196 protein-coding genes, 4 tRNA genes, 1 other RNA gene, 2 pseudogenes and 3 riboswitches (1 of these 206 cut by a window edge) are annotated in these 230,686 nt (G+C 51.7%); of the genes and pseudogenes, 63 read left to right on the forward strand and 140 right to left on the reverse strand.

What is annotated here, in order from left to right; translation table 11 throughout:
* Nucleotides 1-127: 127 nt before the first annotated feature.
* The 15 genes and pseudogenes from ACFQO0_RS14670 to pstS all read right to left on the reverse strand — a co-directional run.
* A pseudogene (locus ACFQO0_RS14670) lies at nucleotides 128-445 on the reverse strand (UDP-glucose 6-dehydrogenase); the annotation flags it as partial.
* 222 nt (nucleotides 446-667) lie between these two features.
* Nucleotides 668-1,420 (reverse strand): FkbM family methyltransferase, encoded by a 753-nt coding sequence (locus tag ACFQO0_RS14675; protein WP_382235984.1) that lies wholly within the window; start codon nucleotides 1,418-1,420, stop codon nucleotides 668-670.
* 74 nt (nucleotides 1,421-1,494) lie between these two features.
* Nucleotides 1,495-2,355 carry an alpha-1,2-fucosyltransferase gene (locus ACFQO0_RS14680; RefSeq protein ID WP_382235987.1) on the reverse strand — a complete coding sequence of 287 codons (861 nt, stop codon included), beginning with the start codon at nucleotides 2,353-2,355 and terminating at the stop codon, nucleotides 1,495-1,497.
* A 30-nt stretch (nucleotides 2,356-2,385) separates the two neighbouring features.
* The gene (locus ACFQO0_RS14685; RefSeq protein WP_382235990.1) at nucleotides 2,386-3,150 is read right to left on the reverse strand and encodes a DUF268 domain-containing protein; all 765 of its coding nucleotides are present in this window, start codon (nucleotides 3,148-3,150) and stop codon (nucleotides 2,386-2,388) included.
* Nucleotides 3,144-4,472 (reverse strand): flippase, encoded by a 1,329-nt coding sequence (locus tag ACFQO0_RS14690; RefSeq protein WP_382235993.1) that lies wholly within the window; start codon nucleotides 4,470-4,472, stop codon nucleotides 3,144-3,146. Before ACFQO0_RS14690 ends, ACFQO0_RS14685 begins: the two co-directional genes overlap by 7 nt.
* Before the next feature lie 82 nt (nucleotides 4,473-4,554).
* Entirely contained in the window at nucleotides 4,555-5,520 is a 966-nt protein-coding gene (locus ACFQO0_RS14695; RefSeq protein WP_382235996.1) for a GDP-L-fucose synthase family protein, read from the reverse strand.
* Nucleotides 5,521-5,526: 6 nt separating this feature from the next.
* Nucleotides 5,527-6,612 (reverse strand): GDP-mannose 4,6-dehydratase, encoded by a 1,086-nt coding sequence (gmd, locus tag ACFQO0_RS14700; RefSeq protein WP_382235999.1) that lies wholly within the window; start codon nucleotides 6,610-6,612, stop codon nucleotides 5,527-5,529.
* A gap of 20 nt (nucleotides 6,613-6,632) precedes the next feature.
* Nucleotides 6,633-8,072, reverse strand: coding sequence for a mannose-1-phosphate guanylyltransferase/mannose-6-phosphate isomerase (locus tag ACFQO0_RS14705; protein WP_382236002.1), 1,440 nt, complete (start codon nucleotides 8,070-8,072; stop codon nucleotides 6,633-6,635).
* Nucleotides 8,073-8,216: 144 nt separating this feature from the next.
* A complete protein-coding gene (gene phoR / locus ACFQO0_RS14710; protein ID WP_382236005.1) occupies nucleotides 8,217-9,533 on the reverse strand; it encodes a phosphate regulon sensor histidine kinase PhoR in 1,317 nt (438 codons plus the stop codon).
* 17 nt (nucleotides 9,534-9,550) lie between these two features.
* Nucleotides 9,551-10,240, reverse strand: a complete 690-nt coding sequence (gene phoB, locus ACFQO0_RS14715) for a phosphate regulon transcriptional regulator PhoB (protein WP_382236008.1) — start codon at nucleotides 10,238-10,240, stop codon at nucleotides 9,551-9,553.
* 3 nt (nucleotides 10,241-10,243) lie between these two features.
* Nucleotides 10,244-10,954 carry a phosphate signaling complex protein PhoU gene (gene phoU / locus ACFQO0_RS14720; protein ID WP_382236010.1) on the reverse strand — a complete coding sequence of 237 codons (711 nt, stop codon included), beginning with the start codon at nucleotides 10,952-10,954 and terminating at the stop codon, nucleotides 10,244-10,246.
* A gap of 116 nt (nucleotides 10,955-11,070) precedes the next feature.
* Nucleotides 11,071-11,856: a phosphate ABC transporter ATP-binding protein PstB gene (gene pstB / locus ACFQO0_RS14725; protein ID WP_382236013.1), complete on the reverse strand. Its 786-nt coding sequence runs from the start codon at nucleotides 11,854-11,856 to the stop codon at nucleotides 11,071-11,073.
* Between the two features lie 19 nt (nucleotides 11,857-11,875).
* Nucleotides 11,876-12,775 (reverse strand): phosphate ABC transporter permease PstA, encoded by a 900-nt coding sequence (gene pstA / locus ACFQO0_RS14730; RefSeq protein ID WP_382236015.1) that lies wholly within the window; start codon nucleotides 12,773-12,775, stop codon nucleotides 11,876-11,878.
* The gene (pstC, locus tag ACFQO0_RS14735; RefSeq protein WP_382236018.1) at nucleotides 12,772-13,764 is read right to left on the reverse strand and encodes a phosphate ABC transporter permease subunit PstC; all 993 of its coding nucleotides are present in this window, start codon (nucleotides 13,762-13,764) and stop codon (nucleotides 12,772-12,774) included. The genes pstA and pstC overlap by 4 nt, the downstream gene beginning before the upstream one ends.
* Nucleotides 13,765-13,877: 113 nt before the next feature.
* The gene (gene pstS, locus ACFQO0_RS14740; protein WP_382236021.1) at nucleotides 13,878-14,921 is read right to left on the reverse strand and encodes a phosphate ABC transporter substrate-binding protein PstS; all 1,044 of its coding nucleotides are present in this window, start codon (nucleotides 14,919-14,921) and stop codon (nucleotides 13,878-13,880) included.
* Nucleotides 14,922-15,100: 179 nt separating this feature from the next.
* On the opposite strand from pstS, the gene ppk1 reads away from it, so the two are divergent.
* On the forward strand, nucleotides 15,101-17,200 hold the full coding sequence (gene ppk1 / locus ACFQO0_RS14745; protein ID WP_382236488.1) for a polyphosphate kinase 1: 2,100 nt from the start codon (nucleotides 15,101-15,103) through the stop codon (nucleotides 17,198-17,200).
* A gap of 82 nt (nucleotides 17,201-17,282) precedes the next feature.
* Nucleotides 17,283-17,741, forward strand: coding sequence for a phosphohistidine phosphatase SixA (gene sixA / locus ACFQO0_RS14750; protein ID WP_382236023.1), 459 nt, complete (start codon nucleotides 17,283-17,285; stop codon nucleotides 17,739-17,741).
* A gap of 70 nt (nucleotides 17,742-17,811) precedes the next feature.
* Here the strand turns inward: sixA and ACFQO0_RS14755 are convergent, their stop codons facing one another.
* From ACFQO0_RS14755 to ACFQO0_RS14770, 4 genes are all read right to left on the reverse strand, one after another.
* Nucleotides 17,812-18,849: a glycosyltransferase family 4 protein gene (locus ACFQO0_RS14755; RefSeq protein WP_382236026.1), complete on the reverse strand. Its 1,038-nt coding sequence runs from the start codon at nucleotides 18,847-18,849 to the stop codon at nucleotides 17,812-17,814.
* Nucleotides 18,831-19,715 (reverse strand): UDP-2,3-diacylglucosamine diphosphatase, encoded by an 885-nt coding sequence (locus ACFQO0_RS14760; RefSeq protein WP_382236029.1) that lies wholly within the window; start codon nucleotides 19,713-19,715, stop codon nucleotides 18,831-18,833. Before ACFQO0_RS14760 ends, ACFQO0_RS14755 begins: the two co-directional genes overlap by 19 nt.
* A complete protein-coding gene (locus ACFQO0_RS14765; protein WP_382236032.1) occupies nucleotides 19,712-20,503 on the reverse strand; it encodes a GNAT family N-acetyltransferase in 792 nt (263 codons plus the stop codon). The genes ACFQO0_RS14760 and ACFQO0_RS14765 overlap by 4 nt, the downstream gene beginning before the upstream one ends.
* Before the next feature lie 205 nt (nucleotides 20,504-20,708).
* Entirely contained in the window at nucleotides 20,709-21,401 is a 693-nt protein-coding gene (locus tag ACFQO0_RS14770) for a hypothetical protein (RefSeq protein ID WP_382236035.1), read from the reverse strand.
* Nucleotides 21,402-21,678: 277 nt separating this feature from the next.
* Here ACFQO0_RS14770 and ACFQO0_RS14775 point away from each other — a divergent pair, with 277 nt between their 5' ends.
* Nucleotides 21,679-22,755, forward strand: a complete 1,077-nt coding sequence (locus ACFQO0_RS14775) for an ABC transporter substrate-binding protein (protein WP_382236037.1) — start codon at nucleotides 21,679-21,681, stop codon at nucleotides 22,753-22,755.
* Nucleotides 22,756-22,768: 13 nt separating this feature from the next.
* Here the strand turns inward: ACFQO0_RS14775 and ACFQO0_RS14780 are convergent, their stop codons facing one another.
* The 3 genes from ACFQO0_RS14780 to ACFQO0_RS14790 all read right to left on the reverse strand — a co-directional run bounded on the left by ACFQO0_RS14780 (nucleotide 22,769) and on the right by ACFQO0_RS14790 (nucleotide 26,632).
* Nucleotides 22,769-23,371: a DedA family protein gene (locus ACFQO0_RS14780; RefSeq protein WP_382236040.1), complete on the reverse strand. Its 603-nt coding sequence runs from the start codon at nucleotides 23,369-23,371 to the stop codon at nucleotides 22,769-22,771.
* A 187-nt stretch (nucleotides 23,372-23,558) separates the two neighbouring features.
* Nucleotides 23,559-25,016: a Ppx/GppA phosphatase family protein gene (locus ACFQO0_RS14785; RefSeq protein ID WP_382236042.1), complete on the reverse strand. Its 1,458-nt coding sequence runs from the start codon at nucleotides 25,014-25,016 to the stop codon at nucleotides 23,559-23,561.
* A gap of 365 nt (nucleotides 25,017-25,381) precedes the next feature.
* Nucleotides 25,382-26,632 carry an Hsp70 family protein gene (locus ACFQO0_RS14790; RefSeq protein WP_382236045.1) on the reverse strand — a complete coding sequence of 417 codons (1,251 nt, stop codon included), beginning with the start codon at nucleotides 26,630-26,632 and terminating at the stop codon, nucleotides 25,382-25,384.
* 261 nt (nucleotides 26,633-26,893) lie between these two features.
* On the opposite strand from ACFQO0_RS14790, the gene ACFQO0_RS14795 reads away from it, so the two are divergent.
* The 3 genes from ACFQO0_RS14795 (at nucleotide 26,894) to ACFQO0_RS14805 (ending at nucleotide 30,044) form a co-directional block, all read left to right on the forward strand.
* Nucleotides 26,894-27,223 (forward strand): putative quinol monooxygenase, encoded by a 330-nt coding sequence (locus tag ACFQO0_RS14795; protein ID WP_382236047.1) that lies wholly within the window; start codon nucleotides 26,894-26,896, stop codon nucleotides 27,221-27,223.
* Nucleotides 27,224-27,317: 94 nt separating this feature from the next.
* Nucleotides 27,318-27,488, forward strand: coding sequence for a hypothetical protein (locus tag ACFQO0_RS14800; protein WP_382236050.1), 171 nt, complete (start codon nucleotides 27,318-27,320; stop codon nucleotides 27,486-27,488).
* A gap of 453 nt (nucleotides 27,489-27,941) precedes the next feature.
* A complete protein-coding gene (locus ACFQO0_RS14805; protein WP_382236053.1) occupies nucleotides 27,942-30,044 on the forward strand; it encodes a putative bifunctional diguanylate cyclase/phosphodiesterase in 2,103 nt (700 codons plus the stop codon).
* A gap of 73 nt (nucleotides 30,045-30,117) precedes the next feature.
* Here ACFQO0_RS14805 and rpiA read toward each other — a convergent pair whose 3' ends face one another.
* From rpiA to edd, 4 genes are all read right to left on the reverse strand, one after another.
* Nucleotides 30,118-30,789 carry a ribose-5-phosphate isomerase RpiA gene (gene rpiA, locus ACFQO0_RS14810; RefSeq protein ID WP_382236056.1) on the reverse strand — a complete coding sequence of 224 codons (672 nt, stop codon included), beginning with the start codon at nucleotides 30,787-30,789 and terminating at the stop codon, nucleotides 30,118-30,120.
* 133 nt (nucleotides 30,790-30,922) lie between these two features.
* Nucleotides 30,923-32,680 carry a cation:proton antiporter gene (locus ACFQO0_RS14815; RefSeq protein WP_382236059.1) on the reverse strand — a complete coding sequence of 586 codons (1,758 nt, stop codon included), beginning with the start codon at nucleotides 32,678-32,680 and terminating at the stop codon, nucleotides 30,923-30,925.
* A gap of 244 nt (nucleotides 32,681-32,924) precedes the next feature.
* Entirely contained in the window at nucleotides 32,925-33,545 is a 621-nt protein-coding gene (eda, locus tag ACFQO0_RS14820; protein WP_382236062.1) for a bifunctional 4-hydroxy-2-oxoglutarate aldolase/2-dehydro-3-deoxy-phosphogluconate aldolase, read from the reverse strand.
* 20 nt (nucleotides 33,546-33,565) lie between these two features.
* Nucleotides 33,566-35,479: a phosphogluconate dehydratase gene (edd, locus tag ACFQO0_RS14825; RefSeq protein ID WP_382236065.1), complete on the reverse strand. Its 1,914-nt coding sequence runs from the start codon at nucleotides 35,477-35,479 to the stop codon at nucleotides 33,566-33,568.
* A gap of 315 nt (nucleotides 35,480-35,794) precedes the next feature.
* On the opposite strand from edd, the gene pgi reads away from it, so the two are divergent.
* The 5 genes from pgi to ACFQO0_RS14850 all read left to right on the forward strand — a co-directional run bounded on the left by pgi (nucleotide 35,795) and on the right by ACFQO0_RS14850 (nucleotide 41,926).
* Nucleotides 35,795-37,450, forward strand: a complete 1,656-nt coding sequence (gene pgi, locus ACFQO0_RS14830; protein ID WP_382236067.1) for a glucose-6-phosphate isomerase — start codon at nucleotides 35,795-35,797, stop codon at nucleotides 37,448-37,450.
* Nucleotides 37,451-37,579: 129 nt separating this feature from the next.
* Entirely contained in the window at nucleotides 37,580-39,049 is a 1,470-nt protein-coding gene (gene zwf, locus ACFQO0_RS14835) for a glucose-6-phosphate dehydrogenase (RefSeq protein WP_382236069.1), read from the forward strand.
* A 22-nt stretch (nucleotides 39,050-39,071) separates the two neighbouring features.
* Nucleotides 39,072-39,923: a MurR/RpiR family transcriptional regulator gene (locus tag ACFQO0_RS14840; protein WP_382236072.1), complete on the forward strand. Its 852-nt coding sequence runs from the start codon at nucleotides 39,072-39,074 to the stop codon at nucleotides 39,921-39,923.
* Between the two features lie 166 nt (nucleotides 39,924-40,089).
* Nucleotides 40,090-41,025, forward strand: a complete 936-nt coding sequence (gene tal / locus ACFQO0_RS14845) for a transaldolase (protein ID WP_382236075.1) — start codon at nucleotides 40,090-40,092, stop codon at nucleotides 41,023-41,025.
* A 385-nt stretch (nucleotides 41,026-41,410) separates the two neighbouring features.
* A complete protein-coding gene (locus ACFQO0_RS14850; protein WP_382236078.1) occupies nucleotides 41,411-41,926 on the forward strand; it encodes a sn-glycerol-3-phosphate transporter in 516 nt (171 codons plus the stop codon).
* Nucleotides 41,927-42,112: 186 nt separating this feature from the next.
* Here ACFQO0_RS14850 and ACFQO0_RS14855 read toward each other — a convergent pair whose 3' ends face one another.
* The 4 genes from ACFQO0_RS14855 to ACFQO0_RS14870 form a co-directional block, all read right to left on the reverse strand.
* On the reverse strand, nucleotides 42,113-43,357 hold the full coding sequence (locus ACFQO0_RS14855; protein WP_382236081.1) for a CaiB/BaiF CoA transferase family protein: 1,245 nt from the start codon (nucleotides 43,355-43,357) through the stop codon (nucleotides 42,113-42,115).
* Nucleotides 43,358-43,421: 64 nt separating this feature from the next.
* On the reverse strand, nucleotides 43,422-44,018 hold the full coding sequence (recR, locus tag ACFQO0_RS14860) for a recombination mediator RecR (protein WP_382236084.1): 597 nt from the start codon (nucleotides 44,016-44,018) through the stop codon (nucleotides 43,422-43,424).
* 76 nt (nucleotides 44,019-44,094) lie between these two features.
* Nucleotides 44,095-44,421, reverse strand: a complete 327-nt coding sequence (locus tag ACFQO0_RS14865; protein WP_382236087.1) for a YbaB/EbfC family nucleoid-associated protein — start codon at nucleotides 44,419-44,421, stop codon at nucleotides 44,095-44,097.
* Nucleotides 44,422-44,472: 51 nt separating this feature from the next.
* The gene (locus ACFQO0_RS14870; protein ID WP_382236089.1) at nucleotides 44,473-46,518 is read right to left on the reverse strand and encodes a DNA polymerase III subunit gamma/tau; all 2,046 of its coding nucleotides are present in this window, start codon (nucleotides 46,516-46,518) and stop codon (nucleotides 44,473-44,475) included.
* A gap of 260 nt (nucleotides 46,519-46,778) precedes the next feature.
* Here ACFQO0_RS14870 and ACFQO0_RS14875 point away from each other — a divergent pair, with 260 nt between their 5' ends.
* A complete protein-coding gene (locus ACFQO0_RS14875; protein WP_382236092.1) occupies nucleotides 46,779-48,446 on the forward strand; it encodes an isovaleryl-CoA dehydrogenase in 1,668 nt (555 codons plus the stop codon).
* A gap of 2 nt (nucleotides 48,447-48,448) precedes the next feature.
* On the opposite strand, the gene ACFQO0_RS14880 is transcribed toward ACFQO0_RS14875, so the two are convergent.
* Together ACFQO0_RS14880 and ACFQO0_RS14885 are read right to left on the reverse strand one after the other, a co-directional pair.
* Nucleotides 48,449-51,577 (reverse strand): efflux RND transporter permease subunit, encoded by a 3,129-nt coding sequence (locus ACFQO0_RS14880; protein ID WP_382236095.1) that lies wholly within the window; start codon nucleotides 51,575-51,577, stop codon nucleotides 48,449-48,451.
* Between the two features lie 103 nt (nucleotides 51,578-51,680).
* Nucleotides 51,681-52,826 carry an efflux RND transporter periplasmic adaptor subunit gene (locus tag ACFQO0_RS14885; RefSeq protein WP_382236098.1) on the reverse strand — a complete coding sequence of 382 codons (1,146 nt, stop codon included), beginning with the start codon at nucleotides 52,824-52,826 and terminating at the stop codon, nucleotides 51,681-51,683.
* Between the two features lie 155 nt (nucleotides 52,827-52,981).
* Here ACFQO0_RS14885 and ACFQO0_RS14890 point away from each other — a divergent pair, with 155 nt between their 5' ends.
* Nucleotides 52,982-53,437 carry a MarR family winged helix-turn-helix transcriptional regulator gene (locus ACFQO0_RS14890; RefSeq protein WP_382236101.1) on the forward strand — a complete coding sequence of 152 codons (456 nt, stop codon included), beginning with the start codon at nucleotides 52,982-52,984 and terminating at the stop codon, nucleotides 53,435-53,437.
* 163 nt (nucleotides 53,438-53,600) lie between these two features.
* On the opposite strand, the gene ffs is transcribed toward ACFQO0_RS14890, so the two are convergent.
* Both ffs and ubiD read right to left on the reverse strand, forming a co-directional pair.
* Nucleotides 53,601-53,699: signal recognition particle sRNA small type (ffs, locus tag ACFQO0_RS14895), an RNA gene on the reverse strand.
* Between the two features lie 162 nt (nucleotides 53,700-53,861).
* Nucleotides 53,862-55,346, reverse strand: coding sequence for a 4-hydroxy-3-polyprenylbenzoate decarboxylase (gene ubiD, locus ACFQO0_RS14900; RefSeq protein WP_382236104.1), 1,485 nt, complete (start codon nucleotides 55,344-55,346; stop codon nucleotides 53,862-53,864).
* A gap of 479 nt (nucleotides 55,347-55,825) precedes the next feature.
* On the opposite strand from ubiD, the gene ACFQO0_RS14905 reads away from it, so the two are divergent.
* Complete coding sequence (locus ACFQO0_RS14905; protein ID WP_382236107.1) at nucleotides 55,826-56,782, forward strand: lytic transglycosylase domain-containing protein; 957 nt, start codon at nucleotides 55,826-55,828, stop codon at nucleotides 56,780-56,782.
* A gap of 78 nt (nucleotides 56,783-56,860) precedes the next feature.
* On the opposite strand, the gene ACFQO0_RS14910 is transcribed toward ACFQO0_RS14905, so the two are convergent.
* The 4 genes from ACFQO0_RS14910 to ribBA form a co-directional block, all read right to left on the reverse strand.
* Nucleotides 56,861-58,039 carry a pyridoxal phosphate-dependent aminotransferase gene (locus ACFQO0_RS14910; RefSeq protein WP_382236110.1) on the reverse strand — a complete coding sequence of 393 codons (1,179 nt, stop codon included), beginning with the start codon at nucleotides 58,037-58,039 and terminating at the stop codon, nucleotides 56,861-56,863.
* A gap of 114 nt (nucleotides 58,040-58,153) precedes the next feature.
* Complete coding sequence (gene nusB, locus ACFQO0_RS14915; protein WP_382236113.1) at nucleotides 58,154-58,624, reverse strand: transcription antitermination factor NusB; 471 nt, start codon at nucleotides 58,622-58,624, stop codon at nucleotides 58,154-58,156.
* An 87-nt stretch (nucleotides 58,625-58,711) separates the two neighbouring features.
* On the reverse strand, nucleotides 58,712-59,200 hold the full coding sequence (ribH, locus tag ACFQO0_RS14920) for a 6,7-dimethyl-8-ribityllumazine synthase (RefSeq protein WP_382236116.1): 489 nt from the start codon (nucleotides 59,198-59,200) through the stop codon (nucleotides 58,712-58,714).
* A gap of 145 nt (nucleotides 59,201-59,345) precedes the next feature.
* A complete protein-coding gene (gene ribBA, locus ACFQO0_RS14925; RefSeq protein WP_382236119.1) occupies nucleotides 59,346-60,458 on the reverse strand; it encodes a bifunctional 3,4-dihydroxy-2-butanone-4-phosphate synthase/GTP cyclohydrolase II in 1,113 nt (370 codons plus the stop codon).
* Between the two features lie 424 nt (nucleotides 60,459-60,882).
* On the opposite strand from ribBA, the gene ACFQO0_RS14930 reads away from it, so the two are divergent.
* The 4 genes from ACFQO0_RS14930 to fnr all read left to right on the forward strand — a co-directional run bounded on the left by ACFQO0_RS14930 (nucleotide 60,883) and on the right by fnr (nucleotide 63,676).
* Nucleotides 60,883-61,332, forward strand: a complete 450-nt coding sequence (locus tag ACFQO0_RS14930) for an Hsp20/alpha crystallin family protein (RefSeq protein ID WP_382236122.1) — start codon at nucleotides 60,883-60,885, stop codon at nucleotides 61,330-61,332.
* An 89-nt stretch (nucleotides 61,333-61,421) separates the two neighbouring features.
* A complete protein-coding gene (locus ACFQO0_RS14935; RefSeq protein ID WP_382236125.1) occupies nucleotides 61,422-61,838 on the forward strand; it encodes a sll1863 family stress response protein in 417 nt (138 codons plus the stop codon).
* A 181-nt stretch (nucleotides 61,839-62,019) separates the two neighbouring features.
* On the forward strand, nucleotides 62,020-62,388 hold the full coding sequence (locus tag ACFQO0_RS14940; RefSeq protein ID WP_382236128.1) for a hypothetical protein: 369 nt from the start codon (nucleotides 62,020-62,022) through the stop codon (nucleotides 62,386-62,388).
* Between the two features lie 442 nt (nucleotides 62,389-62,830).
* Nucleotides 62,831-63,676 carry a fumarate/nitrate reduction transcriptional regulator Fnr gene (gene fnr, locus ACFQO0_RS14945; RefSeq protein ID WP_382236491.1) on the forward strand — a complete coding sequence of 282 codons (846 nt, stop codon included), beginning with the start codon at nucleotides 62,831-62,833 and terminating at the stop codon, nucleotides 63,674-63,676.
* A gap of 210 nt (nucleotides 63,677-63,886) precedes the next feature.
* On the opposite strand, the gene ACFQO0_RS14950 is transcribed toward fnr, so the two are convergent.
* Entirely contained in the window at nucleotides 63,887-64,537 is a 651-nt protein-coding gene (locus ACFQO0_RS14950; protein ID WP_382236131.1) for a BON domain-containing protein, read from the reverse strand.
* 62 nt (nucleotides 64,538-64,599) lie between these two features.
* Nucleotides 64,600-65,022, reverse strand: a complete 423-nt coding sequence (locus tag ACFQO0_RS14955; protein ID WP_382236494.1) for a universal stress protein — start codon at nucleotides 65,020-65,022, stop codon at nucleotides 64,600-64,602.
* Nucleotides 65,023-65,284: 262 nt separating this feature from the next.
* On the opposite strand from ACFQO0_RS14955, the gene ACFQO0_RS14960 reads away from it, so the two are divergent.
* The 4 genes from ACFQO0_RS14960 (at nucleotide 65,285) to ACFQO0_RS14975 (ending at nucleotide 70,283) form a co-directional block, all read left to right on the forward strand.
* Entirely contained in the window at nucleotides 65,285-67,081 is a 1,797-nt protein-coding gene (locus ACFQO0_RS14960; protein WP_382236134.1) for a PHA/PHB synthase family protein, read from the forward strand.
* Nucleotides 67,082-67,111: 30 nt separating this feature from the next.
* Nucleotides 67,112-67,462, forward strand: coding sequence for a hypothetical protein (locus ACFQO0_RS14965; protein ID WP_382236137.1), 351 nt, complete (start codon nucleotides 67,112-67,114; stop codon nucleotides 67,460-67,462).
* 239 nt (nucleotides 67,463-67,701) lie between these two features.
* Complete coding sequence (locus ACFQO0_RS14970; RefSeq protein ID WP_382236139.1) at nucleotides 67,702-69,108, forward strand: bifunctional enoyl-CoA hydratase/phosphate acetyltransferase; 1,407 nt, start codon at nucleotides 67,702-67,704, stop codon at nucleotides 69,106-69,108.
* Nucleotides 69,105-70,283 (forward strand): acetate/propionate family kinase, encoded by a 1,179-nt coding sequence (locus ACFQO0_RS14975; RefSeq protein ID WP_382236142.1) that lies wholly within the window; start codon nucleotides 69,105-69,107, stop codon nucleotides 70,281-70,283. The genes ACFQO0_RS14970 and ACFQO0_RS14975 overlap by 4 nt, the downstream gene beginning before the upstream one ends.
* Before the next feature lie 78 nt (nucleotides 70,284-70,361).
* Here ACFQO0_RS14975 and ACFQO0_RS14980 read toward each other — a convergent pair whose 3' ends face one another.
* The 20 genes from ACFQO0_RS14980 to ACFQO0_RS15075 all read right to left on the reverse strand — a co-directional run bounded on the left by ACFQO0_RS14980 (nucleotide 70,362) and on the right by ACFQO0_RS15075 (nucleotide 88,764).
* Nucleotides 70,362-70,928 carry a hypothetical protein gene (locus ACFQO0_RS14980; RefSeq protein WP_382236145.1) on the reverse strand — a complete coding sequence of 189 codons (567 nt, stop codon included), beginning with the start codon at nucleotides 70,926-70,928 and terminating at the stop codon, nucleotides 70,362-70,364.
* Nucleotides 70,929-70,954: 26 nt separating this feature from the next.
* Entirely contained in the window at nucleotides 70,955-71,500 is a 546-nt protein-coding gene (locus tag ACFQO0_RS14985) for a bacteriohemerythrin (protein ID WP_382236148.1), read from the reverse strand.
* Nucleotides 71,472-72,194 carry an acetoacetyl-CoA reductase gene (gene phbB / locus ACFQO0_RS14990; RefSeq protein WP_382236151.1) on the reverse strand — a complete coding sequence of 241 codons (723 nt, stop codon included), beginning with the start codon at nucleotides 72,192-72,194 and terminating at the stop codon, nucleotides 71,472-71,474. Before phbB ends, ACFQO0_RS14985 begins: the two co-directional genes overlap by 29 nt.
* A 1,024-nt stretch (nucleotides 72,195-73,218) precedes the next feature.
* Nucleotides 73,219-73,833, reverse strand: coding sequence for a riboflavin synthase (locus ACFQO0_RS14995; RefSeq protein ID WP_382236154.1), 615 nt, complete (start codon nucleotides 73,831-73,833; stop codon nucleotides 73,219-73,221).
* Between the two features lie 39 nt (nucleotides 73,834-73,872).
* Complete coding sequence (ribD, locus tag ACFQO0_RS15000) at nucleotides 73,873-74,964, reverse strand: bifunctional diaminohydroxyphosphoribosylaminopyrimidine deaminase/5-amino-6-(5-phosphoribosylamino)uracil reductase RibD (protein WP_382236157.1); 1,092 nt, start codon at nucleotides 74,962-74,964, stop codon at nucleotides 73,873-73,875.
* Between the two features lie 54 nt (nucleotides 74,965-75,018).
* Nucleotides 75,019-75,582: a GspH/FimT family pseudopilin gene (locus tag ACFQO0_RS15005; RefSeq protein ID WP_382236160.1), complete on the reverse strand. Its 564-nt coding sequence runs from the start codon at nucleotides 75,580-75,582 to the stop codon at nucleotides 75,019-75,021.
* A gap of 4 nt (nucleotides 75,583-75,586) precedes the next feature.
* Nucleotides 75,587-76,033: a type IV pilin protein gene (locus ACFQO0_RS15010; protein WP_382236163.1), complete on the reverse strand. Its 447-nt coding sequence runs from the start codon at nucleotides 76,031-76,033 to the stop codon at nucleotides 75,587-75,589.
* Nucleotides 76,034-76,041: 8 nt separating this feature from the next.
* Nucleotides 76,042-78,162, reverse strand: coding sequence for a pilus assembly protein (locus ACFQO0_RS15015; protein ID WP_382236166.1), 2,121 nt, complete (start codon nucleotides 78,160-78,162; stop codon nucleotides 76,042-76,044).
* Nucleotides 78,163-78,224: 62 nt separating this feature from the next.
* Nucleotides 78,225-78,809, reverse strand: a complete 585-nt coding sequence (locus tag ACFQO0_RS15020) for a pilus assembly PilX family protein (RefSeq protein ID WP_382236169.1) — start codon at nucleotides 78,807-78,809, stop codon at nucleotides 78,225-78,227.
* Nucleotides 78,810-78,847: 38 nt separating this feature from the next.
* Nucleotides 78,848-79,780: a PilW family protein gene (locus tag ACFQO0_RS15025; RefSeq protein ID WP_382236172.1), complete on the reverse strand. Its 933-nt coding sequence runs from the start codon at nucleotides 79,778-79,780 to the stop codon at nucleotides 78,848-78,850.
* 65 nt (nucleotides 79,781-79,845) lie between these two features.
* A complete protein-coding gene (gene pilV / locus ACFQO0_RS15030; protein ID WP_382236175.1) occupies nucleotides 79,846-80,427 on the reverse strand; it encodes a type IV pilus modification protein PilV in 582 nt (193 codons plus the stop codon).
* Nucleotides 80,428-80,789: 362 nt separating this feature from the next.
* On the reverse strand, nucleotides 80,790-82,148 hold the full coding sequence (locus ACFQO0_RS15035; protein WP_382236178.1) for an MgtC/SapB family protein: 1,359 nt from the start codon (nucleotides 82,146-82,148) through the stop codon (nucleotides 80,790-80,792).
* Between the two features lie 195 nt (nucleotides 82,149-82,343).
* On the reverse strand, nucleotides 82,344-82,577 hold the full coding sequence (locus ACFQO0_RS15040) for a hypothetical protein (RefSeq protein ID WP_382236181.1): 234 nt from the start codon (nucleotides 82,575-82,577) through the stop codon (nucleotides 82,344-82,346).
* Between the two features lie 57 nt (nucleotides 82,578-82,634).
* Nucleotides 82,635-82,862: a hypothetical protein gene (locus tag ACFQO0_RS15045; RefSeq protein WP_382236184.1), complete on the reverse strand. Its 228-nt coding sequence runs from the start codon at nucleotides 82,860-82,862 to the stop codon at nucleotides 82,635-82,637.
* Nucleotides 82,863-82,956: 94 nt separating this feature from the next.
* Nucleotides 82,957-83,205: a hypothetical protein gene (locus ACFQO0_RS15050; RefSeq protein WP_382236187.1), complete on the reverse strand. Its 249-nt coding sequence runs from the start codon at nucleotides 83,203-83,205 to the stop codon at nucleotides 82,957-82,959.
* A gap of 575 nt (nucleotides 83,206-83,780) precedes the next feature.
* The gene (locus tag ACFQO0_RS15055) at nucleotides 83,781-84,395 is read right to left on the reverse strand and encodes a hypothetical protein (RefSeq protein ID WP_382236190.1); all 615 of its coding nucleotides are present in this window, start codon (nucleotides 84,393-84,395) and stop codon (nucleotides 83,781-83,783) included.
* 260 nt (nucleotides 84,396-84,655) lie between these two features.
* The gene (locus tag ACFQO0_RS15060; protein ID WP_382236193.1) at nucleotides 84,656-84,934 is read right to left on the reverse strand and encodes a hypothetical protein; all 279 of its coding nucleotides are present in this window, start codon (nucleotides 84,932-84,934) and stop codon (nucleotides 84,656-84,658) included.
* A 199-nt stretch (nucleotides 84,935-85,133) separates the two neighbouring features.
* Complete coding sequence (locus ACFQO0_RS15065) at nucleotides 85,134-86,012, reverse strand: phosphate/phosphite/phosphonate ABC transporter substrate-binding protein (RefSeq protein ID WP_382236196.1); 879 nt, start codon at nucleotides 86,010-86,012, stop codon at nucleotides 85,134-85,136.
* 11 nt (nucleotides 86,013-86,023) lie between these two features.
* On the reverse strand, nucleotides 86,024-88,276 hold the full coding sequence (locus ACFQO0_RS15070; RefSeq protein WP_382236198.1) for a putative bifunctional diguanylate cyclase/phosphodiesterase: 2,253 nt from the start codon (nucleotides 88,274-88,276) through the stop codon (nucleotides 86,024-86,026).
* Nucleotides 88,277-88,674: 398 nt separating this feature from the next.
* Nucleotides 88,675-88,764 (reverse strand) — tRNA-Ser (locus ACFQO0_RS15075).
* A 275-nt stretch (nucleotides 88,765-89,039) separates the two neighbouring features.
* Here ACFQO0_RS15075 and ACFQO0_RS15080 point away from each other — a divergent pair.
* Nucleotides 89,040-91,034: a GGDEF domain-containing protein gene (locus ACFQO0_RS15080; RefSeq protein ID WP_382236201.1), complete on the forward strand. Its 1,995-nt coding sequence runs from the start codon at nucleotides 89,040-89,042 to the stop codon at nucleotides 91,032-91,034.
* Nucleotides 91,035-91,052: 18 nt separating this feature from the next.
* On the opposite strand, the gene serS is transcribed toward ACFQO0_RS15080, so the two are convergent.
* Nucleotides 91,053-92,348, reverse strand: a complete 1,296-nt coding sequence (gene serS, locus ACFQO0_RS15085; RefSeq protein ID WP_382236204.1) for a serine--tRNA ligase — start codon at nucleotides 92,346-92,348, stop codon at nucleotides 91,053-91,055.
* 154 nt (nucleotides 92,349-92,502) lie between these two features.
* Between serS and ACFQO0_RS15090 the strand changes: the two genes are divergently transcribed.
* The gene (locus tag ACFQO0_RS15090) at nucleotides 92,503-92,718 is read left to right on the forward strand and encodes a hypothetical protein (RefSeq protein ID WP_382236207.1); all 216 of its coding nucleotides are present in this window, start codon (nucleotides 92,503-92,505) and stop codon (nucleotides 92,716-92,718) included.
* 51 nt (nucleotides 92,719-92,769) lie between these two features.
* Here ACFQO0_RS15090 and ACFQO0_RS15095 read toward each other — a convergent pair whose 3' ends face one another.
* The 3 genes from ACFQO0_RS15095 to ACFQO0_RS15105 form a co-directional block, all read right to left on the reverse strand.
* Nucleotides 92,770-94,062, reverse strand: a complete 1,293-nt coding sequence (locus ACFQO0_RS15095; protein WP_382236209.1) for a replication-associated recombination protein A — start codon at nucleotides 94,060-94,062, stop codon at nucleotides 92,770-92,772.
* Between the two features lie 130 nt (nucleotides 94,063-94,192).
* Nucleotides 94,193-94,858: an outer membrane lipoprotein chaperone LolA gene (gene lolA, locus ACFQO0_RS15100; protein WP_465261975.1), complete on the reverse strand. Its 666-nt coding sequence runs from the start codon at nucleotides 94,856-94,858 to the stop codon at nucleotides 94,193-94,195.
* Nucleotides 94,859-94,894: 36 nt separating this feature from the next.
* The gene (locus ACFQO0_RS15105; RefSeq protein WP_382236214.1) at nucleotides 94,895-97,231 is read right to left on the reverse strand and encodes a DNA translocase FtsK; all 2,337 of its coding nucleotides are present in this window, start codon (nucleotides 97,229-97,231) and stop codon (nucleotides 94,895-94,897) included.
* A gap of 303 nt (nucleotides 97,232-97,534) precedes the next feature.
* On the opposite strand from ACFQO0_RS15105, the gene trxB reads away from it, so the two are divergent.
* Together trxB and ACFQO0_RS15115 are read left to right on the forward strand one after the other, a co-directional pair.
* The gene (gene trxB, locus ACFQO0_RS15110; protein ID WP_382236217.1) at nucleotides 97,535-98,488 is read left to right on the forward strand and encodes a thioredoxin-disulfide reductase; all 954 of its coding nucleotides are present in this window, start codon (nucleotides 97,535-97,537) and stop codon (nucleotides 98,486-98,488) included.
* 134 nt (nucleotides 98,489-98,622) lie between these two features.
* Nucleotides 98,623-99,264 carry a Smr/MutS family protein gene (locus ACFQO0_RS15115; RefSeq protein WP_382236220.1) on the forward strand — a complete coding sequence of 214 codons (642 nt, stop codon included), beginning with the start codon at nucleotides 98,623-98,625 and terminating at the stop codon, nucleotides 99,262-99,264.
* 92 nt (nucleotides 99,265-99,356) lie between these two features.
* On the opposite strand, the gene ACFQO0_RS15120 is transcribed toward ACFQO0_RS15115, so the two are convergent.
* Both ACFQO0_RS15120 and ACFQO0_RS15125 read right to left on the reverse strand, forming a co-directional pair.
* Complete coding sequence (locus tag ACFQO0_RS15120; RefSeq protein WP_382236223.1) at nucleotides 99,357-99,695, reverse strand: P-II family nitrogen regulator; 339 nt, start codon at nucleotides 99,693-99,695, stop codon at nucleotides 99,357-99,359.
* 163 nt (nucleotides 99,696-99,858) lie between these two features.
* Entirely contained in the window at nucleotides 99,859-101,472 is a 1,614-nt protein-coding gene (locus ACFQO0_RS15125; RefSeq protein WP_382236226.1) for an NAD+ synthase, read from the reverse strand.
* Between the two features lie 118 nt (nucleotides 101,473-101,590).
* On the opposite strand from ACFQO0_RS15125, the gene ACFQO0_RS15130 reads away from it, so the two are divergent.
* On the forward strand, nucleotides 101,591-102,802 hold the full coding sequence (locus ACFQO0_RS15130) for a GNAT family N-acetyltransferase (protein ID WP_382236497.1): 1,212 nt from the start codon (nucleotides 101,591-101,593) through the stop codon (nucleotides 102,800-102,802).
* Between the two features lie 86 nt (nucleotides 102,803-102,888).
* Nucleotides 102,889-103,926: a serine/threonine protein kinase gene (locus tag ACFQO0_RS15135; protein ID WP_382236229.1), complete on the forward strand. Its 1,038-nt coding sequence runs from the start codon at nucleotides 102,889-102,891 to the stop codon at nucleotides 103,924-103,926.
* A 101-nt stretch (nucleotides 103,927-104,027) separates the two neighbouring features.
* Here the strand turns inward: ACFQO0_RS15135 and ppa are convergent, their stop codons facing one another.
* The 5 genes from ppa to hemC all read right to left on the reverse strand — a co-directional run bounded on the left by ppa (nucleotide 104,028) and on the right by hemC (nucleotide 108,932).
* Complete coding sequence (gene ppa / locus ACFQO0_RS15140) at nucleotides 104,028-104,567, reverse strand: inorganic diphosphatase (protein WP_382236232.1); 540 nt, start codon at nucleotides 104,565-104,567, stop codon at nucleotides 104,028-104,030.
* 192 nt (nucleotides 104,568-104,759) lie between these two features.
* The gene (locus ACFQO0_RS15145) at nucleotides 104,760-105,956 is read right to left on the reverse strand and encodes a heme biosynthesis protein HemY (RefSeq protein ID WP_382236235.1); all 1,197 of its coding nucleotides are present in this window, start codon (nucleotides 105,954-105,956) and stop codon (nucleotides 104,760-104,762) included.
* A 78-nt stretch (nucleotides 105,957-106,034) separates the two neighbouring features.
* A complete protein-coding gene (locus ACFQO0_RS15150) occupies nucleotides 106,035-107,207 on the reverse strand; it encodes a uroporphyrinogen-III C-methyltransferase (RefSeq protein ID WP_382236238.1) in 1,173 nt (390 codons plus the stop codon).
* A complete protein-coding gene (locus tag ACFQO0_RS15155) occupies nucleotides 107,204-108,004 on the reverse strand; it encodes a uroporphyrinogen-III synthase (RefSeq protein WP_382236241.1) in 801 nt (266 codons plus the stop codon). The genes ACFQO0_RS15150 and ACFQO0_RS15155 overlap by 4 nt, the downstream gene beginning before the upstream one ends.
* Nucleotides 107,979-108,932: a hydroxymethylbilane synthase gene (gene hemC, locus ACFQO0_RS15160; protein WP_382236500.1), complete on the reverse strand. Its 954-nt coding sequence runs from the start codon at nucleotides 108,930-108,932 to the stop codon at nucleotides 107,979-107,981. Before hemC ends, ACFQO0_RS15155 begins: the two co-directional genes overlap by 26 nt.
* Nucleotides 108,933-109,158: 226 nt before the next feature.
* On the opposite strand from hemC, the gene ppc reads away from it, so the two are divergent.
* Nucleotides 109,159-112,002, forward strand: coding sequence for a phosphoenolpyruvate carboxylase (ppc, locus tag ACFQO0_RS15165; RefSeq protein WP_382236243.1), 2,844 nt, complete (start codon nucleotides 109,159-109,161; stop codon nucleotides 112,000-112,002).
* Between the two features lie 103 nt (nucleotides 112,003-112,105).
* Here the strand turns inward: ppc and ACFQO0_RS15170 are convergent, their stop codons facing one another.
* Both ACFQO0_RS15170 and ACFQO0_RS15175 read right to left on the reverse strand, forming a co-directional pair.
* A complete protein-coding gene (locus tag ACFQO0_RS15170) occupies nucleotides 112,106-112,918 on the reverse strand; it encodes a LytR/AlgR family response regulator transcription factor (protein WP_382236246.1) in 813 nt (270 codons plus the stop codon).
* Nucleotides 112,915-113,961, reverse strand: coding sequence for a sensor histidine kinase (locus tag ACFQO0_RS15175; RefSeq protein WP_382236249.1), 1,047 nt, complete (start codon nucleotides 113,959-113,961; stop codon nucleotides 112,915-112,917). The genes ACFQO0_RS15170 and ACFQO0_RS15175 overlap by 4 nt, the downstream gene beginning before the upstream one ends.
* A gap of 78 nt (nucleotides 113,962-114,039) precedes the next feature.
* On the opposite strand from ACFQO0_RS15175, the gene argH reads away from it, so the two are divergent.
* From argH to ACFQO0_RS15190, 3 genes are all read left to right on the forward strand, one after another.
* Complete coding sequence (argH, locus tag ACFQO0_RS15180) at nucleotides 114,040-115,434, forward strand: argininosuccinate lyase (protein WP_382236252.1); 1,395 nt, start codon at nucleotides 114,040-114,042, stop codon at nucleotides 115,432-115,434.
* A gap of 317 nt (nucleotides 115,435-115,751) precedes the next feature.
* On the forward strand, nucleotides 115,752-116,336 hold the full coding sequence (locus ACFQO0_RS15185; protein ID WP_382236255.1) for a TRAP transporter small permease subunit: 585 nt from the start codon (nucleotides 115,752-115,754) through the stop codon (nucleotides 116,334-116,336).
* 15 nt (nucleotides 116,337-116,351) lie between these two features.
* Nucleotides 116,352-118,049, forward strand: coding sequence for a TRAP transporter large permease (locus tag ACFQO0_RS15190; protein ID WP_382236258.1), 1,698 nt, complete (start codon nucleotides 116,352-116,354; stop codon nucleotides 118,047-118,049).
* Nucleotides 118,050-118,231: 182 nt separating this feature from the next.
* On the opposite strand, the gene ACFQO0_RS15195 is transcribed toward ACFQO0_RS15190, so the two are convergent.
* Nucleotides 118,232-119,311, reverse strand: coding sequence for a TRAP transporter substrate-binding protein (locus tag ACFQO0_RS15195; protein WP_112991989.1), 1,080 nt, complete (start codon nucleotides 119,309-119,311; stop codon nucleotides 118,232-118,234).
* A gap of 178 nt (nucleotides 119,312-119,489) precedes the next feature.
* On the reverse strand, nucleotides 119,490-120,854 hold the full coding sequence (gene pmbA / locus ACFQO0_RS15200; protein WP_382236261.1) for a metalloprotease PmbA: 1,365 nt from the start codon (nucleotides 120,852-120,854) through the stop codon (nucleotides 119,490-119,492).
* 84 nt (nucleotides 120,855-120,938) lie between these two features.
* On the opposite strand from pmbA, the gene yjgA reads away from it, so the two are divergent.
* The 3 genes from yjgA (at nucleotide 120,939) to ACFQO0_RS15215 (ending at nucleotide 122,845) form a co-directional block, all read left to right on the forward strand.
* Entirely contained in the window at nucleotides 120,939-121,529 is a 591-nt protein-coding gene (gene yjgA / locus ACFQO0_RS15205) for a ribosome biogenesis factor YjgA (RefSeq protein WP_382236263.1), read from the forward strand.
* Nucleotides 121,507-122,121 carry a molybdopterin adenylyltransferase gene (gene mog, locus ACFQO0_RS15210; protein WP_382236266.1) on the forward strand — a complete coding sequence of 205 codons (615 nt, stop codon included), beginning with the start codon at nucleotides 121,507-121,509 and terminating at the stop codon, nucleotides 122,119-122,121. The genes yjgA and mog overlap by 23 nt, the downstream gene beginning before the upstream one ends.
* A 61-nt stretch (nucleotides 122,122-122,182) precedes the next feature.
* Entirely contained in the window at nucleotides 122,183-122,845 is a 663-nt protein-coding gene (locus ACFQO0_RS15215; protein ID WP_382236269.1) for an alpha/beta hydrolase, read from the forward strand.
* A gap of 238 nt (nucleotides 122,846-123,083) precedes the next feature.
* Here the strand turns inward: ACFQO0_RS15215 and purU are convergent, their stop codons facing one another.
* Together purU and ACFQO0_RS15225 are read right to left on the reverse strand one after the other, a co-directional pair.
* Nucleotides 123,084-123,953 (reverse strand): formyltetrahydrofolate deformylase, encoded by an 870-nt coding sequence (gene purU, locus ACFQO0_RS15220; protein WP_382236271.1) that lies wholly within the window; start codon nucleotides 123,951-123,953, stop codon nucleotides 123,084-123,086.
* A gap of 215 nt (nucleotides 123,954-124,168) precedes the next feature.
* Nucleotides 124,169-124,714 carry a bactofilin family protein gene (locus tag ACFQO0_RS15225; protein WP_382236274.1) on the reverse strand — a complete coding sequence of 182 codons (546 nt, stop codon included), beginning with the start codon at nucleotides 124,712-124,714 and terminating at the stop codon, nucleotides 124,169-124,171.
* Between the two features lie 529 nt (nucleotides 124,715-125,243).
* Between ACFQO0_RS15225 and ACFQO0_RS15230 the strand changes: the two genes are divergently transcribed.
* Both ACFQO0_RS15230 and ACFQO0_RS15235 read left to right on the forward strand, forming a co-directional pair.
* On the forward strand, nucleotides 125,244-126,332 hold the full coding sequence (locus ACFQO0_RS15230) for a YjgN family protein (RefSeq protein WP_382236277.1): 1,089 nt from the start codon (nucleotides 125,244-125,246) through the stop codon (nucleotides 126,330-126,332).
* Entirely contained in the window at nucleotides 126,332-127,321 is a 990-nt protein-coding gene (locus ACFQO0_RS15235) for a M48 family metallopeptidase (protein ID WP_382236502.1), read from the forward strand. The genes ACFQO0_RS15230 and ACFQO0_RS15235 overlap by 1 nt, the downstream gene beginning before the upstream one ends.
* A 169-nt stretch (nucleotides 127,322-127,490) precedes the next feature.
* Here ACFQO0_RS15235 and ACFQO0_RS15240 read toward each other — a convergent pair whose 3' ends face one another.
* The 10 genes from ACFQO0_RS15240 to gltX form a co-directional block, all read right to left on the reverse strand.
* Entirely contained in the window at nucleotides 127,491-128,066 is a 576-nt protein-coding gene (locus ACFQO0_RS15240; protein ID WP_382236280.1) for an elongation factor P, read from the reverse strand.
* A 180-nt stretch (nucleotides 128,067-128,246) separates the two neighbouring features.
* Entirely contained in the window at nucleotides 128,247-129,425 is a 1,179-nt protein-coding gene (gene earP / locus ACFQO0_RS15245) for an elongation factor P maturation arginine rhamnosyltransferase EarP (protein WP_382236283.1), read from the reverse strand.
* 89 nt (nucleotides 129,426-129,514) lie between these two features.
* Nucleotides 129,515-131,068, reverse strand: a complete 1,554-nt coding sequence (locus ACFQO0_RS15250) for a DHA2 family efflux MFS transporter permease subunit (protein WP_465261974.1) — start codon at nucleotides 131,066-131,068, stop codon at nucleotides 129,515-129,517.
* 3 nt (nucleotides 131,069-131,071) lie between these two features.
* Nucleotides 131,072-132,271 (reverse strand): HlyD family secretion protein, encoded by a 1,200-nt coding sequence (locus ACFQO0_RS15255; RefSeq protein WP_382236286.1) that lies wholly within the window; start codon nucleotides 132,269-132,271, stop codon nucleotides 131,072-131,074.
* On the reverse strand, nucleotides 132,268-133,788 hold the full coding sequence (locus tag ACFQO0_RS15260) for an efflux transporter outer membrane subunit (protein ID WP_382236289.1): 1,521 nt from the start codon (nucleotides 133,786-133,788) through the stop codon (nucleotides 132,268-132,270). Before ACFQO0_RS15260 ends, ACFQO0_RS15255 begins: the two co-directional genes overlap by 4 nt.
* Nucleotides 133,785-134,279: a MarR family winged helix-turn-helix transcriptional regulator gene (locus tag ACFQO0_RS15265; RefSeq protein ID WP_382236292.1), complete on the reverse strand. Its 495-nt coding sequence runs from the start codon at nucleotides 134,277-134,279 to the stop codon at nucleotides 133,785-133,787. Before ACFQO0_RS15265 ends, ACFQO0_RS15260 begins: the two co-directional genes overlap by 4 nt.
* 731 nt (nucleotides 134,280-135,010) lie before the next feature.
* Nucleotides 135,011-135,086, reverse strand: a tRNA-Glu gene (locus ACFQO0_RS15270).
* A gap of 143 nt (nucleotides 135,087-135,229) precedes the next feature.
* A tRNA-Glu gene (locus tag ACFQO0_RS15275) sits at nucleotides 135,230-135,305 on the reverse strand.
* Between the two features lie 56 nt (nucleotides 135,306-135,361).
* Nucleotides 135,362-135,437 (reverse strand) — tRNA-Ala (locus tag ACFQO0_RS15280).
* A 65-nt stretch (nucleotides 135,438-135,502) separates the two neighbouring features.
* Nucleotides 135,503-136,918 (reverse strand): glutamate--tRNA ligase, encoded by a 1,416-nt coding sequence (gene gltX / locus ACFQO0_RS15285; protein WP_382236295.1) that lies wholly within the window; start codon nucleotides 136,916-136,918, stop codon nucleotides 135,503-135,505.
* 234 nt (nucleotides 136,919-137,152) lie between these two features.
* Between gltX and metG the strand changes: the two genes are divergently transcribed.
* The gene (metG, locus tag ACFQO0_RS15290) at nucleotides 137,153-139,291 is read left to right on the forward strand and encodes a methionine--tRNA ligase (protein ID WP_382236298.1); all 2,139 of its coding nucleotides are present in this window, start codon (nucleotides 137,153-137,155) and stop codon (nucleotides 139,289-139,291) included.
* A 135-nt stretch (nucleotides 139,292-139,426) separates the two neighbouring features.
* On the opposite strand, the gene ACFQO0_RS15295 is transcribed toward metG, so the two are convergent.
* Nucleotides 139,427-139,996 carry a TetR/AcrR family transcriptional regulator gene (locus ACFQO0_RS15295; protein ID WP_382236301.1) on the reverse strand — a complete coding sequence of 190 codons (570 nt, stop codon included), beginning with the start codon at nucleotides 139,994-139,996 and terminating at the stop codon, nucleotides 139,427-139,429.
* A 161-nt stretch (nucleotides 139,997-140,157) separates the two neighbouring features.
* Here ACFQO0_RS15295 and ACFQO0_RS15300 point away from each other — a divergent pair, with 161 nt between their 5' ends.
* Nucleotides 140,158-140,949: an SDR family NAD(P)-dependent oxidoreductase gene (locus ACFQO0_RS15300; RefSeq protein WP_382236304.1), complete on the forward strand. Its 792-nt coding sequence runs from the start codon at nucleotides 140,158-140,160 to the stop codon at nucleotides 140,947-140,949.
* A 254-nt stretch (nucleotides 140,950-141,203) separates the two neighbouring features.
* Nucleotides 141,204-142,901: a SulP family inorganic anion transporter gene (locus ACFQO0_RS15305; RefSeq protein WP_382236307.1), complete on the forward strand. Its 1,698-nt coding sequence runs from the start codon at nucleotides 141,204-141,206 to the stop codon at nucleotides 142,899-142,901.
* A gap of 29 nt (nucleotides 142,902-142,930) precedes the next feature.
* On the opposite strand, the gene bamE is transcribed toward ACFQO0_RS15305, so the two are convergent.
* A complete protein-coding gene (gene bamE / locus ACFQO0_RS15310) occupies nucleotides 142,931-143,431 on the reverse strand; it encodes an outer membrane protein assembly factor BamE domain-containing protein (RefSeq protein WP_382236310.1) in 501 nt (166 codons plus the stop codon).
* 242 nt (nucleotides 143,432-143,673) lie between these two features.
* Here bamE and ACFQO0_RS15315 point away from each other — a divergent pair, with 242 nt between their 5' ends.
* From ACFQO0_RS15315 to panC, 3 genes are all read left to right on the forward strand, one after another.
* Nucleotides 143,674-143,886 (forward strand): DUF3460 family protein, encoded by a 213-nt coding sequence (locus ACFQO0_RS15315; protein ID WP_382236313.1) that lies wholly within the window; start codon nucleotides 143,674-143,676, stop codon nucleotides 143,884-143,886.
* Nucleotides 143,887-143,907: 21 nt separating this feature from the next.
* Nucleotides 143,908-144,765, forward strand: a complete 858-nt coding sequence (locus ACFQO0_RS15320; protein ID WP_382236508.1) for a segregation and condensation protein A — start codon at nucleotides 143,908-143,910, stop codon at nucleotides 144,763-144,765.
* A gap of 90 nt (nucleotides 144,766-144,855) precedes the next feature.
* Nucleotides 144,856-145,695: a pantoate--beta-alanine ligase gene (gene panC / locus ACFQO0_RS15325; RefSeq protein ID WP_382236316.1), complete on the forward strand. Its 840-nt coding sequence runs from the start codon at nucleotides 144,856-144,858 to the stop codon at nucleotides 145,693-145,695.
* Between the two features lie 32 nt (nucleotides 145,696-145,727).
* On the opposite strand, the gene ACFQO0_RS15330 is transcribed toward panC, so the two are convergent.
* The 14 genes from ACFQO0_RS15330 to ACFQO0_RS15395 all read right to left on the reverse strand — a co-directional run bounded on the left by ACFQO0_RS15330 (nucleotide 145,728) and on the right by ACFQO0_RS15395 (nucleotide 160,997).
* Nucleotides 145,728-146,105, reverse strand: coding sequence for a PilZ domain-containing protein (locus ACFQO0_RS15330; protein WP_382236319.1), 378 nt, complete (start codon nucleotides 146,103-146,105; stop codon nucleotides 145,728-145,730).
* Between the two features lie 128 nt (nucleotides 146,106-146,233).
* Nucleotides 146,234-146,752, reverse strand: a complete 519-nt coding sequence (locus ACFQO0_RS15335; RefSeq protein WP_382236321.1) for a DinB family protein — start codon at nucleotides 146,750-146,752, stop codon at nucleotides 146,234-146,236.
* Entirely contained in the window at nucleotides 146,749-147,363 is a 615-nt protein-coding gene (locus ACFQO0_RS15340; protein ID WP_382236324.1) for a ParA family protein, read from the reverse strand. Before ACFQO0_RS15340 ends, ACFQO0_RS15335 begins: the two co-directional genes overlap by 4 nt.
* Before the next feature lie 183 nt (nucleotides 147,364-147,546).
* Complete coding sequence (locus ACFQO0_RS15345; protein WP_382236511.1) at nucleotides 147,547-148,983, reverse strand: cobyric acid synthase; 1,437 nt, start codon at nucleotides 148,981-148,983, stop codon at nucleotides 147,547-147,549.
* Between the two features lie 63 nt (nucleotides 148,984-149,046).
* Entirely contained in the window at nucleotides 149,047-149,955 is a 909-nt protein-coding gene (locus ACFQO0_RS15350) for a cobalamin-binding protein (protein ID WP_382236327.1), read from the reverse strand.
* Nucleotides 149,952-151,001: a threonine-phosphate decarboxylase CobD gene (gene cobD, locus ACFQO0_RS15355; RefSeq protein WP_382236330.1), complete on the reverse strand. Its 1,050-nt coding sequence runs from the start codon at nucleotides 150,999-151,001 to the stop codon at nucleotides 149,952-149,954. Before cobD ends, ACFQO0_RS15350 begins: the two co-directional genes overlap by 4 nt.
* Nucleotides 150,994-151,944, reverse strand: coding sequence for an adenosylcobinamide-phosphate synthase CbiB (gene cbiB / locus ACFQO0_RS15360; RefSeq protein WP_382236333.1), 951 nt, complete (start codon nucleotides 151,942-151,944; stop codon nucleotides 150,994-150,996). Before cbiB ends, cobD begins: the two co-directional genes overlap by 8 nt.
* 12 nt (nucleotides 151,945-151,956) lie before the next feature.
* A complete protein-coding gene (gene cobU / locus ACFQO0_RS15365) occupies nucleotides 151,957-152,505 on the reverse strand; it encodes a bifunctional adenosylcobinamide kinase/adenosylcobinamide-phosphate guanylyltransferase (RefSeq protein WP_382236514.1) in 549 nt (182 codons plus the stop codon).
* Nucleotides 152,502-153,809: a cobyrinate a,c-diamide synthase gene (locus tag ACFQO0_RS15370; protein ID WP_382236336.1), complete on the reverse strand. Its 1,308-nt coding sequence runs from the start codon at nucleotides 153,807-153,809 to the stop codon at nucleotides 152,502-152,504. The genes cobU and ACFQO0_RS15370 overlap by 4 nt, the downstream gene beginning before the upstream one ends.
* A gap of 79 nt (nucleotides 153,810-153,888) precedes the next feature.
* Nucleotides 153,889-154,524, reverse strand: a complete 636-nt coding sequence (gene cobO / locus ACFQO0_RS15375; RefSeq protein WP_382236339.1) for a cob(I)yrinic acid a,c-diamide adenosyltransferase — start codon at nucleotides 154,522-154,524, stop codon at nucleotides 153,889-153,891.
* Between the two features lie 23 nt (nucleotides 154,525-154,547).
* Nucleotides 154,548-155,336 carry an ABC transporter ATP-binding protein gene (locus ACFQO0_RS15380; protein WP_382236517.1) on the reverse strand — a complete coding sequence of 263 codons (789 nt, stop codon included), beginning with the start codon at nucleotides 155,334-155,336 and terminating at the stop codon, nucleotides 154,548-154,550.
* 8 nt (nucleotides 155,337-155,344) lie between these two features.
* The gene (locus tag ACFQO0_RS15385; RefSeq protein WP_382236342.1) at nucleotides 155,345-156,394 is read right to left on the reverse strand and encodes a FecCD family ABC transporter permease; all 1,050 of its coding nucleotides are present in this window, start codon (nucleotides 156,392-156,394) and stop codon (nucleotides 155,345-155,347) included.
* Between the two features lie 118 nt (nucleotides 156,395-156,512).
* Complete coding sequence (locus ACFQO0_RS15390; RefSeq protein ID WP_382236345.1) at nucleotides 156,513-158,387, reverse strand: TonB-dependent receptor plug domain-containing protein; 1,875 nt, start codon at nucleotides 158,385-158,387, stop codon at nucleotides 156,513-156,515.
* Nucleotides 158,388-158,534: 147 nt separating this feature from the next.
* Nucleotides 158,535-158,752: riboswitch (cobalamin riboswitch) on the reverse strand.
* Nucleotides 158,753-158,984: 232 nt separating this feature from the next.
* On the reverse strand, nucleotides 158,985-160,997 hold the full coding sequence (locus tag ACFQO0_RS15395) for a TonB-dependent receptor family protein (protein WP_382236348.1): 2,013 nt from the start codon (nucleotides 160,995-160,997) through the stop codon (nucleotides 158,985-158,987).
* 135 nt (nucleotides 160,998-161,132) lie between these two features.
* A riboswitch (cobalamin riboswitch) is annotated at nucleotides 161,133-161,352 on the reverse strand.
* A 130-nt stretch (nucleotides 161,353-161,482) separates the two neighbouring features.
* On the opposite strand from ACFQO0_RS15395, the gene ACFQO0_RS15400 reads away from it, so the two are divergent.
* Nucleotides 161,483-162,280 (forward strand): BUD32 family EKC/KEOPS complex subunit, encoded by a 798-nt coding sequence (locus ACFQO0_RS15400; protein ID WP_382236351.1) that lies wholly within the window; start codon nucleotides 161,483-161,485, stop codon nucleotides 162,278-162,280.
* Nucleotides 162,281-162,346: 66 nt separating this feature from the next.
* Here ACFQO0_RS15400 and ACFQO0_RS15405 read toward each other — a convergent pair whose 3' ends face one another.
* From ACFQO0_RS15405 to cobT, 3 genes are read right to left on the reverse strand one after another with little or no spacing between them, the layout of a single operon-like run.
* Nucleotides 162,347-162,901, reverse strand: a complete 555-nt coding sequence (locus ACFQO0_RS15405) for a histidine phosphatase family protein (RefSeq protein WP_382236354.1) — start codon at nucleotides 162,899-162,901, stop codon at nucleotides 162,347-162,349.
* Nucleotides 162,902-162,909: 8 nt separating this feature from the next.
* Complete coding sequence (locus tag ACFQO0_RS15410; protein ID WP_382236357.1) at nucleotides 162,910-163,734, reverse strand: adenosylcobinamide-GDP ribazoletransferase; 825 nt, start codon at nucleotides 163,732-163,734, stop codon at nucleotides 162,910-162,912.
* Between the two features lie 6 nt (nucleotides 163,735-163,740).
* Nucleotides 163,741-164,781, reverse strand: a complete 1,041-nt coding sequence (gene cobT, locus ACFQO0_RS15415) for a nicotinate-nucleotide--dimethylbenzimidazole phosphoribosyltransferase (protein WP_382236360.1) — start codon at nucleotides 164,779-164,781, stop codon at nucleotides 163,741-163,743.
* Nucleotides 164,782-165,339: 558 nt separating this feature from the next.
* Between cobT and ACFQO0_RS15420 the strand changes: the two genes are divergently transcribed.
* Together ACFQO0_RS15420 and ACFQO0_RS15425 are read left to right on the forward strand one after the other, a co-directional pair.
* Nucleotides 165,340-166,143 (forward strand): protein phosphatase CheZ, encoded by an 804-nt coding sequence (locus tag ACFQO0_RS15420; protein WP_382236363.1) that lies wholly within the window; start codon nucleotides 165,340-165,342, stop codon nucleotides 166,141-166,143.
* Nucleotides 166,144-166,151: 8 nt separating this feature from the next.
* Nucleotides 166,152-168,014, forward strand: coding sequence for a chemotaxis protein CheA (locus tag ACFQO0_RS15425; protein ID WP_382236520.1), 1,863 nt, complete (start codon nucleotides 166,152-166,154; stop codon nucleotides 168,012-168,014).
* Between the two features lie 168 nt (nucleotides 168,015-168,182).
* Here the strand turns inward: ACFQO0_RS15425 and ntrC are convergent, their stop codons facing one another.
* The 4 genes from ntrC to glnA all read right to left on the reverse strand — a co-directional run bounded on the left by ntrC (nucleotide 168,183) and on the right by glnA (nucleotide 173,016).
* Nucleotides 168,183-169,700 carry a nitrogen regulation protein NR(I) gene (gene ntrC / locus ACFQO0_RS15430; RefSeq protein WP_382236366.1) on the reverse strand — a complete coding sequence of 506 codons (1,518 nt, stop codon included), beginning with the start codon at nucleotides 169,698-169,700 and terminating at the stop codon, nucleotides 168,183-168,185.
* Between the two features lie 65 nt (nucleotides 169,701-169,765).
* The gene (gene glnL, locus ACFQO0_RS15435) at nucleotides 169,766-170,839 is read right to left on the reverse strand and encodes a nitrogen regulation protein NR(II) (protein ID WP_382236369.1); all 1,074 of its coding nucleotides are present in this window, start codon (nucleotides 170,837-170,839) and stop codon (nucleotides 169,766-169,768) included.
* A 73-nt stretch (nucleotides 170,840-170,912) separates the two neighbouring features.
* Nucleotides 170,913-171,398, reverse strand: coding sequence for a DUF4124 domain-containing protein (locus tag ACFQO0_RS15440; protein WP_382236371.1), 486 nt, complete (start codon nucleotides 171,396-171,398; stop codon nucleotides 170,913-170,915).
* A gap of 202 nt (nucleotides 171,399-171,600) precedes the next feature.
* On the reverse strand, nucleotides 171,601-173,016 hold the full coding sequence (glnA, locus tag ACFQO0_RS15445) for a type I glutamate--ammonia ligase (protein ID WP_112991945.1): 1,416 nt from the start codon (nucleotides 173,014-173,016) through the stop codon (nucleotides 171,601-171,603).
* A gap of 161 nt (nucleotides 173,017-173,177) precedes the next feature.
* Here glnA and ACFQO0_RS15450 point away from each other — a divergent pair, with 161 nt between their 5' ends.
* Together ACFQO0_RS15450 and ACFQO0_RS15455 are read left to right on the forward strand one after the other, a co-directional pair.
* Nucleotides 173,178-173,567, forward strand: coding sequence for a hypothetical protein (locus tag ACFQO0_RS15450; RefSeq protein ID WP_382236374.1), 390 nt, complete (start codon nucleotides 173,178-173,180; stop codon nucleotides 173,565-173,567).
* A gap of 77 nt (nucleotides 173,568-173,644) precedes the next feature.
* Nucleotides 173,645-174,109, forward strand: a complete 465-nt coding sequence (locus ACFQO0_RS15455) for a rhodanese-like domain-containing protein (protein ID WP_382236377.1) — start codon at nucleotides 173,645-173,647, stop codon at nucleotides 174,107-174,109.
* 38 nt (nucleotides 174,110-174,147) lie between these two features.
* Here ACFQO0_RS15455 and ACFQO0_RS15460 read toward each other — a convergent pair whose 3' ends face one another.
* The 5 genes from ACFQO0_RS15460 to ACFQO0_RS15480 all read right to left on the reverse strand — a co-directional run bounded on the left by ACFQO0_RS15460 (nucleotide 174,148) and on the right by ACFQO0_RS15480 (nucleotide 178,819).
* Nucleotides 174,148-175,482 carry a TAXI family TRAP transporter solute-binding subunit gene (locus ACFQO0_RS15460; RefSeq protein ID WP_382236380.1) on the reverse strand — a complete coding sequence of 445 codons (1,335 nt, stop codon included), beginning with the start codon at nucleotides 175,480-175,482 and terminating at the stop codon, nucleotides 174,148-174,150.
* A gap of 180 nt (nucleotides 175,483-175,662) precedes the next feature.
* Nucleotides 175,663-177,330 carry a peptide chain release factor 3 gene (locus ACFQO0_RS15465; protein WP_382236523.1) on the reverse strand — a complete coding sequence of 556 codons (1,668 nt, stop codon included), beginning with the start codon at nucleotides 177,328-177,330 and terminating at the stop codon, nucleotides 175,663-175,665.
* A gap of 148 nt (nucleotides 177,331-177,478) precedes the next feature.
* Nucleotides 177,479-177,742, reverse strand: a complete 264-nt coding sequence (locus tag ACFQO0_RS15470) for a DUF1289 domain-containing protein (protein WP_382236383.1) — start codon at nucleotides 177,740-177,742, stop codon at nucleotides 177,479-177,481.
* Between the two features lie 59 nt (nucleotides 177,743-177,801).
* Entirely contained in the window at nucleotides 177,802-178,215 is a 414-nt protein-coding gene (locus ACFQO0_RS15475; protein WP_382236385.1) for a flagellar basal body-associated FliL family protein, read from the reverse strand.
* A 103-nt stretch (nucleotides 178,216-178,318) separates the two neighbouring features.
* Nucleotides 178,319-178,819, reverse strand: a complete 501-nt coding sequence (locus ACFQO0_RS15480; protein WP_382236388.1) for a LapA family protein — start codon at nucleotides 178,817-178,819, stop codon at nucleotides 178,319-178,321.
* Between the two features lie 252 nt (nucleotides 178,820-179,071).
* On the opposite strand from ACFQO0_RS15480, the gene ACFQO0_RS15485 reads away from it, so the two are divergent.
* The 4 genes from ACFQO0_RS15485 (at nucleotide 179,072) to ACFQO0_RS15500 (ending at nucleotide 183,123) form a co-directional block, all read left to right on the forward strand.
* The gene (locus tag ACFQO0_RS15485) at nucleotides 179,072-179,230 is read left to right on the forward strand and encodes a DUF3309 family protein (RefSeq protein WP_382236391.1); all 159 of its coding nucleotides are present in this window, start codon (nucleotides 179,072-179,074) and stop codon (nucleotides 179,228-179,230) included.
* A 352-nt stretch (nucleotides 179,231-179,582) separates the two neighbouring features.
* Nucleotides 179,583-180,395 carry a phosphate/phosphite/phosphonate ABC transporter substrate-binding protein gene (locus ACFQO0_RS15490; RefSeq protein WP_382236394.1) on the forward strand — a complete coding sequence of 271 codons (813 nt, stop codon included), beginning with the start codon at nucleotides 179,583-179,585 and terminating at the stop codon, nucleotides 180,393-180,395.
* A 140-nt stretch (nucleotides 180,396-180,535) separates the two neighbouring features.
* Entirely contained in the window at nucleotides 180,536-181,345 is an 810-nt protein-coding gene (locus ACFQO0_RS15495; RefSeq protein WP_382236397.1) for a phosphate/phosphite/phosphonate ABC transporter substrate-binding protein, read from the forward strand.
* Nucleotides 181,346-181,678: 333 nt separating this feature from the next.
* Nucleotides 181,679-181,781, forward strand: a riboswitch (TPP riboswitch).
* Nucleotides 181,782-181,833: 52 nt separating this feature from the next.
* On the forward strand, nucleotides 181,834-183,123 hold the full coding sequence (locus tag ACFQO0_RS15500) for a purine-cytosine permease family protein (protein WP_382236526.1): 1,290 nt from the start codon (nucleotides 181,834-181,836) through the stop codon (nucleotides 183,121-183,123).
* Between the two features lie 48 nt (nucleotides 183,124-183,171).
* On the opposite strand, the gene ACFQO0_RS15505 is transcribed toward ACFQO0_RS15500, so the two are convergent.
* The 4 genes from ACFQO0_RS15505 to ACFQO0_RS15520 all read right to left on the reverse strand — a co-directional run bounded on the left by ACFQO0_RS15505 (nucleotide 183,172) and on the right by ACFQO0_RS15520 (nucleotide 189,514).
* Entirely contained in the window at nucleotides 183,172-184,602 is a 1,431-nt protein-coding gene (locus ACFQO0_RS15505) for an efflux transporter outer membrane subunit (RefSeq protein WP_382236400.1), read from the reverse strand.
* Between the two features lie 10 nt (nucleotides 184,603-184,612).
* Nucleotides 184,613-186,607: a MacB family efflux pump subunit gene (locus tag ACFQO0_RS15510; protein ID WP_382236403.1), complete on the reverse strand. Its 1,995-nt coding sequence runs from the start codon at nucleotides 186,605-186,607 to the stop codon at nucleotides 184,613-184,615.
* Nucleotides 186,607-188,286, reverse strand: a complete 1,680-nt coding sequence (locus tag ACFQO0_RS15515) for an efflux RND transporter periplasmic adaptor subunit (protein WP_382236405.1) — start codon at nucleotides 188,284-188,286, stop codon at nucleotides 186,607-186,609. The genes ACFQO0_RS15510 and ACFQO0_RS15515 overlap by 1 nt, the downstream gene beginning before the upstream one ends.
* Before the next feature lie 448 nt (nucleotides 188,287-188,734).
* A complete protein-coding gene (locus ACFQO0_RS15520) occupies nucleotides 188,735-189,514 on the reverse strand; it encodes a ferredoxin--NADP reductase (protein WP_382236408.1) in 780 nt (259 codons plus the stop codon).
* 459 nt (nucleotides 189,515-189,973) lie between these two features.
* Here ACFQO0_RS15520 and ACFQO0_RS15525 point away from each other — a divergent pair, with 459 nt between their 5' ends.
* Nucleotides 189,974-193,252: an autotransporter outer membrane beta-barrel domain-containing protein gene (locus ACFQO0_RS15525; RefSeq protein ID WP_382236411.1), complete on the forward strand. Its 3,279-nt coding sequence runs from the start codon at nucleotides 189,974-189,976 to the stop codon at nucleotides 193,250-193,252.
* Here the strand turns inward: ACFQO0_RS15525 and ACFQO0_RS15530 are convergent.
* The 4 genes from ACFQO0_RS15530 to ACFQO0_RS15545 all read right to left on the reverse strand — a co-directional run bounded on the left by ACFQO0_RS15530 (nucleotide 193,197) and on the right by ACFQO0_RS15545 (nucleotide 198,637).
* On the reverse strand, nucleotides 193,197-194,105 hold the full coding sequence (locus ACFQO0_RS15530) for an alpha/beta hydrolase family protein (protein WP_382236414.1): 909 nt from the start codon (nucleotides 194,103-194,105) through the stop codon (nucleotides 193,197-193,199). The genes ACFQO0_RS15525 and ACFQO0_RS15530 overlap by 56 nt on opposite strands.
* 209 nt (nucleotides 194,106-194,314) lie before the next feature.
* Nucleotides 194,315-196,774: an EAL domain-containing protein gene (locus ACFQO0_RS15535; RefSeq protein WP_382236417.1), complete on the reverse strand. Its 2,460-nt coding sequence runs from the start codon at nucleotides 196,772-196,774 to the stop codon at nucleotides 194,315-194,317.
* Nucleotides 196,775-196,799: 25 nt separating this feature from the next.
* Nucleotides 196,800-197,249 carry a response regulator gene (locus ACFQO0_RS15540; RefSeq protein WP_382236420.1) on the reverse strand — a complete coding sequence of 150 codons (450 nt, stop codon included), beginning with the start codon at nucleotides 197,247-197,249 and terminating at the stop codon, nucleotides 196,800-196,802.
* Complete coding sequence (locus ACFQO0_RS15545; protein ID WP_382236423.1) at nucleotides 197,246-198,637, reverse strand: sensor histidine kinase; 1,392 nt, start codon at nucleotides 198,635-198,637, stop codon at nucleotides 197,246-197,248. Before ACFQO0_RS15545 ends, ACFQO0_RS15540 begins: the two co-directional genes overlap by 4 nt.
* Nucleotides 198,638-199,257: 620 nt before the next feature.
* On the opposite strand from ACFQO0_RS15545, the gene ACFQO0_RS15550 reads away from it, so the two are divergent.
* From ACFQO0_RS15550 to ACFQO0_RS15585, 8 genes are all read left to right on the forward strand, one after another.
* On the forward strand, nucleotides 199,258-199,611 hold the full coding sequence (locus ACFQO0_RS15550) for a hypothetical protein (RefSeq protein ID WP_382236426.1): 354 nt from the start codon (nucleotides 199,258-199,260) through the stop codon (nucleotides 199,609-199,611).
* Between the two features lie 73 nt (nucleotides 199,612-199,684).
* A complete protein-coding gene (locus ACFQO0_RS15555; RefSeq protein WP_382236429.1) occupies nucleotides 199,685-200,092 on the forward strand; it encodes a hypothetical protein in 408 nt (135 codons plus the stop codon).
* 451 nt (nucleotides 200,093-200,543) lie between these two features.
* Complete coding sequence (pgaA, locus tag ACFQO0_RS15560) at nucleotides 200,544-203,024, forward strand: poly-beta-1,6 N-acetyl-D-glucosamine export porin PgaA (protein WP_382236432.1); 2,481 nt, start codon at nucleotides 200,544-200,546, stop codon at nucleotides 203,022-203,024.
* A complete protein-coding gene (gene pgaB / locus ACFQO0_RS15565) occupies nucleotides 203,021-205,117 on the forward strand; it encodes a poly-beta-1,6-N-acetyl-D-glucosamine N-deacetylase PgaB (RefSeq protein ID WP_382236435.1) in 2,097 nt (698 codons plus the stop codon). Before pgaA ends, pgaB begins: the two co-directional genes overlap by 4 nt.
* 3 nt (nucleotides 205,118-205,120) lie before the next feature.
* Entirely contained in the window at nucleotides 205,121-206,455 is a 1,335-nt protein-coding gene (pgaC, locus tag ACFQO0_RS15570; protein ID WP_382236437.1) for a poly-beta-1,6-N-acetyl-D-glucosamine synthase, read from the forward strand.
* The gene (pgaD, locus tag ACFQO0_RS15575; RefSeq protein ID WP_382236440.1) at nucleotides 206,452-206,949 is read left to right on the forward strand and encodes a poly-beta-1,6-N-acetyl-D-glucosamine biosynthesis protein PgaD; all 498 of its coding nucleotides are present in this window, start codon (nucleotides 206,452-206,454) and stop codon (nucleotides 206,947-206,949) included. Before pgaC ends, pgaD begins: the two co-directional genes overlap by 4 nt.
* A gap of 140 nt (nucleotides 206,950-207,089) precedes the next feature.
* Nucleotides 207,090-207,683 carry a hypothetical protein gene (locus tag ACFQO0_RS15580; protein ID WP_382236443.1) on the forward strand — a complete coding sequence of 198 codons (594 nt, stop codon included), beginning with the start codon at nucleotides 207,090-207,092 and terminating at the stop codon, nucleotides 207,681-207,683.
* Nucleotides 207,684-207,848: 165 nt separating this feature from the next.
* Entirely contained in the window at nucleotides 207,849-208,067 is a 219-nt protein-coding gene (locus tag ACFQO0_RS15585; RefSeq protein ID WP_382236445.1) for a hypothetical protein, read from the forward strand.
* Nucleotides 208,068-208,165: 98 nt separating this feature from the next.
* Here ACFQO0_RS15585 and ACFQO0_RS15590 read toward each other — a convergent pair whose 3' ends face one another.
* Nucleotides 208,166-208,342 (reverse strand): hypothetical protein, encoded by a 177-nt coding sequence (locus ACFQO0_RS15590; protein ID WP_382236448.1) that lies wholly within the window; start codon nucleotides 208,340-208,342, stop codon nucleotides 208,166-208,168.
* A gap of 370 nt (nucleotides 208,343-208,712) precedes the next feature.
* Between ACFQO0_RS15590 and ACFQO0_RS15595 the strand changes: the two genes are divergently transcribed.
* Nucleotides 208,713-210,035, forward strand: a complete 1,323-nt coding sequence (locus ACFQO0_RS15595) for a putative bifunctional diguanylate cyclase/phosphodiesterase (protein ID WP_382236451.1) — start codon at nucleotides 208,713-208,715, stop codon at nucleotides 210,033-210,035.
* A gap of 195 nt (nucleotides 210,036-210,230) precedes the next feature.
* Here ACFQO0_RS15595 and ACFQO0_RS15600 read toward each other — a convergent pair whose 3' ends face one another.
* The 7 genes from ACFQO0_RS15600 to ACFQO0_RS15630 all read right to left on the reverse strand — a co-directional run bounded on the left by ACFQO0_RS15600 (nucleotide 210,231) and on the right by ACFQO0_RS15630 (nucleotide 219,171).
* Nucleotides 210,231-211,514, reverse strand: a complete 1,284-nt coding sequence (locus tag ACFQO0_RS15600) for a YXWGXW repeat-containing protein (protein WP_382236454.1) — start codon at nucleotides 211,512-211,514, stop codon at nucleotides 210,231-210,233.
* 308 nt (nucleotides 211,515-211,822) lie between these two features.
* The gene (locus tag ACFQO0_RS15605; protein ID WP_382236457.1) at nucleotides 211,823-212,284 is read right to left on the reverse strand and encodes a hypothetical protein; all 462 of its coding nucleotides are present in this window, start codon (nucleotides 212,282-212,284) and stop codon (nucleotides 211,823-211,825) included.
* A gap of 46 nt (nucleotides 212,285-212,330) precedes the next feature.
* Nucleotides 212,331-212,966 (reverse strand): DUF4145 domain-containing protein, encoded by a 636-nt coding sequence (locus ACFQO0_RS15610; RefSeq protein ID WP_382236459.1) that lies wholly within the window; start codon nucleotides 212,964-212,966, stop codon nucleotides 212,331-212,333.
* A 468-nt stretch (nucleotides 212,967-213,434) separates the two neighbouring features.
* Nucleotides 213,435-214,949 (reverse strand): HNH endonuclease signature motif containing protein, encoded by a 1,515-nt coding sequence (locus ACFQO0_RS15615; RefSeq protein ID WP_012078887.1) that lies wholly within the window; start codon nucleotides 214,947-214,949, stop codon nucleotides 213,435-213,437.
* A 167-nt stretch (nucleotides 214,950-215,116) separates the two neighbouring features.
* Nucleotides 215,117-216,838, reverse strand: coding sequence for a UvrD-helicase domain-containing protein (locus tag ACFQO0_RS15620; protein WP_012078886.1), 1,722 nt, complete (start codon nucleotides 216,836-216,838; stop codon nucleotides 215,117-215,119).
* Nucleotides 216,838-218,655 (reverse strand): ATP-dependent nuclease, encoded by a 1,818-nt coding sequence (locus ACFQO0_RS15625; protein ID WP_012078885.1) that lies wholly within the window; start codon nucleotides 218,653-218,655, stop codon nucleotides 216,838-216,840. Before ACFQO0_RS15625 ends, ACFQO0_RS15620 begins: the two co-directional genes overlap by 1 nt.
* Nucleotides 218,656-218,721: 66 nt before the next feature.
* Nucleotides 218,722-219,171 (reverse strand): TrbI/VirB10 family protein, encoded by a 450-nt coding sequence (locus ACFQO0_RS15630; protein WP_012078884.1) that lies wholly within the window; start codon nucleotides 219,169-219,171, stop codon nucleotides 218,722-218,724.
* A gap of 308 nt (nucleotides 219,172-219,479) precedes the next feature.
* Here ACFQO0_RS15630 and ACFQO0_RS15635 point away from each other — a divergent pair.
* Nucleotides 219,480-219,855: pseudogene (locus tag ACFQO0_RS15635) on the forward strand (IS21 family transposase); the annotation flags it as partial.
* A gap of 134 nt (nucleotides 219,856-219,989) precedes the next feature.
* Here ACFQO0_RS15635 and ACFQO0_RS15640 read toward each other — a convergent pair.
* The 9 genes from ACFQO0_RS15640 to fabF all read right to left on the reverse strand — a co-directional run.
* Nucleotides 219,990-220,250 carry a hypothetical protein gene (locus tag ACFQO0_RS15640; RefSeq protein ID WP_041296410.1) on the reverse strand — a complete coding sequence of 87 codons (261 nt, stop codon included), beginning with the start codon at nucleotides 220,248-220,250 and terminating at the stop codon, nucleotides 219,990-219,992.
* Between the two features lie 108 nt (nucleotides 220,251-220,358).
* The gene (locus ACFQO0_RS15645; RefSeq protein ID WP_012078883.1) at nucleotides 220,359-221,789 is read right to left on the reverse strand and encodes an efflux transporter outer membrane subunit; all 1,431 of its coding nucleotides are present in this window, start codon (nucleotides 221,787-221,789) and stop codon (nucleotides 220,359-220,361) included.
* A complete protein-coding gene (locus tag ACFQO0_RS15650; RefSeq protein ID WP_012078882.1) occupies nucleotides 221,786-224,893 on the reverse strand; it encodes an efflux RND transporter permease subunit in 3,108 nt (1,035 codons plus the stop codon). Before ACFQO0_RS15650 ends, ACFQO0_RS15645 begins: the two co-directional genes overlap by 4 nt.
* Nucleotides 224,890-225,993: an efflux RND transporter periplasmic adaptor subunit gene (locus ACFQO0_RS15655; RefSeq protein WP_012078881.1), complete on the reverse strand. Its 1,104-nt coding sequence runs from the start codon at nucleotides 225,991-225,993 to the stop codon at nucleotides 224,890-224,892. The genes ACFQO0_RS15650 and ACFQO0_RS15655 overlap by 4 nt, the downstream gene beginning before the upstream one ends.
* A 78-nt stretch (nucleotides 225,994-226,071) precedes the next feature.
* Nucleotides 226,072-226,494 carry a MarR family winged helix-turn-helix transcriptional regulator gene (locus tag ACFQO0_RS15660; protein WP_041296885.1) on the reverse strand — a complete coding sequence of 141 codons (423 nt, stop codon included), beginning with the start codon at nucleotides 226,492-226,494 and terminating at the stop codon, nucleotides 226,072-226,074.
* Between the two features lie 294 nt (nucleotides 226,495-226,788).
* A complete protein-coding gene (locus tag ACFQO0_RS15665; protein WP_274377805.1) occupies nucleotides 226,789-226,923 on the reverse strand; it encodes a LysR family transcriptional regulator in 135 nt (44 codons plus the stop codon).
* 298 nt (nucleotides 226,924-227,221) lie between these two features.
* On the reverse strand, nucleotides 227,222-228,349 hold the full coding sequence (ssuD, locus tag ACFQO0_RS15670) for an FMNH2-dependent alkanesulfonate monooxygenase (protein ID WP_012078879.1): 1,128 nt from the start codon (nucleotides 228,347-228,349) through the stop codon (nucleotides 227,222-227,224).
* A 9-nt stretch (nucleotides 228,350-228,358) separates the two neighbouring features.
* Nucleotides 228,359-229,321: an aliphatic sulfonate ABC transporter substrate-binding protein gene (locus ACFQO0_RS15675; RefSeq protein ID WP_012078878.1), complete on the reverse strand. Its 963-nt coding sequence runs from the start codon at nucleotides 229,319-229,321 to the stop codon at nucleotides 228,359-228,361.
* Between the two features lie 403 nt (nucleotides 229,322-229,724).
* Nucleotides 229,725-230,686 carry the 3' portion of a beta-ketoacyl-ACP synthase II gene (fabF, locus tag ACFQO0_RS15680; RefSeq protein ID WP_012078877.1) on the reverse strand. The gene runs 352 nt beyond the window's last position, so the window shows 962 of its 1,314 coding nt (coding positions 353-1,314); its start codon lies off the right edge, out of view; it ends in the stop codon at nucleotides 229,725-229,727.

Genomic DNA, 230,686 nt, shown 5'->3' on the forward strand with positions numbered 1-230,686 from the left:
CTCGTTCTGTGACCTGTTTGACTGCTTCAATCTTGAATTCTTCTGTATATCGCTTTGCACTCATAACACCTCCGTTAACCTATAAATTTATAGGCTCAGATGTGTCTAGTAAAGCCGGGGCGATTCAAATATTGCGCGCAGCGGCAATGACATATTGCAGGTCAGCCGAGCCATCCTCGCCTGAAGGTGTGCCAACCGCAATCATTTGCACCAGTCCGTGCGCAACACTCTCTGCAACGTCGGTCGTAAAACTCAATCGTCTGGCGTCAACATTACTATTAATTAGCCCTTCCAGGCCCGGCTCATAGATTGGCACTCCGCCCTGTTGAAGAATACCGATCTTGCGTGCATCCACATCGAGACAAACTACATCGTTTCCTAATTCGGCAAGACACACTGCGGAAACTAGGCCCACATAACCTGAACCCACTACAGTAATTTTCATTACAAACTATCCATTATTTTTAAAATTTTAATAAGTCATAGCAAGACCATCTTTTAAACTGATCTTCGCGAGCCAGTCAAAGCTACTCAACGCGATCACATGTCAGTCACCGATACCTATTCCAATCGAGTAGATGACAAAATAACTATACGGTTGATCGTCCAAAATATAAGAACAACTGCCTCAGGAAACTCTAAATCACAACACGTATTACAAAAATTATCAAACTCTGCGATTTACGGCAATATAGTTTGTCGTGGCAAAAAACTCTTCGCTTTCGGCGTAACGCTGAATTTTTTGCACTCCGATCGGAGTGATTCTAAACAGATCAAAATTTTGGTCTTTGAAGAAATACCAAAAATCCTGGAAGTACGTGTGAGTATCAATATTGCATCCGCCAAACTCAAATTGAACGATCCTCGTTTGGTGAAGTGCAGTGCCAAAACCATTTAACGCATTAAGCTCATGACCTTCGATATCAATTTTTACAATATCTAAGCGTCTTTTATTTAAGCGATCTTTCCAATAGTCTTCAAATCGTACTGTTTGGATTGTTTCTTGATGTGAAAAATCTATATTGAAATGCTCAAGCTTACGTTTAGTCAAACTACCAAGGCCAGAACCAGGCTGGTTCGCGAATAAGCTTGCTGTACCTTCAGCATCAGAGACAGCATAAGGGACAAGCTTCACAAGCTCATCGTTGCCAAAACGTGCTTTCAGTTTTTGTACATTTGTTGCCGAAGGTTCAAAAGTATGTATCTCCAAACTCGGATACCGTCTTCTCAATTCAGCAGTGTAATTTCCAACATTTCCACCAATATCTACTCCAAGCTGAGGAACCAGGTCCAGCAACTGCAGGACAAGTTTGACTTCCTGTTCTATTGTTGCAGCTCCATATCCTTTCCCTTGCATAGCAGTTGCAGTTCGTTCCAGTAACTTTGCAAATTTGAAAATGTAATTTTTAAATGCAGGCATTATTGATTTTCTTTATGTACAAATGACAATGGTTTCACATTGAGTTGATCCCGATAAGACGACAGATTAAATCATCACTCAACCGCTACTATCTCGGCAAAACTAGGATCTATCCCGCTGGGAAAAACTAATTTACTTTTCCATCCAAGCCAATATTTTGGCGAAAAAACTTTTTTTCTATTTTTCATTAAATATGCTGCCCACCATGAATATGAACTATTAGACATAATTCCATACTCGCATAACGTAATAATCGAGAAATCAACAAACATTGAATTTTTCGACACGATTTTGTTCTGCACATATTCAAAGTAATGCTCTACAAATTCAGAATCATCAGTCAGAAAAACAAAATAAGGATTCTCAATATTTTCTTCATACCATTTAATTGTGTTTCGATAATAAGAAACTGGTAGGGCAACCCCCCTTTTTCCTAAAACCTCATACTCAACATAATCACCTCGTCTCACATGTACAAAAATTATATTGTGATTTTGGGGAGTGGAAGATAAGAAGATTTTTGCTTTTTCCAGATGTTTTTTATTTATAGAAAAATCGTCTTTAATTGACTCTTTGAAAAAATTTTCTGATTGGGCAAAACATGGATAAATATATGTAATGGGAAGTAATCCTTTACTTCCGATGAATGTTGCATCCTCCAAAATAAAACCATTTTCAAGGTAGCAATTTACTTTATAGCTTGAAATGAGTTTGAATTTCGAAAGAACATGTAACGACGGAACAAAAAGTCTACGTATTAAAGCCTTGACGTATCTATTTCTAATATTTATCAAATTTGGAGCTGATTCCATCAACTCTAAAAGCGCATCAAAATTAAAAGAAATGATTAGTCTCTGCTTCTCTACTAAAGATTTTATAAAGGCATATTGAAATAATTGATTTCCTAGCCTGCCGTCACCGAAAAAAAATACCATTTTCTTCCCAATAAAACTTCGCTTCACTCTTCACATTAACTTTTTAAACATAAAAAGTCCCGTTCCAAATCCACGCTCTGGAACAAAATTATCGATCAACTCATATCCATATTGATATTTTTCTTCCAATAACTCGAAGTCATGAAAAAGACTCAAAATGTAGTCTCTTGTAAACGCTCTATGAGCATTGAAGTAAACTGTATTAGATGAATCAACTGGCACGCTAAACAAGATCACTCCCCCAATACTCAATACTCTTTTCAACTCTAGAATTGATTTTTCACTACCAAGTGAATCAATGGGGTCACCATACCTACCAAGACCTATATGCTCCACTACGCAGAGACTAGAAATGGAATCAATAGAATTGTCTTCAAATGGAAGATCAAGAATTGAACCCTTAATAAAATTAAGATTGGGTAACTCTAGAGGAAGGGGGCGAATATCAACCATTGTTATTGGAACAAATTGAGACAAAATGCCAATTGTTTTTGCTGAACTGCCTACGTCGAAATGATATTTAGGTTTGAGCTCGAAAATTTTTCTAGCCATCCACGTATCTTGAAAAAAGTAGACAGGGTCCATTGGAGTAAGCGATGTTTTATCGTTTAAACAGGGGAAAAATTTAAAAGTAATAAAATTACTATTGAATGTCTTTTTTATTTTGAAATAATTTTCAAAGTACCAAAATATATTTTTAAGATCGCTTAGTCTAAATTCATGATTCAAAATAAATGCGACTCTAAAGTAAATTGCTTTAGCAAGATTATTGTTTTTTAAAAAATTTCTTAACATGATTTTCTCTTTGGATTCATGAATAGCATGCTTGCCATCATTATCTTAAAATTCTCCCTCGTTTTACCATAACAAAAATCTAGTAGAAATGTCGCGACAAAGAAAGATACGAGTGACGCAAAAATGGCGCCTTTTGAATGGTAAATAGGGATTAACAAATAATTTAATAAGACATTTACCACCGCACCGATAATTAGAGTGATTAGAGCATATCTTGTCAAATTTTCAGCCATTAAATATGCGCCTCTTGCAGCACCATAATTTGTAAAAAACAGCCTCAAAGCCATGAGTGAAAACAGGTAGCCAGCGGGAGCATAAGCATCTTTATATAAAAATATTACTATTTCGTTCCCAAAAAAATAAATTGGTATCGCAACACCTAAAAATAAAAGCATCATGAATTTGTATAGATGCGAAAGTCGGTCTTTATACACAGATACAGACATATTTTTTGCATTTACGATGGCTGGAAAAAGCGAGGTGGTTAATATCATCGGAATAAAGCTAAAAATCTCAATCAAGCGCATGGCGGAGCTGTAATAACCCACCTCAGCATTACCGACCAAGGCTTTTAACATCACTTGGTCTATGCGCGCTTGAATCATCAATACAAATCCACTCAAAATCAAAGGCCAACTATCTCTTAGAAGGTTTTTGGCCAGAGGTAAATCAAAATACTTAAAGAAATTTCCATGTCGTTGATATCGATATGCAAGGTATAGCGAAACAGCAAGCGTGGCCTGATCGATCAAACTGACCGCTACAAACCACAATAAATCAGCTCCTGTAAGAACAAGATAAATTTTTAGCAGAGAGGAAAGGACTAATTGGGTTATCCGGCAGAGTGAAACGAACTTGGAAAGGACTTTGGATTGAAAATAAAAATCTACAACTTCAAAAGATTGGAAAATTGAGCCGCTAGCAATGATAAGAATATATAGATTCGTAAGGTGATCATTCTCTGTATATTGCACGGCAAGCGTCACAGCACCAAGGGTTAATAATGCGCCCCCTAATTTCAACCAAAATGCTGTGCCCAAATATATGTCTCTCTGGTTCGGGTCACGTACCAAGTCACGAACCACAATACTATCTAACCCTAACTTGGCAACACTACTAAATATGCTTACAAAGGCGATTGCATAGCTGAATACACCGTATTGTTCGGGTCCCAAATAACGCGCAACCCAAATACCCACAAACAAGCCTGCCGCCATGCGTAATACTTGTTCTGCAAACATCCAAGACGTGTTCTCAAAATAGCGGCGAAAACCTTGATGGCTTTTAACGTTATTAAAATATTGCCGGATAAGGCGTGACATACTCGTCACAGCCCAATACAGCAATACTTCAGGCTCACCACTAAAACCCGACTCATACAACCCGGACCAATGACTACAATTCTCATTGCAAACTATCCAATGCTTTGAAATTTTGATATGCCATTTCCAGACCATCCTTTAAACTAATTTTTGCGTGCCAGCCAAGTTTGTTCAACTTGCTCACATCCATGAGTTTGCGCATAGTGCCATCTGGCTTGGAGATATCCTGTACAAATTTTCCGCGATAACCCACAACATCAGCAATCAATTCCGCCAACTGGCGAATAGACAAATCCTCCCCAGAGCCAATATTAATTAACGGACAGGAAGATGCGTGGACAAGCTGCTCATATGCCGCACCTTCCATATTCGCAAGAAAAATCAAAGCTGCAGCAAGGTCATCTACATAAAGAAATTCACGCTTGGGAGTACCACTCCCCCAAAGCACAACTTCATTTTCCTGAGTTTCTTTTGCTTCGTGCATCTTCCGTATCAATGCAGGTAAAACATGAGAATTATCAAGATTGTAGTTGTCGCCAGGACCATAGAGGTTGGTCGGCATCGCTGCCAGCCATTTCGTGCCATATTGCCGGTTGTAAGCCCAGCACATTTCCACACCAGCGATCTTGGCCAAGGCATAAGGCCGATTGGTCGCTTCGAGCGGACCAGTCAGTAAATATTCTTCTTTGATAGGTTGCGGGCAGTCACGCGGATAAATACATGAGCTTCCAAGGAATACCAATCGCTCTACGTTTGTCTTATACGCCGCACGAAAAACGTTTACCTCGATCAATAGGTTATCCATCAGAAAATCAACGGGGTAAATATTATTGGCGTGTATGCCGCCAACCTTGGCAGCAGCCAAAAATACTACTTCCGGCTTTTCCTGTTCGAAAAATTGGTTGGTTGCAGTCGCGTCTTCCAGATCGAGCTCCGCGTGCGTCCGCATTACAAGATTGGAGTAACCCTGCCGTTGCAACTCGCGCACGATTGCGCTACCTGCGAGGCCACGATGGCCGGCGATGTAAATTTTGGTTTTCTTATCCATCACCTGTTACTCGTGAGCCTTGAATGTCGCGTAACCGTGCTTTCTGGTCAGCTCATCACGCTCGGCACTCTTCAAATCTTCGCGCACCATTTCGCTAACCAGTTCAGCAAAAGTAATCTTCGGTGTCCAGCCTAGCTTAGTCTTGGCCTTGGACGCGTCACCCAGCAAGGTTTCTACTTCGGTCGGACGAAAGTAACGCGGATCGACCGCGACCACACATTTGCCGTTGGCGTCAAAGCCTTTCTCTTCTTCGCCTGTGCCTTGCCAAGTGATCTCGATGCCCAACTCCTTGGCTGCGGCATTGACGAAGTCGCGCACACTATATTGCACGCCGGTTGCGATGACAAAATCTTCCGGCTTATCTTGCTGCAACATCAGCCATTGCATTTCGACATAATCCTTCGCATGACCCCAATCACGTAACGAATCCATGTTGCCAAGGTACAAACACTCTTGCAGGCCAAGTTTGATCCGAGCCAGTGCACGCGTGATCTTGCGCGTAACGAAGGTCTCGCCGCGAATCGGGCTTTCGTGATTGAACAGAATGCCGTTACAGGCGTAGATTCCGTAGGCTTCACGATAATTGACAGTGATCCAATATGCGTAGAGCTTGGCTACAGCATAAGGGCTGCGAGGGTAGAAAGGCGTGGTTTCCTTCTGCGGTGTTTCTTGCACCAGACCATACAATTCAGAAGTGGATGCTTGATAGAATTTGGTCTTCTTCTCAAGACCGAGAATACGAATCGCTTCAAGGATACGCAATGCACCTAATGCATCAGAGTTCGCCGTATATTCAGGCTCCTCGAACGACACCGCGACGTGACTCTGCGCGGCAAGGTTATAGATTTCGTCCGGCTGCACCTTCTGGATGATCCGGGTCAGGCTGGAAGAATCGGTCATATCGCCGTGATGCAGGAAAAACGGCTTACCCGTTTCATGAATATCATGGAACAAATGATCAATACGCGCAGTATTAAAAAGTGAGCTGCGACGCTTGATGCCGTGTACTTCATAGCCCTTGTCCAGCAGTAGTTCGGCGAGGTAAGCGCCATCTTGTCCGGTAACGCCAGTAATCAATGCAACTTTACGCATGGCTATCTTCTTAAATTAGGTTAAACACGACCATAGCGATCTTCAAGGCGAACGATATCGTCCTCCCCCAGATAATCACCTGTTTGGACTTCGATCATCACACAATCAACGACGCCAGGGTTGGTCAGTCGGTGCGCAGTACCGGCAGGAATATACGTGGATTCGTTGCGCTGGACAAGGATGTCGTGCTCGCCATTAATAACCTTTGCCGTACCTGACACAACGACCCAATGTTCACTTCGGTGATGATGCATCTGCAACGAAAGACTAGCACCGGGCTTGACAACTATGCGCTTGAGTTTGAAGCCAACGCCCTCTTCAAGGACAGTGTAAGTTCCCCATGGGCGATGGGTTGTCCGATGGTGCTGTACCGTGGCATGGGAAAGTAGCTTTAGACGGGTAACAACGGACTTCACATCTTGCGCGCGCGAGTTATGCGCAATCAACAGCGCATCAGGAGTATCGACTATCAACAAATTATCAACGCCAATCACGGCAATCATGCGTGAATCGCTTTGAACGTAACAATTATCGGTGTCTACCAATACCGTCTCACAACTAATACGGTTGCCGCGATCATCAGGTGCAACCAATTGTGCCAATGCAGACCAGGATCCTATGTCGCTCCAATCAAAGCTGACGGGTACCACAGCGACTTTAGCGGCACGTTCCATCACTGCATAATCAATTGAAATATCAGGTACTAGCGAAAACGCCGTTGCATCAAGAACCGCTGGGTCTTTGTCGAAAGCAGTAGCAGCAAAGGTGCGCTCCACGGCGTTCAATACGGTAGGCGCACAATCCTGCAAGGCGGCTAACATCGCACCTGCCGTAAAGCAGAACATACCTGAATTCCAAGTGAACCGTCCTGAGGTAATGTACGCCTTGGCGGTATCAAGATTTGGTTTTTCTACAAAATGCGCGACTTTATAGCCACTGGTATCGACAACTGAATCGCTGCTTTCTATATAGCCGTAACCGGTTTCTGGCGCAGTCGGCTGTATGCCAAATGTGACAAGCCAGCCTTGTTCTGCCAAGACCGTTGCGGCACTTACCGCTTGCGCAAAGGATGATTGATCATTAATTAAATGGTCTGCAGGCAAAATCAGGAGGACGGTGTCTTCGCCATATTTGCGCGCGGCATGCAAGGCGGCAGCGGCAATTGCGGGCGCAGTATTACGACCGACGGGTTCCAGCAAGTAGTCATGAACGATGGATTTTCTGCCAGCCACAGCGGATTCTGCGTTTGACTCGTACTCATCGCGCGTCAGGAAATAGTAATCGCGATTAGTTACCGTCAGGACATTCTGCACGCCGGGCAAGCCGATGGCACGTTTGAGCGTCTTCAATAGAAGAGTTTCACCATCCGGCAATGCAATAAACGGCTTGGGTAAAGCTTCGCGTGAGACTGGCCACAAACGGGAACCGGCGCCGCCGGAAAGAATAACGGGAAGAAGCATCTAAATAACTTTCAGTCATGCTAAAAATACGGTTGCGGTATTTTAGTCGATTGACAAGCCATTTACTGCATTGAAAAAGAATTAATAGAACGCAATTAACATTGGAAAACGGCGATTTCAGCCACTATTTAACAGCTCCCGGTTCTAGTTCTCCAATGCCCGGACCATATCGCCATCGGTCGAGTTCTTGTCGAATCGCACAATAAACGTACTCCCCGCCTCCGGCTGTGATTCAATCGCCAGCACCGCCCCATGCCGCAACAGCACATGCTTGACAATTGCCAGGCCCAAGCCAGTCCCCTGTGTTTCGCGGGAACGGCTCTTGTCGACACGGTAAAAACGCTCTGTCAAACGCGCAATATGTTCGGCACGAATACCGATACCGCTATCTTTGACTGAAAACTGCGGGCCAGCTTCGGTGTTTTTCCATTTGATGTCGATACGACCACCCGCCGGCGTGTAACGTACCGCGTTGGAGACGAGATTGCTGAAGGCGCTGCGCAATTCATCGGTACTGCCTTCAATATCAGGACCATCTATCATCAAGGAAATTTCATGACGGCCGCCGGATAAGGCGTCTGCTTCCTGCTTGATCTGATCCAGCAGGTTATGAATATTGACATGCTCGGGGCGCACCGGGTAGTCGATGGATTCCAGTCTGGTCAGCGTCAGCATGTCTTCGACCAGATTTTGCATGCGCTGGCCCTGCTCTATCATCAGCTTCAGATGCGACATGCGTATAGTCTGGTCCAGATCGGGTTGAGTCTGGGCGATTTCCAGGAAGCCATTGATCACGGTCAGCGGCGTGCGCAATTCGTGTGAGGCATTGGCGATGAAGTCGCGGCGCATCATTTCGATACGATCGTTTTCCGTCGCGTCATGTGTCACCAGAATCTGGCGGCGATTTTCGAACGGGATGATGTGCACGATCAGCTTACGATCTTTGAGGCTGAGCGTGAGTGGCTGTTCGTAACGACCGAGGATGATGTAGTCGATAAAGTCCGGACTGCGTATCAGATTGGTGACGCGCATGCCTTTATCGCGACTGTTGTTGAGGCCCAGATGGCGCTCTGCGGCAGGATTGCACCACTCCAGGAAGAGCACGTCATCCATGATGACGACACCATCCGGCAACAGACTCATCGCTTGGCGGAAGCGTGCCAGCCATTCGGTCAGTTCGGTGCGGTTGCGTTCGTCATCGCGGCGCAGGCGGTACAGGCGCGAGAAGATGTCTGTCCATGCACCCCACCCATCCGGCAGCTTTTCGCTGTCTGGATGGTCCAGCCAGGCGCTTAACAGGTAGAGATATTTGAGTTGGATGACGATCAGTGCGATCAGGCATATCAAGCCAATAGACAAGCCGATGATCGGACCGAAGAAATACCAGCAAATGCCGGATGCAATAAGAATAAAGGATAACCGCAGCGTGGCGGGTATCCAGAACAGCAACTGAGGATTCATAGACGGCTTGCTTGCGCTTATTTTTCTGAGAGCATATAGCCTACACTACGCACCGTTTTGATCAAGCTTTCTGCATCCTTCAATGCCTTGCGCAGGCGCAGAACGTGCACATCGACCGTGCGTTCTTCGATCACGACGTGATCGCCCCAGACCTTGTCCAATAACTGGCTGCGCGAAAACACGCGGTCGGGATGCGCCAGGAAAAATTTCAGCAGCTTGAATTCGGCATGGCCGATGTCGATTTTTTCATCGTTCATGCTGACGCTGCAGCTGATCGGGTCGAGACTGATGTTCCCGGCAGTCATCAAGGTTTGCGAATGCTCAGGCGTCTTGCGACGCAACAGCGCGTTGATACGCGCGGTCAGTTCTCGTGGTGAAAATGGCTTGGTGACATAATCGTCGGCACCGTTATCGAGGCCGGCAATCTTGTCTTCTTCCATGCTTTTTGCTGTCAGCATGATGATCGGCAGCTCGTTGAACTGCCGGTCGGCACGTATTCGCGACAGCAGGCGCAAGCCGCTTTGATCCGGCAACATCCAGTCCAGCAAAATCAGTTGAGGCAGGCGTTGCTGGATAAAATCCCATGCTTCACCGGCAGTTTGTACCGCCGCGACATTCCAGCCTGCGCCCTTCAATGTGAACGTCACCAATTCAATAATCGGTGGTTCGTCCTCAACAATCAGTATCGTTGGTTTTTCAGCTGCCATATATTAGTTGGAGGTACGATCTTCCAGTTGTGTTGCTGCATAGTCGGTATGACGAATATCCTTGCCTTCGACAATGTAGATCACGTATTCGGCAATATTCTTAGCATGGTCGCCGATGCGTTCGATGGCCTTGGCCACCCACAGCGTATCCAGCGCGCCGGAAATGGTGCGAGGATCTTCCATCATGAAAGTGATCAGGGTGCGCATGATGGAGCGGAATTCGAAATCGACTACCTCATCCTGTGCGATCAACTTGATCGCCTGCTTGCCGTCGAGACGGGCAAAGGCGTCCAGCGCATCACGCAACATATTGCTGGCGCTGATCGACATCACACGTATGGTTTCGTAATGATTGATGGTCGTGACACCGCGTTCGGTAATGCTTTTTGCCGCCCGCGCAATCTTGGTCGATTCGTCGCCTATGCGTTCCAGATCGGTGATGACCTTGATGGTGGCCATCACGGTTCGCAAGTCGTTGGCCGCCGGCTGGCGTTTGACGATCAGGTGGCTGCAGGCATCGTCCAGCGATACTTCCAGGTTATTGACGCCCTCATCCGACTTGATGACTTGCTCGGCTTGCGCAATATTTCCTGTTCTAAAACAGGAAAGTGCATCTTGAAACTGGCTTTCAACAAGACCGCCCATGGCCAATACCTTGGAACGGATGGTTTCCAGATCCATGTCGTATTGCTTGGAAGAGTGTTCGCCTGGCATCAGGTTTCTCCTAATTGGAATATAAACTGTGTTCTATTAAATGGTCACGTGCAATGCATCTGATATGCAGTCGCACATTGCTGTTTTTTGTTCTTATACCGTTTTTTACTGATCGATCAGCCGAAACGACCGGTGATGTAATCCTGCGTATCTTTCTTGTTCGGGTTCATGAAGATCTGATCGGTTTCACCGAATTCGACCAACTCGCCCAGATACATGTACGCGGTGTAATCCGAACAACGCGCCGCTTGCTGCATATTGTGCGTGACGATCGCGATGGTGTAATCGCCCTTGAGCTCACTGATCAGTTCTTCGATCTTCGCAGTCGAAATCGGATCCAGCGCCGAGGTCGGTTCATCCAGCAGCAAGACATCCGGCTTGACAGCGACACCGCGCGCGATACACAGGCGCTGCTGTTGACCACCCGACAGGCTCAGGCCGCTCTTGTGCAGCTTGTCTTTGACTTCGGTCCACAAGGCAGCCTTGTTCAATGCCCATTCGACACGCTCGTCCATCTCGCCCTTAGGCAGGTTTTCATACAAGCGCACGCCGAAAGCGATGTTGTCATAGACCGACATCGGGAACGGTGTCGGCTTCTGGAACACCATGCCGACCTTGGCGCGCAACATGTTGACGTCCTGGCCTGGCTCGAGAATGTTCTTGCCGTGGTACATGATCTCGCCTTCCGCGCGCTGGCCCGGATACAGGTCATACATGCGATTGAAGGTGCGCAGCAATGTTGATTTGCCACAGCCGGACGGACCGATGAAGGCGGTCACTTTTTTATCTTCAATGCTCAGATTGATATTTTTCAGGCCCTGGAACGCGCCGTAATAAAAATTGAGGTTTCTGATATCCAGCGTTTTTTTGCCGGTGGTATTCAAAGACGTTTGAGTAGTCATAGCGTTCGCTTTGGAAAAATCAGTTATTAATTTTTTGATTGAACAAGGTGCGGGATGCAATGTTCAATGCCAGTACGCTGAAGGTAATCAGCAATGCGCCGCCCCATGCCAGTGAGCGCCAGTTATCATATGGACTCATCGCAAACTGGTAAATCACTACCGGCAGATTGGCCATAGGCGCGTTCATATTGGTGCTGTAGAACTGGTTGTTCAATGCGGTGAACAGCAAGGGGGCGGTTTCGCCAGAGATGCGCGCAACTGCCAGCAGTACGCCTGTAATGACGCCGGCCTTGACCGCCCGCAAACGCACGAAGGTCGCAACACGCCAGCGCGGAGCACCGAGTGCAAATGCTGCTTCACGCAGGCTGGTTGGGACCAAACCCAACATATTGTCGGTCGTACGCACCACCACCGGGATTGCAATCAAGGAAATCGCAAAGCTACCTGCCCAACCAGAGAAATGTTTGACGTTCGCCACATAGATTGCATAGATGAACAAGCCAATCACGATCGATGGTGCGGACAACATGATGTCGGTAACGAAGCGCGTAACTTTGGCAAACCAGCTGACTTCGCCGTATTCCGCCAGATAAATACCCGCCAGAATTCCGATCGGTGTGCTGATGAATACCGCTGCGCCCACCATGAACAGACTGCCGACAATCGCATTCATCAAACCGCCGCCTTCACTGCCTGGTGCCGGTGTGGTTTGCGTGAAAATCGCCCAGTTGATCGCACCGACGCCTTTGATCACCAACGTGAACAGAATCCACATCAGGAAGAACAAGCCGACAATCATCGCCAGGAAAGACAAGGCAATGCCGATGCGATGAATCAACAAACGTTTGCGATAGACCGGATTCATAGCTTCTTTCAAAACGTCTGCTTTTGATCCGTCTGCTTTTAATGTCGTACTCATTTCGCACCCTCCTTGCGGGACATACCCATCAGCATAATTTTTGCAGCGGACAGAACGATAAAGGTGATCACAAACAGGATCAGACCGAGTGCAAACAGGGAAGAAACGTGCAATACCGATTCGGCCTCGGCAAATTCGTTTGCCAGCGTTGATGCAATACTGTTACCGGCAGAAAACAGCGACCACGACAGTTTGTGTGCGTTACCGATGACGAAGGTAATCGCCATGGTTTCACCGAGTGCACGACCGAGGCCCAGCATCACACCACCGACTACGCCGATGCGGGTATAAGGCAATACCACCTTGCGAACGACTTCCCACTTGGTGCAACCCAGTGCGTAAGCGGATTCTTTTAATACTGGAGGTACGATCTCGAATACGTCACGCATCACCGATGCGATAAACGGAATGATCATGACCGCCAGGATGATGCCGGCGGCCAGGATACCGATACCCATTTGCGGGCCCTTGAACAAATTGCCGATGACCGGCAAATGCCCAAGTGTGGAAGCCAGTGCTGGCTGGATGTAATCCGAGAACAAGGGAGCAAATACAAACAGGCCCCACATACCGTAGATGATGCTCGGCACACCGGCCAGCAACTCAACTGCGGTACCCAGCGGACGCTTCAACCATGCCGGGCAAATCTCTGTGAGGAATAATGCAATGCCGAAGCTGATCGGGAAAGCGATCAGCAAAGCGATGAATGAGGTAACCAAGGTGCCGACGATGGCAATCGCTGCGCCGTATTGATCGTTGACGGGATCCCATTCAACGCTGGTTATAAACGGCAAACCGAATTCTTTTAAAGCTGGCCATGCACCGATCATCAGGGAGGCGATGATACCGAGCAGGACGAATAACACGCTTAACGCAAAGATGAACGTTATTTTATGAAAAAGGAAATCTTGAAGCCGCTGCTTGCGCATCGTGGCCATCAGCGCTTTGCTGAATATGCCGCCTTCACTATTTTCTTTGTCAGGACTCATGGCGTGGGCAGAAAGTGCGTTAGGAGTTGCGCTCATAATATTTGGTAGTTAAGTAGAGCTGCAGCCATTTGGCTGCAGCTCTGTGTAACATTAGACAGCGTGTGTATCAGTTCTTACCAAACAGCCTTGCCAGAAGCATCTTTCAGATTTGCTTTCCAAGCGTCCTGCACCAGCTTGACAACAGGAGGTGGCATAGCAACATAGTCCAGCTCGGTAGCCATTGCGCCACCGTTTTTGTAAGACCACTCAAAGAATTTCAATACTTCTTTAGCGCGCTCAGCCGATGCTTGCGATTTGTGCATCAAGATGAACGATGCACCAGTGATAGGCCAGCTGGCTTTGCCTGGCTGGTTGGTCAACACAACTTCCATGCCTGGTGTTTTCGCCCAATCTGCGCCTGCAGCTGCTGCCTTGAAGGTTTCATCGTCTGGTTGCACGAATTGACCGTCACGGTTTTTCACTTGGGTGTGCGACATTTTGTTCTTGTGCGCGTAAGCGTACTCAACATAGCCGATCGAACCCTTGATACGTTGTACGTTAGCTGCAACGCCTTCGTTACCCTTGCCGCCCACGCCAGCCGGCCATTTTACTGCCGTACCTGCACCAACAACAGACTTGAATTCAGCATTGGTTTTCGACAGGAAATCGGTCCACAGGAACGTGGTACCAGATCCGTCCGAACGGTGAACAACGGTAATGTCTTGGTCAGGCAATTTCACACCTGGATTCAAGGCGGTGATTTGACCGTCGTTCCATTTGGTTACTTTGCCGAGATAGATGGCAGCCAGCACATCAGGCGTCATTTTCATTTGACCTGGCGTCACACCTTCCAGATTCACGATAGGCACTACACCACCCATGATGGCTGGGAACTGGATCAAGCCTTCTGATTCCAGCTCTGCTGCCTTCAAAGGCATGTCAGATGCGCCGAAATCGACGGTTTTTGCCTTGATTTGCTTGATGCCGCCGCCGGAGCCGATGGATTGATAGTTCAAACCAATGCCGGTTGCTGCTTTATATGCCTCAGCCCATTTGGCATACATTGGGTATGGGAAGGTTGCACCGGCACCGGTAATATCGGCAGCCACTGCAGACGAGAAAGCCATTGCTGCACCTGCAGCAACTACGGCGGTTTTCACAAATTGATTCAATCGCATATCTGCTCCTTAGGGGTTATCTAAATAAGACAATGCGGACTGTAGCGAACAATTATGACAGCTTTATGACTTGCCAAAAATGATGTCATAAACTTGATCATACGCAAAAAAGACTGTCATTAAGTTGTCATAATGGGCCTCTACACTCTGCGGAATTACCAATGGCCAAAGTCAAGAAAATGCTCAAGAAAGCTGCTGTAGAAGCCGTCTCTGCTCCCATCCTGCCTAAAAGTGCAATATATTTGAATCGGGAGTTATCGCAGCTGGCATTTAACCGTCGCGTCCTGGCGCAAGCAGAAAATCCAGCCGTCCCTTTGCTGGAACGCCTGAAGTACTTGTGTATTGTGAGTAACAATCTGGATGAATTGTTTGAGGTCAGGATTGCCAGTCTATTGGCAAATAATCATGTCGATGGCGAATTCGTCGAGGCGCCGGCCCTTTCTGCCGCGCTGGCTATCGCTGGTGCCGAATGTCATCAAATCGTCGAACGCCAGTATCGGGTATTGAATGAAGATGTACTGCCACAACTGGCCAGGCAAGGGATCCATTTATTACGCGATCAGGACCGTAACGAGGCGCAGCGGGCCTGGGTCAAATCCTATTTCGACCGCGAAGTGCGGCCGCTGCTGACACCTATCGGCCTCGATCCTGCACATCCCTTCCCGCAAGTCGTCAACAAGAGCTTGAACTTCATCGTTGAACTGTCTGGCAAGGATGCCTTCGGTCGCGGTACTGCGATCGCGATCCTGAAGGCGCCGCGCGTTTTGCCGCGCGTCATACAGTTGCCGCCAGAATTATCGAAAAACGGCATTTCCTTCTGCCTGCTGTCTTCTGTCATTCACGCCCATATCAATGACCTGTTCACGGGGCGCGAAGTACTGGCCTATTCGCAATTCCGCGTGACCCGCAATAGTGACTTGTGGGTAGATGAAGAAGAGGTGAAGAATCTGCGTCAGGCGCTGCAAGGCGAACTACAAAGCCGTAATTTCGGCGTCGCCGTACGCTTGGAGGTCGCCAAGAATTGCCCGCCGCATCTTTCACAGTTCTTGCTGGAGCAATTCTCCATCGACAAAAACCGTCTATACGCGGTCGATGGTCCGGTCAATATGGTGCGCCTGTCCGAGTTGATCGACCATGTCACCAAGCCTGAGTTGCGCTTCCCGCCCTACTCGCCCATGTATCCGTCCAAGCTGTCAAATGCAGACTTGTTCGGCGTCATAGGCAAGCACGATGTGCTGCTGCATCATCCGTTCCAGTCATTTCAGCCGGTCCTCGATTTCATCCGCAGTGCGGCGCATGATCCTGATGTCGTTGCGATCAAGCAGACGATTTACCGTACCGGCATGAACTCGGACCTGATGGAGTCGCTGATCATTGCGGCACAACGCGGCAAGGAAGTCACCGTCGTCGTCGAATTGATGGCGCGCTTCGATGAAGAAGCGAATATCAACTGGGCCGACAGGCTGGAGCGTGCAGGCGCCCAAGTCGTGTACGGCGTGGTCGGATTAAAAACTCATGCCAAGCTGGCGCTGGTGATACGCCGCGAAGAAGGCGCACTGCGCTATTACGCACATCTGGGCACCGGCAATTACCATCCAAGCACCACCAAGTTTTATACCGACTTCGGTGTGCTGACGGCCAACCCGGTAATCGCTACCGAGGTCAATGAAGTCTTCATCCATTTGACCAGCCTGACCAAGCCGAAAACGTTGCATCATCTGTGGCTCGCGCCATTTGCCTTGCAAAAGGAATTCATCAAGGCGATCCGTAACGAAGCAAAAATTGCCAAGGCCGGCAGACCTGGCCGCATCATCGCCAAGATGAATGCCTTGCTGGATGAGTCGGTGATTCGTGCGCTGTATGCAGCATCCGCCGATGGCGTGAAAATCGATCTGATCGTACGCGGTGCCTGTGCCTTGCGACCGGGCGTAGCGGGCCTGTCGGAAAATATACGGGTACGCTCCATCGTCGGCCGCTTCCTCGAACACAGTCGTATCTATTACTTCCGCAATGACCTCAAGCATGACGTTTATCTGTCCAGCGCAGACTGGATGAACCGCAATCTGTTCCGACGTATTGAAGTCGCGTTCCCGATTCTGGACCCGATCTTGAAAAAACGTGTGATTGCGGAAGGACTGGATCCTTACCTCAAGGACAATACGAATTCGTGGGAGCTGGATTCAAACGGCGTCTACCAAAAACGCAAGCCACGCGGCAAATCCAGCGCGTTCAGCGCTCAACAACATTTGATGCAAGTTCTAGGCACCCCTGTGGAGTGATTCCTATCCCGTTTCATTGATGACACTGCGTCGGCCTCCTCACTCGCTATTGGCCCTGCCAAATTAGAATTGGAGTAAAAACATGGAATTGATCTTGTGGCGACATGCAGAAGCAGAAATGGGAGAGCCTGACGAGGGCCGCGCATTGACGGCAAAAGGCCACAAGCAAGCATGGAAAATGGCTGAGTGGCTGGATCATAATCTGCCCAACAGCTGCAAAATCCTGGTCAGCCCGGCCGTGCGCGCGGTACAGACTGCGGAAGCGCTGGGTCGCAAGTTCAAGATCGTCGACGATCTGGCACCCGATTCCACCGCAGAAAAAATCCTCGCCGCCGCACATTGGCCGGATAGCCGTGAACCTGTGCTGATCGTCGGCCACCAACCTACGCTGGGTCAAGTTGCGTCAACTCTAATTAGCGGTGCCTCGCAGGACTGGACCATACGCAAGGGCAACGTCGTTTGGATAGTACAACGTGAAAAAGGCGAAACATCCGGCAACTATCTGCGCGCTGTAATGGCACCTGATCTACTGGCAAAGTAATCAATTCAAATCTTCATACATAAAAAAGCCGGCAAGTTAAATCGCCGGCTTTTTTATATTTAAGCCTGGCCTAGGCCAGCGATGAACGCACTACCGGTATAGATTGCGCCTTGCGTACAGGATGCAGATGCGTCAGGAATTGTTGCGTCGCCGCGCTCCAGGAATAGCACAAGGCATGCTCCCTGACAGTCGAACGTTTGAGGTTTAATGCCTCAAAACAGGCGCGCATCAAGTCCGTATCCAGCACCCCCGATTTGCCATGTGCCACGACGTCGATCGGGCCTTCGACCGGATAAGCAGCCACCGGCACACCGCAGGCCATCGCCTCTATCAATACCAGGCCGAAGGTATCGGTACGGCTGGGGAAAACGAACACATCGGCGCAGTTGTAGTAAGCCGGCAAGGCTTCATGCGGCTTGGCACCGAGAAAACGAACGTCCGGATATTTTTTCTCCAGTTCCTCACGCATGGGGCCATCGCCGATGACCCATTTAGCGCCCGGCAAGTCCATCTGCAGGAAGGCTTCAATATTCTTTTCGACGGCGACGCGACCAACATACAAATACAGCGGACGCTTCAAGGTCGCTTCTTCACGCGGCCCTGGCTTGAAATAATTGGTATCTACGCCACGGCTCCACTGCACCACGTTCTTGAAGCCGCTTTGTTCCAGCGCGTCCTGCATCCGTGGTGTCGGCACCATCACTGCTCTGGATGGTTTGTGAAACCACTTGAGCCAGCGATAGGTCAGTGCCAGCGGCAAATGATATCTCGCGCGCAGATATTCGGGAAAACGCGTGTGATATGCGGTCGTGAAGTCCAGCCCGCGGTTGATGCAGTAACGGCGCGCAGCCAGGCCCATGGGACCTTCGGTAGCAATGTGGATGCAATCCGCATCGAAATCATCCAGCGCCGCCGCGACCTTGCCGTAAGGCTTGTAGGCCAGCCGTATCTCTGGATAGCTGGGGCATGAATAAGTCTTCATGTTCTCCGGCGTCACCATCAATACCGCGTGACCGTTGGCCCGCAATTGCTTGCGCGTGGCTTTCAATGTATTGACGACACCGTTGACTTGCGGTGCCCAGGCATCCGTTATGATGGCGATACGCATAGCTCTTCTTCCTTTTGGTGTTTGGCATGTTGATGCGGCATCACAATTTCCTGCCATGTGACCAGACGCAATTCGCCGGCATAATCCTCGACCAGTGCAGACAGACTCTCGACCCAGTCACCATCGTTGCAGTACGTAATGCCATCGATTTCGCGAATTTCCGGCTTGTGAATATGGCCGCAAATCACGCCATCGAGACCACGCCGCTTGGCTTCCGCCGCCAGTGCATTTTCAAACGAAGAGATGTAGCTGACTGCATTCTTCACCTTCAACTTCAGGTATTGCGACAGCGACCAGTACGGCAGACCGGCACGGGCGCGCCAGCTGTTGAGCCACTGATTCCATTTGAGGATAACCGTGTACAGATTGTCGCCAACGTAAGCCAGCCATTTGGCGCAAGAAATCACGCCATCGAAGCGATCACCATGCAGCACCAGCATGCGTTTGCCTTGTGCCGTGGTATGGATTAGCTCATCGCGTACCCGGATGCCGCCAAAATCCAGATCGATGAATTGGCGCACCGCTTCGTCGTGATTACCGGGAACAAAAATGACTTCAGTGCCCTTTTTGGCTTTTTTCAACACCGTTTGCACGACGTTGTTATGCGACTGATCCCAGTACCAGCGACGCTTGAGCTGCCAGCCATCGATGATGTCACCGACCAGATACAAGGTATCCGATTCGGTTTTGCGCAAAAATTCCAGCAGTCGTTGTGCCTGGCAACCCGTCGTTCCCAGGTGGACGTCTGAAATCCAGATCGTGCGGAATTTATGCGGATCACGCGTTTTTTCACGCGTAGTTTCATGTGCATTGCCAGCGTCCGCGCCAAGAAACTCTTTCGTCAGGAACTGGTCGCGTGGTTTCATGCTGGCGCATCCTCTTTCGACTCGTCTTTTGCACCATCCCTGAGATAGTGCCGCGCATAACGGCTATCGAGTTTGGCCAGCGGCAACATCATGAACAGATCGGCGCTGTGGAAATCAGGATCCCACGCCGGTTCGCCGCATATCCACGCACCACTGCGCAGATAACCTTTGATCAATGCCGGCATGTCCGGCTTGTGGCCAGCTTCACGTTCTGCGATCGGGAACGGCAAGTGCGGTTTGACGCGATACTCAGCAGGTGCCAGATTAGTTTCCGCAATCGCGTGATACAGCGCTGCGGCATTGTGCCCACCATCCGCCAGGCTGATGCTGGCGCAACCGATCAGGTATTCGCATTTTTCCTTTTGCATGAACGCTGCGATCCCTGCCCACAGCATCATGATGACAGCGCCGCTGCGGTATTTTGGATGGATGCAGGCGCGACCTGCTTCGGCGATACGGCCGCGCAAATTGTCTAGCCGGCTCAGATCGAACTCCTGCTCGGAGTAGAAGCCGCCTATCTTGCGCGCGGCTTGCGGGCTCAGGACGCGATAGGTACCGACCACTTTCAACGTAGTCGAATCGCGTACGATCAAGTGATTGCAATACGCATCGTATTCATCTTTATCGAGACGTTCCGGATTGGCCAATGCGGTCAAGCCCATTCCCTCGATAAATACCTTGTAACGCAAACGCTGTACTTCCCGCACTTCTTCCGGCGTGCTGGCCATACTCAAGGTCAGTCTTGGGGAAGCGGAGGTGGTATCGGCAGAAGCATTCAGTAATCGCATGTGTCGTCCTTTGTATTATGACGAGCAAAGCGTAACTGCTGATTACTTCAGCAAAATGACAGGAGCATGTCATTTTGATGACACTGCAACACTATCAATTTGAAGGATTGAAGCGGCCATAAAAAAAGCCGATGCATCTGCATCGGCTTGATCTCGCTTCAGCCATATCGTTACCAGATATGTGTTGCGCTACTAGTGCAACGACTTACTTCTCGTTCTTTGGACGACCGGCCTTGATCGGTGCCAGCGCAGAAATCACGGCATTCAATTTGCCGAGTTCCATGGTCTTGATCAATGCCACACCTGCGCGCAAGAGCTCGCTTTTCTTGACCGACACACCCGATTTCAAAAAGGCTTTCTTGACGTCGCTCAAGACCTGATATTCGATCTCAGGCATCGTGAAGCTGTCTCTGATGAGCTTGGATTTCTTGATTTTTTCTTTTGGCAATGCAACTGGCTGCGATGCTTTTCCCGATGGCTTGACTGCCTTGACTTTAGAAGATGGTTTCGCTGCCGGCTTCGTTACCTGTCTGGTAACTGGTTTTACTGTTGGCTTCTTGGCCAAAGGCTTGGTGGCGGCAACCTTCTTGGCAACGGCCTTCTTAGGCGCGGCCTTCGTTACGACCTTTTTCGCAGCCTTCACAGCCACTTTCGTTGCTGCCTTTTTCGCAGTCGGCTTGGCGGCTGGCTTGGCGGCTGGTTTAGCTACTTTCGTTGCAGCAGTTTTCGACACGGCTTTTTTTGCAGGTACAGCAGCTTTCTTCGCTGCTGCCTTCACCGCAGGCTTGGCCGCTTTCTTGGCTACCGCTTTTTTGGCTGGTGCCGCAGTTGTAGCAGGCGTTACGGCCGGTTTGGCTGAGTCGTTTACTGCGTTATTTACTACGTTTTCTGTGGACAAGATGCGCTCCTTAATTTAATCGTATAAATAATATATATAGTTTATTACATTAATGCAAGTAGAACAGTGCCAGCACTCGCTGTGCGAGCGTATAAGCAAATACCGGCTTTGCATATCCGTACCAGGTCTTTGTTGCATCGCATCCTCAGTTGCCAGCTGAATTCATGGTGCGGTCATAATTACCGCGCAAAATTGTTGTCTGATTCGACAACCGCGACTTTCATTCATGTTCCTACGATTTCTCTGTTCAATTTCCATTGCCACGGCAACGTTCACCATGCCGTCTGCCGCATTCTCTGCGGAAGACACTGGCATGATCGTGATCGGCCAGGCCATTGATCTCTCCAGCCCCAACGCTGCCATCGGCCGTGACTATGTGGCAGGCATCAAAACCTATTTCGATGCACTGAATGCTAGCGGTGGCATAGCCGGGAAAAAAGTGAGATATGTCGTGCGTGATGATCAGGCGACACCGACGGTGGCGGTCAGGGCCGTGACCGAATTGATTGAACGCGATCAAGTGGACTTCCTGCTCGGCGGCGTGGGCGATGACGTGACGCAGGCGGTACTGAACGCACCGGTATTCAAACGCAGCAATCTGGTCTTGTTTGCGCCACTGGTCGATGCCGTGGAGTTGTATAACAACCGGATATTGTTCTGGCGCCCGGGTTACGTGCAGGAAGTACAGCACATTCTTTCGCATTTCGCCCCCCTCGGCATCAAGGACGTCGGCATCGTTTATCAGGATGGCCCTGCGACCCGCGAAGCCTTCCGCAGCCTGTCGACTGAATTGCGGGGACGCGGCTTGAACCTGACCGGTACCGTACGTCTGGGCAGCAATGAAAAACAAAATGCACAAGAAGCCAGTCGCCTCGCATCCACCAAACCCGGCTTCGTCATCGTGATTGCCGACACCATCGGCACGGCGCTGTTCCTCAAGGAATTCCGCAAGTTCGCATCGCAAACCTATGTCGCAGGCACCTCACTGATCAATCTGGAAACCCTGCGGGAAGTAGCCGGCGCGCGCGCCGTTGAATGGACCGTATTCTCGCAAGTCGTGTCGAATCCGAATGCCGGTAAGACGGCGATACAGCTCGAACATTTGACGATGATGAAGAAGTATCGTGACGAGCCGCCATCGTCATTAACGCTGGAAGGCTTTGTCGTTGCCAAGACCCTGACCAAAGCCATACAACGCTCCAAGCGTTCGACACGGGCCGCCTTGCAAGACTTGATGACGCAGGACACGAATATCGAACTGGGCGGCCTGTCGGTGAACTCTTCAGCCAAGAGTAATCACCTCTCAGGCTATGTTGATATCGCGCTATTCAAGAAGAATGGCTTAATCTTTTAAGGACCGCGAGCAACTACGACGGCTGCGGCTTGAAGCGAACAAAACGATAAACGTAAATAGCGATCACCAGAAACACGACCGCCTTCGATACAGGTTCCACGTATTGCTCCACCTGCTCGTACTGCGATTGCAGTACGTAACCTGTCACCGCCAGCAAGGCCGTCCAGATCAGCGAACCGATAGTCGAGTAGACGAGAAACGGCAGCATGGGCATGCGCACTACGCCGGCCGGCACTGAAATCAAGGTCCGCACGGCAGGAATCAAGCGCCCGAGGAATACCGCCGCCGCGCCATAGCGCGCAAACCAGTACGAAGCCACATCAATATCGCGTGGTGACAATGTGAGCCAGCGGCCATGCTTGGCGGCGATACGCTTGAGCCTGTCTTTGCGAAATATCGCACCGGCGTAATACCAGGGCAAGGCGCCCACCACAGAACCTGCGGTACCGGCCAGGATCACCAGCAACAAGTTCAAATCGCCACGCGCGGAAACAAAGCCGGCGAGCGGCATGATTAATTCAGATGGAATGGGTGGGAACACGTTTTCTGCAAGCATCAGCAGAAAAATTCCCAGATAGCCGCTCTGCGACACGATATCGACAATGCTGTTAAACAAGAGCCTCTCCAGTATGCGTCAGGCCGACTACCCGAACGCGAATTTTCCGATGCACATCCGCAATGTGCACCAAATACGTCTATCAGAAGGACAAGTGAGCAAAAGGTTCACGAAATGCGCGGCGTGCTCCACCACGCGTGACTTTCTCGACGACAAGGCCGCACTCTTGCGCTATGGATTTTTAGTGTCAGCCATTGAGCTTGATGGAAAAATCGACGCCGACGTCACTCCAGCATTCTTTTTCCTTTTCAATCCAGTAAGCAACAGTGGGATGGTCATGTACCCATTCCTTGCGCAACTCGAGTTCGATTTTGCCCTTCATTTTCAAGCGCACATCGTTCAAATCGAGATCAATGCGCGAATGCATGAACATCACCGCCAGTCGCAAAGCCAGAATCGCCTTCGCAAAATCAAGATCACTGAGCGCATCGCCGACTTTACGCAAATTACCTTTGTGCGCCAGCGCCAGATAACTCATCAAGCGTTGTTCGCGTGTCGTAAAGCCGGACAAATCTGCATTCTCGATCATGTAGGCAGCATGCTTGTGATAGCCGCTGTGGGATACCGACAAACCTATTTCGTGCAGCAAGCCAGCCCAGTTCAGCAACTTTACATATGTGTCGTTTGCGGGCTTCAACAAACCGAATAATGCACCGGCTGTGTGCGCCGTAAAATCGGCGCGTTTTTCGTCTGCGTGAAAGCGTTGCATGAAATCGCGCACCGATTGCTCGCGCCTGTCGCGCTTGGTAGCTCGCAGTTGCAGATCCCACAACACGCCCATGCGCAGACCGGCTTCAATCGGCTTCATGACCTTGATGCCTAGCTCCTGCATGACCGCAATCAGAATGGCCAGGCCGCCGGTGATACTGGTAGCCCGGTCGGCTTTCATGCCGATCAAATCGATCTTGCCGGCGTGGCCGAATTGAATCAAACGACGCTTGAGCGCGTCCAGGCTCTTCAAGGACAAGCTGCCATCGCCCAGTCCGTTCTTGCTGATGGCATCTGCAATTGCACGTATCGTTCCCGAGGAACCGTAGGCAGCGGCCCAACGCTCAGATCGATACACCGGTGCTGCATCCTCGAAACGCGAGCGTGCCGACAGAATCGCGGCGTCGAAGGTCGCGGCGTTGATGTGTCCGTCCTGAAAAAAAGCCAGGGTTTGTGGCACTGTCCCTATGCTGAATGACTCAACCTGTTCGATTTCCGGGCCTTTACCCAGAATCAGCTCGGTCGAACCGCCACCAATATCCAGGACCAGCCGACGTTCGCTTAAAGACGGCAAGCTGCTGGCCACACCCATATAAATCAGGCGTCCTTCTTCCTCACCGGAAATAATCTCGATCGGATAGCCGATGGCGGCTTCCGCTGCCGGTAAAAAAGTGGCGGAGTTCTTTGCAATGCGCATAGTGTTGGTTGCCACCACGCGCACCGCATTCAATGGATAGGTGCTTAAAATGGAATTGAAGCGTGACAGGGATTCGAGCGCGCCCTGCATCGCTGCAGCGGTCAAATTTCCCTTGCTGTCCAAGCCCGCGCCCAATCGCACAGGATCGCGCGCGCTTTTGATGATGCGAATGCTCTCGCCATCATGTCGCCCTATGTGCAACCTGAAACTATTGGAACCCAGATCTACTGCAGCAAACATTCCATCTCCTCAATCACCTACCTGTCACTCTTGTTTGCATCATATGTCGCTTGCTGATATCTGCGCTTGGGAATGCGCATAAGACACCATCGCGGATCGTCGCTACGCGTGAAAAGTGCGTGACGATAAGCCCGCATTATTACGTCGTCATGACAAATCGAACATGAGGACAAATTACGCTATTGCACGCTGCATAGAATGCGGAAAATGCTCAGCAACAAAAAAATTGCGCATAAATGCGCAAATTGTTTATACCATTTAAAAATGCGTCATGCCAAGCAGTGTTCGCTGTTGGCATGACTAATTTATTTCTTGCTTCGCTTTTACTTTATTCTTGCTTCACTTTTGCTTATTGGTTGAAGAACTCAGCCGAATTTTCTGACTGCATCCAGCGCCAGTCCGGCGCCAATACTGCCAAACAGATCGCCTTCCACACGACGCGCATTCGGCAACAGCGAGCCTATCTTTTCACGCAATAATTGCACCCCGCTGGAACCGCCGGTAAATACCACGGTATCGATCTCATCCGCATCGATGTCTGCGTCACGCAACAAATTGGCAACGGTATCTTCGACTGTGGTCACCATCTTGTAGATTGCTTCGTCGAATTCATCGCGACGCAAGGTCAGCGTGTGGGCCGGCGACAGCCGCTCCAGTACCAGTTGCGTTTGCAGCTCTGCCGACAAAGCGATCTTGCCCTCTTCCGCCTTCAATGCCAACCAGTGGCCAGAGCGATTTTCAATCAAGTCCAGCAAGCTGTCGAGCTTGTCCTTTTCGCGGGCATCGCGATAGATATCCTTGATTTGCAACCAGGTCTTTTGCGTATATGCCAAATTAATCGTGTGCCAGGTTGCCAGATTGAAATAGTAGCTGGACGGCACTTCATTATTATTATTCAGGCGGCTGCCGAGCCCGAGCAAAGGCATGATGCTGGTCAGGCTTAAATACTTGTCGAAATCGGTACCACCGATATGCACACCGCCAGTCGCCAGAATATCGTCGCGCCTATCAACCTTTTTTGCGCGCTCCGGTGACAGGCGCACGATGGAAAAGTCAGAGGTACCGCCGCCAATATCGGCGATCAGCACCAATTCTTCGCGATCGATCTGCGACTCGTAATCGAAGGCCGCGGCAATCGGTTCATATTGAAAATCGATATCCTTGAAACCGACCGCTTCTGCGATTTCATACAAGGTATCTTCGGCCAGGATATCGGCCTCTTCATTGCCGTCGACGAAATACACGGGGCGCCCCATCACGACGCTGGTGAACTCGCGCCCGGCAGCAGTTTCCGCCCTGTGCTTCAACTCCCCTATGAATTGGGTGAGCAGGCTGCGGAACGGCAAGGCCTTGCCCATCACCTCGGTCTGATCATCGATCAGGCTGGTGCCGAGCAAGCTCTTCAACGAACGCATCAGGCGGCCTTCATAGCCTTGCAGATAATTGGCCAGCGCTGCGCGCCCGTAATACACCTGCTCTTCATCTGCATTGAAGAAGACGACGGACGGCAATGTTGTTTTGCCATCTTCCAGTTGCAACAGTGCTGAAGTACCGGGACGACTCCAGCCTACTGTCGAATTCGACGTCCCAAAATCGACGCCGCACGCGTTTGCCATGAAAAACCTCTGTAAATGAAACGGGCCACGATGATAAGTCATAGACCGCAGGGTGTGTTTATTTTCTCCACTGCAGGAAGAATTCCTCCGGCATCTGGTGCAAAAGCCTGACAGCTTACAACAGTACGCGATAGCGGCAAGCAGGCTGGCCGGTAGGTGTTGCCCCGGGAAGCACAGATGAGGAATACAATAAAAACGGCTCCCCATACGCGAAGAGCTGATTCGTCACATACAACTCAATCGTCATCAACAGGAGGCAATATGGTTAACGTCGGATTGCAGGTCCGTCTGGAAGCAAAACCGGGCAAGGAAAAGGAGCTGGAGGAGTTTTTGCGTGCGCAATTGGCTTACGCCCTCGGCGAACCCGGCACCACTGCATGGTTTGCCGTCAAACTGGACGCCAAAACGTTTGGCATCTTCGATGCCTTCCCCGATGAAAATGGACGCCACGCCCACCTCGAAGGGGAAATCGCCAAAGCATTGGGAACAGTGGCGAGCAGCCTGCTGGCCCATCCGCTCGCCATCGAAAAATTCGAAGTACTCGCAGCAAAATTGCCAGGTAGTGGCGAAGTCCCGGATTCTCTCGGTTGAAGTTGCAACGGGATGCGCGCTCCGAAGCAGGTCTTCGGAGCGCGCATCCAACATTTCGGAAAAACATCGTAAAATATCGCCTTTCGGAGGATCTATGAATAGCAGTTGGGGGAGTGAAGAGGATATGGAAATCGACGACGAGCTGATGCGCGACGTCGAACATTTAGTGCCATCGAGACAACGCAATAGCGGTGACATTGGCACGCTGGATTTCTACGACAGGCAAGACCGTATGGCGCGCGAGATCGCCGACAAGCCGCGTTAATCAGGAACTCTTTTAATGACAGGACGGTCAAGCTTGCCTGTTCTAGCTTCAGCAACCCGGCTCAACAGCACGATTCAGCAGTACGATTACATCTGCAATTAAATCAATCTTGTGTGTCGCCTTCGCCTACGAAGGCTTGATGAAAGTCATACGCACAGCCACTTGCACAGAGCATTGACAACTTCAGAGGCGACTTGATGTCTCGATGAGCGTCATTAGGCTCTTTACGCGCCACGAAAATCGCTGTTGTCATTCTTGCCTCACATCCAATTGCACCGATTTAGTGCGCAATATTATTGATTGTGGTGGCATCTTTATTGCTACATGGGAAGTAATTATTCCTGTCATACAAACACATTATTGAATTGTCATGACATCCGTCGCATCAGAAATTATCTATTTATTAAATACTGTTCGTGAATCAATCTTTCCAATCTGAATATGCTGCTTTCGATGCCATCTCATCCTGCTGACCCGACGCTGCAAGCGCGGTTGCTCGGCACGTTGCTATCCAATCTGGAAGGCATGGTTTATCGCTGTCGGCTGGATGCCCACTGGACAATGGAATTCGTCAGCGAAGGCTGTTCAGCGCTGACCGGTTATTCGGAAGAAGATATTTTATTCAACAGCCGGGTTTCCTACGAAGACATTACGCACCCTGAAGACAGGGATATTGTGCGCAATGCCGTGCTCGCCGCGGTAAAGAACAATCGCCGCTTTGATATCGAATATCGCATCGTGCGTGCAGACGGCGAAGTCCGCTGGGTATGGGAGCGCGGCACCAATATTTCGCACGACAACAAAGATTGGGATGTACTCGAAGGTTTTATCCAGGACATTACAGAACGCCGGCTTGCCGACGAAGCATTGCGTGAAGCAGAACGTCGTTACCGCAGTATTTTTGAAAATGCCGTCGAGGGGATTTATCAATCGACGCCGGATAACGGGTATCTCGCCGTCAATCCAGCACTCGCCCGCATGTATGGCTACAACTCGCCACAAGACCTGATTTCAACCTTGAAAGACATTGAACACCAGGTCTATGTTGATCCCAAGCGGCGTATCGAATTCATGCAGTTGATGATGAAAAATGGCGTGGTCACCAGTTTTGAATCGCGCATCTACCGGCGCAATGGCGAAGTCATCTGGATCTCGGAAAATGCGCGTGCTGTCTTCAACAGCACTGGCACCCTGCTTTTTTACGAAGGCACGGTAGAAGCCATCACCGAGCGAAAACTGCATGAAGCCGAAATCCAGTTCCAGGCGACGCACGATGCGCTGACCGGCTTGCCGAATCGCACGCTGCTCTACGATCGCATGCAGCAAGCGGTGCTGCACTCCGAGCGTTACAGCAATATCACTGCGATCGCCTTCCTCGATCTGGATCAATTCAAATTCATCAACGACAGTCTCGGCCATCAGGTTGGCGACGAGTTATTGAAAATTACCGCGCAACGCCTTACCTCCTGCCTGCGGGAAAGCGATACCGTCGCGCGCCAAGGTGGCGATGAGTTTGTACTGCTGCTCACCAGCCAGCCTGATGAAGAATCGATCACGCAAACCATGCAGCGCGTTCTCCATGAAGTCTCGCAACCATGGACGGCGAACGATCTGGAATTTCGCATTACCTGCAGCATAGGCGTCACCCTGTGCCCGGATGATGGTCGCGACGTTGAAACCCTATTAAAGAATGCCGATTCGGCGATGTACAAGGCGAAGGAACTGGGGCGCAATAACTTCCAGTATTTTGCTGCCGAAATGAATGACACCGTGACCGACCGACTGGCGCTGCTCAATCGTCTGCGTCAGGCGATTCCGAATAATGAGTTTGTTTTGCATTATCAACCGAAGGTCGATCTCGGCAGCGGCAAGATCATAGGATCGGAAGCACTGATACGCTGGAATAGCGCAGAAGGCACCGTCTCCCCCGCCAATTTCATTCCGCTGGCAGAGGAAACCGGACTCATCATACAAATCGGTGAATGGGTATTGCGTACCGCCTGCCGGCAAAATCGTACATGGCAATTGGCAGGTCACCCGCCTATTCCGGTATCGGTCAATCTGTCACCACGTCAACTCGCGCGTGGCGATATTGTCGAACTGGTCGAGCGCGTACTGGCCGAAACCGGCATGGAAGCGAAATATCTGGAGCTGGAAATTACTGAAAGTGTGATGGCGACCGATGTCGAAAAATCTTTCGCACTGCTGACACGTTTGCGGGCAATAGGTGTGAAAATTTCCCTCGACGATTTCGGTACCGGTTATTCAAGTTTAAGTTACCTGAAACGCTTCCCGGTCGACACCCTGAAAATCGATCAGTCTTTTGTCCGCGACATCGCCACCAACCCGGATAGCGCAGCCATCATCAAGGCGATTATTTCGCTCGGCCATAATTTGAACCTGACCGTGCTGGCCGAAGGCATAGAAACCGAAGAACACTTTCAGTTCCTGCTGCAAAACGGCTGCAATGAAGGTCAGGGATATTTGATGAGCAAGCCGGTTTCCAATCATGCATTCATCAAACTGCTGTATGAAGGAATCCGGCAATACTGCTGATTTGACCGTTTTTGATTATTCGCTACAGATTCAACCTCAACTGAGGCAACGAATGTTGACTGAGCCGTTACAGTTAAAACGTCAGGCGTTGCACGCCATCCGCGGTGCCTAGCAACGCAATGTCTGCGCCACGTCGCGCGAACAGGCCGACTGTGACGACGCCGACGATATCGTTAATCTGTGCTTCCAGTTCGGCCGGATTCTCAATCTTCAAGCCCAGCACGTCGATGATGTAGCAACCGTTATCTGTCACTAAAGGCTTGCCGTCCTTGATGCGCAGGCGCGGCTCTCCACCGAGTGCCGCCAGCTTGCGTGCGACGACTGCTTGCGCCATCGGTATCACCTCAACCGGCAGCGGAAAATTGCCAAGCAGCTTGACCAGTTTTGAGCCGTCGGCAATGCAGACGAATTGCTTGGCTACCGAGGCAACAATCTTTTCGCGCGTCAAAGCAGCGCCGCCACCCTTGATCATCGCGCCTGTCGCAGTGATCTCATCCGCACCATCGATATATACCGACATCGAATCGATATCATTCAAGTCATAGACCTTGATGCCATGCGATTGCAGGCGCTGGGCAGTCGCCTCCGACGACGCCACGGCACCCTTGATACGGTCCTTGATCTTGCCCAGTTCATCGATGAAGAAATTGGCAGTGGAGCCAGTACCGACGCCGATAATTTCACCCGGAACGACATAGTCGATTGCGGCACGGGCAACTGCTTGCTTCATTTCATCTTGGGTCATGGCGTATGCAAAAAATTGATGGTTGGGAATCCTGCTGAAACGCTATTTTACCGGATGCTCTGTGGGTAGGCGCCCAAAGCTTGAAGGTGTTTACGCCTGTTCAGCCTTTTTCCACCAATTCTTCCGCAAGCATTTACTTGGTCTCATCTTCGGCTTTTTCATCCAGCGTTTCAAACAGAGCGATTTGCAGACGTGTATGAAACCTTACCAAGGGCCGCCACAGCGCTGCGGTCAGCACGGCAGCAGCGGCCAGTAACAGTGCCAGCATCTCAAATGGTGGCAGGATGCTACGACTCAATATACCAATCAATAGCAAAATGACGGCAATCGAGACCAGCGGGATCGTTTCAGCAATGACACGTCGCCAGCCGTGAGGAAGGTGACTGGTTTCGCCGGTAATAATCTCTGCCAGCAGCAGGCTCAAGGCTTTCAGTTTTCGGTAAGTCGCGATCAGAAAAGGCAGGGAACACGCCAGCGCCCCACCCCAAACAACTGTTTTATGAATTTTTTCATCCTCGAATGAGGTTCCGATAAGTTGCTCGACAATGCCTAGCAGATAGATAGCTGCCACGAACACTGCAGCGGTCAAAGCGCAATTTGCGATGACCTGTATAACAATTTTCATGATGATTTTAGCCAGCAATGCGCGATCGCCTTGTAGCTGCGCACTTTGCAGCCATACGATATATCGATTCCCAGCGCGACTGATAAAGGGTGGCATCACCGTTGCGGCTTGCTGCGACAATGGATCGGCCAGCTTGATCAGGTACGGTGTCAGTAAAGTAGTCACTGCAGATACTGCTACCACGATCGGATACAAGAACTCGCTGGTAACTTGCAGGGTCAAGCCGAGCGACGCAATGATGAATGAAAATTCACCTATCTGTGACAACCCCATCCCTACCCTTAAAGAAGTTTTACCGTTGTTGCCTGCGACAAAGGTGCCGACTCCACATGCAAAAATTTTTCCAAGGACAACCGCTGCCGTAATAACCGCGATCGGCAATGCATAAGTAACCAGAACATCAGGATTGAATAGCAAGCCGACACCGACAAAAAACATGGCACTGAACATATCGCGGATAGGTGCAATCAAGCGTTCAATCAAATGCAATTGGCGCGCCTCCGCCATGATCGCGCCTATCATGAATGCCCCCAGGGCAATGCTGTACTCCAGCTGCAGCACCAACAAGCAAAAGCCGAAGCACAAGCCAAGTACAGTGATCAAGAACACTTCCGTATTCTTGAATTTTGCGACAAACGCCAGGATGCGCGGCACCATCAGCAAACCAAGTATCAAGGCAACAATCATGAAAAGGGATAGCTTGCCGACTGTGACGAATACGTCGCCGGCATCGACCGATCCATTCATCGCTATGCCCGACAACAAGGCAATCATGCCGATCGCCATGATATCTTCGACAATCAGAATGCCGAATATCAGGTGTGCAAAGCGCTCATTCTTCAAGCCCAGCTCATCGAGCGCTTTTACGATAATCGTCGTCGAAGAAATTGCCAGCATCGCGCCCAGAAACAGGGAATCCATCGTATTCCATTCGAAATACAAACCGATCCTGTAACCTATCCACGTCATCAACACAATCTCTGCCGTGGCCGCAATGAATGCGGTGACACCGACGCTACTCAATTTTTTCAAATTGAATTCAAGACCAAGGGAAAACATCAGGAAGACGACCCCAAGTTCAGACACGATCTTGATCGTCCGATCATCCTGGATCAATTCGAAAGGCGGCGTATGAGGCCCGATGATCACGCCGGCAAGAATGTAGCCCAGCACCACGGGCTGCTTGAAATAATTGAACGCAACTGTGACAAAACCGGCGATCAGCATGATCACTGCAAGGTCTTGGATGAACTCTGCTCCATGCATAGGACGGATCCCTGTTGTGGTAACAACAATGCGGGCGGGTGTGGATGGTGATGTGCTTGCTTAAACCTTACACATAGTTTTGGGTGGTGTCTATGAGGGGGCGAACATAGGTGGTGGGATTTTTTGCTCGGATTGCTGCATGTGTTGCTATTGCCGAGACTGTCTTTTCTTCGAAGAGGCTTGGGATGCCGGGGGTGGCCCGGCAACCCAACTACGGAGCAATGAAATATTATTAAACGAAAGCCTACCGAAGCGCCGCAGCAGCCCGAGCCAGCTCGGTAATCCGCGCCCAATCACCAGCGACAAGAGCATCCTTAGGCGTCAACCAAGACCCGCCCACGCAAGCAACGTTTTTACAGGCAAGAAATTGCGCCGCAGTCTCCTGCGAAATCCCACCTGTCGGGCAAAACAGCATATCCGGCAACGGGCCCGCAATCGCATTCAACATACCGACGCCGCCAGCAGGAACCGCAGGAAATAACTTCACCTGACGGAAGCCGGCTTCGCGCGCACTCATCACTTCAGATGGCGTCATCACGCCAGGCAACAGCGGCAAACCGCTGGAACGTGAGCCCTCGATCAAATCCTTCGTCAAGCCTGGCGATACGCCAAAGATCGCACCTGCATCGCGTGCGGCAGCAAAATCTTCATGACGTGTCAACGTACCCACACCCAGAATTGCTTCCGGCACCTGCTCCGCAATGAGGCGAATGGCAGCGAGACCGTGTTGGGTGCGCAAGGTGACTTCCAGTACCCGAATACCACCGGCCACCAAGGCCCGCGCCAAGGGCACCGCGTGCGCAAGGTCGTCAATCGCGATCACCGGAATCACCGGCGAGGACCGCATAATTTCAAGCAGATTCATGGACTGACTCACCTTTCGACTTAAATGGATTGCTGAACGTGGGTATCTTCATCACTGAACGGTTCAGCGTCGCCTTTCGGCAAATTGATCTCTGTATCGCTCGGCACTATCAGGCGCGGCAAGCCAAAAGTCGTTGCGCCATCTTCGGCCACGCTGACTGAAGAGCGGAACATCGCAAATAATTCACGCCCCATACCGACCACATTCGACGAACGATCAGTGGATGCGTGCGGACGTTGCTGCCATTCCGCCTCGTCGACCAAAGCCTGTAGGGTGCCCGCTTCCGCATCCAGTCGGATAATGTCGCCGTCGCGTATGCGTCCCAATGGGCCGCCGGCCAGAACTTCCGGCGACACATGGATCGCTGCAGGCACCTTGCCGGATGCTCCAGACATGCGGCCGTCGGTCACCAGCGCGACGTGGAAGCCGGCATCCTGCAAGCTGCCAAGCGCAGGGGTGAGTGCATGCAATTCAGGCATGCCGTTGGCTTTCGGCCCTTGGAAACGGACGACTGCAACAAAATCCTGGTTCAGATTGCCATCCTGATAGGCATGCATGAATTCCTCTTGCGAGGTAAAGACCATGGCTGGTGCCTCGACCACATGATATTGCGGCTTGACGGCTGAAATCTTGATGACGGCACGGCCGAGATTGCCGGTCAACAGACGCAAACCGCCATCCGGCGCAAACGGTCTTGCGGCCGGACGCAATACGCTTTCATCTGCACTGGCTTCCGGTGCCGGTTTCCAGACGACTTGCTCGCCATCGAGGAAAGGCTCGGTGCAATGGGCACGCAACCCTTTGCCCAATACCGTCGTCACATCGTCGTGCAGCAAACCTGCATCCAGCAATTCCCGAATGACAAAACCGGTACCACCAGCAGCATGAAAATGATTGACGTCAGCTTCGCCATTTGGATAGATGCGCGTGAGCAAGGGAATGACCGCAGACAGCTGATCAAAATCATTCCAGTCGATCACGATGCCCGCTGCTTTTGCAATCGCAATCAGATGGATCGTGTGATTGGTGGAACCGCCTGTGGTCAGCAAAGCCACGATCGCATTGACGATGGTTTTTTCATCGACCAGACGACCGACAGGCGTAAAGGTTTGTCCTTGCGCACTGATCTCTACCGCGCGTTGCGCCGCACGTACCGTCAATGCATCGCGTAAGGGCGTATTCGGTGTGACAAAAGCGGAGCCCGGCAAATGCAGACCCATGACTTCCATCAACATTTGATTGCTATTGGCAGTGCCGTAGAAAGTACAAGTGCCGGCATCATGATAGGACTTGGATTCTGCTTCCAGCAAGGCATCGCGATCGATCTTGCCTTGCGCATACAGCTGGCGGATTCTGGATTTCTCCGAATTCGACATGCCCGTCGTCATCGGGCCGCTAGAAATAAACACCGCAGGCAGATGGCCGAAATGCAAAGCGCCGATCAGCAATCCGGGCACGATCTTGTCGCAAATGCCGAGATAGACCGCGGCATCAAACATATTGTGCGACAGCGCGATCGCGGTCGACATCGCAATCGTATCGCGCGAAAACAGCGATAGCTCCATACCTGGCTGGCCTTGCGTAATGCCGTCGCACATCGCGGGCACGCCGCCACCGAATTGCGCGACGCCACCGATCTTGCGCACCGCATCCTTGATGATGGCGGGGAAACGTTCGTAGGGCTGATGCGCAGACAACATATCGTTGTACGCGGAGATGATCGCCACCGATGGATTCTTTTGCTGCTTCAAGACCAGCTTGTCATTGGCCGGAAACGCCGCAAAACCATGCGCAAGATTGGTACAGGACAAGGTGCTGCGCTGCACGCCTTGCTGTATGGATTCCGACAGTTGATTCAGGTAAGCAGCGCGATAAGGGCGGCTGCGCTCTATGATCCGCTCGGTGACAGCAGACACGACGGGATTGAGCGGCATATGAAATCCTTGAAAACAGTTTTGAAATTTTACTACAATAAAACGTGCCAACCAATCATCTTTTTTGGTTTTCCTACGAAAACATACGACAAGAAATTGCGCAGGAAATTCACTTATTCGACATTATCCTGCAAACAGCCCGAATCATCCTAGCAGATTGAACTTTCGGCAGTTAAGCGTATCCGTAACAGGCTCCCTCCAGATAAGCGACGAGGTGCATTTGATTTAACACCTTGTTCGTACGGAATATATTTGTAGTGAAATTACCATAATTTGATGTATAGTTAAATCCAACTTCTATCGCATATATTGCCCATGCGCACGTCCAACCCAACACCTACGCTCATTGCCACTGCTGCCTTCAAGGCACTGCAACAGCATCATGCTGAAACAAAAAACCGGCAGGTCCGCGATCTTTTTTCGCAAGACCCTGCCCGCTTCTCCACATTATCGATTGAAGGTGCCGGCCTCTTTCTTGATTATTCGAAAAACAGCGTCGACGAAAAGACAATCCAATTGCTGTGCGATCTCGCACGCGAAACGCAAGTAGAAACACAACGCGAGGCCATGTTTTCCGGCAAGGAAATCAATCGCACCGAACATCGCGCTGTCTTGCACACTGCGTTACGCAAACCGCGCAGTGATCAATTGCTGCTCGATGGTCTAAACATCATTCCGGATATTCATGAAGTGCTTGATCGCATGGGCGTATTTTCCGAACGTGTACGTTCTGGCGAATGGCGCGGCTACGATGGTCGCGAGATTACCGACATCGTCAACATCGGCATAGGCGGGTCCTACCTCGGGCCGAAAATGACTTGTCAGGCTTTGCGTTCGTTTGGCCATCCCCGACTCGTCATGCATTTCGTATCGAACGTCGATGGGCACGACCTCGATGCCTTGTTGCCGCGCATAGACCCGGCAACGACTCTTTTTATCGTCGCATCCAAAACCTTCGGCACGTCGGAAACGATGACGAATGCACGTTCGGCACGCGCATGGTTCCTGCACAATGCGAGCGAAGCAGAACTACCCAAACATTTTGTTGCGGTATCCACGCAGCTTGATTTGGTGACGCAATTCGGCATCGCGGCAGAAAACATGTTCCCGTTCTGGGATTGGGTAGGCGGTCGCTATTCAGTCTGGTCGGCCATCGGTTTGGCACTGGTCATCTCGATAGGCATGGATAACTTCAAGGAATTCCTTGCGGGTGCCTATGCGATGGATCAGCACTTCCAGCAAACTCCGCTGGAAAAAAACCTGCCCGTGATCCTGGCCTTGATCGGCATCTGGAATCGTAATTTTGTTGGTAGCAATTCTATTTCGATTGCACCTTACCATCAGGATCTGCGCCTGTTTCCAGGCTATCTGCAGCAACTGGAAATGGAAAGCAACGGCAAGCGTGTCAAGGTCGATGGCTCTCAAGTCGATGTGGCAACCTGCCCTGTCATCTGGGGGGATGTCGGCACAAACGGGCAGCACGCCTATTTCCAGTTGCTGCATCAGGGCACCGATGTGATGGCAGTTGATTTCATCGCTGCGCTGAAGCCATCCCACCAGCTCGCATCGCACCAGGCACTGCTGCTGGCAAACTGCTTTGCCCAATCGGAAGCCTTCATGCGCGGCAAGAATGCGGAAGAAGTCCGAGCGGATATGCAGAAACAAGGTTTGCCGGACGACGAGATCGCAAAGCTGCTGCCGCACCGCACCTTCCCAGGCAATCGCCCTAGCAACACTATTTTGATGGATGCGTTAACTCCTAACACGCTTGGCGCGTTAATCGCGTTGTATGAGCACAAGGTGTTTGTTCAAGGAATCATCTGGGGCATCAACAGTTTCGACCAGTGGGGTGTAGAGCTGGGGAAAATCCTGGCCAGGAACATTGCGGATGAACTGATGCAACAAGCCAAGCCGGAGCAGCACGACAGTTCTACCAATGGCTTGATCGCACGCGCCAAGGCGGCGCTGTAATCAACCGGTCAAATAAGACCTTTACGCTCATGATGTTCCGAAGAACACTGATTCAAGCACCTGAATGTAGTACGCAAACCAAAGACACAAATTAAACAAACTTAATTAGCAAACTTAATAAAAATAATCATGGCTCTTACCGATTTTGATCTCGTACTGTTTGGCGGCGGCGGCGATTTGTCGATGCGCAAACTAATCCCTGCAATGTATGCACGCGACCGTGCCGGGGATTTGCCACCTACTGCGCAGATTATCTGCATAGGCCGCCAGAGCTGGACCGATGCAGAATTCGTCACTGCACTGAATGAAAATGCGCGACCGCATATCAATGAAAAAGTATTTGCGCAGGCATCGTGGGACACCTTTTGCGCACGGGTGCGTTATGTGTCACTGGATGCAACCGATGCCACAACTTATCAGCCGCTGAACGATGTCTTGCGTAACGATGCTGCATTGACCCGCGTGTTTTACCTGGCGACTCCGCCTACGCTGTTCGCCCAAATTTGCCACAACCTGTCGGAACGCGGATTGGCCACTGAAAATTCTCGCGTAGTGCTGGAAAAACCTCTGGGCCGCGACCTAGCCAGTGCCAAGCAAATCAATCTGGAAGTCGGGCAGGTCTTCAAGGAATCGCAGATCTTCCGTATCGACCATTACCTCGGCAAGGAAGCGGTGCAGAATCTGCTGGCGCTGCGCTTCGGCAATGTCTTGTTTGAGCCGCTGTGGCGCCGCGAATGGATTTCCGACGTACAGATCACCATCGCAGAGGAAATCGGCGTCGGCAATCGCATGGGTTACTACGAGACCTCAGGCGCATTGCGCGACATGATGCAAAACCATTTGCTGCAATTGCTGTGCATCGTCGCGATGGAACCACCGCTATCGGTCACGCCGGATGCAGTGCGTGACGAGAAACTGAAGGTCTTGCGTTCGCTCAAGCCATTCACCGCCACCGCGCTGGCAAAAAACATCGTGCGCGGCCAGTATCGGGCCGGCCATGTAGAAGGCAAGGCTGTCCCGGCTTATCGCCAGGAGAAAAATGCCGACCCGGATTCGAATACAGAAACCTTCGTTGCCGTCAAAGCCGAAATCGATACCTGGCGCTGGGCAGGTGTGCCCTTCTATCTGCGTACCGGAAAACGGATGGCAGATCAATTGGCGGAAATCGTAGTGCGCTTCAAAGCGATTCCACACTCCATCTTTGCGCAATCGACCAGCAGCTTCCAGCCTAACTGCCTGGTAATCCGCCTGCAGCCGGACGACGGCCTGCAACTGAACCTGATGGCCAAGACACCGGGCGATGGCATGCGCCTGAAGCCGGTCGAACTGGAACTGGATTTTGCCGAAACCTTCAAGGCACCTCGGATGGATGCGTACGAACGTTTGTTGCTGGACGTATTGCGCGGCCAACTGACGTTGTTTATGCGCAGCGATGAACTCGAGGCTGCATGGGAATGGGTTGAGCCGGTACTACGTCACTGGGAACAGGAAGGTAATGAACCTTTGCCTTACGCCTCAGGCACCTGGGGCCCGGCTGCTGCGAGCGCGCTGATAGGGCGCGATGGCTTGCAATGGCGCGAAGAAGCCTTGCCAGAATAAACGGACGAATACGGAAAACCGCATGCTGCTTGATTCAATACGTACCCAGTACGACTTGCTTTCCAAATCGGAAAAGAAAGTTGCGCTCGCCGTATTGGAGCAACCCGAACTGGCGATCACTGAAAATATCACTGCGCTCGCAAAGAAGGCCAACGTATCCGAGCCCACCGTTGTGCGCTTTTGCCGTGCCATCGGTTTCGAAGGTTGGCACGCATTCAAGATGAAATTGGCACAGGGTTTGGCGCTGTCGCCCGGTGCCGATGAATCGCCGGCACCGGAAGATCTGGCCGCCGATCTGGTCAACAAGATTTGCAGTCGCTCGATCAATACCTTGCTTGACCTGCGCAACAGCCTCGACGCCAATGCCATCGAACAGGCGCTGCAGGTCTTGTCGCGCGCCAGCCGCATCGAGTTTTACGGTCAGGGCACATCCGGCATCATCGCCTCAGATGCGCAACACAAGTTCTTCCGGTCCGGAGTGCCGACCGTCGCATATGCCGATCCGCACATCCACAGCATTGCCGCATCCCTGTTGAAAAAAGGCGATGCCGTCGTGGCCATTTCGCAGCGCGGCAACAGCATCGCCTTATTGCGCAGCGTACAACTGGCTCGTTCCTGCGGTGCCGATGTCGTTATCCTGGCACCCAGCGGCACGCCGCTGGCCGAACTGGCAACAGTACTGATCCCGATTGATCTGCATTTCCATACCGACCCCTACACGCCAATCTCAGCGCGTCTGGCACATCTGGTCGTCATCGATATTCTGGCCGTGGGTCTGGCGCTGCGCCTCAGTCCTGAGCGTCGCAAAAAAATGATTTCTGCGCAAAAGGCACTGCAAAAAATCGAAATGCAATTCGATTCCTTCCTGCGCTAGGGTTTATAAACTTGTGATTGTTTCTTTCATTATTTGATCTAATCACTGATATACCATTTTGCTTTCCCTCAAACTATTGGAATATCTTTGTTCCTGCAGAGTCATCCACACTTTGCGTACAATAGATCTTCGAAGCTAAACATCTTTCTCGCGAATACGTCTGATCATGAACCAACTCGAACAACTGAAGCAGTACACCACGATCGTTGCCGACACGGGCGACTTCCAGTCGATCAAGGCATTTGCTCCGCAAGATGCCACGACCAACCCTTCACTGATTTTGAAGGCTGTGCAGAAAGATGAATACCGCCCGATCATGGAAAAGGTCGCGCACGAACATGCCGGCAAAAGTACCGACCAGATCGTCGATCATTTGCTGGTCGCGTTCGGCACAGAAATCCTCAAAGTCATCCCCGGCCGCGTTTCCACTGAAACCGATGCGCGCCTGTCTTTCGATACCGAAGGTTCGATTGCCAAAGGTCGCACACTGATCAAGCTTTACGAAGCCGCCGGCATCTCGCGCGACCGCGTGCTGATCAAGATCGCCTCGACGTGGGAAGGCATACGCGCTGCCGAAGAACTGGAAAAAGAAGGCATACACTGCAACCTGACTTTGTTGTTCTCGCTGCCGCAGGCGATCGCCTGCGCGGATGCGAACGTACAACTGATCTCACCTTTCGTCGGCCGCATCTATGACTGGTACAAAAAAGCGACAGGGACCGATTACGCGGGCGCGGATGATCCAGGGGTGCAATCGGTAAAACGCATTTACACCTATTACCGCAAGTTCGGCTACAAGACCGAAGTCATGGGTGCCAGCTTCCGCAATACCTCGCAAATTACCGAACTCGCAGGCTGCGACTTACTGACCATCAGCCCGGAACTGCTGCAAAAATTGGCAGAATCAGAGGCGCCATTGGCACGCAAGCTGGTTCCCGCGGAAGCAAAGAATGCCGATATCGAAAAACTCACGCTGGATGAAAAGACCTTCCGCAGCTTGCTCAATGATGATGCAATGGCAACGGAAAAACTGGCAGAAGGCATCCGTGCATTTTGCGCAGATGCGGTGAAGCTGGACAAGCTGATTGAAGCATTACATTAACAGCGTCGCAATGCTTAAAACAACGGGCGTATAATCCGCAGCGCGCAACCCGGCCGTAGCAGCGGTTGGAATTGTCTGCTTGGCAGTGTCTTCTATCCGTGAGCGGTGACCCGCGCTCTCCATTGCTCTTCCACTGTATTGCGGTGACAGGCGTCAAAATGATTTTGATGCCTGTACACGTGATGCTATTGCCTGCGCTATACAACGCGGCACCAAAGATTCTTGGCGAAAATTATAGGAACCCATTGCCGAATCTGAAGTCGTATATGCAGCGACTTGTCTATTTCCCTATCAATAAAAAATGCCAGTTACATGGCGCACGCCGGGATGCAGACGTAAAAGTCTTTCATTTCAAACTACAAGTCATTCAAATTAAACTCTTAAAATGCAAAAAAATATTCTGAACAATTCGGGCATTTTCGCCCTCCTCGCCTTGTTATTTGCAGTGTCTCTGCCTGCCCATGCTCAAGAAAATGTAAATTCGGTTGAGTCCTACAGCAGCAATAACTTGACCCTCTTCACCAGCGTTGCGACCAGACATTTCCGTCCTTCACCCATCCACAATAATCACCAGGGTCTGATTAATCTGGAGTGGAACTATGACAAAAATTATGTAGTGGGTGGTGCGACCTTCAGTAACTCATACAATCAGGATACGCAACTCGTATATTGGGGCGCAAAATTTCGCCCGCTAGATGCAACGCCGGATATGTACGTGAAAGTGGTTGGTGGATTGATTCATGGTTACAAGGATCAGTATCAGGACAATATTCCGTTTAACAAGTACGGAACAGCGCCAGTCGTTTTGCCGGCAGTCGGATACTGCTATAAGCATCTGTGCACCGAATTGATTGTCTTCGGAACCGCAGGTGCGATGTGGACTGCGGGCGCCCGTTTTTAAAATCGGCGAGGGTGAGCGAAAATTTTTACGGCAACAGCTTAGTTAAAATCAGTTGAAGAGCAAACCGTTAAACGTCCAGTACCCGAGCAAGAACAGTCCCAACGCAATCGCAAACTGCTTCAAGAAATTTTTATTCATTTCATCTCCTCGTTGTTATTAACAGTTTCGCGGTTGCGACGGCGTCGACTACACGACGCCATCGCGCCTCAATTCTGCAATTCCTGCCTCATCATAACCCAGTGTTTTCAGGACATCATCGGTATGCTCACCCAAGGCCGGACCCAGCCACTTTGTTTCGCCTGGCGTCTCGGATAACTTGGGCGTAATTGCCGGCAATTTGATCGGCGTACCATCAGCAAACGTATGTTGCTCGAACATTTTACGCGCGAGAAATTGCGGGTCTGTCATCATGTCTCGCACCGAGTAAATTTTCCCGACCGGTACATCTGCCGCCTGCAATATGGCCATTGCACTGTCGATAGTTTGCGTCGCGCACCAGGCTTGTATTGCTTCGTCGATCTCTAGCGTGCGCGGCACGCGGCCATCGTTGCGTGCCAATTGCCCATCGTTGGCGAGATCGTCACGTCCCATCGCCAGCATCAGCCGTTTGAAAATGGCGTCGCCATTACCGGCGATCACAATGTTTTCGCCGTCGCCGGTGGTGTAGGTATTCGATGGCACGATGCCCGGCAAAGCCCCGCCAGTGCGCTCGCGCACCACGCCGGCGTAATCGTATTCCGGCACCAGCGACTCCATCATGTTGAAGACGGCTTCGTATAGCGCGACATCGACCATCTGCCCCTGCCCTGCAATTTGTTCATCGCCGGTCTTGCCGTTCCAGCGCCCACCCGTGGCATCGCGATGGCGCAAGGCCATCATCGCGCCCATCACGCCATGCATGGCAGCGACCGAATCACCGATGGAAATACCTATGCGCAGTGGCGGCCGATCCGGGAAACCGGAAACATAGCGCATACCGCCCATCGATTCACCGATGGCACCAAAGCCAGGCTGATCTTTCAATGGACCGGTCTGACCGAAACCGGACAGCCGCACCATGATGGTTGCCGGATTCTCGGCCTTCAACTGCTCATAACCCAGTGACCATTTCTCCAGCACACCAGGGCGATAATTTTCAATGATGATGTCGGCTTCGAGCGCGAGCTTTTTCGCAATCTGCTGGCCGCGCGGGTCTTTCAGATTCAGCGTCAGGCTTTTCTTGTTACGCGCCTGCACCGACCACCACAAGGACGTGCCATCCTTCAACACACGCCATTGACGTATCGGATCGCCGCCATCCGGCGACTCGATCTTGATGACATCGGCGCCGAACTCTGCCAGCATGCGCGCGCAAAACGGACCGGCGATTAATGTACCGAGTTCAAGAACCTTGATGCCGGCCAGCGGCCCGGCGGATGCGCTTTTAGTCATGGCTGTCAAAAGAAGGGAGAAAGGAGTGCAGCATGATCAACTCTATAAGCTGAAGACCGAAAAATCAGGTGGTACGCCTATCCAGCATTGCACGTGCAATCGTGCCGGCGTCCACATATTCCAGCTCACCACCTACCGGCACGCCGCGCGCAAGTCGACTGACTTTGAGGCCCCGCGCCTTCAGCGTTTCGCTGATGTAATGCGCCGTGGCTTCGCCTTCATTCGTGAAATTAGTCGCCAATACAACCTCCTGCACGATGCCATCGGTAGCACGACTGATCAGCTTGTCCAGGTGTATGTCTTTCGGACCTATGCCATCCAGCGGTGACAAACGTCCCATCAACACGAAATACAAACCCTTGAAGGTCAGCGTCTGCTCGATCATCAACTGATCGCCCGGCGTCTCGACCACACACAGCAGAGCGGGATTACGCTCCGCATCGAGGCAGGTTTCGCATACATCATGCTCGGTAAAGGTATTGCACATCGCGCAGTGCTGCACCCTGTCTACCGCTTGCGACAAGGCGCGGCCCAGCATCGCCGCACCCTCCCGGTCATGCTGCATCAAGTGATAGGCCATGCGTTGCGCAGACTTGGGCCCGATGCCGGGCAGGCGACGCAGTGCTTCTGTCAAAAAATCGAGACTCGATGGCGATTTCAAAAAATGACTTTCAATGATTCAGGCTGAAACCAAGCTGTACCTAAGCGGTAAGTTCGTTACCGAACTGGATACAAATTTAGAAAGGCATCTTGAAGCCAGGAGGTATCGGCATGCCGGCGGTGACGCCTGCCATTTTCTCTTGCGAGGTGGCTTCTGCCTTGCGCACTGCATCATTGAATGCAGCAGCGACCAGATCTTCCAGCATGTCCTTGTCGTCGGCCAGCAAGGACGGATCGATGGAAACGCGCTTCACATCGTTCTTGCAAGACATGACGATCTTGACCAAGCCTGCACCGGACTGACCCTCGACGTCAATCGATGCCAGTTGATCCTGCATCTTTTTCATGTTGTCCTGCATTGCTTGCGCCTGCTTCATCAAACCTGCCAATTGATTTTTCATCATGATGTTGCTCCTTTAAATAAAGCTGAATGAATGGATATCGTTGATTGTGCGCTAGATCGGTTTGACCGAACCGGGCACAATCGTTGCGCCAAATTCGCGCATCAATTTTTGTACGAAGGGATCTTCCCGCATCGATGCTTCTGCTTCGATCTGACGTTCGGCACGATCGGCCATAGCAGCTGCACTGGCGGTGTGTTCTACCGCCCCTATCCTGGTTTGCACGCGCACGGTTTGACCAAAATGTTCTGACAAAACGGCTGTCAGTTTTTCCACACTTCCGTTGGCCAGCAAAACATCCACGGCAACCAGCAACTCGAACTGAATTTGATTGCTATCCATGGTTGGTCCACATGTGAGCAATTCGCTCTGCAAGGCCAACTGTTGTGCCACACCTCGCACTGGCAAAGTTGCTGCAAGTAGGGGCCAGTTGCCATCCCAATTCAAGGACGCTACCGGATGCAAAGTAAATGGACGTGATGCAGCATTTGCCATTGCCGAGGACTGCTGCGTCGTAGGCTGCGGAGTGGATGAGGTGGTGCCTGCTGAACCGGCCATCGCTGCACCTGCCTCAGCAGGCGCTACCGATCGTCCAGATATCAGTTCAGTTTTTTTTTGAGCCGAAGGACTGGAGAATTCGTCGTTGGCACTGCCACGTTCTGCCGGCATTTCGTCATCCCATGGCGGCGCAGGTGGCATGTCAATCGCCATTGTCTTTTCGGCAGGGGCAGGAACTTGAACACGAGCGGCAGGTGCGACAGCCGCAGGCGCGGCCGGCGGAGCCACTTTAATACCAGAACGTGCTGCCTCCAAAGCGGCACGTGCCGGGCTCATACCGCCGCCGGGACGCGTCACTGGCGCACTGGTCGTTACCGCTTGTGGTGTTGCACTCAAACGCGCTGCTGGAGTTGCAGCAGTTGTGCTTGCTGCCATCGTGGCGGATGCAGACGGTCTAGCTGTTTGTACCTGTGGGGCAATCGGCTTCGCTTCTGCCGGACCAAAACCGGGGCGGAAGGCCAGCATGCGCAACAAGGTCATTGAGAAGCCCGCATATTCATCCGGCGCCAGTCCCAGTTCATTGCGGCCGTGCACGGCGATTTGATAGAACAGCTGGATTTCTTCGGCATCGAACAAAGCTGCCAGACGCAATACATCTTCGCGTTCCGGCAAATCATCCGGCAAGGCCGCCGGGACGGTTTGCGCCAGGGCGACCCGATGCAAGAGCGAACCCAGGTCCTGCAGCGCCGCGTTGTATGACAGGCTGCGCGTTGCCATTTCATCAGCCACGGCCAGCAAACCCGCACCATCTTTTTGCGCCAAGGCATCCAGCAAGCGAATCAAAAAGGACTGATCAAGCGCGCCCAGCATGCCCTGCACTGCTTCTAGCGTAACCTTGCCGGCCGCGTAGGCAATCGCCTGATCGGTCAGCGACAAGGCATCGCGCATGGAGCCGTGCGCGCCTTGCGCCAGCAAACGCAATGCGGGTGTTTCGAATTCGATGTGTTCCTGCCCGAGAATATCGTCAAGATGCGCAACGATATGGCCGGGCGGCATTTGTTTCAGATTGAATTGCAGGCAACGCGATAAAACGGTCACCGGTATTTTTTGCGGATCGGTTGTTGCGAGAATAAATTTGACGTGTTCAGGCGGCTCTTCCAGCGTTTTCAACATCGAGTTGAATGCATGGTTGGTCAGCATGTGCACCTCATCGATCATATAGACCTTGAAGCGCGCATTTGATGGCGCGTAAACCGCCTGCTCCAGCAATTGGGCCATTTCATCGACGCCGCGATTGGATGCAGCATCCATCTCGATATAGTCGACAAAGCGCCCGGCGTCGATGGCGACGCACGCGTCACATATGCCACATGGTGTCGCCGTGATGTCGCCGTTACCGTCAGGGCCTATGCAATTGAATGATTTCGCCAAAATACGCGACAGTGTCGTTTTGCCCACGCCACGCGTGCCGGTGAACAGATAGGCATGATGCAGGCGCTTGTTGTCCAGTGCATGCGTCAAGGCTCGCACGACGTGCTCCTGCCCGACTAGCGTGTCGAAGCTTTTCGGACGATATTTACGGGCGAGAACTTGATAGGACATGAGGACCGATCTGGATAAAGGCAAACAAAAACGCAAACCGCATTTTACCTGACGACGGCGGCAGATTTACAGTGTTCCTGTTTTCCTTGCTTACAGGGTAATGCCCGATAAAAAAATCAAAGGAAAAACCAGAGAAAAATCAAGATAAACCGTGTTCGTTCCCATTAAAAATGGCAAGTCGCGACGCCACGTTATAGACTCAATTCAGGCACAGTCTTCCGCCAGTCTTGAAGTTTGCACCATGGCAAAAGGAGCATTCCATGCAATGGCCTACCCATGACGTCAGCAATCAGGCATCTGATTTACACGACTACAATCTGTATGACACCGATCTGGCGCTAGTCGCAGGCATACAAGGCGACCTGGCTGCCTGGCACGAAGCAGATCTGAGCCGCTATGGCGCCGAACTGGGTACGCAGCAAACCCTGCATCTGGGCCAACTCGCCAATCAACATGTGCCAGCACTGCAATCCCACGACCGTTTCGGCAACCGGATCGATGTCGTCGACTTTCACCCCAGCTGGCATCAACTGCTCGCCATGCAAAGGCGTGAAAACCTGCATGCGATGCCCTGGTCGCAGCCGCGTACAGGTGCCCATATTGCGCGCACCGCCGCCTATTATCTGCAGGCGCAGGTCGAATCCGGATCGATGTGCCCGATCACGATGACCTTTGCGTCAATTCCGTTGCTGCAGCAGGAAGAAAAATTGTTTGCAATGCTGAAAGACAAGCTGTTTTCTCGCGAACACGATGCGCGCGATCTGCCCTTGCAACAAAAGCGCTCCATGCTGGTCGGCATGGGCATGACAGAAAAACAGGGCGGCTCCGATGTGCGCAGCAATACCACTACCGCACGTCTTACTCACGGTAAAGGACGCGGCGCCGACTATCTACTGAACGGCCATAAATGGTTTTTCTCTGCGCCTATGTGCGATGCGCATATGGTGCTGGCGCGCACCGATGCGGGCCTGTCCTGCTTCTTCGTGCCGCGCTGGTGGCCGGACGGCAGCAAGAATGCGATATTGATACAAAGGTTGAAAGACAAACTCGGCAATCGCTCCAATGCCAGCAGCGAAGTCGAATTTCACGACGCGTATGGCGTCATGGTCGGCGAAGAAGGTAGCGGCATACCCACCATCATCGAAATGGCGAATCACACGCGACTGGATTGCGTGATCGGCAGTGCGGGCTTGATGCGTAACGCGCTGGTACAAGCCATCCATCATGCACGGCATCGCAGTGCATTCGGGCGCCCACTAATAGAACACGCGCTGATGCGAAATGTCTTGTCCGATCTCGCGCTGGAAAGCGAAGCCGCAACCTTGTTAATGCTGCGATTGGCCCGCGCTGCAGAGGCATCCGGCGCATCGCCCGACAATCTGCGGGAACACGCATGGCGTCGCATCATTACGCCAGCAGCCAAGTTCTGGGTCTGCAAGCGTGCGCTGGAATTTACCGGCGAATGCATGGAAGTCTGGGGCGGCAATGGTTACGTGGAAAGCGGTCCGATGGCGCGTATGTATCGCGAATCGCCAGTCAATTCGATATGGGAAGGGTCAGGCAATGTGATGTGCCTGGATGTATTGCGCGCCATCGCTAAAGAACAGGAGGGTTTTGAGTTACTGCTGAATGAATTACAAGAGACAGCCTCCGCTCATCCTGCGTTGCGCGATTCCATCGACGCCTTGCGGCAAGACTTGAAAAGCTCGGCAGTACAACAGGAAATGCTGGCGCGCCGAATCACGCAGCGTCTGGTGTTGATCATACAATCCTGCCTGATGCTGCAACATGCGCCTGCTGCAAGCGCAGAATTATTCATAGGCAGTCGTAGCGATGCAGAATCCGGCCGCGTATTTGGAACACTAAGCGGCACGAATAATACAGGGGCCACACAGCGCGCAATACTTGAGCGCGCATGGCCAATCTAGCTTCAGCGCGCAGCCAATTCCTGCTCAGGTGTAATCTGCAGCGGACCATCACCGCTGAAACGATCCAGATATAGATAAATCACTGGGGTAATCAACAAGGTAATCACTTGCGACACCAGCAAGCCGCCCACTACCGCCAGGCCCAGCGGTTGTCGTAACTCGGCGCCAGCACCCAAGCCGAGCGCAATCGGCAAGGCGCCGACTGCAGCAGCCAGCGTCGTCATCATGATGGGACGGAAGCGCAGGATACAAGCGGTACGAATCGCTTCCGCCGGTGTCATGCCTTCCTCCCGTTGCGCCGCCAGCGCAAAGTCAATCATCATGATTGCGTTCTTCTTCACCAAACCAATCAGCAACAGAATGCCAATCACCGCAATCATCGTCAGCTCAAAGCCAAAGATGCGCAAAGTCAGCAAGGCGCCCACTGCCGCAGATGGCAAGCCAGCAAGAATCGTGATCGGATGAATATAACTTTCATACAGCACACCGAGCAGAATATAAATCACGACCAGTGCCAGGACCACCAATGCAACCTGACTGCCTTGCGAAGACTGAAACACGGCAGCGTCGCCAGCGTAACTGGTGACGATACTGGTCGGCAGATTGATCGCTTCCTTGATCTGATTTACCTTCTTGGTGGCATCTCCCAGTGGAATACCGGGGGCCAGATTGAAGGACAGCGTGATCGCCTGCAATTGCCCTTGATGATTCACTGAAATAGGCCCAGCCGTGCGCTTGACGGTGGCCACGCTCAATAACGGGACCAAAGTACCGGTTTTGCTGCGCAGATAAATCTTGCTCAGCGTCGATTCATCCTGCATGCCGACGCTGTCATCCTGCATGATCACCGAATAACTATTACTACTCGTATAAATCGTCGAAACCTGGCGATCGCCATATGCGCTATAGAGCGCGGTGCGTATGTCGGCGATACCGACGCCTGCTTCATTGGCGCGATCCCGATTGATCTCCACCACCGCCTGCAAACCCTTCAACTGCGAATCGCTGGTGACATCAATGAAAGCGCCATCGGCACGCATTTGCGCCTGCATTTTTTCTGCCCACGTATTCAATTCATCCGCGCGCACACTTTGCAACACGTACTGGAACTGACTCTTGGAGCTGCGTCCGCCCAGTCGCAGATTTTGCACCGGAGTCAAATAGACGGTCGCGCCCGGTACCGCCTTCACCTTGCGGCGCAAATCGCTTAATACTTTTTCCATAGGCGCGCGTTCCGAACGCGGCTTGAGGCCGACGAACATATTGCCGACATTGCTATCGCGCGCGCGCATGGTCGCGGTTGCTACATTTGGATCGTTCTGAATAATGGTGCCGACCGCATTGACCAGCTTTACCATGGTCGGATAAGACGCATCCTGCGGACCTTCAATCGTGACGCTGATCTGGCCGATATCCTCAGAAGGAAAAAAACCTTTGGGTATCGTGATGAACAAGAACGCCGTCAGCACAAAGGTGCCGACCGCCACCATCAGCATGATGGTCCGATGTGCGAGTGACCAATCCAGCGCTTTCGTATAGCTGGCGAGCAGGCGATTGAAACCTTTTTCGAATGAGCGACTGAGCCAGTTTTCTTTTTCCGCTGTATGAGTTGAACCCGCTTGTGCGCTCCCATCTTCCTTGCCGTGTTGCGGCTCATGCTTGAGCAAGCGGCTGCACATCATCGGTACCAGCGTCAAAGACATGACGGCAGAAACCATCACCGCCAATGACACGACGGCGGCAAACTCATGGAACAGCAAACCGATCACGCCAGGCATAAAAAAGATAGGAATGAAGACGGCGACGAGAGAAATCGAAATCGAAATAATCGTGAAGCTCACTTCACGCGATCCCTTCAAGGCCGCAGCCAGCGGATCCATGCCGGCTTCTATATGACGCACGATGTTTTCCAGCATAACGATCGCATCGTCTACCACCAGCCCGACTGCAATCGTAATACCAAGCAGCGAAATATTGTCGAGACTGTAGCCAAACCAATACATCAAGGCACAACAACCGATCAGCGAAATGGGCAAGGACAACACCGGAATCGTGGTCGCGGTAAGCCGCTTCAAAAACAGGAAAATGACCAGCACCACCAGTGCGATGGTCAACAGCAAAGTGAGTTTCACGTCATGAATCGCCTCGCGTATCGAGACTGAACGATCATTCAATACCTGCAAATCGATGGATGCGGGCATCTGTGATTTGAATTGTGGCAAGGTACGCTTGACGCCATCGACTACCGCCACGGTATTGGCATTCGGCTGCCGTTGGACGGCCAGTACAATCGACGGTTTTCCGTTTACCCAGCTACCGCTCTTGACGGATTCAACACTATCCTCGACCGTCGCCACATCTTTCAGGCGCGTGGTTTGACCATTGCTGCTGCTGATCACCAGATTGCTGAATGCTTCTGCGTTCTTCAATTGTTCATTTGCCTGCAGCGTCAAGGTCTGCCGCGGACCATCCAGTACACCGACCGGCGAATTGGCATTCGACGCACGCAACGATGCTGCAATTTCGTCCATAGTCATATTGCGTGCCGCCAGTTCATCCGGCTTGACCTTGATGCGTACTGCGTAGCGCCGTTGGCCATATACCTGAACCTGCGCCACGCCGTCTATCGTGGACAATGATGGCGAAATCAGATTTTCTGCATAGTCGTTCAGGTCAGACAAGGAGATTGATGGCGAGGTTAATGCCAGCAAGAGGATCGCGGCATCTGCCGGATTGACTTTGCGGTATGCCGGCAAATCATTCATTTCTTCCGGCAAGCTGCGTTGCGCACGCAATAAAGCTGCTTGCACATCAACTGCCGCAGCATCTATATCGCGATTTTGTTCAAACTCGAGCACGATAGACGTATTGCCCAGGGTGCTACTGGAGCTGATGGTAACGACCCCGGCAATCGTTGAAAACTGCTTTTCCAGTGGCGTTGCAACCGACGATGCCATGACTTCGGGACTGGCGCCTGGCAAGGATGCGGTGACGTTAATGATAGGGGTGTCGTAGCTAGGCAAGGCCGCGATCGGCAGCTTGAAGTAGCAGAAGATGCCAATCACAACCACCGCGATCGACAAGAGCACGGTCATGACCGGCCGACGTATACAAAGTTCGGAAATATTCACTGGATAATCAGTCGGGCAATAACACTGTGTTGATCAATTTAAGATACATGCGCCCACGCTTGAAAAATGGCGAGCGATGTCGGCGATCCTGCAATTGGAACCATTAGTGAACCGGGGCGACGGACGCCTTTGTGCCAGCGGCAGACTTGTCTTTTGCCTCGCTGATTTTTCCACCCGTACGCAGATTTTGTGTCCCCTCGACCACGACGCGCGCATTCGCCGCCAGACCTGTAACGGCCGCCTGCCCGTCTTCAATCGCCACGACGTCAATCTTTTGTTCCTTGACCGTGTCGTCCGGCTGCACCACATAAATGAACTTGTACTCGGGCCCGGTGACTACCGCTTGGGCCGGAACCAGCACCGCATTCGTCACGTTGCGCGAGACCATATTCACGCTGACGAACGATCCTGGCCATAATTTTTGCGACGCATTATCGAATTGCGCCTTCATCCGTATCGTGCCGCTTTGCGTATCTGCAGTGTTATCGATGAAGATCAGCTTGCCGGTGACTTCCGGTTGGCCCGGTATCTGCACCTTGACCGGTGCATTTCCTTGCGGATAAGTCGCGGTGATATTTGCCAACTCGCGTTCCGGCAATGAAAAGCTGACAGCAATCGGATCCAGTTGCGAAATCGTCACCATCACCTCCCCTGAGGGCTGCGCCAGACTCCCGGGATGAACATTGATCATCCCGATACGGCCGGAAATACTGGCTTCGATACGATTATCACTGAGGGCAACATTGCCGGATTCAGTCATCGCCTGATTCGCCTTAACGTTATTACGGAGTGACTCAACCTTGTTGCGCGAGGTATCGACGACAGCCTTGGAAACAAAATTACGCGCCAGCAGATCTTCATTCCGTTTCAAGGTCAGTTCGGCATCCGCCAGATCCGACTGACTGGCGGCTAATTCAGCACGCGCTTTCGCCACATTGGATTGATCGCTGCGTTCGTCCAGCGTGAAGAGCAATTGACCGGCCTTGACGAACTGCCCTTCCTTGACGTGAATGGTGCGCACTATGTTCTGCACCTTGGGCCGCACATCGACTGTATTAATTGCCGTCACATAGCCATTGGCCAAAACTTTGATGGGAATCGTCTTTTGTTCGGCAACAGCCGTTTTGACGATTTGCGCATTATCCAATTTTTTGTCTTGTTCTGCGGGAGCGCGCAACAGCATATAAGCAGCGCCGCCAAGCACCAGGACGGCCGCACCGATCAAAAGATATTTTTTCGTTTGTTGCATGCTGACTATTAAGTGTGAACTGGTGAGATGAACTGCAGAAACAGCAATTCATGAAAATAAGCGCATCTGCCAACGTTACCAAGCATTAATTCGTTAGCTATACTAACTGCTAGCTTAACATGCCAATTATTAATCATCGCAACAGGCTGAAGCAAATGACTGCAGACATACAAGGCGATCTAAGCGATTACCAAACAGAACTCGGACAAACGATAGGCGACATCTCGCGTGCCTGGCGTTATCAAATGAATCAGCGTCTCAAGCCATTCGGCCTGAATCTTTCGACACGACAAGTCCTATTACAGTTGCATAGACATCCGCAGGGTTTGATGCAGCGCGACCTCGCGCGCAAGCTGGGCATAGAAAGTCCGACACTGGTTCGTCTTTTAGACATCCTGGAACAAAAGGAATGGATACGGCGCACTGCCTCCGGCGATGACAAACGGCGTAAATATGCAGTATTGACGCCCAAGGCCAATGAGCAATTGAAAATTATCGAGAAATTATCGAAAGAATTACGTGCGGAGATGATGCAAGGCTTGTCAATCAGCGAGATCGAAAACAGTACGCGGGTAATGCTAAGAATGAAAACTAATTTATTGCCGGATTAGCGCAAGATCAGCCGCAGGATCAAACCATCGCAGAGAAAATACGGAACAACTTTGCTCAGCGCAAGTGGCTCCCCATTTCTTCGTGTGCGAAGAATCAAAATCGAATGGAATTAAATTGAAAGTGTGTCGCGATTAATAATCATGCGACAACAAATAAAAGATAAGAGGCGAGCCTGATCTGCGGCACTTGCAGGAAATGACTGTGGCTGCTTCGTTCCCGACCTGACCAGGTTGGCCATGCCGCAATGCGCAGGGGCCCGCCGAGATGAATTTTAACAGCAAAGAACGAAGCGCGCTGCAGGAATTAGCTGCTACAGCGCGACAAACTTTAATGAAATATCAATTCCATTGAAATGGGCTGCTATCTATGACGGCCCATTATTGTGTCGATCCATTCAAAAAATGCTTGGGTGCACTTCCTCGATTAAATCCCCAGTTCCTGCCAGATATGATCGACGCGCTTTTTGACTTCATCGGTCATCTGAATCGTCGTCCCCCACTCGCGGCTGGTTTCACCCGGCCATTTGTTTGTCGCGTCTATCCCCATTTTGCTGCCTAGCCCACTTACTGGCGACGCAAAATCCAGATAATCGATAGGCGTATTGTCGACCAGCGTCGTATCGCGCGTCGGATCAACACGAGTGGTGATCGCCCAGATCACCTCTTTCCAGTCGCGGATATTCACATCTTCATCGACCACGATAATGAACTTGGTGTACATGAACTGCCGCAAAAAACTCCAGACGCCAAACATCACACGCTTGGCATGACCCGGGTAGGCCTTCTTGATCTGCACAACGGCCATCCGGTAACTGCATCCTTCCGGCGGCAAATAGAAATCCAAGATTTCGGAAAACTGCTTTTGCAGCAGAGGAATGAAGACTTCATTCAGCGCCACGCCCAAAACTGCCGGCTCATCCGGCGGCTTGCCTGTATACGTAGAGTGATAAATCGGATCCCGCCGCATCGTGATACGGTCTATCGTGAAGACAGGAAAAGAATCCTGTTCATTGTAATAGCCGGTGTGGTCGCCATACGGACCTTCCAGCGCATGCTCGTAACCGGACGGATGCGATTCATCCGGATAGATATGCCCTTCCAAGACAATTTCAGCGGAAGCTGGCACACGCAACTCGCTGCCCATGGCCTTCACCAACTCGGTCCGGCTACCGCGTAGCAAGCCGGCAAATTGATATTCCGACAAACTGTCAGGCACCGGCGTCACCGCCCCTAATATAGTCGCAGGGTCAGCGCCAAGCGCGACCGCAATCGGATAAGGCTGACCGCGGTTAACAATGCTGTGTTCACGAAAATCCAGCGCGCCACCACGTTGCGCCAACCAGCGCATGATGACTTTGTTGCGTCCAATAACCTGCTGTCTATATATACCCAGATTCTGCCGCTTCTTGTGCGGACCTTTGGTGATCACCAAGCCCCATGTAATAAGAGGCGCAATATCGCCCGGCCAGCAATGCTGAATCGGCAGACGCGCCAGATCGACGTCATTGCCTTCCCATACAATTTCCTGGCATGGTGCACTGCTGCGTTCCTTAGGCGCCATATCCCAAAGCGACTTCACCAGCGAACCGAGGCCCAACATATCCTTGAATCCTTTTGGCGGCTCCGGCTCCTTCAGCATCGCCAATACGTGACCGATTTTGCGTAATTCGCTAACGTCGGTCGCTCCCATTCCGAGAGCAACGCGCTGCGGCGTACCGAAAAGATTACCGAGTACGGGAATTTTATGACCGGTCGGCTGCTCAAACAAAAGTGCCGGACCTTGGGCGCGCAAAGTGCGATCACAGATCTCCGTCATCTCTAAATACGGCGAAACAGGCATGTTTATGCGCTTAAGTTCGCCCATTTGTTGCAACTGAGAAATAAAGTCGCGTAAATCTGTATATTTCATTTTTTTTCGCCATTTTGCACAGTGCACTTGAATTTTCAAATAAAACGGCCAAGTACCTGATTCGCTTAGGTTTTACCGGTAAACGATAGAACCTTAAGATTTAAAAGTAATAGGATTGCGTTTTTATAGTATTGACTTGATATAAACGCCCTCCTACAATTCGCGCAACTTGAAGAGCAGGCCCGTATTTGAACACCAAACCGGGCAGAAAAGAAACTCTCTTCATTTCACGGGATCGGGGTCCCACCTAACGTTTTAGGAGTGTTTTTCAAAAGGCTTCCGCCTTCTCCCCGAAAAAGTTGTTTGCCAAGGGTATGCCGCATACGATGCGCTCCCGATAAGTAATCAACTCCGACGTTTGCCGTACGCGACGCGCGACAGCAAACGATTTCTCTGATTCACGGCATGTGCAGGGTTCTACAAATAAGCATCATTTGTGGTGGAGCCCTTTATTTGCCGCGTCAATCCTGGAGTTTTGCATGTTAAATCGAATCAAATCGGCGATGCAACAAGTCGCCAACCAATCAGCACGACAGGCGATCGCCACATCGATCTCCGTCCGCAGCACAGCCGGTCGCCTGGTTGCGACAGGGCGCCACGCAGTCATGGCTATGGGCCTGACCGCCATTGCCACCCTGGCCTTGATGTTTTTCAAACCGGAAATTGCAGACCGCATTCAAGCTCTGTCGCCATTCAGCGAAGCCGTTGCCTCACCAGCACCGCAAGAAATGCCGCCGATGGCAAATCTGATGGATGAAACAACCAGCGCTGCCGATACTGAAGCCGCAATCGCAAGCGTGTCATCTGGCAATAACGCCATGATAGGCACCGACTTGCAACAGCAACGTGTCACGCAATGGATTGCCAAGCGCTATCGCGTCGCCAACGATGCAACCAATATGCTGGTTTCTGCAGCGTACCTGACCGGTAAGGAAGTTCAAATCGATCCATTGTTGATTTTGGCAGTGATGGCGATCGAATCGCGCTTCAATCCGTTCGCGGAAAGCCCGGTCGGCGCACAAGGCCTGATGCAAGTCATGTCAAAAGTGCATCGTGACAAATTTGCAGAAATGGGTGGCACCCATGCAGCACTGAATCCAGTCGCCAATATCCGTGTCGGCGCCTTGATCCTGAAGGAATACGTGGCGCGTGGCGGCTCGGTTGAAGCCGGCCTGAAACGCTATGTAGGCGCAGCAGCTATGGATACCGACGCCGGTTATGGTGCCAAGGTTCTGGGTGAATATGATCGCTTGAAAGCGGTCGCAAGCGGCAAACGCATATCGGCTTTTGCCACGATGGCCAGCCGTGCAGCGCCACGGATTCAGCCAATTCCTAACGTGCTGCCGGAAAAAGCTGCCGACCTCAACAACGAAAAAACAGCATTGGAAGATCGCGCACGTCGCCAAGCCAATGTCGCGCAATACACTTCGCTGTAACTCGCCCAATATTCAAGCCGAAAATGACGTCGTAAAAAAAGGAGCCCAAGGCTCCTTTTTTATTGCTCGATTCAACCCTCAACGGCGCTTGGCAAAGAAAATCTGCAAGCGCGCTATCGCTTCCTGCAAATTCTCCATCGACGTCGCATACGACACGCGGATATATTGACGCGCGGTAGATGGGCCGAAATCCAGCCCAGGCACCATCACCACTCCAGCCTCGTTCAACATCGCTATCGTCAGCTGATCGGCATCATCCGACAAGGCGCTACAATCAGCGTACACATAAAAAGCGCCGTCAGGCATAACCGGGACTTTGAATCCCAAGCCTTCCAGCGCGGGCACAATATAGTCGCGACGACGCTTGAACTCTGCTTTGCGCTCTTCGTACACAGCCATCGCTGCCGGCTCAAAGCAGGCTAATCCCGCATGTTGCGCCAGGCTCGACGGGCAAATGAACAGGTTCTGCGCCAGTTTTTCGATAGGCGGCACCAGGGCTTCCGGCACCACCAACCAGCCCAAACGCCAGCCCGTCATATTGAAATACTTGGAAAAACTGTTAATCACGATCACATCATCGCCTAGCGACAGCGCCGAAAATGGCGCGGCGTCGTAGCGCAAACCGTGATAAATCTCATCGACGATGGTGAAGCCACGCTTCTCGCGCACGACTTCCACAATTCGCCGCAATTCATCTTCTTTAATTGAGGTGCCAGTCGGATTCGATGGCGATGCAAGCAGCACGCCGCAAGTTTTTTCTCCCCAGTTCTCTTGCACCATATCTGCGGATAATTGAAAGCGATGCTCAGGACCGCACGCAATCAGCTTCGATTTGCCATCAAATGCCGCGACAAAATGCCGGTTGCACGGATACGAAGGATCGGACATCAATACTTCCGCGCCTTTTTCAATCAGGGCAGCGCAGGCCAATAACAAGGCGCCAGATGCGCCAGCCGTGATGATGATGCGCGATGGCGCAACCTCGACACCGTATTTGTCACGGTAATGCAGGGCAATCGCTGCACGCAACTCCGGCAAACCAGTCGCCGACGTGTATTGCATCTTGCCGTCCGCCATGGCTTGCGATGCGGCGGCCTGCACCGAGGGCGCTGCGGTGAAATCCGGCTCCCCTATGCCCATGTGAATAATATGGCGCCCTTGCCGCTCGAGCTCGGCTGCCATCTTCGCCAGCTCCATGACATGGAAAGGCGCGATATTCTCGAGACGAGAAGCAAGTTGAGTCAGGTGTGAAGACAAGCTAATTCCCCAATGAAAACCGCCACCTGCATCCGATGATGGAAGCCAGGTGGCGATGTTTTAATACTTGCGATTGCTGCGGCAATGACGTCTTGACAAGAACGAAGTTGGCAATCAGCCCTTGCGCCCCGCATTGATCTCTGGCTCACGCACGCTTGCAGCAAACTTATCCAGCACGCCGTTCACATATTTATGGCCATCAATGCCACCAAACGATTTGGTCAACTCCACCGCTTCGTTGATAACAACCTTGTAGGGAATCTCGATGTGATTTTTCAATTCGAAAGCACCGATCAGCAAAGCCGCATGTTCCACTGGTGACAATGCCGAAATCTCACGATCGATCAGCGGTGTCAAGCCGGCGCGCAGCTCGCCCACTTGCTTGACGGTGCCATACAACAGCGCATCGAAATGCTCGGCATCAGCTTTGTCGAAACCATGTGCCTGACGAATATGCGCTTCAATCGTGCGGACATCTTCATTGTTCAACAGCCATTGATACAGGCCTTGCAACGCAAATTCACGGGCGCGATGACGCGGTGTACGGTTTTTGCTCGGATTGGCGTGGTCGGTTTTTTGGGTCATGGCTCACAGCACTTCATTTCGGAAGGCGCAAATAAGTTATAAGGCACGTACTGCAATAAAGCAGGCGATAGAGACTATGGCGGAAGATTATTCTTCGGCGTCACCAGCGTCAGCCAGATCTTCCAGCGCGATCGTCAGATTGGCCATCTCGACAGCGACACGCGCCGCATCGGCACCTTTTTCCGCCATGCGCGCTTCGGCTTGTTCGTCAGTATCAGTGGTCAATACCGCGTTCGCAATCGGCAGGCCGAAGTCGAGCCCCACGCGTGTGATGCCGGCGCCGGACTCATTCGATACCAGTTCAAAGTGGTAGGTTTCACCGCGAATCACCGCACCGATGGCGATCAGTGCGTCAAACTGCAAGGTCTCAGCCATCTTGCGCAAGGCGAGTGGGATTTCCAGCGCGCCAGGAACGGTGACATGCAAGACATCCTCGTCTTCTACGCCCAGATGCTTGAGTTCGGCCAGGCAGGCTGCCAGCAAACCGTGACAAACGTCTTGATTAAAACGTGCCTGCACGATGCCGATGCGCAAACCTTCTCCTGCCAAATTCATATCGTAGGTGCCAACTGTCATGGTATTTCCCTTCATGCGCGTAGCGCTGTATACATTATTACTGGTTCAACTTTGCTGTAGCGCGGCCTCGGGTGAATTGGCCTTGGTACAGCAACAGCTTATCTTTTGATTCAACTAAATAACTTCGCGAAAATTGAACGAATGCTCAATTTTCCGGCGTTGCCCGATAACCGGTTACTTCCAGATTGAAACCCGTCATCGACGGCATCTTGCGCGGATTGGCTAGTAGCTTCATTTTGCACACCGACAGGTCTTTCAAAATCTGGGCGCCGATACCGTAGGTACGCAGATCCATACGTGCCGCGCGCTGTTGCGGGCGTACATCCGGATTGGTCAGTGCCGCGAACTGGGAAAACAGCTCATCGGCCGACTCTTCACAATTCAACAACACCATCACACCGCGTTCGGACTGCTTGATCGCAGCCATCGCCGAAGCCATATTCCATGAATGCGTAGTCGCCTTGGTTTCCAGCAAATCAAGCATCGATACTGGCTGGTGCACGCGCACCAGGGTTTCCTCACCCGGTTCGATCACGCCATGCACGAGCGCCAGATGCGCACCGCCGCTAGGTTTGTCGCGATACAGCACGGCCTGGAAAGACCCGTGCACCGTTTCCATCGTGCGCTCGCCGATGCGATCGACAAAACTTTCGGTCTGGCTTCGATAGTGGATCAGGTCAGCAATCGTCCCGATTTTCAGATCATGTTCTTTTGCGAATTCAATCAAATCCGGCAGACGTGCCATCGTGCCGTCATCTTTCATAATTTCGCAAATCACCGCGGCCGGCGTCAAGCCAGCCAGTTCAGCAAAGTCGCAACCCGCTTCAGTATGGCCGGCGCGCATCAGCACACCACCCTTTTGCGCCTTCAATGGGAAGATATGGCCAGGCTGAACGATATCCGCCGGTTTTGCATTCCTGGCGACCGCAACCTGTATGGTTTTTGCACGGTCCGCGGCAGAAATCCCCGTCGTCACGCCTTCCGCCGCCTCGATCGATACCGTGAAATTGGTACCGTACGAAGTGCCGTTACGCGATGTCATCATGCCCAGCGCGAGTTGATCGCAGCGCTCTTGCGTCAATGTCAGGCACACCAAACCACGGCCAAACCTGGCCATGAAATTGATCGCTTCCGGCGTAACAAAATCTGCCGCAAGCACCAGGTCGCCCTCATTTTCACGATCTTCTTCATCGACCAGTATCACCATACGGCCGGCTCGCAATTCTGCGACGATTTCTTGGGTAGTTGAAATAGACATAGGAGGAATCTCGGAGTAGGCCGCTATTTTAAAGGATTTGGCGACCGCCGACCCCGTGGATTACAGAAGAATTGCCCGGTTTGCGCGAAAAAGGCCGGTTTACGCGCATCCACGCTCGATGAACAAGCCAAATTCAAATGAGCAGACTGCTGCCGCTCAGTCTGTACCCGCCAATATCAATCATCGAGCACCTTCCTGTCACCGCACACTCGGCTCTGCCTAATTTCCAACTTCGGCGGCAATCCCGATCGCGCTCTGAACGAGCAATGCGAGCGCAAATCCACGGCACTTGATATGGATCACATAACAACTTTTCCACTCATCTATTCTTAATTTTCTGTTCGCACCACCGATGGTCGCGGAAGAAAGTTTGTTTATCTACATCCATTAAATAAAAAATTGCTGATAGAAAGTGAGTTCAATCATGGCTACGAATTTGATGCGTTTTAACCCATTCAACAATATCGCCCGCTTTGAACCCTTCACGGGATTCGAAGATATGGTGCGGGAATTTGGTCTCGCCCCTGCCCTGCAGGCCTTCGAGGGCGGTCAGGAAATGAAAATGGATGTGTCGGAAACAGAGCAAGCCTACACCGTGAAGGCTAATGTCCCCGGCATGAAAAAAGAAGATATAAAAATTGATATCGACGGCAATCAAGTTTCAATTTCAGCACAGACCACACAAGTCAAAGAACAAAAAGAAGGCGAAACAGTGGTCCGCAGCGAACGATATTCCGGACGCTTGTATCGCAGCTTTTCGCTTGGACATGACATTGACGCCACAAATGCAACTGCAAAATATCAAGATGGTGTTGTCGAATTGACGCTTCCTAAAAAAGCCCGTAACGGAAGTCGGCAACTGACAATCAACTAGTCGCCAACGAAACGTACCAGCTATCGCGCTAACGCGGAACGAAAGCTGCCCTCGCATCGCAGCAATCATGATTAGACTGAGGATTGAACATGAAAAATATTCGATATTCCTTGTTGGCATTCTGTTTCCTGGTGCTTTCTGGCTGCGATCGCAACGAAATGAATGTGCCAAAATTAAAGCCGTCCGATGAAAAATCAGCATCGACAAACACGGCAGAAAAAGATCGCGAACAAAAGAATGCATTCTTGAAGGTCACTAGAGAAGAACTGGATCGTTTGCAGCAAGAACTGGACACATTGAAAGCGAAAGCAGCCAGCGCGTCAGAAACTGCGAAAGCGAAAATCGAGTCAGAAATCCAGGAGTTTCAGAAGCAGCAGCAAAACCTTGAAGCCAAATGGAATACGTTCAAGGAAGAAGGCAGTAATGCGTGGAGAGCCGTCGAGAAATCATTTAGGGAATCCATTGAAACCCTGAGGAATGCCATTCGAAAAGTGAGCACGAATTGAGGCTAGAAAAATTTGCCAAGACGCCATTTAATTGGTGCTTTTCCATTGCGCGATCCCTGTGCATCAGAGCAGACCAGATAACTTGTCAGCGCTGCCCACATGGTCACACATAGCCCATACCGAGGAGGATAGTATGAACTTGCGATCGACATCTTTTTTTATCGGCCTTCTATTGAGCCAAATGACATACGTCACTGCATCTCCTGTCGAATTCAAGACAGAACATGCAAGCTATATTTCCGGTGGTATTGGCTCGGATGAGGCCGCAGAAATGAGGGCAATGGCGCCTCGTTATACGTTGGAAATCGTATCTATCGTCAAATCAAAATCGGCGGGACGGGAACAATATACTGCCGACTTTCGCGTGCAAGTGAAAGACCTCAAAGACATGGTGCTTATCGATGCGGCATCGGAAGGGCCGATTTTTCTGGTTAATTTACCAAAAGGGAATTATCAGATAGCGGCTACTCAGAATGGCATCACAAAATCCCAGAAAATTTCCGTACAAAAAGGGACGCATAGGCGCATTGTATTTATATGGCAGGAATAATCAGACTTTTCAAACAATATGGGATTCACTTACCCACTGATCATGGCTGCAAGCAACCGGGAAATGATCGATTATCTGCACGCCGCGTTAAATGAAACTCGGTAGTTCTCAGGTGCAGCGCTGCTAGTGCTGTACCTACCTGCATTCCCTTCCGTGATCTCCGCTCCATCTCAACCGGCAATTTCATGCATGTTGATCTCATCAATAAGCAATCTGCGGCTAGAACCGTCTGACACCAGGCATATTCAATGCTGTCTGTCCCCCACATTATTGTCTTGCAACAACAGTTTCGCGCTATTTTTTGTTGTTTTTTTATTACCATTTATTTGATCTAGAACAGTAAAATAAGAGGTAGTAGGGTCACAATAAATTTAGTTAAGTAATTAAAAACCTTGACATGAATTTTTCGATTGCTACAGGTTTCACCCATATGGAGGGCGTCATGGCAAAGTCCTTGCAACCGCATTCGTCTTCTGGTGTTGAAAACTCTGTTGCTCGCAGCTGCTCGGCATGTAGCATGCGCCAGATATGCCTGCCAACCGGACTGAATGAACTTGAGACGCGACTACTGGATCAGATTATCGTACGCAAGAAAATTGCCAGGGATAGTTATCTCTATCGCATAGGGGATCCGTTCACCTCGCTCTATGCTGTGCGTGTTGGTCATTTCAAAACTTATCAAGAAAATCTCGCCGGTGACCGGCAAATCAACGGCTTCCAGATGAGTGGAGAACTCTTGGGCATGGATGCCATTAGTAGCGCACGTCATCAATGTGACGCGGTCGCATTAGACGATAGCGAAGTCTGCGTAATTCCCTACCCACAACTCGAATCATTATTTACAGAGATGCCGATGTTGATGCGTCATTTTCACCGTGTAATGAGCGAGGAAATCATGGGCGAACAAAATGTGATCATGATCCTCGGGAATATGTATGCGGAACAGCGCTTTGCGGCCTTCCTTATCAATCTGTCCAGGCGTTATGCGCTGCGAGGATATTCGCCAACCCGCTTTCAGTTGCGCATGACGCGTGAAGATATTGGGAATTATCTCGGCCTGACGATGGAAAGCGTTAGCCGAATGATTGCAAAAATGCGTAAAGAAGGAATTATCGAGGTGCGACAGCGTGATGTTGAAGTATTGAATTTATCAGCGTTAAACAGAATAGCGGCCGGCATAGATAGCAGCTCTTTGCACGCCAGTGTTGAGATGCCATCAGTCGTGACCGAATATAATTATTTATCTCCTCAGCTCACGCATTTGCAGCGTCTGGGGATCTTGAAGTAATCTCACGCAAGTCAGTATAAGCGGCACCAGAACTGTCACCGAGGCTTCATCGCTTTGGCAAATGGTTATGCCATATTCGAGAAGACCATCAATGCGATATGCGGCACCAGCGGCGCTTGCGTTCAGCATTCAAACCAAGGCCGCCGCAGGTTTTTCTTCGAGAAGGTTCATGCGCTCGAACGGCGCCGATCAACAATGTTGACGCAATGCTCAGGCGACAAATAACTTGTCAACAACCCTCGCCACACCACGCGTCTGTGCTGCAGCACTTAATGCTGCGCGACGTTCTGCGTAAGACGATACAGAGCCATTCAGCGTGATCTGATCACCGTTGACGACCACCTCGATGCCTTTGGTTTCCGAATGGGCGCGACGCTGTAAAGCAGCTTCGATATGACTTTTGATATCGCGCGGTGTCACAGCCGGCGTCACGGCAATCTGATTGCTGATACCGACGACACCGAGCAGGGTTTGCAACGCCCTCTCAGCTGCCTTGCGTTGGTACTGAAAATCCACACTGCCGGTGAGCGTAATCCAGCCATCCTCCACGACTATCTTGATGCCGTCTTTAGGTACCAGGGCATTCCACTCCAAAGCTTGTGCTGCGGTTCTTGCTATATCAGCATCGGTACGTTGACCCCAGCCAGGTAGCGCAACATCGATTTCGACTGCAAGGCCTTTGACATCAGCTACACGCTGCACTGCTTTTTCGGCAGCGTATTTTTCCGCATAGCTGTTCAACGTTCCCGATAAGGTCACGATGCCGTTGTGCACTTCGACACCTATTCCAGTCTCGTCAATTGCCGATTCCCATTCCAACTCATCAATCACATCCTGCTTCAACTGGCGATCGGTTTTCATATTCACCTCTTACACGTTAATGTCTGTCGGAATCTTTATGGGCCGGGATCAGCTCTCGCGTTCTACCTGAAAACGAGAACCGGAATTGTGCTGTGCGAAAGCACCTTTTGCGTTTCACTACCCAGCAGAACTTTATCGAGCCCTTTCTTTCCGTGGGATGCCATAAAAATGGTATCGCAATGAAATTGCTCGGCGGCCTTGATGATTTCCTGATGGGGGCGCGTTCCAGTGGCTGTATGCACTTCGCAGTCAACGCCGGCTTTTTTCGCACACTCGGAAATGAAATCCGCGTTCGCTGCAGCCTGCTGTTGCATGTCGTCTTCGATAGCACGCAAATCGTAATCGAGGAACACTTCCGGAAATACTTCCGCGACCGACAAACCTACTATTTTGCTGCCGTAAGATGCAGCAAAATCAACTGCGGCCGTTATCGCCTTTTTGGACAAATCGGAACCATCTGTCGCCACCAATATTGTCTTAAGCATGCTGCCTCCCATGAAAGAAAATTTGTTGAAATCATCCTAGGCGCAAGATGGAAGCGCAACTTGACATGGATCAATAGTCATCTAATCAAAAAAGAAATCTGCAAGACAGGGATACCAGCACAAAAAAACTGCGCATGGAAAGCCCTCTGCCGTTTGCATAACGTAACAAATGAACGCATAGAAACGTGCAGTCTTGATCTGCATCAAGTCAGTACGCGGACGCGTTGCTAGGCTAACCGCATTGCTCTTTCGAAGGTCCGCAATGCTTGAGAAGAATCCCTCTGACAGTCTCGCTTTTGAGCGCATGGCTAGTGCATGGCTTACCCCCTTGAGCTATCAATATCCTGAGAGCGCGAATGATTCAGCGCCTTTGGATCTAATGAGTAATGCCTGGCTGGGACGCGTGACCTCCAATATTTCACCGGCGGCCATGTTCAATGCGTTTGCCGACTGGCTGATCCATCTATCCTTATCGCCATCGAAGCGCGTTGTTTTGCTGGAGAGAGCTTGGCAAAACAGCTGGCGCTGGCATCTCTATAATCGCAATTGCATCAGCACTGAAGACCAGTCACAGCCCTTCTGCATCGCGCCTTTATCGCAGGATCAGCGCTTCAGGGATCCCGCGTGGCAAACGTGGCCGTTCAATGTCATCTCACAGGGATTCTTGCTGCAACAACAATGGTGGCATCGCGCAACCACGGGAGTCAGAGGCGTATCCAAGCACCATGAGGAAGTCGTGACATTTACAGTCCGACAGTTGCTGGACACACTGGCACCATCAAATTTTCCGTTGACCAACCCTGTGATACAACAAGCCGCCATCCAGTCATGGGGTAACAATTTTTTGCAGGGCTGGCTTAATGCAACCGAGGATTGGCGACGCAGCATTACAAGCGACACGAATGAAGCCGCCGATACATACAAGGTCGGCAGAGATATTGCCATCTCACCTGGCAAAGTGGTCTTTCACAACCATCTGATCGAGCTGATTCAGTACACACCAACGACCAAAACAGTGCATGCACTGCCCTTGCTGTTCGTACCGGCATGGATAATGAAGTACTACATACTCGATCTGTCGCCACAGAATTCGCTGGTCAAATATATGGTCAGCAAGGGCTATACCGTATTCATGATTTCATGGAAAAATCCATTGGCCGAAGATAGGGATTTGTCGATGGAAGATTATCGCAAGCTGGGTCTGATGGCTGCGATCGACGCCATTACGGAGCTAACGCATGCCCGAAAAATTAACGCAGCAGGATATTGTCTGGGCGGCACCTTGTTGTCGATTGTGGCGGCCAGCATGGCACGTGACGGCGACCAACGCATTGCCAGTGTCAGTCTGTTTGCATCGCAGGTCGATTTTGAAGAGCCCGGAGAACTATCTCTCTTCATTGATGAAAGTCAAATCAGTTTTCTGGAAGCCATTATGTGGGATCAGGGCTATCTCGATACCAAACAAATGGCGGGTGCGTTCCAGCTCTTGCGCTCCAATGACTTGATCTGGTCGCGCAGACTCAACCAGTATTTGCTCGGGCGGCGCGAGAAAAAAAGCGACCTCATGGTCTGGAATGAAGATGCGACGCGCATGCCGTACCGGATGCATTCGGAATATCTGCGCCATCTTTTCCTGCACAACGACCTCGCCGAAGGCAGATACATTACGGATGGCAAGTCGATTCATCTGGTCGACATCAGCATTCCCATCTTCGTGGTTGGCACACTAACCGATCATGTTGCGCCATGGCGTTCGGTATTCAAAATTCATCGCCTGTCCGATACTGAAGTTACCTTCGTACTTACTTCCGGCGGCCACAATGCCGGCGTGGTATCTCCCCCAGGACATCCTTATCGCAGCTATCAGATCTCCACCCACGCCGATAAGGAATTGGCGATGGATGCCGACACATGGCAAGCCACCACTGAACACAAAGAAGGATCATGGTGGATTGCATGGGAATCCTGGTTGCGCAAGAAATCCGGCAAACGTATCCCACCTCCCCTGATGCCGGCACATAAACCTTCGGCACCCGGGAAGTATGTGATGCAACCATGACGCAGAAATCGAGCTCCATCGGCAGGTTTGGTGCGGAGAGATATTATTTTTCTGTCGGCTGACGATATCATTCCTAGCGATGTTCGTATCCTGTCGGCCACAGTCCTGTTCATCAGTCAGGCAGCATTGACCGATGAATCGCCATCCATTGAAAAAGCGCCTTCTGCGATCGCACAAATGATACGAACGCATTCTCGGATATCCTTAATCTTGCATTTATGGGGTACGAGGTCAGGAGCGGCGCCGGGATTTCTACCTGCTGGCGAACCAATTATTGAAATCGTCGTTCATATCGCGGTTCGGCTTGAAATGGCCTATGCTTGCCTTATCGCTACAGAAGATTTGATTGATATCAAAATGCTGAAGGTAGATAGATCGTAAGCTTTTCCACAGAGCAAGCATGCATATGCAACTCAGCATGACCTTCGAATAAATACGCATCTGGTTTTAAATCCTTGATGTCCGCATTTGCGGCGCCCGCATCGCCCAAAGAATGAGCGCGTTGCTGCACATGCCCCTTGCTCCCTCGCAGTTGTCGCCTTGCCTAGGCCGAGACGCACCGCACTTGTACCTGCATATGCGCATCCTGCATGTGGTTTGCTTTCTACCTGGAGAAATACATGAGTACGGATGATCTACGTATTGTTAAAAATCGGGTATTCGACGAGATCGCGATTGGCGACGAAGCATTTACAGAGCGCACGCTTACAACTGAAGATATCCAGCTTTTTGCGATTCTATCGGGTGATGTCAATCCGCAGCATCTGGATCAGCAATTCGCTTCTTCAACCCGTTTTCAAGGCGTGATTGCCCACGGCATGCTGGGTGGTGCGCTGATATCAGCAGTGCTCGGCACGCGCCTGCCGGGCCCGGGCACTATCTATCTGGCGCAGACCTTGAATTTCAAGGCGCCTGCTCGCATAGGCGACACATTAAGAATAAATGTGCGCGTCACAGCACGCCACGAGGCAAGTAAGCGGCTGACACTGGCCTGCTCATGCGTCAACCAGGATAGCGTTTGTGTGCTGGAAGGCGAGGCAGAAGTGATCGCCCCGACCGAGCCTATTTCGCTGCCACGTACCACGCTCCCCGAAGTGCGATTGCTGGCCGGAGATAGCGGCCTGTTACGGCTACTGGAATACGTCCGGCCTATGGGGGCGATTACCGCGGCGGTCGTCCATCCTTGCGATGCACTTAGCCTTTCCGCTGCACTGGATGCGCAGGCAGCCGGCTTGATCATCCCTATACTGGTTGCGCCGCGGGCCAAATTACAAGCCATCGCGGACAGTAACAGTCTGGATATTTCAACTCTGCGGATTGAAGATGTTCCTCATAGCCATGCCGCCGCAGCGCGCGCCGTCGCACTGGCGGCCAAGGGCGAAGTCGCGATCATCATCAAGGGCAGCCTGCATACGGACGAACTGATGTCAGCCATACTGGCTTGTCCTGAACTACGTACAGAACGTCGTCTCAGTCATTGCTTCCTGATGCAAACGCCGGCGTATCCACGTCCTTTTATCATCACGGATGCAGCCATCAATATCGCTCCCAATCTCGATGAGAAAGCCGACATCATCCGCAATGCCATCGGCCTTGCCCAGGCTATCGGCGTACAGCAGCCGCGCGTTGCCATACTGGCGGCAGTGGAAACGGTCAATCCGCGCATGCCAGCAACACTCGATGCCGCCGCCTTGTGCAAAATGGCCGATCGCGGTCAGATCAAAGGAGCATTGCTGGACGGCCCGCTGGCATTCGACAATGCCATCTCTATCGCCGCAGCACGCATCAAGGGAATTACTTCCGAGGTCGCTGGACGTGCCGATATCCTGGTAGTGCCCGACCTGGAAAGCGGCAATATGCTGGCCAAGCAGCTCGAATATCTGGGCGGCGCAGCGAGCGCCGGTATTGTCATGGGGGCGCGGGTCCCGATAGTGCTCACCAGCCGAGCCGATTCGCGAGAATCACGCATCGCTTCTTGCGCGATTGCGCTGATACTGGCACATCAGGTCAAGAAGGTGGCGTCATGAGCAAGCGCATTCTGATATTGAATTGCGGTTCTTCCAGCATCAAGTTTGCATTATTCGACCCGACCGCGCTGTCCAGCCGCAGTCCCTTATGGAGTGGCAAGGTTGATGGCATAAGCAGCGCCACGCCGACATTTGAATCCTCTGATACCTCTCCTGGGCATCTTTCCATCGGCGCAGACGCCCCGTATCACGATGCTCTGCAACACATCCGGCAACATGCCCTGCAGCAGCTTGGCGGGGATCAACTGGTTGCCGTCGTACATCGCGTAGTCCATGGCGGCAGCAAATATTCAGCCCCGGTGCGCGTCGACCATCAGGTCTTGTCGGACTTGCGCAGCTATATACCACTCGCTCCCTTGCACCAACCCTTCGCGCTGGAAGCCATTGAAAGTCTGTTAAAAGCGCAGCCTGAACTGGTACAGATTGCCTGTTTCGATACCACTTTCCATCGTGATTTGCCACGCGTCGAAAAGATGCTGCCGCTGCCATATTCAGCGTGGGAGCGCGGCTTGCAGCGCTATGGCTTTCATGGTTTGTCTTACGAATACATGTCTATCATTCTGGCGGAACGCTACGGCGATCTGGCGCGCAATAAAACCATCGTCGCGCATCTTGGAAGCGGTGCAAGTCTGTGTGCCATGCAAGGCCTGCGCAGCGTCGCGACGACGATGGGATTCTCCGCACTTGATGGCCTGATGATGGGTACGCGCTGCGGAGCACTGGACCCCGGCGTGCTGTTATACCTGATGGAAACCGAGCAGTTATCGTCGCAGCAGCTGGGGCATATGCTCTACCATGAGTGCGGACTGCTGGGAATTTCCGGCGTGTCATCCGATCCGCGTCAGCTGCTGCCGATTGAAAAAGACAATCCGCGTGCGCACGATGCGCTCGCACTATACGTGCGCAGGATAGTGCGAGAAATTGGCGCACTGACTGCAGTTCTGGGCGGTTTGGATATGCTCGTGTTCACTGCAGGCATTGGCGAAAACAATGTGGAAATGCGTTCACGCATATGTAGCGACCTGCAATTCCTGGGACTGACCTTGAACGATCAAAAAAATTTGGTCAATGCCTCAACCATCTCTTCGTCCGACAGCCGTATTTTAGTGACAGTCGAAACGACCAATGAAGAATGGATGGCAGCGAGTTTGGCAACGACGCTGTTGCCAAACTGACAGACACTGCCAACATAAAAAGTGCTGATTATCCACGCGCCAATCAACCCTCGCGTTCAAATAGCAAAGTACACCCGTTCACTGTTTTGCGCTACGCGACTTTGCCTGGTGATCCGCTGCCTTGCTTGCGGCTTGATGTGCGAAATTGGCACTAGCGGTATCCATGGAATGGAGCACGCTGTTGTTCCAGTTAGCATATCCTTTACTGGCTTGTTCAACCATACTCTGCAGCATGGATATCCCGGGGAAATTAGCGTTCGCAATATTCGCTTCCGGAGCGCTCGCCACATCATCGCTCATGCTCGCAATCTTGCTGGCCTGTTGCTGCGCCACTTTCAACATATCGGATTGCAGATCAAGCATGATTTTTGTCAGGTGCTGCCCATAGGAAGTGGCAATCTCGACGTTCCTCTTTAATTGATTGGCATCCAGTAGCGGAGGAGTGGCATTACCATCCATCTGCTTTATTTGCTCAGACTGAGCGGACCAGTTTGCACGAGCCTGCTTCAAGAGTTCAAGATTCAAGTCTGCAATTTTAAATGCGACATCAAATGTCTTGCCCGCAGCTGCGTTATACAAACCCAGTTCCGTACTCAATATACTCTTCAAATTATCGGGCGCGTTCATTGTAGAAAATGGAAACATAGTGTGCTCCTTGGTCGAGACCTTCATTAAACAAAGCCGACATGTTGCGGCTGTCTTTCAGTCGAGTGTGTCGGTTTAAAAACAGAATGATTGATCGGTTTGGCACCCGCTGCCTTCAACGCTTTTACAAGCGAGGCATCCATCTTGACCAGATGCCACAGAAACCATTGAGGCAACATGTTCAATACTTGGCGAGGCAGCAGATAATCGCCATTGATCGCCTTCGCAACAGCATCGTGTACCGTACCGAGCAATTCAGCGTGCTGTTCACGATGTACACGCAAATCCGGATAATCCATTTGTTCCATCAACTCTTCCTCTCCCCGGAAATCCATTTCCAACAGCTCTACCAATTGCGGCAAGCGTCGGGAGAACTCAAAGTTCGGAGCTTGCATCATGTCCATGATTTCACGCATCAATACTTTATGCGCTTTATCCATTTCGATAATGCCCACAGATATCTCCGGCTGCAAAAAAATTTGTTCCATGTACTTCTCCTGAAATAAATTAAATAAATTAAGTTGAAAATGGTGAGGTTCAACATCAAGCCATGAACTGTCCACCATTGACATCAAAGGTTGCGCCAGTAATGAAACCGGCTGAGTTATCAGCCAGAAACACGACGAGCCGGGCAATATCACTCCCCGATCCCAAATGCCCCACGGGAATACCTGCCATTATTTTTTCCAGTGCTTCCTGCGGAATGGCGGACACCATATCCGTATCGCAATATCCAGGTGCAATCGCATTCACAGTGATGTTCTTGCGTGCACTTTCAAGTGCGAGAGATCTGGTAAATCCAAGAATGCCCGCCTTGGCAGCGGCATAGTTCGTCTGCCCCATCTGTCCACGTTCACCATTGATAGAACTGATGTTGATAATTCTTCCGAAGCTACGCGCGCGCATACCTTCGATGACATTGCGGGACATATTGAAGACAGAACCGAGATTTGTATTAATGACGTCCATCCACTGGCCTGGCACCATATGATGCAAAACAGTGTCGCGAGTGATGCCGGCGTTATTCACCAGTACATCTATGCAACCTATTTCTGCTTCCACGATGCGAATGCCCTCCTCGCATTGCGTGTAGTCAGAAACATCCCAGCAAAAAACCGGAATAGATGTACTTTCTCTGAACGCGTGCGCGGCATCGACATTACTGTGATAAGTCACTGCAACATCGTAACCGGCGGAATGCAATGCAACTGCAATTGCAGCACCTATTCCTCTAGTGCCACCGGTTACCAACGCAATTTTTTTCATTGACACAAAATCCCAAAGAAGTCAGTTCGGCTAAAAGACAAAATGTATTGTTAAATTGACTCGCCAATTTGATCCATATCAATTTCAGGTGAATTCCGACATTCGAAATATTCTGTCCATTCACTCTTGCAAAACAACTTCTTGCTGCAGTGAAATCGAATCAATGTTTTCATCTCTGCACATGCGAAGGATGTATATTTCCGGAGAGATTTTCCTTGCTGGATGGAACGCTTATTTGTTGCCACCTCCATTGCGATCTACTGCTGATTTAAACAGATTAGGAAGATGGCGATGACTTTTCAAGTCATTCAATAATCGATTTATGCGATTGCATATTCATAAATAATCTGATGTAAAACACCGTGCGCAGAGATTGTTTTTATCTACATGAGGCGGTGGCATTTACACAGGTATACCTAGCATTGGCATCTTCACCAGATGAAGGATGCATCGATCATGAAAGCCGAATGTGCACTGACTATTTGACTTGCAGCGCGAGATCAGGGGAAGAAAATGCGCGATCAGATACCAATATTTTGAATACAAGAAAGTGCGCAAAGTAAGACCGGACTTCAACCTGGAAGTATTCTGACCACCATGTCACGACATATCGGCATGCGACCTGCAAGAGGTAGATTAGGTCAACGTGGGCTGACACTGCAACCTCCATCGACCGGCGTGAGTGGGAACTATCAGCCCCGTTAAAGAACGAGACCGCGCCTATCCATAGGCAAGGATTGGACAAAGCGGGTAAGCAGCTACTTTTGCGCAGCGCGATTTAAATGGTCGGATGACCGAGGCAGGCTTTGCGAAGAAGGGAAACCAAGTTTCCCGAAAAGAAATAAGTCTGCAAAAAAAAAACGGAAAGCAGACTTATTATCGAACTCAATGATGTTTAAAATCGGGCGTGCTTGACGGGATTCAAGTCGGCCATTGATCGGCAAACAAGATACCTCCGCGTCACTTTTGTTACAAGATCACTGCCATCCATGCGGCACGTCTTGATGCATGATTTTCTGAAAAATTATTCTGCCGCCGCTGTCAGCATTCTTTCCACATAGCGCGCGATCAGGTCTATCTCGAGATTGACCTTGCTGCCGGCTTTCAAATTCTTAAGCGTAGTAACCTGAACTGTGTGCGGGATCAGGTTCACGGAAAATTCACACGTATCCTTTAAGTCATCAACGGTATTTACCGTCAACGACACGCCATTAATGACGATAGAACCTTTGACTGCGATATATTTTGCCAGCGCTTTTGGTGCTTGCACCGCCAGCAACCATGACTCGCCGACAGGTTCGAATTTACTGACAACACCCAAGCCGTCAACATGCCCCGATACCAGATGACCACCCAGACGCTCTGACAGCGTGACCGCCTTTTCCAGATTAACTTCGCCGATGGCATCCAGACCCGATGTGCAATTCAAGCTTTCACGTGACACATCCACCGCAAACTCTTGATCCGTTTTGCTCACCACGGTCATGCATGCACCGTTCAAGGTAATCGAGTCACCCAATGCAACATCAGCCAGCGGCAAGCCGCCGGCATGAACTGTCAGCCGATGTCCGGCAGCGTCGTCGCCTAGTGGCGAGATGGCGGTGATTTTTCCAACGGCAGCGATAATTCCAGTAAACATGACGGTATCTAAGTAAAAGGGGCTAAATGAAAAAATTATTCAGATGAAGCGAGCAAGGATACGCAAATCGGCACCGATCTGCTTGACCTCATGAAAAACCAGATTCTTCTTTTGTTCCAGTGATTCCAGTACCGGCAGATTGAACATGCCTTGTGCATCACCCAGCAAAGTCGGCGCCAGATAAACCAGCAATTCGTCTACGCAAGCTTCGCGTATCAGCGAACCATTCAATTTGAAGCCGGCTTCTACATGCAGTTCGTTGATCTGGCGGCGTCCCAGTTCCAGCATGAGCGCCTGCAAATCGACCTTGCCGTCGGCGTTTGGCAAAACGACCACTTCATTCCCGCGGTCGCGCAGGATTTCTTCTTTCTCCGCATTGTTTTCTGCCGCCACGATCAAAGTACCGCCACCGCTCAATACGCGCGCATGCGTACTTATCTGCAGCTTGCTATCAATAACGATGCGTTGCGGCTGGCGCGGCGTGTCGATTGCGCGTACGGTCAACTGCGGATCATCTTCCATCACTGTACCGATGCCGGTCAAAATGGCGCATGCGCGCGCGCGCCAATAATGACCGTCCGCTCGCGCTGCATCGCCGGTGATCCATTGACTACTGCCGTTATGCAGCGCGGTCATGCCATCCAGGCTGGCAGCGCTCTTCATCCGTACCCAAGGTTTGCCGTGCTGCATGCGCGACAGAAAACCGATATTCAGTTCGCGCGCCTCGTCTTCGAGCACGCCGCATGTCACCTGTATCCCTGCGGCCTCGAGCCGCGCCAGACCTTGACCCGCGACCAGCGGATTCGGATCTGCAACTGCAGCCACCACACGCGCCACGCGCGCCTTGATCAACGCATCGGCACAAGGCGGCGTACGACCATGATGGCTGCACGGCTCAAGCGTGACATAAACAGTGGAGCCCGCTACGTCGAAACCCTTGTCAGCCGCATCGTTCAAAGCCTGTACCTCGGCGTGTGCATGACCAACCGGCTGCGTGTAACCGGTACCGATGATCTTGTTTTCCTTGACGATGACGCAACCGACGCGCGGATTCGGCGTCGTCGTAAACATGCCTTGGGCTGCCAGTTCCAATGCAAGGCGTATCCCTTGCACGTCGCTATGAATTTCCACTAGAGTCTTTTCCAGAATGATGAATTACGACCGCAATCGGCACGATGCAAGGGGCTAACAGCTAGATGCGTCCTTGCCGGGATCGCATACCCGCGGCCGGCCGAGAAAATTGATCACAACCTTGCGCGATTGTGTACCCGCTTCTAGCAGCCAGTTTCCGGATTGCGAAGTCTGACTGTTCGCATTGGTGCGCGTCCGGCCAGTCCCGTTGAATGCGATATATTGTACTTTCGAATCGGTGAAACTGGGCGTGATACGCAGATCACGGTGCAGTCCGCCATACGAATAAATTACCGTTTCGTTGGTGTCTGGCCGTTGATCATTGTCTTCGTCGATGAAAATGATCCAGCCATTGCTCCATTGTGAGCCATCGCCTGCGGGAATCATATCTACTCGTATCCCGCGATGTATGGCTTCGGAACGCGTCAAATTGACAGCCATGAACAAGGCATTGGTGGCGGTGATCAATCGGTGACGCTGGATCATGGACTGGAAGCTCGGAACAGCAATCGCCATGAGGATACCGGCGATCATCAATATCACCATCAATTCGACGATAGAAAATCCTGCAGTGAGCAGTAGTATCCTGCGCCTGGCTGGTGAAATGGGCCAGCGCATGGTGCTACCAGCAGCCATCGGCGGCTGCCGCTTTTTCACCGCTGCTGGACAAAGTCAATTGTCCGCATTTTGGATCACGATAATGCGCATTGACCTTGTCAGTGCCAGGCTGCGCTGTCAACAATACGCATTCGCGCAGGGATTTTTCCTTACAAGATTGCGCGCTGATTTCATAAAAACTGGTTTGCGCATTCTCTCCGGAATACCAGCTGAATCTCTTTTCATTCGGATCGATGGATGCCGAAGAAAATGCCAGATACGTTGTATGTAAAGAGTAATAGCGTTCCTGTTGCTGCATGGTTTTCATCAGCGCAGCGCGTCCTTCGGTTCGCTTCGCCTTCGATACCGACTCCTGATAGGACGGAATAGCAATCGCAGCCAGAATCCCGAGGATAAGCAGCACGATCATCAGTTCTATCAATGTGAAGCCGCGTACGCATTTGCACGACATGCTTTCTCCTATTTTTTGGTCGAAGACGTGCGTAATTCAATCCAGTTAACGATCTCACGCCAGCTCAGGCGGCCTGATACGGTGACGGTTTGGGTAGGGACGCCTGGCGTGGTCGTCTTTTGGCCAGGTTGATCACTCACGACTGGATCAACGACCTCAAGTTTCTTTTTGAGGCGACGCTTCCCGCTGGCCTCGCGCGGCGGGTTCTCCGGCACGATCGCCATCACTATCGGTGTATTTCCCATGTTGGCGTTTGCAGGATAGGCCGTGAGATACGCATAGGCAGGCAAACCTGTGAGGACGTTCAAGACATATGAACGGGTACCATGCTTTTGACAAGGATCAGGATTCGGTATCAGGGTATTGAAGAACAGGCTGCCATCGCTAAGACGGGCGCTGCTGATACTGTGCTCGCCCGTCTTGTTCGCATCCAGGAAATCGAAGTACCAACCTTTATCACCACTACCGGGAGCGCCATACTGCAGCTCGCTACCGCTGATCTCCAAAGCGCCAGGACCGGAACCTGTGGCAACCAACTTTCGTTCGACAAGTTGATTCCTCGTCACCGCCTTGCCATCGAGCATATCCAGAACGCCATAGAATGTCTGCGTCTTGAAACCCGCACCATGCAAGTCTGCCGCTTCCATGAATTTCCCCGTGCCAAACAAGAGCAGATGACCACCGTAGGGGCCATATGCAATCTGGACTTTCTGCGTAATTGCTTGCCGGTTCTGCTGTTCATCCATTGCGGTGAACAGCGGCTTCGGAGACGAACTGGCAAGCGCACTTACCCACGGCGCGCTACCGTTGAAATCAAAGCGCCAAACATTTCCCTGCAGGTCGCCGGAATAGATATAGCTAACCGCGCCATCGTCGGCGAGCGTCAGTGCAGGTGCCACCAAGCCGTTTGCGATTGTCTTGTCACTGACAGGAGTGCTGAACTTGAAATAATTGGAACCGATCTTCCAGGGTTCCGATTTGACTTTATCCAGCGCCAGCAAGAACAAGACGCCAGATGCCTGAAGATTGAATTTTCCCGTGCCATCATCGCGATAGCTATTCAAGCCGCCTGCAACGACAACAAAGTGCCGATAACTGGATACGCCTTTGACGACTTTGACCTTGAAGCTGGCGATCAGCGGCGCACCAACTACATATCCCATATCAGCATCGTCACTATCGGTAAATTCCCACAATGCGCCGAGACCTTTTTCGAACTGGTCCGGGCGTGTGACGTCCAGTGCGAACACGCCTTGCGCACCGCCACCCATACCCGATGCCAGTACTGTTTTCCATTCGTTGCCGACTCGCGCCTCGGCCACTGCAATCACGCCATCAACGAAAGGACGGTAAGCACTGCCCTGCCGTGTCAGGCTGCTTAATTGCTTGAATAAAGCTTGCGGTACATAGGCAAATAACTCTTCGCCATTCAGTGCGTCAAACGCATGCAGCATGCCATCCCGCGCACCGACATAGACGGCGGCACGCCGCCCTTTGTTCGCCGCATGGAACTCCGGATAGCCAGCGCCTTGCGTACTTGTCGAGGGCGGCCCGACAAATACTGGCGGACTATGTACGATGGCGCCCAAAATACGATCCCGCTTTGGAAAAATACCCCCGCTGTTACCGAGCTCGTAGAGCCGCGCGCCACGCAGATAATTCAATCGCTTTTCCCCAAGTTGATCACTTGCTCCATTGACCGGAGAAGCATCTAGCAAGGCTTTCTGCGCGATTGATAAGTCATTCCATAAAAATGGAATGGTAAGCCGGGAGCGATTTTCCGCAAGCATTGATGTATAAATATGCCGTGCTTCGGGCGCAGGCTTTGCGACTGCCGATGTCGTGCCTGTCAATATGTCGGCCGCCTCCCATTCCGCCTGGGAGGCGATTGTGATCGTGCCTTCAACACCGTCAAATCCCAGAGGATATTTCTTCAGGCTTCCACTCCACGTAACGGGATTAAATGCCGCTTGATACAAGGACACACCTTCTGCGGAAATATGCGCCGCCGATGTAGTTGCACCCGATACACGCTCACTATCGACAGAATGTGTCGGACACTGAAGGCTAACGAAGGGATCAGTATCCAGCGCGACTTCCGGCACTGCAGCCGCGCGACAAGGAGGCATTACCGCTAATAGCAGGCCCGTGCATAAACTGGCGACAAGCGCATGTAGGCGCATGGCTTCCATCAATGCGCTTTCCGATAAACCGTTTGTAGCGCGACCTGTGTCGTCTCCTTCGCCCCAAAGCCGACAGCAGTAATACGATAAAAGTAGGTTCGTTCATCGGTCGCCGCGCCCGGGATTTTATAAAGCATCAACTCAACGATATATCGCGGAAGTTTGACGGGAAGAGATCCGTTGGCGATATAAAAAGCCTGTCCGGTAAATCTGCCGTAAGGAACCGAACTGGTCGTGTTCGCCGCATCATCCATAAAATTGACGACTTGCCAAATCGGCAGCGCGCCCACCCCTGCCTGAGGACATAGCCCGAGATACTTATTCTGTACGCCATTAACGCAAGCGGAACCTGTCGTCGCAGGAAAGCCGATTGCGCTGGTGCTGGAGAAAAGGCCGCTACGCGATTTGCCGGCATCCGGCGAATTCTCGATATCCATTTCAGCGTCGAGCAAGGCAGCCTCTGCCGCCTGAAACGCAATTTGGCGATCCCTATCGTTACGCGATGATTTCTCACCCTGTATTGCAATCTGTGCAGCAGCGATACCAAGCATCAGTACGACCAGCAGGATCAATAGCGTGGCTAGCAGGGTCATTCCGCACTGGTATGCCCTTCGCGCAGCAACATTAACGCTCATGCGCCGTTGCCCGCTGCGTCATTACGCAGTTGAATAGTGTGCGTAAATATTTTCCGGATGCGATTTCTGCTCGCCTCCGGCAAAACATCTTCCCTGACACGCACACCTTTATCCTTGTAGCCATGTGCATTACTGTAGTCATTGCCGAACAAGTTATATTCGTTCGCCAGTGTATCGTCGCGCGCATTTTGCGAACCGCGTACCAGCAGCGAGAATTTGATCGTACGCACCTTCTTCCATGCGGTTTTGCGATTTTTATCCCTTGCCCGGACAATCGCGTTCTCGCCAGCCAACAGCAGATGATTGTCGAGTTCATCAATGTCATCTGCGTTCAGGAACTGGTCAGGCTGGCCGTCACCATCAGCATCAATGCCATACAAAACCTGAAAGGATTCGACACCTCGCGCAATTGCATCTGCGTTCCAGCTCGTTTTCGACTGATACTTGCAACGTAATTCGGGCTCGCCGGCGCTATCCTTGGCAACAAAAAAAATACTCCAGCCACGTTCCTGCTCGGCAGTTTGAACCGAAGCTGGTGCCGCCACGGACAGACCGGCACAGTTAAGGATTGCGCCTACTTCCCCGTCAGTGCTCTCACCATAGAACCTCAATGCAAGTACGTCGCTGCCATTGACGACATCCGTGGCCGTCGCGCCATCCAATCCGGCGCTCGTCTTCTTCAACGTCATGGCATCCATGCCCATCACGTTCGCGCTGAAGTTATCAGCTGTTTGCAAGGGTATGGTTCCACTATTCCAGTTTTCGTAGCCGGCTTGCCGCACGCTACGTGACACTACCTCGGTCGCATAACGACCGGTTTCATGAATATACGCATTCTGATCTTGCATGACATAACCCATTTTGGCGGACAAGAGCAGTCCCATGGCGGTCAACAGGACGAAGAGTCCCAGTGTTATTGCGATCATCATTTCGGTGAGCGTCCATCCGTACTGGCTGCACACGGTATTTGTCCGATAACACCCGCTGCGATGACTCATCTGGAATAGGCAGCAACAGTCAACACCATGCCGGGCGCAACCATGGCCTCGTTTTGCGATGTCTGGTCATGAAGCATTTTTTCCTGCCAACCGATTTTGATCACCAGAGGAACAATCGCCAACCCACTCGAGGCCATGGCACAGTCCCATTCGAATCTTTGCGCTTTGGCATTCCACGGCATGGCATCACGACAAATACGCACGCGGCCGCCAGGAAAATCCGAATCAATGCGCTGCAGTAGCTGCTCAATATCAAAACGGGCGAGCTCTTCCGTATCGCAATCTCCCCGTCCACCATAGCAAGAGACATCCGATGAACGAGCGGACGTAGACGATGATTGATAGTCGACCTGAAGATAGGGGTTGAGATCGTCTGCCAAACGCATTTGCTTGACATTGGCGCGCATGGAATCGGCGATATCGGATCCCAGATGCAAGGCGCTCGTTTGATAGGCGGACTGCTGCGCAGTACGCAAGGCGTTCAAATGCATGCCGGTGGCGCCGATGACACCAACCGTCAAGACAAACACCGAGACGAGTACTTCAATCAGGGAAAAGCCTTGTTCGGTTGATCTCATGCCGTACCTTCCGCCAATGTGATTGATGCAAAATCTGAAATGCCGGATCAGAAATAAAGAATCAGGAATACAAGGTCAGAACAACTACATGCGAACCACGATTCGAACCATGATTTTTAAACAGAGGTGATTGTTGCAATATTTTTAAGATTTTCGTATCCCATCAATATGGGAGCCGTTTAATTAATACAACAAACACGAAGTCAGCTCAAAAAAAAGCCCGCCATCCTTGCGGAAGCGGGCTGAATCCAATTCTTGAGAAGTTGGAGGAGACAGCAGCAACTATATCGCGCAGCTAACCAGGTACCAACGACCGATTAATTATTTGCATAGTCGTAAATCCATATATTGATGACGCAGCGCTAGTCAAATTGCGAGAGCATGGGGAAGGCTTCCAGCAACAAAACCATCACCGGCTTGGCAAGGAAAGCACCGACAATGCCGACTATCGAGATAGACAGCATGGCGATCGACAATCTTAAGGTCAGCTTGCGATTGTGCGCGCGCAAGACCAGTGGCAGATTAATTAATACACTGGCCAGCGATGCAATCACTGCGCCAGTGGAGGCGACATGTGCAGGTACCGAGCCACTGGTCACCAAACTCGCCGCCGCCGCCACCGCACTCGCACTCGATACGACACCACCAATCAGGCTGACCGCATAGAAACCGGTTTCGCCCAAATTTTGTTGCGCAAGCACACCGGCAATATGCAAAATCAGGAAGAGCAAACCGTACTTCAGTGCCGCTCCGAGTGCAAATGGCAGCGGCAAATCGACAGGATGGGCTGGATCGCCCACCGGCTTTTGCCTTGAATTGGCATCAAAGAAAAACCAGCCGGCGTTAATAGCCAGCATCAAGACGAAAGGAATCGTTGCAGCCAATGCGGCGGTAGGTGCAAGAATCAGCAGCAAGGCGCCATTGCGAATGATCATCGCAGCGGTCGCCAGCAAAATCCCGCGATACGCTGCGCTGACGGTATCGCGTTGATTGTCCTTGGCGCGCGAAGCCAGTTCGCTGACGGTCACGCTACTATTGACCAGGCCGCCAAGGAAACCCGCCATCACGATGCCGCGCGTGCCATACATCTTCCACAGTACATAGTTGACGAAGCCGATACCGGCAATGAGGATCACCGTGACCCAGGCTGCACGCGGTTCAATCAAATTCCACGGGCCGACAGTGCCGACAGGCAGCGCCGGATAAATGACGATGGCAAGAATCGCCAGCAACAAGGCTGAGCGCATTTCATTTTCTGTCAGCCCGAGGCTGAAACCAGTCAGCCGGTCTTTCCACGCGAGTAGCGCAGTGACTATCACAATGATGGATGCCGGTGTCGCCGTATGACCTTTGCCGCACAGAATGCCGGCGACGCAGGTAATCAGCATCGCAGCCGACGTGGTCAGCTCACTGCTATCGTTGGTACGCAAGCGCTGAATATTCAGAAATACCGTAAGGACGCCGGTCAGCAATAAAATCAGATACGCATAGTTATCGCCTAGTGTGCCTCCCATTGCACCCAGCAATGCGATCAGGGAAAAGGTGCGCAGCCCTGCCTCCTTGCCGCGCCGTTCGCGCTCCATCCCGATCAACAAGCCTAATGCGAGCGCCAGGCTGAGACGCGTCAGACTGACGAGATACGGCCATTTGATTTCAGGGAGAGACATGCCGACCTGAATCAGCGGTTCAACAACGGTAGTGATGGTATGCGGATCGGTCATGATGAGAAGCCAAGTGTCTAGCTGGAAACTATAAACCACTAGCCACTGATTGTCCGCTCAAAGTACGTATGTTTTATATGCGGAGTATGTAAGCGCAAGCAATCAAGCTAGTACATCTGCCAAAATAAAAAAGCCGCAGAGTTTGATTTCTGCGGCTTCGATAGGTTGGCAAGTCATCCTGCTTATCTTTTTTGCTCAAGGTTCGGCAAGCAAGTCATCAATTTTCTGTTTTGTATCAACCAGTACCAGCGCCCTTGCTTCCTCCATCGTATTGCCCTCGCACGGCCCGCCGAATCCTTGCGATATGTCGATGCCCTCGGCGCCATTACTCTCTATTTCGCTCGTGGCCGACCAGCGCCCATCGCCAATGGGCAAGATTACGGTAAAGATTTCATAACCGTGGTAAACCGTATCAGGTATTCTGCTCATGACTGTCTCCCTGTTGAACATATCAAACCCTGCCCTGCATCGCCACGAGATCCAACTTTACTCGCGCCCTTCTGGATGGTCGGCAACATAGCGCGCAATAAAAGCGTGCGCCTCATCCAGGGCTTCACGTTCAGTGCCCACTATGCCAGTGTCATAAATTCTTTCTGCCGCGGTGGGATCACTCTCCAGAGAGTGCGATACATGACCAGAGAACGTGCCGTCTTCGAGTCTGGTTGCATAAGCCTTGAACATATGGCGCGGCGGTTTGGGAGAAAACTCTCTCATGACCATCTCCTTGTTATTTGGCGTATTTATTTGGCGGTGTTAACAAGAGATAACAGAAGAGGAAAAAAGTTCAGCCTAGCTACGCAGCAACACATCAAGTGTGCGTACGACTACCGTGAGCATCCAGCATATCGACAGCCGCTTTGCGCGCGCCGGCTTCTGCTTCTTCGCAGGTATTGAATACAGTTTCTAGAGAAACACGTTGATCAGGAAATACACAATTTCTGTGCATGGGATTGGTCGAGTGACCATAGACGGCTACGTGCGCGACCCAGCCTTTTCCATCTGCAGCGGGCACCGCAGTGTATTCAACTTCGTAAGTACCCATTTTTTCGGATGGCATGGCTGGCTCCTCGTGTACAAACCCATCCTAGCACGGTCGAAAAATAGATGTATACGCATAGCAATTCGCATAGCAATTCCAACGACGACTACAATAATGAGAACAATCTTCAGAAACAGCAGCCCGGCTACCGTCGACAAATCATTCAGAAAGTTGCAGCACATCATTGACCCCCATGTTTATGGGATTGTCATTGCATATTCATTGCTATGTAATCGCTACCATTCAAACAAGTCAGCGTAGAGGCATCATGTCTAGTACATCCGTGATCGGCCAATTCAAAAATCAGTCCACAGGATTTACCTGCACAGTCATCAAGTTAATCCCGACGAATGCCCGTCCGGGTACGGAGTGCTATGTCACTGATGAGGCCGAATATATAGAACCGGACCCAACGAATCCAAATAATTTCAAAATGGCTTCAGGAGAAGTTTTAATTCCGTTGTCCAGATAGGAATGCATTTATCAAGTTTGCGTGACGAATGAATTATTTTGAGCAGCTTATCGCACCGCAGAAAATTGATCACGATGCCGCAAGATACAGGCATCGTCGATCAGTTTGATGGATTCAGAATTCAGCCAGCATCGCCGCCGGAAACAAAATTCTTTTCCCCGCGTAAAAAACGGGACAACCACTGCAGCAATGCAATCGCATCACCGAACTCCATAAATCCTTCCGTGACACCGTCCCCAAACAATAGTGTTTCATTGAGTCTTTCATCAATGATCAAGCCATCGAAGGTTGCAATCGGCAAATAGCCAGGCTCGATATCGAAGGTGTTTTCGTTGAGGATCGCGTTGTAAACATGTCCCAGAAATTGCACTTCTGGCGTCCGCATAGCGGCCATGTTGTTTTGTTTAAAGTATGCACCGACAGTCAGCAAGACATTGCTGATCACCACACGCAAATAACGATTTTTTTGCAACGCGTCTGCGTGCAAGGCTTGCGTTGATGCACGAAAATTCCATTCCGGATCAACTGCGGCATAAGACGCTGCGATATTCCCGCCCGAACCCGTTTTAAGCAGGCGCGGCTTTCTTTGCAATACTTCGGCCAGCACTTCCTCGGTAACATTTCCCGCATCAGCAGACTGCCAGATCATGGCGATCGATATTGGCAGAACCTGCAATTGCTCTTCGATCAGGTTGATCGCTAACTGGGATGCTTTTTGACCACTCATTTTGCTCATGGCAATTCCTTTGTGAATATCCTCTGAAGCCGGACATGAAAAGAGACTACTTGAACTTGTACATGCTGGATGTTCGCTGACACACTTGGAGGTCATTTACACTCCGGGTGCCAAAACTTTGCGGGACACTCGCAGTATTGAGAATAATAATAGAGCAATTCAAAGAGCCAGCGGGCAACAAAAACGCCGCTCGCAAGCGGCTTTTTTTAACATAACTATTCTGGATGCAAACTACTTCCGCATCTACTCGACAAGTTAAATCAAGACTTACTAGGCTTGTCTTGCCGATCTATGTAGGCGTGCGCAGAGCGAATCCCATGTTCGATACACTGTTTCGGCGTTGGGTAGGATCCACCATCCGCAACTTCCTTATCCTTGAAATTGAATCCTTCGTGTTCGGTGACAATGACACGCGGAATGTAATCAGGCGCATCCCTACCGGCATCTATGCGCGACAAATGCGCTGAAATTTGTACAGAGACACCCCAGCCTTTATAGGTTTCGTAATGCGATTTATACGATTCAGTCGGTGCTTGCATGATTCCTCCAGAGTGAACTATAAAAATACATGCTAGCAGAACTTGGCAAAATGACCGATGCGTGAAATTTTAAAATGTAGGCCTAACCGTCAGCTCCGTATTTGGAGCGATCGCATACGTGTTGATTTTTTCACAGAGTTAATTTGCTGCAAGTGATGCATTCTCCATTGTCCGCAACGTCGAAACAGCTTTTCAAAATTTAAGGCAAATCACGCAGAATTTGATAGTCTTTATCACTGACAGGCACAAAACGCGTCACGTTCAAGCTGCGCATCAGATTTTTATTTGCGTTGCCACCCTGACTCAAAAAAACTGTAATGATTTTTCGCTTCAGGTCAGCGCAAAGCTGGCTACGCAAAACAAAGGGATTACGCGGTATTGGTTTGGATGTCCATAATGTGCGGAAATCCTCATTTTTGCTCTTGCCCCCTTCCACTTGAATGGCAAGGTTGGTACTCGATACGAATGCCGCATCGACCCGATTTTTGATCAGATTCGACAAGGACTGATCATGCGCGCCGCTATAGACCACTTGTGAGAAATATTTCTCCAGCGGCACACCGATCTGACGTGAAAAAACATGGCGTGGGATCAGCGCACCAGACGTACTGTCAGGATCGACTAATATCAGCTTCTTGTCGCGTAGCGATGCTATCGTTTTATAGGGACTGTCTTTGCGGACAATCAGGACCGAATGATAAAAGGTATCACTGGCAGTCTGTGCCCCATTTTTTCGTGCGACGGTTGCGAACGGCGTGATACCGGCATCTTGCTTTTTCGCCGAAATATATGCAGCAGGCCCAAGTCGTGCCATATCGACCGTACCTGCAAGCAATCCTTCAATTACCGAACCATAGGAAGACGGCATCACAACATCGACCGGCATCCCTATGGCAAGTTGCAACTCCTCGAACAAGGGTTGTAGTGCTGCGATCTCCGTTGGCACATCACTTTGAGGGATTAGTGAAAATTGCAGACGTGCCGGTCTTTCGCATTCAGCCGCTTGCGCGATTGAAATACAAATCAGCAACGTCAATGATACAAATAAAGGCTGAAGAAAACGACGTGCATTAAGCATGGCAAGTCCTGTCATGGCCTGAACTTTCTTCGTTGAAGTAGTCGGCCCATTTCCGACGCCGCTACCGGCCGTTGAAAATAGAAACCCTGCACCTGATCACAACCGGCCGTTTTCAGGTGCACAAGTTGCTCTTTGCTTTCCACGCCCTCTGCTACTACTTTCAAACCCAGATTGTGTGCCAGCGAAATGGTCGATGCAACGATCACCGCATCGCTATTGTCATTGCGAATATCGCGAATAAACGAACGATCAATCTTGATCGCATAGATCGGCAAATTTTTCAAATTCTTCAGACCAGAAAACCCTGTTCCATAGTCGTCGAGCGCAATCTTCACACCACGCTTCTGCAACTGCTCCAAGACTTTATTCGCAGTATCAAAGTCTTCGATGAAGCAGCTTTCAGTTACCTCGATTTCCAGTAAATCGGGCGAAATCTGATATTTCTCCAATGTCGTCATCACGGTTTCCAGTAATGCCCCATCTTTAAGCTGCCGAGATGAAACGTTGATAGCCACTGGCACGACTGGCAACCCTTGCGCGCACCACGCTGCCAACTGTCGGCAAGCAGCATCAATCACCCAACGTCCCAGGAGCACGATCAAATCATTATTCTCGGCCAACGAAATAAAGTCATTGGGATAAATCAAACCATGCTCTGGATGCTGCCAACGTATTAACGCCTCCAGTCCGACCACAGTAAATTCCTGCAACTCAACGCGAGGTTGGTAATGCAGGCAAAATTCGTCATCCCTGATTGCGCGCTTAAAACGCCCTAACAACTCTGTCTCACGTGCTGAAGATGCATTCAATGAGGTATCAAAGAATCGATACGTCGCCGCACCAGCCGACTTGGCGCTATACATAGCAAAATCGGCATGTGTCAGCAACGTCTCCACGTTTTGCCCGTCTCTTGGGTAGAGCGCAATACCGATACTTGGACTAACCTCGACATCATTGCCATCTAGATCAATAAATGGGGCACGTACTACCTCGACCAGCTTTGCTGCAAGCCTGGCGACATCGCCTTCTGAAGCCATCTCGGATATCAGTATTACAAATTCATCACCGCCAAGACGCGCCAGCAGATCATATTCGCGCAACGATTCACGTAAACGTCGCGCTACGCCTTGAAGCAGCAAATCACCGACAGCATGACCCAAGGTGTCATTGATCAACTTGAACTTATCGAGGTCGAGAAAAAATAGCGCATACAGTTTGCGACTCCGCTTGGCGCGCGATATTTCGGTTGCTGCGATCTCGTAGAAAAGTCTGCGATTAGGAACGCCCGTTAAATAGTCATGCGATGCTTGCAACAGCGCACGCGTCTTCTCCTGCTCCAATTGACTGATCAGATTGCGCTTTTCCTGTTCGGAAGCAGTCAGCACGTTATACAAGCGACGCTGCCTAGTGGCGACCATCAACAAACCGCAGAGAAGAAGCACCAGCGCAATCGACACAGCGATCGCGCGCCACAGATAATCATGATGACGATCCGCCAGTCGGCTCATCAGATAATCTTGATCATGCGTGACGACCACAAAAAGTGGATAGCTCTGTAATCGACGTAACACGCCGATGTCCTCCAGCGGCATTCCAAGTCGTTTGGTATTGATCACACCGTCTTCAGCATGTCTTAGGGACTTGCCAAAATCAGATGTGCTGAAATCGACGCCGCCAGACAGCATTGCGCCATTCAATTCTGCGAGTTGATAGCCATCTTGCGTAAACACTTCAATGCGTCCTGCATCACCGAGTTTGACGTCTTTGTACAATTGCAAAAAGTACCCAAGGTCAATCACTGCAGTAAAAAATCCTCGTCCCTGAAGGGAAGAAGTGAAAGGAATAAGAATCGGCACGCGCCATGCCAAACGATCATCGCGCGCAGGTTTGCCAACTATTAATTGATTATCCTGGAGTGTCCCAAACTGATCTGACCTTGCCATCGAGACCAGTTGCAAAAGTTCTGGCTCAGAGCGGCGATTGGCAGACGATTCAATCAAATTGCCTTTTTGATCAAATACAGCAATTCTTAAATAGGCACGTTCGCCATCACGTGTCGGATTCAGCTGCAGTGCGGCAGAGGAGTCGCCCTCCATCATGGAACGTGCGATTTGTGAGTAACGCGTGGCGCGTCCAAGTACTTCATTCAGATTACTGGCAACAATCGCAGCAATATTCTTGCTATCGGCAATCGAGTTATCAACCGTGATTGCCTTCTCGTGCGCTACGCGCGTCCATGTTCCCCACCAAATGATAGTCAGCATGGCCAGCGCCAAAAAAATGGTGCCGACGACTAGGCCTTTCTCAGTCAGGTAAACAGTGCTGGTATGTTTTTTCAGGAATTGGAGGACAGATTGCAAAATGACACTTTATAAAAATAAGCGTCCTGGACGCAAAGCGCGATGCTGGAATAATAGCGAATAAAGATTTCCATTTGATGACAGGCAATATCTTTGGACTTCGCGCTACAGGAAACACTGTCAGTAAAGTAAATGAGGGATATCGGTAGACGGCTTATAAGGCTTATAAAATATATCCGGGATATCCTACTTATTTTGTCAGGAGCAAAGGAACACTAGTCAATCGCAAAAACAAAAACCCGCGTCAGCACTTGGCTTGAGGCGGGTTATTGGCTATTGCTGAACTTCTTGAAACTGAATTCTGGAGGAGAGAGAGGGATTCGAACCCTCGGTACGTTCGCACGTACGCCTGATTTCGAGTCAGGTACATTCGACCACTCTGCCACCTCTCCTAATTGGGTCTATCACTGCGCTCGAATGCAGTGAAGGGAAAGAGTATATCAGAGTATTTTGCAATGGGAAACCCCATCCTTGCGTATCTGGATACACAAATACCCAATCGCGTTTGCGCGATCCAGGTTCGTGATTTTCCTGCTGACGGAACGCGCAATCGACTTATAGATAATGCAATATTTCCTATCATCATCCTGTCATAAATCATCAGTACTATTCAGCCGAGACCAGTCTGTTCAATCGTCGTACCGTCATGAAGCGAAGAGTTATTTTGATGTCATCTTCCCCTGCCAAGCCATCCCAGCCTGAGAGCATTGCGCTCGCGGAGCACTTAGTCGATATGGGTACGATGCCGTTTGTGCAACCGTTAAGGTTCAAAACCAAGGAGACTCACTTGTCACCCGCCGCCAATGATGTCGCGATACATGAAAACCGGGCTGGAACAGACGACCATCTTGCAATAAGGTTAAAAGAGGTCATTCAACACCGTGAGTTGACGCCGCTTTTTCAACCGATTATTCGCATGCAAACCGGCGAGATCATCGGCTACGAAGGTCTGATCCGTGGGCCGTCCGATAGCCCCTTGCATTCGCCTTTGAATTTATTCAAAGTCGCGCGCGACTGCAACCTGAGTGTTGAAGTGGAACATCTGTGCCGCCGCATCACGCTGGAAAAATTCGCGGAGCTGCAGTTGCCGGGCAAGCTGTTCCTGAATGTCAGTCCCGAATGCCTGGTACAACCCGACGTCAGGCATGGTGAGACTCTGGGCTACATACATGAAGTTGGCATCAATCCCGAACGCGTGATCATTGAGCTGACTGAAAGCCAGCCGACCTATGACTACGATCTATTGCGCGAAGCAGTCACGCATTACCGCGCGATGGGTTTTCGGATTGCGATTGACGATCTGGGTGAGGGCTTTTCCAGCCTGCGCCTGTGGTCGGAACTGCGTCCTGAATACGTGAAGATCGATATGCACTTTGTGCAAGGAATCAATCAAGATCCAATCAAACTGCAATTCGTAAAATCAATACAGGAAATCGCCGAAAAATCCGGCACCATCGTAATTGCGGAAGGCATAGAAACCGACGCAGAATTATTGATGATTCGTGACCTCGGCGTGGCCTACGGTCAGGGCTATAAAATCGCACGTCCGACGGCCTTGCCTGCGACCACGATATCGACCGACCTGCGCAATCTGCTGCGTCATAACGGTGTCGCTGTTTATCCGCACGAAGCAGGACGCGGGCACAAAATGCTGACTGCATTGAAGCTGCTGCGTAGCGTCCCTTCGGTATCGCCCGAAGTGCAAAATAATCATATCTATGAAATGTTCAACAGCGATCCGACGCTGGAAGTCTTGCCTGTCGTCTCGAATGGCACGCCGATCGGCTTGATCACACGCGCAAACCTGATTGATCGCTTCGCCCGCCCCTATCTGCGCGAGTTGCATGGCAAGAAATCCTGCACGCTGTTCATGGATTCCAATCCACTGATCACAGATAAAAATACGGCGCTACATGCATTGAGCCAGATCATCGTCGACGCCGACCGCCATCATTTGTTCAATGGCTTCATCATCACCGATGCAGGCCAATATCTGGGGATGGGCAATGCACACGATCTGATGCGCGAAATCACGCAGATGCAAATCAACGCCGCGCGCTACGCCAATCCCTTGACGCTCTTGCCTGGCAATGTGCCTATATATGAACACATAGACAAATTACTGGAAAACGGTACGTCGTTCTGCGCCTGCTATGTCGATCTCGATCATTTCAAACCGTACAACGACGTCTATGGATACCGCAAGGGCGACGACATCCTGCGCCTGACCGGAAAAATCTTGAGCGGTTACTGCGATCCGCAGCGCGACTTTGTCGGCCATATCGGCGGCGATGATTTCATCATACTGTTTCAGAATCAAGACTGGGAAGAACGTTGCCGCACAATACTGGACGTCTTCGCCGCTGCTGTACCGGACTTCTATAATGAGGAAGACCGTAAAAACGCAGGCTATATCAGCGAAGACAGACGCGGGAAAAAGGTATTCCACGCCTTGGTCACCATCTCCTTGGGACTGGTACGGATAGAGCCCGGTCAATACGAGACACACCATCAGATTGCCAGCGCCATGGCTGATGCAAAAAAGCAGGCAAAAAAAATCCCTGGCAACAGCCTGTTTATAGACCGTCGCCAAGGACCGTGGATCAGTGAAAGAGCCGACGACGATTCACTACAACTTGATCTGATCGCCCCGCTGCTTTAACTGACCGATTTTTGATGACTATGCTTGTGGAGACAAGCGCGTCAGGCCACCCATATAAGGGTGCAATACCTCAGGGATGACCACGCTGCCGTCGGCTTGCTGATAATTCTCCAGCAGTGCCACCAGCGTGCGTCCAACCGCCAAGCCTGAACCATTCAGCGTATGCACCAATTCCGGCTTGCCTTGCGCATTGCGGAAACGCGCCTGCATGCGACGCGCCTGGAAGGCTTCGCAATTCGATACCGATGAAATTTCGCGATAGGTATTTTGTGCTGGCAACCATACTTCCAGATCGTAGGTTTTGGTCGAACCGAAACCCATATCGCCGGTGCAAAGCGTAATGACGCGATATGGCAAGCCCAGTTTTTTCAAAATATTCTCAGCATGTGCACACATTTCCTCCAGTGCCTCATACGATTTCTCCGGGTGTACGATTTGCACCATTTCGACCTTGTCGAATTGATGCTGGCGTATCATGCCGCGCGTGTCACGACCATAGCTGCCCGCTTCCGAACGGAAACAAGGTGAATGCGCCGTCATACGAATAGGCAAGGCATCGGCAGCGACGATTTCATCGCGCACGATATTCGTCAGAGGTACTTCAGCGGTAGGGATCAGATACAGCGCTTCGCCCTCGCCTTCCTGCCCGCCTTTTTTCACCGCAAACAAATCAGCTTCAAACTTTGGCAACTGGCCGGTACCCTGCAGCGATGCTGCATTGACGATGTAGGGCGTATAGCATTCGGTATAGCCGTGTTCTGCAGTATGCGTATCCAGCATGAATTGCGCGAGCGCACGATGCAGGCGGGCGATGCCGCCTTTCATGACCGAGAAGCGCGAACCGGTAATCTTGGCAGCCACGTCGAAATCCAGGCCCAGTCCAGCACCGATATCGACGTGATCGCGCACTTCAAAATCGAAGGCGCGCGGCGTGCCGACTTTGCGTAGCTCAACATTGCCCGCTTCGTCCTGGCCAAGCGGCACTGACTCATGTGGCAGGTTGGGAATCGCCAGCATGAATTTGCTGATCTCGGCCTGCAAAATATCCAGTCCTGCCGCAGACGCCTTCAATTCGTCGCCGATACCGGCCACTTCCGCCATCACGGCTGACGTATCTTCACCCTTGCCTTTCAAGGCGCCGATTTGCTTGGACAGCGTATTGCGCTTGTTCTGCAAGTCTTCAGTCCCGGACTGAATCTGCTTGCGCTCTGCTTCCAGCGCATTGAAGGCGTGGACGTCGAGCTGAAATTTGCGGCCGGCAAGGCGCGCGGCAACGGTATCGATGTCTTTACGAAGAAGTTGAATGTCTATCATGGGTGGGAGCGAAAAGGTGAATCAAAACGAGATTGTACCAAGGCGGGCAGTGATTCCGGCGTAGTCAAGGGAAATTCATCGCCTCGCCGGCTATCACCGTTGCCTCGGCCTGCGTTACCATTACTTTATTTTCAAAGTCAGCAAACAGAACATTATGGAAGATCAAGCACCACGCCCTATTCCTTTCGCCTTCATGATCATCGGCTTGACCCTAGCCGTTGGCCTAGCAATGTGGAGTGGCAGGCAATATTTACTGCACGGCGGCGGCATTGTTTATGGGATCGTAGCTGGCATCAGTCTGGGCGCAGCCTATGCATTTCTCAAGCAGATCAAAATCCGGTTTTCTTCCAAACCGAAAAAACCTGAATAAATAAGAAGCAAGCGTCATCAACGCAAGCAAAATCACAATGGCGTAAAGCGCCTACTTTTTGCTTTTCTTTGCAGCCTGATCGAGCGCACGCAAATAAGCCAGCTTTTCACCGATCTTGCCTTCCAGTCCACGCGGCGTTGGTTGATACCAGTGCGGTTCGGCCATCCCATCCGGCAGATAGGTCTCATCCGCCGCATACGCATCCGGCTCGTCATGCGCATAGCGATAGAGTTTGCCGTAACCCAGCTCTTTCATCAGCTTGGTAGGCGCGTTGCGTAAATGCTCGGGCACCAGGCGCGACTTGTCTTTGGCAACATGCGCGCGTGCTGCGTTGTAAGCCTTGTACGCAGCATTGGATTTAGCCGCACATGCCAGATAAATAACTGCTTGCGCCAATGCCAGTTCACCTTCAGGCGAACCCAGCCGTTCATAGGTTTCGGCGGCATCCAGCGTCAGACGCAAGGCACGCGGATCGGCCAAGCCTATATCTTCACTCGCCATACGCACAATGCGACGCGCCAGATAACGCGGATCGGCACCGCCGTCCAGCATGCGTACGAACCAGTACAAGGACGCATCTGGATTGGAACCGCGTACCGATTTATGCAGCGCAGAAATCTGGTCATAAAATGCATCGCCACCTTTATCGAAACGCCGCAGGGCATCGCCCAGGCAGGCTTTCAATAATTCGGCATCGACTTCAATAAGTTTCTTCGCTTGCGCTGCACGCGCGACAATCTCAAGGTTATTCAACAACTTGCGGCCGTCACCATCAGCACTGCCTATCAGCGTCGCCTTGGCATCGGGTGTGAACGTCAGGCCGTCCAGTTCGTTAGCAGATGCGCGATCCACCATTGCGCCCAAGTCGTCTTCATCCAGCGACTTCAATACATAGACGGATGCACGCGACAGCAAAGCACCATTGACTTCGAAAGAAGGATTCTCGGTGGTTGCGCCTATGAAGGTGAACAAGCCACTTTCCACATGCGGCAGAAAAGCATCCTGCTGACTCTTGTTGAAGCGATGTACTTCGTCGACGAACAAGATCGTGCGACGTCCCATTGCACCACGCGACAATTCCGCGCGCTCTACCGCTTCGCGTATATCTTTCACGCCGGACAGCACTGCAGACAAGGCAATGAAATCCGCCTTGAAACTATCAGCCATCAGCCTTGCCAGCGTGGTCTTGCCAACGCCCGGCGGCCCCCACAGAATCATCGAATGCGGCTCGCCCGATTCGAACGCCACGCGCAAAGGTTTTCCTTCGCCAAGGATGTGCTGCTGCCCAATGACTTCGTCTAGGGTGTGCGGGCGTAGCCGTTCAGCGAGAGGGATAAAGCTCATGAATAAATTTAACGTTGGAAATATGCTTCGATAGCGGGAATGAAATCGACGCCAGTCGAAAATTCAAACTGGCGTCGCACTGTACATCAACAAGCCGGCGTACCTATGCAGCAAGCCGGCTATATAATTTCTACTGAAAAACGTCCGCACCTTTTGGTACCGCAAACTTGAACTGATTGGTCGGCATCGCAGGATTTTTTTCAAACTTGGTAAAGGTAAGCAGCGACACCTGGCCGAAGGAATCACGCAATTCCATCGCCTCCGGCACGCCATTGCGCAAGCCTATGCTAATGTGATCGAAGGTCGTGTCCTTGGCTTTCGGCGTGGCTTGCAGCCACTCCAGACCATTCTTGGTGCCAGCCTCTTTCAGGGTGAAATTCTTTTCGAGATCGTTGCTACCGAACAGGATAGCCGCAGGTGACGAGCCGAGCGCATCACCCAGTTTCTTGATCGTCACCTGATTTAGATCTTTATCATAAATGTAGAGCTTCTCTCCGTCAGCCTGCAACAATTGCTCATATGGTTTCTGGTAGGTCCAGATGAACTTGCCTGGACGCGCAAAGGTGAAGGTTCCCGACGATTTATTCGATACCTTGCTGGTGCCGCTTTCGACCTTGACCAGTTGCTGCGTGAACTCGCCTTTCGCCGACTGAGTCGATGAAACGAAAGACTTGAATTGATCCAGCGCCGCAGCCTCGGCCTGAGAACTCAAAAACAATGCGCCTGCCACCACTACCGTGGCGAACAAAGCGACGCGCAAATCGATAACTTTTGCGGCGAGGGATTTCTGCTTCAAATTATTTTGCTGTGAGTTCTTTGTCATGTGGTCTTTCTATTCAGCTGCATTCCCCGCAGGCACCAGAATTTCACGGTTGCCATTGGATTGCATGGTTGAGACCAGACCGCTTTGCTCCATCTGTTCCAGCAGACGGGCAGCGCGGTTATAGCCGATACGCAAATGGCGCTGCACCAGCGAAATCGATGCCCGACGATTCTTGAGCACGATGGCAACGGCCTGATCGTAAAGCGCATCCGCTTCGCCACCACCGACACCACCTTCGGCACCCAAGGTCAGGTCACCATCTTCCGCAACGCCTCCCTCTAAGATGCCTTCAATGTAGTTTGGTTCACCTTGTGACTTCAAGTGATCCACCACTCGATGCACTTCTTCATCCGAAACGAAGGCGCCATGCACGCGCACCGGCAAGCCGGTGCCAGGCGGCATGTACAACATGTCACCCATGCCGAGCAGTGCCTCCGCGCCCATTTGATCCAGAATCGTCCGTGAATCAATCTTGCTGCTGACCTGGAATGCAATACGCGTCGGGATGTTTGCCTTGATCAAACCCGTGATTACATCTACAGATGGGCGCTGTGTCGCCAGAATCAAGTGGATGCCGGCAGCACGTGCTTTTTGTGCAATACGTGCAATCAGTTCCTCAACTTTTTTTCCGACCACCATCATCAGGTCAGCCAGTTCGTCAATGATGATGACGATGGTAGGTAATTTCTCCAGCGGCTCAGGCGCATCCGGTGTCAGGCTGAACGGATTCGGAATTTTTTGCTCATTCTTTTCCGCTTCGGCAATCTTGGTGTTGTAGCCAGCCAGGTTACGCACTCCAAGCTTGCTCATCAACTTGTAGCGCCGTTCCATCTCATTGACACCCCAGTTCAGCGCATGACCGGCCTGGCGCATATCGGTGACGACTGGTGCCAGCAAATGTGGAATGCCTTCGTAAATCGACAGCTCCAGCATCTTCGGATCAATCAGGATCAGGCGCACCTGATTCGGATCGGATTTGTAGAGCAAGGACAAAATCGTTGCATTGATGCCGACCGATTTACCCGAACCGGTTGTACCGGCCACCAGCAAATGCGGCATCTTCGCCAGATCGGCCACGACCGGATTGCCGGCGATATCTTTACCCAATGCGATCGTCAGGCTGGAATGACTGTCGTTGTAAACCTTGGAGCTGATGATCTCGGTCAGACGCACGATCTGACGTTTGGGATTTGGTAATTCCAGCGCCATGTAGTTCTTGCCGGGGATCGTTTCCACCACGCGTATTGAGGTCAGCGACAAGGAACGAGCGAGATCGCGCGCGAGGCCAACGATCTGGCTGCCTTTAACGCCGGTCGCCGGTTCAATTTCATATCGGGTGACCACCGGGCCGGGGTAAGCGGCAACGACCTTGACGGTAATGCCGAAGTCGGAGAGTTTTTTCTCGATCAGGCGACTGGTGAATTCCAGCGTTTCTATGCTGACGGTTTCCTGCGATTGCGGCGCTTCGTCCAGCAGTGAGAGCGGCGGCAGATTGGTATCCGGCATATCGTTGAACAAGGAAACCTGACGCTCTTTTTCAACGCGATCCGATTTCGGCACAACCACGATTTGCGGCTCGATACGCATAGGTGCGGCATCAACAATTTTTGCACGTTCGTGAACGACCACTTCTTCGCGTTTAACTGCGGCAACCACCCCAACCTTGCGATCTTCGCGGGCGCCGTACAAATTGCGCATTGACTGCAATACCAGCTCGATCGTTTCACCTATGCGTTCAGCGACACCCAGCCATGAGACATGGAAAAACAGACTGAAGCCGAGGCCGAACAACAATAACAACAGCAAGGTCGCACCCATGAAACCGAAAGCGTCTTGAGCGGCGCTGCCGATCAGCTTACCCAATACGCCACCCGGCGCATTCGGCAATGAAGCCTTCAGGCTGTACATACGCAGATATTCCAGCGCGACGCTACCGATCATCAGCAGAAAGAAACCGATACCGCGAATCAAGCCCTCATGTTGATGCTCAGGCTCAGGCTCTTTTTTCAACAGGAAGCGTTGCGACAGACGGCGATAGCCGAGCCAGACCAGGCGCAGCGCAAAGATGCACAACCACCATGCGGAAAAACCAAAAATAAACAGCAGTAAATCAGCCAGCCACGCACCAGCGCGGCCGCCGAGGTTATGCAGCTTGGGAACTACACTCGCATGCGACCAGCTCGGGTCAGCCGGCGAGTATGTCAAGAAAATCAGTATCAGGTAGACCGTAACAGCGGCGAGAATAAACCAGCGGGCTTCTGATAGAAGTCGCACGAATTTGCCAGGCAAAGGCTGGGCCTTTGTTGCATCGGTCTTGCGGGTATAAGCGGGGCTAGTCTTTGTCATAAATCCGGACGCGGTGGCGTCAATGTTAAGCATGCTGAGTATACCTGCGAAGGCACATATCTCAGCGGTGATCCAGTTGATCGGCTTGCATACAGGGTGAAAATTGGCACTAAGGCTGTTTCTGCCTGCCATCCCTGCTGCTGCGGCTGGTTCGTCTATAATCTTAACCAGTTTTGCCCTGTTACACCCAATAATTCAAGGACAGGTTGAAATTTGATGCCGTGGCAACATATATGAGCCAAGTGGCGCCTGATTTTTACCTCTCTAGCCGCATTTATTCACTCTTTAACGATTAATCATTCCATGCCTACCGTAAAACACGCTCACGTTTTAATTCTTGGCTCCGGCCCCGCCGGCTACAGCGCTGCAGTCTATGCCGCGCGCGCGAATCTCAAACCGGTCTTGATTACCGGGGTTGAACAAGGTGGCCAGTTAATGACCACCACCGACGTGGAAAACTGGCCTGGCGATCCACTGGGCGTGCAAGGTCCGGAATTGATGCAGCGTTTGTTGCAACATGCAGAGCGCTTCAATACGGAAGTCATTTTCGACCATATCCACACCACCAAACTGAATGAAAAACCGATTCGCCTGATCGGCGACATGGGCGAATACACCTGTGATTCCCTGATCATTGCAACCGGTGCATCAGCCCAATATCTGGGTTTGGAATCGGAACAGTCGTTCATGGGTAAAGGCGTGTCCGCCTGCGCAACCTGCGATGGCTTCTTCTATCGCGAACAAGAAGTAGCTGTGGTCGGCGGCGGCAATACTGCAGTCGAAGAGGCTTTGTACCTGTCGAACATCGCTAAAAAAGTTACCGTGATCCATCGCCGTGACAAATTCCGCGCGGAAGCGATCCTGATCGACCGCCTGATGGCAAAAGTCGCCGAAGGCAAGATCGAGGTGAAATGGAATCACACGCTGGAGGAAGTTGTCGGCGATGACAGCGGCGTAACCGGCATCAAGATCAAGTCGACTGCCGACGATAGCATGACTGATATCACTTTGCACGGTGTCTTTGTGGCGATCGGTCACAAGCCTAACACCAGCATTTTTGAAGGCCAGCTGGATATGCATAACGGTTACATCAAGACCAAAACCGGTCTCGAAGGCATGGCAACGGCAACCAGCGTTCCCGGCGTATTTGCAGCAGGCGACGTACAGGATCACGTCTACCGCCAGGCAATTACCAGCGCCGGTACCGGCTGCATGGCGGCACTGGATGCGCAACGCTATCTGGAAGGTCAGGAGTAAAGGCAATATCTAGGCAAGTCCTTACGGTGCTTGGTTAAATTGCCAAATTTAAAGCGCGCAAGAACCCTCCATTCATTCATCAATCGAATGCAGGCTCTTGCGCGGCTTACCCAGATTATTCAGGAATACCTCTCATGCCTGCTTCCATCAAAGATTTTGCCGGACTCAAATCGCTACAAAAGGATTTAAAGTCGCGAGAAGAAGCGCGCAAGGCTGCGGAAGAAAAACGCATACAGGACGAGAAAACTGCGCTGCTGGAAGCCGACCTGTTCCGCCGCAGCATAGGCGAGGTCGCACCTCTGAGTCCATCCAACAAGTTAAACCTCGCTACGCCCAAGCCACTACCTATCGCGCGCCAGCATCTGGCAGATGAACAAGCCGCATTGAGGGAATCGCTATCCGACGAATTCACGATAGAAACCCTGTTGGAAACCGACGACGCCTTGAGCTACGCACGCAATGGCATAGGACAGGACGTCGTGCGCAAATTACGCCGCGGTCATTGGGTAATCCAGAGCCAACTGGATTTGCATGGTTTGCGCACCGACGAAGCACGCGAAGCGCTCGGAGAGTTTTTGCGTGGCACGATCAAGCGCGGCTTGCGTTGCGTGCGCGTGATTCACGGCAAGGGCTTGGGCTCCATCAATAAAGAGCCTGTGCTGAAAAACAAGGTACGTAACTGGTTGGTGCAAAAGGACGAAGTTCTTGCATTTTGTCAGGCCAAAGCGGCTGACGGCGGTGCGGGTGCCTTGATTGTACTACTGAGAGCGAGCTGACAAGCGCCAGGCTGTCAATGCAGCCTCACGAAGAGACCTAGAACCCGAGGTTCGGCTTCACAGCAAACCCGGGTCGCTAATCGAAGATAGTCTTATACGGCGTCAACGCCGGTTTCACCGGTACGAATACGCACGACTTGTTCCACAGCCTGCACGAAAATCTTGCCGTCGCCAATTTTCCCCGTACGCGCAGCCTTGATGATCGCCTCTACCGCTTGTTCGACGACGGAATCATCGACGACCGCTTCGACTTTGACTTTGGGTAAAAAGTCGACCACGTATTCTGCACCACGATACAACTCTGTATGACCTTTTTGGCGACCGAAGCCTTTGACTTCCGTCACGGTTAAACCGCTGACGCCGACGTCTGCCAATGCCTCGCGTACTTCATCGAGTTTGAACGGCTTGATAATGGCGGTAATTTGTTTCATCAAAACTCCTTGAGTGATCACTATTCTTTTTTAAACTTGCTCGCTACATGCAGCTTGTTCCAAGCAGTGTACCTGCGAGGCTAGCCTCGTCTGCAGCACCGCTGTTTCACATATAGTCTACGCTGTGAGCGGCATACGTTCATGCATTTTGTTTATTTTGCCATCATTCGCGGAATTTGGATGTAATCGGATAACGCCAATCGCGGCCAAAAGCGCGATGCGTGACGCGTATGCCTACCGGCGACTGTCTGCGCTTGTATTCGTTGATCTTGATCAGATGCGTGATGCGCGCGACATCTTCCTTGCGATACCCGGCTGCGATAATCTCCGCACCGCTTTGATTTTCTTCCATATACATCTGCATGATGGCGTCCAGAACGTCATAAGGCGGCAATGAATCCTGATCGGTTTGATCCGGACGCAATTCGGCAGATGGCGCCCGCGTCAGGATGCGATCCGGAATCACATCGGCAACCGTATTGCGATAAGCGCACAAGCGATAGACCAGCGTCTTCGCAATATCCTTGAGCACCGCGAAGCCGCCCGCCATGTCACCATACAAGGTGCAATAGCCGACCGCCATCTCGCTCTTGTTGCCGGTCGTTAGTACAATCGCGCCATGCTTGTTCGATAGCGCCATCAAAATAGTGCCGCGTATCCGAGCCTGGATATTTTCTTCAGTCGTATCTTGCGGCAATCCCTTGAATTCAGCGGCAAGCGTACGGTTGAATGCTTCAAAACAATCATTGATGCCGATCTCGTCGTAGCGCACGCCCACCCGCTTGACCATATCGCGCGAATCGACCAGGGAAATTTCTGCAGTATAAGGCGACGGCATCATGATGGCGCGCACCTTGTCTGCACCCAGTGCATCTACCGCAACAGCCAGCGTCAGTGCCGAATCGACGCCGCCCGACATGCCGATCAATGCACCCGGAAAACCATTCTTGCCGATGTAGTCGCGTACGCCCAGCACCAGCGCCTTGTAAACTTGCGCTTCGACCGAGCTTTGTTCGACGATGGTGCCGTTGATCGGCTGGCCGTCTTTGAACTCGATAATCTGCAAATCTTCAACGCAGTGCTGCAATTGTGCGCGCATTGTGCCTTGTTGATCGAGCACAAATGAATTGCCGTCGAAGATCAACTCATCCTGACCACCCACCAGATTCGCATACACCAGGCTCATCCCGTGCACCGTCACATTGGCATGCATGACATCGACACGCAAATGCTGCTTGTTCATGTGGAAGGGGGAACCATTCGGCACCAGCAAGACTTGCGCACCGGCTTCCGCTGCGCACGCAGGTGCGTGTGAGAACCAGGTATCTTCGCAAATATTGACGCCGAATTTGGTGCCTTTTACATCGAATACGAGCGGCAAATCGGCGGATAAAAAATACCGTTTCTCATCAAACACCGTGGCGTTCGGCAAATCGTGTTTGTAGTAGGTTCCGCTGATACGCCCATTCAGCAAGACCGATGCGGCATTGAAGCGCAGCCCATCCTTTTCTACCGGATGGCCGACAATGACATGTACATCCTTCAAACCACTCAAATCGATCACGAGCTCGTCCAACGTCTGCGCCGTTTTTGCGTAGAATGAATCGCGCAGCAACAAATCCTCGGGTGGGTAACCGACCAGCGACAATTCCGGCGTCAAAACGATGTCTGCGCCTTGTTCGGCGGCACGGCGGGAAAACTCGGCAATTTTGCTGCGATTACCGGCCAGATCACCGACGGTACTGTTGATTTGCGCGATGGCGACTTTTACTGTCATGGCTTGAATAGTAAATAATGAAATTCAAAAAACAATTCAACACAGAAATTCAAAAACGAATTTCCGGGAAATGAAAGAACGCGAAACCTGGTAATGCATGAGTAAAGCCAAACCACAGATGAACGAAATACCAGAGGAAGCAAACCACGGCTCGTCCAAGGTATCTGCCTACGCATTTGCCAATTATCGCACGCGCATCGTTTCCGTTTTGTCCGAAATCGGACCAGAAAAATGGAATGCGCTGGTGCAGGCACAAGCGGATGCAAATCCATTTTTGTCCTACGCCTTCCTGAATGCCTTGCATGAAAGCGGTTGTGCCTCGGCAAAATCAGGCTGGCAGCCGCAATTCCTGACCATATGGCGAACGAGGGGTGACACCGATACAGAAGAGCTGGTCGCCGCGCTGCCGCTATATGTCAAGAGCCACTCCTATGGCGAATATGTATTCGATTGGGCATGGGCCGATGCTTATGAACGCAACGGCCTTCAGTATTACCCCAAGCTGCTATCGGCGATTCCATTTACACCGGTTACCGGCGGCCGCCTGCTGGCAAGCGATGCAGAAGCCATGACCGCGTTAATCGCAGCGCTCGGCACGGTACAGGAGAGCAATTCATTTTCGTCTACGCACATCCTGTATCCGCCGCAGGCACAAGCAGACATATTGCGCGAGGCCGGCTTCATGCTGCGTACGGGTGTGCAGTTTCACTGGATCAATGCGGGTTATCGAAATTTTGACGAATTTCTGGATACGCTGGAACGCAAAAAGCGCAAGAACATACGCGCTGAGCGGCGCAAAGTACACGATGCGGGGGTGACCTTCCGCCACATACGCGGCCATGAAGCCAGCGACGAAGATTGGATTTTTTTCAAGCGCTGCTATGACCACACTTACACAGCCCACCATTCCACACCGTATCTGAATCTGGATTTTTTCCAACGTATCGGCGCAACCATGCCGCAAAACATCCTGCTGATCATGGCAGAACAAAATGGGCAGGCCATCGCTTCATCCTTGTTGATTCATGACGAGCAAACCGTGTATGGCCGGTATTGGGGGGCGCTCAAGCAACTCGATTGCCTGCATTTCGAGACGGCCTATTACCAGCCACTGGAGTTCTGCATCGCCAACCAGATAGCCTGCTTCGAAGGCGGTGCGCAGGGCGAACACAAAATGGCGCGCGGCTTCCTGCCGCAAAAAACCTGGTCCGCGCATTGGCTGGCACATGCTGCGTTTTCCGATGCCATAGAAGAATTTCTGAAACGCGAAAGTGGCGGCATCGAATCGTATATGGACGAGTTGAATGAACGCAATCCATTCAAGCTATAAAACCAGTTGCAAATCATGCTAAGGCGCAAGAAATCCGCTGTCAAAGGCTTGTCATATTTCCAAGCTCAGGGCATGCTACTGGCACGATGACATTTACAGCTACCCTTCCCCCAGCCGCACCCGCCAAGTTGCTTCGTATCGGACGCTTTGTGGTCAAACATGAGCTCGGTCGAGGATCCATCGGCGTGGTTTATCTAGGTCACGATCCAATCATCGATAGAGCAATTGCGATCAAAACTCTTCGTAGCCGCTTGTCGCCGGTAGAGAGAAAGCAGCACGAACAGCAATTCATCAACGAAGCCCGTGCCGCGGGGCGCTTGGCGCATTCGAATATCGTCACGATCTACGAAGCATCCAGCGAAGGGGATTCCACCTATATCGCGATGGAGTATCTGCAAGGTCGTGAATTAAGCAAACTGCTCGATGCCGGTCATCGCTTTACGCCGGATGACGTCGCATCGATTAGCTGGAAGATCGCCGATGCGCTGGATCACGCGCACACCCATGGCGTGGTGCACAGAGACATCAAGCCTGCCAATATTTTCCTGGTCGCGGATCACCAGCCGAAGATCGTCGACTTCGGCATCGCCCGCACGCCAAACAGGATTTCGGACCTGCCGCAAAAGCAGGACGAGCCGCACACGCTGTTTCAGGACAATATTATCGGCACGCCTAATTACATGTCGCCTGAGCAGGCGCTCGGTCTGAGTGCAGATGCGCGCACCGACATCTACTCGCTGGGCGCGGTGATGTATGAAATGCTGACCTTCCGCAAGCCATTCCAAAACGACGATACACACAAACTCCTGCATAACATTGCGTTCAAAGCTGCCCCGGAACCGCACATGGTTGAAAGCAGCGTGCCATTGGCTCTATCAAAAATTGTCGTCAAGGCGATGCATAAAAAGGCCGACAAGCGCTATCAGAATGCAGAAGAAATGGCGCTCGACATCAAGCGTTACCTGACGCGCAGCCGTCGTGAAAATGAACGCACGATCAAGGCCGTCGGTGAGATCGCACAACCAGCCAACGCGCCAGATTTTCATCCGTCGCGTCTGTTCTGGCCGGTATGCGGCGTCATTATCGCGGGCTTGGTCTCTGCTTATACTTTATGGTTTCGCTAGCCTGTAGGCGCACCGCCTGACACGGATACAAACATTGTCCAACAATAAAAAAGCGCACCAAAGTGCGCTTTTTTATTTCATAAACCACGAGCATCTGTCTTTTACTTGTCTGCGCTTTTCTTAAACGCTTCGACACCTGACATGATTTCTGCCTTGGCTTCATCCGGGCCGACCCAGCCTTCAATCTTGACCCATTTGCCTTTTTCCAGATCCTTGTAGTGTTCAAAGAAATGCTGGATTTGTTGCAAGCGCAAATCATTGATGTCTTCAGGTTTTTGCCAGTGGCTGTAAATAGGCAAAATCTTGTCAATAGGAACCGCCAGCAATTTTGCATCGCCACCCGCTTCATCCGTCATTTTCAACATGCCGATCGCGCGGCAGCGTACGACAACGCCAGGATACAAAGGGAAAGGAGTAATCACCAGTACGTCAACCGGGTCGCCATCGTCCGACAGCGTTTGCGGCACATAACCGTAATTACATGGGTAATGCATGGCCGTACTCATGAAACGGTCGACAAACATTGCGCCGGATGCCTTGTCAACTTCATACTTGACCGGATCGGCATTCATAGGGATTTCGATAATGACGTTGAAATCGTTCGGCAAATCATTACCGGCTGGGACTTGATTCAGACTCATATTGTTTTCTCAAAAGTAAGATGAATGGTGCAAACCCTGAATTATAGCGGCTATAGCGGCTTTCATTGCGCAGCTCGGCTGACAAAACAAGGTGGCAATCGGCAAGACTACCGACTCGCGCGTTACGTCGACATGCCATTGAAAACAAAAAAACGTGTGGCCACTCGCTTCACATTGCGGCGACCCAACCTGCTACAAGGTCGTCGCAAATGCGCACTGGCGATAATGTGATGCCGCTTCTTCGGTGTGATTCAGTGCCTCATGCAATTGCGCCAGCTTCAAATGGACTTCCTGCAGCATGCGCGCGCCGCTTGCGTCGGATAAAGCCTGCTCCAGCTGACGTTGCGCCTTCCCCCACAGATTCTGGCGCAGGCACAAGGTACCCAGCGTCAAGGCGAGCTCTGCATCGTTAGGATGCTTCTTGCTCCACTCTTCACAGCGCTCGATTTGCGCCAGCAATGCCGGCGAACCCTCAGCCGCCGCCGCCGCGCGATACGCACGCAACAATCTGTCATCCCATTCAACGGCGAGCGCTTTTTCAACAATTGCGCGCGCTTCATCCTGCAAACCGCGCTTGGTAAATGCCTGTGCCGCATGCGCAGCGATGTATGCCTTGACGCGATCTTCTGCCGGGATATTCCACCAGACATTGCGTATCGACTCGGCATCGTTGGCCGAATCCTTCAGCAAGTCTTCGTAGGCCAGTTCGCGCAAACGTGTAGACAAGGCAGGATGCAGCGCATTGTTTTTATCCAGCGTGCGTACCAAGCGCAAGACTTCCGGCCAGTTTTTGGCGCGCTGATTCGCTTTCAACGCCATACGCAAAGCATGGATGTGACGCGTGCCGCTGGCGTTCAATTCCTTGACCACGTCCAATGCCAATTCAGGCTGACGTTCGTCAACCAGCAGCTCGATGGCGGTCATCAAGCGTGCAGTTTTCAGCGTTTGATCTTCTTCTACTGTCGCCAGCCAGGTGTCACGACGCTCGGTTTGTTGCATGCGGTGTGCCGCACGCGCGGCGATCAATGCGGCCAAACCTGCGTTAGCCGGCGATTCGGTTGCGCGCATCGCGGCTTTTTCAGCGTGGCCGAAGCGGCCTTCGAAATAAGCCTTCAATGCTTCGCGCAAAGCCTGGTTGCCGTTACGCGCTTGCTTGTCGCGGCGATAGGCAGCGACTTTGCCCGGCATTCTTTGCGCAATACGCAGCGTTTTCAACACTACATAGATCAGGAAAAACAGCAGGCCGGCAAGCAGCAGGAAAAAATTGAGCGACAGATCTATCCGGTATGGCGGATAGAAAAACACGACATTGCCGGGATTGAAACGCGCCACGACTGCCAGGCCGATGGCGGTGGCAAACAAAGCGATTAGCCAGAGAAATATGCGCATATTAAAGACAGGTGGCAATCAGGGTTATTGAACAGCGACGCTGAGGCGCATGCTGGAATTGCTCGCGAGATGTCTGCATCAAGGTTTTGCCTTGTAATTACGCACTGCGTTCAAACTCTCGGACAGCGTCGGCATTTCGATCGCCAGATTACTGGACTGAACCTGCTTCAACATCGCTTGCGCAGTTTGCGTCTGCTTGGCACGCGTGTCGAAGTATTTGGCAATGCTGTCTTGAGACGCAATCATGTCGCTGCGGAATGCAGATTCATTACGCGACAATAAAGCCATGCGTGCATTCAGCAAACGTAATTTAAGATTCTCGCGCGCATAATATTCCTGCGTGGGCGACAGCAACAAGGCATCGGAGCTTTCCACACTGCGCACGCGTATCAGCTGCTGGATCTCGGACCACATCTCGCTGGTCAAGCTTTCCCATCTAGCTTTGGCGACCGGCCACCATTCATTGGGAGCCGCCTGGGCAGTTTGTTCAGACGCCGGTGCTTTCGCATTTTTAGTCTTGCCAGTTGCCGGCAATGGACGATTCTTTGGTTCGCTCACAGGAATCGCAGGCTTTTCATCCGCCAGCAGCGGCATCGTATCGATCTGACTGATGACGCTATCCAGACGCAATGCAATACCGGTCAAATCAAGGCTGGGCAGCGCTTTCAAACGTTGTATATCGTGACCGATGGCACGGCGTACTGCGACAAATTGGGGGGTGTCCGAACGCGCCAAACGGGCATCGGCGTTTTGCAGAGCGATCAATGCACCTTGCACATTGCCGGCCAATTGCAATTGCTGGCTGGCAGTAGATAGCACTTGTTCAATCTCGGCCAAAGCCCAGTCTTCACGCTTTTTGAACAAGTCCTGATACAGCTGTTCCAGCGCGAGTTGCTGACTTTGCGCCTCAATCTGTTTGCCCTCGAGCACATTCACCTTGGCTTGCAGTTCAGTGATGGTTTCCTGCGCCGATTTTACGATGACCTTGGTCTCGGTATTGATGGCATCGCCGCTTTGCATGCGCTTTGCGACTTCGGTACGCACGGCGGAAAGCTGTTGGCGTGATACCCACCACTGCGCTGCCACCAGCAAGGCCAGCACGATGAGGCCCGCATAAATCAATCCCTGGCGCTTGCCCCTGCCTGCATTTTCCTTGCGCAAGGGCTCGGCGTCCAATACGACAGTAGAGGTGGGGGCCGCAGCCGAATTCGGTTGCGGGGTGGATTCTGGAGTTGTCGGCATATCGTTCATGAGCGAGATTGTAACGCGGCTAACAGTCCGTCGTCGCCTGATCTGGTAAGGGTGATATTGCTGAAACCCAGCGCCCGCGCGGTTTCAGCGATACGAATATGCGATACGATTATTCTTTGTTGTTGCATTTTTGCGACGCCATCCGTTATATCAAGTTGTGCAACCATCTGAGTAAAAAAACGCAAAGCTTCCGAACTGGTCACGATCCAGTCATTCTGACAACACAATAAGCGTTTCAGTTCGCTGCGGCGCACATCGTCAAATTTCGGCGCGGCACGGCGATACGCAGCCAGCATCGTTACCTGCACACCGACTGCTCGCAATGCGTCACTCAACAATGGCCTGCCCGTTTCACCGCGCACGATCAAGACGTGCTTGCCGCGCAAGGCTTCCAGATCCAGCTCAAGCAACAGAGTATCGGAATCAGTACGATCAGCATCGGTCGGACTGATGATGGTGTAGTGCTCGCCAGTCACGCCATGTCTGGCCAATGCCTGACGACTACCTTCACCCACGACCGCAATCGGTATCTCGACAGGCCAATCCGTACGTGCAGCAAACGCCGCATCAATCGCGTTCGGGCTGACAAAAGCAATCAGTGCATAGCCGCTCAAATCACTTAATGCTCGCTGCAACGGAACCTGATCCGCCAAAGGGAGAATATCCAGTAGTGGAAAAACGATGGCGTGACGGCCGAGCGCGGTGACGCGCTGCGCCAGCACACCGGCTTGCGCCAGCGGCCGCGTGATGATGACGTCGCCCAGGCCAGCGTCAGGCATCCCCGTCAACACCGACATGACAGGATGCCAGGATGGCGGTGGCTTGCTGCTGCTGCAATGCTTCGGCGATCAGCCCGCCCAGCATTTCCGGTGCATCGGCAGACCCGGCCAGATCGGCGCGCGCTACGCGCGTACCGTCCGGCGTCGCAATCATCGCGCGCATGCGCATCGTGTCACCATCTATCGTCGCAAATGCGGCTAACGGTATTTGGCAACTACCACCGAAATTCCTGGAAACAGTGCGTTCGGCTGTCACCGCTTGCGCCGTCGGCAGATGATTGAGGGGTGCCAGCCATTCCTGCAAATCAGCACGATCAGAATGAATCTCTATCCCCATGGCACCCTGCCCTGGTGCCGGCAGGCTTTGTTCCGGCTCGAGGAAAGCGCGTATGCGTTGCGGCAAACCCAGGCGCTTCAGGCCGGCTGCGGCCAGGATAATCGCCGCATACTCGCCCTTGTCCAGTTTGCCCAGCCGCGTATCCAGATTGCCGCGCAAGGGGCGAATCACCAGTTTCGGATGACGCACGGCGATTTGCGCCTGACGCCGCAAACTGCTGGTACCAACCACCGCCCCATCCGGCAAATCATCCAGCGATGCATATTCGTTGGAGACAAATGCATCGCGCGGATCTTCACGCTCGAGCACTGCGGCCAGTTTAAAACCGTCCGGCAAGGTCATCGGCACATCCTTGAGAGAATGAACGGCCAGATCGGCACGGCGTTCGGCGATTGCCACTTCCAGTTCCTTGACGAACAAGCCTTTGCCGCCGACTTTTGACAGGGCCCGATCAAGAATTTGATCACCACGGGTTGTCATTCCAAGAATCTCTATCGAACACTGCGGATATAATAAGGCCAGTTTTTCGCGCACATGCTCGGCTTGCCACATGGCCAGACGACTTTCGCGCGAGGCGATTACTAGTTTTTTTGGAGGTGGAAATTTCAGCACGGCTTCTTTCAATTTTCTATCTGGCTACATGCAAACCTGCTCAAACGCAGAGGCGCTTCAGGCAAAATCATTGCACATTAGCCGGTTTCGATGACTCTGCCATCGCGGTGTCATTCCAGATTTTTGGATTAAAACATTCTTGAAATTTTAGCATGCACCTCCCCACGGCAGACTTGACACTCCATTCTTATCACCATCCACAAGCTGATTGCATTATTTGACTATGGCAAAACAACTGAAAACTCCTGCGCGCGCGACGACTCCATCAACCAACAAAGATGCCCCACTGAAGGAAGACATTCGCTTGCTGGGACGCCTGCTGGGCGACGTATTACGCGATCAGCAAGGCGATGCTGTATTCCAGATAGTGGAAACCATACGCCAGACCGCAGTACGCTTTCGCCGTGAGGCCGATGCGCAGGCCGGCGCGGAACTGAACAAGCTATTGAAGAAGCTGACCAAGGAACAAACCATCTCGGTGGTGCGTGCATTCTCCTATTTTTCCCATCTGGCGAATATCGCGGAAGATCAGCACCACAACCGTCGCCGCCGCGCGCATTTGCTGGCCGGTTCGGAAGCGCAGCAAGGCAGTATTGCCTATGCACTGGAGAAACTGCACGGGGCCGGCGTAACGGGCGCGGCTGTACGCAAGTTCTTCAAGGATGCATTGATCGCTCCTGTTCTGACTGCACATCCGACGGAAGTACAACGCAAAAGTATTCTGGATGCAGAGCACGAAATTGCCCGCCTGCTGGCACAGCGCGATCTGCCGATGACGGCCAAGGAGCGCGCCGAAAATACCGAACGTATTCATGCACGCGTCACGACCTTGTGGCAAACCCGTTTGCTGCGTTATACCAAGCTGACCGTTGAAGACGAAATCAATAATGCGCTGTCGTACTACCGCATGACCTTCCTGCGCGAACTGCCAGCGCTCTATGAAGATATCGAAGGCGAAATCGCAGAACAATATCCGCAACGTAGTAGTGGCAGCAATACTTACCGTGATCTGCCTTCCTATGTGCAAATGGGCAGCTGGATAGGTGGCGATCGAGATGGCAATCCCAACGTCAATGCCGGCACGATGCAACTTGCGCTGGCACGTCAATCGACGACCATCCTTGATTTCTACCTGGAAGAAGTGCATGCACTGGGTGCGGAATTATCTGTATCGACCTTCCTTGCCGGCGTCAGTCCGGAAGTCAATGCACTGGCGGAATTGTCGCCCGACACCTCGCCGCATCGCGCCGACGAACAATATCGTCGCGCCCTGATCGGTATCTATGCACGACTGGCCGCAACTGCGCGCGCCTTTGGCGCAATCAATATTTTGCGTCAGGAAGTGGGCCCGGGAAAACCATATCAAGCGGCCACCGAGTTCTCGGCCGACCTGCTGATTCTGGTCGATTCGCTGAAAGCGCGTCACGGCGACGCCTTGATCAAACCGCGCCTGGCGAATCTACTGCGCGCGTCGGAAATTTTCGGCTTCCATCTGGCCACGCTGGACATGCGTCAGAGCTCGGACGTACATGAACGTGTATTGAGCGAATTGTTTAATCGCGCGCAAGTCGAATCCGCTTACGCTTCGCTGCCGGAAGACAAGAAAATCGAATTACTGCTGGCAGAACTCAACGAACCGCGCCTGCTGTATTCGCCCTACATCGACTATTCCGACGAAACCAATTCCGAGCTGACGATCTTGCGCACTGCGCACGACATTCGCCAGCGTTACGGCTCGCGTGCAATCCGCAACTACATCATCTCGCATACTGAGACCGTATCCGATCTGCTGGAAGTATTGCTGCTGCAACGCGAAACCGGCCTGCTGCGTACCGAAGCGAATCATGGTTCTGCGGGTGCCGGCGAGTTGATGGTCATTCCATTATTTGAAACCATTCCCGACCTGCGCCTGGCAGCAACCATCATGGAACAGGTGATGGCGATTCCGCTGGTCAGAAAACTGATCGCGAAACAAGGCGACTTGCAGGAAGTCATGCTCGGCTATTCGGATTCCAACAAGGACGGCGGCTTCCTGACGTCGAACTGGGAACTCTACAAGGCTGAGACCCAACTGGTTGACGTCTTCAATCATGCTGGCGTCAAGCTGCGCCTGTTCCATGGTCGCGGCGGCACCGTCGGTCGCGGCGGCGGTCCAAGCTATGAAGCGATCCTGGCACAACCGGCAGGCACCGTGAATGGTCAGATACGCTTGACTGAGCAAGGCGAAATCATTGCGTCGAAATTTTCCAATCCGGAAATTGGCCGTCGCAATCTGGCCTTGCTGGTTGCCGCCACACTGGAAGCCAGCCTGATGCCGCATCCATCGGACAGCAAGCATATGAAAAAGCTGGCTGAGTTTGAAAACGTGATGGATGAACTGTCTGAGCTGGCCTATCAGGCTTATCGCGATCTGGTCTATGAAACGCCGGGCTTCACCGATTACTTTTTCTCGGCCACGCCGATTGCAGAAATTTCCGAACTGAATATCGGCTCACGCCCTGCATCGCGCAAGGCCACGCGTCGCATTGAAGATTTGCGTGCGATTCCATGGGGCTTCTCATGGGGCCAATGCCGTTTGCTGCTGCCGGGCTGGTACGGTTTCGGCAGCGCCATCGAACAATGGCTGGCACAAGGTGAAAACAAGGCCAAGCGCGTGGCAACCCTGCGCGCAATGTTCGCGGAATGGCCATTCTTTGCCACCTTGTTGTCGAACATGGATATGGTTTTATCGAAAACCGATCTGGCTGTGGCCTCGCGCTATTCGGAAATGGTCGTCGACAAGAAGCTGCGCAACAGTATCTTCAAACGCATCGTCGGCGAGCACGAACGCACATCAACATGCCTGACGCTCATCAACGGCAAGAAAGAACGACTGGCCAATAATCCATTGCTGGCGCGTTCGATCAAAAACCGTTTCGCCTATCTCGATCCGCTGAATCACTTGCAGGTTGAATTGATCAAACGTCATCGGACTGAAATGCGCGATGGCAAAGTCGATGAGCGCGTGCGCCGCGGGATCCATTTGTCTATCAATGGGATTGCGGCCGGTTTGCGTAACACGGGCTAAATTTGTTTCCCTTGAATCACCGTACCGGTGATTCAATTAGCCTGGACAATAAAAAAGGAAGCGCATGCGCTTCCTTTTTTATTTCTTGAACAGATACGCATTGCTAGCGCACCAATGCCTTCACCGCCGACCATTGACGTCGGGAAATCGGCAAGCGATCGTCTATGCCACGCAATATCACTTGCCATGCATCCTGCGTCTTGTCGCTTTCACCATCGCTGTCCGCATCCACCGTTAATTGTCCACGCTCAACGCCGGTGATCGCATCGCGCGCGACCAGTGCATTGCGATGGACGCGTATGAATTGCGCGGCAAACTCCAGCTCCAAAGAGGACAATGTACCTTCCAGCAGATACTCGCGCTCGCGTGTGCGCAAGGTCACATACTTCGCCTCCGCCTTCAAATACAGCACTTCGGCTACCGGCACCAATAACAAACGTCCGCGCTCCTGCACTGAAAAATTCTTGCGAGTCGCCTGCAGCGTGGTTGCAACTTCTGCAATCAATTTCGCTTGCGAACCCGTACTTTGCTTCAATGCCTTGACGCGAAGAATCGCGTCAGACAGGCGTGTCGCCCTTACAGGCTTCAAAAGATAATCCAGTGCGCGTACTTCAAACGCTTTCACCGCATATTCATCATATGCGGTGACAAAAATGATCGCCGGCGCCGGCGCATCATTCTGCGCAAGATGCGCGGCCATCTCGAGGCCCGTCATGCCCGGCATTTGCACATCCAGCAAAACAATGTCAGGGGTAAGTTCAGCAATTTTATCCAGCGCCTGTTGCGCCTGCGACGCTTCTCCAATCAACTCATGCGGACATTCCGCAGCAATATCCGACAACAAGGTCGTCAAACGCGCACGTGCCGGCGCTTCGTCATCGACAATCAAAATTCGCGGCATGTTAAGCAAGCTCATGCAGCAACCTTCTGATACGGCAAATAGACGCGGACCTCGAATTGTCCATCCACTACATTTGTCGCCAATTGCGCCTCCATATCGTATAAAAGAGCAAGTCGTTCACGGATATTATCCAGGGCCATGTGATTGCCGGTAGACACTACATCAGCATGATAAGGATTGGTCATCACAATCTCAATACGATCGCGTATGCGACTGATGGCGACCTGGATGGTGGCATTTTCCTGTGATGGCTCTACACCATAGTGCACGGCGTTTTCCAGCAAGGGTTGCAACAGCAAGGCTGGCGTTGTTGCGCGCTGCAACACATCGCCGGCGATATTGTCCATGTTCCATTTAACCTGCAGCCGCTCGCCCAGACGAATCTTTTCAATCGACAGGTATTGCATGCCTATCCTGACTTCATTGCCTAGCGTCGTGATCTCGCGCGTATCGCGCATCAGGATACGGAATAGATCGGCCATGTCTTCCAGCGTGGTTTCTGCGCGACGCGGCTCAGTGCGTATCAGGGACAACACGGCGTTTAAACTATTGAACAGGAAATGCGGGCGTATGCGCGCCTGCAGTGCCTGCAATCGGGCTTCAGCCAGGGCGGGCGAAAACGCACGCGTGCGCAATTCGAAATAATGCTGCAAACCGATACCGAATAGCGCTGCGCACACCATGCCCTCGGACACCGACAAGCGGCTCAGACTGATCAAGGTTAGAGGATCGTTCAGCAGATAGTGAATAATCAGGCCGGTGATGGCAGCCGGCACAACAGCGCAAGCAATGCGCTGTCCCCAAGGTGGTGTGGTTTTGATCAATCGACGCAAGCCACACAAGGCAAACAAGGATGTCAGGCTGGCCAACTCAATCAGCATTGACGCTTCGATAAAAGCCAACAAGCCGTTGTATACAGTGCTGGCCTGTATCAAGATCACCATCAGTGACACGCCGTTGACGAAGAGCAGCGATTTAACCATGATGCCGATGTTGCAACAGTCGGGGATCACGATTTCCAGCGGCTTGATGGGCGTTGACTCTGACGATGACGGCATGGTTTAAGGATTAATCACGGCTGGAATGGGAATGAAGGTTCGCTTGTTCTATAATCGCGTATTCATCAGGAAACAATTATGACAGCACAACTCTCCAAAAAAAGCGAAGCATGGTCGGCACGCTTCAACGAACCCGTCTCCGATCTGGTCAAACGTTACACCGCGTCGGTATTTTTCGACAAGCGTCTGGCACAGGTCGATATTCAGGGCTCGCTCGCACATGCGGAGATGCTTGCGTATCAGAATATCATCAGTCAGCAGGACCACGCCGAAATCAAACGCGGCATGACGCAGATTCTGGAAGAAATCAACGCCGGCAAGTTCGAATGGCTGCTGGATCTGGAAGATGTGCATCTGAATATTGAAAAACGCCTGACCGAACTGGTCGGCGACGCGGGCAAGCGCCTGCACACTGGCCGCTCGCGCAACGATCAGGTGGCAACCGATATCCGCCTTTATGTGCGTAGCGAGATTGACAATATCGTCGGCCTGTTGCGTGACTTGCGTCTGGCATTGCTGGATTTAGCTGAACAACACGCCGACACCATCCTGCCGGGCTTTACACATATGCAAGTGGCACAGCCGATTACTTTCGGTCATCACGTGCTGGCCTATGTTGAAATGTTTGGCCGCGATGCAGAGCGCATGCTGGATTGCCGCAAGCGCGTTAACCGCCTGCCGCTGGGTGCTGCTGCGCTGGCCGGCACTACCTTCCCTATCGATCGCGAACGCGTGGCAAAGACATTGGGTTTTGACGACGTCTGTCACAACTCGCTGGATGCGGTCTCGGATCGCGACTTCGCGATTGAGTTTTGTGCCGCCGCTGCACTGATCATGACGCATGTATCGCGCATGTCAGAAGAACTGGTGATCTGGATGAGTCCGCGCGTCGGCTTCATCGATATCGCCGATCGTTTCTGCACTGGCTCGTCCATCATGCCGCAAAAGAAAAATCCGGACGTACCGGAACTGGCACGCGGTAAAACCGGGCGCGTGAATGGTCACCTGATCGCATTGCTGACCCTGATGAAAGGCCAGCCGCTGGCCTACAACAAGGACAACCAGGAAGACAAGGAACCCTTGTTCGATACCGTCGACACGGTCATCGATACGCTGCGCATCTTTGCCGACATGGCGAGCGGCATTACCGTTAAGCCGGAAGCCATGCGTGCCGCAGCGCTGCAAGGTTACGCCACCGCAACCGATCTGGCCGACTACCTCGTGAAGAAGGGCCTACCCTTCCGCGACGCGCATGAAGCTGTTGCGCATGCAGTCCGTGCCTGCGTCGATCGTGGTTGCGACTTGAGTGATTTATCCCTCGAAGAACTGCACGTCTTTTCGAAGCTGATAGAAGCCGATATCTTTGAAGTGCTTACCCTTGAAGGCTCAGTGGCAGCACGCGATCATGTTGGCGGCACTGCTCCTAATCAGGTCCGCGCGGCCATCGCCAGAAATCGCGCCCAACTTGCCTGATGAGCAATGTGATCAGATCGCTGTGTCCAACACATGCCATCTGATCAACATTCACACAAATATTCTTCTACAAAAATCGAAATTTTTTCGTTAATTTCGACTTCTCACATATTCCGTAATGTTGGTGTCAGCTAGACTCTGTATGGTCATGCTCTGTGAAAATGGGATAAGCCTGTACGCGTCTAAAATGTGGTATCAAAAGTGCAGTCGCTTTATCTTCTTTATACTCATATAAATTAAAAGCATTTGCATGGGCATCTATCATCTGATTGCCATGCTGGTGTCTTGTTCAAATCCAATCTGGAGACCAAAAAACAATGTCTTTTTTGCTATCGCTTTCGCGATTCATTGACAATCTCAATGAAAAAATAGGCCATGGTATTAGCTGGGCTTTACTCATTGCTGTTCTTATCTGTACCGGTAATGCAGCAATACGTTACCTGTTCAACATCAGCTCCAATGGTTGGCTCGAAATTCAATGGTATTTGTTTGGCGCAATTTTTCTGCTGGCAACCTCTTATACGCTGCGACGCAATGAGCATGTACGCATTGACGTGATCGTTTCGCATTTTTCCAAACGTACGCAAGTCTGGATCGATCTGATTGGATTCATCTTGTTCCTGATGCCGGCCACATTATTGATTCTGTACTACTCGACGCCCTTCGCCTGGACCTCCATTCAAAGCCAGGAAGTTTCGAGCAATGCCGGTGGCCTGATTGTCTGGCCAGCCAAATTGCTGATACCGGTAGGTTTTGCATTACTCGCATTGCAAGGTATCTCGGAAATCATCAAACGTATCGGTTTTCTGCAAGGAAAAGTACCAGCCAGCGCGTTTGAAAAACAGGCTGCCACCCCTGAAGATGAAATCGCGGCGATCAAAGCTGCCAATCAAATTAACTGATCGCCAGGAACACTCATGACAGAATTTCTCATTGCGAACATGGCGCCGATCATGTTCGGCGCGCTCGTCGTATTTTTACTATCCGGTTTTCCGGTTGCGTTTTCTCTGGCTGCCAACGGTTTGTTCTTTGGCCTGGTAGGTATCGAACTTGGCTTGCTGAAGCCTGAATTACTGCAAGCTTTGCCGAATCGTATTTTCGGCATCATGGCCAACGATACCCTGCTGGCGATCCCATTCTTTACTTTCATGGGATTGATTCTGGAACGTTCGGGCATGGCTGAAGATTTGCTCGATACCATCGGTCAATTGTTCGGACCTCTGCGTGGCGGCGTGGCTTATGCCGTTATTTTTGTTGGCGCCTTGCTGGCAGCAACTACCGGTGTTGTCGCAGCATCGGTTATCTCGATGGGTTTGATTTCGCTGCCGGTCATGCTCCGCTACGGTTACGATAAAAAGATCGCCACGGGCGTGATTGCAGCATCAGGTACGCTGGCCCAAATCATTCCTCCATCTCTGGTGCTGATCGTTATGGCCGACCAATTGGGGCGTTCGGTTGGCGATATGTATCAAGCTGCATTCTTCCCAGGCCTGATGCTGACTGCAATGTACGCAGGCTACGTATTGGCGGTCTCGATATTCAAACCTAAATGGGTGCCAGCATTGCCGCCGGAAGCGCGCAATTTGCGCCAACCTGACGGCTCAAGCGGCGTCATTTCGCTTTTCATTCTGATTGCTGGCACTATTGCCGCCTGCTTTGCCATTGAACAGCTGCTGCTGGCAAGCAATCCTAAGCTGCATGCAGATGAAGGCATTATTTACGCCGCAACATTAAGTATTGCAGGTGCATTTCTGATTGCCTACGTTAATCGCAAAATGAAGCTGGGAATGCTGTCGAAAATCGCAGAACAAGTCGTGTTCGTGCTGGTTCCGCCACTTGCGCTGATTTTCCTGGTGCTCGGTACAATTTTCGTCGGTATCGCAACACCAACTGAAGGTGGCGGCATGGGTGCGTTTGGCGCACTGGTGCTGGCATTAATGAATCGTCGCCTGTCGTGGAGCCTGTTGAAGCAGGCCATGAATTCAACTTCCCGCCTGTCCTGCTTCGTCATGTTCATCCTGATCGGCTCCAGCGTGTTCGGGCTGATCTTCCGTGGCGTCAATGGCGATCTGTGGGTAGAGCACTTGCTGACGTCATTGCCGGGCGGTACCGCAGGCTTCCTGATCGTGGTCAACATCCTCTTCTTCGGTTTGGCGTTCTTCCTCGACTTCTTTGAATTGGCATTCATTCTGGTGCCGCTGGTTGGCCCTGTCGCTGAAAAATTAGGCATCGACCTGATCTGGTTCGGCGTGCTCTTGAGCGTCAACATGCAAACCTCATTCATGCATCCGCCGTTTGGCTTCGCCCTCTTCTATTTACGATCAGTCGCACCGAAGGAAGTAAAGACGTCGGATATTTACTGGGGCTCAGTACCTTTCGTCGTGATTCAAGTCATTATGGTCACGCTCATCATCGCCTTCCCGAACCTGATCTCGGTGGATAAAAAGACCGACATGAAGGAAAAAATAAAATTAGAAATCGATATGGGCGGCGGGCAGGAATATGGTGCACGTAGCGGCATGGAATTGAATTTTTCGGGTGGGGATGAACAACCGGCAGAAACGTCTGACGAAATTCAGCCCTTGAACTTCTCGACGGAACCAGACAAGAAGTAAGCAAATATTGCTCCTGACAATCCCGCATGATTCGCTCTGCGGGATTTTTTTTGCTTGCTGCATCTAGCCGTTGCACGTCACATTTTCTCTTGTCGCAAATAAAAACCAATCAGACGTAAAAAAACCCGTAACGCATAGGCGTTACGGGTTTTCGGATGCTTGCGTTTACTATTGCAGAACGCTTATTTGCGACCGATCATGAAGTTCTGGATCGGTGCTTCTGCCACAGAAGCCCATTGGTTCTGATCCTGACGGAAACGCTTCCACGGTTCGTAGATCTTCTTGAACTTGGCATTCTTCGCTGCTTCTTCATCCATTGTTTCCACGGCAGCCTTGTAGCAGGCTTCCATGATCGGCTTGGAGAACTGACGCAGCTTGACGCCATTTTTCAACAAACGTGCCAAGGCGGCAGGATTGCGTGCATCGTATTGCGCTTGCATCACAACGTGCGCTTCGTAGGAAGCGGCTTCTACCGCAGCCTGATATTGCTTAGGCAGCTTTTCCCATTCCTTGGTGCCGATATAGAACGACAGTTGCAAGCTTGGTTCCCACCAGCCTGGTGTGTAGTAGAAAGGCGCAACCTTGTTGAAGCCGAGTTTTTCATCGTCATAAGGTCCGATCCATTCTGCTGCATCGATCGTGCCTTTTTCCAGCGCAGGATAGATATCACCACCAGCGATCTGTTGCGGTACCAGACCGAGGCGTTGCATAACGCGACCAGCGAAACCGCCGATACGCATTTTCAAGCCTTGCAAATCTTTGACTTCCTTGATCTCTTTACGGAACCAGCCACCCATCTGGGTGCCGGTGTTACCGCCCAGGAAGTTGACGATGCCATAATCCTTGAAGAAGTCGCGGGTCAGTTCACGACCACCGCCCTGGTCGAACCAAGCGGTTTGCTGACGCGAAGTCAGGCCGAAAGGGACCACCGCATCGAATGCGAATGTAGGATCTTTACCGAAGTAATAGTAAGAAGCAGAGTGACCGATTTCAACAGTACCGGCTTGCACAGCATCCATCACTTGCAATGCCGGAACAATCTCGCCACCTGCGAAAGGACGGATATTGAACTTGCCGTCAGTCAGTTGTGTAACACGTTTGGTAAACACATCTGCTGCGCCATAAATCGTGTCTAGCGATTTAGGGAAGCTGGATGCCAAACGCCAGTTAATCGTTGGATTGGCTTGCGCAAAAGATGGCACAGCAACCGCGCCGGCAGATGCGCCAACCGCTGCTTTTTTAAGGAATGAACGACGTTCCATTTTGTCTCCAGATTGGTTAAGGACAAGACTTCTATCAAGCATGTTCGCGAAAAAATGTTGACGAATATGCGCAATAAAAAACCGAGTTGTAAGTGTGACGTAAGCCCTGCAAAGTAGTAAAAATTTACAGCCTTCCGCTATAAAACAACTGGCATAACCATACTACGAAAACGCCGTATTAACCACCAGCAACCACCATATTTTCAATCAATATAGAACCGGTTTGTTTCGTTCCGCGCACGAGCGTATCTGCACCAATTGCGACCACCTGCATGAAGATATCTTTCATGTTGCCGGCGATCGTGATTTCTTCAACCGGGTATTGAATAATGCCCTTCTCGACCCAGAAGCCTGAAGCGCCACGCGAATAATCGCCGGTCACATAATTCACGCCCTGCCCCATCAACTCGGTCACCAGCAAACCGGTATCGAGCTTCTTCAGCATCGCCTTGAAATTATCGGTAGGCACGGTCAATGAAGATGTCATGCACAAATTATGCGAACCACCAGCATTGCCCGTGGTCTGCATGCCGAGTTTGCGCGCGGAATACGTAGACAAGAAGTAGCCTTGCACGACACCATCCTTGACCACGTCGCGACGGCTGGTTTTCACACCCTCCTCATCGAAAGGCGACGAGCCGACTGCGCCGATCACGTGCGGGTCTTCCGTAATTTGCACGTGTGATGCGAACGCAGACTTGCCGAGCGAATCCAGCAGGAAGGTCGATTTGCGATACAGTGCACCGCCGGATACCGCCTGCACGAAAGCACCCAGCAAACCGGCGGCCAACGGAGCTTCAAACAATACCGGACATGTACGGGTGTCGATCTTGCGCGCATTCAAGCGCGCCAATGCACGTTGCGCCGCGTAACAACCCACCGCTTCGGGTGCTGCCAATTTTTTCGGATCGCGCATCGATGTATACCAGTCATCGCGCTGCATATTGCTACCTTTTCCGGCAATCGGCGCGACCGAAATCGTGTGGCGTGAATACGGGTAACCACCTATGAAACCGCGCGAATTGGCAGAAACAAAATGCGATTGCTGTGCGTAGACGCTGGCACCCTCGCTGTTGGTAATGCGCTTATCGACGGCAAAGGCAGCGGCCTCGCCGCGCTGGGCCAGTTCGACCGCTTCTTCGGTTGAAATCAACCACGGATAGCAAAGCTTCAAATCCTGCGGATTGCGTTCCAGCAAATCGTCATCCGGCAAACCGGCGCAATCATCTTCTGCCGTAAAACGGGCAATGTTATAAGCCGCTTCGACCGTGTCTTTCAACGCTTTTTGCGAAAGATCAGAGGTACTCGCATTGCCGCGACGGATATGGCGCTCTTCGCCCAGATACACCGTAACGCCCATGCCCTTGTCTTTGTTTTGCTCTATCGTTTCGACGCCGCCCTTGCGCACCGAAACCGACAAACCGCTGCCTTCGCTGATCTCTACTGCCGCGCCAGACGCGCCTTTTTCCTTTGCATAACGCAAAACATCCTGCGCAAGTTGCTTTAACTGATCTTGACTATGTATAAACACTGATTCGCTCATGGGGGTCGTTTTCTTCGGGAATGCGTATAAAACAGTTATGATAGCAGTCGTTTACAGAATGGCTATACGCCTTACCCTCAGATCATGCCAAATCCCAACCGAGGCTCCTGCGGCTTCCAGTCGACAGAATTCGAACAGGAATACGAGCGCCCGTCCAAATCCGAGCTCAAACGCCAGATGACTGCCCTGCAAAAGCTGGGAGCAGAACTGATTGCCGAGCCGCGCGACCGCGTTAAACGCGTCCCTATGCCGGAAGACGTGCGCGATGCCATCCTTGAATGCCAGTTGATCAAGGATCACGAAGGACGTCGCCGCCAATTGCAATATGTGGGCAAGAAAATGCGCTCGCTGGAAGAACACGAACTCGCCGCGATCCAGAAAATGCTCGACAGCTGGAAAGGCGCATCCAAATCGGAAACCGCCGCGCTGCATGCGATTGAACGCAAACGCGACAAGCTGCTGGCCGATGACAAAGCACTGACCGTTCTGCTGGAACAAAATCCACAACTGGAAGCCCAGCATCTACGCACCTTGATCCGCAATGCACGCAAGGAACAGGCAGAGAACAAACCGCCGAAGGCTTACCGCGAACTGTTCCAGATTCTAAAATCATTGCAAGCGCCTGCTGCCCAACCTACGGATGACGAAGACGATGTCGATGAAGACCAATCCTGATGAATTGAAGATCGGTCTGGTATCGATTTCCGACCGCGCCTCCAGCGGCGTCTATGAAGATCAAGGCATTCCGGCCCTCCAAGCATGGTTCACCGCCGCACTCAGCAGTGCATGGCAAATGGAAACCAGGCTGATCCCGGACGAGCAAGCTGCAATTGAACAAGCCCTGATAGAACTAGTCGATGTGGAACGTTGCGACCTGGTCATTACCACTGGCGGCACCGGTCCGGCCCGTCGCGATGTGACACCGGAAGCGACCTTGGCGGTCGCCACCAAAGAGATGCCGGGCTTCGGCGAACAGATGCGCCAGATCAGCCTGCACTTCGTACCGACTGCGATCCTGTCGCGTCAGGTCAGCGTCATCCGCGAGACCTCAGATCATGCGGCCCTGATCATGAACCTGCCCGGCCAGCCAAAATCCATCAAGGAAACCCTGGAAGGCTTGAAAGATGCGGACGGCAAGCAACTCGTCGGCGGCATCTTTGCTGCAGTGCCTTACTGCATAGACCTGATGGGCGGCCCTTATGTCGAGACCAACGAAGTCATCTGCAAGGCCTGGCGCCCCAAGCACGCAATCCGTCCGGCAAAATAATTCTGAGTAAGTAACTCTTACTAATCTCTGTAAATTTTTCTCCGCAATTCCACATCAAATCATGACTCTGAAAACCGTCGAACTTGTTACTGCTCCCAACCCAACCGTAGCCGTCATCTGGATGCATGGCCTCGGTGCCGATGGCAATGACTTCGTGCCTATCGTCAAGGAACTCGATCTGGAAGGCTGTCCTGCCATCCGCTTCGTCTTCCCGCATGCGCCCATGATGGAAGTCACGATCAATGGCGGCCGCATGATGCCGGCATGGTTTGATATTTCATCGAGCGAATTTGGCCGGGACGATGACGAAGCAAGCGTGCGTAGTTCTGAAGCTGACATCCGCGCCTTGATCGAACGCGAAAAAGAGCGTGGCATTGCAGCCGACAAAATTCTCATTGGCGGTTTTTCGCAAGGTTGCGCGATGACCTTCCAAACCGGCTTGCGCTACCCAGAAAAACTCGGCGGCCTGCTGTGCCTGTCCGGCTATCTGACACTGGAAGATTCTTTCGAAGCTGAACGCAGCGAAGCCAACAAAAACATTCCTATCTATTACGGCCATGGTCGCGGCGATCAGGTGATCCCGATCACGCGTGCGCAGCAAACGCTGGCACTGCTACAGAAGCACGGCTACAACGTTGAGTGGCACGAGTACAACATGCCGCATTCAGTGTGCATGGAAGAGATAGATGACATCAGCAACTTCCTGAAAAAGGTGCTGAAGTAAGGTTTTTCTTTTTGCTGATGTGAAAGACGCGCTTGACGCGTCTTTTTTTCGTCCCGAAGAGATTAGTGTCTTGCCTACGATTCTGAATCTGTTCTTTCTCCCTTGATTCTCAGATACCGGGGGGCGGCCCGGCAAGTCACCACGAAGAGAAAACCAAATCCGTAACCTCAAGACAAACAAATAAAAATGCCGCTCAACAAACTCCGAGCGGCATTTCAAAAAAATCAGGGAATAAAACTTACTTGAACACTACTGTCTTGTGGCCATTCAACAAGATGCGATGTTCAACAAAATACTTCACCGCCCGCGCTAACACCACACACTCCACATCGCGGCCAATCGCAGTCAAGGTTGCAGGATCCATCGCATGATCAACACGCGCTACATCCTGCTCGATGATAGGGCCCTCATCCAGATGCCCGGTCACGAAATGCGCGGTAGCACCGATCAGCTTCACGCCGCGATCATGAGCCTGATAATACGGCTTGGCACCTTTGAAACTAGGCAGGAAGGAATGATGAATATTGATCGCGCGACCTTCCAGTGCGCCACACATGGTCGGCGACAAAATTTGCATGTAACGCGCCAACACAACCAGATCGATATCGGCTGCTTTTACAATTTCCAGAATCCGCTCTTCCTGCGCACGCTTGCCATCTTCCGATGCCCCCGCCGCTACCGGCAGATGGTGGAATGGAATGTTGTAACTCGCAGCCAACTGATAGAAATCAGTATGATTGGATACGATCGCAGGTATCTCTACCGGCAACAAACCACTCTTGTAGCGGAACAATAAATCGTTCAGACAGTGCCCGATTCTGGAAACCATCAATAACACACGCGGCTTTTTCAGCGCATCGTGCAATTGCCAGCTCATTTGTATCGTATCGGCCAGCAAGCCGAACGCTACACGCAACACTTTTTCGGTAAGCGTATTGTCTTCCGCTGCAAAATGCACACGCATGAAAAAAAGTTTCGACTGTTGATCGCCAAACTGCGCGGAGTCAATGATATTGCAGCCGTGATCGGCCAACAAACCGGATACGCGTTGCACGATACCGCGCTGATCTATACACGACAGATTAAGAATGTATTGTGGTTGCGTCATAGAGTCTGATCACAAAAGAAGCGCTTGAACTTCCAGCGAGCCAAGTGATTGTCGCACGGCTAGCGCACACAGACAAAAGATGCGCTTATCGTCAGCTGGTCAGACCACATTGCCCGTAATACAGGGCGACCATCCTAAAACGAAAACGCCGATAGCCTGCACCAGAAAAACTGGTTCAGACTATCGGAAACAACAGGCTTTAAGTGTTTAACGAATCAAATGCTTTTTGCAACAGACAATCCCTTGGTCGGTGTAGCAGTACCAACCTGCACATCACCCATCAACTGACCGCCCTCTTCTATCACTACGTTGCCGTAGCGTATCTTGCCCGACACTTTGCCGGACGCATAAATCACCAGCTTCTGGCGCACTGTCAATTCACCATCGAAGGTACCGTGAATTTCCGCAATGTCGATGCCCGCCGATCCCTTGAAGGATCCATCCTTGGAAATTTGAATCACACGTGAGTCCATCGTGGCTTCAACAAAACCTTCAACTACCAGGGTGTCGCAATCGGTGATTTCCACGCCCTTGAGTTTGATGTTGGGGCCGACGATCAACTTGCTACCGACTTCGTTCGTACTAGGCGCAGGTGCCTGGCTGGCAGACGGGTTATTGAAATTACTGCTGGTGGAAGGAGCTGGCTTCGCATGAAAACCGGCACTCGATGTAGTTGACAACGCAGGGGAACTGCCTGTGTTCGATGGAGGATTTGGCGTATTGGATTCTCGCTTGCCAAAAAGCGTGTCAGATCGAAGCATGAAATCTCCTGTATGAATAATTGTCGCAATGACGCGAAAGTTGATGTGTAAGCTCACAGCTTCAGCTGCGCATCGCGCGTAAACGACGTTGCCGCTTTATCTGATATGCATTTCCAAAATGCAGCTTGCAGATGAGTAATGCTCGTGCCTGCCGCATCTGCAATTGGTACGTACGCTTTTATGAAAGTTCGTATTTGTTACATTTTTTATCGAGCGCTTTTATAAAATTTACCAAAAGCGAAGTGCTTAAATTTTAAGCAGATTGCCGTAGCGCATTTTTAATAAAACTTTTTCGAACAACTTCACCTTCGTCATGCTTGGATAAATGATCCAACTTCGATTTTAAAAAATGCCTGATCGTTTTATATAAAGCATTTGTATTTTTCCTGAGCAATAAACCCGCACAAAATGCATCTTGCTAATTGCCTGTGTCTTTGCACCCCACATATTTCCATCCTTGACAATTTATTATCGGCAAGCAACCATGCTGCAGGCATCCAGATAAAAATAAATCATTCAGGGAGAACACATGACGGATACTTCCGTTTTTCGGCCGACAAATGAAGAAGAGCTGCAGCAGACCGGCCCATTAGCATTTTCATTCAACGGCACTGGTGGCGAATACTTCCGCATCTGGATAGTCAATCTGCTTTTATCGATCATCACACTGGGGATTTACTCCGCCTGGGCCAAGGTAAGACGGCTCAAGTATTTCTATGGCAACACGACTGTTGCCAGCTCCAGCTTTGAATACCACGGCAATCCCGTCGCCATTCTTAAAGGCCGATTCGTCGCCGTTATTTTGATCATTGCGTATAACCTCGCGCTGGAAGCGTCAGGTATCGTTGCCTTGTTGATGATCATCGCCGTGGTGTTTTCGGCGCCCTGGCTGATTTGGAAAAGTCTGCAATTCAAACTATATAACTCCAGCTATCGCGGCATACGCTTCGGCTTTCGCGGCTCGCTGAAGCAAGCGTATCTGGTGTATCTACTGTGGCCACTACTGTCGGCTATCACCTTCTTTTTAGCCGCGCCGTTCGCCCACCAGCGGCTGAAGAGATTTCAGCATCGAGAAAGTCGCTTCGGCGGCACCCACTTTTCCTTCAATGCCACAGTCGGCGCATTTTATAAATGCTACTTGATGTTTTTTGCAATCTGGCTGGCCGGCTTCACGCTTATCTGCGTTTTATTTGGCGGCACTATCTATGCCATGATCACGAGCGGTGACATGGGAGATACGGCTGATGCCAGCAGCGCCTTCGCTGTTTTTGCTTTTGTGTTCGCCCTGTATGTGTGGATGTTTTTGGTCTTTCCCATCTTTGCGACACTGATCCAGAATCTGATCTGGAACAATACAGGTCTGGGTGAGCATCGCTTTCAAAGCAATATGAAATGGTCACGTGTTTCCTTTATTGCGATCACCAATATCCTCGGCATTATCTGCACGCTCGGTCTGTACCTGCCGTTCGCTCAAATCCGATATATGAAGTATCGGGTGGAAGCGATGACCTTGCACCCAGCCGGCAGCCTCGATCATTTCGTTGCAGCAACGCAGGCACAAGCTGGGGCAACCGGCGAGGGTTTGACCGATCTATTGGATTTTGACTTGTCTCTGTGATGACACCAGTCCCGGCATCCTATTTCGATGGAAAAACGTCACGTGCACATCACGTGACGTTGTCGGTGGTGGACGGGATGGCGATTGTCGACGGCGATGCACAACGTACGGCGCCGATTACCGCATTGAGAGTATCCGAACGCACCCGCAACGGTGGGCGCAAGGTGACGTTTCCCGACGATACCTATCTTGAAATCAGTGACGCATCCGAGTTTGATATTTTGCTGGCCGAAACCGGCTATCGGGATTCGATTGTCGTACGCATGCAGCAAAGCTGGCGCAATGCGTTGATAGGCTTGATTGCAACGATTGCGATTATGCTGCTCCTCTATTTGTATGCGTTGCCAGTCGCGGCAGACATCGTCGCAAAGGCACTGCCGGCAAGCGTGGAACGCTCTATCAGTACCGGCACACTGGAGTTCCTGGATAAACGCATACTCGCGCCCAGCGAGCTGCCTGCGGCCAGGCAAGAATCAATCATCAAGAACTTTCAAAGAATGGTGCTGCCGAAAGAAGGAGTGCCATCGTACGAAATCATTTTCCGTCAAAGTAACATAGGGCCGAATGCCTTTGCCCTGCCATCGGGACAAATCATCATGACCGATGAGCTGGTCAAGCTGATGAGCAATGATGAGCAAGTCATAGGCGTGCTCGCACATGAACTAGGCCATTTACATGAACGTCATTTGATGCGCCGCATAGTGCAAAGCTCGGCGATCGGGGCAGTGATTACAGTGATATTCGGCGATGTATCATCCATCATTGCAACAGTACCCACCGTCATGCTGGACATGAAGTATTCGCGCGATGCAGAGCGTGAAGCTGACAATTATGCGATCGCGATGATGAAGGCGAACGGCATTCCGCTCACGCAATTGGCAGAGAGTTTTGAACGGATGAAAGCGAAGGAAGGCGCAACACCGCCACCGTATTTATCCAGCCATCCATCGACGGAAGAACGGATCGCCCATATTCAGAACGCTCGCTAAGTTGGCGTTTATCCGATTGCTGCTCAGATAGAAAAAAGCCTGCAAATATTTTTGCAGGCTTTTTATTGGCTGAGCCATCTTCAGCCTCATGCCTGCCAAAGCGGCAGACGAAAAAAAACGCTGCGTATCAGGCAGCGTTTTTAATACAAGCTTTGTTATCCGCTAAATCTTAGTTACGGACTACGCGTTTGTATTCATTGGTACGGGAATCAATTTCAATCACGTCGTCGGTGCTGACGAACAACGGTACTTGAACAGTGTAGCTGTGCGCTTCAACAGCGTTTTCGATCTTGGCTTCTTTCAAGACGTTACCGGAAGTATTGCCTTTGACTGCAGGCTCCGAATACACGACTTTACGAGCGATGGTGATAGGCAATTCCACAGAAATCGCTTTGCCATCATAGAAGACGGCTTCGCATTCCATGCCGTCTTTCAGGTAATGCAAGGCATCGCCCAGATTTTCTTCTTCGATTTCGTACTGGTTATATTCTTCGTCCATGAAGACGAACAAAGGATCAGCAAAGTACGAATAAGTAACCGGCTTCTTGTCCAGAACCACCACGTCAAATTTGTCGTCACCGCGGAACACGTTTTCCATCGGGCTGTTGGTCAGAAGATTTTTCATCTTCCATTTATAGGTGAAGCCAGTGCGGCTAGAACCGTTTACATCGGAACGCAACACGATGAAAGGTTTTGCATCCACCATAATGATGTTGCCAACGCGAATTTCTTTTGCAGGTTTCATAAAAAGTATACGTAAAAAGTAAGTTGCATAAAAATCATCTGTCGCCTGCTGGCCAAAGCCACGTAAGCTCACGTTTGATCGAAAAATCGTTATACCGGGGTTACCACGAGCGACTTGCACAAGTACTCATCAGTACGCGGCGGGGCGATAACGGGTCAGTAAATTAACCGCGAATTATACCTAGTTTTTCGCTGCCACTGACCGCAGCGAGACCGCAAATTGCAACAAATTAGACGCTAAATCCCCGTTTGCCAGCATTTGTTGCTGCCAATCTGCAGATCGCTGTGTAATTTTCGGCATCTCGGCCAGCAAACCTGTCCATAGCGCGGACCAGTCGTTTTGCTCTTCGCCATTTGCTGTCAACGCTCCATTCCAGCACAGGGAAGCTGTAGACAAGCTATCAATATCGGCAGAGTAGCGCGTTAAAAATGCACGTAATTTTTTGTGATGCAGGTTCTCGTCTTGCGGATAGATATGCCAGATGAACGGCTTGCCGGTCCACTGCGCCCTCACCCATGAATCCTCGCCGCGCACAAAATTCAGATCGCACGCCCACAACAGCTTGTCGTAGTCGGGTTGCGCAACAAACGGCAGCACGCGTACGGTGAGCGCGCCGCGCATGCGAGCCGCTCCGGCTTTCGCTTCCGTGCCAAGAAATGCGTGAATCGAATCGCTGGCAACGCCTTCCGGCACCAAACAGGTAAGAGCCACCTCACTGTTTTGCCATGCATCGAACAAGGCTACAACCGGTGCATGCGGATAACAGAACAAGGACACTTTGGTCGATGCCATCTCTGTCGGTGTCACGCCAAACTGCGCCAGAAATTCCGTCATCTTTGTCGGATTGGACTGGAAGTCTTCGCGTTGCGCTTCCAGCGCTGATTCGCGCAGCAAGCCGCCGGTTTTTCCGGTAAAGCCAGGGAAGAAAAAATGCTTGGTCAAAGGCAGACGCGGATGGGACGAAGGCAAGGTATGACAACCTTCTACCCATTCTTCCGCGGTCAAGCCTTCCAGATTCAGCCACACCGGCTGCGGATCGCATTCGGCCATGGCTGCAATATAGCCAGGCGGAATATCGCAAGCAAAAAACTCAATCACGATGTCGGCGATGTCACTGGGCGCGAACATGCCGTTCTGCTCTTGCCAATGGCGAATCGTTACACCGAAAATTTTCTGCTCTTCAGCGTCAAGCGAGACTTCCGGGCAGATACGCTGAAAGCTGCGCAAATCATCCACCCACAGGGTGACGAGAATGTCGTGCTCTGTTTGCAGTTGCCTTGCGAGGCGCCAACAAATACCGATGTCGCCGTAGTTATCGACGACGCGGCAAAACAGATGCAAGGTTTGGGGGAAGGTCATGCCAGCAGCCAAAAATTTAATTCACGCATGATAGACGATGTGTGCAAAAAAACGCATCACACACATCGTCCGAGCGTTACTGCAACCTGTCAATGCGCACCTGCGGCATCGGCAGGCGCACTGGATTTGCTCGGCTTGGTCATCCAGATGAAGGAAATCAGAACCAGGAACAAAATTGCAGATATCCAGAAAATATCAGTTGCCGCTAGCGTACTGGCCTGCACGGTCATTGAACGATCAATCACCGCCCAGGCACCCTGCTCCGTCATACCGCGCGACATCAAGGCCTGCACCGACTGGGTGAAAGCAGGATTATGCGGACCGGTATGTTCGGCCAGCTGCGCGTGATGCAGGATCGTGCGGTTATCCCATATGGTCGATGTCACCGAAGTCCCGATGCCACCGAACATGATGCGAACGAAATTCGATAAACCGGCCGCAGCTGGAATCTTGTCATGCGATTGACCGGACAGGATGATGGACGTCAAAGGAATGAAGAACATCGCCATCGCTGCGCCTTGAATCACGGTGGGAATCATCAGTGTCAATACATCCACATCCTGCGTGAATTGTGAGCGCATGAAAAACACCAAGGCGAAAATCAGGAAAGCCGTTGTTGCGACCCAGCGAGCATCGATCTTCGGTAACAGCTTGCCAACAATCGGCGACAAAATGATCGCAAAGATCCCCACCGGCGCCATGACTTTTCCCGCTTCGGTCGCGGTATATCCCAATTGCGTCTGCAACCAAAGCGGCAAAATTACCAGACTGCCAAAGAACAAACCGTAAGCGACGGAAATCGCAATCACGCCACCGCTGAAGTTACGCCCTTTAAAAAGGGATAAATCGACCACCGGATGGGCTTCACCGACTTCCCAGATAATGAAGTAAATGAAGGCCACCACCGCAACTGAAGCAAGAATAATGATTTCACCCGAATGGAACCAATCGAGTTCCTTGCCCTTATCCAGCATCAGTTGCAGACAACCTACCCACAATACCAGCAGCACCAAACCAACCTTGTCGATCGGCAGCTTGTAAGTTGTCGATTCACGTTCGCGATAGATGGACCACGTCGCCCATGCGGCAAAAATACCGATGGGAATATTGATATAGAAGATCCACGGCCATGTGTAGTTATCCGAAATCCAGCCGCCCAACAAAGGACCCGCAACCGGTGCCACCAGCGTCGTCATGCCCCAAAACGCCAGTGCCATCCCGCTCTTGGCGGGCGGATAACTGGAAAGCAGCAAGGCTTGCGACAAGGGAATCATGGGGCCGGCAACCGCGCCCTGCAAAATGCGCGCAGCAATCAGGATTTCAATACTGGGAGCCAAACCGCACAAACAGGAAGCCAGCACGAACAACAAGATCGACGTGATGAAAAGACGGACCTGACCAAAGCGTTGCGTCAGCCAGCCGGTCAACGGCACCGAAATCGCATTGGCCACTGCGAACGAGGTAATCACCCACGTACCTTGTTGCGGTGACACGCCAAGATCGCCGGAAATCGCCGGAATGGACACATTCGCAATCGATGAATCGAGCACGTTCATGAACACTGCCAGCGACAAGGCAAGCGTGCCGACAACGAGTGGTGTACCGCTCAGCGGCGGTAATGGTGAACGAGGAGTCGCACTCATGATTTATTGTCTGTTTTTTACTGCCGCAGTATTGCTGTTGGCAGCAATGATGGTCGCCACACGCGCTTCAGCTTCATGGCCGGCATTGTCGAACACGGCCGTTTGATAAGCCGGCTGGGTGCGGGCTGGAACAGCCGATGTCAGAGACGTCCCTTCGGCATGCGCAATGTCTACTTCCACCTGCATCGATAAACCGACGCGCAACGGACGTTTAGCCAGTTCTTTGGGATCGAGTTCGATGCGCACCGGAATCCGTTGCACGACTTTGATCCAGTTACCACTGGCGTTTTGTGTCGGCAACAAGGCAAACGCAGCGCCGGTTCCGGCAGACAGCCCGGCAACCTTGCCGTGATATTCAACCCCGCTGCCATACACGTCGGAATGCAAGGTAACCGGTTGGCCGATACGCATCCTGGCGACTTGCACTTCCTTGAAGTTGGCATCAACCCACAAACTTGTCAGTGGCACGATCGCGAGCAACGGTGTGCCCGGCGCAACGCGCTGACCAACCTGCACCGAGCGCTTGGCGATGTAACCGGTAATCGGTGCTGGCAAAGTGTTGCGCGCCAAAGTCAGATATGCGGATTGCACTTGCGCGGCTGCACGCTGCACATTCGGATGATTGGCGACCGAGGTACGATCTGTCAGTACCTGATTCGATGCCAGTTGTTCACGCGTCGCCTGCAATGCGGACTCTGCTGCCTGCAATGCGGTGCGTGCATGATCCAGTTCTTCCTTCGATACTGCGCCGGTTCCGCTCAATTGTTCGCGACGCGCCAGATCAGCCTTGGCACGTGCCACATCGCTGATGCGTGCGGTGACATTCGCATTCAAGGCACCGTTGTTGACAAACAATGTGCGCACTTCGCGTACGGTTTGCGCGAGTTGTGCTTCGGCTTGATCAAGCGCCACTTTGGCATCGCTATGATCCAGTTCGATTAACGGTTTTCCCGCTTCTACCAGCTCTGTGTCGTCAGCGTGTATGGCGATGACCGTGCCACTGACCTGCGGCGTCACTTGCACCACATTGCCTGCAACATAAGCATCATCGGTATCTTCAAAATGACGCGCGTAAATTGCCCACCAGATGCCGTATGCAATCAGCAAGAGCGCGAGTAGGATAGAGACAACAATGATACGTTGGCGGCGTTTGCCGTTATTGGCTGGAGGGGTTTCTGTTACTGCTGTGTTAGTCGTATTCATGATGCACTTCTCACGGAGGTGGAAACGTTCGATGGAGTGGAGCTTTCAATTGCAAGGCCTTGCGACTGCGCATCAAAACCGCCGCCCAATGCCTTGATCAAACCTATGCGCAAATCGCTGCGGCGTGCCTGCAAATCAAGATCCACACGACGCTGCGACAGCAGCGTCATTTCGGCAGCGAGAGCCGGCAACATATTGGTCGTGCCTATGCGCTCGCGCTGCTGTGCCAGATCCAGATTGCCGGAAGCGGCCTGCACAGCTTTCTGCTGCTGCTCACTTTGCAAGGCAACGGCACGCAACGACGCGACTTGATCGGCAACGTCATGCAAGGCATCGGTCAATGCGCGGTTATACGTGGCAACCATGCTGTCGTATTGCGCGACACGTCCCTTCAGATTCGCGCGCAAGGTTTTACCCTCCAGAATCGGCATGCTGATCGCAGGACCGACACCCAGTGCACGGCTACCGGTTTGCAGCAAATTGTTCAAGCCTATGCTGGAGAAACCGGCAAACGCCATCAAATTGACGTTTGGATAAAATGCCGCCTTGGCAGCACTTATGTCACCTTGCACAGCTTCAACCTGCCAGCGCGCTGCGACAATATCCGGTCTGCGCCCCAGCAATTGCAAAGGTAATGTGTCCGGCAAAGCAGTCACCACGTCAGAGGGTAAAATCGGACGCTCGATTTGACGACCGCGATCCGGCCCCTGCCCTAACAATGCGGCCAGCTGATTACGTGTCAGTGCGATTTGTTCCAGCAACTGTTCATGCTCTGCCCCCAGGCTGGCGACTTGCTGACGTGTTTGCTGATTTTCAGATTTGGCATCCAGACCTGCATCGAGGCGCAACTGCGTCAGATGCGCAATTTTTGCAGTGACATCGAGCTGCTGCTGATTCAAATCGAGCTGCGCATATTGGCGCGCCAATTGAATCCAGGTGCGCGCCACCGATGTGGCGATCACCAGGCGCGCGTTGTATTGCTCGGCCTGTACAGCCTTGCCTTGCGACAGTGCGCTGCGCAATTCACCCGCATGCTTGCCCCAGAAATCAAAATCGTAGGAAAAGTTGAGGCGCAGCGCATTGTCCGTACGGTAAGTGCCGGCATATGGAGGTGGAATAATGTAGTTCTCGCTAAAGCGCTGATATGTACTGTTGAAACTGGCAGATACCGATGGCCGACTGGCAGCATCGGCTGCGTCAGTCATCGCCGTGGCGGCAGCGACACGGGCAGCTGCAATTTGCAGATCAGGATTACCTGCAATTGCTTCATCGATCAGCGATTGCAAGGGTGCACCGCCTATGGCTTGCGCCCATTTGGTATCCGGCCACTGTCCATGCTGATCAGGCAGGGATTCGGCCGTTGAATAATCCTTTGCTTGACGCAGCGTGCCGCTGGTTTCTATTCCCTTGAAGCTGGCGCAAGCACTGAGCAAAACAACGGCACAACTCACTGCGACCACACCGCGCAAAGAACTGCCGCTCAAGCCTGCAGAAAAACGTAGATGGCTATTCATCATTCGCTCCCCTCTGTTGATTTCTTACTGCCAGTTGCCGGTGCAGCACCGTATAACAACTTGCGCAACAGGATTTTGAGCGTTTCGACTTCGTCACCATTGAATTCGGCAAAGCTGTGATTTAACACGCCCACATAGAGATCCGGCAGCTTGTCTGCAAGCTCGACGCCCACCTCGGTCAAACGCAGATTGATCACGCGCCGGTCATCGCCGCGCGGCATGCGCTGAATCACGCCGCGTTTCTCCAATCTATCGATCATGCGGGTGATCGATGCAGAGTCGATATACAACTCACGCGATAACTCGGCGGCAGTCGAATAATTTCCAGAATTCAACATCAGCAATATGCTGCCTTGCGCATGGGTAATGTCATGTTGTGCCAATTCAATATCAACCGCCTTGGCGAGTTTGGTACGTGCACGCGCCAGCAAATAGCCGACACTTTCCTCTACACACCAAGACCCGGACGGGAAGATTTTCTCAATTTCATTCATATATGTGCCTGATCAATAACTGATAAGTCAATAACTGTCTAAGCAGCTAATTTAGCAGCGTTTTTATTTCGTGTTGCTAAGAAAGCGTTAAGAAGCGTCGAATTTCGAATAATTTTGCGTACAAGACACCCAAGAAACGCCCAAGCGATATGAGATTGTCATCTTGTGCCGACCAGTCGAAGCGAGGGAACCTGCACAAAAGATATCTGTATTGGCAGGTATTTCAGGTAGTTACGAGCAAGACTGGAATACTTGGTCTTTAGAGGGAATAAGATGGAGTAAGAGAGTTGGGTTTTCATCGCTCTGTGCAAATCTTTGCCGCTACTCACGCAAATACGGACCAAGGGAATTAACCATGCGCTACGCATTTCGCAGCAGCGCTGCATAACATGATGTTCGCAACGTGTTCCACGACTTCGATAATGATTTGAACGTACACGTACCGTTCAATGCAGCACAAATGATGAGTCGATTGCGATAGACAGAAGCCACTTTCGAAAACGACACTGCAGGTTTACAGCAATCCTTCCGGACGTCAGAGGATGGTGGATTAATGTGAGGACAAACGCTGCCTAGCGATGAAACGACGTCCGCCGCAAAAATAAATGGCTGCGGCTGGGGCCGATGGTATTCGCAAGCGTTTGGTAGAAATCGATATGGGCGACATAACAGCCAAAACAAAAAAAGCCCTGAATAATCAGAGCTTTTTCATACCAGACGAATCTGGAATTTGGCGTCCCCAAGGGGATTCGAACCCCTGTACTCACCGTGAAAGGGTGATGTCCTAGGCCTCTAGACGATGGGGACAGAAACCTGTCCTTGATACTGACCTTTTGCAAATTCAACAGTGGCGATAAGCGAGCGCCCATGCACTGACTCTTTGCAGTCCAACCTTACATAAAAAAAGCTCTGAAGAATCAGAGCTTTTTATACCAGACGAATCTGGAATTTGGCGTCCCCAAGGGGATTCGAACCCCTGTACTCACCGTGAAAGGGTGATGTCCTAGGCCTCTAGACGATGGGGACAGAAACCTGTCCTTGATACTGACCTGATACTACTTGACTACTAATCTGCACTTTGCTGGTGGAGGTAAGCGGGATCGAACCGCTGACCTCTTGCATGCCATGCAAGCGCTCTCCCAGCTGAGCTATACCCCCTCTTGCGCAGAAGCGAGATTATAGCAAAGGTTTTCTCCCTGTGTAAATCCCTCTTTTGAATCTTTTTAAAGATAGTGCGCAATGCGCGCCAAAACAACTTCGCGCCCAAACAATTCAACCACCGCATCGATCGATGGCGTTTGCAATTGTCCCGTGATGATCAAACGCAAAGGCATCGCCAATTGCGGCATCTTCAATTTGTGCGCAGCGAGCACTTCTTTCAGCGCAGCAGACAGTGCTTCCCTGGTCCACTCCACGGTTTTCAATTGCTCTGCATATTGCACCAGCGCTGGCTTGATTGCATCGGTCAGATGCTGCGACAGCAATGCTGCATCCGGCGCAGGCTGGCGATAGAACAGCATCGCCGCAACGGCCAACTCGTTCAATGTATTGATGCGATCCTTCATCAATGCGATGACGGCAGCCAGATCAGGTGCCGGATGGTCTGCTGGGGCAAACTGCGCGCCATGGCTTTCCATCATTGGACGCACCAGACCGGCGAGGCGCGCGTTATCCGCTTGCTTGATGTAATGGTTATTCAACCAGTCAAGTTTTTCCGGATTGAATTGCGCAGGCGATTTGGTCAGGTGATCGAGATCAAACCATTGCGTGAACTGTTCCATTGAAAATACTTCGTCGTCACCATGGCTCCAGCCCAGGCGCGCCAGGTAATTCAGCATCGCTTCCGGCAGATAACCTTGCGCCGGATAATCCATCACGCTGACTGCACCGTGACGCTTAGATAATTTCTCACCATCGGTACCGAGAATCATCGGCAGATGACCATATAGCGGCAGCGGCGCACCAATCGCTTGCAGGATATTGATCTGGCGCGGTGTGTTGTTGACATGATCATCGCCACGAATCACATGCGTGATCTTCATGTCGGAATCATCCACAGCGACGCAGAAGTTATACGTCGGCGTGCCGTCAGGACGTGCGATCACCAGATCGTCCAGCTCGCGATTCGAAATCGTGATCGAACCTTTGACGACGTCGATCCAGGTCACATCGCCTTCAGTCGGATTGCGGAAGCGCACAACAGGCTTGCGATCGGCAGGAATCGCCGGCAAGGTCTTGCCTTCTTCCGGGCGCCAGGTGCCGTCGTAGCGCGGCTTTTCACCGGCAGCGCGTTGACGCTCGCGCATCGCTTCAACTTCTTCCGGCGACGAGTAGCAGTGATAAGCGGTGCCTGCCGCCAGCATCTGCGCAATGACTTCACGGTAGCGGTCCATGCGCTGCATCTGATAGAACGGACCTTCGTCGTGATGCAAGCCCAGCCATTCCATACCCTCGATGATCGCCTGCACGGCTTCTGGGGTGGAACGTTCGAGATCGGTATCTTCGATACGCAACACGAAGGTGCCGCCAAAATGGCGTGCGTACGCCCACGAGAATAGCGCGGTACGCGCGCCACCAACGTGGAGATAGCCGGTAGGGCTGGGAGCAAAACGGGTGCGAATAGGAGTACTAACAGTCATGGCAAATAAAAACGGCCTTGGATTGCCAAAGCCGTCCTGTAAAAAAACGCCATTTTACCGCGTCGCCATGCGGATGGACCAGTCCCGACCGTAATATCGGTCTGCTTTAAATGGATAAAGCCAAGATGGCTTATTTCTACTCTTTTAATGGCTATATATAAAGCGAGGCTGCGACAACCCGCGCGGCACTGCTAAAATTACGCCTTTATTACCTTATTCATCAAGCATCACCTTATGAGCAATCCATCGCCGCGCAAACTTTTCGTCACGACCGCCCTCCCTTACGCCAACGGTGCATTTCATATCGGCCACATCATGGAATACATCCAGGCCGACATCTGGGTGCGGTTCCAGCGCATGCAAGGCAGTGAAGTCAACTTCGTCGGTGCCGACGATGCACACGGTGCGCCTATCATGATCGCTGCGGAAAAAGCCGGCCTGACGCCGCAGCAATTCGTCGCCAACATCGCGGCTGGTCGTAAACAATACCTGGATGGTTTTCATATCGCCTTCGATAACTGGAGCTCGACTGACAGTCCGGAAAATCACAAGCTTGCGCAGCAGATTTACCTGGACTTGAAAAAGGCCGGATTGATCGCGACCAAAACAGTTGAACAGTTCTTCGATCCTGAAAAAAGCATGTTCCTGCCGGATCGCTACATCAAGGGCCAATGTCCGAAATGCGGCGCAAAAGATCAATATGGCGACAACTGCGAAGTCTGCGGTGCGGTCTATGTCCCTACCGATTTGATCAATCCGTATTCGACGCTGACCGGCGCGACGCCGGTGTTGAAAAATTCCGAGCACTTCTTCTTCACGCTGTCCGATCCGCGTTGTGTCGAATTCCTTGAGCAATGGATACAAGGTAACGACACCGACGGCAAACCGCATCTGCAATCGGAAGTCGCCAACAAAGTTAAAGAATGGTTTTCGATACGCGACAATATCGACGGCACAACCAGCGAAGGTCTCAGCGATTGGGATATCTCGCGCGATGCGCCTTACTTCGGGATTGAGATTCCGGATTCACCGGGTAAATATTTTTACGTGTGGCTGGATGCACCGGTCGGCTATCTGGCTTCGCTGAAAAATTTGCTGGACAAGCGCGGCGAGAATTTCGACGCCTACATGGCTGAGCCTGCGCTGGAACAGATTCATTTCATCGGCAAGGACATCGTCAATTTTCATACATTGTTCTGGCCGGCGATGCTGAAATTCAGCGGCCGCAAAACACCGAACAAGGTATTCGTGCACGGTTTCCTGACCGTTAACAACGGCGAAAAAATGAGCAAGAGTCGTGGCACTGGCCTCGATCCGCTGAAATATCTCAGCCTCGGCATGAACCCGGAATGGTTGCGTTACTACCTCGCGAACAAACTCAGCGCACGCAACGAAGACATCGACTTCAATCCGGAAGATTTCATCGCGCGCGTCAACAGCGATCTGGTCGGCAAGTATGTGAACATCGCCAGCCGCGCCGCAGGCTTTATCGCGAAACGCTTCGACGGTCATGTCGTCACCGATTGGGCAACCAAGGACGATGCCTTCATCAGCAAGCTGCGCGACATCGCGCCGGAAATCCAGGCTTTCTACGACCAGCGTGAATACGGCAAGGCACTGCGCGCCATTATGGAACAAGCCGACATCATCAACGCCTATGTCGATGCCAACAAACCATGGGAACTGGCCAAGAAGCCGGAGAATAGCGCTGCGCTGCAGGAAGTCTGCAGCCGCTTGCTGGAAGCATTCCGCATTCTGACTATTTACCTGAAACCGGTATTGCCCAATCTGGCTACACAAGTCGAAGCGCTGTTGAACATAGAACCGTTGCAATGGCATCACGTCGTTACACCATTGCCGAACAATCATCTGGTCAATCCGTATTCGCATCTGATGACGCGTGTTGAACCGAAGATGCTGGATGACTTGTTCGACATGCCTGCCGTAGTCGATGTCACCATCGGTGTGCCTGGCACGCCAGCGACATCGAATGACGATGCTGCAAGTGCCACGAACATCGCAGCCTTGGCACCAGAAATCAAGATCGATGATTTTTCCAAGATCGATTTGCGCATTGCAAAGATCGTCAACTGTGAACATGTCGAAGGTTCAGACAAATTGCTGCGCCTGACGCTGGATGTAGGCGAAGGTCGTTTGCGCAATGTGTTCTCCGGCATCAAATCCGCTTACCAACCAGAAGAGCTGATCGGGAAATTAACCGTAATGGTCGCCAACCTCGCACCTCGCAAGATGAAGTTCGGTATCTCTGAAGGCATGGTACTCGCCGCATCGGCAGCGGATGAAAAAACCAATCCGGGTATCTACATCCTGAATCCATGGCCGGGTGCAGAACCGGGTATGCGCGTCGGCTGATCGCCTAACCCCAGCGAAAATAAAAGCAGAAAATCAAAACGGGCCAATCGGCCCGTTTTTTTATTTCGCACTAATTTATTACGCTATTCACTTTTCATTTGCTGCGCTTCATCCACCGCATGTCATCTACTACAATTATTTCTCGACAGCGTTGGCACGATCCAGCCACTGCTTTACATCCGCCAATATCTGATCCGACATAGCTGGATCGTTCAACACACGTGACAGCGTGACCGCACCTATCATCGCGGCCCAATTGCCCACGGCTGCCTGACGCCGTTCAACATCTGTTTCGCCTGCCATCGAATGACTGAAGGTTTCTATCTGGCTGCGTGCACTTTCCGTCATCGTCGTACGCGCGGCCTCCGATGCCCGCGTTGCCTCTTGCGCCAAAGTGGGGAACAGACAACCGATACCTGGATTGTCTCTGTGCTGGGTACTTAAATAGCCATCAGCAAAAGCGTCGAAGTTGATCCCGGGTGCGTCCGGACCGGAATACGGCGCCAGCGTATGCGCGAACGCCTGCGCCAGCAAATCATCCTTGGATGTGAAGTGCCCGTAGAACGCACCATGCGTCAAACCGGCAGCCTTCATCACTTCTGCCACCGTCACACCTTCAAACCCACGCTCGCGAAACATGCGTGCCGCTGCATCCAGAATCAATTTCCGGTTTTCTGCGACTTGTTCTTTGCTGATTTTCATCATTTTCCTTAATTGAAAATAATCACAAATTAATGCTTGACACTTTACATTACGACCATCATGATTTCAATCATTATGAACATCATGATTAAAACTTGATGCCATAAGGCAGTCTTTTTAACTGATATCCCATCCAGTTCAACGCTATTAAAAGGAAACAAACCATGAGTATCGAAGCCAAAACCACCACCGTCCTGATCACTGGCGCCTCCACCGGCATAGGCGCAACCTACGCTGACCGTTTCGCAAAACGCGGACATAACCTGGTACTTGTCGCGCGCAACGGTGCACGACTGGAAGAAGTGGCCGCACGCTTGCGCAAGGAAACCGGCGTGACCATCGACATCATCGTCGCCGACCTGACCAAATCCGCTGATGTAGCAAAAGTTGAAACCCGTTTGCGCGACGACAAAAACATCGGCATCTTGCTCAACAATGCTGGCGCTGCGGTACATGGCGGCTTTGAAACCGCGACCGTCGATGCACAGGAAAACCTGATCACGCTGAACATCACCGCGCTGACACGCTTGAGCGCCGCGGTCATTCCGCGTTATCTCGCACAAGGACAAGGCGCAATCGTCAACATCGCTTCGGTGGTTGCACTTGCCCCCGAACTGCCACTGGGCATGTACGGTGCAACCAAGGCTTATGTACTCCATTATTCGCAAGCACTGCATGCAGAATTGGGCGCGCGTGGCTTGTATGTGCAAGCGGTATTGCCGGCAGCGACAAGAACAGAAATCTGGGAACGCTCTGGACGTGACGTCAATGAGATGACTGGCGTGATGGAAGTGGGTGAACTGGTCGATGCAGCACTAGTCGGTTTTGATCGTGGTGAAGTCATCACGATTCCACCATTGCCTGATGCAGCCCAATGGGAAACCTTCAATAGCGCGCGCCAGGCCATGCTGCCGAATCTCGGGCAGGAACATGCGGCAGCACGGTATCAGGCTTGACCGAAAAATCTGTCCGGCCTTTCGCATCGCTTGTCCGCATTCCGTTTGCTATAACGGACGGAATGTGGACAAGCGAATCTTGGCACAATACACCCATCGCAAACAGGCCATAACTGCAGATAAAAAGCCGCAGATTGCATATTCGTTGCACTCCTGGATTGTCTGACGTCTAAGCTGCTGCTAACATCGTTCGCATACAAGCCTGAATGCACTTGCTGCATTCAGCACCCGTCGCGACTCTGAAGGCAAGACAGATGAAGCCGTTCAAATTTTCGTTTCGTCCGCGCCTGATGGATTCCTTGCTCGATTACGACGGCGCCTTGTTCTTTCGCGATCTGAGTGCAGGCCTGACCGTCGGCATCGTCGCACTACCGCTCGCGATGGCGTTTGCAATTGCCAGCGGGGTCAAACCGGAGGCGGGCATATTTACTGCCATCATCGCCGGCTTTCTGGTGTCAGCCTTCGGCGGTTCACGCGTGCAGATCGGCGGACCGGCCGGTGCCTTCATCGTCATTGTCTACGGCATCGTTGAAACCTATGGCATCGCCAATCTTTTGATTGCCACCATGTTTGCCGGCATGATGCTGTGCGCAATGGGCTTGTTCCGCCTCGGTTCGCTGATACGTTATATCCCAGTCCCTATCGTGATCGGCTTTACCAACGGGATTGCGGTGCTGATTGCCTTGTCGCAGATGAAGGATTTTTTCGGCCTGCGGATAGAAAAAATGCCTGCCGATTTTTTTGCCCAGATCAAGGTGCTGGCAGCGAACTCCAATACATTTAACCTAACCAGCCTGGTCATTGCAGCTCTTTCCCTGATACTGATTTTTGGCTGGCCACTACTGTGGCAAAGGAAAGTCGACGCAGCGCCCGCCCTTGCAAGACCAACAGCCTCTCGCCTATCCATCATCATGCGTGCCGTACCGGGCACAATTCTGGTGCTGCTATTGGCGACCCTGAGCGTCACGCTCTTCGATCTAAAAGTCGACACCATAGGCAGCAAGTTCGGCGGCATCCCGCAAGACCTTCCTTCCTTCAAGTTGCCGCACTTTTCGTGGGAACTGGTCAAGCAATTGTTCCCTCCTGCCCTGACCATCGCCTTGCTTGGTGCAATTGAATCGCTGCTGTGTGCGCGCGTGGCCGACAACATCACCGGCGACAGGCATGATCCGAACCAGGAATTGATGGCGCAAGGCATCGCCAATATCGTCACCCCTTTCTTTGGCGGCATACCGGCCACCGGCACAATTGCCCGCACCGTGACCAATATCCGCGCTGGGGCTGCATCGCCAATTGCCGGCATTCTGCATGCACTGACATTGCTGGTCATCGTGCTGATCGCCGCCCCGCTCGCCAACAATATTCCGCTGGCGGCATTAGCCGCGATCCTGCTGTACGTCGCCTACAACATGGGAGAATGGCATGAATTCGCGCGCCTGCGGCACTTCTCGATGAACTACCGGATTTTGATGCTGGCGACTTTCCTGCTGACTGTCATCGTCGATTTGACGGTCGCGGTGCAAGTGGGACTGGTGCTGGCCTGCGTATTTTTTATTTACCGCATCTCCAGTCTGACGCGGATAGAACTGATTCCGTCAGACAGCTTGAGCGTACCCTTGCCGCGCGGAGTCATGGCTTATTCGATCTTTGGCTCGCTGTTTTTTGGTGCCGTCGGCAAGCTGGAAGGTTTGATCGAGTCGCAGACCATGCCGGAAAAAGCACTGATACTGGAATTGCATCAATTGATCAACCTGGATGCGACCGGCCTGGATGCACTGGAAACCATCCACAAGACGCTGCAACGTCATGGCAGCCAGCTTATCTTGTGCGGACCGAATCAGCAGCCGCTGGATTTGATGCGGCGTGCCGGCTTCTTGAATCGACTGGGATTGCAGAACTGCCTGCCCAATCTGTCGGATGCGGTGGCACGCAGCGAGGCATTATCGTCCTGATGAACTGCTGATGATTTGCTGATCCTGCGTTAGCCGCGCACCGGATCGGTCACCGACGTTTGGGTGACTGCACCGCTATCGCTATCGAAATGCACATTGAAAAAGCGCTCAGTCGTCGGCCCTTCCAGATAGCGCCAATCCCACACCTCTTCATTTTTTAAACGGAACTTGACGACGCTACGCGGCTTGCCGAGTATGCGACGCACCTGATCACGGCTCATGCCGGCCTTGATGGTGGCGAAATTCTCTTGCTTTAACACTTGTGCGTAAGCCTGGAAGATCCCCTCCGCATCCAGCTCGACCATGAAGGTGCGATGCCCTTCCGGCCCTTTTGGATATTCCAGCGTGCGCGCTCCGTTATCTTCCTTCCAGATCATTTCCGGCTCGCCCATCGCGCTGCGTACGTCAGCTTCGGTCGACATGCCTTTGCTCAGCTTTTCCAGGCCGAAGTCTTCAATTACCCGACCATTGCAACCGAACATCAACAAACCGCATACAAAGCTGAACAAGGCACGTAAAAAATTCTTCATATCACTTCCATATTTCCATATAAAACGAAAGCGGTAGCTGCCGCAGAATGGTGATTTTCCCGATATCTGGACCGGATGATTGCCCCAAAGGCCGTTTTATCCCACACGTTCACAAACAGTAAGGATTCAGCGCGGATTGTATCCTTATGGAACATCCAGCCCCTCATCCGGCAAAGCCGGTCAAAACCGGGCAAAAGACAGGGTAAAATAGCGGCTGATTCCACCTCTTTGCCAATTTACTCATGAAACTCAGCAAACAGCACGCCAATTATCAATCCGAGATCACTCAGTTCATCGACTCGCTGAAAGCAAAGAATCCAAACCTGGAAGCATCACAGCTCGCCGGTCGCGCCTTGTTGTGGGATAAAAGCCCTATCGATCTGGAGCAGCAAGCCCGCAATCAAGCCTCACGTGTAGATCAACAAGCTTACCCGTATCAAAACAAAGTCCGGTAAATGAGCAACGGGCCGAACACAATGTTGGCGCACTTGCCTTCCAGTGCGCCCGATCTTGTGGTCGATGGCAGACCGGATAGCACGCCGGATGTCATCGATGGCGTCGCCTATGCGCGCCTGTACGGCGAACCGTTGTTCCGCATGCCGACCGATTTGTATATTCCGCCGGATGCGCTGGAAGTCTTCCTCGAAGCTTTCGAAGGTCCGCTCGACCTTTTGCTTTACCTGATCCGCAAGCAGAACTTCAACATCCTCGACATTCCGATGGCGCAGGTAACGAAGCAGTATCTGCAATACGTCGATCAGATCCGCTTGCACAACCTTGAACTGGCCGCCGAATATCTGTTGATGGCAGCGATGCTGATCGAGATTAAATCGCGCATGCTGCTGCCGGTACGCAAAGCCGACACCGGCGAAGAAGCTGCCGATCCGCGGGCCGAACTGGTACGCCGCCTGCTCGAATACGAACAAATGAAGCTGGCGTCGCAGCAAATCGACGCCTTGCCGCAACTGGGCCGCGACTATGTGCGCACGCAGGTCTATATCGAACAGAGTATCGTCACGCGCTGGCCGGAAGTCGAAGTCGTCGATCTGCAAGCCGCATGGGCCGATCTGATCAAGCGCGCAAAACTGACCGCGCATCACATGATCAGCCGCGAAGAATTGTCGGTACGTGAACACATGACGTCTATTTTGCGCCGCCTGCAATCGACCAAGTTTGTCGAATTCGCAGATCTGTTCGATCCTTCGCGTGGCGTGCCCGTCGTGGTCGTCAACTTCGTCGCGCTACTGGAACTCGCCAAGGAAACACTGATCGAGATCACGCAGGCCGAACCATTCGCACCGATTTATGTGCGCCTGGCTTACGCACCTAGCTGATCTTTTTCCCATTCATACCGCAATCGCTTCCATCATTTCGTTTTTGTGCCCAGCATCTGACGCGCAACCAACCCTCATTCAGACAGCTTTATGAAGATCATTTCCTGTATCGAAGAATTGCGCGATCATTTGCGCGGCCAGTTACGCACGGCATTCGTCCCTACCATGGGCAATCTGCATGATGGTCATTTATCGTTGATGCGGCTCGCGCGCAAGCACGGCGACCCGGTCGTTGCATCTATTTTTGTCAATCGCCTGCAGTTTGGTCCTAACGAGGACTTCGACAGATATCCGCGCACTTTCCAGGCTGATGTAGAGAAGCTGGAAAAAGAAGGTGTCTACATCCTGTTCGCGCCGACAGAAAAGGATTTGTATCCGGAGCCGCAAGAGTTCCGTGTGCAACCGCCGAATGATCTGGGCAATACGCTGGAAGGTGAATTCCGTCCCGGCTTTTTCAGCGGTGTGACCACCATCGTGTTGAAATTGTTTTCCTGCGTGCAGCCCAGCGTGGCGGTGTTTGGCAAGAAGGATTACCAACAGTTGATGATCGTGCGCAATATGTCCAAGCAATTCGCATTGCCGACCGAAATCATCGCAGCCGAAACCTATCGTGCCGAAGACGGGCTGGCACTGTCGTCACGCAATATGTATTTGTCGGCAGAAGAACGTGCGGAAGCACCGACGCTATTCAAAAACCTGAACGCAGTAGCCAACGAAGTACGTAGTGGCCATCTGGATATTTTCGAGCTGGAACGCCAGGCCATGGCCGACCTCAAGCAACGCGGCTGGCAACCCGATTACATTTCCATACGCAAGCGCGCCAACCTGCAACCGCCTACAGCCGGCGATATGGCGCAAGGTGAAAAACTGGTCGTGCTCGCCGCCGCAAAATTGGGTGCTACGCGCCTGATTGATAACCTGGAAATCTAATTCCGGGCTCGACCCTGGCTTTGTCTTGTTTTTCAGTTCGACGCAGCCAGGGATACGGATGAGCATGTTGCAATGATTTTTTGTAATTGCTGCTTGTGCGCTTCTATATTCCCATCGATATGCAGACTGGTACGAAAACCTTCGGTACCAGCCAATATGCAATAAATCGCCTTGCAGGAAAATTGCAGCTGCACGATGCGTGCGCCGACGACGGCGTCCAGTACGATGGAACATACCTTCCCTGCCTTGATGGGCGCCGAACTCATAACCGCCATACTTTGCACAGACACATCTATTGTACGTATCTGTATGGTCGCGTCATCGGTCGTCATCAAGCCGCGACGACGAAATACATAACGAGGTTCTTGTCGCCTTGAATCCTGTTCAGCCAGCATCGCATGCGCACTCATGATGACTCTTTCTCAAAAGGGAGTAGTCATGAATGCTACGGAGTCAGCATGACGATTTGATGACAACGTAAGGTTCGAATGTTAAAGATGCTTGAGCAAGCAGATGCTGCAGATTACACAAATAATCTTTATCGATTTTGATTCGGCATCATCATTAAATCGGTCGCACCGAGATCAATTTTTTGTTGGGACAACAAAGTCATTATCTGTCCGCGATGATGCGTCTGATGATTGAACATATGCGTAACCAATAGCCAGGATGGCTTGCTGCGGGTGGTTTTAGTCATGCCGCTATACCAGGAAAAGTCGCCAGCCAGCCATGCGGCATCAAGACTCGCAGCCCAGACGATCAGTTCTTCATCCAACGCTATCCGTGCTGCTTTCAATGCATCCCACTCAGCATGCAAATCGACATTGCCGGAGGTGGTCGGCATCGCTCTTTCCAGCGTCGTACCTTGGGTGAAACGCCCCAGCCACATCGCATCGCCCCACACCAGATGATTCAAGGTGGAATGTATAGATTTAAAGAATGCGCCACGATCGGCCTTGCGTTCCGCATCGCTCAGTTGCTCGCTGGCGACATAGACCTTTTCATTCATCCAGCAGTTGTAACGCGCCAATAGCTGCGCGTATTCAGGTGAAATCATTTTTTCTCAAGCCAGTGCAAAAGATCCCGCCATTGATCCATATCTTTCTCTACCCGTGAAGGCGCAACGTCCCATAGCGTCGCGCCGTTTGCTGCGAGCTGCACGTAATTCTGTGTATCGCGCAGGAAACCAAGCACCGGAATACCGAGCCCGTTCACATATTGCGTCAGTTGATCCGCTGCACGCGTGCGCGCGTTGACCCGCATGCCGAGCACAGCAAGCTCAAACTTGCCTTTGGTTTGTTTCAGCTTTTGCAAAAATTCCTGCGTCGCCAGAATATCGAAGATAGATGGTTGCAGCGGAACGATCACCTTGTCGGCGATCTGCATGACTTTATCGAAGCGCTTGCCGCTAAATCCGGCAGGCGTATCCAGCACGATATGCGTGGTTCCCTTGGGTGGCTTGGCGACATGCCCGTCTTCGATTTCCCATGGCCGAATCGCCGGCAATGATGCGTGACGCAATGCCAGCCATGCGCGCGACGATTGCTGTACATCCGCATCGCCCAGCATGACCTGGTGTCCTTGCGAGGCAAAATATCCGGCAAGATTGGTGGCAAACGTACTCTTGCCGACGCCACCTTTCGGATTGGCGATGACGATGACTGGCATGAAATTCCCCTTTTGGCGTTGTTATTGGCGATTCACTTTAAACCAGCCTGCAGTCTGCCTCTCGCTGATTCAGCAGCAAGAATATCATGCTGCATTGCAAGGTCAATCCTGCCAGGAAGGTTCGTAACAAGCCTGTTGTATAGACGTCAGAAGCGGCACCGATGGCGCCAGACGAATGGGAAATCAGGTCGTGGAATCGTCCAGTGCGCACAAAGCATCCAGCAGCGGCTGCGTTGCTTGTGCGAGCCTGTCCAGACTGGCTTCGCGCAAGCTTGCGGTATCTACCGTGACGTCGCTGTCCAGTCCGGCCCAGCGCAACAAGGCGGAACAGGCAGACGGCGTATCAAACATCCCATGCAGATAGCTTCCGAGAATCTGATCATCGGCAGAACGGGCGCCTTCGGGTCGGCCGGCGATCATGAAAGCAGGATGCGAACGCGCATCCCCTTCGGAAACGCCCATATGGATTTCGTAGCCGCTAACCGCTGCATCGTTGTCGGCAAACGCACACATACCCTGGACCTGCTCCAACTGTTTTTCACGCGTCAGCACGGTCGTGATATCCAGCAAACCCAGCCCTTGCGAAATACCGGCTGTACCTTCCACCCCTTGCGGGTCGTCTATCGTCTTGCCCAGCATTTGATAACCGCCACAGATGCCGATGACCTTGCCGCCGTAACGTGCATGACGAATCAATGCCTCACGCCAGCCATTCGCAATCAGCCAGTCCAGATCGCCACGCGTATTTTTACTGCCCGGCAGGATGATCAGATCAGCTGGCGGAATCGGCTGCCCCTGCCCGATCAATTGCAGATCGACATCCGGATGCGCGCGCAGCGCATCGAAGTCAGTATGATTGCTGATGCGCGGCGGCACGGGCACAATCACGCGAAAAGCACCGCGTGCGACTTGCGTTTGTTCCACCGCATCTTCGGCATCGAGAAACAAACCGTGCAGATAAGGCAGCACGGCCAGCACCGGTTTGCCGGTTTGTTCTTCCAGCCATCGCAGCCCAGGCTCCAGCAAGCTGATATCGCCGCGAAAACGGTTGATGACAAAACCGATCATGCGTGTGCGCTCGCTCTCTGACAGGCAAGCCAAGGTACCGATAATGTGGGCGAACACGCCGCCTCTATCGATATCCGCCACAAGGATCACCGGGCAATCGACCGCCTCGGCAAAACCCATATTGGCGATATCACGATCGCGCAGATTCACTTCGGCCGGACTGCCGGCACCTTCCACCAAAACGACCTCATATTGAGTCCGCAAGCGTCCGTACGATTCCAGCACCGCTTGCATGGCGATCGGCTTGTAGGCGTGATAGTCGCGCGCATTCATGTCGCTGCGCGCCTTGCCGTGAATGATCACTTGCGCACCGGTGTCGCTGGATGGCTTGAGCAAAATCGGGTTCATGTCGGTGTGCGGCGGCAAACCGGCAGCGATAGCCTGCAAAGCCTGGGCCCGCCCGATTTCTCCACCATCGCTGGTGACGGCGCTATTCAATGCCATATTCTGCGGCTTGAACGGAACGACCTTCACCCCCTGCTGCGCCAGCAAGCGGCAAAGTGCTGCAACCAGCGTGGTTTTGCCGGCGTCAGACGTGGTGCCTTGCACCATCAATGTATGGAAAGGAAATTTCACGGCTGCGGTTTCACGGTTGCTGTTTCGCTGGTGGGTAAATCACGGTTGAACAATTGATTTTGCAGTACGGCGGCTGCGTGCCAGTTCCAGCTTTTCGCACACCGTGGCGGCACCTTCTATCAGCCGCGGCCCGGCACGATTCACCAGATCGGCATCGACGGAAAACAGATTGTCTTTTTTTACCGCCAGCAGATTCGGGTAAGACTTCCACATTTCCAGGCCACCTGATTTTTCTGCCTGCCTGTCACCGGTCATCATCACTTCCGGATTTTCCAGCAGCACGGATTCGATGCTGACCGTCGGCGCAGGAATCGGCAGTTTGGCAAACACGTTTTCGCCACCACACAGGCGAATCGCATCGCTCATGATGTTTCCGCCATTGAGCGTATACAGCGGCTTGCCCCAAACCTGATAAAACATGCGTACGGTTGGACGATGGCGATACTGCGCGTCCAGACGTGCGAGTTCGGCGCGCTGGGCGATGGCAACTTTGCTGGCTTTTTGCTCGGTCCCCATCAAGACACCCAGCCGCTCGACACTGGTCGGAATATCAGCCAGTTTCTTCGGCTCGCTGAAATAAAAAGGAATGCCCAGCTTGCGCACATGTTCAAGCTGACGCTCTGAATTGCCATGCAACCACACCACCAACAAATCGGGTTTCAAGGCGATGATGCGCTCGACGTCGATTTGCTGATGACTGCCGACACGTGGAATTTTCAATGCCGCCGCAGGATAATCGCTATAGCCCACCGTACCGACTATCCGTTCGCCACCGCCGGCAGCAAAAATCAATTCCGTTGCATGCGGTGCCAGCGATACGATGCGTTGTGCCGGTTGCGCCAAGGTCACGGTATTGCCGCCATCGTCCTGCACGCTGACGACAGCGTTTGCCGCGCCGGCAATCAACATCAGGACTACCGCCGCCGCTTTTGCAAAATGAATACTCATTCAATATCCTGTGGAATGTCCGTTGATGGATGTTGTGAAGAATTTTGTGAAGAATCTTGTGCAGCCGGTGTTACCGCCATTGATGCAGACAGTGCGTGTTGCAGCCTTTGCCAGCCTGCTTCGTCCGGTGGCAAGCCGAGGCGCACGCCATGCATAAAATGCCTGATCCAGACACCATGCGCAGCCATCCGTTCGGCAAACTCGGCCGGCCTTAACTGCGGCCAGTATTGATACAGCGCACATCCGGTGGATGCAATGCCATGCGTCGCCAGCAAACACTGCAGACGCTGCCCCTGATCCTCTAATTGCTGACGCATCGCAAGCTGCCATGCGCGATCCGACAACGCCGCGCACCCAATTTGCTGCGCAGGGCCGCTGACAGCCCATGGGCCCAGCAGATCAGCCAGCTTCGTTAATAGTTCGGCATGCGCTGCGACGAAGCCCAAACGCACACCGGCCAATCCGAAAAATTTTCCGACCGAACGTAAAACGATCAAGCCCGCGCTGCCTGTGTGCGCAGCAACACTTGTTTGCGACGTGACATCGCCAAATGCTTCATCGACGATCAGCCATCCCCCTTTTTCCGCCAACTGCGACGACCACCGCAGTAGAACGTCGGCCGGGACAGATGCACCGGTGGGATTATTCGGATTGCAGACCACCATCACATCGCAATCATCGACAGCCGATGCCAGTTGCGCATACGGCACTTCGCTTACCGCATGCCCTGCCCGTCTCCATTGAAATGCATGTTCTGCATAAGACGGTGCGGCAACCACGACCTTTGAGTAGGAACGCAAGCGGGGCAAGCCCTGAATGGCGGCCTGGGTACCGGCGACGGGCAGCAACTGTGGCGCGCCGTAATAGTGTCGCGCCGCATCTAGGAGTGCCGTGCTCGGCTCCGGCAAACGATGCCAGGCGTCAGGCGCAATGGCAGGGACCGGATACGGTTGCGGATTGATGCCAGTTGACAGATCCAGCCAATCCTCGCGCGGACGCTGGTAACGACCTATCGCATCATGCAGATTACCGCCGTGCTCAAGCATGGAAAGCTCCGGCAACACTGATCAGGCAAATTACTGCGACCCACAATGCCGTCGTCAACGCCACCAGCCGCCATGCACGCGCAATATCTTTGCCGCTTGCAAGCGGCCCGCTGCCTAGCGGCGGGCGCTGTTCAACTTCACCATAGTAAATGGCCGCACCGCCGACTGAAATATTCAAGGCGCCTGCGCCGGCAGACATCACTGGCCCGGCATTCGGGCTGGACCATGCGGCAGCTTGGGTGCGCCAGCATTGCCATGCCAGCCGTGTATTGCCCAGCAATGCATACGACAAGGCGGTCAGCCGCGCCGGAATAAAATTCAATGCATCGTCGATGCGGGCGGCAGCACAACCGAAATCGTTAAAGCGCGACGTGCGGTAACCCCACATTGCATCCAGCGTATTCGCTAGGCGAAACAATACCGCGCCCGGGCCGCCGGCAAGTACAAACCAGAACAGCGTGCCGAACACGGCATCATTGCCATTCTCCAGCAAAGATTCGACGCCCGCCTTGGCCAGATCGGAGTCTTCTGCCTGCGTGGTGTCACGACTGACGATGCGCGCAGTCAAGATACGCGCCTGCGGCAAATCGTCATCCATCAATGCATGCGCAATCGGCAAGGTGTGATCGCGCAAGCTGCGTAATCCAAGGCAAAAATAAAGCAGCAATGCGTGTACGGCAAACGCAATCAACATATCGAAGCGTGCCAACCAGAATGTCAGGCCCCAGGTCAGCACAACGAACGGCAACACGATCAGCAGCCATGCCAATCCACCACGCTTAAAACGGTGACTACCTGTGTTGAGAATTCTTTCGAGCCGAATGGCAAGATTGCCGAATCCGACCAACGGATGCCAGCGCGTTGCTTCGCCCAGGCGCATGTCGAGCAGCACACCCAGCAATACCATGATCGCAATTGCAGCGAATGACAAATCCATCAACACATCAGCCTCACATCAACCCTTGAGCACGACCGGCAAGCCGGCAACGATCAATATGGCGCGATCACACACTGCAGCAACATCCTGATTCAAGCGGCCGGATTCGTCGACGAACCAGCGCGAGAGCGCGCCCTGCGGTATCACGCCCTGCCCGATCTCATTCGATACCAGGATCACGCCGCCTTTGGCCTTGTCCAAGGCCTGCAGCAATAATGCGCGTTGATACTGGAAAGCCGGAGGCGGCTCTATCAATCCCACATCGGGATAGTTTCTCGGCTCAGAAAACAGCAGATTGGAAAGCCAGACCGTCAGGCAATCGACAAGAACAAGCGTGTCCGTCCCGCTATGTTTCTCAATAGTTCGCGCCAACTCGATGGGTTCTTCTACCGTGGTCCAGTACACATCGCGGCGCTCGAGATGATGCGCAATGCGACTCTTCATTTCATCATCGCCAGCCTGAGCGGTCGCGATGTAGACAATGCGCTTCCTGGAGGCGACCGCCAGTCGTTCTGCATATGCGCTTTTACCGGAGCGCGCTCCGCCTATGATGAGTGTACGCATCAGCTCAATTCATCTTTCGAAAAGATACGCGCCATCGCCGCCGGACACGATGAAAAGTACGCGTGGAAATAGGTTGCGGTCAGTGCACGCTGCTTATATACAGCCTCGCCCTGCGCACCATTCGATCGTTTCACCGTTTGCGCAATGGGTTCTGCATCGGTGATCAATGTCGAGTAGTGGAATGCATGGCCGCGCAGCTCACCGTCAAGGGTTTCCAGCGCCTGCATGCCGAGCCCGGCCAGCTTGGTCTGCATGACCACTTCACCCTTCAACAAGCCGACCATGGGCCAGACTTTGCCTTGCGCATCCTTGAGCGTCTCAGCCACCACCATCATGCCGCCGCATTCTGCGAGTATCGGTACGTCCTTCGCATACGCATCGCGCATGGAATTCTGCCAGCGTTGCGCCCCCGACAAGCTTGCACAATGCAGTTCGGGATAGCCACCCGGGATATACACCGCATCTGCATCGGCCGGAACCGGCTCATCATTCAGCGGTGAAAAGAAGTGCAGCTGCGCACCCGCTGCTCGCAGACATTCAAGGTTGGCGTGATAGACAAAGGCAAAGGCAGCGTCACGCGCAATCGCGATATTTTTCCCGGCGAGAAGTTGCGCAGTAGGTTGAGTCTGCGCAGCAGCAAGACTCTGTTCCAACATGATGGGCGGGATGCTATTCCATGCATTCATATCCAGATCGATCTGATCGGCAAGCTGATCGAGTATCTGGTCAACCTCTGCAATTTCATCCGGCTGCACCAGACCAAGATGACGCTCAGGCAGCGACGCCTGCAATTTCGGCATAGTCGCCAGCAAGCGGATATCGCGTATGCCCTGCGTAATCTGCGTTGCATGCGAAGCGCTGGCTACCCGATTGACAATCACACCGGCCATTTCTACCGGGCCGTATTGCTGCAGACCCAGCACGATTGCGCCGACAGTCTGCGCCATCTTGGCGGCATCGAGTACCACCACAACCGGCACGCCGAATGCGCGCGCAAGATCAGCGGAGCACGGGTTGCCGTCATACAAACCCATCACGCCTTCGATCAGGATGACATCAACTTCGGCAGCGGCTTTGGCCAATAATCTGCGGCAGTCGTCCAGACCAACCATCCACAAATCGAGTGCATACACTTCGGCACCGCTCGCCCTTTGCAAGATCATCGGGTCAAGATAATCGGGACCTGTCTTGAAAACACGCACACGCAAACCCTGCTTGATCAACTTGCGTGCCAGCGCGGCAGTGACCGTGGTCTTGCCCTGGCCCGAGGCAATCGCTGAAATCAATACAATACGTGCGCTGCTCATGATGTTTTGCTCACCAAGTGGGCGCTTGCCAATGGTTCTATCACCATGATTTTGAATATGGCGGAGCTGGGGTGCATGGTTACCACTCCACGCCAGCTTGCGCCGCAATACCGGCAGCAAACGCGTGTTTGATCGGCTGCATCTCAGTGACGGTATCTGCCACTGCGATCAATTCCGGCGGCGCTCCGCGGCCGGTAATCACCACGTGCTGCATCGCAGGACGCGCCTGCACATCGGCGATGACGCGCTGCACATCGAGATATTTGTATTTCAATGCGATGTTCAACTCATCCAGTACGACCAGGCCGATTGTAGGATCGCTCAATAATTCCCTGGCGCGCTGCCATGCGATTTCTGCATTGGCGACATCGCGTTCACGGTTTTGCGTTTCCCACGTATAGCCTTCGCCCATCACATGGAAACTGATCTCATCCGGAAAACGGCGGAAGAAGTTTTCTTCACCGGTTGCAATCGCACCTTTGATGAACTGTACGACGCCGACTTTCATCCCGTGCCCAAGTGCGCGCGCGGCCATGCCGAAGGCGCTGGAACTTTTTCCCTTGCCGTTGCCGCAGGTAATAACAAGTACGCCGGCCTCACGCCTGGCCGCCTCGATTTTTTTATCGATGACTTCTTTCTTGCGCGCCATGCGGGCATTATGACGTTCGGTCACTCCATCGACATCTTTATCTGCGCTGCTTTGATGTTCACTCATATTCACTCTTCCTCACTTCAGATTCACTTCTGCTTCACTTCTTGTTCTTTATCGCCCGCCAGATAAATGGTGCGCTCGCCGTGTTTGACTATCTCGATGGGATGACCCAGACATTCACTGAGCAGCGGTGCCTGCATGACTTCATCCACGCTGCCCGCATGCCAGCGGCCATCGCCCATCAATAACAAGGCGTGGGTTGCCACGCTATGCGCAAGGTTTAAATCATGGCTGACCATGACGACAGATTTACTTTGCTCGCGACATAGTGTGTCGAGCAAACGCATGATGCTGACTTGATGCGCCAGATCGAGTGCGCTGGTCGGTTCGTCCAGCAGTAGCAAAGGTGTGTCCTGCGCCAATACCGCGGCAATGGCCACGCGTTGCCGTTCACCACCGGACAAGGAGCGCACATCGCGATCGGCCAAGGCATTGACGTCCATCAACTGCAACGCTGAATAGGCTGCCACATAATCAGCATCCGATTCCCAATAGGCGGACTCGTGATACGGATGACGTGCAGTCAGGACTGTCTCAATCACGCGATAGGCAAAGGCATCGCTTCTGCCCTGCGGCAGAAACGCACGCTGACGTGCCAGATCCTGCAAGGGCCAATCTTTCAGTGCACGACCATTCAAGGCAATCGAGCCGCCTTCGGCTGGACGCAAGCCAACCAAGGCGCGCAACAAGGTACTTTTACCGGCACCATTACGACCTATCACGCACCAGCATTCGCCCGGACCGATATGCCAATCCAGCGCATCGACCAATAAACGATCGGCAATACGCAACTGCAATTTATCCGTGTACATCATGGCGTGCATCAGCGCTTCCTCAACTGATGCAACTGCAGCAGAAAGACCGGTACGCCGATGATTGCGGTGATGACACCGACCGGTAACTGCTGCGGCGCTACGACACTGCGTGCCAGCGTATCCGCCAACACCAGAAATGCACCACCTACCAATGCAGCGGCAGGCAAAAGAATGCGATGATCCGGCCCCAACACAAAGCGACATGCGTGCGGCACGATCAAGCCGACAAAACCGATGCTACCTGCGTTACTGACTGCGCTCGCCGTCAGCAAGGCTGCGCATAAAAACAAACCTATGCGGAATCTTGCAACATTGATGCCCAGGGTGACGGCAGCTTCTGCATGCAATGCAATCACATTGATTGCGCGTGCAGCGCGCGTGGCAAAAATCAAGGCGCCTATCAATACGATCCATGGCAGCCAGCGGAATTGCGTACCCGACAAATCGCCTATCATCCAGAACACCATGCCGCGCAGGCGATTATCCGGTGCGATCGACAACATCAAGGCCACCAATGCGCTGCAGCCGGATGCGAGAATCACGCCGGTCAACAGCAACAATGGTGCACCGCCATCCGAATTGACACTGCCGCGCAAATCGCGCTGCGCCAGCAAATACAGCATGACCGATACAGTCATCGCACCAGCAAAAGCGGCGACATCAATAGACCAGCTCATCGAAAACAACAGCATCGCGCCCAGTGCGCCAACTGCCGCGCCACCGGAAACCCCCAGCACATATGGCTCGGCCAAGGGATTGCGTAACAATGCCTGCATCATCACGCCAGCCAGCGCCAGCGTCGCGCCCGTCACAAACGCGGACAAGGCACGACTGAGCCGCAAATCGACCAGCGTCGCCGCCATCGTAGAAGTCGTTCCCTGCGTCAGCTCGCGCATCGCGGACAACACGTCCTGCACGGGCAAGGCCACCGAACCGACGACGCACGCAATCAGCACGCTCAACAAGGCGATAAAGACCAGCATAGACAAAACAGTCCATGCGCGCCTGCGTCCCTGCGGTCTGGGAGTGCTGGCAGCGCGATCTGCCATCGTGCTCATGGTGAAAAAATCATTCAGTGGTTCTCATAAAATTCGCGCATGCACTCTTGGAGAATTTCCGAAACCGGCATGCGCGACACATCAAGCGCTCGATAACCAGACGCCATTTTACAAAGGCTTAATTAAAACCATAACGTACACCGACAAATGCATTGGAACCCGGCGTTTGATATGTTTGTGCAAGTTCATAGTATTTATTAAAAACATTGTTCCATCGGCCAAACACCTGCCAGTTTTCCGTCAAGTCATAGCTGGCATGCAAGTTGAGTAATGCATAGCCGCCCATTCTTTTGGTTTCGTTGGCAGCATCATAGCGATAGCCTGAAATGATTACATCAGCGCCGGATTTGAACAAACCATGTGCGTGGCTGACACCAACCGTTCCATGAGTGCGTGCTCGACGTTCGATCAACTTGTTCGTCGTCTGATCGCGCGGATCCTGCCAATCGAGTGATGCATATAAACGGAAATCAGCAATTTTAGTCGAGGCGCCTAACGATACGCCTTTCAATAAAGCATCGTTCACGTTAGAAGTGCAACTTGTACCAAGGCCAGCAACAGGACATGGTGTCTTTGTAATCAGCAAATCTGTGATCTGATTATAGTAATAAGCGATGCTAAAATCAGATTGACCGTTGTCATAGTAAATACCGACTTCTGTATTTTTACCTTTTTCCGGCCGTGCGTTCGGGTTACCAAAGTTAGGTGAGAAATAAAGTTCGTTATACGTAGGTGCACGGAAACTGGTTCCATGGCTAGCACTTACTCTTAACTCCTTCGTCAAACGATAACCATAGCCCGCACTGGCAGTCAAATTGGAACCATATACGGAACTGTCGTCGTAGCGGATGCTTGTACTCGCCAAATGCGAATCTGCGTTCAATTGATAGGCAAGTGCGAGCGAATTTGTATCGCGGCTCTGATTCTGTTTTGGCTGACTAGGGTTGAAGACACTTTCTTCGCGGTGCTCAAGCAGCAACTGCAGCAGGTCAGTACCAATGTTTAAATCGTTTTGCCAGCTAATCTGATCCTGTTTCGAATTATTGATTGCTGGTTTGGCCGATGTATAGTTTTGCTGTTTTGTATAAGAACGGGAAACCTGTAACAAGCTGTTCCAACTCGCATTGATTTGATTGCGGGAATAAACAGAATACACATCAACGTCACTGACAATGCGCGCATTGAATGCAGATGCTCCGCTGTCATACTCGCCGTTGTTTTCACTATTTAAAAATGTCAGGCCGATTTCCTGCCCTTTGGCCAGTGCCAATGAGAATTGACCACTCACGCTACGTTTGGTATAGCCATCGTCGTCCGGATTTTGCCCGGCCACAACACGAGAAGAAAATCCATCCGCTTCCTCGTGCATTGTATTAATTGAATAGCGTATTTGATGGTCTCCCTCGGTCGAACCTGACACGCCTGCGCTCACCACCTGCTCGCCATATGTTCCCGCTCCAGCAGAAAATGACAAACGTGGAGCGCCACTGCCTTTTTTGGTAAACACCTGAATCACCCCGCCAACGGCATCGGCGCCATACATGGTACTGAGAGGCCCCATTACAATTTCTACGCGTTCGATTTGCGATAGCGGAATGGAGGACCAGCTTGGCGTTCCTGACGTGGATGAAACACTACGGACGCCATCAATCAACAATATCGTCTGTTTGCCATTTGCCCCGCGTATATAAATGTCCGCATCATTCCCGGCCCCACCGTTTCTTTTGATTTCCAAACTACGTTTTGTCTGCAGTAAATCAACTAAAGAGGTTTGTCCGGAAGCGGCGATTTCTTCTGCAGTGATGACAATATTATCTGCGAGCACATCACCGGCTTTTTGCGCGGTACGCGTAGCCGTTACAACCACCGGTGCCAACGATGACTCAGTCGAGGCGTGTGCCAGACTGAACGGAGAGAATGCGGCAGAAATGGATAATGCGATGGCGAGCGGCGGAATAGCCACTTTTGTGCGCCGTAAAGCGGATGAAGTCATGATTACTTTTCGTAGAAACACAGCACCCAGCCCGCTTCCCCGCAGGCTGAATTGAAAAGAAATACAGGAAAAGAATCAACGACCGAGACGACAGGAGCCGGGGTAACCAGGACGTGCGCGAATCGCGTCGCGAAGATCCCCGTCGCAGCATTTCCACCTGTCCTGGCCGGTATCCGGGCTTGCAAGCATGATGGCCTCACCTTCCCATGCAATAAACGCACAGTGGTTTGAGAGACAACCTGTCACCGATAAGTGACGCTTGATTACCGTTGCGGGGGCAGCACACGTTAGCCTGACGGCTTCGTGTTTCCCGTTTAACTGCAGACATGAACATGTCTGCGAGCACCAAAACTGGCGACATTGTACGGCTAGCAACAGCTTGCGGCAACTACGAAAAATACGTAGCTAAACAAGCTGTTCCATCACCACCACAACACGGCTTGCTCTATTTACTGAGAGAGATAGAAGCTTGATGCTCGATAGGCAATAGGAACAAAGTATCGCAAGTTGCAGCGGAAGAAAAGCGAGCAGAAAATGCCGAAATATCTGTCAGCATCGCATGCGCGGCGGATTCCTAAAATTAATGTCTATCTAGTATCAGAAATCCATACGAACAGTGAACTTGATTGCACGACCGGTATTCGGATAAATGCCGTTTTTGCAGCTATTAAAGTCACCAAATGCCTGCCCGTAGTAATTTTTATCAGTCAAATTAGCGCCCACTAGTGCGAATTCCCATACACCAATCTTTATTGCGTAACGTCCGTCAAGCGTCGTATAAGAAGGAATATTCACACCACATGTATTGTTGAAATCGCTCCCATAACGTTGCGAATCAACCCACTGCACACCCACGTCCGCCGATTGACCATTTTTCGGCAGCCAGCTTAAACGAAATGTCGCAATGTTCTTTGGTACCAGAACCAATTCTTTGCCGTCGTTTAGCCCAGATCTGAATTCGGCAGCGACATGCTGCACAATTGCCGATAGGGTTAGGGAATCCGACAAATCGCTGCTTGCTTCCAGTTCAATGCCCTGGCGCTTTGTTTTATCTAGATTGACGTTGACGCCCATGCCAAGCGGCCCAGACACGTTCGGATTGAAAAATATTTCGTCGCTTAAATTGTTGCGAAATATTTTGGCCGTAATCTTGCGGGTACCATTACCTATGGAAGTGCCCAATTCTAGGTCATTCGAACGTTGTGGTTTCAGTCGTATATTGTTTAGCGAGTAGGAATTTTCATCTACATTTGCTACGCGATAACTTTTACCTGCCCTGGCAAATATATTTACCGCTGGTGCGATTTCATAAGAACCTTGCAAATCCCACGCATTTAAAGAAAACGATGTGTCGTAATTTTTGGTGGCGTCAAATTTATTCTCATAATCCTGATTGAATTTTTCATGCCGCGCGCCAAAAGCGATACGCGCCTTGCCAAATCGAATTTCATCACGTGCATAAATTGCTGCCGACTGTTGTGATGTGTTTGAACCTGACAAAGAATCCGGAAAGGTCGATCTGTACACATTATCGAGGCTGCGATCGGAATCCGAGAAATCCATTCCGATCACCAGTTCATTTTTTACGGTACTGGAATTAGTTACGTATTTAACGCGAGGAGAAAATTGCGTCACTTCACCAATGAAACTTCCAAGCGATTTACCACCAAAATCATCAACGTAAAATGAATCCCCTTTTTTATCCTTATGCGACAGCTCTGCAGCAATCTGAACGTTTCCAACATTACGCTCACCAAACAACGTGTAGCGTTCAGAATCGATAGAGCCAAAATCGAATGGCGTAACTGTTTGACGCGGATTTTGCTTGTACTGTTCCGGCGTTAACGCTCCGGCCAAGCGGGCGTCCTGCCGAATAACATCGACGCGTGCGCCGAATCGACTTTCTTTAGACGCCCATTGCATGCCCCCGCTAAAATTTTCCTGCCTCAAATCGTTGTTGTCGCGATAGTTATCAGTCCGCAAAGCTCCCAAATTGGCATTGATGGAAAAATTATCCCAACCCTTCGTCAGCGAAGTGCGTAGTTCCTGATAGCCGAAGTTTCCGGCTTCAGCAACAATCGAGCCGTGCGTCATGTTCGCTCCCCCACGTTTAGTGATGATTTGAATCGTCCCACCGGTCACACCCTCACCATACAAAACGCTGCTTCCGCCACGAACTATCTCGATACGCTCAACTGATTCGATCGGAATAATTGACATCATCGCCGTCGTCAATTCGTTTTCCGAGATGCGTATTCCATCTACAAAAATCGCTACATTTTGATCGCTATTGGCACCGAAACCGCGCAAATCCAGCGAAGAGTCAGTCGTGCCACTTAGATTTTGACGTCCGAACACACCACCTATTTTTCGAATCGCTTCATTGATACTGCCTGCACCAGAATCGCGAATTTGCTGTGCCGTAATGACGGTGGCACCAATTGGCGCGTCCACGCTTTCAAAACGGGATGCAGAAACCGTCACCGGTGCCAGAGTTTGATCAATTGATGTTTGAGCGATGACTGGAAAAGCCAATGTGGCAAGGGCGGAAAACAGTACGAGCGGCTTCCATGCAGCGCTGCTGCGAATGGGTGTTACGGATTTCATCATGTCTTCTTGAATAAGGAGCACCCGACTTGCATCCCCGCGAGTCGAATTCAACGAAAGAATGGTCCAAGAACGATCAGTACAAGCAGACGTTTTACAATTGCAGCAGACGCGCACTTGCGACGTTCCCCGTTCGCATTACTTTCACCTGCTCTGGCCGGTATCCGGGCTGACAAGCAAACCCTCTCACCTTCCCATGCATGCTGCACAGTGGTCTCGAAAGAGGATTAGTCACATCATGATCGTGACGCTTGTTTTACCGTTGCGGGGGCAGCACACGTTAGCCTGACGGCTTCGTGTTTCCCGTTTAACTGCGGACATGGACATGACCGCGAGCACCAAAACTGCGCCATTGTACGGTGCGCACTGTCACGGGGCAACCGTAGTCATTTTTTCATGTAATTACTCGTCTATTTACTGCGCACAGATTGCAGCCGGTGCCTGGCGCTGGTCTATAATCCAGCCTTGCCCGGCCACACCGTCATTGCATGTTTACTCCCGAACAAATAAAAACGATCGATGCGCAACTAGCGCTCACGTCCGACCGCACCGCATTGCTGCAGGTTGACGATCGCCCTATCATCGTCAAGCGCCTGGAAGCACCGCTCAAGCACTGGGGTTATCCGGTACTGAACACTCTTGCTGCAGTCTTGCGTCAACCAATGCTGCGCGCTGTACCGGCGCCAGGTGGCAGCGCAGCGCAGACTATTGAAGTCGCGCGTCTGCGTTCGCTGGCCAATGCAGGCGTGTCAGTTCCCGAAGTATTGCAAGTAACGCCGCAATGGTTTGCAATTTCTTTTCTCGGTAAAACCTCGATTGATCAGTTGTTGCGACAAGAACCTGAAAAGTTTTTGCACTATTGGGAAAGCGGCTTGCAGGCGATTTTGCAACTGCATAGCTTGGGGCAAAATGCCAGTCAGTGCTTTGCGCGCAATATGATCTGGCACGAAGGTACGGTGAGCTTCATCGACTTTGAAGACGATCCCAGCAGGAGCATGCCGCTGGCTGCGGCACAGGCGCGCGACTGGCTCTTGTATCTGCATTCAAGCGCCTATATTTTGAATATGGATGCGTCGCAGATTGCACAGCATTTTTTGCGTTATTTAAAGCAGGATGAGATAGATGTGCAGCGTGAAGTGATGCGTGCAGCGCGTGCATTCAGCTGGCTGCGAATATTGCCAAGCGAACGCAAGCCATGGGGAAGAGATGTTATTTCAGCGCAGGCAGCAGCGGAAGTTTTGCATCTTGCGGCCAAACAGCATGGCGAGGGCAAGCAAGCATCTTGATCGTGTGTTGACAGTATTGAAAATCAGCGCTCAGATCATTGCCTCAAGAGTCTTGCAACAATAATATTAGCAATCCACCACCAGCAATTCGCCATAGCGTATCTTGTGCGGTTTTTGCGCTGCATACAGCGCCATCTCGGGAATCGACAAACCGTGTTCGCAGGCGGCCAGCAAGCGGATGATGCCGGCATGGCAAATTACGATGGCGTGTTCGATATTCAGTTCAGTCAGTTCATCGCGAAACGCGCGCACGCGTTGCGCAACCTGCAGCACACTCTCGCCGCCGCCAGGTTGATAACCGACCATGTCATTGCTCCAAGCGTTGACCGATGCACGCGGAATGTCATCCCACGAACGCATTTCCCAATCGCCAAAATGCATTTCTGCCAGGCGTTCATCATAGGTTGGCGCCGCACAATCCAGCGTATCTGCCAGACTGACACTCAGTTCCGTACAGCGACGCAAAGGGCTGGAAAACAGCATGGCCTTCCTGGGCAGGACCGGCAACAAGGATGCATGCGCCAAGGCAACCTCCTCCGCTGCCACAGCTAAATCAGTGCGCCCGTAACAGGTATTGGCTGCGACGATGGGCCGTGGATGGCGAACGAGATAAAGGTGCATACAGCTCCTCAATAGGCAATGGTGGCGAGCACACCCAGGTAAAAAGCAACTTCGGCAACTTGTTGCACTGCACCGAGACAATCGCCGGTATAACCACCGATACGACGCTGGAACATACGTGCCAGCCATAATGCTGCAAGCGCAGCAAACAGTGTGCCTGCAACGACCGCAAGCACAGACATCAAGCCGGTCAGGCACAGTAGCGCTATGGGCAGCAAGGTCGTCGTAGTAGCGATGCAAAACTCTCCATTAGACATCTCTTGCCCAATTGGTTTCGCCTTGCCGTTCGCCTTTGCATAATCCATGCGCCACACCAGGCTGATTGCCGCCAGCCGTGAAACCGGATGCGCAATCAGCAAAGCAACGACGACCGCTGGCGAGGGCAGGCTGGACAGGGTCATCCATTTCAAGGCCAGCATCAAACCGATTCCGATTGCACCGTATGCGCCTATGCGCGAATCCTTCATGATCTCGAGTACGCGCTCGCTGCTGGTGCCGCCGCCAAAACCATCACAGGTATCGGCAAAACCGTCTTCGTGAAAAGCGCCGGTCAGATAAATACCGGCTATCGTCGATAGCAACACCGCAATCGATTGCGTCCACAACAATGAAGCGATGACATAAATCAGTACCGATACCAGTGCAACGACAATACCGACCGCGGGAAAATACCGTGATGCATGCTGTAGCCAGCGCTCGTCAAAACCTACCCAGCGCGGAATTTGAATACGGGTAAAAAATTGCAGCGCAATGAAAAACAAACGCAATTGATGGACGCCACACTGCAGGCAGCGCGCACGCCAACTTGTCCCCACAAAAATATTCGGTTCCATTATTTTTTATGCGCTCTTTTTACTCACGTCGGCCGAATCGAAAGTTGCCATTTCATTGAGGAAGTTGACCGATGCATGCAACAACGGTAATGCCAGTATTGCACCGGTGCCTTCACCTAAACGCAAGCCCATTTGCAGTAACGGACGCCCTTTCAGATACGCCAGCATTTGTTGATGGCCGCGTTCGTCAGAACAATGGGCAAACAAACAATAATCAAGTATCGCAGGCTGCATACGCGCGGCGACCAGCAAAGCACTCGTGATGATAAAACCATCTATCAGTATCACCATCCGGCGCTCGGCCGCCGCCAGCATGGCGCCTGCAATCATGGCGATTTCAAAACCACCGAATGTGGCGAGAATATCCATAGGTTCGCCTGTTGATATGACAGGCGTATGAAACGCGACCGCTGCCTCTACTACTTTTTGCTTGTGCTGTACGCCGCTAGGGGCCAATCCGGTACCAGCACCTACACATTCCGCCACCGGAATTTTTGTGATCGCGTGCATGAGGGCTGCGGCAGAAGTCGTATTGCCTATACCCATTTCACCGAAGCCAATGACGTTGCCTGACAAACCTGCGACCAGATCTGCACCGCGCTGCATCGCATCCGCACACTGCTCGGCCGTCATCGCCGGGCCTTGCGCAAAATTGCGTGTGCCGTGCGCCACTTTGCGATCCAGCAAACCATCGCGCACACCAAAATCATGCTTCACGCCAGCGTCGACGATATGCAGCGCGCACTTGTTTTGACGTGCAAAGACGTTAATCGCTGCGCCACCGGCGAGAAAATTTTCCACCATTTGCCAGGTCACGCTTTGCGGAAAGGCGGAGATATTCTCGGCAACCACGCCGTGATCGCTGGCAAACACGATTAGAGCAGGATCCTTGATGCTGACTTGCGTGGTCTGCTGGATCAAGCCTATCTGTTTGGCGAGTGACTCCAGCATGCCAAGGCTGCCCAGCGGCTTGGTTTTGTTATTGATCGCCGCATCAAGTGCATTATCCAGGGCGGCATCATGGGTAAAAGGGATAGAAAAAGTCATGCTTGGCGTGCCCCCGCGAGGCGCACGATCCTTGAAAGAAACTACCAGGTTGATAACAATCTGCGCCGCCGACTTGAAAACAGCATGCTTGTGCATGCAGGCTTCCCCTTCTACATAGAAGTAGATACAGCAGAAAATCCGCGGCCAAATAAAAAGTAGCTGCAGTGTAGGCGCGAGGGCAAATCGCGTCAAACGACAGCGACGCTGTTCAGCCCCCACTAGCCGCCCTTTGTTGTCGAAACAATGCCTCACACTTCATGCCGGCGAGCAAGAAAATTCCGATAACACGCTGCGAATTCCGATCTCTTTTAACCAAAATTTGCAATTGTTGCGCTACGTCGCCAACTTGCATCGAATATCTATGCGCCCCCTCTAAATCTGGGTATTATTGCTTCAGGTAAATAGGCAAAATGCTTGCCCACATACAGCTTGTTTGTATGGAACGGACAACATCGCAATCTTGCACACGAAGATCGTGCATTGCTCACGCCATTCCAACAGGATGAAGACTCCTAAAAAACAAGCGTTGAATATGGATAACGAGACGGAGAGAATTAGATGAGCGGCGATTTAGATGATTTTGATGCACTTTTTGAAGAAATTTCCGCGCAGCGTACAGAAACCGTCGCCCCGGCAATGCCAGCAGCCACTGCAGCGCCAATAGCGACACCCACACCGCCGACTGTCACTCCCGCCGCTGCGACTCCGCCTTCTGCTGTGACTGAAGATAATGCCGAAGACGCGTCCGATAAACCAATGTATGAGCGCCTGGGTGGTATCGTCCGCTTGCTGCATGACTCCTTGCGCGAGCTAGGCTACGACCGCTCGCTGACAGATGTCGCATCGCAAATCTCCGACGCACAGGGTCGTCTCGAATACGTCGCCACACTGACCGAGCAGGCTGCCAACAAGGTCTTGAATGCCATCGATATCGGCATGCCTGAACAAGATGTCTTATCCAAGACTGCAAAGAATATGGATGCACGCTGGGGCCAACTGTTCGACGGCAAACTCGGCGTAGAGGAATTCAAAACGCTGGCAAATGACTCACGTGAGTTCTCACAGAAGGTAGCCGAAGTTACCGAGGCAGAAAAAGCCCGCCTGCTGGAAATCATGATGGCGCAAGACTTCCAAGACATAACCGGTCAATTAATCAAGAAAATCGTCGCTATCACGCACAAGGTCGAAACCGAATTGGCCCAGCTGTTGCGCGACAATGCGCCGCCCGAAATCAAGGCCGCACGTGCGGAAGCCAAAACTGCAGCCGATGTACCAGCCGAATTGATGAACGGTCCGTCGGCACCGACCATTGCGTTGGTGCAGGACGACGTCGACGACCTTCTTGCCGATCTGGGGTTCTGATGGATGACATGGACGACATGCTCAAGGATTTCGTTGTCGAGGCACTCGAACTCGCAACCAATGTAGAGGAACATTTGCTCAGCCTTGAACGCAATCCTGGCGACCTGAATACCCTCAACGCCGTTTTCCGATCCTTCCACACCATCAAGGGCGGTGCAGGTTTCATGAATCTGCCGGCCATGGTATCTGCCTGCCATCTGACGGAAAATTTGTTTGATGCCTTGCGCACCGGCGAAGTCCCCGTGACACCCATCGCCATTGAAGCGGCATTGCAAGCCAGCGGTTTCGTTGCCGATCAATTAACTGCACTATCAAACGGCGCACACCCGAGTAGTTTGCCAGCTATGCCGAATGCGCTTGAAGATATTCTCAACAGTGCAATCGCAGGTGAGGATGCAGCACCTGCGGCGACAGTCGCTACGGTAGCGGTTGCCACCATATCGCAGGAAGCAGCACCGACTGTCGGAGCAGATGGCCTGGATTGGAATGCGCTTTATCTGGCGGTCGTTCCAGCCGGTACCGCTGTAGCGGCTCCGGCAACTTCAACAGCAAGTGCACCTACCAGCAACGCTCCTGCAGTATCGGCGGCAGTAACTGCCGCAGCACCGGCGAAAGATGCTGCAGCCAAAGGCGGCTGGGATGGCATCGATAGACGAGGTGAAAACAAACCAGCAGCGGCGGCCAGCGTCAAGGAAGAAAGCATACGCGTGGATGCAGTCAAGCTCGATGCATTGCTGGAAGTTGCCGGAGAATCCGTGCAGGCAGCCAATCAGGCTAGCGTACTGCTCGAAAAACTGGCGCAGTTCCCGGTAGAAGGCCAGGCCGCGACCTTGATGGCCGCCTTGGCGGAAACACTGAATCGCGCTTCCCGCTATTCGACCGAATTGCAACGGGCAACGCTATCCACACGCATGCAACCAGTAGGTAAACTGTTTCAAAAATTCCCGCGCCTGGTGCGCGAATTGGCAAAAGATCTGGGCAAGGATGTCGATCTGCAAATCGAAGGTGCAGACACCGAAGTCGACCGCGTCGTCGTCGATAGTTTGTACGATCCCTTGGTCCACATGCTGCGCAACTCGCTGGATCACGGCATCGAAGATAACGCAACACGCACTGCCAACGGCAAATCGACCAAGTCAGTCATTCTGCTTAAAGCTTGGCAGGAAGCCAGTAGCGTCATGATCGAGATTTCCGATGATGGCAAAGGCATGGATGGTGAACAATTGCGCGCCAAGGCGATTTCCAAAGGCTTGATCAATGACGGCGCGGCGCAAACAATAGAAGAAATGCTGCAGCTCGTCTTCCTGCCGGGATTCTCCACCAAGGAAGTCGCCAACAGCGTATCCGGTCGTGGCGTCGGCATGGACGTGGTAAAAACGGCGGTGGAAAAACATCGTGGTGCCATCACCATTGATTCCAAACTGGGCGTCGGCACCCGCTTCTCGATCCGGTTGCCGATCGAGCTATCGATTGTGCCGACTATGCTGGTGCGCAGCTCCGATGCAGCTCTGGCCCTGCCGATGGCGGTAGTGCAACGTGTAGTGGAATTACCTGAAGAATTCGAACACGTAGGCGGTGCTCCCGTGTTGCGTGATCAGGGTCGTCCTTTGCCAGTTCGGTCGCTGGCCGGTTCACTCGGTTATGAATTGGCGACAGAACGCGTGGGTATCGTCATCGCTGCACCACAACCCTACATTTTGTCGGTAGGCGCAGTCGAAGGGACCGCAGATCTGGTGATCAAGCCAATGACAGCGATTACCGTATCGGGTATTGCAGGCACGGCGCGCTCGGCTGAAGGCGAACTCGTTTTGGTGGTTGGCTTGTCCTTCCTGCTGGAAGGCTGTCGCTCCACGGCAAAACTGGCGGCGTAAAGCGTGGAAATTCCAAACAGATATCCGGCATAGATGTCTGCTTGAAAATTTGAACGTTCATACCGCCACAGATTCAGCGACCAATAAAAAAGGCCCGGATTAGTTTTAACTAATCCGGGCCTTTTTAGTCAGGTAGTTGAAGAATATCTTCAGAAAATCAACAAAATATTAATCGTCTTTCGCGCCGTCGATACCCAGCTCATGAATCTTGCGCGTGATGGTATTGCGACCTATACCCAAACGTACTGCAGCATCATTCTTGCGGCCATGCGTATGTTTCAATGCCATCTTGATCAAGGTGGACTCGAACTGACGTCCCAAGGCGTCCATCACCTCCGGTTGCCCTGCCGCCAGCAAGTTCGTAGCCTCGGTTTCCAGCAATGAAATCCAGTTAACATGTTCAGCGGGAATGCCAACAGGGAACGCAGACGTTTGCGGCATACCGGTACTGACGGCACCAGTATCATTCTCCAGTCCCACGTAAGGCGCGCCACTTGTCGTCGGCATCGCTGGCGTGGAGGCAGAGTATGTCTGCCCTTCGGTCAACTCATGCGGCAAATCCTTGGCTTCTACCGTCTGACCGGGTGCCATCACGGTAATCCAGTTACACAGATTTTCCAGTTGACGCACATTGCCCGGCAGTTCTAGGTTGGTCAAAAACTGCATCGCCCCTTCCGACATGCGTTTGACTTCAACACCCAGTTGCTTCGCACTCTGTGCAAGAAAGTGACGGGTCAGGATAGGGATATCTTCACGGCGTTCACGCAAGCTCGGCAGACGCAGGCGAATCACATTCAGACGGTGATACAAATCTTCACGGAACAGCCCTTCGCGTACGCGATGTTCCAGATTTTGATGGGTCGCGGCGATAACACGCACATTCGCCTTCAGCGGTTGATGACCGCCGACGCGATAAAAATGTCCATCCGATAGCACCCGCAGCAAACGCGTCTGCAGATCGAAAGGCATGTCGCCGATTTCATCAAGGAATAAGGTGCCGCCGTCTGCCTGTTCAAAACGACCGCGGCGTGAAGCCTGCGCACCTGTAAAGGCGCCGCGCTCATGACCAAACAATTCCGATTCCAGCAAGTCTTTTGGAATCGCTGCGGTATTCAATGCGATGAAGGGTTGCGATGCGCGCGGACTGTGTTTGTGCAAGGCACGCGCAACCAGTTCTTTACCAGAGCCTGATTCACCGGTGATCAACACCGTTACATTCGATTGCGAGAGGCGGCCGATCGCACGAAAAACGTCTTGCATTGCCGGTGCTTGGCCGAGAATCTCCGGCGTTTCTGCAGAAGCCTGCTCCACGCTGGTTTCACGCAGGCTTTCTTCCAATGCACGACGTATCAGTTCAACTGCCTTGTCGATATCGAAAGGTTTGGCCAGGTATTCAAACGCGCCGCCCTGGAAAGCTGCCACGGCAGAATCCAGATCGGAGAACGCGGTGATGATGATAACCGGCAGACCTGGATGCTTGGCTTTGACAGCCTGCAGTAGTTCCAGCCCAGTTTCGCCTGGCATGCGTATATCGGATACTAGTACTTGCGGTGCACCGGTTTTTAGCGCTTCCATCGCATCGCGTGCGTTGGAAAAACTCTTGGTTGCCAGATTCTCACGGGCCAGTGCTTTTTCAAGTACCCAGCGGATCGATTCGTCGTCGTCAACAATCCAGATTGGTTTCATATAGTTTTAATATCCGCAGTCATATTGCAAAGTTATTGATGCACTGCCAAGACATTTTGATACTGTCACGGCAATGGAATCAGAATTCTGAAGTCCGTATATCCTGGCCGACTGTCACATTCAATTACGCCCATGTGTTGCTGGACAAATGTCTGCGCCAACGTCAGCCCCAATCCACTACCGCCATCCCTGCCAGAAACCAGCGGATAAAAAATACGGTCTTGAATGTCTGGCGGGATACCCGGTCCGTTATCAATGATATGCAAGTCTAATGCCAGCCGGTATCGCACCTTGGCCAGCGTCACCTGGCGGGCGATACGGGTACGAATCGTGATTTCTGCATCCCCTGCTTTCGTGCGGGACGAAAGCACTTGCGCGGCATTATGTGCAATGTTCAACACCGCCTGTATCAGTTGTTCCTTGTCGCCGCGAAATTCCGGTACAGACAAATCGTAGTCGCGCTTGATCTTCAAGCCATTCGGAAATTCGGAAACGATCAGACTGCGTACACGCTCGCATACTTCGTGAATATTCACGTCGCCTACGATATGCGGGCTGCGATGCGGGGCAAGCAATCTATCCACCAGAGTCTGCAATCGATCAGCTTCCTTGATGATGACTTGCGTATATTCGCGCAGTTCCTTCAGATGGCGCTCCGGCAATTCCAGCTCCAGCAATTGCGCCGCGCCGCGAATACCGCCGAGCGGATTCTTGATCTCATGCGCAAGGTTGCGGATCAACTCCTTGTTGGCCTGACTCTGATCGATCAGGCGCTCTTCTCTATCCAGCTTGAGTTGCTGTACGTTTTCGCGCAACTCAATCAATACAGGCGCATCCGGATCGTCGAGTGCCGTGACCACCGTATGCACTTGCAAGGGTTCACGGCCTACCCGTTCCAGCGTCAGGTCTTGCCGCTTGTCAGCAAACTGGTGTTGCAACGCTTGCTGAAATACCTCTTCCAAATCCTCATTATTGAGGAACAGGTCAGTCAGCTTGTGATTGACCAATGCCTTGCTTGAACTTTCCAGCAGGTTTTCTGCTGCGGGATTGGCATAAGAAATACGACCTTCCGCGTTGAGCAACAGCACAGCAGATGCAAGCAGATCGAGGCCGCCAAAAGAAATGATAGGTTTTTTCACAGGAATCCAAAAAAGAAAAGCCGCATAATGCGGCCTAATCCTAGCAAACATCGTACCGATCTTGCTCGGTGCTTTACTTCAGGTTACCGAGCTCACGTTTCAATGCTTCTACATTTTTTTCCGTACGCGCGATATCGTCCTTGAGCGCAGCGGTACGCTCTTGATACTTGGCGTAATTACGTTCATCGCCGCGACGTTCCGGCTCACCGCTATTGTATTCGCCGCGCAGTCCCGCCAGTTTTTGCTCTTCGGTTCGCATTTCATCTTGCAGAATCTGCTTGCGATCGCTGTCACGCGCCTTCTGTACGGTATCGTTCACACGTGGGAAATCGGTCGGCTTGGAGGATGCCGTTTGTGTCACAGGTTTTTTGGAGATCGTTGCAGGAACGGTGGTTACACCGGGCAGATCAACTCTTTTACAGCCTTTGGTGGCACCAGTATTTTTGTATTCACGATTGCCATTACTGTCGACACATAGGTATACCTCGCTCTGGGCGAAAGCTGGAAGCGCGGGGATAGCGGCGACAAAGAATAAAAGAAGAGCGAGTTGACGTTTCATAAACTTTCTTTTTGAAACTGTTAAACCGGGGCTCTTAGTTTAGGACAAGAAACAGTTGCTGACAAACATTGAACGTCAATTTACTGCCCGCCCGCAACACATCAATTTATCTATAGCCAACAGAACAATAAAAAAGCGGAGAAAGCTTGCGCTTCCCCCGCTTTATTTCGCCCCGAACCAGCGGCGTCTATCCGAAGACTGATTACAGCGAATAGTACATATCGTATTCGACTGGGTGAGCTGTCATGCGGAAGCGTTGAACTTCTTGCATTTTCAGTTCGATGTAAGCATCGATCATCGAGTCGCTGAACACGCCGCCACGAGTCAAGAACTCACGGTCTTTGTTCAGGTGATCCAAAGCTTCTTCCAGCGAAGCACAAACGGTCGGGATCAACGCGTCTTCTTCTGGTGGCAAGTGGTACAGATCTTTCGATGCTGCTTCACCTGGATGGATCTTGTTCTGAACGCCGTCCAAACCTGCCATCAGCAATGCTGCGAAGCACAGGTATGGGTTTGCCAGTGGATCTGGGAAACGCGCTTCAACGCGACGACCTTTTGGATTCGAAACGTGAGGGATACGGATCGAAGCAGAACGGTTACGTGCCGAGTATGCCAATTTAACTGGCGCTTCAAAACCTGGGACCAAACGTTTGTACGAGTTGGTACCTGGGTTGGTGATTGCGTTCAGCGCTTTAGCATGTTTGATGATGCCGCCGATGTAGTACAGAGCGAAATCAGACAAACCAGCATAACCGTCGCCTGCGAACAGGTTTTTGCCGTCTTTCCAGACTGATTGGTGAACGTGCATGCCCGAACCGTTGTCGCCAACGATAGGTTTTGGCATGAATGTCGCTGTTTTGCCGTAGGTATGCGCCACGTTCCAAACAACATATTTCAGATTCTGGGTCCAGTCAGCACGCTCAACCAGAGTCGAGAATTTGCTGCCGATTTCATTTTGACCAGCACCAGCAACTTCGTGGTGATGTACTTCAACCGGGATGCCGAGCGATTCCAGGATCAAGCACATTTCCGAACGCATGTCCTGGAAGCTGTCGACTGGTGGTACTGGGAAGTAGCCGCCTTTAACTGTAGGACGGTGACCTGTGTTGCCGCCTTCGAGTTTTTCGCCGGTCGACCATGATGCTTCTTCCGAATCAATCTTGACGAAGCAGCCGTCCATGCCGATTTTCCAGCGGATGCTGTCGAAAATGAAGAATTCTGGTTCAGGACCAAAGTAAGCGGTATCGCCCATGCCGGACGATTTCAAATACGCTTCAGCGCGTTTGGCGATCGAACGTGGGTCACGGTCGTAACCTTTGCCGTCCGACGGTTCAATCACGTCGCACTGCATAAACAATGTGGTTTCTTCGAAGAATGGATCGATGTTTGCGGTATTTGGATCCGGCATCAACAACATGTCGGATGATTCGATACCTTTCCAACCTGCGATCGACGAACCGTCGAATGCATGACCGGATTCAAATTTGTCCATATCGAAATGCGAAACTGGCACGGTGACGTGCTGTTCTTTGCCTCGTGTGTCAGCAAAGCGAAAATCAACGAATTTGACTTCGTTGTCTTTCACCATCTTCAAGACCTCTGCTGCCGTCATTGCCATGCGAATCTCCTAAAATTGAGCAAAGTGATACAAATTAGTTAATGGGTTGTGTGCCGTGCGTGTGCCTTAACAGCGTGCGACCATAACTCGCCCGAAATGATAGCAGATTCCATGCCATCAACCGCACGAATAATGCGCCCGTCGCACCTCCTTGGAGCAACTTGCCTCTTATCCTGCAAACGTGTTTTAGCAAGCAAATAAGTAAATCTGGAACGGCCCTTAAATATCACCAAAATCGTGCGCAACGATCTATTTGCACATATTTAGTGCAACTTTATTTTTGGATCAATGAAATGCATTTTTTTGGTGCAATCATCACCAATAAAGCCTTAGCACCATCATTTGCCACAATATCTGCAGTTGTCTCGTCAGATACTGTGTCGATCAATGGTAACAATTTCAGTCAAAGTCACCTATCCGAGATGGAAGGTACTTTAATACTCAAAATCGAAAAAAAATTAGAAGCGGCGCCAAACCAGGAAGAAGGCTCCGGCGCGTCCCAAGCATGCATTGATCTGGTCATTAGATACGGAGGCGAACAGCAACAATGAATGCACGCGGGCTCGTCAGATACAGACGACAAGCACTCATCTATAATTAAAAGCATCATTCACCTCAGACCCGCATCATGACAAAACCTGCAGACATTCTCGCTACTGCGCACGCACGCGCGCAAAGCAATCAATTACCGTATGCCGGCGCAGTAACCCCACAGGAAGCCTATGCGCTGTTGCAAAGCGATCCCAAGGTCAAGCTGGTTGATGTGCGTACCCACGCAGAACGCGACTGGGTAGGTCGCGTGAATGTCGCACAGGAACAGCATGTTGCCGTGCAATGGAATCTGTATCCGGGCGGCGCGCCGAATCCAAATTTCCTGCAGGAGCTTGCACAAATCGCAGACCAAGATACCGTGTTGCTATTCCTGTGCCGCGGCGCTGTGCGATCGCGCCATGCAGCCAAGCTGGCGACTGAACACGGTTATGCACACTGTTTCGACATACTGGAAGGATTTGAAGGCGAGAAGGACGCCGACGGTCATCGCAAAACCGTCAATGGCTGGTGCAAGGCCGGACTACCGTGGATAGGCGCCTGAGGCAACGCAAGTCAATCCTGCCGTCACGATCGCGTCGGTTACGTCTTTGTTTCGCTGAGCCCCAGAATACGCTTGCGCACCAGATTGATATTGCTGCGCAAGCGATACAACTCATCAGCGAACGACAGCGGAATTGAAATCTGGTTGACCCTCTCTTCGATTTCATTCAAGCGACGTAATTGCGCAGGATAAACCGTCGCGCGTTTGTCGACCGGCACCTCCTCGATCAATTGCTCAACCGTACGCAACTGTCCATACCAGCGATACACCCGCGAACGCACTTTCCATACATAGAGCGGCGGCAGGATGCGTGACAAGGGCAGGATCAATGCACCCAGCGCGACGATCACCACCCACATACGCTCGAAAAAATTCGCCAGCCAGAAGGGCATGTAGCGCTGCAAAAACGGCGGCCCTGCGCGATAGAATTTTTCTGCTTCAGCCACCACGGGGATTTCCGTATAACTGGCATTTGGAAATTCGCCCTGCTTGCGGAACCAGCCTGCGCCACCATGAATCGTGGCCGCAGCCTGCACAAACAAATCGACCAAGGCCGGATGCATGTCTTGACGCGCAACCAGGGTTGCAGTCGGTGCAATCAAATGATAATTCTTGGGTGGCAAGTCACGTCCTAGATCAACTATTCCGCGTGGTAAAACCACATGCGACAAATACGGGAAACGCCTTGAATACGCTTCTGCCTGCGTGAAATCAAACAGCTTGATTCCCGGTGTCTGCAGCAACATCTGAATCAACAAGGCATCTGGCGCCGAACTGAAAACCAGCGCATCAATCCGCCCTTCGACCAACTCCACCGTTGCCGGCGTATTTTCCAGCGCGCCCATTTTTACATCGCCAGCTTCAATCCCGTTCACTGACAACAAGGTCTTGAATAACTTGGGTACACCAGTGCCCTCCGGTCCCACGTTAACTCTTTTTCCTTTAAGTTGCACCAGCTCCCTGATGTTTCTATCGGCACGGTAGAACAACCAGATTGGCTCTGTGAACAAACTGCCGAGCGATACCAAGCCTCGGCGTTCCGCATCGGCATGTTCGGTCGAGCCGCTTTGTACAAATGCGATATCGATGCCGGAATCCGGATCGTTGAGCCGTTGCAGATTTTCCTGTGATCCCAGCGATGGCTTCAAGGTGACATTGATGTCGAATTTTTTCAGTGCTTCCGCATATTTTTTACCAAATTCATCATAAGCACTATTTTCCTGCCCGGTCGACAAGGTCACCTGCCTGGGCGGCGCCGGATCGACCAGTTTGTAAGCAATGAAGCAGACCGCAATAATCAACACCGTCATCGGGCCGGCCGTGACAATCAGATCGCGTAGCGAGAACTCAGTGAACTTGAATATTTTCGGCATGATGATCCTGGTAGCGAATATGCAACCCACTCAACAGTACAATCGAGCAAACACACGATGCCAAGAATTGGCGAACGAAGCAAGTTGCCGGCACGCTGACGTGCGCAGGAATACGGTGGTGGTGCGGAGATAGAGGAAGTACTGCATACCGCCGAAGCTTTTCGACGATATGCATGTCAATCAGCCTAGCTTGGCCGCGTGCTCACGTGTTTCGTGGAAAGTCACGCCAGGCCAGCGCTCTTGAGTCAGGCGCAGATTGACGCCCGAGCTGGCGAGGTAAGCCAGATTGCCGGCCGCATCATGCGACAGATTATGACCAGCTGAAGACTTTTCAAAATCAGCCAGCATCTTCTTATCGTCACAGGTAATCCAGCGCGCGCTACTGATGCTGGTGCCTTCAAAAACGGCATCGACGCCATATTCATTGAGCAAGCGACTGGCGACGACTTCAAACTGCAGCACACCCACGCCACCCAAAATCAGATCGCTGCTATTGACTGGCTTGAATACCTGGATCGCACCCTCTTCACCCAACTGCTGCAAACCCTTGTGCAACTGCTTGATCTTCAGCGGATTGCGTATGCGCACTGCGCGGAAGAAATCCGGCGCGAAATACGGGATGCCTGTGAACTGCAGCAATTCACCTTCAGAAAAACTGTCGCCGATCTGCATATTGCCGTGATTCGGCAAACCGATGATGTCGCCGGCATACGCTTCTTCCACCTGCTCACGGCTAGACGCCATGAAGGTGACGACACTGGACACCTTGATCTCGCGATTCAAACGCAAATGCTTGACCTTCATGCCACGCTGAAAACGACCGGAACACACACGCAAGAATGCAATGCGATCGCGATGCGCCGGATCCATATTTGCTTGAATCTTGAAAACGAAACCGGAGAACGGCAGTTCTGTCGGCTTGACTGAACGCACGGTGGCGTCGCGTTCGCGCGGCGGCTGCGCCCAGTCAAGCAACGCATTCAAAATTTCGCGCACACCAAAGTTATTGATCGCAGAACCGAAAAAGACCGGCGTACGCGTGCCGTTGAGGAAGGCATCCAGTTCGAACGGATGCGAAGCGCCATGCACCAGTTCAACTTCCATTTTCAACTGCTCGATTTCCAGCGGAAACATTTGCGCAAGGCGCGGATTGTCGATACCTTTGACTACTTCAAAGGTTTGATCCGCCTTCTCGCTGCCTGGTGCAAACAACATGATTTCGTCGCGCAGCAAGTGATACACGCCGCGGAAATTCTTGCCCATGCCGATCGGCCACGTGACTGGTGCGCATTCTATTTTCAGCACCGATTCCAGCTCATCCAGCAATTCCAGCGGATCGCGAGTTTCGCGATCCATCTTGTTCATGAAGGTGATGATGGGCGTGTTGCGCATGCGGCAAACGTTCAATAGTTTGATCGTTTGTTCTTCCACACCTTTTGCGGCATCGATCACCATCAATGCGGAATCGACTGCAGTCAATACGCGATAGGTATCTTCAGAAAAGTCCTGATGGCCAGGTGTATCAAGCAAGTTGACGACATGGTCACGATATTCAAACTGCATGACCGAGCTGGCAACGGAAATGCCGCGCTGCTTTTCGATATCCATCCAGTCGGAGGTCGCATGGCGACCACTCTTGCGTCCCTTGACGGTACCGGCAAGCTGGATCGCGCCCGAGAACAGCAACAGCTTTTCAGTCAGCGTGGTTTTACCCGCATCCGGGTGAGAAATGATGCCAAAGGTGCGGCGGCGCGCAACTTCGCGCTCGATCAGGTCGGCGGAAACGGAACGTATTTCGACGTCAGGTCCTGTATCGATCTGGGAATCAGGTGTTGCGGAATCGGACATGAGGGTTGCGGGCGTAGTGGACATGGAATAGCCCTTGCGAAAAGGGCTAAAGTCTACCGCCTCTTGGCCCTGAAGTCTAATGTGGCTATGGAATAAGGATGGATTTCGATACTTCAATGGAGCCCACGCATTGCATGAGCAGAAACGCTTATCGTTTTACCAAGCCGGCTGCTTCGAGTCTGGCCCAGATGACGGCTTTTTCAGCCTCGTCGTAAATGATCCAGTTAATTACTTCGTCAAAAGTACGGCCGCAGCCTTTGCAAATTTCATCGCCATGCGAAGTTGAGCAATAACCGGCGCAAGGAGAATCCGGTCGCAACACGTCTTTGCGCGGCTGGGCAGGCGCATCATTTGCCAACTTGTTTGAAGGATGATCTGAAGCCAGATCTACTGAATTGTCTATGTGGCTCATACCCAAAGTGTCTGTGATTCTGTCGATAGAACCAACATTGTCCACCAAACCGGCAAAAATTACTGTGCTTGCACAATAAAGTCGGTCAGCAGCACTTCTTCGATATTTCGGGTATTTAATGCGGTATTGGCCGCATCGCGCAGCGTAGTTTGCACGTAACTGATGCCTTCCGGTTCACGCAAACGCTTGGGATCGACATTCGCCAATGCGCCCTGCAATGCAAAATTCAATTCTTTTTTATGATTGGCCAGCCAGTCCGCATCTTCCTTGCGCGTCTGTACTGCGATGGTCGCCTTGATGGAAAACTCTGTGCTGCGCACCACCACCGGCCCGAAGCTGGCATAGGTAGACGGCGACACTGGACGGGCACTGTACGAAAAATACAGCCAAACCGACAACAAGCCGATCAAGACAATGGCAAAAGCGCCACCGATGATGATGACATTCGTATCGACTTGCCTGGCTTTGGCCATGATGATGCCCGGAGTGGTTGAATTGCCGGTAGTTTAACCGATGTTTCCGGGAGAACACTCAAATTTATTTCCGCAAGGAAATAAATTTGAGTCATTCATACCGTCACGCCAAGCGGTTCGGCGTTATGCCATTGTTACCACGCTCCAGCCTGTCTTCCAGTTCGCCTATGTGCGCCGCAACGGTATTGCCGGATTGCTCGATAGCTGTGGCAATGCCCGTATCCAGGCGATCCAGACGATCGAGCACGGTACCGCGCAATTCCAGGTTCTGCTTGTCGATGGCGCGCATTTCCAATTCAACGAACTGACGCAGCTCCGTGTAACGCGATGCCTCGGCCTGATCGGCGCGTTCACGCTGCACTTGCAGTTCTTTGGTATGGCGACGCGATTCCAGCAAGGAGTAAGACTGCAACTGGATAAACAATGCCAGAAAAAATGCCGCCAGCAAGGCCGTTAACCCGAGCATGACCAAGCCTAGCGGAGCCTGCACGGTCGCAACTCCCAACCAAAGGTCAGTCGGCGTATTGAAGGTGGTCCAATTCAATGCAGCCAAGGTCGCGATCGCGGCCAGAATGATGACGAATAACAATGTGCGAATTTGCATGATGTGCGCGCTTTCAATGTGAGGTTCAAGAAGTGAGGGCTCGCCGCAACAAGTTTGATACACAACGCACGGCAAAAGCAGGACATCAGATGGAGTAAAGATTGTCTCGCATGCTGTGAGAATTGTTTGTACGGCAACGCACAGTGGGAATGTGCAGGGTCTCTTATGCTGAGGTCACGACGCTCAAGCTTGTCTTGAACTCGCCAACAGATTTAGCGCTTGCTCGCACTATAACTATTACAAGGAAAAATCATGGCTATCGGAACAATCCTGCTCATCGTATTGATATTGATCCTGGTCGGCGCCCTGCCAACCTGGGGACATAGTCGGAGCTGGGGTTACGCTCCCAGCGGCATTACCGGCTTGCTTGTCGTCATCCTGCTCATCATGCTGATCACCGGACGAATTTGACCGACTAAATTTGATCGAATCCGCATCACCGCAACTTGGAAACATGGCGCAATGCATGTGTATGCTGCGCCATGTTTTGTTTCAATTCTAAAATCCTCAGCTAATGCATGACATCGACGTTCTGTCGCTGTCGTCATCCCTGCGTCTTGCAACTCATTCTCATTGCGTAATACTGTCCGTCAAACGCTGTCAGCAGTGATGGCAGAAAACCCTATTTATTCATATAAATCAAATAAATTAATGTGCGTTTTTGTCACGCGAACCAAGAAATTTCCTTTGCTTTTGGTTGCTTAATGTAACATTCCCTCTACAATTAGTTACCCTAGAAAAATAATCAAACGGAGCGACCTTTATGAAATTTACATCTTTGTTGGCAATGATATTGCTGGCGGCCGGCATTAATTCCGCTGCGGCACAAGATCTTGTCCTTGCAGTTAACGAAGGTGTAACTTATCAGGACGGCGGCCCCGCTAGTGAGCGCTACAAACCCTTGCTGCAATTGCTGTCGAAAGAACTCAAGCAGAACATCAAATTGCAATCCGTAGACAAATATTCAGTCTTTGAAAAAGGCCTGGCCGAAGGCAAGTTCGATCTTGCATTCATACACCCGGCCCATGTCGGTTTGCTGGCCGTCAAAAAGAATGGTTACGAAGGTCTGGTAACCGCCAAAGGATTTACCGATTACCGTGCACGTGTATTGGTGGCAAGCACCTCACCTTTTAAGTCGATGCAGGATCTGCGCGGCAAAAAAATCGGAGTGCCATCAGTCGAGTCGATTACCACAGTCATGTTTACTGCTAACCTGCGTGAACTGAACTTCCCCCAACCGGAAAAATTATTCACCGCCACCCGCTATCAGGATGCGGTGCCATTCATGATCGAAAACGGTTTTGTTGAAGCGGGAGTCACCGGTTCTGCCGGCGTAGCAAAGGCATGGGTTGCCAAAGGCGGTCGCATCCTTGCAGAAACCAAGCCTATGCCAATCAAGCAATTCCTTGCATCGAAGAAGCTCAGCGAATCCGATAGAGAAAAACTCAAAAGCCTGTTGCTCAACCTGTCAGAAAATGAAGCCGGCAGAAATGCATTATCCAAAATCGGCATGACCGGCTTCGTGCCGTGGAATGCACAAGTAATGGATGAAGCAGCGGCCAGACTCGGCCTGTAAGAATCGGCAAGCGCTCTCATGCGCTTACCCTCCCTAACGCATTGCTTCTGCAATGCGTTTTTTTCACCCCAAAATTCCAACTTACGCCGAGCCCGGTTTTCGGCATGCTTATATTTGAAATTTTCCATCCAGAACAGCTTATGAAACTGACCTCTCTTTTAGCAACGACCCTGCTGGTCGCCAGCATCACTTCTGCTTACGCGCAAGATCTTGTCCTTGCTGTCAACGAAGGTGTCACATATCAGGACGGTGGCCCTGCAAGCGAACGTTACAAGCCCCTGTTGCAATTGCTTGCGAAAGAACTCAAGCAAAACGTGAAACTGCAAAGCGTAGATAGCACGAACTTTGCGAAAGGCCTGGCGGAAAGCAAATTTGACATCGCCTTCATACACGCGGCACATATCGGTCTGCAGGCAGTCAAGAAGAATGACTATGAAGGTCTGGCCAGCGCCAAGGGCTTTACCGATTATCGTGCCCGCATACTCGTATCCAATGCATCACCGCTGAAAACCATGCAGGATCTGCGCGGCAAAAAAATCGGTGTGCCATCGCTGGATTCAATTACCACGGTGATGTTTACTGCCAATCTGCGCGAACTGAATTTCCAGCAACCTGAAAAATTCTTTACCGCCACTCGCTATCAGGATGCAGTGCCGTTCATGATCGAAAACGGTTTTGTTGAGGCTGGTGTCACTGGGTCTGCAGCAGTCGCAAAAGCATGGGTCGCCAAAGGTGGGCGCGTCCTGGCTGAAACTAAACCGATTCCAGTAAAACAATTCCTCGCATCGAAGAAGCTCAGCGAATCCGATAGAGAAAAACTCAAAAACCTGTTGCTCAACTTGTCTGAAAATGAAGCTGGTAAAAATGCATTGTCCAAAATAGGCATGACCGGCTTTGTTCCCTGGAATACGCAAGTGATGGATGAAGCGACTAAGCGTCTGGGCCTGTAATCAAGAACTTGACTGTGGTATCACCTGCCCACGCCTCGCTTTCAGCGGGGCGTTTTTCTTCCTGTCCTTATTTAAAGCGGCTTCATGAGCCAGCAATTCCGACAGCAACATTAACACGTGACTTTTAAAGACGGTAGCCTTATACTGTTTTTTTATACAGTACTTCGTATTTCCGTCGGGCTGCTCCCCCTCCCTGCTTCATTGTGCAGCCCGACTCTTTCCTTCCTTTCCAAGAATCCTTTCATCTGATCCATGACGTGGCAGATAGCAGTTATAGCCACGTATGGCTTGCCTATAATTAATTTTTAGATCAAAGTAGCGCCCAGTTTTGAAATACCTGGCTCGGGGTCCTGCGCGGAAAAACATGCGCGGGTGAGAGATACCCGTTGAACCTGATTGAGGTAATCCTCGCGCAGGAAAGCATGCGATCAATCGCCGTCCTCCACGGCGCAGAACCGGCTGACCTGCCATCCTTTTGAAAGAAGATGATGGCATTAACAAACAATCCCGTTGCAGCAAGCAATACCGCCTTCATAGCGATTCCGGCTGCAGAACGGGTATTCTCGTTCCGCGATCACGCTGCGCTTTGGTTCAGCCTGGGCGTTGGCTTGCTTGTCATGCAGATCGGCGCCTTCCTTGGCACTGCGCTCGGTACACAAACTGCATTGTTTGCGATCATTGCAGGTTCGCTATTGGGTGCTGCGCTGCTCGGCTGGGTCGCGTACATCGGATTCCAGCGCGGCTTGTCCAGCCCGATCTTGATGTGCCAGACTCTTGGCACCTCTTTCGCAAAATTGCCTGTCATCCTGAATATCATTCAATTGATAGGCTGGTCTGCATTTGAACTGGTCGTCATGCGCGACGGTACGACAGCACTGATTAAAGGTACTACCGGCATCGATGCCGCGTGGATTCCCTATATCACGGCAATTTTCTGGGGCTTGTTACTGGTAGCACTCGCTACCGGCTCCATGATCGGCCTAGTCCGGCGCTTTGTAGGTCGCTACGGCCTGCCACTGGTTATCCTGTCGCTGATCTGGCTCACCTACCAATTCTTCCTGAAAGCACAGGCACAAGGTCTGGATGCGATCTGGAACAGGGCTGGCGATGGTTCCATGAGCACACTCGCGGGCATAGATCTGGTGATGGCGATGCCGGTTTCGTGGTTGCCGCTGGTCGCCGATTTTGCCCGTTACGGCAAGGCAGGAGCAAGCACCTTCCGCGGCACGTGGCTGGGTTTTGCCATAGCGAATATATGGTGCCATGCGCTCGGTGTATTGATCGTCAGCACATCCAACCCGGGCGCAGACCTGATGACGACTTTATTATTGGCGCAAGGCGGTTTGATTGCGTTGGGGTTGATACTGATTGATGAAATGGATAACGCCTACGGCGATGTGTATTCCGGTTCGGTTTCGCTCAACTTTCTGAATGGAAAATTCACAATACGCTTTTGGGGAATTGCACTTGCGTTGGTCGCTACCGGCTGTGCACTGATACTGCCGATGCACGGACTGGAACCGTTTTTGCTGACACTCAGTTCGGTATTCGTCCCCTTGTTCGGCGTGGTCATTTCGCAATTGGCGAAACAGGGACGCGCAACCGATAAAGCCGTGAATATCGTGCCGGTTGCGATCTGGTTAATCGGCATCACAGCCTTCCACATCTGCCCTATGCTGTGGCCGCAAGTCGGTTCTGCGCTTCCTAGTCTGGCCATCACGCTGCTGCTGGGAACCATGTATCGGATTACACGCGCACCTGCTGTGCAATCCGCGTAACGAACCTCGGGCGAACGGTTGATGGCATGCTGCATCAACCGCAGTCAACTATCGCGCTTCGACCTGGGACTTGTTCCAACCGCCGCCGAGCGCCTTGAAGACATCGGTGGTGCCGGTCAGGCGCAGCAACTTCAGTTGCGTTAATCTATCCTCAGCCGTGAACAAGGTCCGCTGTGCATCGAGCAAGCTGTTCAAGTCATCCGCACCTTCGCGATAGCGCAACTCGGACAAGCTCAATGCACGCAAGGCTTCTTTCCTGATCTCGATCTGCGATTGTTCCTGATCGCGATTGCGCGTCGCATTGCCGAGCGCATCGTCCACTTCTTTCAAAGCAGTATAGACAGTGCGGCGATAGCTTTCCGCCAATTGACGGCGCGTGGATTCATTGGTTTCGACTTGCAGGCGCAGACGATTGCCATCGAACAGCGTTTGCACTATCGATGCGGCGATGCCTATGCTGTAAGTCGGATCACCCAGCGCCAGCAAGGCCGCACTTGAATTGCCGGCAGCGCCTGTCAGCGAAATCGTCGGCAACAAGGCTGCGCGTGCGGCAGCGACATTGGCGGAACCAGCCAGCAGTTGCGCTTCCACGCTCGCAACATCGGGACGGCGTGTGATCAGCGTCGATGGCAGGCCGGCGCTGACTTCAGGAATGGCCAACGTATCCAGACTGCGGGCTGCCACTTGCAAAGCCTGCGGCTGACGACCCAGCAGAATTGCCAGGGCGCTGACGGTTTGTCGCTCCTGCACCTGTAGCGGCAAGATGGTGGCGCGTTGTGCCAATACCGTGCTGCGTTGACGGCTGACATCCAGTGCAGAAGCCGCACCGAAACGATAACGCGCCTCAACGATGGCAAACAACTTTTCTGCAATCGCCAGATTTTCCTGCGCTACCTGCAACTGCATGCGCAAGGCAAGGGTCTGGAAGTAGGCATTTGCCACACCGGTGGTCAGTGTCAAACGCACGGTTTCCAGGTCATAGCGAGTCGCGTTTAGCGATGCATTCGCGCTGCGTGTCACCGCTGCCACGCGCCCCCATACATCCACTTCGTAATTGATGCTGAGCGCAACCCCGGTCGCTTCACTTCTGCTCCAGCCGCTGCCATTCGGCCCCGGCTTGACCTGGCCGGTATCGGTGCTGGCGCTCACAGTCAACAAGGGGAATAACGATGCTCCGGCACTGCGTGCAGCGATTTCCGCTTGCGTTACGCGCTCTGCTGCAATGATCAGGTCCGGACTGCCGGCCAGCGATTGATCGATCAATCCAGACAATTCCGCAGAGCCAAACCCGCGCCACCAGTCGCGTTGCAACTCCACACCGGCAGGTGCCGCCTCGGCCCATGTGGCGGGAATTTCCACATCAGGCTTGCTGGCATCGATGTTGTGCGCGCAAGCACTGAGTGCGAACACAACAGCGACTGCCAGCGCGAGACGCGTGCGTCGAAAATTGAAGCGGCTTGTATGTAAACGTGAAGTCATGACTGTCATTTCATTCTGCCGACAACGCGACCACAGGATCGAGTTGCGCAGCTTTCTTGGCGGGTAAATAACCGAACAGCAAGCCCGTCATGAACGCGCAACCGAATGCGAGCAAGACCGGCGCTGCCGAATATTGAATAGGGGTGCCGAATGCCGCAATCACGGCGGCCGTCGCCAAACCGAAGAGGACGCCGATGGCGCCACCAATGGCAGAAACCACCACTGCTTCAATCAGGAACTGTTGCATGATATTGCTCTCACGCGCACCGGTCGCCATGCGTATGCCTATCTCGCGTGTCCGTTCCGTCACCGACACCAGCATGATGTTCATCACGCCGATACCGCCAACCAGCAAGGAGATCGCAGCGATCGAACCGAGCAGTATCGTCAGCGTATTTTGAGTCTGCTCCATCGCCTCCATGATGGAGGCCATATTGCGGATTTGGTAGTCGACGGTACCGTGGCGTTCCAGCAAAAGCTTGTCGACTTCTTCCTGCGTCTCGTCAATGCGATCCACGTCTTCAACAGCGACTGTCACATTGCGCAAGTAACGTTGTCCCGACAAACGCAGACTGCTGGTGGAGTAAGGAACAAATACCACATCGTCCTGATCCGATCCCATCGGCGATGCGCCCTTCTCGGACATCACGCCCACTACCTGGAACAGCAGATTGTTGATCAGCACGAATTCGCCGATAGGATTTTGGTCGCCAAATAATGCTGTGGACGTAGTCTTGCCGAGCACTGCGACAGTCGCATAACTGGTTTCGTCTTCTTCACTGAAGAAGGTGCCTTGCGCAACCGGCCATTGGCGCGCGAGGGGAAACTTGGCAGACGTGCCGGTCACACTGGTGGCCGTATCCGACGTACCAAAACGCAAGGTGACGCTACTGCTCTGCTCCGGAATCGCTGCCAGTATATTCGGCAATTCATCAATCGCCTTTACGTCGTCCACCACCAATGTCGCCGTGCCGCTGAACCCGCGTTGATTCGGTGCCCCTGGCCGCACCAGCAGCAAGTTGGACCCCATCGCACTGATGCGTTCGACCACTGCCGCCTTGGCGCCATCACCGATCGCCAGCATCGCGATCACGGATGCAACGCCGATCACGATGCCAAGCAAGGTCAGTACCGAACGGAAAAAATTCGCCCGCAAGGAACGCAGCGCCATCTTTGCTGCTTCGACCATATCGGTCAGTCGTGATCCCACGCCCGCGACAACAGGACGTACAAAATCCGTCTGCAAGGGTGATGGGTGCGCCGGGCCAGGATCAGACAGAATATGACCGTCCTTGATTTCGATCAGGCGCTGCGCATGATCAGCCACCTCTTTTGCATGGGTAATCAACAAAACCGTATGGCCCCGTGACGACAGATCCGCCAGCAGTTTCATCACATCTTGACCGCTCTTGCTATCGAGTGCACCGGTCGGTTCATCGGCCAGAATGATGCGGCCGCCGTTCATTAACGCGCGGGAAATTGATACACGTTGCTGCTGACCGCCGGACAATTGATTCGGTCTGTGATGGGAGCGTTCGGCCAGGCCCAATTCGTTGAGCAAAGCCTGCGCGCGCGCATGCCGCTCAGCCGGTGGCAAGCCGGAATACATGGCTGGCACTTCCACGTTTTCTGCAGCGCTGGCCGACGCGATCAAGTTATAGCTCTGGAATACGAAACCGAAATCATCGCGTCGCAATAGAGCGCGCTCATCGCGACCGAAGCCGGAAACGTCGCGTCCCATGAAGTGATAGCTGCCGGTGGTCGGTCTGTCCAGACAGCCGAGAATATTCATCAGCGTGGATTTGCCGGAGCCGGATGCACCCATGATGGCAACAAACTCGCCTTCATAGATTTTCAAATCGATGCCGTGCAACACTTCGACTTCAAGGCCGCCGTTGCGATAGGTCTTGGTTACGCCGCGCAACTCGATTAACGGAATCTCATCGGCGTCACGGCGATTGGTTTCCGCAATCTGTACAACGGCTGGATCAAACTCTTTATTCATCAACGACCCCGACCGGAGCTGGCTGCACCCATGCCAGGCGGCATACCGGCAGCTCCGGACGTACCTTGCGCGCGCTTGCCGGACGCTGCCAATTTGACGCCTATGATGACGGTATCACCTTCGGCTAATCCACTGACCACCTGCATCTGCACGCGATTGGTTACACCCAGCTCCACTTTACGTTGCTCGATCTTGCCATCCTTGTCGATGATCTTGACCGTCCCGCTACGGGGTGTACGGGTTGTGCTTTGCTCGGCGAAGCCACTGGTAGATGCAGAAGCCGTTGGGGGACTGCCAATATTGGACGTCGCGGCAAGCGGATCGATCTTGTCGGCCGCAGCGGATTTTGTGCTGCCGGCTCCGGATTTTGCATTGGCGGCAGATTGATCACTCTGCGCCAAGGCCGAGTCGCCTGATTTGCCAGCAGCTTCACGCAATTCGCGACGTTTCTCACGCATGGCAGCGCGCTCTTCCGGCGACATCTTTTCAAATGCAGCACGACGTTCTTCCGGCGTCAGACCGGAAAGCGATGAATCACTTGTCGCAGTGCCTGGCTGCTGATCTTTTGTCGCAACTGCAGTGTTTGCAGCGCTCTTGGCTGTTTTAGCATCGGCAGATTTCGCGTCAGTCGATTTAGCTGTATTTTCACCGCGCTCGCGTTTGCCGGCTGCGCTGCCGGCACCACGCGAGATGGTCACGGCAGCAGTCGGCACCAGCAATACATCTTTCGCCGTCGCAGCAATAAAGAATACCTGCGTGGTCATATTTGGCATCAATACCTGATTGTTGTTGGGAACATCGAACAGTGCGTTGTACAACACAACGTTGTTGGTGACAGTCGGTGTCGGCTCGATCTTGCGCAAGGCGCCATACCAGCGTCGACCCTGGCTACCCAGCGTGGTGAAATACACTTCCATGCCTTTGCTCAGCTTGCCGACTTCGGCTTCCGACACCTGCGTCTGCACGGTCATCGTCGACAGATCGGCAATCCGCAAAATGGTCGGCGCATTTTGATTGGCATTCAGCGTCTGCCCCTGACGTGCTGTCAGCGACACGACAGTGCCTGCCATCGGTGCGTAAATTTTTGCGTAGTTGAGATTGGCTTCATCCGCACGCAGGGTCGATTGCGTTTGCTCTATCTGTGCTTGCAATGCATCGATTTGCGCTTTGGCTGCACGCAGGGTCGCTTCTGCGGTCTGCAGCGCTTCTGCTGTGGTCGCATCCGCTGCCATCAAGTTCTTTTGCCGGGTAAATTGCAAATTGGCCAGTACCAGGTTGGATTCGCGTTCCTTCATCGTCGCCTGTTGATTGCGCAAACCTGCGCGCCGCGCATCCACTGTCGCACGAAACACTGTCGGGTCGATCTCCGCCAGCAGATCGCCTTCTTTCACTACCGAGCCCACTTCGATATGCAGTTTTTTCAATTGCCCCGAGACCTGTGCACCGACATCCACATATTCCAGTGGTTGCACGGTGCCGGTCGCCGTCACCAGATCCTGAATATCGCCACGCTGGACTTCTGCGACCTGATAAATTTCAAGCGGATCTTTCTTCGCGTAAAACTTGTGCCATCCCCAGTAACCGGCGGCGGCAAGCAGCACGATCAACACACCCAGCAAGGTATTACGGTGCAAGGCTCGTTGGCGCAAAGCGGAGAGGAAAGAGGAGAAAGACTTCATAGACAATGGCATTCAGAGTGTGGGGTTATTCAATCAGGCAACTGGGCAAAGCAAGATCGCATTCATCTTGGGCAGCGCACATGTGTGGCGCTTCCAAGCCATCTATTCAAGCATGCTGCATGAAACTGGCTGGCTATCCGGATGCTGCAAGGGAATGGCTGGCAACGTCGTAAAACGTTTGGTAGGTGGTAACGATAGCGAGTCCGCCTGTCTTAATCAAGCGAATCCCTGCTTCTGCAAGGTAAAGAATTGTGAAGAAGATATAAGGCTGGATACCGATGCGGATTGCACCGCTGGCAAATATGCATAGTGACTGATCGTAGATAAAAAAATGGCGCCGATGTTTAAACAAACATCCAGCGCCATTTTGTACTCGCTGCCATCAATGCAGCAAAATCAGGATTCGTTCGAATCAATTAGCCTGCACAGATTCGATGGAAATGAAGGCTTAGCCACGGTCCACAAATGCGCGTTCGATCACATAGTCACCCGGTTGACCAATACCGGCGGACACCTCAAAGCCCAACTTGTCGAGTCGCGCTGCAGTATCTTTCAACATGTCGGGGCTGCCGCAAATCATCGCACGGTCAGTCAATGGATCGAGCGCAGGAATACCGAGGTCATTACACATTTTGCCGGTTTCGATCGCGGTCGTGATACGACCTTCATTGACGAAAGCTTCACGCGTCACGGTTGGGTAGTACAGCAACTTGGCAGCGATTTCCTCGCCCAAACCTTCGATCTCCAGCAATTCCTTGCCGATGTAATCCTTGTAAGCCAGTTCGCTCACCAGACGCACACCGTGGACCAGAATGATTTGGTCGAAACGTTCATATGCTTCCGGATCACGAATGATGCTCATGAAAGGTGCCAGGCCGGTGCCGCTACCGAACAGGAACAGGCGCTTGGCCGGCAACAGATCCGACATCACCAGCGTACCGGTAGGTTTGCGGCCGACCAGCAGTTCGTCGCCCACTTTAAGGTTTTGCAAATGCTTGGTGAGTGCCCCGTCCTGCACCTTGATCGACAAGAATTCCAGATGCTCTTCCCATGATGGGCTAGCGATACTGTAGGCGCGCAGCACGTTCTTGCCGTCGATAGGCAAACCGATCATGACGAAGTGACCGCTTTCAAAGCGAAAACTTGGCTCACGCGTCGTGGTGAAGGAAAACAGCGTGTCGTTCCAGTGATGAACGGTCAAAATCTTAACGGTGTCAAAAGCGGCCATAAAATCAATACATCCTAAATATCAAATCGTCGTAAACATAAATACGAAAAACCGCGAAAACCGCACACCCGCGGGACAGCAATCTGTGGGCGTGTGCCACTGGCGCCCCATGTTTCCAAAAGGAAAAGAGCGCGTATTTTACCAGCCGGGACTGAACTGTCGCAGGTATCAGGCCAGTGAGCAGATACGCTGCAGTGGTGGACTTTCATCGGCGCAAATAGCGAACTACTTGAGAACTATTCTCATTATAGCGTGAGCCTTAAAGCTCGGCAACAATTGCCCGTCAGGATACCTGAGTGATGCGAGAGGACAATGACGGAATTCTCATTTGCTTATAACCGGAGCGCTTATAGAAATTATTAGGAGCCGATGTGGGCGTTTCATCAAATGGTAATAAAACGGTAATCAAGTTGTCATAAGTGCTACGCATAATCCGGCAATTTATTCGGAGACAACAAAATGCGTTTCAGCCATCCGCAACTGCGCCCGCTTCCACTTGTGCTTGCGCTGCAAGCCATTTTTAGTCTGCCTTCATATGCCGCCGACTTCAGCGTCACTACCGGCACGACCGTCACCACTGCACAGTCGCTCACCGCCAATATCGGCATAGTCCAGCAAGGTGGCACGCTGACAACTTCTGGGGGTGCAACAGCGGTCACCGTCAATGCCGGTACATCGACGCTCACTAATTCAGGCACGATCAGTCAAACTGGAAGCGGACGCACAATTGACGCAAACACCGGCACACCCATATTCACGCTCACCAACAACCTGGGTGGGCTCATCACCGCGACGGGCGGCGAAGTCATTCGCTTGAACCGCGCTGCAGGCAGCTATCTGATTGAAAATCAGGGCACGATTTGGCAGACCAGCACAACGCCGGGTGGCAGCCGCGCCATCAAGGCCGATGCGAACTTCACCTCCACTGATAACAAAATTATCAACGGCTCGATCAATAACACAACTGCGGTCATTCGCTCTGACGCCAATGATGCCATTCGTCTGGGAAGCAATTTCACGCTGACCAACTATGGAAATATATTCTCTACCGGAATCGTAAATACGAGTTGCCCGGACTATCTGCCGGCAGGTGGACATCCCTGCACCAACGACTATTCGGCAGCTGATGGCGTCGCTATTGAAAACAGTCGCTCCAACGTCGCCATACTTAACTACGGCACCATCACCGGCCCGCGTCATGGCATCGATGGTGGCGACCCGGTTGCTGCAGTTGCTGATTCGGACATGATCGGTGTAGAACGCCTTATCGTGACATCCACGGCCTCAAACGGCGTGACTTTCGACAAGGTCGTCGGCGGAGTCACCACGTCGAATGTGAAAATTGATAACCCGGTCATTATCAATTATGCGGGCGGTGTACTGACCGGCAACAACGGTTCCGGTGTGGGGCTGGATGGCCATGGCGTCGTCATCAATTACGGCACCATCACAGGGAACTATGCGGGTGCCGGCAAGGTATATGACCACGAAGGGCTAGGACTCACTACCAGCAATGGCGACGGTGACGGCGTAGATATCGATGGTGTAGCTTATATTGAAAATTTCGGCCGCATCCAGGGCTTGGGCGCCGGTGGTCTGGATTCCGGCGGTAACCCAAATGGTGCAGATGGCATTGCTGCCGGTGGTGGCACCATCATCAATCGTGCAGGCGCGACAATCTACGGTCAATCCAAAGGCATTCTCATTGACAATGGCTCAGACGGCATGTTGACGACAACTATCGCTGGAATAACAACGGTAACCAACGAGAGTGAAACGATAAAGGGGCGCGGCACAATCAATACTGATGGCACAGCAGCGGCCACTGGTGCAGCCGCCATCATAGTCAACTACGGAACAATTACCGGCGAGAAGAAAGTCGCCGTCGGTCTGATCGGCAACTTCAACGACACACTGACCAACGATGCAACCGGCATTATCAATGGCGGTGCAGATGCCATGCGCCTCGGCGAAAACAACAGCACAGTTGCAGGTGCCGCCATCCAGATGGGCGCAGGCGACGATACCCTGATCAACGATGGTCGCATTGAAGGCAAGAACGGTCTTGCGATCGACATGGGTACTGGTAACGACACCGTGCGTCTGCTTGGCGGTTCAGTGATCGGCGCTGTCGATGGCGGAACGGGCACGAATACTTTGGAAACCAATGGCACACAAAATTTTACCGAAGGTAATCTGCGTAACTTCCAAGTCATCACCGTTCTCGGCGGCAATCTGCGCGTCAACGGAGCATTCACTACTACCAATCTCACCGTCAATGGCACTTTGCAAGCACCGGACAGCGGGGCCTTTCGCACGGTCAGTGTTGCGGGAAATTATGTGCAAGCAGCGGGCGGCATACTCGAAGCACGCGTAGGCGCAAACGGTGCGAGCGATAAACTTGCAGTGACAAGCACGGCAACGCTGACAGATGGTGCAACCATACGTCCTGTGTTGAATGGCTATGTAAGCGATGGTGCAACATTTACCCTGCTCAACGCAGGTACACTCAGCGCGACTGCCGCCAACCTGACGCTGAATAGCACTTCAACCTTCCTGACCTATACGCTGGTCAAAGATGGTAACGACCTGAAACTCGTCGCACATCGCCAACAAAGTCTGGCCTCCATGGCACCACAAAACGGTAGCGCATTCACCAGCGGCCTGGAAACCATGCTGAGCACAGGTTCACAATCCAGTGTCAATCTGTTGAATGCGCTGGAATCATTGCCCAATGCAGCAGCAGTCAGCAGAGCTGTCTCGCAACTGGCACCAGCTACCAATGCCGCTGCACAATCCGCAGCCAGCGCCGCACAGGGCAGCGTGTTCTCCGCGTTCGACAATCGCATCGATAGTGCACGCGGCGGCAGTCCGCTGGCCATGGGCAAGACCGGTTTGGCGGGCGGTGACTCCGTTGGGAATCGCTTTTGGTTGCAAGGTCTGGCGGCCATTGCCACACAGGATGCACGCAAAGGTGCAAACGGTTACGACCTCGATGCACAAGGCGTCGCGGCTGGCTATGAGTACGATCTGAACGCTCGCGACATGGTCGGTTTCTCTGGCGGCTATACGCAAGCTGGCAGCGACGGCAAGGATAGCGGTGCTGGCGATGATACCGATGTCAAATCGATCCACGTCGGCGCGTACTTCAGTCGTACCGATGCCAGCTACACGCTGGATGCCGGTGTCGCAGTTTCTGCCAACCGTTACTCCAGCCAACGCACGGTCACCATTCCTGGCTTTGCCGAAACTGTAAATGGCAAGTACTCAGGCTACCAGGTTGGCGCGCGTGTCGAATACGGTATTCCGTTTGCACTGGATGAAAAATGGAGCGGTCGCTGGTTAATTGGTGCGCGTCTTGGCCACCTCGATAACGGCGCGTATTCAGAAAGCGGCGGTGCCTCTGCGCAAAACATTGGCAGCGCAAGTGCCAACTCGGTACAAAGCGTGTTCGGCATGGAGTTCGTCAACCGCTTGAGTACCTCCTCCAGTGCGACACTGCGTGCGCGTTACCTGCATGAGTTTGCAGATACGCCAGAGGTCAATGCAAGCTTCGCGAGCGGCGGGCCATCCTTCCGCCTGGACGGCGTGCAGCCCGGTCGCGATGCATTGCAATTGGGATTCGGTTATCGCAATGTGACCGCACAAGGTACGACGATTGCAATTGGCTACGATATGGAAATCAAGGATAAATATCTAGGTCATCAATTGACTGCGAAAGCAATCTGGAACTTCTGATGCGGCTGATATCGATCACCGGCCGCATGCGGTGATCGACACCCGGCAGAGTCACGAGCTCTGCCGGGGCATCATTCGGATAAACACGCAAAAAATCCTTCAGCAACAAGGTTGGCACGACCTGGTCGTCGGCTCCCGTTACATGCATCTGCGGTAGACGCATCAATTTTTCTCTGACAGACAAAACATCAAGCGAACCAGTCAATGGTGACACTTGGTGATATACAGTCCACGCCGCATGATCAAGTGGCGCAGCCACGGTAACCAGCAATGCAACGTCATTGCGTCGTGCCGCAATCAAGCTTGCCATCACGCCGCCGCCAGAATATCCGGCGATAGCAATCCGATCTGCATGCGTAGTATGTCTGGCCTCGTCAATCGCCACATTCAAACGCGTTACCCATTTCTCAGAAAAGCGCGCACCGGTCCAGTCATCGATAGAACAAGCTTGAAGCTCGGCGGACGATAAAAACTGGCAAGGCCGCGCAAGATACAGCACGTTCCGTCTTGAGATATTTTGTGCCAGACGCCACCCCACTGCGTCGACAGGCGTAGGGTCTTGCGAGGGTTCGCGCATATTCAACCAGGCGCGGCCGTCCCCTTCAATCATGACCCACAGGACCGACGATGTTGTGTGCGGCAGACGACCGTCATTTTGCGGCGTACGCAGCATTCCGACTACCGGAGGTGCAGCACCAAAACGCAGCTCTGCAAATCCGGATGTAGCCGCCTCTTGCTGCACAGTGTGATATCGACCAACCGTAGAACTCGCACACCCGGCAACCAATACGACCGCCATCAGTATCACGGCCGAACAGATCGAAGCCTGCCTTGCCTGTTTGAGTCGTATCACTATCCCATGCTCCGTCTAATGCTGTACCAAGGTTGACGATAATGTTTAGGTCAGCAACGATGCAAGGAAATTTCGCACTGCGCGACGCCGGAAGTTATACAACACATCATCGGACAAATCCACTGTGAGTATCGCTCGCTTCAAGATAGCTGAACAAATAAAAACCGGCCTGCGCCGGTGTATTTTTGGGATGAAACAGAGCGAAAAAATTAATGGGGATTTAGTCTGGCAATCAGTAACTCGCGCAAGTCCTTGAACGCGAGCGGTCGGCTGATGAAATAACCCTGTCCTTCATCGCAGCCATTTTCTTTCAGGAATGAAAAGTGTTCCTGCTTCTCTATACCCTCGGCAATCACTTTGATTTTCAGGCCATGCGCCAGCGCGATGATGGTTTGCGCAATGATCGCATCACCCTGATCGCTGTCGCAATTGAAGATAAAGGATTGATCAATCTTCAAGCGATCGATAGGAAAGCGCTTCAAATAAGCCAGGCTGGAAAAGCCAGTACCGAAATCATCCAGCGATAATTGAATCCCCATCTCGTTGAGGCTGTTCAAGATCACCACGACTTCTTCGACGTTGTGCATCACCATGCTTTCGGTAACTTCCAGCTCGAGGTAAGACGGATCGAGCCCCGTGGCTTCGATTACCGCCCGAACCGTGTCGACAAAATCCTTGTCGCCTATCTGACGCGCCGACAAATTGACAGCCACGCGTATCGGCGGCAAGCCTTCTTTCTGCAATTGAAGATTATGTTTGCAGGCGGTTTCCAGTACCCAGATCCCAATTGGAATAATCAAGCCATTGCACTCGGCCATCGGGATAAATTCCATCGGCGAAATCAGTCCGCGTTTTGGATGCTGCCAGCGAATAAGTGCTTCCATGCCGATGACCGAACCGTCACGAAAATCGATTTGCGGCTGATAAACAAGGAACAGTTCATTGTTCGTCATCGCATGCCACAAATCATTTTCCAGCGACAGCCGTTCGCCGGTCGTCGCGTTCATTTCCTTCGTGTAGAACTGGAAGTTGTTGCGGCCATTCGATTTAGCGCGGTACATCGCCGCATCGGCATTGGCCAACAGGGATTCCGAATCCTCCCCATCCTCGGGAAAGCGCGCAACCCCCATGCTGCAAGTAACCACAAGCTCTTTACCGCGAATCAACATCGGTTTAACCAGCTCACACTGAATGCGCTGCATCACCGATAAATTACTATCGCCTGGACTCTGATTCGTCAGCAGCAGCACGAACTCATCGCCGCCTATGCGCGCTACCGTATCGCCATCACGTATGCAGGTTTGCAGGCGGGTGCCGACATTGGCAATCAATTCATCACCTGCACCGTGCCCCATACTGTCGTTGACCAGCTTGAAGTTATCCAGATCTATAAACACCAGACTCAGGACCTGATCATTACGCCGCGCCTGTATCAAGGCCTGCTGGGTACGTTCATTTAGCAGATTACGATTGGCGAGTCCCGTCAGCGTGTCGTAGTTGGCCTGATGTTCAAGATCTTCCTGATAACGCTTGATCTGCGTCACGTCATACAACACACCGACAAAATGTCCTGCGGTACTGCCGTCCTTGGTTTCACTCACCGGGGCGATATATAGTTCGTTGAGGAACATGCTGCCGTCCTTGTGATAATTGCGCAGCAGTACGGACGCAGGACGCTGTTCGCGGATTGCCGCACGGAGCTTTCCAAGTTCGGGCTGATCGGTATCTGTCCCCTGCAGGAAGCGGCAATTGCGGCCGATCGCCTCCTCGCTTGAATAACCGGTAATCGTTTCAAACGCACCATTGACATAAATCAGCGGCATGCCCGGTGCCGAGGTATCGACGATCACGATAGGATTGACGCAGGCTTCGATCGCGCGTGTACGCAGTAACAAATCCTGCTCAACCTTCATCCGCTCCGTGACTTCAATGGCGATACCGCCTATGTGCTGTGAATTGCTGTTTTCACCAACCAGCGGGAATTTCGTCGATAACCAATACGTGACGCCGGATGGCATCGACATCACTTCGACTTCCTGCAGTGCGGTACCGGCGTTCCGTACCCGCGTTTCCATTTCGCGCAATTTGTATGCAACGTCGACAGGCACCAATTCGGTATCCAGCTTGCCGATGGAATATCCCTTCTCTACATTGAATGCCTTGTCGAGACCATGATTGCAATACAGATAGCGACCATCCTTGTCCTTGATGAAGGCTGCACCAGGCAGATTCTCCATGAAGGTACGGAACATCATGTTGCTTTCCAATAGCTCCGTCTCGATGCGACGCCGCGCATCCCTTTGTTCGACGTGTTCCATCGCACGCGCGACCGCGCTCGGCAATCGCGACAGATTGGTCTTGATGACGTAATCACTGGCACCGAGCTTCAGTGATTCAATCGCCAATTCTTCGCCTATGCGTCCCGATACAAAGATGAAAGGCGTGTCCGGCAGTTCCTGCCTCACCACCTTGAGCGCAGACAGTCCGTCAAAATGCGGCATGGAAAAATCCGACAAGACGACATCCGGCTTGAAGTCGATCAGCTCATGCCGCAACTCCTTCTCGGTTTCGACCCGTCTGGCCTGATGTTGAATGCCACCGCGCTTCAACTCGCGTAAAGCGAGTTCAGCATCGGTCGGCGTATCTTCCACCATGAGGATTTTAATCATTAGCCTGTCTCGACATCAGATTGAATTATCTTGCTCCGGGAATTCTATTCAGGATCGCCCAATAGAAACCCGCCTTGGAAACCTCTTCAAAAAACTTGTCCGACTCCACCGGCTTGACGATGTAACTGTTCACGCCATGCTCGTAGCAACGCACAATGTCCGGCTCTTCTGCACTGGAAGTCAGCATGATGACCGGAATCATCTTGGTCGCATCGGTAGTCTTGATCAGCTTCAATACTTCCAGTCCATTGACCTTCGGCATCTTCAGATCCAGCATGATCAGGGTCGGGTCACCGGTAACCCGATCAGCGAAATCACCGCCACGAAAAATGTAATCCAGCGCTTCCTGACCATCCTTGACCCAGGTGATATTGTTGACGAGGCCCACTTTCTTGAGCGCACGCAAGGTCATCTCGGCATCGGTGGGCGTGTCTTCTGCGAGCAGAATATGCACCGGTTGCATATCTTCATTCATGCGGCGGCCTCCTTCGGTAAGCTGAAATTAAAAATCGTATATTCGTCCGGCTTGCTCTCGGCCCAGATGCGTCCACCGTGGCGTACGATGACGCGCTGTGCAATCGCCAAACCGACGCCGGTTCCGGGAAACTCGTTTTCCGTATGCAGCCGCTGGAAGACGCCGAACAACTTGTTATAGAAGCGCATATCAAAACCGACACCGTTATCGCGCACGCTAAACACCACTTCGTGTTCGTTCTGCTTCGCCGTGATTTCAATCAATTGTTCATCTTTCTTGCTGCTGTACTTGACGGCATTTGCCAGCAGATTCATCAACACCTGCCGCAACAGCGCGCGATCACCCCAGGCAGCCGGCAAATTCGCCTTCTTCAAGGGCAATGCAGTCCTGGAGCTGGCACACACTTCCGACCAGACCTCATCGACCAGCGCATTCATGTCGACCTTCATCGTATCGACCGGCTTGCGTCCCATGCGCGAGAAAGCCAGCAAATCATCAATCAACTGCCCCATCTTTTTGCTACTGGCGCGAATGACCGACAACAAACGCCGCCCTTCATCGTCCAGACGATCGGCAAAGTCTTCTTCAAACATGCGCGAATAACCGTCGATCGCACGCAAGGGAGAACGCAGATCGTGCGAGACCGAATAGCTGAAGCTCTCCAGCTCCTTGTTCGTAAGTTCCAGCTGCGCCGCCGTCTTCTCTATTGCGCGTTGCGCACCTTTGCGGTGTTTGATTTCCAGCATGATCAGCCACAGCGCAGAAAGCAGCAGTGCAATCGCCACTACATTACCAAGCAGAATCCAAAGCTTGGTAGAGCTTGCTTTGGCCTGTACGAGCCGTGCGCGCTCACCCAATAACTTGTCTTCAACGGCGATCATGTAGTCAGCATGCCCACGTAACTGCAACATAGCCTGCCTGCCAGTGCCCCCTACCAAATCCATCGTTTCGTCAAGACTGACTTTGTCGCGATCAGCCAGCATGTCTATACCCAAACGCAAGGACCGCATACGTAAGTCGATTAATTCCTCGAGAATATCAATCGATTTTTTTTGATCTGGATTGTCTCTGGTCAAATACCTCAGTTTGCTGATCTCATCAGGCAGTTTCATGACGACGTCATGATGCTCTTGCAGAAACGATTCGTTAGAAGTAATCAGGTATCCGCGTTGCGCAGATTCGGCATCCTTTACATCTGATGCGACCTGATTGATTTGTTGAATGACGAGATGGGTATGCTCGACCGCCTTGGCACTATTTTCAAACTGATCGACGCTGTTAAACGTCACGAACGAAATCAGCACGAGCAGGCACAGAGCGATGGCCAGCCCCAGCTTCGTAACCCATTCCTTCTTGATCATTTGACTTGATCGGGAATCCTCAGACATTTCCATACTTGTCGGCTTATTTTTATCCGGACTAACGTAAAAAACCGCCGTCCAAGACATATTCTCAGGAAATGAAACCACTACAAATTTGTGTATTTTTCTGCTTTAGTGACGGTGTCTACCTTGCCGCACGGATACGTTTTAGATGATTCTAGTGTAAAAAAATAGATCACAGTTACATCTTGCCGACAAAAAAATGTGACATGAAAAATTCATGTATTTTTCCTTTTCTGTCATAGGAGAATACGGCATGCAAGACATGCTAAATGCACTATTTTTTCTCCCATAAATATGGGAGAAAAAGGGCCTTACCCATGATTTAAATAACATTTCATTAACACTGCCGACTTTCAGAAAAGTTAAAAACCGGCATAAAAATATTTTCAAAAAATTTATTTTTAATTAACAAATTAAATCAATTTTTCAAGTCCAGTACCGCGTTTGCGTTTAATGATGCGGTTTCCGTATCAATCCGACTGAGAATGATTCTCAAGTTTTGCCAGCCGTCTTGTTGTCTATAACGACACGTTAGAGACAAACTGAAACAGCAGCATGCGCTTCGCTTGCGAGCGCTACAATATCGGCCATAAGAAATTCAACATACCGGAATGGATATCAAGATGGAAAACACCGTATACGACCAAGCACTGACCGCATTGAAAAATCTCTTCGGCACGCCGCGTCCGCTGGTCAATAAAGGTGGCGCGCGTTTCTTGCGCAATGGCACGATCACGATTTATCACACCGAACTCGCGCCAGGCAACGAAGCAGAAATCGCCTTCAATGTGCATCCACTCGCCTCCGCCTACCGCATCACGCCTGCTGCGCTGACCAGCTTGCTGGATGAATGCAGATACCTGACCGGCAAACCGACTGAAACCAACAAGGTGCAAAACTGGCCGCGCATCGGTTTTGCCACGGAAGAAGATGTCACTCGCGTAATGGAAAAACTCTCCGCCGTACTTGTGAAGTAAAAGGATGTAACCCTCTCCCCAAATGCGATCCGCGCGTATAAACTGAAAACATCAAAGTTACACAGGATCGCCAATGACCAGTGACAAGGGGAACATGATGGACAACCTGAACGTACAGTTTCACGTTGCCGTTTTAACCGTACCGAGCTTTGTCACCGCTGAGCAATTTCCCGAATGGCTGCACCACGAAGCGCTCGCCATTCAGGAATTAAGCGAAGACAACAGTCTCACCATCGTCAGGTTGTTTCTCGCTGCCCGCATCAAGGAAGTCTGGGGTCGCAAAAAACTGGATGTGCTGCTGCAAGCCATCACAGATAAATACCCGCACATCTTTCGCGTGGAAATGGTCGTCATCGACAACCAGCTCAATATCGACGAGAAGGAATTGATACAGTCCGATGCCGAGAGCGAACTCGCCCAGATACTCGAAACGGTTAAGCAGTTACAGGAATTGAAGATAGCAAAGAGCAAATTGCATTAAGCAGATTCCGCAGCAACCCTTTTCCAGTCCCACTATTCCGCATCGCCACAGCAGCGATTCATCGCACTGCATCGCGCGCGCCGCCATGATTCCATCGTTTCAAACGATATTCATCGTCTACACATTCAATTGTAAAAACAGGCGCTAGCATCTTTCACATTTGTCTCGTCTGCTGTGTGTTCGAGCGCACATACACGCGTGGGCGAGACAACCTATCCTTCAGCGGTGCCTTCAGTCCTGCAGCAAGCAAAGCCTCACCGCCCGTCGCACACACATGGCGCGATTGCAGCGCATGTTGCTAGACATGCTGAGTTCTGCTGATGGGACATATCAAAAACGCACCGTAATCCACGCAATTTCCTGAATAGCCACCCTGTCGTTTACAGCGGTGAGGTGATTGCATGCCCATTTAAAAATAGCGGTTTAACAGATCAAGAAATCAGATTGATTCATGCATAAAAAATATCAGCATTTGAAAATCGCCAAATCGGGATTGTTGTGTTTCTTATTGGGCTTAAGCGCAACAGGCATCGCGCATGCAGCCATTCCTCAAGCAGAATATGACAGCGTAATCCGCTCCGCCCGCGATGGCCAGGCCGCGTCTGCAGTTGAAAAACTGACTGTGTGGCACAACACCTATCGCGACGATCAAAAGATTCTGTATGACCTGGTGGTGGTGCTCGGCTGGGCCGGCGATTACAACGCTGCGCTTGCTTACTATGAGCAGCTACTTAAACCAGACACACCAGTCTATGTGTTGAAGTCGCTGGGCAACTCGGCGAACAAAATGACGCGCTGGGATGATGCGGAAAAAGCCTATCGCCTGGTTTTACGCACGACACCCGATGACCATGAAGCGCACGCCGGTCTGGTGGATGCGATGTTCGGGCAAAAACGTCCGGACGACGCGCTGGCTTATGTGCAGGGATTCCTGCCAAAGTTTACATCCGCCTACACAACCAAAAACGTACAGATGATCGCGTTGCTGGGGTCCGTCCATACGCGCCGCAGCGAACATCTGCTGGCCGCCAATACCTACCAGAATGCAGTGCGACTGGACCCGCAATCGCGCGCGGCTTTCCGCAACTACGTGTTCGCGCTGGATGCAGCAGGCATGCACTACCTTGCCGCCCGTACCGCCGACCGCAAGCTTGAATGGTTTAATGCAGAAGAGCAGCGTCAAATTGCACATGCAGTTGCTGGACAAACAGTCAATTTCGGGCAATCTCAACTGAATGTGGATTACCGGCAGCCACGCTTCGCCACGACAGACGCATCGCTGTCGGAGAATCAACAAGTCACGGACCAATTTGGCGAAAAGCCGGTGACGCAGTTTGACCGGATGATTGCATTACGCGACAGACAACAGATGTCTGAGGTAGTTGAACTTTATCAATCGCTCAAGGCATCCGGTGTGGCGATTCCGCCTTACGCAAAAGCAGCCGCAGCCGATGCCTACCTGTATCTGGAGCAGCCCGAAGCGGCGCGCGATCTCTATCTTTCCGCAATCGAAGAAGCCCGTGTAGGCGATGTCGCTACTCTAGACGCTTGGCAATCGGGATTGACGTACGCCTATAGCGAATCTGAACAACACAACCTGGCGCAAGCCACTGCCGATCGTCTGCATCAAACGACACCGGCGTTTTCCAATGCCGGCATTCCAGGGGTAGAAGCACAGAATGACGATTATCCGTCCGGTGCGGTATTGCCGGTGCTGGTACGTATGTACGCCGATCGTTTGAAGGAAGCCGAGAGGCGCCTTGCCGTCCTGCGCCAGGATGCGCCATTCAACCAGCAGATTAGAGGCGCATATGCGGACTTGCGCATGTCGCGTGGCCATCCTCGTGCCGCATTGGGCGAATATCAATTGATACAGGTTGATTACCCGAAGGCAGTCGAGCCGCAGACAGGACGTGGCAATGCCCTACTGGCATTGAATCAGTTTACGGAAGCAAAACAGGTACTCCCGGCTCTGCAGCGCGACTATCCGGAAAATAAAGACGTACAGAATTTTGCGCGCCAGATCGACATCTATGATCGGCCCTACCTGGAAGTCACCAGCACCTTCGGCAAAGGCGGCGGCATCGCCGGCGCAGAATCAGTGGTAGAGGCACGTCTCTATTCAGCGCCTTTGACTAATTCGCTCGGTGATCCTTATCGCGTGTTCAGCCATATCTCTCATTCCGATGGCGACATCAACCAAGGTAGTTCAAACGGCAGCAAAGTCGGACGCAGCAGAATCGGCGTTGGTCTGGACTATCGCGTGCGTGATCTTACTCTGGCGGCAGAGGTCAATCGTGCCATCGAAAGCGCCAATCGTACCGGTGCCGCATTCGAGATAACCAAGGACTTTTCAGATACGTGGCAGATGCAATTCGCAGCCGATTCCAATGTCAACGATCTGGCAGCTGCGGCATACAACAACGATGTCACAGCTCAGCGCCTGACCGCTGGCTTGACCTGGCGCCAGAACGAATCGCGCCGCATCGACGGCGAGTTATCCAACACCCGCTTCAGCGACGACAATCGTCGTGATGCCGCCACGCTGGCATGGACAGAGCGCTGGTGGAGTGGTCCGGTATTCAAGCTGGATTCCATTCTCGGCTTGGCGACTTCGCGCAATAGCGCATCCAATGCCGTCTACTTCAATCCCTCCAGCGACAAGGAAGCTACCGCAACGCTCGTCGCTGAATGGACCACATGGCGTCGCTATCGCCGGTCGATGATCCAGCAAGTGCAGGTATTTGGCGGACGCTACTGGCAAGAAGGTTTTGCATCCGGCGCAACTTCCGGTGCGCAATACGGCCATGCATGGGCGATCGATGACGTGTTCACGGTGAGTTATGGCATAGGCACCGGCAAACATCCTTATGACGGCGTGCAGGAAAGACGCGATTACGGTTACTTGAATCTGAATTGGGCAATCAAATGAGTCGCATCCTGACGCCAACAGCCTGCGCTCCCCGCGCAGTCAAGACGATTTCTGCACGCTGGTCAAAATTTTTGCTGACCTTGCTAACAGTCGCATTGTTGCCGCACGCAGTACACGCACAGCAGCCGTCCACCGCTACACTCGCATCACCTCGATTGCAGACTTTGTTGCCTGTGAACGATGCACCGCAAACCTATCGTGTTCTGGCGTATCACGACATCCGCGACAATGTGCGCGAAAGCTTCAAAACCTGGCCCGAAGCCACCGCAGTCGATACGCAAGACCTTGTGCAGCAACTGTCGTGGATAGATAAGAACGGTTACCGTCCGGTCAGCCTGCAGCAAATTATTGACGCGCGCGCCGGCGGCAAGCCGTTGCCCGACAAGGCCATCCTGCTGACTTTCGACGATGGTTTTGAAAGTATCTACAGCAAGGTTTTTCCCCTGCTCAAGCAGTTTAACTATCCTGCGGTCATCGCCATCGTCGGCGACTGGATACAAACACCACAAGATCATCTCGTACAGTTTGGCGATATTCAGGTTCCGCGTTCGGCATTCGTCAACTGGGATGAAGTGCGCGAAATGGTCGGTTCCGGCTTGATCGAAGTCGCATCGCATACCTACAGTTTGCATCAGGGTATTGTCACCAATCCGCAGGGCAGCCTGATGCCGGCAGCCATCAGCCGTGGGTATCAAGCGCAAGGTTCGCAGTACGAAAGTGACGCCGCCCATGCACAGCGCGTCAAGGCTGATCTGCTGCGCAGTTCGCAACTGATCGAGCGCGAAACCGGCAAACGTCCGCGCGCAATTGTCTGGCCTTACGGTGCCAACAACCGTGTGGTGAATCAAATTGCGGCAGAAGTGGGCATGCCGATCTCCCTCAATCTCGAGCCTGGTCCCAACAGGCCTGAAGATAATCCGAAACACATACGCCGTTCATTGATGCTATTCGATACCGGACTTGCAGGACTGACGCAATTGCTGCGACAGCCGGCCAGCTACGACGGTGCAGAGCAGCCGCTCGAGCGCGTGATCCATGTCGATCTCGATTACGTCTATGATGCCGATCCGCTGGTACAGGAAGCCAATCTCTCCAAACTGCTGGATCGTATTTATCGTCTGCAACCTAGTACTGTTTATCTGCAAGCGTTTGCCGATCCGGACGGCGATGGCGTCGCCGATTCACTCTACTTCCCCAACCGCAATATGCCGATGCGCGCCGATCTTTTCACGCGTGTCTCGTGGCAATTAAAAACACGTGTAGGCGTACGTGTTTTTGCGTGGATGCCCGTCATGGCATTCAAGCTGCCAGCGTCGCATCCGGCCGCAACGCGTCTGGTACAAACCATGCCGGGGGCGCCTGCATCTGCTTCAGAAAATCGCTACCTGCGTCTGTCGCCGTTCGATCCGGTCGCACGCAAAGCCATTACAGAAATTTATGAAGACCTGGGCAAGCATGCGATTTTTGCCGGCGTGTTGTTCCACGACGATGCCACACTATCGGATTACGAAGACGCCAGCCCGGCCGCACTCGCCGTCTATCGTAACCAATGGAAGTTACGCGGCTCGCTGCAGGATATTCGCAACGATCCACAAGCGCGTCGCACCTGGACTACGCAAAAAACCGCTTATCTGAATGCCTTCACCATGCATCTGGCAGACACGCTGCGCAACTACCAACCTGCGCTGCAAACTGCGCGCAATATTTACGCGCAGCCAGTACTCAATCCCGATGCCGAAGACTGGTTTGCACAAACCCTGCCGAGCTTTCTCGCGACCTATGACTACACCGCCATCATGGCCATGCCTTACATGGAAAACGCAGCCGAACCGACTGCATGGCTGAACCAGTTGATTGGCAAGGTCAAGCAAACGCCAGGCGCATTGCGCACCACCGTGTTTGAGCTACAAAGTCGCGACTGGAAAACGGGCAAGCCTATTCCATCCAATATTCTGGCGGCACAACTGCGTCAGTTACACAGCGCGGGTGCGCGCAATCTAGGCTACTACCCGGATGATTTTCATTCGAATCAGCCGGAAGAACGCATCATCAAACCAGAAATTTCGATACAAACCCATCCGGTTCGAAAGTAAGCCATGTACTTTGAAAACATCCTGTTCGGATTCACCTTCTATTACCCGCTGTTCATGGCCTATGTCTGGATCATCGGTGGCATAACCTATTACTTGCGTTACGAGCGCGCGGGATTGCGCGAAGCCGATCCGCTCACCGAACTCACCTCGCTGCCATCGGTATCGGTCATCGTTCCCTGCTTTGACGAAGGCGATAACATCCGCGATGTCGTCGAGGCCTTGAGCAGGCTGAACTATCCGAACTACGAAGTCATCTGCGTCAACGATGGCAGCAAGGACAATACCGGTGTCATCCTTGATGAGTTAATGCAGGTCTACCCGATGCTGCGCGTTGTGCATCAAGCGCGCAATCAGGGCAAAGCCGTCGCCTTGAATACCGCCGCGCTGATCGCCAAAAGCGAATTCCTGATGTGCATCGATGGCGATGCGATCCTGGATCGCAATGCGATTCCGTGGCTGCTGCAGCATTTTGAAAGCGGCCCACGCCTCGGTGCCGTCACCGGCAATCCACGCATACGCACGCGCTCTACCCTGCTCGGACGTCTGCAGGTCGGAGAGTTCTCATCCATCGTCGGCTTGATCAAACGTACGCAACGGATTTACGGCCGCCTGTTTACCGTATCCGGCGTGGTCGCCATGTTCCGTCGCCGCGCCCTGCTCGACGTAGGATTCTGGAGCCCGGAAATGCTGACCGAAGACATCGACATCAGCTGGAAGATGCAGTTGCATCACTGGGATGTGCGCTTCGAACCGCGTGCACTGTGCTGGATACTCATGCCGGAAACCCTCAAAGGACTGTGGCAGCAACGCCTGCGCTGGGCGATGGGCGGCATCCAGGCGATTGCCAAGTACGGCTACATCTTTGGCGAGTGGCGCTTGCGCCGCATGTGGCTCATCTATATTGAATACATCCTGTCGGTGCTGTGGGCCTTCGCGATGGGCACCGTATTAGCCTTGTGGCTGATCGATCTGTTCATCCCGCTGCCGGAGAAATGGCAGGTAGAAATCATCCCAAGCTGGCACGGTGTCGCAATCGGCACGACCTGTCTGCTGCAGGTATTCACCGGCATGATTCTCGACCGCCATTACGACAAGAAGGCATTCCGTCATTACTTCTGGATGATCTGGTATCCGCTGCTGTACTGGATGCTCAATATGTTCACCACCATCTGGTCGGTACCCAAAGTCCTGTTCCGTCGGCGCGGCAAACGCGCCGTCTGGGTCAGCCCGGATCGCGGCATCAGTCCGGTCGACTCGCGCAATGCCGAGACGACGAGCGACGGCGTGATGCGTCCAGCACCGTTGCACACACCCATCGCCAAGGGAGACCAGCCATGAAGATTAAAAAAGACAGGCCGCGCTTTAAGCTCATCCTGAACATGCCCGGTCTGGTATCGCTGCCCAGCAAAATCGGCAGCGGCGTATTCACCGCCGTGTTCTGGGGATTGTTTCTGTATCTGTGGGTACCGCTGATTACCTTGATCGCCTGGGCCGTAGGCATCTACCACGCCTATAGCGAAGCAGAGTATGCGCAGGAGCTGCTTAATCTGCGGCACCTGTTCTTTATCTACAGCATGGTGGTGCTGTTGCTGTGCGGCTCACTGCTTTTGTGGGCACTCAAGGAGTACCTGCGCTTCCGCGATGCAACGCGGCGACGCGTTCCCGTCCCGGTGGAAACCAGTGAGTTGGCCGACTATGCCGAACTGGACGCAGAACAGATCGTTCGATGGCAGGGAACACGCCGGATGGTGGCGCATCATGACGATCATGGACACTTGCGCGAGATGGCCTTGAACGCAGTCGCAACCGAAGCCAGGCCTGGCATCGCTTGACGCAATCGCATCGCCTGGCTGTCAGCGATTTTTGTTTGCACTCGGTAGACATTCTTTGTTACAACAAAGTTGGCAAAGCGGGATACGCGCATCGTAAGATACGCACGTCTAAACGCACGTCATTCCAACCAGAGATCAATATGAAAAAGCTGACAGCTAGCATCATCGTCCTTACAAGCTCACTCGCGGGCTGCGCAGTGGACGATGGTTACGGCTATGGTAGCCAGGGCGGTACCTACATAGAGCAGCGCAGCTATGGCAGCGCCATCGGTGGCACCACCTGGTATCGCGAAGAAGTCCCGTATTACCCCAACCAGCCTTATTACGATCGCAACCGCAATGGCATCCCGGATAACCGCGAAATCGATCGTAACCGCAACGGTATTCCGGACAATCGCGAGATTGATCGGAATCGAAATGGCATACCCGACAATCGCGAAATCGACCGCAATCGCAACGGCATCCCAGATAACCGTGAAGTCGATCGCAACCGTAACGGCATACCTGATCAACGCGAACAGGATCGCAATCGCAATGGCGTACCCGACCACAGAGAATACGAAAGGAACAAGGATGGCAAACCGGATCGTCCCGGCCCCGATCGCAAGCCCGATAGCGCGTCCAACCGTCCAGCTCAGCCAGATGATAAATTCCGTGATGGCAGCAAGTTCCCGCCTTACAGAGGTGGCCGCGCTAACAATAACGATGGCAATGACAACAACTATGGCCGCTAGATACAAGGACCGCATCTTTGCGCGCGCAAAAAATATGCGCTCGTTGATGAGCTTTTGATCTAATCACGGATTCATCACGCCTGTAGTGGTATAAGTATTGAAGCGGTCTATGCATCGCTATTCTCCTTGCATGACTGCAATATCGAACCACTACCAGGAGATCTCATGAAAATTACAGAAGTCATCAACGTCAAGAACGCCTCCGGCAAGACCGTTACTCTGCAACATCTCGTGCCAGGCATCACCTACCTCGATTACGGCTTCACCCATCTGCCGCGCAACTTCGATGGCTACCGTGTCAAGGACACAGATCGCACTGCCATCAAGCAAACCGATGGCACGTTCAAACTGAGTGATTCGGACGACGTCTTTAAACCGTCCTGAGAATATAAATGGAAGACATGTTGCGCGGTCTTCTCACCAGACATAAAAAAACCGCGTCTCTTATCAAAGAGACGCGGTTTTTTTATGGGATGAAGGTCTTAGTTAGTATCTTCGTCCGTCGTACTTTTCGTAGCCTTGTCCTGAGCGCTGCGCTTGTCTTTTTCCGTCAGGATCTTGTCTTCGCCAGGAACGGTTTCATGCACGATGGTCTCGCGTTCTGCGCGATCCTTCAATTCTTCGTTGCGTTGTTTCACAGTACCGACTTGGGTCATCATAGCGATCTCCTTTGAATGATTGTGTATTGATCTTACGTTGCCGCATCAAAACAGAAAATCAGACAAGAGGAGATTCCTTTGTGGGAATAGACCTGCATTTGGATTACCGATAGAGATCAGCTAAACAAGACACGTGCGATAAAAGATATACCTAACCATAAAGGAAGTGTCTTCCCGCTTGACAACGGACTCACTGCGCTCGTTGGTCTGCTTTACCACTTTAATATTGAATTCTCGGTATAGCACTTCGCACCGATTAAAACCTCCGAGACGCTCTAAAAGCCGGGCGATTCCATTCTAATCAGGCCGGAAAACTAATTCACCATACTGTGATATGTTTCTGAATGGAAATATTCTCGGTCAAATAAGTATGAAAGCCAAACTCATAACGCAGGAGCTTCGCCTGCATCTCTCCTTAAAACTCAGTGCTGTTCTGCTAGCCGGCATATCTGTGTTTTGGGGAGGATATTATTTAGCACAAGGAAATGGAGATATTTGGCCCATCAATCTGATTTCGGGAATAGTTGCCGCAGTTACGGCCTTGATGATATCCAGAGGGAAAGTTCGGGCTGCAGCCATCTTTATTTTTCTGTTTTCGTATGTGATTACGTGCGTATTTTGCGTGTTTCTGGATTTGCCGACTTTAGAAATACCCCGCTCTACGCATAGCTATTTTCTTGTAATTGCTCTTTTCGCCTGGTTTGCATTCAAACGTGAGCAGCCCTGGTTTCGCCTCTGGATGGCCGTTGCTTCTTTGCTTGCCTTTATCTTCTTTGCGAGTAATTCGTGGGGCCTTGCCTCGTCCTACACGCTCGCCCCAGAACAGCGTCTGATCGGTTCCTGGATTCACAATATCACTGCAATTGGTTTGTTATTGACGCTGCTGTGGGTGATGCAAGCGAACCTTACCGAGAGCAATGTGATGGAATCGGATTTGCGAAAAGCGCTGGCGACCAATCAATTGGTGCTTCATTTTCAACCGCAAGTTGGAAACAATGGTCGCATTGTCGGCGCTGAAGCGCTATTGCGCTGGCAACACCCGGTCAAAGGAATGATATCTCCAGCTGATTTCATACCGCTGGCAGAGCAAACTGGATTGATCCTGCCAATTGGGCATTGGGTGCTAGGCACGGCCTGTGCGCAGTTGATGGCGTGGGCAAAAAATCCTGTTTCTGCCAACTTGCATCTTGCCGTCAACGTCAGCGCGCTCCAATTTAAACAGCCCGACTACGTTAGCCAGGTTATCTCTATATTGGAACGGTCCAACATTGACCCCACACTACTTACGCTCGAACTCACGGAAAGCATGTTGGTCAATGATGTGAGCGATATCATCGCAAAAATGAAATCGTTAAAAACCAAGGGGGTTCGTTTCTCTCTGGATGATTTTGGCACCGGCTATTCTTCGCTCAGTTATCTAAAGAAATTACCGATCGATCAATTGAAGATTGATCAATCGTTTGTACGTGACATGCTCAAGGATTCAAATGATGTTGCAATTGTACGAACGGTTGTGGGACTGGCACGTAACTTGAAGTTGGACGTAATAGCAGAAGGTGTTGAAACTGAAGGTCAAAGACAGTTTTTGGCTGATCTTGGCTGCCATTCATTTCAAGGCTATTTGCTCAGTAGGCCAGTTCCAATCGCCGAGTTTGAAGGAGTTCTTCTTGAGCATAGTGGCCGTAACGTGTAATGGTGCCGAGACAAATCGTGAGCAGGTGCCGCACGGCATGCAGTGGGCATACCAGACACTAAATGCCGCAGAATCACTTGCAGTAGATTCCCTTCGTGCCCCTTGCAAGCGCAATTCTTGACTTGCTTTTCTCCGCTTCAAAAAAAATGCCCGCTTGCGCGGGCTTTTTTTTGAAGCGGAGACAGAGTCCACACGTTAATCGCGTCCACCATCACGACGTGACTCCCTTTGCGGTCCATTGTGCTGTTCGCGGCCCTGATGCGAGCGCTGCTCACGTTGTACAGGCTGCTGTGCTTCCTGCCGCGGTTGCATTTTACGCATATTCTGTTCACGTTGCGGCTGAACTTGTTGCACTTGTGGCTCGCTGCGTTGCAGCCCTTGCTGATCGCGCTGAACCTGCCGCTCACGCTGTTGTTGAAACTGCTGTTCACGTTGCACGCGTTCTCGCTGCAACTGTTGTATCTGCTGCTCGCGTTGCTGTTGCTGAAGTTCGCGTTGCTGCTGGGATCGTTGCGAATCTCTTTGTGAGTCTCGTTGTAATTCGCGCTGCGATTGCTCACGTTGTTGTCGCATCTGTTCGTCACGTTGCTGTTGCAGACGCGGTTGATCCTGTGCGCGATCCAGCTGCGAACGTGTCTGCGATCCAGTGTCACGCGCCGGATTATTCTGTGACGTAGAAAGTCTTGATGAAGACTGCGCAGAACCCGGACGCCCATCAGGTAAATGCCTATCATCGTTCTGACGTGAGCGATCAGGCAAGGGCCCACCCGCCGCACGCGCAGGTACTACCGCAGCACCGTTGAAATGACCTGGTCGGTCAGTTGCAGCAATCGGCGGCCTGCCTTGGTTGACCGATGCGCGCTGTTCACGATTACCGATCGCAGCTTGCACATGCTGTCTCTGCACAGAAGTTGGTGCGATGTGTTTTTCACGCGCATAGTTTTGCTCGCGTGAACTAGGTCTGACGTTCACGCCGCCGCGACCGCCGTTGTAGCTGACGTTATTGACTGTCACGTTATTGATGACAGTCTTGTTGTACACCCGCTTGACGTGGCGATTGCCGAAGTTATTGATCGACTGGTTGTAATAGAACGCACCGCGATTCCAGTACCCGCCCTGATAACCGTTACCGTTATATCCATAACCGTAATTTACGCCGCCATAAAATCCGACTTGCGGGCCCCAATAGCCGCGGTAGAAGCGATAACCGGCATTACTCCAAGCCCAGTAACCCGGCGTCCAGAACAAACCGACTGATGGCGGGCGCACCCACGTACCCGGAATCCAGTAATAGTCGCCGTCGTCATACGCCCAATATCCCGGCGACCAGATATAGCCTTCATCCGGAAGCGGCGGCTGCATATAAACCGGTAGCGGCGGCGGCGCAATCGAAACGAACACATTCACCTGCGCCCAGCTTGCGGCAGGTATCGCCAGGGCAATAACCAACGCAATGCGTGCAAAGAGAGTGCTAGCCATGGCAAATCCTTGTGAATGATGTTTGGCCAGTCTGGATGAGACTCACCAAACTGGTGTGAATCAGATGGCTATTAAGGTCTGAAGTTCGGCAGGAGCATTGCGGGTGTGTAACCAGCGGTAACCGTACATGTCAACGCCCAACGGCATAGGCCACCCTCTGGCTTGCCTATGCTTATGAGATAGTTCATAAGGTCTCTTGCCTGTGAAATTCTTCCACACATCAGGTTGCCCCTAGTCAGTGTGCCGCAGCGGCATTGCTGTTAAGGCATCAGTAGTAGGGCCAAGGTTCAAATAAGTAGATTGATGTTTTACAAATCTGGAATGCTGTGTTCAGCGTCGCCGTTGATAAGTAACGGATGCTCTTTCCGTAGTCGGCTTATAAGAAAAAGGCATATCAGGAGCAGCGTTAATGGACCTAGCGGGAAAAACAGAGCCATGAAGTGATTTTGATTTTTCAAGACAGAATCAACCAACATGTAAATTGACAACATTGCGCCAGCGATTACCCCGATGCGCACATACAAAGGAATTCCAAACGCTGCATATCGTTCTATCCAGAACACTATCAAACCAAGGGATGCTAGACCATAGCCACCTCCGACAACAATGGTCCAAAACTCAACGTCGCTTAGGATTGAAGGATTGCGCAGTAACGCTTGGATTGCTATAGACGCGCCGAAGCCCCAGAGCATTATCTGAAATGCACAGAGGGCAACTGCCGCTGTAATCAGAATGCCTTTTTGAAGTTCTGAATATCTGTAGTAAATCATGTCTAGTTAGTCACATTCATTAGTTACCGCATACCAAACGTCTTGATTAAAGTCTAAGCACAGAAGATACGTTGCCTAACAGACGTAATGCTTTCAACAGATCGACATCACATTTAGGAGTCTGAGCAAACAATTCAATACGTTGATGCAGGTTTAATCTGCTACCTTTGCCTTTACCATCAATCTTATCGACAGCAACAGCGACGCCTTCAGCATCAAGCAGCCTTTCGAGTGATTTACGCAGCAACGAAGCAGCAATGGACGGCGATGACCAATAAAATCTACATGCGTCGATAACCGCGTGTGCCACTTTATCAGGACAATTTACAGGCAAAGATACGATGCCTAGAGGAGGTTCAAAGAACGTGGGGGTCAGACGGAGATAATAGCCGCCCCCAGAGCCGTCGTGTTCTTCAAGTTGAGCTTCGATTGAAGCATCACCCACAACGAAAACGGTTTCTTTGCAGTGACCACATTCAAGCCGACAACTGAAACGCTGAGAATGTGCCTCCCATGGCAGGTCGCTATATTTCTGCAAATCAGACAGTGTGGCTGCACAATCTACTGAAACAATATCGCCAACGACTTTGAATGTGCCTTGTGCGCACCAAGTACATGACCAATGAGGCAAGTTCTCACTGCTGAATGACGTGCGGAATTGATTGCGATTGAGATGTAGCATGTCGGAAGGCTTTATCAGAAACAAAAAAAAACCGGCTTGCGCCGATCATCAATTTACTCCAACTTGCTACTCCAACTTCTTGAATGGTGTCGATAAATACTTTAATATAATCAAGTACTTATCGACACCCGTGCATCTTGGCGGGAAAGGGGGAGTCAAATCAATAAGCTAACCAATTGAATTTAATGAAATTTAAAAAAACATAATATGTGCATGTGTACTAGCATGTGCTAAAAATAAAAAGGCTAAACAATCCGTCAAATTATTACTGCTCTTTATTTAAAGCCTAGCGTAAGCAAGAAATTTTCAATCTGTCCAGGCAGCATCCTTGCTACCTCGTTTTCATGCACCATAACCTTACGTTCATTTGTACATGTGTACGCCAATGGCTAACCGTTTATTTTCGGATCAATCATATCAATAGATCTATTTTACTCACCAATGCTATTTGAGAAATTTCAGAAAGTATTAGTCATGCAACTGTTCTGCCGCTTTTCTAGTAACTTCCCCACTGCCGTCACAAGCGCCGCAATCGTTATCTTCATTAGTACCTTTTCCGTCGCACAGAGGACATTCGACCATATCGAAGTCCCGTTTATCAAACGCCTCCGCATAACTACTTGCTACTTGTTGCTCACCGCCGCAGTACGGGCAATCATCCCCATCATATCGACCCTCACCGTCGCAGAGCGGACAATACACCATCTCATATGCAGAAACATCAACTCTCTCGGCCTCTTTGCGAGGAATTACCTTGTCACCTTGGCATACTTCGCAATCATGATCATCACGTTGTCCACTACCGTTACAGAGAGGACAGTTGACATCGGTATAGTCCTTTAAATCGATCAACTCAGCAAACCTTCGATCCATCGAACCATCTCCGTGACATTCAGGGCAATCATGTTGCTCATATCCGCCAGAACCTTCACAAAGTGGGCAATCCACTGTGCTGTAATCGCCCAAATCCATAAAATCCGCGAATCTGCGCTCTATATGTTTGTCACCTCGACATACTGGACAGTCATCGTCATGTCGAATCCCGACACCTTCGCAAAGTGGGCAGTTAACTAAATCGAAGTCACGAGCGTCAAAAGACGCTGCCGCGTTGTTAGATACAACACCATCGCCATGACACAAAAAGCAATCGTCGCCGTTTCTAATTCCAGTGCCTTTGCACAATGGACAATCACACATGCCAGCGGCTTCGCGAAAATCTTCTCGTAGGGTTGCTACCAATTCCAGACGTTCTTTGATAGGACGCGTTTTCTCAAAACTTTTACTGGATGCAAGTTCCCCTAGTTTTTTGAATGCAGTGAAATCTTTGGACGATTGTTTCTTATTATTTTTTACTCCAATCAGTTTATCTAGCGAATCCTCTGCAAGCGTTGCAACCGAGGCTATTTGCTCTGGTGTGGTCGGATTAAGCAATGCCGCTCGTCGACATGTTTCGATGATATGAAAAATTATCTTCGCGCCCTCGGCCTTACTCTCATATAAAATTTTCGACATGCTAAGCAGAACTATTTTGAGACCCTTTACAAACTCCTCCTGCCCGCTCATGGGTCCTAAAGTACCTTTGTCGTATTTAGTGTGATGATTCGCGCATAACCAAAGTAGGTTGTGTGGATGATTGTTTTTCGACTGCGAGACAGGCTCAATATGAGCGGCTTCACAACTATCTTTATGGCTGTGGCATATTGCGCATTGTCCCGCCGCTTCTGTTTTTATCTCAGTCAAGATACCTGCAGGGATGATAGGTCGCGTATTTTTTTTTGTTGGCCAAGGTTCTGCAAGCCAGTTAGAAAAGGTTACAAGCTCGTCTTGATCAAAGAAAAGCATGTCACCTGCTTTACGCAACACCTTCAACTTTTTCTTGCCGTCTGACTTGGCACCATATTTTGTTAACCAGCGCAGCAACTCTGGAGAAATAGAAAGTAATACTGCAGCTTCAAAGATGTTGAGTTCTTTATTTTTGGACATGACGGGTTGATTATCTAAGGTGATGCAAAGGAAGTGATTATGTGGCTAAAGTAACAGGACGAGTGGCCTTAGTCGTTAGCGATGGCTTATAGAACGGTGGTGAGTTCTCTGAGCTAAATACCTTCATGACTAAAGCCTTGGCTAAGATGGCAGACGCGTAATTTATCTCAGCGGTCTCCGGCCTCTTGAAAACCTGCGGCCAATAAAGCCGGCCGCATTTCTCGTAAGGCGGCCGATGGAACGGCTAACCAAAGAAGATTGCACGCACGAGTCACTGCCACATATCCTATCCGGCCCAACTCAGTCTCCACGCCGTCCAGCATTGCTTGCAAATGGGGACGCGTCGCTACATATAAGACAGCGTCAATGCTTTCTCCCTTGACATGATGGACGGTTCCGACACGAATACGGGGACCACGCTCAGCAGCAAGGTCAGCTCCCGCACCGAGTGGCCCAGCTGGTAATCCAGTTCGAGCAAGCTTATGCCCCAGATTGTCAGTTGGCACCATACCGAAGTCTTGATGAATCTCTTGTAGTAGTGTGCGCACGCGCGCTAGCATTAAAGGATGCCAGCTATCCATCGCAGGCAATTCGGATGATGGCAGCCCGGTTTCAACCTCCCGTGAAAATGCCCATAGCCGGCGGCGAAGATCTTGCAGTGAGCGGTCATGAGCAGGATGACTAAGACTTGCCAGCAGGCCTTGTGGCGGGCCGTCAAGCAAACTAACGATTCCTCGTACTACGGCTTTATACGCGTCTTGAAAACGGCCATGCATGTCGCGATGGAGAGCAGCTTCTACAAAATGTTTAACTATTCCTCGGCCAGACGGCTCGTTGACTCCGGCAAGTTGATCCGCCAATTTGGACGAGCGACAAAGAATGGCTGCATTCTCTATGCGCATGCCTAGATTAGCTACTTCCGCATGGAAAGCATCAAGCAGACCTGGCAACTCAGGATTGCTGTAACCAATGAAATAAACACCATGTGTACCAGGATCAATCGGTCGATGAGGTTCGTCATTCCGGCCAGAAATGTGATTGGCGATTGCTTGTATGGATGGTCGGGAACGATAGTTGCGTGTAAGGGAGAATGCAGTGACCTCTTCGCGTCGATGGTAATCACGTAGAAACATACCGTTGGCACCCGCGAACTCGTAAATACTCTGATTAGGATCGCCGATAAGGGAGACCTGTACGCCTGCGCGCATCAGTAACTCAAGTATAGCTTGATGTAGCAATCCAATATCTTGTGATTCATCGACTAAAACGTGCGGATAACGTCGGACCAATGCTCGCAATATAAGTGGTTGGTCGATCAATGTATGGTAAGCCCAATACCGACCTAGGTCATGGGTGTACGCCCCGGTACGCCCAAGTCGCCTCACAGCCAAAGAGGCTGCGTTTTGGTCTAGACGTTTAATATTTCCTTGGAAGTCGTAATAAAAGAACAGCTCGTTGTTCTCAAAGCCAACTTTCATATCAGTAATCGGAAGCGGGAATGGGTCCCGCCTACATGTGAATCCACTGAGGAATGGCTCTGTACCCGTCACCAAAAACGCGGCTCTTTGCGAACCCATTGTGCGGTATGCATGTGGCCGAAGTATGTGGCTAGTAATAAAGCCATCTAGCGTTTCAAAATCGACCCGACTTCGGCCAGCACCATTCGGTAATGTTTGTGCCAGTGTCTGGTAGCTTTGCCGGAAGGTATCCACAGCGACATTCGAAAAAGATAACAGAGCTACTCTTGCGCGACTGTCGGCCAGTAGCCTGCGCATCTCAACGAGGCGACGTACTGCAGTCGCTGTTTTTCCACTACCAGCGCAAGCAATGACTGCAAGAGGTGCTAAGGGCGCATTGATGATGGCCTGTTGTTCGGCAGATAGGTCCATCAGTGTGGTTCTTCTTTGCACACGTGCTCAACTGCGCTTTTAATATAAGCAGGCACGTCGCAAACTACACCTTCACTAATCACTTGAGCCAAAGCTTGGCCAAAGCGTCCTTTCTGCACATTGTTTTGGCTCCGTTCAAACATGCCGCGAAACAGTACGCGAGCTTTGTCAGTGTTGTCATTCTCCGCGTCTACGATTTTCCGTAAAGATTTGGCAATTTTTGGATGAGGGTCAGCCAAGGCCGTCAGCATTGCTTCCCGAGCATTTGCATGTAGAGCCAAATCGTATTCCAATGTTTTTACACCGTGAAATACTTTTACATAACGGTCTTCCAATGCTTTCATCTTTGCCGTGTTGGCAGATACTTTTATTTCTTCGCCCAGTGCTGGATACACTGCTTTGGCTCTCTTTCGTTTTGGTTGCACACCATCTTCTTCAATCGCAACATCTTCTGCGTCGTCATCATCGTTATCATCGTCATTTTCGCCTTCTTCCAATTCTCTCTGTGGGTCAGCGTCAGTGATCAAAGCGACAGGTATCTTCAAGGCGTTTTCACCAAACAGCGGCAAGAACGAATCAAAGTTCAGTCCTTCGACGCTGATGAGACTTACACCGTGGCCGCGTAGATCATAACCGGCGAGTGTCGCTAGAGCATCGATGAGCATAAGCTCAGCTGCACCCTCAACAAAAATTACACGCCGTGCAAAAAATATCTCTGCGCGTGTGACGTCGAGATAGCGCTCAAGCTTCTCGCGCTTACCTTTTTCAAATGTCACATCGCGAGGGAAAAATGTTTCTACATGGCCTTCTGACTCAACTAAACAAGCAAGACAATCAAGATTAGCGTTGCTCGCAAAGTTTGGGGAATGGCTGGTAACGAACAGTTGGACTGGTTTCTCTCCTGCTACTGCCTGAAGACTCGCCAAATAGCGCAGCAATACAGCCTGTAACTGCGGATGCAGATGGGCTTCAGGCTCTTCAACAATCAATCCTCGATAAGTGGCGTCAGTATTCTTGGCCAATTCGCTTAGAACTACCGCCATGAAAATCAAATTATTGAAGCCAAGACCATTCTGTTCGATCTCAAACTGGTCTACTGATAGAGATAGGCGTGAGGAGAGACGTTGAAAATCGCTTGCGCTAAGCCCGACAGTCAATGCTTGTTTGAGCTGCTCGCCCAGCATGTCGCCGTGACGAGTTGCAATAGCGCTCTGAGTGCTGATCATCGGCGCATGTTGTTTAAGCTCTTCGTCCAATTTTTGTAAAGCCGCGTTGATACCGTCCCGTCCTGCGTCGTCAGTGAGAAGGTGCAGTAAACGCGATAATTGACTGTTTCGACTAGGCCGAAGGCTTTGTGATGCATCGCGAAGCGGCTGCAGATAGACCCCACGAAGGTTCTCCATCATATCTGACAACAGAGGAACATCTTCATGATCACCACACCATCGTTTTACGCGGAAACGGCCAGTTTTATCTGCGTCAAAATATCGGACATGAATATGTATTTCCATCTGGCCGTCACCTCCTGCTTTAAGAGCCGCAAGAAAGTCAGCTTCGTCGTCTCGGTCTAAGCCACGAAACACATAATGAAAATCAATATCGCCTTCCGGTTCACCTTCAGCGGGGCGATGCCGATCAGCGACGTCTAGTCGCGGGTAAGGCTCTTCCTGTCCGGCGAGTAACGCACGAAGCGCGTCCACAACAGCACTCTTGCCGACATTGTTGGCTCCAACCAGAACGTTCAATCCAGCTTGGAATCGCAGTTTTGCATCGCGCAGCTTGCGAAAATTGGTTATGTTTAATTCCGCTAAATGCAAGGGCTTCTCCGTCTCTTCTATTTGTCTTCGCCATCTTATTAATGCGATTGTTATAGCCTTACATTCTTAGTGCGGAATAATGAAACTCTCTCCATTGATTGCACCGATCATTCCGCCAGGTTTTAGCTCGGTCACGCCTGCGCTTCCATCACGCATAGTCGCGAAAATTGGTGGATCAAGTTTAAGTGTTCCAAGTGACGGTATTTGCAAACTATTCCATTTAATCGCGATTCTTTCACCTCGTTTCTCAGTCACCGAGCCGAATAATTGACTACCTTTAGGTATCGCAACATTTCCGTAAAAATCGTAGATATTGGAAGAAAGCTGGGCGCTCACAAACATTTCATTTGTATTCATTAGAACCAAATCAAAAAATGTTCCTGGTCGAACCTCGAAAGGCAGTACCTTTCTGGCTTGTAATAGGATGGGTTTTTCAAACTCTAAGACCTTTGGTTCGGCGAATACTGAACTACTTAAAACGATTAAAGTGGTGATAATCGAAGTTGCTAATTTCATAAATACCTTAGTCCTATGCGAAGAAATATATAAGTATGCGCAACTATATGGGATGTATTTAACGCCGCAGGTTCTTTACAAGGATATTTTTCAATTCTTAACATTTACTTTCAAAACATCCCATAAATATGGGATGTTTTTTACGTCCTTCCCATACAGCTTTCGAGAGACTAGACCAGCGTCGACTTATCGCACTAGGGCTGGAAACTAAACTGCCTCGCGCCATCGCCAACCTTTTTGGTTTGCATTGAAAACTGACCCACGTTTAGAACACAATCCTACTTACCAAAGTGAGTAGGAGATATGGAGTGATCGACGTGGCTTTACTTGGAATAATTCGACGCTGGCACCTTAGTGACCAGGTCTCATTGAAGGAAATCCAAACGACTGGGTATCTCTCGAAATACCGTTAGACGTTATCTACGGGCCGAAACTGTCGAGCTAGCCTATGCTGATCGACGTTCTCCGACTTCTCTCGACAAATACGCGTTCAAGCTTTCAGCCTGGTTGAAGACCGAGGCGACGAAGTCACGCAAGCAACGACGGACTTTGAAACAGATGCATATCGATCTATGTTCATTGGGATTTGAATGGTCATATGACCGGGTCGCAGCCTTCGCCAGACAGTGGAAGGTGGATCAATTAGAGAGGGTCAATTCTGCGAGCAAATCAACACCCATAAGGGGCGTGATTTATGGCAATGACACCAAATACTGTTAGATTTTTTAAAATTTTCGAGATTAGATGGGCAGAATTTTGATTACCTTCACACTCTTCTCATACGCCAATGTGTAGCGTCTTAAAAGTTGTGAACCTTTTCACCAAGAGGTTTCTAAATATTGATCGTCTTCCTTATCGATGCCAGATCTGGCGTTAAAACCAAGTGCTCGCAAAGCTTCAATTAATGAAGGAATATCTTCATCATTAAGATTTAGTGTCTTAACTTGCATATGCCCGTGCAACGTCGCATTTTTCACATCTTCCAAAACAACTTGCAAGTTATACGCAACTGATGCGTTGTGATAATGCGTGCCAAGATTTGTCAAGATTTGCGCTTCTCTGGCAGTCAAAAATTCCATTTTTATTCCTCATTCACTGTACGAAAAAATGAATTGCAAACCTGCAATTGCAATCGAGCTTAAGCTCTATGTACTAATCAATTTTCTAAGAACAAAACCTAATTTGTTTCATTTCCAGCCCCCACCCAAGGCTTTGTAGAGTCCTATTTTGTTTTGCATTTCTGCCAACTCAGTAACGATCGTCTTCTGTTGAATTGCAAACAACGATCGCTGAGCGTCGAGAAACTCCAAATAGCTTGCATACCCACTTTCATAACGCTGCTTAGATAAAACATATCGAACGCGTTCTGCTCTTTCTTGCGCCGTGGATGCGCGTAGTTCTTCCTTTAACGTATCTGTGCCGGCGAGCGCATCCGCAACCTCGCGAAATGCGATTTGAATCGACTTCTCATACTCTGCGATTGCAATATCTCGGTCCGCTTTCGCAACATTCAAATTGGCGCGATTGCGACCTACGTCAAAAATCGGAAGTGATACTTGAGGAAGAAAACTCCAGCTACGCGAACCTGCTTCAAACAATCCTGAGAGCTCACTACTAGACGTTCCTAAACTTCCAGTGAGTGATATGCGAGGAAAGAAGGCCGCACGAGCCGCGCCAATACTTGCGTTCTCTGATCTAAGAATAGCCTCGTGTTGGCGGATATCAGGGCGTGTCGAAATAAGATCGGATGGAAGGCCTACAGGAATATCGGCCAACATGGCGGGAAGGGCATCGCTCATACCGCTAGGCAAAAGAGATGGATCAATTGTGGCGCCGACGAGTAACCTCAATGCATTTTGATCGACCGCACGTTGCCGGGTTTGTTGAGCTAATGCTACCCGTGCGGCTTCCAGTAAGGATTCGGATTGCCTTAGATCCAGCTCAGATGACGCACCTTGTTCTAATAAACTTTGTTGGCGTGCATGCGAATCAAGGCGAGTGCTCAGAGTATTGTTCGCTAGCTGCCAAAGCCGATGGTCCGCAGCCAATGCTTGGTATCTCATTGCTACTTCTGAGATAAGAGCTATTTGAGCACTGCGTCTTGCTTCATCTGTTGCTATATAGCGTTCCAGCGCAGCTTGGCTTAGATTCTTTATACGACCAAAGAAGTCTAATTCAAATGAAGTAATACCGATTCCCGCAGAATACGTGCTCGTTACATCTGAAAATCCTTTGTCATTCAAATCCGCCGGCGTTCGTTGTCGGGCACCGCTGGTGCCTACCCCAACGCTTGGCAATCGATCGGCACCTTGAACACCGTACAGCGCGCGTGCGCGGTCGATATTTAAAGCTGCTACGCGTAAATCTCGATTGTTGTTAAGCGCGATTTGAATGACTTGACTGAGATTTTGGTCGATAAAAAACTCTTTCCAGTCAATTTCACTTGCTGTTACATCAGGCGAGTTTCTTTCGTTAGCAAGTCGTTGATCAGGCCATGTCTTTGATACCGGAAGGTCTGGGCGTTCGTACACCGGCGCCAGAGAACATCCTACCAAGATCGATGAGAGAACCGTTGCATAGCTCAGTTGAACTACAACACGAAGATTGAACGATTTCATATTAGGTATTCCGTGACGTGATGTTGATCGGCGTTGCTACTGGGCTTTTTCGGCGCGTCACGACCAACACGGAACCAAATCGAATAGAGCGCAGGAAGAAACAAGAGGGTCATAACGGTCCCAACACCTACTCCACCAATCAAGACGTATGCCAATGGTCCCCAAAATGTTGAATGGGTCAATGGAATGAACGCCAACATCGCTGCAGCAGCGGTCAAAATAACGGGCCTAGCTCGACGAACGGTTGATTCCACAACTGCGTTGTAGGGTGAAAGTCCTGCATCAAGATCATGTTTGATTTGGTCCACCAAGATCAAAGTGTTCCGCATCAAAATACCGGCTAAGCCTATCAATCCGAGAATCGCATTGAAGCCGAAGGATTGATTGAATATAAGTAAAGTCGGCACGGCGCCAACAAGACCCAGCGGCGCTGTCGCGAAAACCATCCACATTGTGGCGAACGAGCGCACCTGGAACATGATGACTGTCAGCATGAGAATGATCATCAGTGGAAACAATGCGCCCAACGCGACGTCGGCCTTGGCGCTTTCTTCTACAGAGCCACCCGTATCGATGCGATAGCCTTCCGGCAATTTGGCTTTGAGTGCATCAAGAGTGGGCAGGATTGCTTTGGTCACATCAGGTGGCTGAACACCATCACGTATGTCTCCCTGAACCGCGATGTAGGTATCTCGGTTGTATCTCTTCAAAACGGGGTCTTCCATACGTGTTTCAAATTTTGCGACCTGCGAGAGCGGGATAGCGCGGCCGTCACGTGTTGTGAGATTCAAGTTTCCGATATCACCTAAGCCACGGCGATCCTTAGATGGACTTCTAATTACCACTTCAACCGAACGCAAACCTTCCCGAACCTGCGTAGAGGGAGAACCATTGAGCAATACCTGTAACTGCGTGGCTGATTCGTTGGGCGTCAATCCCAGCAAACGTAAGCGGTCTTGGTCGAGGACCAAATGTAATGTCGGTACGCGGTCACCCCAGTCCAGATGCACGTCGCGCATATTCGGATTTTTTTCTACGATTGCACGTACATCCGCAGCAATCGTTCTGAGCTTTTCAATGTCTGGGCCGACCACACGGAACAACACTGGATATGTAACCGGTGGCCCAAACAAAAACTGACTAACGCGAACACGTGCCTCAGAGAATTGGCCAGCGGTGACCATTGCGTTGATTTTTGCTTTCAGAATGTCACGTGCTGCCGAGTTTTCCGTCAAAACGATGATTTGGCCAAATGCGGGATTTGGGAGCTCAGGGTTGACCGAGAGAAAAAACCTTGGCGCACCTTGGCCAACGTAGCTGCTAACAATCTTGGCCTCAGGCTCTTTCCGTATAGCTGTTTCGATTTTCGCGATGGTTGCATCGGTCGTACTGAATGCACTACCGGAAGGCAGATTCACTTCGATTGTTAACTCTGGACGTTCTGAGTTCGGGAAAAACTGCTTTTGCACCGAGCCCATACCAACAACTGCAAGTACAAACAAACCAAGCGTAATTGCTGCTGTGATCCATTTTCGATCGACACACAATTGGACTAGCGATCTAAAACGCTTGTAATTTTGGGTCTCGTAGATTCCATCATGGTCGCCGTGATGCGCTTTTATTTCAGGCAAAAGCTTGACGCCCAAATACGGTATAAACAGCACAGCGACGAACCAGGATGTGATCAAAGAGAACGCAACGACCCAGAAGATATTGCCGGCATATTCGCCCGCTGTCGATTTTGCGAATCCAACCGGCAAAAATCCAATAATGGTTACCAACGTTCCTGAAGCCATCGGTGCCGCAGTCGCGCCCCATGCAAATGTGGCGGCAGCGACGCGATCCATACCTTCTTCCATTTTGACGACCATCATTTCAATTGCAATGATTGCGTCATCAACCAAAAGTCCGAGAGAAAGGATCAATGCGCCCAACGTAATACGATCAAAGTCACGACCTGTGGCGAGCATAATCACGAATACGGCCGCTAAGGTGAGCGGGACAGCGGCGGCGACAACGATGCCTACTCTAAAACCAAGGGTCAAAAGACTCACCACGATAACAACTGCTAATGCGACGATGAACTTGATCATGAACTCGTCGATCGATGCTTCAATCGCGTTTGCTTGATCTGAAACCCTACTCAATTCAATACCGAGAGGAAGTGTCGTTTTGATTGATGCTTCTTCATTCGCAAGCGATTTGCCTAAGGTCAAGCCGTTAAAACCTCGTTTCATAACAACTGCAAGCATGAGTGTTGGCTCACCTTGGGTTCTTATGGCGAAACTTTTTGGATCTTCATATCCACGTTTGACGTCAGCGACATCTCCGACTTTGATGGTTCTCCCACCTGCAGCAATAGGAATTTGCTTGACTGCCTCCACGCTATCAATCGATCCGTCCAATCGCAAATAAACTCTTGGCCCTGCGGTCTCAACAAATCCAGACGCAGTTACATTGTTCTGCTGGTTTAATGCTTCGAATAGGGCTTGAGCCTTGATACCCAATGTTGCGAGTCGAGCATGTGATATCTCCACATAAATCTTTTGCTGCTGCTCGCCAAGTATGTTTACTTTTTGGACGCCGGACACTTTCAAAAAACGTTGCCGTAGTACTTCTGCTTCAGCGACTAATTGCCGATGCGGATAATTTTTTGCCTCTAAGGCGAAGAGTGAGAAATAGACGTCTGAATACTCATCATTAATGACTGGGCCAATCACTCCCCTCGGCAAGTTGATGCTTTCGTCACCCAATTTTTTTCGTACTTGATAAAACTGTTCTGGCACTAACGCCGGTGGAGTCGCATCTTTCAGATACAGCTTCATTGTGACGATGCCTGGGCGCGATGCGGTTTCAACGCGATCGTAGTAGTCCAGCTCCTGCAGTCTTTTTTCAAGTCTGTCAGCTACCTGCTGCTGCATTTCCTGTGCGGTTGCGCCAGGCCATATTGCTGTGACCGTCATGATCTTTACGGTGAAGCTCGGATCCTCTGCGCGCCCTAGTTTGATGAATGCGAATGCACCTGCGACGGCAATGGCGATAATCAGAAATAAAGTAATTGCCCGTTCGCGTACACCAAACGCCGATATGTTGAAGCCACTCATAGTTCACGACCAACTTTAATAGGTGCGAGTAACTCAACCTTTTGACCTTGCTTAAGCAGATGAGAGCCGAAAGCTACGATGCGCTCTCCGGTAGCAATGCCTGACGCGATGCCGACCACCTCTTCACCCAAACTAGCGACCTTAACTTTTCGTAAGCTGACTGTTGAGTTGGCTTTGTCGATTACCCATACGCTTGGGCCATCTCCCTTGTCCACCAGGGCGCTAACTGGTGACGCAATCAACATGTTTGATGAGTTTGAATCGCCCGTAGTGTGGATTGTTACTGTTGCACCCAGTGGCGCTTGGTCACCCTCGCCGGCAAGGGCGTATTTAGCCTGATAAGTTCTTGTCAGCGGATCTGCTACCGAGGACAACTCGCGCAATTTGGCAGCAAAGTTGGTTTTCGAATCTGAATAAAGCGAAGCGCTTGCAGCACGTGGCAATAATTTCAGAGCCTGCTCCGGAATGCTAACTACAGCTTCTCTAGGGCCTGACTTGGCAAGCTTCACAACTGTCTGTCCCGCGCTAACAATCTGGCCGGGCTCAACAGGAACGTCCATCACGACGCCTTTGACATCAGCTCGAAGGATTGTGTAGTCAGCTTGGTTTTCAGTTTGTTTCGACTGAGACTGAGCAGCTTCTAGTTGGGCTGCTGCTGAATCTGCTGCAGCTTTAACCTGTTCGTATGCCTGCTTGGAAACAGCACCTGTTTCCAAGAGTTTTCGAAGGCGAAGCTCATCTGAACTTGCTTGCAAATCTCTAGCTTTTGCGGCCTGAACTAATGCTCGCGATGCATTCTTGGCGAGCTCATAGTCGACCGGGTCAATCTTCATCAACGGCTGACCAACTTTGACACTGTCGCCTGGATCAACAAAGCGCTGGAGGATTTTTCCGGATATTCGAAACCCAAGATTACTTTCCGTTCTTGCGTGGACAACGCCCGTATAGCTAGCCCCGTTTGATGTAGCTGCTATAGCGTTGAAATAGGCGACTTTCGCGAGTGGCTCTGTTTTTTCTACTGGCTTTCCACATCCAGGCAAAGACAAGGACAAAATCGCCAATACAGCGGCAGTTGATACCTGCCCGGTCCTTCTAAACATGAAAATCCCCTTAAACTTTAAGTGTGCATATGCACACATATAACCGCAAAAATAGCCCAGCAAAAGGCTATGTAAAATTTATGTTTCTGTAAGACTAATCAACTCTTCTCGCAAAGCTTTAGCACGTTCGGAGCCAACTTTATTATTCCATTCTTGCTGCGCAGCACGCCAATGTGGGTCAGACTCTTCAAATTTTGTAATGCCCGCCCTCGATAAAGTAAGGAGCATTTTTCGAGAATCAGTTTCACTCGGCGCATCGACAATATATGCTTCTCTGTAGAGTGGTTTTAGAGCGCGAACCAAACTCGTTCGATCCATCCCCAGCTCTTCTGCCAACTCCAGCATTGAAATGCCAGGACGTGACCGAACTACAGTAAGGATGGTGTACTGCGAACCTGTAATCCCAGCTTTCTGTAAATGTCGTTCGTATATCTGCGTAATGAATCTAGCCGCTTTTCGAGCGGCAAAACAATTACAAACATTTGCGACAGGAGTACTCATGAGAAGAGTATATGTGTGCATATGCACACAGTCAAGTATTTTTTTAATTGACGCCTCAAAGGACTAGATTGAATCGGGATACTTGGCTTGCAGCGCGTTGACCAGATGACTGATATGAAGTCTGCCTAGCGAATCGGGTGCATTAATCTTTAACAGCCCTCTGATACCTTTACTCTTGTCCTCAAACTGGTCGGAAGCTGAATCAAGGAGCTCCACCGCCTGTCGAACATGCGAGTAGTACCGTTGACCATGCTCAGTAAGACGCTCCGCGCGCGTGCTTCGATAAAAAAGATGTTAGCCGAGTTCTGATTCCAGTGATGAGATCGCACGAGATACGGAGGAAGCCGGAACTTCAAAATGGCGTGCCGTTGCAAGGAAACTGCCGGTCGTGGCGACCATCAAGAAATATCGTAATGTCTGGACCTGCATAACTGCCTTATAAGAATTTCCCGGATTTTACGCCCTGTCACTCGCGTATGTATCGACAGTCGGTGCCACCTACGGCGAATCTTGCATTTCATAACGTCTCGATGCTCAACAAGGGCCGGCCGCTTACTTGTGATCACGCCTCATGCCGTCTGTTTACTGGAATTCCCCGTTTTGCTAGACGGTTTTCATGACAAACCTCCACATATAAATTGGATGAAACGCTAGTTTGATCCAATTTGATCCGATTGGTGGTGTCGGGTCCATCTCAGTAAATCAACACGGAACACTTACAGGCAATTCAGGACACAGAACTTTTCGATAAATTTTTATCACCGAACATACCCATTGGTAAATTTGGCACTTCGCGTTGCTTCTGATGTACTGGCAAACGATGAAAAACGTTCTCGTGAAAATGATACGCTTCCTCAAGATGAGGAATACCGGAAAGTATAAAGTAGTCAATTCCCAGTGCGGCATACTCAAGTATTCGAGCAGCGACTTGCTCTCCATTTCCAACCAAAGCTGTTCCTACACCGCCCCGAACAAGACTAATTCCTGCCCATAGATTCGGGCTGACTTCTAATTTGTCTCTACTACCGCCATGTAATTCCAGTAGCCTTTTCTGACCTTCGGAGTCAAAGCGAGCCAGTGTAGCTTGGGCTTTTGCAATGGTGTCATCGTCAACATGCTTAAGCAGATCGTTAGCGGCTGTCCATGCATCATCTGCATTTTGTCGCACTACAGTGTGCAATCGGATACCAAACTTAACTTGGCGTCCAAGTTTTTCCGCTTTCATCCTTATGTCAGCTATTTTTTCTTCAACTTGGGCTGGAGGTTCACCCCATGTTAAATACACGTCAATATGCTTTGCCGTGATTTCATGCGCGGCAGCCGAGGATCCCCCAAGAAATAAAGGTGGATAAGGCTTTTGACGCGAAGGTTGCAATAATTCACCATCCGTTAGATGAAAATACGGCCCTTTATGAGTCACGCTGGCTTCAGTAAATAAACGACGAAATACTGTTAAAAATTCGTCGGTTTGCACATAACGCTCAGAATGGCTTAGGTGCAAACCGTCGCCAGCCAACTCTACAGGGTCGCCTCCAGTAACCACGTTTAGCAATAAGCGTCCATCCGAAAAACGGTCCAATGCCGACGCCATTCGCGCCGCTGCAGCAGGAGCGATAATGCCAGGACGAAGCGCTATTAAAAATTTCAAACGCTGCGTAATTGCGGCCAAGTTTGATGCGACGATCCACGCATCGTCGCATCCTTTACCAGAAGGGACTAAAACACCGCTAAACCCGAGCTCTTCAGATGCAAGGGCTACTTGTTTTAGGTAACCCAGAGTTGCTTCGCGACTTCCTACTGCAGTGCCCAAAAACCGACCATCGCCATACGTAGGCAGAAACCAAAAAAGTTCCATCTCGTAACCTCAGTTAGGTTTCCAAATTACAGCTTCTACTCGTACGGGTTTTGGTATTAGTCCCACCTCGTAAAACATATCAGCGATTTTCTGCTGAGATTGAGTAATTTCGGATGTTACCGGCGAGATTCCGTAGCCCATACGTTGCAAGGCAGTGATAACCACGGATTCATCCATGCCAATTAGCGGAGCAAGCTGCTTCGCAACGGACGAAAAATTTTTACTAGCGTACTCATCCACTGTCTTTATTTCGCTCAAAACTAAATTAACGACATCAGGCCTTTTTGTGGTTAAAGCCTCCGATGCAAAATAGAATTGGTAATTGGGCGACAAACCCTGTCCATCTTGGATTACCCGAGTACGACTAGAATGCTGAACATTTGCAAGGTACGGATCGAACGCAACCCACCCATCGACAGCACCACTTTCAAAAGCAGCCCGCCCCTCTGCTGGCGCCAGATAAATTGGAACAATATCAGTAGGCTTCAGACCATTAACCTGTAATGCTCGAAGTAAGAGCACATGGACATTACCTCCTTTACTTACTGCGATTTTTTTCCCAACTAAGTCTTTGACACTTTTGATTGAAGACTCCTCCTTGACTACTAATGCAATGCCTTTTGGAGATGGTGGTTCATAGCCCACGTAGAAAAATTTAGCGCCGGCTGCTTGCGAAAAAATAGGTGGCCCATCGCCTGTTACGCCAAAATCAATGGCTCCTATATTGAGAGCCTCTAGCAAACGTGGACCCGTTGGAAACTCGAACCACTCAACTTTTACATTATTATTTGCGAGTTTGCGTTCAAGATCACCACGTGCCTTTAGAACTACAAGCGTGCCGTACTTTTGGAATCCAACTCGTAGAACATCGGGTCTATAAGCATCAGCAGCTAGAGCTGTTTTGACGCTCATGACCGTTAGTAAAAACAAGATTACATAAGCTAGGAATTTTTGGGTAATAGAGGAATTCATAAATTAAGCGTAAGAGTTGATAATGGCCTGCGCATTGCTAAGATCCAACGAGAAAATGCGAGAAATGTGTGAGCTTTGCATCAAAGTATGGCGCGGTAGAAAACAGAATCAAATAATATCCATTCATAAAAACTCTACCAAAGAAGCATTTCGCATTTAGATATGCGTTTAATTTTTCGCGTCCAAGAATGCACATATATACTTTTATGGACATCAGGTCTTATCGTTCTTCCCTAAGCATTGATAGTCTTTGCAACGAAGCTTTTAAGGCTTCTGAACGAAAAATAAAAGCGACCACTTGGTCGCTTTTATTTTTATATGGACGTCAGCTATTGACCGATAAAGATCGTCAGCTTTCGACCCAAAGAGGACTTTTAATAATCAACAATTGAATTAGCACCGGTTAATCTGTCCATCGTTTGAATAACACGCTCGCGTTGACGCCGCCAAATCCGAAACCATTCGACATCGCATGTTCAATATCCATATTCCGAGCGATACCATTAACGATGTCTACACCAGTAGCATCAATATCTTTTGTTTCAAGATTCAATGTCGCAGGCACGATCTGATCACGAAGTGCCAAAATAGCAAATATGGCTTCAACTCCACCCGCTGCACCGAGTAGATGGCCCGTTGCTGATTTTGTGGACGTAACGGCAATGCTATTACTCGTGCCAAACACCGCCTTGATTGCGGCTAGTTCGCCAGCGTCACCGACCGGAGTAGATGTGGCATGCGCATTCAAATGCTGTACATCTGCTGCAGTTATTCCTGCTTGCTCAAGTGCTATAGCCATGGCTCGTGCGGCGCCACTACCATCCGTAGGGCCAGCGGTTATATGATACGCATCAGCTGTCGTCCCATAACCTATTAGCTCAGCAATTGGTTTGGCTCCTCTTGCCAGCGCATGATCGAGATCCTCCAGCACGAGTATGCCGGCTCCTTCGCCCATCACAAAACCGTCTCGTGCTTGATCAAATGGGCGAGAGGCCGCACAAGGTTCATCGTTGAAATTGGTTGATAATGCGCGCGCTGCGGAGAACCCACCAAGGCTAACCCTATCAATAGCAGCCTCCGCACCTCCACATAAGGCCACATCAGCTTCTCCATTTCTAATCATGCGCGCTGCATCTCCTATGGCTTGAACACTCGCCGCACAAGCAGTAACAGGTGCTGCAATTGGTCCTTTGAATCCGTACTTTATTGAAACGTGTCCTGCCGCCAAGTTAATCAAAAACGAGGGAATAGTGAATGGTGATAGTCGATTAGGACCTTTTGTATCGGTGACACGTACCGCATTGGCAATCGCTGGAAATCCACCGATGCCAGAAGCAATTATGGTTGCGGTTCGTTCTTTTTGAC

The sequence above is a fragment of the Herminiimonas aquatilis genome (genome assembly GCF_042665175.1).
GTDB lineage: Bacteria > Pseudomonadota > Gammaproteobacteria > Burkholderiales > Burkholderiaceae_D > Oxalicibacterium > Oxalicibacterium aquatilis.

Coding starts and splice junctions, on each gene's coding strand:
- ACFQO0_RS15340 (WP_382236324.1), bottom strand. CDS start 147,363: ATGCCAGTCATCGTCATCGCCAATCCGAAAGGTGGCGTCGGCAAGAGT.
- ACFQO0_RS15055 (WP_382236190.1), bottom strand. CDS start 84,395: ATGAGCAAAATGAGTGGTCAAAAAGCATCCCAGTTAGCGATCAACCTG.
- ACFQO0_RS14840 (WP_382236072.1), top strand. CDS start 39,072: ATGCTGCTTGATTCAATACGTACCCAGTACGACTTGCTTTCCAAATCG.
- ACFQO0_RS15420 (WP_382236363.1), top strand. CDS start 165,340: ATGAGCGGCGATTTAGATGATTTTGATGCACTTTTTGAAGAAATTTCC.
- ACFQO0_RS15510 (WP_382236403.1), bottom strand. CDS start 186,607: ATGAATAAAGAGTTTGATCCAGCCGTTGTACAGATTGCGGAAACCAAT.
- ACFQO0_RS15350 (WP_382236327.1), bottom strand. CDS start 149,955: ATGAGTATTCATTTTGCAAAAGCGGCGGCGGTAGTCCTGATGTTGATT.
- ACFQO0_RS14960 (WP_382236134.1), top strand. CDS start 65,285: ATGCTTGAGAAGAATCCCTCTGACAGTCTCGCTTTTGAGCGCATGGCT.
- ACFQO0_RS15185 (WP_382236255.1), top strand. CDS start 115,752: ATGTCTTTTTTGCTATCGCTTTCGCGATTCATTGACAATCTCAATGAA.
- ACFQO0_RS15050 (WP_382236187.1), bottom strand. CDS start 83,205: ATGCCATCCGAAAAAATGGGTACTTACGAAGTTGAATACACTGCGGTG.
- ACFQO0_RS14955 (WP_382236494.1), bottom strand. CDS start 65,022: ATGCTTAAGACAATATTGGTGGCGACAGATGGTTCCGATTTGTCCAAA.
- ACFQO0_RS15660 (WP_041296885.1), bottom strand. CDS start 226,494: ATGAGTACTCCTGTCGCAAATGTTTGTAATTGTTTTGCCGCTCGAAAA.
- ACFQO0_RS15645 (WP_012078883.1), bottom strand. CDS start 221,789: ATGAAATCGTTCAATCTTCGTGTTGTAGTTCAACTGAGCTATGCAACG.
- ACFQO0_RS14765 (WP_382236032.1), bottom strand. CDS start 20,503: ATGCGATTACTGAATGCTTCTGCCGATACCACCTCCGCTTCCCCAAGA.
- ACFQO0_RS15370 (WP_382236336.1), bottom strand. CDS start 153,809: ATGAGCAGCGCACGTATTGTATTGATTTCAGCGATTGCCTCGGGCCAG.
- ACFQO0_RS15190 (WP_382236258.1), top strand. CDS start 116,352: ATGACAGAATTTCTCATTGCGAACATGGCGCCGATCATGTTCGGCGCG.
- ACFQO0_RS15480 (WP_382236388.1), bottom strand. CDS start 178,819: ATGCAAATTCGCACATTGTTATTCGTCATCATTCTGGCCGCGATCGCG.
- ACFQO0_RS14675 (WP_382235984.1), bottom strand. CDS start 1,420: ATGCCTGCATTTAAAAATTACATTTTCAAATTTGCAAAGTTACTGGAA.
- ACFQO0_RS15425 (WP_382236520.1), top strand. CDS start 166,152: ATGGACGACATGCTCAAGGATTTCGTTGTCGAGGCACTCGAACTCGCA.
- ACFQO0_RS14935 (WP_382236125.1), top strand. CDS start 61,422: ATGAAAAATATTCGATATTCCTTGTTGGCATTCTGTTTCCTGGTGCTT.
- ACFQO0_RS15025 (WP_382236172.1), bottom strand. CDS start 79,780: ATGATGATCGCAATAACACTGGGACTCTTCGTCCTGTTGACCGCCATG.
- ACFQO0_RS15600 (WP_382236454.1), bottom strand. CDS start 211,514: ATGGCTAGCACTCTCTTTGCACGCATTGCGTTGGTTATTGCCCTGGCG.
- ACFQO0_RS14890 (WP_382236101.1), top strand. CDS start 52,982: ATGACTGCAGACATACAAGGCGATCTAAGCGATTACCAAACAGAACTC.
- ACFQO0_RS15595 (WP_382236451.1), top strand. CDS start 208,713: ATGAAAGCCAAACTCATAACGCAGGAGCTTCGCCTGCATCTCTCCTTA.
- ACFQO0_RS15390 (WP_382236345.1), bottom strand. CDS start 158,387: ATGACTTCATCCGCTTTACGGCGCACAAAAGTGGCTATTCCGCCGCTC.
- pgi (WP_382236067.1), top strand. CDS start 35,795: ATGCGCACGTCCAACCCAACACCTACGCTCATTGCCACTGCTGCCTTC.
- ACFQO0_RS15630 (WP_012078884.1), bottom strand. CDS start 219,171: ATGAAATTAGCAACTTCGATTATCACCACTTTAATCGTTTTAAGTAGT.
- ACFQO0_RS15455 (WP_382236377.1), top strand. CDS start 173,645: ATGACAAAACCTGCAGACATTCTCGCTACTGCGCACGCACGCGCGCAA.
- ACFQO0_RS15175 (WP_382236249.1), bottom strand. CDS start 113,961: ATGCCGTCATCGTCAGAGTCAACGCCCATCAAGCCGCTGGAAATCGTG.
- ACFQO0_RS15150 (WP_382236238.1), bottom strand. CDS start 107,207: ATGAACGATATGCCGACAACTCCAGAATCCACCCCGCAACCGAATTCG.
- cobO (WP_382236339.1), bottom strand. CDS start 154,524: ATGAGTGAACATCAAAGCAGCGCAGATAAAGATGTCGATGGAGTGACC.
- pilV (WP_382236175.1), bottom strand. CDS start 80,427: ATGAGATCAACCGAACAAGGCTTTTCCCTGATTGAAGTACTCGTCTCG.
- ACFQO0_RS15675 (WP_012078878.1), bottom strand. CDS start 229,321: ATGAATTCCTCTATTACCCAAAAATTCCTAGCTTATGTAATCTTGTTT.
- ACFQO0_RS15610 (WP_382236459.1), bottom strand. CDS start 212,966: ATGCTACATCTCAATCGCAATCAATTCCGCACGTCATTCAGCAGTGAG.
- ACFQO0_RS15125 (WP_382236226.1), bottom strand. CDS start 101,472: ATGACAGTAAAAGTCGCCATCGCGCAAATCAACAGTACCGTCGGTGAT.
- ACFQO0_RS15620 (WP_012078886.1), bottom strand. CDS start 216,838: ATGGACCTATCTGCCGAACAACAGGCCATCATCAATGCGCCCTTAGCA.
- ACFQO0_RS15525 (WP_382236411.1), top strand. CDS start 189,974: ATGCGTTTCAGCCATCCGCAACTGCGCCCGCTTCCACTTGTGCTTGCG.
- ACFQO0_RS15010 (WP_382236163.1), bottom strand. CDS start 76,033: ATGTCGTGCAAATGCGTACGCGGCTTCACATTGATAGAACTGATGATC.
- earP (WP_382236283.1), bottom strand. CDS start 129,425: ATGACCTTCCCCCAAACCTTGCATCTGTTTTGCCGCGTCGTCGATAAC.
- ppk1 (WP_382236488.1), top strand. CDS start 15,101: ATGCTCAAGAAAGCTGCTGTAGAAGCCGTCTCTGCTCCCATCCTGCCT.
- sixA (WP_382236023.1), top strand. CDS start 17,283: ATGGAATTGATCTTGTGGCGACATGCAGAAGCAGAAATGGGAGAGCCT.
- ACFQO0_RS14950 (WP_382236131.1), bottom strand. CDS start 64,537: ATGAAAACCGATCGCCAGTTGAAGCAGGATGTGATTGATGAGTTGGAA.
- ACFQO0_RS14795 (WP_382236047.1), top strand. CDS start 26,894: ATGGTTAACGTCGGATTGCAGGTCCGTCTGGAAGCAAAACCGGGCAAG.
- ACFQO0_RS14690 (WP_382235993.1), bottom strand. CDS start 4,472: ATGTCACGCCTTATCCGGCAATATTTTAATAACGTTAAAAGCCATCAA.
- ACFQO0_RS15475 (WP_382236385.1), bottom strand. CDS start 178,215: ATGGCCAAAGCCAGGCAAGTCGATACGAATGTCATCATCATCGGTGGC.
- ACFQO0_RS14995 (WP_382236154.1), bottom strand. CDS start 73,833: ATGTTTACTGGAATTATCGCTGCCGTTGGAAAAATCACCGCCATCTCG.
- ACFQO0_RS15130 (WP_382236497.1), top strand. CDS start 101,591: ATGAACGAAATACCAGAGGAAGCAAACCACGGCTCGTCCAAGGTATCT.
- ssuD (WP_012078879.1), bottom strand. CDS start 228,349: ATGGAACTTTTTTGGTTTCTGCCTACGTATGGCGATGGTCGGTTTTTG.
- ACFQO0_RS15655 (WP_012078881.1), bottom strand. CDS start 225,993: ATGTTTAGAAGGACCGGGCAGGTATCAACTGCCGCTGTATTGGCGATT.
- ACFQO0_RS15535 (WP_382236417.1), bottom strand. CDS start 196,774: ATGATTAAAATCCTCATGGTGGAAGATACGCCGACCGATGCTGAACTC.
- ACFQO0_RS14705 (WP_382236002.1), bottom strand. CDS start 8,072: ATGCTTCTTCCCGTTATTCTTTCCGGCGGCGCCGGTTCCCGTTTGTGG.
- ACFQO0_RS14685 (WP_382235990.1), bottom strand. CDS start 3,150: ATGTTAAGAAATTTTTTAAAAAACAATAATCTTGCTAAAGCAATTTAC.
- ACFQO0_RS15005 (WP_382236160.1), bottom strand. CDS start 75,582: ATGCGCTGGCCCATTTCACCAGCCAGGCGCAGGATACTACTGCTCACT.
- ACFQO0_RS15345 (WP_382236511.1), bottom strand. CDS start 148,983: ATGGTGCAAGGCACCACGTCTGACGCCGGCAAAACCACGCTGGTTGCA.
- ACFQO0_RS14790 (WP_382236045.1), bottom strand. CDS start 26,632: ATGGCAAACGCGTGCGGCGTCGATTTTGGGACGTCGAATTCGACAGTA.
- phoB (WP_382236008.1), bottom strand. CDS start 10,240: ATGGCAGCTGAAAAACCAACGATACTGATTGTTGAGGACGAACCACCG.
- pstA (WP_382236015.1), bottom strand. CDS start 12,775: ATGAGTACGACATTAAAAGCAGACGGATCAAAAGCAGACGTTTTGAAA.
- ACFQO0_RS15300 (WP_382236304.1), top strand. CDS start 140,158: ATGAGTATCGAAGCCAAAACCACCACCGTCCTGATCACTGGCGCCTCC.
- ACFQO0_RS15555 (WP_382236429.1), top strand. CDS start 199,685: ATGACCAGTGACAAGGGGAACATGATGGACAACCTGAACGTACAGTTT.
- ACFQO0_RS15105 (WP_382236214.1), bottom strand. CDS start 97,231: ATGACAAAGACTAGCCCCGCTTATACCCGCAAGACCGATGCAACAAAG.
- ACFQO0_RS15120 (WP_382236223.1), bottom strand. CDS start 99,695: ATGAAACAAATTACCGCCATTATCAAGCCGTTCAAACTCGATGAAGTA.
- glnA (WP_112991945.1), bottom strand. CDS start 173,016: ATGGCAATGACGGCAGCAGAGGTCTTGAAGATGGTGAAAGACAACGAA.
- ACFQO0_RS15585 (WP_382236445.1), top strand. CDS start 207,849: ATGAAAATTACAGAAGTCATCAACGTCAAGAACGCCTCCGGCAAGACC.
- ntrC (WP_382236366.1), bottom strand. CDS start 169,700: ATGAAACCAATCTGGATTGTTGACGACGACGAATCGATCCGCTGGGTA.
- ACFQO0_RS15490 (WP_382236394.1), top strand. CDS start 179,583: ATGAAATTTACATCTTTGTTGGCAATGATATTGCTGGCGGCCGGCATT.
- argH (WP_382236252.1), top strand. CDS start 114,040: ATGACAGCACAACTCTCCAAAAAAAGCGAAGCATGGTCGGCACGCTTC.
- pgaA (WP_382236432.1), top strand. CDS start 200,544: ATGCATAAAAAATATCAGCATTTGAAAATCGCCAAATCGGGATTGTTG.
- ACFQO0_RS14785 (WP_382236042.1), bottom strand. CDS start 25,016: ATGTTTGCTGCAGTAGATCTGGGTTCCAATAGTTTCAGGTTGCACATA.
- ACFQO0_RS14940 (WP_382236128.1), top strand. CDS start 62,020: ATGACATACGTCACTGCATCTCCTGTCGAATTCAAGACAGAACATGCA.
- panC (WP_382236316.1), top strand. CDS start 144,856: ATGAAGATCATTTCCTGTATCGAAGAATTGCGCGATCATTTGCGCGGC.
- fnr (WP_382236491.1), top strand. CDS start 62,831: ATGGCAAAGTCCTTGCAACCGCATTCGTCTTCTGGTGTTGAAAACTCT.
- ACFQO0_RS15135 (WP_382236229.1), top strand. CDS start 102,889: ATGACATTTACAGCTACCCTTCCCCCAGCCGCACCCGCCAAGTTGCTT.
- ACFQO0_RS15250 (WP_465261974.1), bottom strand. CDS start 131,068: ATGAGTGCGACTCCTCGTTCACCATTACCGCCGCTGAGCGGTACACCA.
- ACFQO0_RS14875 (WP_382236092.1), top strand. CDS start 46,779: ATGCAATGGCCTACCCATGACGTCAGCAATCAGGCATCTGATTTACAC.
- ACFQO0_RS15640 (WP_041296410.1), bottom strand. CDS start 220,250: ATGGAATTTTTGACTGCCAGAGAAGCGCAAATCTTGACAAATCTTGGC.
- pstS (WP_382236021.1), bottom strand. CDS start 14,921: ATGCGATTGAATCAATTTGTGAAAACCGCCGTAGTTGCTGCAGGTGCA.
- ACFQO0_RS14755 (WP_382236026.1), bottom strand. CDS start 18,849: ATGCGTATCGCCATCATAACGGATGCCTGGGCACCGCAAGTCAACGGT.
- ACFQO0_RS15060 (WP_382236193.1), bottom strand. CDS start 84,934: ATGCAAGCACCGACTGAATCGTATAAATCGCATTACGAAACCTATAAA.
- ACFQO0_RS14760 (WP_382236029.1), bottom strand. CDS start 19,715: ATGAAACCACGCGACCAGTTCCTGACGAAAGAGTTTCTTGGCGCGGAC.
- ACFQO0_RS15235 (WP_382236502.1), top strand. CDS start 126,332: ATGACACCAGTCCCGGCATCCTATTTCGATGGAAAAACGTCACGTGCA.
- bamE (WP_382236310.1), bottom strand. CDS start 143,431: ATGAAGAATTTTTTACGTGCCTTGTTCAGCTTTGTATGCGGTTTGTTG.
- ACFQO0_RS15495 (WP_382236397.1), top strand. CDS start 180,536: ATGAAACTGACCTCTCTTTTAGCAACGACCCTGCTGGTCGCCAGCATC.
- ACFQO0_RS14970 (WP_382236139.1), top strand. CDS start 67,702: ATGAGTACGGATGATCTACGTATTGTTAAAAATCGGGTATTCGACGAG.
- ACFQO0_RS15215 (WP_382236269.1), top strand. CDS start 122,183: ATGACTCTGAAAACCGTCGAACTTGTTACTGCTCCCAACCCAACCGTA.
- ACFQO0_RS15460 (WP_382236380.1), bottom strand. CDS start 175,482: ATGCCGAAAATATTCAAGTTCACTGAGTTCTCGCTACGCGATCTGATT.
- ACFQO0_RS15405 (WP_382236354.1), bottom strand. CDS start 162,901: ATGCACCTTTATCTCGTTCGCCATCCACGGCCCATCGTCGCAGCCAAT.
- ACFQO0_RS14800 (WP_382236050.1), top strand. CDS start 27,318: ATGAATAGCAGTTGGGGGAGTGAAGAGGATATGGAAATCGACGACGAG.
- nusB (WP_382236113.1), bottom strand. CDS start 58,624: ATGACCCAAAAAACCGACCACGCCAATCCGAGCAAAAACCGTACACCG.
- ACFQO0_RS15665 (WP_274377805.1), bottom strand. CDS start 226,923: ATGCAGGTCCAGACATTACGATATTTCTTGATGGTCGCCACGACCGGC.
- metG (WP_382236298.1), top strand. CDS start 137,153: ATGAGCAATCCATCGCCGCGCAAACTTTTCGTCACGACCGCCCTCCCT.
- phoR (WP_382236005.1), bottom strand. CDS start 9,533: ATGAATCCTCAGTTGCTGTTCTGGATACCCGCCACGCTGCGGTTATCC.
- ACFQO0_RS15465 (WP_382236523.1), bottom strand. CDS start 177,330: ATGTCCGATTCCGCAACACCTGATTCCCAGATCGATACAGGACCTGAC.
- ACFQO0_RS14975 (WP_382236142.1), top strand. CDS start 69,105: ATGAGCAAGCGCATTCTGATATTGAATTGCGGTTCTTCCAGCATCAAG.
- ACFQO0_RS14695 (WP_382235996.1), bottom strand. CDS start 5,520: ATGGATAAGAAAACCAAAATTTACATCGCCGGCCATCGTGGCCTCGCA.
- ACFQO0_RS15260 (WP_382236289.1), bottom strand. CDS start 133,788: ATGATGAATAGCCATCTACGTTTTTCTGCAGGCTTGAGCGGCAGTTCT.
- ACFQO0_RS15155 (WP_382236241.1), bottom strand. CDS start 108,004: ATGTCGGTGTTGACGGGGATGCCTGACGCTGGCCTGGGCGACGTCATC.
- ACFQO0_RS15540 (WP_382236420.1), bottom strand. CDS start 197,249: ATGAATGAAGATATGCAACCGGTGCATATTCTGCTCGCAGAAGACACG.
- pstC (WP_382236018.1), bottom strand. CDS start 13,764: ATGAGTCCTGACAAAGAAAATAGTGAAGGCGGCATATTCAGCAAAGCG.
- cobT (WP_382236360.1), bottom strand. CDS start 164,781: ATGACTTTTTCTATCCCTTTTACCCATGATGCCGCCCTGGATAATGCA.
- ACFQO0_RS15385 (WP_382236342.1), bottom strand. CDS start 156,394: ATGAGCACGATGGCAGATCGCGCTGCCAGCACTCCCAGACCGCAGGGA.
- pgaB (WP_382236435.1), top strand. CDS start 203,021: ATGAGTCGCATCCTGACGCCAACAGCCTGCGCTCCCCGCGCAGTCAAG.
- ACFQO0_RS15320 (WP_382236508.1), top strand. CDS start 143,908: ATGTTGGCGCACTTGCCTTCCAGTGCGCCCGATCTTGTGGTCGATGGC.
- ACFQO0_RS15070 (WP_382236198.1), bottom strand. CDS start 88,276: ATGCTGACTATCATTTGGTGGGGAACATGGACGCGCGTAGCGCACGAG.
- ACFQO0_RS15515 (WP_382236405.1), bottom strand. CDS start 188,286: ATGAAGTCTTTCTCCTCTTTCCTCTCCGCTTTGCGCCAACGAGCCTTG.
- ACFQO0_RS15090 (WP_382236207.1), top strand. CDS start 92,503: ATGGAAGATCAAGCACCACGCCCTATTCCTTTCGCCTTCATGATCATC.
- ACFQO0_RS15335 (WP_382236321.1), bottom strand. CDS start 146,752: ATGATTTCACCTGAATACGCGCAGCTATTGGCGCGTTACAACTGCTGG.
- ACFQO0_RS15080 (WP_382236201.1), top strand. CDS start 89,040: ATGTCATCTTCCCCTGCCAAGCCATCCCAGCCTGAGAGCATTGCGCTC.
- ACFQO0_RS15580 (WP_382236443.1), top strand. CDS start 207,090: ATGAAAAAGCTGACAGCTAGCATCATCGTCCTTACAAGCTCACTCGCG.
- ACFQO0_RS15145 (WP_382236235.1), bottom strand. CDS start 105,956: ATGCGCATATTTCTCTGGCTAATCGCTTTGTTTGCCACCGCCATCGGC.
- ACFQO0_RS15295 (WP_382236301.1), bottom strand. CDS start 139,996: ATGATGAAAATCAGCAAAGAACAAGTCGCAGAAAACCGGAAATTGATT.
- ACFQO0_RS15020 (WP_382236169.1), bottom strand. CDS start 78,809: ATGACCCTGCTAGCCACGCTATTGATCCTGCTGGTCGTACTGATGCTT.
- ACFQO0_RS15095 (WP_382236209.1), bottom strand. CDS start 94,062: ATGAGCTTTATCCCTCTCGCTGAACGGCTACGCCCGCACACCCTAGAC.
- edd (WP_382236065.1), bottom strand. CDS start 35,479: ATGCCGCTCAATCCCGTCGTGTCTGCTGTCACCGAGCGGATCATAGAG.
- ACFQO0_RS15410 (WP_382236357.1), bottom strand. CDS start 163,734: ATGGAACCGAATATTTTTGTGGGGACAAGTTGGCGTGCGCGCTGCCTG.
- tal (WP_382236075.1), top strand. CDS start 40,090: ATGAACCAACTCGAACAACTGAAGCAGTACACCACGATCGTTGCCGAC.
- ribBA (WP_382236119.1), bottom strand. CDS start 60,458: ATGTCTATTTCAACTACCCAAGAAATCGTCGCAGAATTGCGAGCCGGC.
- ACFQO0_RS14980 (WP_382236145.1), bottom strand. CDS start 70,928: ATGTTTCCATTTTCTACAATGAACGCGCCCGATAATTTGAAGAGTATA.
- cobD (WP_382236330.1), bottom strand. CDS start 151,001: ATGCTTGAGCACGGCGGTAATCTGCATGATGCGATAGGTCGTTACCAG.
- ACFQO0_RS15115 (WP_382236220.1), top strand. CDS start 98,623: ATGCCTGCTTCCATCAAAGATTTTGCCGGACTCAAATCGCTACAAAAG.
- rpiA (WP_382236056.1), bottom strand. CDS start 30,789: ATGACCCAAGATGAAATGAAGCAAGCAGTTGCCCGTGCCGCAATCGAC.
- ACFQO0_RS15065 (WP_382236196.1), bottom strand. CDS start 86,012: ATGCTTAATGCACGTCGTTTTCTTCAGCCTTTATTTGTATCATTGACG.
- ACFQO0_RS15225 (WP_382236274.1), bottom strand. CDS start 124,714: ATGCTTCGATCTGACACGCTTTTTGGCAAGCGAGAATCCAATACGCCA.
- pgaC (WP_382236437.1), top strand. CDS start 205,121: ATGTACTTTGAAAACATCCTGTTCGGATTCACCTTCTATTACCCGCTG.
- ACFQO0_RS14815 (WP_382236059.1), bottom strand. CDS start 32,680: ATGCATGGAGCAGAGTTCATCCAAGACCTTGCAGTGATCATGCTGATC.
- ACFQO0_RS15330 (WP_382236319.1), bottom strand. CDS start 146,105: ATGAGTGCGCATGCGATGCTGGCTGAACAGGATTCAAGGCGACAAGAA.
- ACFQO0_RS15615 (WP_012078887.1), bottom strand. CDS start 214,949: ATGTCCAAAAATAAAGAACTCAACATCTTTGAAGCTGCAGTATTACTT.
- mog (WP_382236266.1), top strand. CDS start 121,507: ATGTCGATGAAGACCAATCCTGATGAATTGAAGATCGGTCTGGTATCG.
- ACFQO0_RS15440 (WP_382236371.1), bottom strand. CDS start 171,398: ATGAAACGTCAACTCGCTCTTCTTTTATTCTTTGTCGCCGCTATCCCC.
- pmbA (WP_382236261.1), bottom strand. CDS start 120,854: ATGAGCGAATCAGTGTTTATACATAGTCAAGATCAGTTAAAGCAACTT.
- ACFQO0_RS14850 (WP_382236078.1), top strand. CDS start 41,411: ATGCAAAAAAATATTCTGAACAATTCGGGCATTTTCGCCCTCCTCGCC.
- ribH (WP_382236116.1), bottom strand. CDS start 59,200: ATGACAGTTGGCACCTACGATATGAATTTGGCAGGAGAAGGTTTGCGC.
- pgaD (WP_382236440.1), top strand. CDS start 206,452: ATGAAGATTAAAAAAGACAGGCCGCGCTTTAAGCTCATCCTGAACATG.
- phbB (WP_382236151.1), bottom strand. CDS start 72,194: ATGAAAAAAATTGCGTTGGTAACCGGTGGCACTAGAGGAATAGGTGCT.
- ACFQO0_RS14865 (WP_382236087.1), bottom strand. CDS start 44,421: ATGATGAAAAATCAATTGGCAGGTTTGATGAAGCAGGCGCAAGCAATG.
- ACFQO0_RS15395 (WP_382236348.1), bottom strand. CDS start 160,997: ATGATGAAATCCGTAACACCCATTCGCAGCAGCGCTGCATGGAAGCCG.
- ubiD (WP_382236104.1), bottom strand. CDS start 55,346: ATGAAATATACAGATTTACGCGACTTTATTTCTCAGTTGCAACAAATG.
- ACFQO0_RS15650 (WP_012078882.1), bottom strand. CDS start 224,893: ATGAGTGGCTTCAACATATCGGCGTTTGGTGTACGCGAACGGGCAATT.
- ACFQO0_RS15590 (WP_382236448.1), bottom strand. CDS start 208,342: ATGATGACCCAAGTCGGTACTGTGAAACAACGCAACGAAGAATTGAAG.
- ppa (WP_382236232.1), bottom strand. CDS start 104,567: ATGAGTCTGAATCAAGTCCCAGCCGGTAATGATTTGCCGAACGATTTC.
- serS (WP_382236204.1), bottom strand. CDS start 92,348: ATGATAGACATTCAACTTCTTCGTAAAGACATCGATACCGTTGCCGCG.
- ACFQO0_RS14930 (WP_382236122.1), top strand. CDS start 60,883: ATGGCTACGAATTTGATGCGTTTTAACCCATTCAACAATATCGCCCGC.
- ACFQO0_RS15545 (WP_382236423.1), bottom strand. CDS start 198,637: ATGTCTGAGGATTCCCGATCAAGTCAAATGATCAAGAAGGAATGGGTT.
- ACFQO0_RS14775 (WP_382236037.1), top strand. CDS start 21,679: ATGCCGTCTGCCGCATTCTCTGCGGAAGACACTGGCATGATCGTGATC.
- ACFQO0_RS15380 (WP_382236517.1), bottom strand. CDS start 155,336: ATGATGTACACGGATAAATTGCAGTTGCGTATTGCCGATCGTTTATTG.
- ACFQO0_RS15605 (WP_382236457.1), bottom strand. CDS start 212,284: ATGATTTACTACAGATATTCAGAACTTCAAAAAGGCATTCTGATTACA.
- ACFQO0_RS15400 (WP_382236351.1), top strand. CDS start 161,483: ATGTTTACTCCCGAACAAATAAAAACGATCGATGCGCAACTAGCGCTC.
- ACFQO0_RS15500 (WP_382236526.1), top strand. CDS start 181,834: ATGGCATTAACAAACAATCCCGTTGCAGCAAGCAATACCGCCTTCATA.
- ACFQO0_RS15315 (WP_382236313.1), top strand. CDS start 143,674: ATGAAACTCAGCAAACAGCACGCCAATTATCAATCCGAGATCACTCAG.
- ACFQO0_RS15485 (WP_382236391.1), top strand. CDS start 179,072: ATGGCTATCGGAACAATCCTGCTCATCGTATTGATATTGATCCTGGTC.
- ACFQO0_RS14885 (WP_382236098.1), bottom strand. CDS start 52,826: ATGCAACAAACGAAAAAATATCTTTTGATCGGTGCGGCCGTCCTGGTG.
- ACFQO0_RS15230 (WP_382236277.1), top strand. CDS start 125,244: ATGACGGATACTTCCGTTTTTCGGCCGACAAATGAAGAAGAGCTGCAG.
- ppc (WP_382236243.1), top strand. CDS start 109,159: ATGGCAAAACAACTGAAAACTCCTGCGCGCGCGACGACTCCATCAACC.
- zwf (WP_382236069.1), top strand. CDS start 37,580: ATGGCTCTTACCGATTTTGATCTCGTACTGTTTGGCGGCGGCGGCGAT.
- ACFQO0_RS15505 (WP_382236400.1), bottom strand. CDS start 184,602: ATGACTTCACGTTTACATACAAGCCGCTTCAATTTTCGACGCACGCGT.
- ACFQO0_RS14985 (WP_382236148.1), bottom strand. CDS start 71,500: ATGTCAATGGTGGACAGTTCATGGCTTGATGTTGAACCTCACCATTTT.
- ACFQO0_RS14805 (WP_382236053.1), top strand. CDS start 27,942: ATGCCATCTCATCCTGCTGACCCGACGCTGCAAGCGCGGTTGCTCGGC.
- ACFQO0_RS15035 (WP_382236178.1), bottom strand. CDS start 82,148: ATGACCGATCCGCATACCATCACTACCGTTGTTGAACCGCTGATTCAG.
- ACFQO0_RS15195 (WP_112991989.1), bottom strand. CDS start 119,311: ATGGAACGTCGTTCATTCCTTAAAAAAGCAGCGGTTGGCGCATCTGCC.
- ACFQO0_RS15045 (WP_382236184.1), bottom strand. CDS start 82,862: ATGAGAGAGTTTTCTCCCAAACCGCCGCGCCATATGTTCAAGGCTTAT.
- ACFQO0_RS15040 (WP_382236181.1), bottom strand. CDS start 82,577: ATGAGCAGAATACCTGATACGGTTTACCACGGTTATGAAATCTTTACC.
- ACFQO0_RS15255 (WP_382236286.1), bottom strand. CDS start 132,271: ATGAATACGACTAACACAGCAGTAACAGAAACCCCTCCAGCCAATAAC.
- ACFQO0_RS14870 (WP_382236089.1), bottom strand. CDS start 46,518: ATGTCCTATCAAGTTCTCGCCCGTAAATATCGTCCGAAAAGCTTCGAC.
- ACFQO0_RS14680 (WP_382235987.1), bottom strand. CDS start 2,355: ATGGTATTTTTTTTCGGTGACGGCAGGCTAGGAAATCAATTATTTCAA.
- purU (WP_382236271.1), bottom strand. CDS start 123,953: ATGACGCAACCACAATACATTCTTAATCTGTCGTGTATAGATCAGCGC.
- ACFQO0_RS15470 (WP_382236383.1), bottom strand. CDS start 177,742: ATGAGCCACATAGACAATTCAGTAGATCTGGCTTCAGATCATCCTTCA.
- trxB (WP_382236217.1), top strand. CDS start 97,535: ATGCCTACCGTAAAACACGCTCACGTTTTAATTCTTGGCTCCGGCCCC.
- ACFQO0_RS15305 (WP_382236307.1), top strand. CDS start 141,204: ATGAAGCCGTTCAAATTTTCGTTTCGTCCGCGCCTGATGGATTCCTTG.
- phoU (WP_382236010.1), bottom strand. CDS start 10,954: ATGCCAGGCGAACACTCTTCCAAGCAATACGACATGGATCTGGAAACC.
- ACFQO0_RS15240 (WP_382236280.1), bottom strand. CDS start 128,066: ATGAAACCTGCAAAAGAAATTCGCGTTGGCAACATCATTATGGTGGAT.
- ACFQO0_RS14855 (WP_382236081.1), bottom strand. CDS start 43,357: ATGACTAAAAGCGCATCCGCCGGGCCGCTGGCCGGCATCAAGGTTCTT.
- yjgA (WP_382236263.1), top strand. CDS start 120,939: ATGCCAAATCCCAACCGAGGCTCCTGCGGCTTCCAGTCGACAGAATTC.
- pstB (WP_382236013.1), bottom strand. CDS start 11,856: ATGACTACTCAAACGTCTTTGAATACCACCGGCAAAAAAACGCTGGAT.
- gltX (WP_382236295.1), bottom strand. CDS start 136,918: ATGACTGTTAGTACTCCTATTCGCACCCGTTTTGCTCCCAGCCCTACC.
- ACFQO0_RS14905 (WP_382236107.1), top strand. CDS start 55,826: ATGTTAAATCGAATCAAATCGGCGATGCAACAAGTCGCCAACCAATCA.
- ACFQO0_RS15550 (WP_382236426.1), top strand. CDS start 199,258: ATGGAAAACACCGTATACGACCAAGCACTGACCGCATTGAAAAATCTC.
- gmd (WP_382235999.1), bottom strand. CDS start 6,612: ATGCGTAAAGTTGCATTGATTACTGGCGTTACCGGACAAGATGGCGCT.
- ACFQO0_RS15265 (WP_382236292.1), bottom strand. CDS start 134,279: ATGAATGAAATTGAGAAAATCTTCCCGTCCGGGTCTTGGTGTGTAGAG.
- ACFQO0_RS15170 (WP_382236246.1), bottom strand. CDS start 112,918: ATGAGCTTGCTTAACATGCCGCGAATTTTGATTGTCGATGACGAAGCG.
- ACFQO0_RS15520 (WP_382236408.1), bottom strand. CDS start 189,514: ATGGCCGCTTTTGACACCGTTAAGATTTTGACCGTTCATCACTGGAAC.
- eda (WP_382236062.1), bottom strand. CDS start 33,545: ATGAATCTGCTTGAAATTATGCGGTCCTCGCCGGTGATTCCGGTGATC.
- ACFQO0_RS15015 (WP_382236166.1), bottom strand. CDS start 78,162: ATGCCTCCTTGTCGCGCGGCTGCAGTGCCGGAAGTCGCGCTGGATACT.